The organism is Streptomyces sp. NPDC111656 (assembly GCF_055656965.1).
The window spans coordinates 57,672-288,357 of record NZ_JBVKCA010000011.1 but is presented as its reverse complement, the minus strand read 5'-3'; the positions used below and the strand labels follow the sequence as shown (position 1 = coordinate 288,357).

Sequence of the window (230,686 nt, the reverse complement as noted above, 5' to 3'; positions counted from 1 at the left end):
CCTTGGAGCTCCGCTCGAAGATCCGGGGTCAGAACCGTACCGGCACGGTCCACCAGAAGGGCCATCTCGTACCCGATGAGACCGATGTCCGCTTCGGGATGTGCAAGGACCGCGAGCGAGGAGCCATCGGAAATGGACATGAGGAAGAGGAATCCTCGCTCCATCTCCACAACTGTCTGGTTCACGCTGCCGCCCTCGAAGATGCGGGACGCGCCCGCGGTCAACGAGGTCAGCCCGGACGCGACGGCCGCGAGCTGGTCGGCGCGGTCACGGGGAAAGCCTTCGGACATCGCCAGAAGGAGTCCGTCGGCGGAGACCACCACCGTGTGGGACACCCCGGGGGTGTTGTCCACGAAGTTGGTGATCAACCAGTTGAGGTTCTGCGCCGCCTGGCTCATCGGGCTCACACTAACGCTCCTGGTTGTAGGTGCTGTCAGGACCGAAGCCCTGGCCGTTCGTGTCACTACCTGCATTGCGTCCCTGCTGGACGCCACGGCGCAGGTTGCTCAGCCTGCCCCGGATGTCCTCGGGAGCGCGGGAGACCTGGGGGCCGCCCTGTGGGGTCGTTTCCGCGGTTCCCTCGACCAGATTGGCCTTGGGCACCCGACGGGGAAGACCGGACGAGGTGACCCCGCCCGCCTTGGGCTTCTTGAGCTGCTCGGCGCGCTGCCAGCGGTTGTCGTTGGACGTACGCCAGTCGCCGTCGCCATTGCTCGCGGTGGCCGCAGGCGGTGCCTGAACCCCCTGGGTGCCCTGGTCCACGGGCCGCTGCCCGTTGGTGCCGCTCGCGGTGGATCCGCGGCGCGGCAGCCCGGCGTCGGTCAGCTCATGGGGGGCGGAAGAGGTCGGTCCCGGACGGCTGAAGCCTACGCGGTCCTGCTCACTCACGTCAGCGGCCTGCGAAGATTCCGCTTCGGGAGCGTACCCGGACGGGTAACCGTTCCGGTTCGACTCCTGCTGCGGCCAGTCGTCCTGGTAGGACGGCTCGTCGAAGGCCGAGAAGGTGTCCGAAGCGGAACTCCGGGCTCCCGTGTGCTCCTCCTGGACCGGCTCCGCATACGCGGGTTCCGGGTAGCCGCCGTTCGACGGGAAGTACGTCTCGTCGTACGTCCCCTGCTGCGGTTGCTCGTACCCCGTCTGCTGGTCGTACGAGGCCTGCTGCTCCTCGTAGGCACCCTGGCCGTTGTCGTACCCGGGCTGCCCGTTGCCGAAGGAGGCCTGAGCGTCGTCGTACGCGGGCTGGGGGGCCTCGAAGCCCTCCTGGTACCTCGGCGGCTCGATGGCCTCCGGCTGGCCCTGTGCCTGGGCCTCCAGGGCCGCACGGCGCTCCTCACGCATCAGCGAGCGCCCGACGGGGTCCAGCTCCCGGATGTCGTCGGGGACCTCCGTGTAGCGGCTGTCGTCGAAGCCGAGTTCGGCGGCGGTGCGCATCGGCTGGGCCTGGGACTGGAAGGCCTGCTCCGGCTGGAAGCTCTGCGGCTCCGGGATGATCTGCGAGACGGTGAACTCGTCGCGCTGGAGCTGCTGTTCGCCGCCGCCACCACCGTGGGTGATCGCGTCGGGGAGCATGACGAGCGAGGTCGTACCGGCCTGCTCGCCGGAGGGGCGCAGCTGGACGCGGATGCCGTGCCGGTCGGACAGCCGGCCGACCACGAACAGGCCCATGCGCTGCGAGATCGCGGCGTCCACGGTCGGCGGGTTGGCCAGCTTGTGGTTGATGTCCGCGAAGTCCTCGGCGGTGAGGCCGATGCCCTTGTCGTGGATCTCGACCATGATGCGGCCGTCGGGCAGCCGGGTCGCGGTGACGCGGACCTTGGTTTGCGGGGAGGAGAACGTGGTGGCGTTCTCCAGGAGCTCGGCGAGCAGGTGCACGAGGTCGGTCACGGCACGGCCGTGGATCTCGGCCTCCGGGACGCCGGAGAGCTCGATGCGCTCGTACTGCTCCACCTCGGAGGAGGCGGCCCGCAGGACGTCCACGAGGGGCACCGGCTGGTCCCAGCGGCGGCCCGGCTCCTCACCGGCGAGGACGAGGAGGTTCTCGCCGTTGCGGCGCATACGGGTCGCGAGGTGGTCCAGGCGGAAGAGGTTCTCCAGCTGGTCCGGGTCGGCCTCGTTGTTCTCCAGGTCGGTGATGAGGGTCAGCTGGCCCTCGATCAGGGACTGGTTACGGCGCGACAGGTTGGTGAAGATCGCGTTGATGTTGCCCCGCAGGAGGGCCTGCTCGGCGGCGAGCCGGACGGCCTCGCGGTGGACCTGGTCGAAGGCGCGGGCGACTTCGCCGATCTCGTCCGTGGTGGTGATCGGGATGGGCGTGACACGGGTGTCGACGCGGCCCGGGTCGGTGCGCGAGAGCTGGTCGACCAGCATCGGCAGACGCTGCTCGGCGACCCCGAAGGCCGCGTTGCGCAGCTGGCGCATCGCGCGGCTCATCTGGCGGGCCATGAGTCCGGCCAGGATGAAGGCGGCGAGCAGGGCGATCACGACGATGGCGCCGTTGATGTAGGCCCGGCGCTGGGCGTCGGAGGCGATGCTTCCGGCGTCGTTGACGGCCCGGTCGATGAGTTCGTTCTCGACCTGGCTGTAGCCCTGGAACTTGAGGGTGGCGGCGGCCATCCACGTCTCGGGAGTGATGCCCTTGGCAGCGAGCTGGGTGGGCGTGGCGCCGCTGGCGATCGCCTGGATCATCACCTTCATGTCGGGCGGCGCCACGAAGGTCCCGCCCTGGGCCTCGGCCTGGCTCTTGGCCGCGGCCAGCTGGCTCTTGCCCTCGGCGGTCTTCTCTTCCATGACCTGCTTGAGCCGGGCTTCGTCCTGCTCGGTGCCGCCGGAGACGTACTCCTGGAGAGCGATGTTCTCCAGGTACGCGTACGAGGTGAAGGAGGTGACCTGCAGCGCGTGGTTCTTCGTGTCGGTGCTGGGCTTGACCAGCAGGTGGATGCCGATCGAGCGCTGCAGCGACTCGGCGCCCTTGGCGAGCGCGATGGCGTACACCGAACGGCCGTAGCTCGTGATGTTGCCCGTGCCGAGGCCGAGTTCGTTCGAGAACTCCATCAGCAGGTGCTCGACGGTGACGTAGCCCTCTTCGGTCTGCACCGGGTCCATGGCCTTGGTGAAGGCGAGTTTGCGGATCTGGTCCAGCTGGGGCTCGGCCTTCACCACCAGGCTCAGCCGGCGCTCAAGACCCTGCTTGGCCGGCATACCGACGACTTCCTTGTGGAAGGCGTCGGCCATCTGGTCGGTGGTCGCGCGGACCTTCTTGACCGTGGCGTTGTTCCGGTCGCCGTTGAGCAGTGGCTCGGCGGACACGTCGCGCTCGTTGAGCAGAGCCTCGGCGTAGTCGCTGGAGGCCGCCACGATCTTGGCGACCTTCTCGGCGTCGCGGGCCTCCTGCCAGGTGTCGATCGAGTTCTTCACCTGGAAGCCGCCCATGATGAGGCCGACGATCACAGGTATGAGCAGGATCGCGTTCAGCCTGGTGGGTACGCGCCAGTTACGGGGGGACATACGACCGCCGCTCGGCGGGGGCGCCGGCGTGGGCTCCGGGACGGGCACCTGCGCGGGCGCCGCGCCGCGCGGCGGCGGGGTGAAGTTGCCCCGTGCCAACGGCTCGGGACCGTTCTTGCTTCGCCTCACTCGACCAACAACCTCTCGGCGTCGGCACCTACGTTGTGCCGCGGTGTCTCCAGCGCCCTTGACTACTGGGCAGTTCAGCGCATTCCAGCACGTCAGGCGGCGCCCTTCCAAACACTCGGAACCGCTTGTTCCGGGTGACGTATCCCCTAGATAAAACGGTCATAAAGAGCGAGCCCCGTCAAAAGACGGGGCTTTTGTGAGCGCAGCGACACCGAATGACCGCGATGCGTGTCGGTGTCCACCGAATTCCATGTCGAAACGTTATGAACACTGTGGCCGACCGTGTCAAACGACACAGCCGGCTCCAATGTCCCTACGACAACTGTCGTATGAAGCTGTCGACTTGAGTGCTAGCGCAGACGTGCCATGAGTGCGTGCTCGACCAGCGTGATGAGCGCGCTCTTCGCATCCGCACGGTGCCGGGCGTCCGTCGTGATGATCGGGGCGTCCGGTCCGATCTGGAGCGCCTCGCGTACCTCTTCGGGGTTGTAGGGCTGATGTCCGTCGAAGCCGTTGAGGGCGATGACGAACGGCAGGCCGCTGTTCTCGAAGTAGTCGACCGCGGGGAAGCAGTCGGCGAGACGGCGGGTGTCGACCAGGACGACGGCACCGATGGCGCCGCGGACCAGGTCGTCCCACATGAACCAGAAGCGGTCCTGACCCGGCGTACCGAAGAGGTACAGGATCAGGTCCTGGTCCAGGGTGATGCGGCCGAAGTCCATGGCGACGGTGGTCGTCGTCTTGTCCCCGGTGTGGGTGAGGTCGTCGATGCCGGCGGACGCGGACGTCATGACGGCCTCGGTGCGCAGCGGGTTGATCTCCGAGACGGCGCCGACGAACGTGGTCTTGCCCACGCCGAATCCGCCCGCCACCACGATCTTCGCGGAGGTGGTCGTACGACCTCCGTCAGAGCTTGCGAAGTCCACTGAGCACCCTTTCGAGCAAAGTCACGTCCGGCGCGCCGCCGTTGTTCTCATCGCCGCCAGGCTGGTGAATGGCGACGAGTCCGGCCTCCGCGAGGTCCGCGACGAGGATCCTGGCCACACCGAGCGGCATGGACAGGAGGGCCGACACCTCGGCCACCGACTTGACCTCACGGCAAAGGTGGCAGATCCGCTGGTGCTCGGGGAGCAGCCCCATCAACTGCGCGGGGTCGGCCGTAGTGCTGATCAGTGCCTCGATGGCGAGTTGGTACCGCGGCCGGGTCCGGCCGCCGGTCATCGCGTACGGACGTACCAGCGGCTGGTCGCCCTCGTCCCCGTACGGCTGTGCGTACGGATCATGAGAGGCGGTGGGCGGGGTCATGAATCCTCCGGGCGGGACAGCAAGTCGGTCATTCGTGCCGTCTGTTGGGGCCGGTGGGGGGATTGTGGCGGCCGGACGGTGATTTCGTGCAGTCTCTAGAACCAGGGCCCTTTAGTGGAGCAGACTTCCCTGGAGTTCAGCGCGCAGGTCCGGCGTGAGTACGGCACCCGCCCGATCGACGAGCAGCGCCATCTCGTAGCCGACAAGGCCGATGTCGCACTCCGGGTGGGAGAGGACCGCCAAGGACGAGCCGTCCGAGACGGACATGAGGAAGAGGAAGCCGCGCTCCATTTCGACGACCGTCTGGGCCACCGTGCCGCCCTCGAAGATCCGGGAGGCCCCGGCGGTCAACGAGGTCAGACCGGAGGCGACGGCCGCAAGCTGGTCGGCGCGGTCGCGTGGGAATCCTTCGGACATGGCCAGAAGGAGCCCGTCGGCGGACACGACGACGGTGTGGGACACCCCGGGGGTGTTGTCCACAAAGTTGGTGATCAACCAGTTCAGGTTCTGTGCCGCCTGGCTCATCGGGCTCAACTAACGCTCCTGCTGGTGAGTGGGGCTGGGGAAGCTGCCGGTCTGGCCGGTACCGGCCTGTCGACCCTGCTGAATGCCCCTACGGAGATTGGTCAGCCGGCCGCGTACGTCATCAGGCGCACGGGAGACCTGCGGACCAGTTTGGTGCTGTTGCTGCTGTGCCGTACCCGCGACGAGGTTGGCTCGCGGGACGCGGCGCGGCAGGCCTGAGGTGGTGACCCCGCCCGCCGACGGTTGACGGACGCGTTCTGCCTGCCGGACGAGGTCGTCGTTCGGCGAGGTGCGCCAGTTGGCGGAAGCCGGTGCGGCGGCCGGCCGTTGCGGTGGTGCTGTGGGGGTCTGTGGCGGCTGCTGCTGCGAGGGCTGCGAGCCGTTGGTGTGGACGCCGTTGTTCTGGGCGCCGTTGTGAGCTCCGTTGGGGGAGCCGTTCTGGGAGCCGTTCGCCTGACCGTGGAACCAGTTGGTCTCCAGCGTGTCGTACAGCGGCGTACGTCCGTCACCGGGTCCCGTCGCCGGCGGCAGCGCCTCGGGCTCCTGCGGACGCGTGGGCCGCTGCTGCGGGGACGCCGGGCGCTCGAACTGGCCGGTGGACGAGGGGTCCTGGCGGTTGGCGTAGCCGGGCGTCGCGAACTGGCCGGTCGACGAGGGGTCCTGGCCGTTGCCGTAACCCGGCCGGGCGAACTGGCCGGTGGACGACGGGTCCTGGGAGGCGCCGTAGCCGGGCGTGGCGAACTGGCCCGTGGACGAAGGGTCCGAGGAGGCGCCGTAGCCGGGCGTGGCGAACTGGCCCGTGGTGGACGGGTTCGGGGCGGCCGGAGCCGTGCCCGAGGAGCCGTACACGTCGGGGCGCACGAACTGGCCGTTGTTCTGCCCGTTGTTCTGCGGCGCGTTCGTGCCGGGGCGCGGGGCGTCGAAGTCGGGACGGGGGAACCCCGAGGTGGCCGCGGGACCCTGGCGGTCGTCGATCCGCGGCATCTCCGAGGTCGCGGCCGGGTCCTGCCGGTCGTCGATCCGGGGCATGCGCGAAGTGGAGTCGGGTTCCTCGTGACCGCGCGGGGTGTCGAGGGACGCGCGCGGCACCGGCGGCTGCGCGTTGTCGTCGCTCCAGCTCGGCCGGGACTGCTGCGGGCTGCCACCGGGCAGCTCGGCACGCGGACCACCGCGTCCGGGCAGCTGCGGCCTGCGACGGCCGCCGCCCTTGTTGCCCGCGGGCTGCTGCGGAGGAGCGGCCGCGGGGCCGCTGTTGTCACCGAAGTCGAAGCCCTGGCGGGGCGCGGGTCCATCGCCGAAGCCCTGGGGGGCACCGGTTGCGGCAGCCTGCAGGCCCTGCGGGCTCTGCCCGAAGGCACCCGCACCGGCCGGGGCCGGCCTGCCCTGGTTGCCGGGACCCTGCGGCCCACGCGCCCCACCCGGGGCACCCGGGCGACCGCCCTGGTTGCTGCCGGGGAGCGCGGCCCGCGGACCCTGACCGGCGCCGACCTGTCCGCGCTGCGGCTGGGCACCGAGGAGACCGCCACCGGCGGCGGGGGCACCCGCCCCGAGGGACGGACCGCCGCCCTGGCCACCGCGGCGGGCCGCCGCGACACCGGCCGAGGCCTGTGCGGCGGCCGGACCACCGGAACCACCCGGACCCGGCTTGCCCGGAGCCTTCTTGCCGCCCTGGGCGACATCGACGGGGAGCATGACGAGCGCGGTGGTGCCACCGGAGTCGGACGGACGCAGCTGGATGCGGATGCCGTGCCGCTGCGACAGACGACCGACCACGAACAGACCCATGCGGCGGGAGACGGAGACGTCCACGGTGGGCGGCGAGGCGAGCCGCTCGTTGATCGCGGCCAGGTCCTCGGGGGAGAGGCCGATACCGGTGTCGTGGATCTCGATCAGCACGCGGCCGTCGGGCAGCGCGTGACCGGTGACCTTGACCTTGGTCTGCGGGGAGGAGAACGAGGTGGCGTTCTCGAGGAGCTCGGCGAGCAGGTGCACGAGGTCGTTGACGACTCGGCCGGCGACCTGCGTCGTCGGGACCGAGGACAGCTCGATGCGCTCGTACTGCTCCACCTCGGAGGCGGCGGCGCGGAGCACGTCGACCAGCGGGACCGGGCGGGTCCAGCGGCGGCCGGGCTCTTCACCGGCGAGAACGAGGAGGTTCTCACCGTTACGGCGCATGCGGGTCGCGAGGTGGTCGAGCTTGAAGAGGGAGGACAGCTGGTCCGGGTCGGCCTCGCGGGACTCCAGCTCGGAGATGAGCGAGAGCTGACGCTGGATGAGGCCCTGGGAGCGGCGCGAGAGGTTGGTGAACATCGCGTTGACGTTGCCTCGCAGGAGGGCCTGCTCGGCGGCCAGTCGTACGGCCTCGCGGTGCACGTCGTCGAAGGCCGCGGCCACCTGGCCGATCTCGTCCCGGGAGTGCACACCGACGGACTCGACGGAGGTGTCGACGTCCTGCGGGTCGGACTCGGAGAGCTGCTTGACCAGCTCGGGCAGACGGTCCTGGGCGACCTTGGTCGCGGTGTCCTGGAGCCGGCGCAGCGAGCGGATCATGGAGCGGGCCACGACGAAGGCGCCGACCAGCGAGACGCCGAGGACCAGCAGGATCAGCGCACCGGAGATGATCGCTTCCTGCTGGGAGGCGTTCTTCAGCTCACGGGCCTTCTGCTCCATCTGGTTGAGCAGCGTCAGCTCGATCTTCGACATCTGCTCGATCTTGGCCGTGTCGTCGTCGACCCAGTCCTTGTACGAGCGCTTGTCCTGGGTGTTCAGACCGCCCGTCGAGCCGAGTACGCGGTTGGAGTACGCGTCGGCGGCCTGGATGGTCGGGTTGCCCTGGTCGATCGGCTTGGTGAGGTCTTCCGCTCCGGAGCCGTAGATGCTCGCGAAGCTGGTGCGCTCGGACGCCTCACTGTCCTGCGCGGAGTTCGCGTACAGCCGGTCGTTCTCGGAGAGCTGGCCGAAGGTGGTGTTGCTCGCGGGCAGCGCGGCGGCGATGACGGCGCGCTGGACGGAGGCGTACTCCTTGGCGGAGGAGAAGGCCGACAGGGCGCGGGTGCGCGAGATCATCTCCGGGTTGCTGGTCGCCTCGGCCATGTCCTGGGAGAGGCCGATCAGCTGGGTGATGAGGCGGTGGTACCCGTCGACCGTCTGCGAGGAGTTCTTGGCGTCGCTGTAGGCGCCGTTGCGGATGGTGCTCAGCTTGTTCAGCTCGCCCGCGATGGCCACGAGGCTGTCACGGACACCGGTGAGCTGTCCGTTCGCGCTGGCGGTGTCGATCTCCTGCGTGCCCTGGATGAACTGCTGCTTGGCGACGTCCGTCGCGTCGCGGACGCCCTTGACCGTGATGTCGTTGGGCTTCGCGCCGTGCGCGAGCGGGCCGGCCGACTGGTCGCGCTCCTTCTGGAGGGCGGCGGCGAGCTCGGTCGCCTGCTGGGTCATGTCGGTCAGCAGCTTCATGTTGTCGAGCTGCTGGATGTCGTCCATCGACTGGTTGATGCGCAGGGCACCCAGGGTGGTCGCGGCGACCACGGGGAGCGCGAGCAGCGACACCAGACGCGTGGAGATGCGCCAGTTGCGCAGAGCTATTCGGGAGCCGGGGCCGGGGGGACCCTTCGGCTTCGCGGGTGGTTGGTCGGGAGCCGTCGCGCCGGGGCGCGCGGAGCGCTCACCGCCGCCGAGTTCTGATTGTCCCGGGCTCTGGGCGTGCTGGGGCGAGGAACCGCGGTCGGTCCCGCCGTGCGGCTCCGGCTCCGCCGAAGCGCTGCCATCCCTCTTGAAACGTCCCTGCACTAGCGTCGCAACCTCTGGACCAGGCGCCCCTCCGCGGAAACGGCGGGACGGTGTCGGCGTCGTTCAGGGGCGCAGATACGCCCCCAGGTTTGGTCGTGAGTGACCGGCGCTGCTCCCCTTCCCGCCGCCACCCGGCGCTGAGTCGCGCCCCCTGTGCGCCGGTTGGATCCCGCGGCGGTCCGTGGAATTCCAGCACAGTGCAGGATCTCCAACAAGGCCCGTGTACCAGGCTGTGACCACCGTGACACCTTGTGAGGGATGCGTTACGAGACGTAGAAAGTGATCTCGTACATAAGGGGCGTATGCCTACGAGCCATGGGCGCGCGAGGGGTGTCCCAGTCGCGATGATCAGGAGCGGAATGTTGGGTTCAGTAGAGCAATGTCCGTTTCGTCGCGGTGAGTTGGCGGCCTGAATTGACCGGTTTGCCTGCTAGTAAGTGAGCAAACTCACATGGCGATCATGAGGTCTTCACGGCTCCGACCGGGAATTGCATGTTTAGCCTGACGCTTTACAGGGATGGCAAATCCGACAACCCGCGCCGACCAGGCGGTCCTTGACCTCCCGCGGCGCCCACCACGACGAGGTCTGGATCAACAGTGAAGACGACGATGATGTTCCGCAACATAGCCAACCCGCGACGCACCACGCTGGCGCACCTCGAGGACGCCGACGCGCTGCAGACGCCGGAGCAGCCGGAGCACTCGGTCGACCTCCCCACCCAGACCGCCAACCCCCGCCGCACCATCCTGATGGAAGCCCCGGTCACGGCCGCCGTCGCCGAGTAGTACGCACGCGGAGCGCCGCCGACTCACCGCGGCGGGGGTCGGCCGCCGCGCAGGGCCGAGGGCTGCGCGACGCAGGTGGCTGAGGGGCCGCCCGGCATCGATGGCCGGCGGACGGCACGCATGGTCGACGGTCGCCCCGCGCACCTGGTCGGCGGCCGACCGCCACCTGCGCCCGATGGCCGGCGGGGCATGTGGATGACGCCCCCCGGCGCTGGTGACCGACGGCGGCCACACACGGCGGACAGCCAACCGCCACACACGGCGGACAGCCGCCCGGCGCACACGGCTTGCGGCCCACCGGCAGATATACGCGAGGCTCGCCCCCCTCCCCGCGTTAGCCTGGAGCGTCAGACTCCAGCCAGCTCAGTGAGGGGCGCAAGGATCCCGTGCGCATCGCCAGGTTCTCCATCGACGGTAACGTCGCTTTCGGCGCGGTCGAGGGCGACAAGCCGGACGAGCTCGTCCTCGACATCATCAAGGGCATTCCGTTCGCGGACTTCGAGCTCTCCGGTACGAAGGTTCCGCTGAGCAAGGTGCGGCTGCTGCCGCCGGTGCTCCCCAACAAGGTCGTGGCCTTCGGCCGCAACTACGCGGAGCACGCGAAGGAACTCGGCAACGAGGTGCCCGACGCCCCCTTCGCCTTCTTCAAACCGTCGACCTCGGTGATCGGCCCCGGCGACGAGATCCAGTACCCCTCCTTCTCCAGCGAGCTGCACCACGAGGCCGAGCTCGCCGTGGTCATCGGCCGCATGTGCCGCGAGGTCCCGCGCGAGCGCGTCAAGGACGTCATCCTCGGTTACACCTGCGCCAACGACGTCACCGCGCGTGACGTCCAGAAGCGCGAGAAGCAGTGGGCCCGGGCCAAGGGCTTCGACAACTCCTGCCCGCTCGGCCCCTGGGTGGAGACGGACCTCGATCTCGCCGCGATCGCCGAGGGCATCACGATCCAGTGCACGGTCAACGGCGCGCAGCGCCAGCTCGGCCGCACCAGCGAGATGATCCACTCCGTCGAGGACCTGATCGTCAACATCACCGAGGCCATGACGCTGCTCCCCGGCGACGTGATCCTCACCGGCACCCCGGCTGGGGTCGGCCCCCTGAACGTCGGCGACGAGGTCGCCGTCACCATCGAAGGCATCGGCACTCTCACCAACAAGGTGATCAAGCGTGGCTAACGCGAACTCCCCCAAGTCCTCGACTCCGCTCGGACAGGGGGTGCCCCCACGCGTACGTTTCTGTCCGTCCCCGACCGGCAACCCCCACGTGGGCCTGGTCCGCACCGCCCTGTTCAACTGGGCGTTCGCCCGGCACAACGAAGGCACTCTGGTCTTCCGCATCGAGGACACCGACGCGGCCCGCGACTCCGAGGAGTCGTACGACCAGCTGCTCGACTCGATGCGCTGGCTGGGCTTCGACTGGGACGAGGGCCCCGAGATCGGCGGCCCGCACGCGCCGTACCGCCAGTCGCAGCGCATGGACATCTACAAGGATGTCGCCCAGAAGCTGCTGGACGCCGGCCACGCGTACCACTGCTACTGCTCCACCGAGGAGCTGGACGCCCGCCGCGAGGCCGCCCGCGCCGCCGGCAAGCCCTCCGGCTACGACGGCCACTGCCGCGACCTCACCGACGAGCAGAAGGCCGCCTACGTGGCCGAGGGCCGCACGCCCATCGTCCGCTTCCGGATGCCCGACGAGGCGATCACCTTCACGGACCTGGTCCGCGGCGAGATCACCTACCTCCCGGAGAACGTTCCGGACTACGGCATCGTCCGGGCGAACGGCGCACCGCTCTACACGCTGGTCAACCCGGTCGACGACGCCCTGATGGAGATCACCCACGTCCTGCGCGGTGAGGACCTGCTCTCCTCCACCCCGCGGCAGATCGCCCTCTACAAGGCGCTGATCGAGCTGGGCGTGGCCAAGGTGACCCCCGCCTTCGGCCACCTGCCGTACGTCATGGGCGAGGGCAACAAGAAGCTTTCCAAGCGCGACCCGGAGTCCTCGCTCAACCTCTACAGGGAGCGCGGTTTCCTCCCCGAGGGCCTGCTGAACTACCTCTCCCTGCTCGGCTGGTCGCTGGCGGCGGACCGCGACATCTTCTCCATCGACGAGATGGTCGCCGCCTTCGACGTCACGGACGTGAACCCGAACCCGGCCCGCTTCGACTTGAAGAAGTGCGAGGCGATCAACGCCGACCACATCCGCCTGCTCGACGTGAAGGACTTCACCGAGCGCTGCGCCCCCTGGCTGCGGGCCCCGTTCGCCCCCTGGGCGCCGGAGGACTTCGACGAGGCGAAGTGGCAGGCGATCGCCCCGCACGCCCAGTCGCGCATGAAGGTCCTCTCCGAGATCACGGACAACGTCGACTTCCTGTTCCTGCCGGAGCCGGCCGTCGACGAGGCCTCCTGGACGAAGGCCATGAAGGAGGGCAGCGACGCCCTGCTCCGCACGGCCCGCGAGAAGCTGGACGCCGCCGACTGGTCCTCCCCGGAGTCCCTCAAGGAGGCAGTGCTGGCCGCCGGTGAGGAGCACGGCCTCAAGCTCGGCAAGGCCCAGGCGCCGGTCCGCGTCGCCGTCACCGGCCGCACGGTGGGCCTGCCGCTCTTCGAGTCCCTGCAGATCCTGGGCAAGGAGCAGACCCTGGCCCGCGTCGACGCCGCACTGGAGCGGCTCGCCGCGTAAGCACACGGTGTACACACAGGGGGCGGCGTCCGGTTCGGACGCCGCCCCCCTGGTGTGCGCCGACCCGTCACCCGGAGTTCACCATTCCTGTCAACTGCCGCTCTGGCGGGGCAGTTGTATGTCCCCCGTGCTCATGACGCGTCTGTGCACCATGTTTCAGGGGAGGGGAACGTGACCCGTTCACGAAGACTTGCCGCAGTGGCCCTCAGCGGGGCGGTGGCGCTGTCGTGCGCCGTGCTCACCGCGCCCGCGCACGCCGCGCCGAGCGTCGACACACCCGTGGCCACGGTACAGCTGAGCAGCACGCTGCCGACCGAGATCGACTACACCTGGGCGGGATCCTCCGGGTTCCGCTACCGGCTGCCCGAGAACTCGGGAACGCTCCAGTGGGCCGACTACCCGGGTGTCACACCGCCCGCACACGCGGGCCCGGACGACCTGACCACCGGCACCGACGTCATCACCGGCGTCTCCGGCGCCACCGTGAGCCAGCAGCACCGCTCCACCGGCGTGACCGCCACGGTCACCGTCCCGTCCGGCCAGACGTACCGGGCCGCCTCCGGCTGGAGCGTGCTCACCCAGGACGCCGCGGGCGCCCCGCACGTGCTGCGCGCCGCCGCCGACGGCACCACCACCGATCTTCCGGTGACCGGGCTCCCCGACGGCGCCCAGCTCACCGGCACCTTCGTCACCGGCGGCTCGGTGCGCCACCTCGCCGTCGTCTACACCCGCGACGGCGCCACCGACGTGGGGCTCGTGGACCTCGCGGACGGGACCTTCCGTACGTACCTCACCGGCGTCGGCAACTCGCCCCGGATCGTCTTCAACGACCGCTGGGTGGTCAACGGCACCAAGGCGATCCGCGTGGACTCCACCCCCGGCACCGCCCCCAGCACCATCACGGCGTCCTTCCTGGGCGAGGCGCAGGCCGTGGTCGGCGACCAACTCCTCACCGGCAACGCGATGTTCCTGCCCGGCGGCGCCACCCCCGAACTCACGGCCGTCTCGCTCACCGACAACACGGCCCACACACTGCTCGCCAACTCCAAGGGCTCCTTCCTGGCCACTCCGGACGGCGGCGCCCTCGCCACCGCCGGACCGTCGAGCGTCGACTGGCACGTGTACCGGGTCACCCCCGCCGCCGACGGCTCCGCCACCACCGAGAAGGCGCTCGACCTGCCCGCCTGGCAGGCCTCGCTGGACGGCATGACGCTCGCCGGGGGCGAGCTGCTGATGTACGGCAACACGACGCACACCGGCGGCATCTACGGCTTCTACGGCATCCCGCTGGACACCGCCGGCAAGCCCACCGGCCTGCAGTCCCGTCGCGGCCCGCTGCTCCAGGGCTCGACCTGCCCGGGCGGCGACGCCGCGTGCCCGCAGCTCGAAGCACTGGGCGACGGCCGGGTGGCCTACCTGTGGACCGACGCCCAGGGCGAGGAGCACGTCCTGGCCGTCGGGCTCGACGGGACGACCATCGCCGACGAGCCCACCGGCGACGCGGGCGGCCGCATCGGCACCGGCACCGGGCGCTACGTCCTCTACAACGGCGGCACCTCCGGCAGCCAGCGGGTCGCCGACTTCCCGCGCGGCGCCACCGCCGGCGCGACCGCGCTCGACCGCACCCGCACCGCCGCCGCGGTCTGGGGCCAGCGCCTGTGGACCCCCGGCAGCACCCAGGGCACCGTCGTGGCGTACGACCTCAAGGCCAAGAAGAACGTCGCCACCGTCGACACCGGCGCCCCCTGCACGCCCAGCGAGATCCAGGCCGTCAACACCTGGCTGTACTGGAGCTGCGGCTCGGCCGGCCCCGCGGGCGTCTACGACCGTGCCGCGAACCGCGCCATCACCGTTCCGTCCGGGCAAGCCCGCCTCGCCGACGGCTATCTCGTCCGCGAGAACCGCACCACGCACGAGCTGCTGCTCACCGACTTCCACACCGGCACGGCGACCACCCGGACCGTGGCCGTGCTGCCCACCGCGGACCAGAACACCGGCGGCAGCACCGGCCGCTGGGCGGTCGACCGGTTCGGCGGAAACGTCGCCTACCTCACCGACAGGCGTCAGGTGGCGATCGTCACGGCGGGCGTGCCGACCTCGGCGCTCGCCCAGATGGAGGCACAGACCGACCCGCAGCCGGGCGGCCCCACCACCGCGAACCCCTGGCGGCCCGTGTGGCAGCTGAACAAGCCCTCGACCTGGCGGCTGACCCTGAGCAACGCCTCCGGCAACGTCGTGCGCACCCTCGCCGGCGCCTCCACCGCCGCCGCGGTCCGCCCCGCCTGGGACGCCCGTACGGACTCCGGCACCTTCGTTCCGTCCGGCACCTACACCTGGAAGCTGACCGCCGAGCCGCGCGACGGCCAGGGGCCGGCCCTCGCCCTGACCGGTACGACCACGGCCGGCTGAGGGACAGCCGCCCGCGCCCGGGGATACGGTCGGTGCATGAGCATCGACGCGGTGGTCTGGGACATCGACGACACGATCTTCGACTACACGGCCGCGGACCGGGCGGGCATGCGGAACCATCTGGCGGCCGAGGGCCTGCTCGGCGGCGCGTCCGTCGAGCAGGCCCTCGCGCGCTGGCGCGAGGTCACCGACGCGCAGTGGGCGCGGTTCTCGGCGGGTGAGACGGACTGGCAGGGCCAGCGCAGGGAACGCGTCAGGGTGTTCCTGGGGGAGCCGCTGAGCGACACCGAGGCCGACGCCTGGTTCGACCGTTACATCACACACTACGAATCCGCCTGGAGCCTTTTCCCGGACGTCCTGCCCGTCCTGGACAGCCTCGTCGCCAGCCACCGGCACGCGGTCCTGTCCAACTCCAGCCTCCTCGTGCAGGACCGCAAGCTGCGGGTCCTCGGTGTGCACGACCGCTTCGAGGCGATCCTGTGCGCCGCCGAGCTCGGCGTCTCCAAGCCCGCCGCGGCCGCCTTCCACGCGGCCTGCGAAGCCCTGGAACTGCCGCCGCATCGGGTCGCCTACGTCGGTGACCACCCGCAGATCGACGGACGGGGCGCCGCCGAGGCCGGCCTGCTCTCCGTCTGGATCGACCGGGACGGCACTCACGCCGCCGTAGGCGGTCCGCCGACGGGTCCGCACCGGATCGCCTCGCTGGCCGAACTCCCCGCGATCCTCGGCGTCGATACCCGTTTTGGAGCGTCGTCCACCTTCAGGTAATGTTCTTCCTGCGCCGCCGAGAGCGGGCCGAAAGGCCGGAACTCGGAGGCGCTAGCTAAAACAAGATCCCGCGAGGGATTGAGTTTCAGTGGCCTATGGTGTAATTGGCAGCACGACGGTTTCTGGTTCCGTTAGTCTAGGTTCGAGTCCTGGTAGGCCAGCTCGCAGAGCTCATCTGCACATGCGGAGATCAACTCCGCAACGCCCCCGTTGTGTAGCGGCCTAGCACGCTGCCCTCTCACGGCAGTAGCGCCGGTTCGAATCCGGTCGGGGGTACAGATCCTTCCCAGGAAGGCAGTCCGGGTCGCACCCGCTGCCTCTCATGCAGGATCGCTAGGGCCCCCGTTGTGTAGCGGCCTAGCACGCTGCCCTCTCACGGCAGTAGCGCCGGTTCGAATCCGGTCGGGGGTACTGGTCTAGACCATTTAATGGTCTAAACCACCATGGGCTATGGTGTAATTGGCAACACTCCGGTTTCTGGTACCGTCATTCTAGGTTCGAGTCCTGGTAGCCCAGCTCGGATCTGCGGAAACGCAAGATCCAAGGCCCCCGTTGTGTAGCGGCCTAGCACGCCGCCCTCTCAAGGCGGTAGCGCCGGTTCGAATCCGGTCGGGGGTACAGAGTCCTACGGGCCTCCACTTCGGTGGGGGCCCGTAGGCGTTTCCCGGTCGGCCCCGCGCCCCGTCGTGCGGCCCGACGCGCCCGGCCCGTACGACCGCTCACTCGATGCCGTACCGCCGCGCCGACTCCTGCTCCTGCGCCAGCCGGTGCAGCGCCCGCAGCACCGGCTCGAAGAGCACGGCCGAGGCGACCGCGGTCTCCACGCGCTCCGCGTCGGACGTGTGCGTCTCCAGGTAGTCCAGGTCCCGCATCGCCACCTGGTGCATCAACTCCGCGTACGGCGCGAGGAGTTCGGCGTCCCAGGAATAGCCGAGCCGGATCAGCGTGGCCACCGCCGCCACCAGCGAACGGTGCACGGGGCAGCGGGGCGCGAGCTCCCGCGCGGTCTCCCAGCCCAGGTTCGCCAGGAGTTGGTCCACCTCGCGGCGCGCGGACCGGACGGCCGGGTCCTGATCGTCCGGTTCCGGCTCCTGCGGCAGCGCCCACAGAGCCGAGCCCAGCCGGATCGTCCGGCCCAGGGACTCGTCGTCGACGTGCCCGAGAATCTCCCGGGCCGTGGCCACCGGCACCCGGCCCACCTGGATCAGCGCCCGCACCAGCCGCAGCCGGCGCAGATGGCTCTCGTCGTAGTCCGCAGTCGTCGTGTTGACCTGGCGCCCGGGAGTCAACAGCCCTTCCCGCAGGTAGTACTTGATCGTTGCGGTGGACACCCCGCTCCGCTCGCTCAACTCCGACAGTCGCATCTCCTGCGCCCTTCGTTGGGTGGCGCAACTATCCAAGCATGGCGCCATCGGATAGCACCGCTCGCCAATGGAGGGGACGTGAAGGACGGTATGGGAGGCCAAGGAGGGGGCGGCGGGCGGCGGACCGGTTCGCTCTGCGGGTGGTGTGTGGCTGGTCGCGCAGCTCCCCGCGCCCCTGGGCGGGGAGGGGAAGAAGGAAAAGGGGAGGTGTTCGGGGGATGAGCCTGCCGCGGCGTTGAGGCCGGCTCGTCCCCCGGTGTCGTGCTGGACCGGTGTCGTACGGGAGGTGTCGCTCAGCCCGTGCGGCGAAGGGCCTCGGAGAGGCGGGCGGCGGCGTCGATGATCGCCTGGGCGTGCATACGGCCAGGGTGCCGGGTCAGGCGCTCGATCGGACCGGAGACCGAGACGGCGGCGACCACGCGGTTCGAGGGTCCGCGCACCGGCGCGGAGACCGACGCGACGCCCGGCTCGCGCTCGCCGATCGACTGGGCCCAGCCCCGGCGCCGTACGCCCGAGAGCGCCGTGGCGGTGAAGCGGGCGCCCTGGAGACCGCGGTGCAGACGCTCCGGCTCCTCCCAGGCCATCAGGATCTGCGCCGAGGAACCGGCCTTCATCGTGAGCGTCGAGCCGACCGGGACCGTGTCCCGAAGGCCGGACAGGCGCTCGGCCGCGGCGACGCAGATGCGCATGTCGCCCTGGCGGCGGTAGAGCTGGGCGCTCTCGCCCGTGACGTCGCGCAGGTGCGTGAGCACCGGGCCGGCCGTCGCGAGGAGTCGGTCCTCGCCCGCGGCCGCGGCCAGCTCGGCGAGGCGGGGGCCGAGAATGAACCGGCCCTGCATGTCACGCGCCACCATGCGGTGGTGTTCAAGTGCCACGGCGAGGCGATGTGCCGTGGGTCGTGCCAGTCCGGTCGCCGCGACCAGTCCCGCGAGGGTGGCCGGACCGGACTCCAGAGCGCTCAGGACAAGGGCTGCCTTGTCCAGAACGCCGACGCCGCTACTGTTGTCCATGCAACGATACTCGCGTCTCACTCTGTGAAACGCAAGTTCAATTTTCGGTGGAACGCGCCACCCTTGTAGACACAGCGGCCCGCGGACCAACGGGCCCGGTGGAGGGCGTCCGGACGAGGGGTACGGACGTCGCCGCCCCGGAAATCTCTAGTTGGGCCGGCGCCGCACAGGCCGGCCGGAGGGAAAGCGATGGGTAGGACACTCGCGGAGAAGGTCTGGGACGACCATGTCGTCCGGCGCGCCGAGGGCGAGCCCGACCTCCTCTTCATCGATCTGCACCTGCTGCACGAGGTGACCAGCCCGCAGGCCTTCGACGGCCTCCGCCAGGCGGGGCGTCCCGTGCGCCGTCTCGACCTCACCATCGCCACCGAGGATCACAACACCCCGACCCTCGACATCGACAAGCCCATCGCGGACCCGGTCTCCCGGGCCCAGCTGGAGACCCTGCGCAAGAACTGCGCCGAGTTCGGTGTACGACTGCACTCGCTGGGTGACGTCGAGCAGGGCGTCGTCCACGTGGTGGGACCGCAGCTGGGTCTGACCCAGCCCGGCACCACCGTGGTCTGTGGCGACTCCCACACCTCCACGCACGGCGCCTTCGGCGCGCTGGCGTTCGGCATCGGCACCTCGCAGGTCGAGCACGTGCTGGCCACCCAGACGCTGCCGCTGGCCCGCCCCAAGACCATGGCCATCACGGTCGACGGCGAGCTGCCCGACGGCGTCACCGCCAAGGACCTGATCCTGGCGATCATCGCCAAGATCGGTACGGGCGGCGGCCAGGGCTACATCCTGGAGTACCGCGGCTCCGCCATCGAGAAGCTCTCGATGGAAGCCCGGATGACCATCTGCAACATGTCGATCGAGGCCGGCGCCCGCGCGGGCATGATCGCCCCCGACGAGACCACCTTCGCGTACCTCAAGGGCCGCGCGCACGCCCCCGAGGGCGAGGAGTGGGACGCGGCGGTCGCGTACTGGAAGACCCTGAAGACGGACGAGGACGCGGTCTTCGACGCCGAGGTGGTCATCGACGGCCCGTCGCTGGCGCCGTTCGTCACCTGGGGCACCAACCCCGGCCAGGGAGCGCCGCTTTCGGCGTCCGTCCCCGACCCGGCTTCGTACGAAGACGCTTCGGAGCGCCTGGCCGCCGAAAAGGCCCTGGAGTACATGGGGTTGACCGCCGGACAGTCGCTGCGCGACATCAAGGTCGACACCGTCTTCGTAGGTTCCTGCACCAACGGCCGCATCGAGGACCTGCGCGCCGCCGCCGCGATCGTCGGGGGCCGCAAAGTCGCCGACGGCGTACGGATGCTGGTGGTCCCCGGTTCCGCGCGGGTCGGTCTGCAGGCCGTCTCCGAGGGCCTGGACGTGGTCTTCAAGGAGGCCGGCGCCGAATGGCGGCACGCGGGCTGCTCGATGTGTCTGGGCATGAACCCCGACCAGCTGGCCCCCGGTGAGCGCTCCGCGTCCACCTCGAACCGCAACTTCGAGGGCAGGCAGGGCAAGGGCGGCCGTACGCACCTGGTGTCGCCGCAGGTCGCCGCCGCCACCGCCGTACTCGGCCACCTGGCCTCCCCGGCCGATCTCGCCGACTCGTCTGCCGCCCGCACGCCCGCTGGAGTCTGAGAAGTCATGGAAGCATTCATCACGCACACCGGCCGGGCCGTTCCGCTGCGCCGCAGCAACGTCGACACCGACCAGATCATCCCTGCCCACTGGCTCAAGAAGGTGACCAGGGACGGTTTCGAGGACGGGCTGTTCGAGGCCTGGCGCAAGGACTCGTCCTTCATCCTCAACCAGCCCGAGCGCAAGGGCGCCACGGTCCTGGTCGCGGGCCCCGACTTCGGCACCGGCTCCTCGCGCGAGCACGCCGTCTGGGCGCTGCAGAACTACGGTTTCAAGGCCGTCATCTCGTCCCGGTTCGCGGACATCTTCCGGGGCAACTCGCTCAAGAACGGCCTGCTCACGGTGGTTCTGGAGCAGAAGATCGTGGACGCGCTGCAGGAGCTGACGGAGAAGGACCCCGAGGCCGAGATCACGGTCGACCTGGAGGCCCGCGAAGTGCGCGCCGAGGGCATCACCGCCGCCTTCGAGCTCGACGAGAACGCCCGCTGGCGGCTGCTGAACGGGCTGGACGACATCTCCATCACCCTCCAGAACGAGGGCGACATCGCGGAGTACGAGGCCAAGCGGCCGTCGTACAAGCCGAAGACGCTCCAGGTCTGACGCCCGGGTCGCTTCGCGGCTGAGGCAGGGCTGATTTCAGCCACCGCAACACCCCTCTGTACCCCCAATCGTGGACGGTTGGGGGTACAGCTGTGTCTGCCCCCGGACGCCCCCGAAGCGCCCCTTCGGGAGGCTTCAACTCCCCTAGTTACAAAGGAGATTGCCTGGGTAGGCGCCGCTTGGGGGCGCGGTGCTCCGGGACGCTCAGGACCCTCTCCAAGGGCGGCAGTTACCCCCTGGGCAGGCGACAACTCGCCCCAGATGGCACAATCTGTGCATGGAACACGACGGCCAACTCGAGCTCTATGCGGCAGTCGCGGCCCAACTGAAGGAAGCGCACACAAGAGTGCGCGCACTGCAAGTCCCGGAGGGCGTACGGATGGCGCTGACCCGGAAGCTGCTGGTCATTACGGCCGTGGCCAAGCACGATCTCGCCGACGCGACAAGGCGGCTGGAGCGGTTCACCACCGACCTCGACGAGGGTCGATTCCTCGAAGGGGATCGCTGAGGAACTCCGCGACAGCCCGAGTTCGTTGCGGCACAAGGGTGATTAGCCCGTTTCGTGTTTGATTTGCGGTATATATCTGCCTAACGTGCGAAAAAGCTTGAACGCATTCGTTCGGGCAATGTCTCCGAAGGGGAAGACGTGAACAAGGCGCAGCTCGTAGAAGCGATTGCCGACAAGGTCGGCGGGCGTCAGCAGGCCGCCGACGCGGTCGACGCCGTACTGGACGCGATCGTCCGTGCAGTTGTCGGCGGGGACCGGGTCTCGGTCACCGGCTTCGGTTCCTTCGAGAAGGTCGACCGTCCGGCTCGTTACGCCCGTAACCCGCAGACCGGTGAGCGTGTTCGGGTCAAGAAGACCTCTGTGCCGCGCTTCCGCGCCGGTCAGGGCTTCAAGGACCTGGTGAGCGGCTCGAAGAAGCTCCCGCGTGGTGGCGAGGTCGCGGTCAAGAAGGCGCCCAAGGGCAGCCTGACCGGCGGCGCCGCGGCGACCGTGAAGAAGGCCGCGGCCAAGAAGGCCACCACCGCCAAGAGGGCGACGGCCGCGAAGAAGACCACCGCCGCCGTGAAGAAGACGGCCGCGAAGAAGACCACCACCGCGGCGAAGAAGACCACGGCGACCGCCAAGAAGACGACCGCCAAGAAGACCACGGCGACCGCCAAGAAGACCGCGGCGAAGAAGACCACCGCCAAGAAGGCGACCGCCAAGAAGGCCCCGGCGAAGAAGGCGACCGCCAAGAAGGCCCCCGCCAAGAAGTCGGCGGCTCGCAAGACCACCGCCAAGAAGGCCACCGCCCGCTAGAAGCAGGGGCGCAGGGCAACCCACGCGCCGGGCCGGACTCCCACGGGGAGCCCGGCCCGCGGCGTGTCCGGGACCTGGCGCGAGGGCCTGGTCAGAAGGTCTGGAGCGTCACCAGGGTGATCCGGCGGGCCTCGCCGTCGCCCTCGGTCTCGATGCGCACGCGCTGTCCCGGGCGCAGCAGCCTGAGGCCGCCGGCGTCGAACGCCGCGCCGTCGAAGGGCACCGGCGTGCCGTCGTCGAGCAGCACCTGTCCGCTCCGGGTGTCGGGGTCGTAGGTGTACGCGGTCGCCTGCATGCCGAAAGCCTATCCAGTGCCGTTGTGCGCCGCCGCTGGGTCCGGCGGACCGGGCTTCGGCGAACGCCGGTTCATGCGGCTAGGGCCTGTCCGGCGGATCAGGCCGGAGGGAAGCAGCGGCGCCTTGTAAGCATGGGTGAGCGGGGCTTGGTGCGTGCAGCTGCAAGGCGGAGGAGGGCGTCGACGCGATGGGGGTCCCCCCTGCTCGAGCGCAGCCGAGAGCTCGGGGGAGTCGGCTATCGACGACAACGCCGCTGGGGGCACCCCCTGCTCGAAGAGCTTGGGGGAGTGCGCGCCAAGCCCCGCGTCTCCGGTGTGATCCGCTGGACAGGCCCTAGGGGGCGTTCAGGGGCCCGGTTGGCCCGGGATCAGGAGTTTCGCCGCCAGTGTGGCCGTGCGCGGGCCCACTCCCAGGGCGAGGGCCGCGCGCAGATCGTCGCCGGTGTCCACGTCCTGGCGTACGGAATCCACCGCGGTGAGGAGGAGTTCCGTGGCTCCCGAGGCGCGATGGCGGGCTCGGGAATCGGTGCCGAAGGCGGGACGCAATTCCCGGCCGGGAGATGCGGCCAGCAGAGTGGTGCCGATTGCGGCCGCATCGGAGAGAAAAGCACGCGGGAATTCGGCGGCGGCATCGAGTACCCGGGCCAATTCCAGGGGACGCAACGCGGGCAGATCGGCGTTCAGGGCGGCCACTGCGCTTTCGGGACTTCGGGAGCGTACGGCCGCCGTCCCGTGCGCCAGCGCGGCGTTCAGACCGCCGCCCGGCTCGTCCGGCACGATCCACGCCCCCAGCGCGGCCAGCTCCCGCCCGGCCAGCGCGTCGTCCGTGACGACCGCCACATCGCCGACCGCCGCGCAGGCCAGCGCGGCCGCCACGGTGTCCTGCGCGAAGGCGAGGGCGAGTCCGGGGCGTACCGCGTCGGCGGCGGTGTCCGAGAGCCTGCTCTTGGCCCGCGCCAAGGCTTTGAGGGGGATGACCAAGGTCCACTGCACGAGCGCTCCGTTCCTCCCTTGTCGCGCCCATTGTGACCCGGCACCCCTGGCGGTCCGGACGTCGGGGCGTACGGTGTTCTCGACAGACAGGCGGCCTGGGGCGACACTTGTGCGGCCCCCCAGGCCCTAAGAGGAAGGTGTCCGCGTGCCCCGCCGCAGAATCGGCTTCTGGTACCGCTTCGCAGCGGTCCTCTGCAAACCACCACTGGTGGTTCTGATCAAGCGGGACTGGCGCGGAATGGAGAACATTCCGGCTGAGGGCGGATTTATCACCGCGGTGAACCACAATTCGCATGTGGACCCGTTCGCGTATGCCCACTATCAGTACAACACCGGGCGTGTTCCGCGTTTCCTGGCCAAGGCCGGGCTTTTCAGGAAGGGATTCGTGGGGGCCGCGATGCGCGGCACCGGACAGATCCCCGTGTACCGCGAGAGCACCGACGCGCTGAGCGCGTTCCGGGCCGCGATCGACGCCGTGGAGCGCGGCGAGTGCGTCGCGTTCTACCCCGAGGGCACCCTCACCCGCGACCCCGACGGCTGGCCGATGACCGGCAAGACCGGCGCAGCCCGGGTCGCCCTGCAGACCAAGTGTCCGGTGATTCCGGTCGCCCAGTGGGGTGCCAACGAACTGCTGCCGCCGTACGCCAAGAAGCCCAACCTCCTTCCCCGCAAGACCCACCACGTTCTCGCGGGCCCTCCGGTGGACCTGTCACGTTTCTACGACAAGGAAATGAGCCCGGACCTCCTGAAGGAGGCCACCGAGGTCATCATGGCCGCCATCACCGCGCAGCTGGAGGAGCTCCGCGGCGAGAAGGCCCCTGAGACGCGCTACGACCCGCGCCAGGTACGGATCGAACAGCGCAGGCGTACCAGGGCCCAGGAGAAGGCTCAGGAGCGGGCACAGGCCCAGCAGCAGGCACAGGCACAGCAGGAAGAGGGGCAGAGCACGTGAGCAAGCCGGTCAAGGCGGCCGTCTTCGGGACCGGATCGTGGGGTACGGCCTTCGGCATGGTGCTGGCCGACGCGGGGTGCGAGGTCACCCTGTGGGCGCGGCGCGCCGAGCTCGTCGAGGCGGTCAACTCCACGCGTACGAACCCGGACTACCTGCCGGGCGTCGAACTCCCCGAGAACCTACGGGCGACGACCGACGCCGCCGAGGCCGCGCGTGACGCCGACTTCACCGTGCTCGCCGTGCCCTCGCAGACCCTGCGCGGGAACCTCGCCGAGTGGACGCCGCTGCTGGAGCCCGACACGGTCCTGGTCTCCCTCATGAAGGGCGTCGAACTCGGTTCCGCGATGCGGATGAGCGAGGTGATCGAAGACGTCGCCAAGGTCGGCGCCGACCGTATCGCCGTGGTCACGGGACCGAACCTGGCCCGTGAGATCGCCGCCCGGATGCCGGCCGCCGCCGTGGTCGCCTGCACCTCCGAAGCGGTCGCCCAGCGCCTCCAGGCCGCCAGCCACAACCCTTACTTCCGCCCGTACACCAACACCGACGTGGTGGGCTGCGAGCTGGGCGGCGCGGTGAAGAACGTGATCGGTCTCGCCGTCGGCATCGCGGACGGCATGGGCCTGGGCGACAACGCCAAGGGCTCGCTGATCACGCGCGGACTCGCCGAGACCACCCGACTCGGCGTCGTCATGGGCGCCGACCCGCTGACCTTCTCCGGACTCGCGGGCCTCGGCGACCTGGTGGCCACCTGCTCCTCGCCGCTGTCGCGCAACCACACCTTCGGCACCAACCTCGGCAGGGGCATGACCCTCCAGGAGACCATCGCGGTCACCAAGCAGACCGCCGAGGGCGTCAAGTCCTGTGAGTCGGTGCTGGATCTGGCCCGCAGGCACGGCGTCGACATGCCCATCACCGAGACGGTCGTCGGCATCGTCCACGAGGGCAAGTCGCCGGTCGTCGCGGTCAAGGAGCTGATGGGGCGCAGCGCCAAGGCCGAGCGCCGCTGAGGAGCGGCGCCGCGGCGCCGGGAATCTACGCTCCGCAACGGCTCGTACGACGCTGAGCGACCACTCGTGCGACGTTGGACAACGGCCGCGGTGGGGCGCTGACTCAGCGCTGTACCAACGGGTACTCTCAACGCGATATGAGCACCGAGAACCTCCCCCAGAGCCCTGAGCAGCCGCCTCGCAAGCCGCGCGTGGCCGTCGTCTTCGGCGGCCGCAGCTCCGAACACGGGATCTCCGTGGTCACGGCCGGCGCCGTCCTGCGCGCCATCGACCGGACGAAGTACGACGTCCTGCCGATCGGTATCACCCGGGACGGCCGTTGGGCGCTCACCGCCGACGAACCGGACCGGATGGCCATCGTCGACCGGCGCCAGCCGGACGTGGAGCAGCTCGCCGAGTCGAGCGAGGGCGGCGTGATCCTCCCCGTCGACCCGGCCAACCGCGAAGTCGTCTACAGCGAGCCCGGATCGGTCCCCAAGGCCCTGGGCGAGGTCGACGTCGTGTTCCCCGTGCTGCACGGCCCCTACGGCGAGGACGGCACCCTCCAGGGCCTCCTGGAGCTGTCCGGAGTCCCGTACGTCGGTGCGGGTGTGCTCGCCTCGGCCGTCGGCCAGGACAAGGAGTACATGAAGCGGGTGTTCACCTCCTTCGGGCTGTCCGTCGGCCCGTACGTGGTGATCCGGCCCCGTGAGTGGGAGCGCGACGAGTCCGCCGCCCGCAAGAAGATCATCGACTTCGCGGGTGAGCACGGCTGGCCGCTGTTCATCAAGCCCGCGCGCGCGGGCTCCTCGATCGGCATCACCAAGGTCGACTCCCTCGAAGGCCTCGACGAGGCGATCGAGGAGGCCCAGCGCCACGACCCGAAGATCATCGTGGAGGCGCTGCTGCGCGGCCGCGAGATCGAGTGCGGGGTGCTGGAGTTCGAGGACGGTCCGCGCGCCAGCGTGCCCGCCGAGATCCCGCCCGTGCAGTCGCACGCGTACTACGACTTCGAGGCGAAGTACATCGACTCGACGCCCGGTCTCGTGCCCGCCCCGCTGACCCCCGAGCAGACCGCCGAGGTCCAGCGGCTCGCGGTCGACGCGTTCGAGGCCGCCTCCTGCGAGGGCCTGGTGCGCGCGGACTTCTTCCTCACCGAGGACGGCGAGTTCGTGATCAACGAGATCAACACCATGCCGGGCTTCACGCCCATCTCCATGTACCCGAAGATGTGGGAGGCGAGTGGCGTGGCCTACCCGGAGCTGGTGGACCGCCTGATCGGGGCGGCGCTGCGCCGCCCGACGGGGCTTCGGTAGACCTGGGGCACCGGGGGTCCGCTCCAGGGCACACGCCCCCGCGCGCACGTGTGTACGTCAGTCGGCGATCCCTTCGGGGATCGCCTTCTTGATGGGCGCGGCCAGGTCGACGAGCGCGTTCGACCCGTCCCGCTGGACCCACTTCTTGGGCACGCTGACCTCGACGTACGCGCGCCGCAGGCTCGTGGTGAAGCGGTACGACCCGTCGTCCTGCTTCTCCATGAGCCAGCCGACGCCGTTCACCTCGCCGCTGAGCGCGTTCTGGTCGCTCATCTTCGCGGGTCGTTCGACACCGCAGCGCAGTATGATCGCCGGGCTTCCCCAGCCCGCGGTCAGCGCGGACCGGGGCTCGGGATCGTTCCGGTCGAGGCCGTCGATCTTCTTCGGCAGCACCTTGTCCAGGTTCTGACACAGCCCGGTGACCTTCGCCCCCGGGCTGGGAACCGCGGCCGATCCGCCGTCGTCTGCTGAGGAGCAGCCTGTGGCGGCGATCAACAGGGCGAGAACGGACAGCCCGTAGAGAGCGGTGTGCCGGTGACGGGAGAAGTTCACCGGCCAAGGGTAGACGGGGGCTAGAGGTGCACCACCGGGCAGGTCAGCGTACGGGTGATGCCGTCCACTTGCTGGACTTTCGCGACCACCATGCGGCCGAGTTCGTCGACCGTATCGGCCTGGGCGCGCACGATCACGTCGTACGGTCCTGTCACGTCCTCGGCCTGGATCACCCCCGGGATCTTGCTGATCGTCTCGGCGACGGTCGACGCTTTGCCGACCTCCGTCTGGATCAGGATGTACGCCTGTACCACGGAACCTCCAGGGCGGCCACGAGGATCATGTGGGGAAAAGGAACGCCACGGTATCGCGTCGCCGCTCGCCACGGGGAGACCCGCGGTGGCTGGGGCTTGCGCGCCGGGGTGCACGGACTGCACAAGTTGACGGTCAACTCGACCGTACCGAGTACAGAGACGGCTCGCGACCGGGCACGGGTAGCGGCAGAGGGAGCAGTACGATCATGAAGGGCACCGTGGGCGAGTTGGGGGAGTTCGGGCTCATCAAGGAGCTCACTTCGCGTCTCACCACCACCCCGGCGGTCCGGGTCGGCCCCGGCGACGACGCCGCGGTGGTGGCCGCGCCCGACCGCAGAGTAGTGGCGAGCACCGACATCCTCCTGGAGGGGCGGCACTTCCGCCGTGACTGGTCCACGGCGTACGACGTCGGGCGCAAGGCGGCCGCGCAGAACCTCGCGGACATCGCCGCGATGGGCGCCGTACCGACCGCGCTGCTGCTCGGTCTGGTCGTCCCGGCCGAACTCCCGGCCACCTGGCCCTCCGAGATGATGGACGGGCTGCGCGACGAGTGCCAGGTCGCGGGCGCGTCCGTGGTCGGCGGCGATGTCGTGCGCGGTGACACCATCATGATCTCGATCACCGCGCTCGGCGATCTGCGCAACCACGAGCCGGTCACCCGGGGCGGCGCCCAGCCCGGCGACGTGATCGCCGTGACGGGCTGGCTGGGCTGGTCCGCGGCCGGGCACGCGGTGCTCTCCCGCGGCTTCCGCTCACCGCGCGCCTTCGTCGAGGCCCACCGCCGCCCCGAGCCGCCGTACCACGCGGGCCCGGCCGCCGCCGGGCTGGGCGCGACGGCGATGTGCGACGTGAGTGACGGGCTGATCGCCGACCTGGGTCACATCGCCGAGGCGAGCAAGGTGCGCATCGACATCCGTTCGGGCGCGATCGACATCCCCTCCCAGATGAACGACATCGGCCAGGCCGTCGGCGTCGACCCCATCCAATGGGTGCTGACCGGCGGGGAGGACCACGCGATCGTGGCGGCCTTCCCGCCGGACGTGAAGCTGCCCGCGCGCTGGAAGGTGATCGGCGAGGTCCTCAACCCCTCGGCGCTGCCCCAGGTCACGGTGGACGGCGCGCCCTGGACCAGCAAGGGCGGTTGGGACCACTTCGGGGACATCGAGGCGTAGCCGCCCATCCCGTCAGGCGGGGTATTCGCGGAGTTTGATGCCGGTGGCCGCCTTCTCGGTGAGCTTCTTGAAGAAGCCCGCCAGGAGGCGGGAGCTGAGCAGCCGGTACGCGCGGTCCCGGCTGCGGATCCGCCGCTCGGTCGGTGGCGCGAAGAACCGCCCCGCGTTGCCCGAGATCTTCTGGCAGCCCTTGGCGAAGTCCCGGACGCGGGTCTCGTACTCGGCGAAGGCGGTGCGGTGGTCGCCGCCCGCGAGGGCCAGCTCGCCGGCCAGGACGTACGCCCCCACGATCGCCACTCCGGTGCCCATGCCGCCCATCGTGGCCCCGTACCCGGCGTCCCCGAGCAGCACCACGCGCCCCTGGGTGAGCCGTTCGACATGGGTCTGGGCGATCGCGTCGAAGTACAGGTCGCCGGCCCGCTCCAGGGCCTTGAGGACCCCCGGGGTCTCCCAGCCCATCCCCGCGAACCGTGCCGCCAGGATCCGCTTCTGCGCGGCCACGTCACGGCGGTCGAACTCCAGCTTCTCGGACCGGAAGACGAGCAGCGCGCCCGCCCGGTCCGGGTCGCCGTCGTAGTTACCGACGACCACCGCCCGCCCCGGCTCGCTGTACAGCCGCCCGGTGCGGTCGAGCCCCAGGTCGTTGGGGACGCCGAAGGCCGCCACGTAGTGGTCGAGGAAGCGCAGGTGGCGGGACTCCTCACCGAAGACGAGTCGACGGGTGAGGGAGTGCAGTCCGTCGGCGCCCACGACGAGGTCGAAGCGGCGCGGGACGCCGTGCTCGAAGGTCACGTCGACGCCTTCCGGGGTCTCGGCGAGGGTGGCGATCGAGTCCCCGAAGACGTACTCCACCCTGTCCTTGGTGCGTTCGTACATGATCCGCGCCAGCTCACCGCGGAAGATCTCCACGTCGCCGCTCATCATCTCGGCCGGCAGGTCCACGCGCGGGGTGCCGTCGGCGTCGACGACGCTCTGCCGGCCCATGTGTGTCTGATGGGCGTGGATCTCGTCCCAGATGCCCATGGCGGTCAGGACGGTCCGGTGGACGTGCCCCCGGAAGTCGACCGCGAATCCGCCGGGCCGCAGGTCGGGTGCCTTCTCGACGACGGTGACGCGGGCGCCGTACCGGATCAGGTTGAGGGCGAGGGCGGGACCCGCGACGCTGGCGCCGGAGACGAGGACGTGGAGGTGGGCGAGTTTCCCCGCCAGGTTCTGCGCCGGGTTCTCCGCCATGTTCCGTGGCGTGTTCTGTGTCGGGTTCGTCGTCATGGGCAGGAGCTTCGCGGGAGGCGCTGACCGTGTTCCTACCGTTCGCTGACCGTGCGCCTGGCCGCCGGCCGGCACCGCCGTCCTAGTCGGTGGTGAGCGCCGCCGCCCCGAGCACTCGCCCCTGTTCAAAGGCCTTTTCGTACGCTTCGGGGGACAGCTTTTCGCGGATGTCCCGCTCATCGCGTACGGCTTCGGGGTCGCCCCGCAGTGCCGCCCCGCGCAGGCCGACCGCGGCGCCCAGCAGGACGGCGGCGCGCTCGGGGGAGTCGGCGAGGGCCGCCAACGCCTCCGCGGACTCGGCGAGTTCCAGCACTCCGGGACTCTCGACGGCGAGGTCGGCCGCCTGGCGGGCCCAGTCACGTGCCTCGTCGAGGCGCCCTTCCGTGGCCGCGGAGCGGCCAAGACCGATGAGGATGCGCACGGTCTCCCCGATGCTGAACCAGTTGGCGGCGCAGGCCTCCAGGGCGCTTTCGTAGCGCACGCGCGCGTGGCCAGTGTCTCCCGCGAGCCGAGCGGCGTCGCCCAGGCCCCGCAGGGCACCCGCCACCTTGTCGGTGAGGCCCACGGTGCGGGCCAGCGTCAGGGCCTGGCTGAAGTGCTCCCTCGCCTCGACCAGTTCCCCCTGGTGCAGCAGCACGGTCGCACGGGTGCGCAGGAGGTCCGAGGTCTCCTCGGGAGCGGCCAACTCCCTGACGTACGCGAGCCCTTCGTCGAGCAGTGCGAGAGCGCGCCGGTGGTCCCCGCGCCAGTCGGCGAACATGCCCAGCGGTTCGAGACAGTTCGCCATGCCCCAGCGGTCCCCGGTCGCGCAAAAACCCGCCAGAGACCGTGCGAACGACTCCTCGGACGCCGTCGGACGCCCGGCGAACTGCTCCTGGAAGCCGAGGCCGACATCAAGAAGAGCCCGCCCCCACGCGTCGCCCCCGACCTGCACGCGCACCCGGTCGTTCGCGGCGGGGCGCGGCCCGCCCACCACCGACCACAGCACCACGGTGAAGGGCAGCCGCAGGGGCCGGCTCAGCCCGGCCAGCACGTCCTCGACACGGGCCAGGCGCCGCTGGTCGGCCGGATTGCCGCTCTCACCCGAGAGCGCGTTGATCACGCACAGGACGTACTCCTCCGCGAGACCCGCGGGCGGCTCGGCGCCCACGGCCGCGAGCAGCTCCCGGGCCGTGGCCGCCTGCTCTCCGTAGAGACCACGCAACCGCCAGAACCAGGAGAGCTCGGCCATCAGCCGCAGGGCCTTCTCCCGGTCGGCGCGCACGAGATGACGCAAGGCCGCGTCCAGGTTGCCGTGCTCGGCGGTCAGCCGGTCCAGCCAGGGCAACTGGCCATCGCCGCGCAGGAGCGGCTCCGCCCGTTCGGCCAGCCGCAGGTAGTACGCGGCGTGGGCGTCCCGCAGCCGCTGCTGCTCGCCCGCGCGGACGAGGTGCTCGGCGCCGAACGCGCGGATGGTCTGCAGCATCCGGTAGCGCCCCTCGGTGACCTCCAGGAACGACTTCTCCGTCAGCGAGGCCAGCAGGTCCTCCGGAAAGGGCGTCCCGCACACCGCCTCGACCGCCTCGACCGTCGCGCCCCCGGAGAACACGGTCAGCCGTCGCGCCAGCTCCCGCTCCTCCTCGTCCAGCAGCTCCCAGCTCCACTCCACGACGGCACGGAGGGTGCGGTGCCGGGGTGCCTTGGTGCGGTCACCCCGGGACAGCAGCCGGAAGCGGTCGTCCCCGACGTGCTCGGTGAGGCGGTCGGCCAGTTCGTCCGGGGTCAGCGTCCGCAGCCGCGCCGCCGCCAGCTCGATCGCCAGCGGCAGCCCGTCCAGGGCTGCGCAGATGTCCGGCACGCGCGCGTGCCCCGCGAAGCCGGGGCGCACGGCGGCCGCCCGGTCCAGGAACAGGCGCGCGGCCGGCTCGGCCGACAGCGGTGGCACCGGACACACCACCTCACCGGTGATCCCCAGCGACTCACGGCTCGTGGCGAGGATCCGCACACCCGGGCAGGCGCCGAGGAGCAGCCCCGTGATCCGTGCCACGTCCTCGACCAGATGCTCGCAGTTGTCCAGGACGAGCAGCAGCTCGCGGTTCTCCAGGGCGGCGAGGAGGCGGTCGGTGGTGTCCGCCGAGGGGGTGCGGAAACCTTCGCGCAGGCCGAGGGCGGTGAGCAGGGCGTAGGGGAGCTGGGAGGGGTCGGTGAGAGGGGCGAGCTCGACCAGGCAAACGGGTGCGTAAGCGTTTACGCAATCGTTTACGCGAGCGTTTGCGTTGACGCGCGCGTCCGCGTTCGCATGGGCGAGCTCGATCGCCAGGCGGGTCTTGCCTGCACCGCCCGGCCCGGTGAGTGTGACCAGGCGCTCCTGGGTGAGCAGAGCGCCGATGCGTGCGAGTTCGTCGTCGCGCCCGATGAAGCGGGTCAGCTGGGCGGGCAGCCGACGGTGGGCAGGGCCCGCGCCCCGGAGCAGTTCCAGGTGGAGGGCGGACAGATCGGGCGAGGGGTCGGCGCCCAGTTCCTCGGCGAGGGTGCGTCGCGCCTCCTCGTACACCGTCAGTGCCTCGGCGGCCCGGCCGCTCGCGTGCAGGGCCCGCATCAGCTGTCCGTACAGCCGCTCGCTCAGTGGATGCGCGGCGAGTAGTTCCCGCAGCTCCGGGACGAGTGCCGGGGCGCCGCCGAGCGCGAGGTCCGCGTCGATCCGGTCCTGTGAGGCACTGAGCCTCAGCTCTTCGAGGCGGGTCACCTGGGCGTGCGCGCCGGGGAGGTCGGCCAGGGCCGGGCCGCGCCACAGGGTGAGCGCCTCCCGGAGCAACGCCGCGGCTCGGGAGTGGTCGCCCTGGGTGAGGGCCGCGGTTCCGTCGCGGGAGAGCCGCTCGAAGCGGTGGGCGTCGACGGCGTCGGGGGAGACGACGACGCGGTAACCGGTGGGGTCGACCTCGATCCCGATGTCGGGGCCGAGCCGCCTGCGCAGCCGGGAGACCTGGGACTGGAGGGCGTTGGCGGCCCCGGCCGGCGGATCGGCACCGTACAGACCGTCGGTCAGCCGCTCCGTGGAGACGGTCCGGCCCGCGTCCAGGAGGAGCAGGGTGAGCAGCGCGCGGGGGCGGGGGCCGCCGGGGTCCAGGGGGCTGCCGTCCGTGGTGCGGATCTCGAGGGGGCCCAGGATGCCGAAGCGCATTCGGCAGATTCTGGCAGGTCCGGACAACAAAAAACCGGCCCACCGTGAGGTGGACCGGTTCTTAGCGAACCAGCAGTGGCCGCGCGCATGGGGATCCCCCCTGCTCGAGCGGAGTCGAGAGCTTGGGGGAGTTGCGTCAGCGCGAGACCTTGCCGGCCTTGATGCACGAGGTGCAAGCGTTGACGCGCTTCGGCGTCCCGCCGACCACGGTACGGACGCGCTGGATGTTGGGGTTCCAGCGACGGGACGTACGGCGGTGCGAGTGCGAGATGTTGTTGCCGAAGCCCGGCCCCTTGCCGCAGACGTCGCAGTTGGCAGCCACGGGTCACTCCAAAGACTTCAGATGCTCTTACGGTTGATCCCGGCATGCCGGAATCAAGATCTAGGATCTGAGTGGCGGTGCCAGGGGGAAGACCCGATCGAATCGGGCAACTGGAGCAGCATACAACGACTGCGTCCGGAGAACGAAACTACCATGGCTGCCCCGGGGCTCACCCCGGCCCTCCTTGGGGTCCCCCTACCGCCAGTAACCCATTCTGGGTCTACGCTGCGTGCCACGTCCAGAGGCTCAAGGAGGCGCAGGTGCCGCAGGTGCCGCAGACATTGGATGCTCTCGCGGTGCGCACCTGGTGCGGCCTCGCGCTGGAGGCGCTGGGGCGGGCGCGCGAGGAGATCGACGCCATCAATGTCTACCCGGTCGCGGACGGGGACACCGGGACGAATCTGTATCTGACGGTGGAGTCCGCGACAGCGGCGGTGGAGGCGGTTTTCGCGGGCTACGAGACGGTGACGGGGGTCGTCGGTCCCACGGGGTCCGCTGCCTCCGGGGCCGTTTCCACGGGAGCCACGGGGGCCGGTCTGCCCACGCTCGCCGACGCCGTGCGGGCGATGGCGCACGGGGCGCTGATCGGGGCCCGCGGGAACTCCGGGACGATCCTCGCGCAGTTGCTGCGCGGCATGGCACAGGTACTCGCCGCCGACGGTGAGGTCGATGGCGCGGCTGCTGGTGAGACCTACGGCGCGGCCGGTGGTGGGATCGACGGTGCGACCGAGGGTGAGACCGCTCACACCGGCGGACAGGCCCTCCGGCTGGCCCTCCGGCAGGCCGCCGACTCCGCACGCGAAGCCGTCGCGCACCCTGTGGAGGGCACGGTCCTCACGGTCGCCACGGCCGCCGCCGAGGCGGCCACCGGCACGGAGGGCGACTGCGGCACGGTCGCGTGCGCGGCCTACGAGGGAGCACGGGCGGCCCTCATGGCGACCCCCGGCCAGCTGGCCGTGCTGGAGCGTGCCGGTGTGGTCGACGCGGGTGGGCGGGGGCTGCTGGCGGTGCTGGCGGCACTGGCGGAGACGTTCACGGGGGAGTCCCCGGGCGCCGGACGGGTGGCGGTAGAGGTCCACACGCGCGTGAATGGCATGGACGGCGTGAAGGGCATGGACGGCGTGAGTGGCGTGGACCGTGTGGATGTGAACGGCGTGTGCGTGGACGGCCCGCCGGGGGAGGACAGTCCGGCCTTCGAGGTGACCTACCTGCTGGAGGCGGAGGACGCGGACGTGGCGCGGCTGCGGGCCCGGCTCGACCGCCTCGGCAACTCGCTCGTCGTGGTCGGCGGGGACGGGTTGTGGAACGTCCATGTGCACGCGGACGACGCCGGTGCCGCCGTGGAGGCGGGGGTCGAGGCCGGGCGGCCGTACCGGATCCGGATCACGCACTTCGGGCTCGGCGACGCCCACACGGCGGGCGCGGCCGGGCGGCCGCCCCGGGAGCGGGCGCAGCGGGCCGTGGTGGCGGTCGTGCCCGGCGAAGGGCTGGCCGGGCTGTACGCCGAGGCCGGGGCGACCACCGTGCTCGCGCGGCCCGGGGAACCGCCCGCGAGCGGGGAACTCGTCGAGGCCGTACGCCGGGCCCACGCGCGCGAGGTGGTGCTGCTGCCCAATGACGCCGACCTGCGTCACACCGCGGCGGCCGCCGCCGAGCAGGCCCGTACGGAGGGCGTCCGGGTCGCGCTGATTCCGACCCGCTCCGCGGTCCAGGGCATCGCCGCGCTCGCCGTCCACGAGCCCGGCCGCCGCTTCGACGAGGACGTCGTCGCCATGACCTCGGCGGCGGGCGCCACGCGTTACGCCGAGGTCGCCGTCGCCGAGCGCCAGTCCTGGACCATGGCCGGCATCTGCCAGGCAGGCGACGTCCTCGGGCTCATCGACGGCGATGTCGCCGTGATCGGCTCCGACATCACCGCCACCGCCGAAACCGTCCTCGACCGCATGCTCGCCGCCGGCGGGGAGATGGTCACCCTCGTCCTGGGCGACGAGGCTCCCGGCTCCATCGCCGCCCACCTCGAAGCACGGGTCCGGGAGTCGTACTTGGCGGTGGACACGGTGGCGTACCGGGGCGGTCGACAGGGCGCGTTGCTGCTGATCGGGGTGGAGTAGCCGCCGGGGCTCCGCCTCGGGGCGCCGGGTGTGTTCTTCGGCCGCCGGTGGGTGGGGGCTGGTCGCGCAGTTCCCCGCGCCCCTGGGCCGGGGCTGCGCCCCGGATCCCCGCCCGGCCGAGTTGCTCGGCTGAGGCCGGTGAGGAGCAGACCGCCCGGTTCCCCGCGCCCCGCCCCGGCCCGTCACTGGTCCCGCTGTTTCTCCATCACGCCTTCTCCGTCGCGCCCAGCATGTTCTCCGCCTCGGCCCGACGCGCCTGGGCGGCCTCCCCGTCCACACCCGCGTACGCGGAAAGCACCGCACGCGCGCGTGCGGCCGCCGCCGCGGGTCGGAGCAGATCGGCCTCCAGCCACCCCGCCGCGAGCTCGGCCCCGGTGCGCGCGTCGAGGGCGTCGTCTCCGAGGGACGCGAAGACGGAGATGGACCGCGTGTAGTGGGCCAGTGCCTCCTCCGTGTCGTCCGGAACGGAACGGGCGATCAGGTCACCGAACTGCCGATGGGTGTGACCGAGTTCGGCGACAAGGCGATGACGGGCCTCCGCGGCATCGGAGCCCTCCAGGGCGTCGGAGTCCTCCATGGCATCCGAGGCCTCCACAGCCTCGGCCCCAACGGAGGACGACACCGCCCGAAGTCCCTCCTCGCACTCCCGCACCGCCGCCGCCATCGACTCCCGCGCCCCGTCCAGCCCCGAGTCCGTACGCAGCGCGACCCACGCCCGGGCCCGCAGCGACCGGATCAGACCGTGGACGTTGCCGAGGTCACGCCACAGGTCACCGGCGCGCGCGTACGCCTGTTCGGCCTGCGCGGGCAGTTCGGCGTGGCCGAGCGCCTCGGCGGCGAGATGGGCGAGCATCGCGTGGTCACGCTGCTCGGGCCAGTGCCGGGCGACGTCCGCGGCCCGCAGCCAGTGCTCGGCCGCCGCACGGTGTTCGCCGAGCTCGGTGAGACAGTCGCCGAGCCACCACCGCGTCTGCACGATCGCACCGTCGCCGTGCATGTCGGTGGTCAGGTCGGGCAGTGCCGACTCCAGGATCTCCGCGGCCTCGGCCCACCGCCCCTGACGGAGCAGGAACCCGCCGAGCTGGTGCCGGGCCCAGGCGCCGAGTGTGGGTCCCTCGCCCGCCTCGTCGGCCCAGTGCGCGGCCTCCAGAGCGTGTTCCGAGGCGGGCCCGAACTGCCCGGTGGCGCCCAGGACCTCGGCGAGCTGCAGGTGCAGCTGCGCGTGCCCCATCGGCTCCAGGCGAGGCCCTCCGTGCTCCAGCGCCGCGCGTGCGGCCCTCTCGGCCCCCTCCGCGTCGCCCAGGTGCCGGGCGATCCCGGCGAGCCGGGACTCGTACTCGACGGCGAACCACGGCAACCCCGCCGCCACGAACGCCGCCGCGGCCTGCGCGAGCAGCTCCGCGGCGGCCTCGGCGTCCCCGGCGTGCGCCGCGAGCTCCCCGAGCATCGCCCGCGCCTCCGCGGCCCGCGAGGCCATCCGCAGGTCCGAGCGGTGCGGCTCGGCCAGCGCCAGCAGCTCCCGTACGGCCGCCTCGGCGGCGCCCACGACCTCGTCCCCGCCGACCGCGGAATCGCCGGTCCCGGAACCGGCCGTCCCGGACGCCGTCGCCCCCGCCTCGCCCTCGTCCACGTCTTCCTGCACCAACAGCATCAATATCCGCGCCCGTCCCACCAGCACGGACGCCGCCTGGGACACCCCCGTCCCGCCGTCCGCGAGGAGGGCGAGCACCCCCTCGTACAGCTCCGAGACGGTCGCGAGCGCCTCCTCGGGCCCGCCGGTGAGGGCGAGGACGTACGCGGCGCGGGCACGGGCCGCGAGCGCCTCACCGGGGTCGCCCGCCTCGGCGTAGAGCTCGGCCGCCTCATGGAAGAGCTCGATGCCTTCGGGACCTCGTTCCATCGCCGCGTGGTCGGCGATCTCCGCGCGGTCGCGGACGTCCAGCTCCTGGCCCTCGGCGGCCCGTGAGACCGCCGCCCAGGCCTCGACGGCATCCGGGCTCCGGGTCGCGGACAGCCGCCGGGCCTCGGCGAGCAGCGCCGAGAGCGAGGACGGGTCCGAGCCGGCGTCCGACTCCACGACGGCGGCCGACGACCGGGCCGAAGCCGAAGCCGCCGCGGAACCCGAACCCGCCGCGGAAGCCGAAGGCGACAAGCGTCGCGCGGACCGGGACCGCACCCCCAGCGGCAGGCGCTCGACCAACGGCCGCTGATCCATCCGCCCGCGAGCCCGCTCACTGACGTACGACGTGCCGTTGCGCGCGTCGAAGAGCGCCGCCAGCGAAAGGGCCTCCCCGCGCGCGTGGACAGCGAGCCCGCTCGCGGTCCACTCCCGGTCGGCCGGTCCCGGCACCGGCTGATCGCCGAGACCGAGCACGGTCAGGCGGTCCATGAGGAGGGCCGTCACGGCCATGAAGTCGAGCTTGCTGCGCGGATCCCCGGAGTCGGTGAAGTAGGCGGGCCGCTCCGCGAGCAGCTCCAGGGCGCGCGCCTCGTTGCCGGAGAGCGCGCAGAACTCCACGTGGTCCGCGTACGCGCCGCGCATGCTCTCCATGGGGCGCACCAGCCGGAAGCCCCGCAGGTGATGGGCCCGGGCCTCGTCCAGGAGGCCCAGACGCAGCAGGGGAACCAGGGAGGACGCCAGGACGGTGTGCGGCTCGTGGGCGCACGTGTACTCGCCCTCCAGAACCGGGCGCCACAGTTCCAGCGCCTCCTCGTCGGCGTCGCGCTCCGCCCGCCACCACCCCTGGCTGTGGAGTTCGCACGCGTGGCAGTCGGCCATGGTGTCCCGGTCGGCGGCCAGCCAGGCGGTGTACGCCCGCTCGGCGCGACCCAGGTCGCCCAGGTGCGCGGCGACGCTGAACTCGGCCCCGCGCACGGCCCGTTCGGAGTGTCCGGCCAGCCGGTAACGGTGCTCCATCTCGCCGAGCCACTTCTCTATGGAGGCGAGCGGGATATGCGGCTGGTCGAGCATGCCGGCCGACATCCACTTGAAGACCCAGTGCAGGGAGTGGGTCTCGTACTCGTCGAAATCCTCCGGGCGCTCGTCCCACATGCGCAGCAGACGCGCGAAGGGGACGAACATCTTGTCCTTCTCGGAGCTGTAGTTGTAGACCTTCAGCTGGTGTCCGAGCGCCTCGATCACGGCGAGCGGGATGTTCAGCTTCTCGGCCTCGACGAGCAGTTGCTCCGCGCGCGCGTTGCGTGCCGGACCCTCCGGCTGCTCCTGGTTGTCCGCCATCGCCTGGCGCAGGGTGTCGAAGTCCATGCCCATGGCCTGGCTCATCGGAGGTCGTCCTTCCCGGGCTCGGTGTGGGTGGCCCACTCCAAGAGGCCGATGAATGCGCGGTTGAGGAGCGCGGAGTCGGCGGGCCGCAGGGGGCGCTGCGCCATGAGGAGGGCCTGTCCGTAGAGGGACTCCGTGGCGGTGCCTATCAGCTCCGGGTCGCGCAGTGAACTGATCCTTCGGATCAGTGGGTTGAGATGGTTGAGGACCAGGCGGGCACGGGGCGCGCTGCCGCGCAGCGAGCCGAGAATGCCCGCCCACAGGTCGTCGGCCTGCTCCTCGGCCTCCGCGCGGGCCTGCTCGTGGCGGGCCGCCCGGTCGTCCAGGTGCAGGGCGGGCACGGAGAGCGGGTGGAAGGCGCGCAGCACCACGTCGCAGCCCAGGGGGTCGAGCTTGGCCCGGGCGGCCATCAGGAAGCCCGAGAGGGCCAGTTCCTCGGCCGGGTCGACGGCGTCCAGGTGCGCCGTCACGGTGTCCGCGTCCAGCTCCGAGACGACCGTCCCCGGACGCACCGACGGCAGCGCCTCCACCAGCTCGCTGTCGTACGTGTAGCCGCCGTTGATCACCCCGATGCCCTGGGCGGAGGCGATGGGCGCGACCTGTCGGTACTCCTCCACGGTCCGTGTGAAGTGCACCACCGGGTGGCGCAGCGCGAACTCCTCCAGGGACAGCCGTCCGTCGGTCGTCTCGAAGGGCAGCCACGGCAGCATCGTGCGCAGCATCTCGTTGTCGTGCCGCGCCAGGGACTTCACGCCCAGGTGGTGGACCGACAGGAAGGCCGCCAGCCGCTCCGGGTCGCCCGCCGCGAGCCCCGTCAGCCACGACCGGATGCGCTCGCCCAGGGCCTCGCGTACGGCCGCGAGGGTCTCGTCCTCGTACAGCGACTCGCGCGAGGCGGTGGGCCGCAGGCTGTCCGTGTCCAGGACGCAGCGCACGAAGAACGCCCAGTCGGGCAACAGCTGTTCGGCCCGCTCGGTGAGCAGCATGCCCTTCAGGTGCACCCGATGGCTCGCGCGCTGGGCAGGGCTGACCGTCGACGGCAGGACGTACGCCACGCCGCGGACTCCGGCGAGCGGCACGTTCAGGTCGATCGTGTCCAGCGGTGTGAAGCCGAACAGGTCGTGGCAGTGACGGGCCAGGGCCACCCTGCGGGTGGCGGGGCTCGGATGGGTGCGGTCCCAGGGCGCAGGAAGCTCCGCGATCGCCTCGTCGCCGACGCGTACGTCGTACGGCAGCAGCGAGCCGAAGTCCCGGGCCAGGGAGCGGACCCGCTCCTCGGCGAGCCATTCGCCGGCTCCGGCGCGCGCCACCAGGTGCACGGTGGTCCCCGGTTCGGGGCGGGCGTCGTGCGGCAGTGTGCGCACGGTGTACGAGCCGTCGTCGGTCGCCGTCCACTCCACGGGCGCCGCGTCGGGCGTACGCGCGCTGCGGCTGACGACGCGGATGCGTTCGGCGACCACGAAACACGCCAGCAACCCGATGCCGAACTGCCCCAGAAAGTCGGAGCGCGCCGCCTGCAGGCCGTCCTCCCGCTTGGAACTGCGGCCGATCGTGGCGAGGAGGCTGTGCACGTCGGACTCGCTGAGCCCGATGCCGGAGTCCTCCACACGCAGGGTGCCGCCCTCGGCGTACAGGCGCACGGCGGCCGGGGCGTCGGGCTGCTCCGCCCGCCGTGCGGTGATCGCGTCCACGGCGTTCTGCAGCAGTTCGCGCAGGTAGACCTTGGGGCTGGAGTAGAGGTGATGGGAGAGCAGGTCCACCAGACCACGCAGGTCGACCTGGAAGGTGTGAGGTGACTGGGATGCCTGTGATGACTGTGAGGTCTGGGAGTCCATCGTCGCTGCGCCGAGGGTGGGGGGACGTGCGACGGCGCGGGGTCGGGCGGTCCCGGGGGACGGTGACCGCGAAGAGGGCCGGAGCGCGTCATCCTAGGCCCGGAACGAGCCGTCTGACCAGCAGATTTCCGGGACGTATACGGCAATGTCAGTGGTGTGGTGTGGAATGGATCTCGTGCCCGCGCTCGATGAACTACTGAAGAAGGTGCTCGGTCCCCCCACCGCGAAGGTGATGGCCGAGCACCTCGGCCTGCACACCGTCGGCGACCTGCTGCACCACTACCCGCGCAGATACGAGGAGCGCGGGCAGCTCACCCACCTCGCCGACCTGCCCATGGACGAGCACGTCACGGTGGTCGCCCAGGTCGCCGACGCGCGCCTGCTCACCTTCGCCTCCGCCAAGGCGCCCCGCGGCAAGGGCCAGCGCCTCGAAGTGACCATCACCGACGGCAGCGGCCGCCTCCAGCTGGTCTTCTTCGGCAACGGGGTGCACAAACCCCACAAGGACCTGCTGCCCGGCACGCGCGCGATGTTCTCGGGCAAGGTCTCCGTCTTCAACCACCGCCTCCAGCTGGCCCATCCGGCGTACGAGCCGCTGCGCGCCGACAGCGACGACGCCGCCGAGACCGTCGACTCCTGGGCGGGCGCGCTCATCCCGATCTACCCGGCCACCGCCAAGCTGGAGTCCTGGAAGATCGCCAAGTCGGTGCAGACGGTGCTGCTCAGCGCCCAGGAGGCCGTCGACCCGCTGCCGGACTCCCTCCGGGACGGCCGCGGCCTGCTCCCCCTCCCCGAGGCCCTTCTGAAGATCCACCGCCCGCACACCAAGGCGGACATCCATGACGCCCGCGCCCGTCTCAAGTGGGACGAGGCCTTCGTCCTCCAGGTCGCCCTGGCCCGCCGCCGCCACGCCGACGCCCAACTCCCCGCCGTGGCCCGTCTCCCCAAGCCGGACGGGTTGCTGACCGCCTTCGACGCGAAGCTGCCCTTCACCCTCACCGAGGGCCAGCAGAAGGTCTCCAAGGAGATCTTCGACGACCTCGCCACCGAGCACCCGATGCACCGGCTGCTCCAGGGGGAGGTCGGTTCAGGGAAGACGATGGTCGCCCTGCGCGCCATGCTCGCCGTCGTCGACGCGGGCGGGCAGGCCGCGATGCTCGCGCCGACCGAGGTGCTAGCCCAGCAGCACCACCGGTCGATCACCGAGATGATGGGCGAGCTGGCCGAGGGCGGCATGCTCGGCGGGTCCGAGCACTCCACCAAGGTCGTGCTGCTCACCGGTTCCATGGGGGCGGCCGGGCGGCGGCAGGCGCTGCTCGACCTGGTCACCGGTGAGGCCGGGATCGTGATCGGCACCCACGCGCTGATCGAGGACAAGGTGCAGTTCCACGACCTGGGCCTGGTCGTGGTGGACGAGCAGCACCGCTTCGGTGTCGAGCAGCGCGACGCCCTGCGCGGCAAGGGCAAGCAGCCGCCACACCTCCTGGTGATGACCGCCACGCCCATTCCGCGCACGGTCGCGATGACCGTCTTCGGCGACCTGGAGACCTCGGTCCTCGACCAGCTTCCCGCCGGGCGTTCGCCGATCGCCAGCCATGTCGTCCCCGCCGCCGACAAGCCGCACTTCCTCACGCGCGCGTGGGAGCGCGTGCGCGAAGAAGTGGAGAACGGCCATCAGGCGTACGTGGTCTGCCCGCGCATCGGCGACGACATCGACGAACCTGCCGACCCGAAGAAGGCCAAGAAGAAGTCCCCCGAGGACGAGGCCGAGAAGCGCCCGCCCCTCGCCGTCCTCGACATCGCCGACCAGCTCGCCACGGGACCCCTCCAAGGACTCAAGGTCGAGGTCCTGCACGGCCGTATGCAGCCCGACGACAAGGACGCCGTGATGCGCCGCTTCGCCGCGGGCGAGACGGACGTCCTGGTCGCCACGACGGTGATCGAGGTCGGGGTGAACGTACCGAACGCCACGGCCATGGTGATCATGGACGCCGACCGGTTCGGCGTGTCCCAGCTCCACCAGCTGCGCGGCCGCGTCGGCCGTGGCTCCGCCGCCGGACTCTGCCTCCTGGTCAGCGAGATGCCGGAGGCGAGCCCGGCGCGCCAGCGGCTGACCGCGGTGGCGTCCACGCTCGACGGCTTCGAGCTCTCCCGCATCGACCTCGAACAGCGCCGTGAGGGCGACGTGCTCGGCCAGGCCCAGTCAGGCGTCCGCTCCTCGCTGCGCATGCTCGCCGTCATCGAGGACGAGGAGATCATCGCCGAGGCCCGCGAGGAGGCCGCCGCGGTCGTCGCCGCCGACCCCGAGCTCACCGCCCTCCCCGGCCTGCGCACGGCCCTGGAGGCCCTCCTCGACGAGGAGCGCGAGCAGTATCTGGACAAGGGCTGAGAGACTGGCCCCGACACACTTCCAGCGCAAAGGACCCTCATGACCCGCGTGATCGCCGGCCGGGCCGGCGGACGCCGTCTGGCCGTCCCGCCGGGCACCGGCACCCGCCCCACCTCCGACCGGGCGCGCGAGGGCCTCTTCTCCACCTGGCAGTCCCTGCTCGGCGGCCCGCTGGAGGGCGAGCGGGTCCTCGACCTGTACGCGGGCTCGGGCGCCGTCGGCCTGGAGGCGCTCAGCCGCGGCGCCGGCCACGCCCTCCTCGTCGAGGCCGACGCCCGCGCGGCCCGGATCATCCGCGAGAACGTGAAAACGCTGGGCCTGCCCGGCGCCGAGGTCAGATCGGGCAAAGCGGAGCAGATCGTCCAGGGATCGGCGCCGACGGATCCGTACGACCTGGTCTTCCTCGACCCGCCGTACGCCGTGTCCGACGACGATCTTCGCGAGATTCTGCTCACACTACGGACGCAGGGCTGGCTCGCGGCCGAAGCGCTCGTCACCGTGGAGCGCAGCACCAGAGGCGGCGAATTCAGCTGGCCGGACGGTTTCGACGCGATCCGGGCCCGTCGTTACGGCGAGGGGACGTTTTGGTACGGTCGCGCCGCCTCTACGTGCGAAGACGCACGATGACCGGACCGGAGAGCGAGGAACCACAGTTGCGCCGCGCCGTCTGTCCGGGGTCATTCGACCCCATCACCAATGGACACCTCGACATCATCGCCCGCGCTTCCAGGCTCTACGACGTCGTGCACGTCGTGGTGATGATCAATCAGTCGAAGCAGGGCCTGTTCACCGTCGACGAGCGGATCGAGCTGATCCGCGAGGTCACCGCCGAGTACGGCAACATCCAGGTCGAGGCCTACCACGGCCTCCTCGTCGACTTCTGCAAGCAGCGCGACATCCCCGCCATCGTGAAGGGTCTGCGGGCGGTCAGTGACTTCGACTACGAACTCCAGATGGCCCAGATGAACAACGGCCTCTCGGGCGTCGAGACGCTTTTCATCCCGACCAGCCCCACCTACAGCTTCCTTTCCTCCTCGCTCGTGAAGGAGGTCGCCCAGTGGGGCGGCGACATCTCCCACCTGGTGCCGGGGGTCGTCCTGGAGGCACTCAAGGGACGGCTCGGAAAGGGCTGAGTGCCTGACAGTGCGTCACCAGGTGTCGGGCGGGGTGGGAGTGGTCGTACAGTCGACCCGTCCGTCTCCATCACAGCTGTAGAGAGTGGCGAGCACACGGTGGACGTGCAGAAGAAGCTCGATGAGATCGTCGCGGCGGTCGGCAGCGCCCGTTCGATGCCCATGTCGGCCTCGTGCGTGGTCAACCGCGCCGACCTCCTCTCGATGCTCGAAGAGGTGCGCCAGGCGCTGCCCGGCTCCCTCGCGCAGGCCGAGGAGCTGATCGGCGGCCGCGAGCAGATGGTCGAGCAGGCCCGCCAGGAGGCCGAGCGGATCATCGAGTCGGCGCACGCCCAGCGCGGCTCCCTGATCTCCGACACCGAGGTCGCCCGCCGCTCCCAGAACGAGGCGGACCGCATCCTCGCCGAGGCCCGCCAGGAGGCCGAGGAGATCCGCGCGGAGGCCGACGACTACGTCGACTCCAAGCTCGCCAACTTCGAGGTCGTCCTCACCAAGACCCTCGGCTCCGTCGGCCGCGGCCGCGAGAAGCTCCTCGGCACCGGCCCCGGCACCGACGAGCAGGGCTACGAGGACGAGGACGCCCCCGAGCGCAGCCACGACCCGGAGACCCTGCGCCGGGACGCCGACACCTACGTGGACGTCAAGCTCGGCGCCTTCGAAGCGGTCCTCGCCAAGACCCTGGAGGCCGTGGGCAAGGGTCGCCAGAAGCTGCACGGCCGCATCGCCAGCGACGACCTGGGCGAGCTGGGCACCTTCGCGGAGGACGGGACGCCCGGCCATCACACCAGCGACTCCGACTACCTGGCCGGCCTCGCCGAGCTCTCGGAGGCCCCCGAGCGGCCCGCGCCGACCCCCGAGGTGCCGGCCCAGCCGAACTACGGACAGCAGCAGGACGCCTACGCGTACCAGCAGCAGCCCGACCCCTACGGCTATCAGCAGCAGTACGCCCAGCAGGACGCGTACGGCTACCAGCAGGCCGACCCGTACGCCGCCTACCCGCAGCAACAGGGCTACGACCAGCAGACGGCGTACGACCAGAGCGGCCAGCAGGCCTATCCGCAGCAGCAGCCGGGGGCCCTGGACCCGATGGCGAACGCCCTGGACGAGACCAGCCTCTTCGACACCACCATGATCAGCGCCGAGCAGCTGCGGGCGTACGAACAGGGTCGCTGACCCCGGACGGACACGGTCCGGGCACCGGCTGGGCATCGGCTGGGCACCGGATTGGGCCGAGAGCGAAAGGTCCAGTATCCTGGCTCTTCGGTCGCGTGTACGCCCGCGATCAACGCTGCCCACGGAACTCCAGGGGTGGCATCCCCTCGAGTTTCGAAGATCGAAAGCAGGAACGGCTCTGAACACCCACCTCGACCATCGCAACCCTCTCGTGTTCGACACACACGAGCTGGGGCGACGTCCTGGTGCGCTGCAGCGCTTGACCCGCACGATCGACGCTCCCAAGGATCTCGGGATCCAGGGAGTCATCGGAGTGCCGGAAGGCGCCCCGATGGAGCTCGAACTCCGGCTCGAGTCGGTCATGGAAGGTGTGCTTGTCACAGGCACCGCCCGTGCACGGGCCGAGGGGGAGTGCGTAAGGTGTCTGGAGCCGCTCGGGCTGGAGCTCGCCGCGGAATTCCAGGAGATGTTCTCGTACCCTGACGCCGACGACCGGGGCCGTGTCAAAGCGGAGCCGGCCGACGACGCCGAGGAAGACGAGGACAGGCTCTTCATCGAGGACGGACTGTTCGACCTCGAACCCGTGCTGCGTGATGCGGTGGTGCTCGCACTGCCGATGCAGCCGGTGTGCCAGGACGACTGCCTGGGCCTGTGCTCCCAATGTGGAGTCCGGCTCGCGGACGACCCGGACCACCACCACGACGCCGTCGACATCCGTTGGGCGGCACTGCAGGGACTCGCTGGTTCATCCGGAGACGGCGAGAAGGACGAGTTGAGCGGCGGCGCGCTTCCATCAGCGCACGCCGACGAGAAGCAGGAGAAGTAGCCGTGGCTGTTCCGAAGCGGAAGATGTCGCGCAGCAACACGCGCCACCGCCGGTCGCAGTGGAAGGCTGCGGTCCCCACCCTGGTTGCGTGCGAGCGCTGCCACGAGCCCAAGCTGCAGCACATCGCGTGCCCGGCCTGCGGCACTTACAACAAGCGCCAGGTCCTCGAGGTCTGAGCGGCTGGTGAGAGGTCTGATGTCTGACGCCAAGGCGGACCCAAACGCCAAGAAAAAGGCGGACAACACAGCCTCGTCCCACACGCTTCTGGAAGGGCGGCTCGGGTACAAGCTCGAGTCCGCCCTTCTGGTGCGTGCGCTGACCCACCGTTCCTACGCGTACGAGAACGGCGGTCTGCCGACCAACGAGCGTCTGGAGTTCCTCGGGGACTCCGTGCTCGGCCTCGTGGTCACGGACACGCTGTACCGCACCCACCCCGACCTGCCCGAAGGCCAGCTGGCCAAGTTGCGGGCCGCGGTGGTCAACTCGCGTGCGCTGGCGGAAGTGGGCCGCGGCCTCGAACTCGGCCTCTTCATCCGGCTCGGCCGGGGCGAGGAAGGCACGGGAGGCCGGGACAAGGCATCCATCCTCGCCGACACCCTTGAAGCGGTGATCGGCGCTGTCTATCTCGACCAGGGTCTGGACGCGGCGGGCGAACTCGTCCACCGGCTCTTCGACCCACTGATCGAGAAGTCCTCGAATCTGGGAGCGGGCCTGGACTGGAAGACCAGTCTCCAGGAACTCACCGCGACCGAAGGGCTCGGCGTTCCCGAGTACCTGGTCTCGGAGACCGGCCCGGACCACGAGAAGACCTTTACTGCTGCCGCCCGCGTCGGAGGCGTCTCGTACGGCACCGGCACCGGCCGCAGCAAGAAGGAAGCGGAGCAGCAGGCCGCGGAGTCCGCGTGGCGTGCCATCCGCGCCGCCGCGGACGAACGCGCGAAGTCGGCCCAGGCCGCCGAGGAAGCGGCTCAGGCCGCCGAGCAGGCAGCCGAGGCCGCCGAGGGGATCACCGACGCCCCCTCGGCTCCGACGAGCGACTCGGCCACGGCCTGATTCCTTCGTAGCACCTTCAACAGCACCTTCGTAAGCATCAGGCCCCTGGGGCGGCGTCCGCGCCGCCCCAGGGGCCTGATGCGTCGTGTGTCCGTGCGTCCTGGGCCCCCGTCCGGGTGACGCGAGCACGAGGTAACCTTCGGGCGTCGTTCCCGCGCCCGCCCCTCCGGAGGAGTCCCGTGCCCGAGTTGCCCGAGGTCGAAGTCGTGCGGCGCGGCCTGGCGCGGTGGGTCAGCGGGCGGACCGTGACCTCGGTCGAGGTACGGCACCCGCGCGCCGTACGGCGGCATCTCGCCGGACCCGAGGGGTTCGCGAAGGCGCTCGCGGGCCACCGCGTAGGACCGGCCATGCGCCGCGGCAAGTACCTCTGGCTGCCCCTCGACGACTCCCCGTTCTCCGTCCTCGCGCACCTCGGCATGAGCGGCCAGCTCCTGGTGCAGCCGGAGGACGCCCCGGACGAGAAGCACCTGCGCATCCGCATCCGCTTCGACGACACCCGGACGCCCGCCCCCGCCGGGGCGGAGGGCACCGAGCTGCGCTTCGTCGACCAGCGCACCTTCGGCGGGCTCTCCCTCCACGAGAACACCCCGGACGGCCTGCCGGACGTCATCGCGCACATCGCCCGCGACCCGCTGGATCCCCTCTTCGACGACGCGGCCTTCCACACGGCCCTGCGCGCCCGGCGTACGACGATCAAGCGCGCCCTGCTCGACCAGTCGCTGATCAGCGGGGTCGGCAACATCTACGCGGACGAGGCGCTCTGGCGCGCCAAACTGCACTACGAACGCCCCGTGGCCGGCTTCACCCGGCCGCGCACCGCCGAACTCCTCGGACACATCCGCGACGTCATGAACGAGGCCCTCGCCGTCGGCGGCACCAGCTTCGACAGCCTGTACGTCAACGTCAACGGCGAGTCCGGCTACTTCGACCGCTCGCTCGACGCGTACGGCCGCGAGGGCGAGCCCTGCCGCCGGTGCGGGACGCCGATGCGGCGGCGCGCCTGGATGAACCGGTCCAGCTACTTCTGCCCGCGCTGCCAGCGCCCGCCGCGCGTCACTCCGTAGCCGCGCGGCTCTCGTCGTAGCGCTCGCGGGCCTCCAGGACATCGTCCATGCGGCCCTCGACGAAGTGGATGAGGGTCAGCAGGCGCTCGGAGACCTCGCGACCGAGCGGGGTGAGGGTGTAGTCGACGCGCGGCGGGTTCGTGGGCTGTGCCTCGCGGTGCACCAGGCCGTCGCGCTCCAGCGCGTGCAGTGTCTGGGAGAGCATCTTCTCGCTGACGCCGTCGACCCTGCGCCGCAGCTCGTTGAAGCGGAACGTGCCCTCGTGCAGCGCTCCGAGCGTGAGTGATCCCCAGCGTCCGGTGACGTGCTCCAGCGTGCCCCGGGACGGGCAGCTGCGTGCGAACACGTTGTACGGCAGGTCCTGACACTCACCGCGCTCGGCGGTCTGCACGCTGGGTTCCATGGGCTCACCATACTCCGCCGCAGCGCTAACCACAGGGTTGCACTAACTAGAAGTTAGTGCTTTCCTTTGGTTCGTTGTCACCACCTGGAGGAGTCCCCATCGTGAGCACCCCGAGTACCCCTGTCGTTTCCATCGCCTACCACTCCGGCTACGGCCACACCGCCGTCCTCGCCGAGGCCGTTCGCTCCGGTGCCGTCGAGGCCGGTGCCCAGGCGCACCTGATCAACGTCGACGAGATCACCGACGCCCAGTGGGAACTGCTCGACGCCTCGGACGCGATCGTGTTCGGTTCGCCCACCTACATGGGCACCGCTTCCGGCGCCTTCCACGTCTTCGCCGAGGCGTCCTCGAAGCGCTGGTTCGGACAGGACTGGCGCGACAAGCTCGCCGCCGGATTCACCAACTCCGGCTCCAAGAGCGGCGACAAGCTGCACACCCTGCAGTTCTTCCAGATCCTGGCCGCCCAGCACGGCATGAACTGGGTCAACCTCGGTCTGCACCCGGGCTGGAACAGCTCCTCGGCCTCCGAGCACGATCTCAACCGCCTCGGTGTCTTCGCCGGCGCCGCCGCCCAGACCAACGTCGACGAGGGTCCGGAGACGGTTCACAAGGCCGACATCGCCACGGCGGAGCACCTCGGGCGTCGGGTCGCGGAGTCGGCGCGGGTGGTCGCGATGGGACGCGCGGCGGTGGCCGGGGCAGCCGCGTAAACGCTTGCGCAATCGTTTGCGTAAACGCTCGCGTAAGCGTTTACGCAATCGTTTACGCGTCCGCACCACATTCCTGCACACACACGACGAAGCCGCGCCCCATCGTTCAGCGAGGGGGTGCGGCTTCGTCGTGTGCGTCGGCGTTCGTACAACCTTTGACTTTCGACGTGTGTCTAGTTGCAGGCGGCATGTACCACGCCGCGCCGAACGTCAGGAGCACCGTATGTCCAGCAATGCGCTGATGACCTTCAAGAGCCACATCGAGGGCAAGAACGCCGACGTGGCCATCTATCACGACCGGGTCGAGTGGAACCGGGGCCGCGGTATGAGTGCCAAAAAGCTCACGGCGGGCTTCCTGACCGGCGGCGCGTCGCTCCTGGCCACGGGGGTCCGTAGCTCCAACGCGGGCACCGAGATGATCCCGGTCAAAAGCATCTCCAGCGTGGTGACCAAGCGAGACGGTCTGATGTACACCAAGGTCGTGGTGGTGGCTTCGGGGAACACGATCGACTTCAGAGTGCCGCACGACTCGGCTCCCGGCATCAAGGCGCTGCTTACCGACCTGGTGCTCGGAAAGATCCCTGCCTCTGGCCAGACTGCTCCTGTCGCTCCCCCTGTTCAGGCCGCGGCCCCCGCGCCGCAGATGAGTGCGCCTGTTGAGCAGTTGCGGCAGCTGGCGGAACTGCGAGACGCGGGCATCCTCTCGGAGGAGGAGTTCGCGGCCAAGAAGGCGGAGATCCTCGCCCGTATGTGATGCGCGCCGGCGCGGTGGTTGCGAAAGGGGCAGTCGTCGCGGCGCTGTGACCGTGGGTTCACATCCCACACCCACCGAAGGCGTTCGGCCTCTGACTCGATATCTCGGTCAGGGGCCGGTTCTCGTGGGCGTCGTCCGCCGGTGACCGTGACTCCCCACTGATTCCCGACCGAACTGCCAAGATCCCGCTCCGAAGTGGAGGCCGATCATGATTTGGCAATGTATCGAGGTGGTCGGCTCGCCGGTACTGCTCGTCGCAGGAGCCGCCACCCTTGGTTGGGGTTGGGTGCCGGCGTGGTACCGAAGCTGTGTTCGTCGCCCGGTCGTGTTCGGCTGGGCACAGCTGACCGTGGCTGCCGCACCGGTCGTCATTCTGGTCAGCGAATCTTTGACCAGCACGCCGCACCTCGGCTTGGCGGTGAAGGCGTTCGGCACTGTTGTGATGCTGTTCGGCTTCTGGCTGTTGGGCGTGGCCGACTGAGAACCGCGGCGCCGCTGATTCTCTCTTCCACCCGCCACTTGGCCTCCGGGGCCAGGATGACGGCCCCGAGACGGCCCACGGCAGTGAACAGGGCGCTGACCCGCGGCTGTCTCAGTAGCCGAAGTCCTGCGTCCACCAGGGGCCGCCGGTGCCGAGGTGCACACCCACGCCCAGGGTCTTGAAGTCGCAGTTCAGAATGTTGGCGCGGTGGCCGGGACTGTTCATCCAGGCCTCCATGACGGCGGCGGCGTCGGCCTGTCCGCGGGCTATGTTCTCGCCGCCGAGGCTGGTGATCCCGGCCTTGGCCGCCCGGTCCCAGGGGCTGAGCCCGCTCGGGTCGGTGTGGTCGAAGAAGTCGCGCACGGCCATGTCCTCGCTGAAGGCCTGGGCGAGGTCGGACAGGGCGCTGTTCGCCGCCACCGGACTGCAGCCGACCTTGGCCCGCTCGTCGTTGACCAGCTTGAGCACCTGGGTCTCGGCGGCCGTCTGGGCGGAGACGTCGACCGGAGCGGTGGTCTTGGGCGCCTTGGTCTTCGAGGCCTGACCGGGCGGAGTCGCGGGCTTGTTCGCGTTGGCGGACTTGCCCGGCTTGGTGGTGGTGGGCGCCTGGGAGGGTGCCGTCGTCGGCGCGGCCGGCGAGGTCACGGGAGCGGTCGACGCCGAAGCCGAGGGCGACGCGGCGCGGTCGGCGTCACGGCTCGTCGACGTGCCCTCGCGGCCGTCCGCGCTCGCGCTGCCCGACGTACCGCCCTGCTGGGTCTCCTGACTGGACGGGGACCCCACGGCCTGCACGTTGTCGGAGTTGTTGCTGCCACCACCGAGCGAGTAGTTCTCGGTGCCGGGCAGCACGCCGGAGGCGACGGCCACGGTGCCCAGTGCCACGGCCGCGGAGACGCCGAGCAGACCCGTGCGTACCGGCGTCGCGCTCTTCCGCTTGCGGTGCGAGCGGGCAGCGGCGGTCGGCGGGAGGTCGGCGACGGCGGCGTAGCCGTACAGGTTCTCCGGGCCGTAACTTTCCGTAAGGGGTCCGTGGTTCTCCGTGACCCCTGTGGCGCGGCCCGTGGCGGCGCGGCCGACGGCGGAGCGTCCGTGGCGTCCCATCTCCTGGCCTTCCTCGTTCCTGGTCAGCGTCCCTCACTCAAAAGAGTGAGTTTCATATGAGACTCATTGGACCGGGACGGTACCGCATGGCGGGAGGGGAGGAAGTGCTGCGAGAGACTTTGTCCGGTTAGCGTGCACCCATGAACGAGGTTGTACGGCTGGTCGTTTGGGTGCGCGGACGTGTCCAAGGTGTGGGTTTCCGCTGGTTCACGCGGGCCAAGGCGCTGGAGATCGGCGGCCTGAGTGGCTTTGCTCTCAATTTGGACGACGGACGGGTCCAGGTGGTCGCGGAAGGAACCCGGGCCGGATGCCAGGGTCTGCTCGACTGGCTCCAGGGGGACGACACACCCGGGCGTGTGGACGGAGTCACTGAGATCTGGGACACCCCCCGGGGGATCTACGACGGCTTCGCGATCCGGTGACGGCGACGCGCGCAACGGCCCTGGCGGAAGCGGTATGGCATGCCACCGGCACCTGCCAGAAGCAGAAATGACCTGGTGGTTGCCAAGAACGGCTCGGCGTGGCAGGCTCCGCAGAGAAGGATGATCTCTACGCCCCCCGGGTCTCGCAGGAGTCGCAGCGCAGCCGTCCGAAGGGCCGCGCGACAGTGGGTTGCCCGCCAATACGGGGCGTGATCGTGTTGACCGTCAAACTTTTTGGTGAGACGCTGAAAGCCCCGCGCACCTTAGCTGTTTGGCATGTGGAACCGCAGCAAAAATTTAGTAAGTGTCAAGCATCGCGGGTGCGATTCCCTCACGACCCACACCGCTTCGGTCGGTCACTCAGTGTGGAGGACCATCCATCATGGCAAAGGCGCTTCTCGGTTACGTCGGCGGTTCCGACCCGCGACTCATCGCCGAGATGCGACGGCTCCAGCAGCGCGTACAGGACCTCGAATCCGAGCTCGTACGGATTCAGGCCGAGAACGACGCGCTCGCGGCTGCCGCTTCTCACGACTCGCTTCTCGAGAGCATCGACGTACCCCAGGCGGAGCCTGCGCTCACCTGATCACTGCACCGCACTACGACAGCAGTGGTTGGGCTGCCCGTGTCAACCGCTAAGTTGTCAGTTGTCAGAATTGCAAGGGACGCCTCTTCGGCGTCCCTTCTTCTTTCCCCCGCGTGCCCTCCCACTCTCTTTAACGTCTGGTGTGCCCTGCACGTTCATGGGTGAAACCGTGGGTTCATGGAGTGAGACCAGCCCGAAAGGTAGAGTCCGGCGGCGTGCACCTCAAGGCCCTGACCCTGCGCGGGTTCAAGTCGTTCGCCTCGGCGACCACGCTGCGGTTCGAGCCGGGCATCACCTGTGTCGTGGGCCCCAATGGTTCGGGCAAATCCAATGTCGTGGACGCCCTGAGCTGGGTCATGGGTGAGCAGGGGGCCAAGTCGCTGCGCGGCGGCAAGATGGAGGACGTCATCTTCGCCGGCACCACCGGGCGGCCGCCGCTCGGCCGGGCCGAGGTGTCCCTGACCATCGACAACTCCGACGGGGCGCTGCCCATCGAGTACGCCGAGGTCACCATCACGCGGATCATGTTCCGCAACGGCGGCAGCGAGTACCAGATCAACGGTGACACCTGCCGTCTCCTCGACATCCAGGAACTGCTGTCCGACTCCGGCATCGGCCGCGAGATGCACGTCATCGTCGGTCAGGGCCAGCTCGACTCCGTCCTGCACGCCGACCCGATGGGCCGCCGCGCGTTCATCGAGGAGGCGGCGGGCGTCCTCAAGCACCGCAAGCGCAAGGAGAAGGCGCTGCGGAAACTGGACGCGATGCAGGCGAACCTGGCCCGCGTCCAGGACCTCACCGACGAACTGCGCCGCCAGCTCAAGCCACTGGGCCGGCAGGCCGCCGTCGCCCGTCGCGCCGCCGTCATCCAGGCCGACCTGCGCGACGCCCGTCTGCGCCTCCTCGCCGACGATCTCGTACGACTGCGGCAGGCGCTCCAGTCCGAGATCGCCGACGAGGCCGCGCTCAAGCAGCGCAAGGAAACCGCCGAGGCCGAACTGAAGAAGGCGCTTCAGCGGGAGGCGCTCCTGGAGGACGAGGTCCGGCAGCTCACGCCCCGGCTCCAGCGCGCCCAGCAGACCTGGTACGAGCTCTCGCAGCTCGCCGAGCGGGTGCGCGGCACGATCTCGCTGGCCGACGCGCGGGTGAAGAGCGCCACTTCGGCGCCCGCCGAGGAGCGGCGCGGGCGCGACCCCGAGGACATGGAGCGCGAGGCGGCGCGGATCCGTGAGCAGGAGGCCGAGCTCGAAGCGGCCCTCGAGGCGGCCGAGCACGCCTTGGAGGACACGGTCGCGCACCGGGCCGAACTGGAGCGCGAGCTCGCCGTCGAGGAGCGCCGCCTCAAGGACGTGGCCCGCGCCATCGCCGACCGCCGTGAGGGCCTGGCCCGCCTCAACGGCCAGGTGAACGCCGCTCGTTCGCGGGCTGCCTCCGCCCAGGCCGAGATCGACCGGCTCGCCGTCGCCCGGGACGAGGCCCAGGAGCGGGCGTTCGCCGCGCAGGAGGAGTACGAGCAGCTGAAGGCCGAGGTCGACGGCCTGGACGCGGGCGACGCGGAACTGACGGAGCGGCACGAGGCGGCCAAGCGGGCGCTGTCCGAGGCGGAGGCCGCGCTGAGCGCCGCCCGTGAGGCGGCCACGACGGCCGAACGCAGGCGCGCCGCCACCCAGGCCCGCCACGAGGCCCTCGCCCTCGGCCTGCGCCGCAAGGACGGCACGGGGGCGCTCCTGGGAGCCAGGGACCGCCTCTCGGGGCTCCTCGGCCCCGCTGCCGAGCTGCTGTCCGTCACCCCCGGTCACGAGGTCGCGCTCGCCGCCGCCTTCGGCGCCGCGGCGGACGCCATCGCGGTCACCACCCCCGCCTCGGCCGCCGAAGCCATCCGCCTGCTGCGCAAGCAGGACGCCGGCCGCGCGGCCCTGCTGCTGGCCGGGGCTCCGGAGGAGGCGGGGGCACGCGAGTCCAAGGGCATCGACGGCACCGGGCAGCACCGGGCGGCGGGTGACAACGCTTCCGGTGCGGTGACCATCGGCGGTCACCCCGACGGGCGTGACGCATCCGGCGGCGCGGGCCCCTCCGCGGCCTCTCTGGACGACGCGACCCCGAGGGCCGCCTCAGGGGCTCTGCCTGCGAACGCCGCCTCCGGTGACGCAGCGCCACGGACGGCCCCCACCGGGCCGCCGTACGCCGCCGACCTCGTCCGTGGTCCCGCCGAGCTCATGCCCGCCGTACGGCGGCTGCTGCGCGGGATCGTCGTGGTCGGCACCCTGGAGGACGCCGAGGACCTGGTCTACGCGCGGCCGGAGTTGACCGCGGTCACCGCGGAGGGGGACCTGCTCGGAGCGCACTTCGCGCACGGTGGGTCCGCCGGGGCGCCCAGCCTCCTCGAAGTGCAGGCGTCCGTCGACGAGGCGGCTGCCGAGCTCGAGGAGCTCGCCGTGCGGTGCGAGGAACTCGGCGCGGCGCAGCACCAGGCCGCCGAGGAGCGGGGGGAGCGGGCCGCGCTCGTCGAGGAGCTGGGGGAGCGGCGGCGGGCCGCCGAGCGCGAGAAGTCGTCCGTGGCGCAGCAGTTGGGACGGCTGGCCGGGCAGGCGCGCGGCGCGGCTGGGGAGGCCGAGCGGAGCACCGCCGCCGCGGCGCGGGCGCAGGAGGCGCTCGACCGGGCCGTGGAGGAGGCCGAGGAGCTGGCGGAGCGGCTCGCCGTGGCCGAGGAGATGCCCGTCGAGGAGGAGCCCGACACGGCCGTACGGGATCGGCTCGCCGCGGACGGCGCCAACGCGCGGCAGACCGAGATGGAGGCCCGGCTCCAGGTGCGTACGCACGAGGAGCGGGTGAAGGGGCTCGCGGGACGGGCCGACGGGCTCGACCGGGCCGCGCGGGCGGAACGTGAGGCACGCGCGCGTGCGGAGCAGCGCCGGGCTCGGCTGCGGCACGAGGCGGCGGTCGCCGAGGCCGTCGCCTCCGGAGCGCGGCAACTTCTCGCGCACGTCGAGGTGTCGCTGCGCCGGGCCGAGGAGGAGCGCACCGCCGCCGACACGGCCAAGGCCCGCCGTGAGCGGGATCTTGTCGCCGCGCGCAACGAAGGCCGCGATCTCAAGGCGGAGCTCGACAAACTCACGGATTCGGTTCACCGCGGCGAGGTACTCGGCGCCGAGAAGCGGCTGCGGATAGAGCAGCTGGAGACGAAGGCGCTGGAGGAGCTCGGTGTCGAACCGGCGGGGCTTGTCGCGGACTACGGTCCGGGCCAGCTCGTGCCGCCCTCGCTCCCCGCCGAGGGCGAGGAACTGCCCGAGGACCCGGAGCACCCGCGCAACCAGCCCCGGCCCTTCCACCGTGCCGAGCAGGAGCGACGTCTCAAGTCGGCCGAGCGGGCCTACGCGCAGCTGGGGAAGGTCAATCCGCTGGCGTTGGAGGAGTTCGCCGCGTTGGAGGAGCGTCACAAGTTCCTCAGCGAGCAGCTGGAGGACCTCAAGAAGACGCGGGCCGATCTGCTGCAGGTGGTGAAGGAGGTCGACGAACGCGTCGAACAGGTCTTCACCGAGGCGTACCGGGACACCGCGCGTGAGTTCGAGGGTGTCTTCAGCAGGCTGTTCCCGGGAGGGGACGGGCGACTGATCCTGACCGACCCCGACAACATGCTCACCACGGGCGTGGACGTCGAGGCACGGCCCCCCGGCAAGAAGGTGAAGCGGCTGTCCCTGCTGTCCGGTGGGGAGAGGTCTCTGACCGCCGTCGCGCTCCTTGTGTCGATCTTCAAGGCGCGGCCCAGTCCGTTCTATGTGATGGACGAGGTGGAGGCGGCGCTCGACGACACCAACCTGCAGCGGCTGATCCGGATCATGCAGGAGCTGCAGGAGGCCTCGCAGCTGATCGTGATCACGCACCAGAAGCGGACGATGGAGGTCGCCGACGCGCTGTACGGCGTCTCCATGCAGGGCGACGGTGTGTCGAAGGTCATCAGCCAGCGGCTCCGCTAGATGCGTGTAGTGCACACCGGTCGTGACCTGGGCTTCTAGCTGAGTTCAAGTAGTGAACACTTGATGACCGCTTGGGTGCGAAAAATTCACAGCTGGCGAACTGTTGACTTCGAAACTTGAAGGCATAGTCTCTGCAACGTTGCTTTTACCTTCAGGTGGTGGGGGCTGCGAAGTTATGCGCCACTGGTACCACCACCGAAGGGCTTGCCCCCACACCCCCGGCAGCGAGGCCGGGTGGCCCGAGGAGTTACACGTGACCAGCACCGCGCAGGCCCCCCAACCAGGAGCCAGGACGGCTCACCCCGAACATCTCGGGCATGTCATCTTCATCGCGGCGGCGGCCGCAATGGGCGGCTTCCTGTTCGGTTACGACAGCGCCGTGATCAACGGCGCCGTCGAGGCGATCCGAAGCCGCTACGACATCGGCTCGGCGACCCTGGCCCAGGTCATCGCCATCGCGCTGATCGGCTGCGCCATCGGCGCCGCGACCGCTGGCCGCATAGCCGACCGCATCGGCCGCATCCGATGCATGCAGATCTCCGCCGTCCTCTTCACGGTCAGCGCCGTTGGTTCCGCGCTGCCGTTCGCGCTGTGGGACCTCGCCTTCTGGCGCATCATCGGCGGATTCGCCATCGGTATGGCCTCCGTCATCGGCCCCGCCTACATCGCCGAGGTCTCCCCGGCCGCGTACCGCGGACGCCTTGGCTCCTTCCAGCAGGCCGCGATCGTCGTCGGCATCGCCATCTCGCAGCTGGTCAACTGGGGCATCCTGAACGCCGCCGGCGGCGACCAGCGCGGCAAGCTGATGGGCATCGAGGCCTGGCAGGTCATGCTCGGTGTCATGGTCATCCCGGCCGTCCTCTACGGTCTGCTGTCCTTCGCGATCCCCGAGTCGCCGCGCTTCCTGATCTCCGTGGGCAAGGAAGACCGCGCCCGTGAGGTGCTCAAGGAGGTCGAGGGCGACAAGATCGACCTGACGGCCCGCGTCGCCGAGATCGAGCACGCCATGAAGAGCGAGCACAAGTCGACCTTCAAGGACCTGCTCGGCGGCAGCTTCTTCTTCAAGCCGATCGTCTGGGTCGGCATCGGCCTCTCGGTCTTCCAGCAGTTCGTCGGCATCAACGTCGCGTTCTACTACTCCTCGACGCTGTGGCAGTCGGTCGGCGTCGACCCCTCGGAGTCGTTCTTCTACTCGTTCACGACGTCGATCATCAACATCATCGGCACCGTGATCGCGATGATCTTCGTGGACCGGATCGGCCGCAAGCCGCTGGCCCTCATCGGTTCCGTCGGTATGGTCATCGGTCTCGGGCTCGAGGCCTGGGCCTTCTCGTACGACCTCGTGGACGGCAAGCTGCCGGCGACACAGGGCTGGGTCGCCCTCATCGCCGCGCATGTCTTCGTCCTCTTCTTCGCCCTGTCCTGGGGTGTCGTGGTCTGGGTCTTCCTCGGCGAGATGTTCCCGAACCGGATCCGCGCCGCCGCCCTTGGCGTCGCCGCCTCCGCGCAGTGGATCGCCAACTGGGCCATCACCGCGAGCTTCCCGTCACTGGCCGACTGGAACCTCTCCGCGACCTACGTGATCTACACGATCTTCGCCGCGCTCTCCATCCCCTTCGTGCTCAAGTACGTGAAGGAGACCAAGGGCAAGACGCTGGAGGAAATGGGCTGAGCCTCCTGAAGAGGCCCCGAGACTCGAGGAGAAGGGCCAAGTCCCCGCTGCCCCTCTCCTCGTACCCGTAAGACGTACTGCCCCGGCTCAATCCCCGAGCCGGGGCAGTACGTCTTCGCAGAACAGGTGCAGGCTGCGCCAGCCCTCGTCGATCGGCATCCCGCCGGACAGCGGGTGCAGCACATGGTTGTCGAGACCCTGCGCCACGCACTGGTCGGGGGTCAGGATCCGGTACACGCCCTCCGCGCGCAGTTCCTCGACCGTCGTGGCAGCCGACTTCACCGCCGAGCGGATGTCACCGGACTGCCAGGAGGCGTACGTCCGTGCCTCGTGCAGGAAGTGCCCGCCGTACTCGGCCCACGCCCGGTCCGGGTCCTCGGTGATGTGCAGCAGCGGGGTCTCGGCGGCGGGCATCATGGTCCAGCCCTCGGTGCCGTACTCGACGAGCCGCTCCTTGTAGTACGCCTCCAGCTCGGGGAGGTGCGCGCTGGGGAAGAAGGGGAGCCCGAGCCGAGCGGCGCGCCGGGCCGCGGCCCTGGACGAGCCGCCGACCAGCAACAGCGGGTGCGGGTCGGAGAACGGGCGCGGTGTGACCCGTACCGTACGGTCCCGGTAGGTGAACTCCTCGCCGGTCCACGCCTTCAGCACTGTTTCCAGGAGCTCGTCCTGGAGTGCCCCGCGCCGCTTCCAGTCGACGTCGAAGAGGGCGTACTCCTCGGGCCGGTAGCCGATGCCCGCGACGGTGACGAGGCGGCCGCCGCTGAGCAGGTCGAGCACGGCGACGTCCTCGGCGAGGCGCAGTGGATCGTGCAGCGGGCCGATGACCGCGGAGACGGTGACCGCGAGGTGCCGGGTCGCTCCGAAGACCGCGCCCGCGAAGGCGAACGGCGACGGCAGCCAGTTGTTGGCGACGCCGTGGTGTTCCTCGGTCTGCACGGTGGTGATGCCGCGGTCGTCGGCGTAGGCGGCCATCTCGATGGCCGCCTTGTAGCGGGCGCTCAGTGACGCGGGGGTGGCGGCGGGGTCGACGAGGTTGAAGCGCACGACGGTTACGGGCATGGAAGCCCCCCTTCGGTGTGGAGGGGGACGGTAGCTGACGGTTCGTCAGACAGCCATAGTCGCGGGCCCTTTCGCGGGCTGCGCCACGGGCGCCATCGCGGGTTTCGGCAGCACCGCGTACCGCAGGAAGGAGACCGCGACGGTCGCCACCCAGCCGAGGCCGTACTCGCCGACGGGGTTGTTCGACGCCGGCGGACCGGTGGACCAGTCGGACGTGCCCCGGTACCGGTCGGCGCTGGTGCGCGTGGTGTCGAGCAGGGCCCCGGCGTCGTACTCCTCGCGGCGCAGCATGTCCGCGCCGAAGACGCCGACCCAGGCCGAGAACGCGACCGCGACCGCGAGCAGCGACAGGAACGTGATGAACGAGCCCGTGAAGGAGGTCGCCACCAGCATCAGGACGCCGCCGAGGACCAGTGGGATCACGGCGTTGACCGCGACCGCCCGGTGCCGCGACACCTCGATGCCGAGGGTCTGCGCGGTGAAGGCCGCCGAGTACATCGACATCGCGCTGATCAGCAGCATGCCGACCAGGGCGATGAGCAGGTAGGGCACCGCGATCCACAGCGGCAGGATCGTGCCGACGAAGGAGACCGGGTCGGCGGCCGAGGGCAGGTCCGGCGTCGAGACCGCCATCACCGTGCCCATCAGGATCAGGGGGGAGTGCGACGACGCCGGCGCCAGCTGATGCCGCCCGCCGCGATCAGTCCGACCCCTGTGATCATCAGGGGCGTCGGGCCGACGGGCTGCCCGAAGACCCTGTCCAAGTCCGTGTCCGCGACCAGGTGGCCGAGGACGAGCACGGAGAGGCCGCCGAAGAGTCACGTCGCCCATGTGCTGCACGTCGAGCCCGGCACCGCGTTGATCGTCTCCCAGCCCCGGCGGGCGACCAGGCCGTACGACACGACCGGCGCCGCGAGGCCGACGTCCGGCGCCTGCCGGAAATTGAGTCCGTAGGAGACGGCCAGGGCCGCGCCCATGGTCAGCGACACGTCGATGTCGGCGGCGAGGGCGTGTCAGGGTCTACGGCATGGGCCGTGACGCGCCCTGAGTACGCCGCGCGTGACCCGTAGGACGTGCAGCCCTGCGCGGACAGCGAACGGTCGAGCGGGTGGTCACGCCATACTGGGCTTGTTATGGAAACCCTCATCCTTGCTGTAGTCATCGCCGTAGTCGTGATCGGCGCACTCGGCGGGCTCGTCATCGGCAGTCGCCGCAAGAAGTCGCTGCCCCCGGCGCCCCCCACCACGCCCGACATCACCGCCCCTCCGGCCGAGCCGCACATCGGCGACGAGGCCGAGATCCCGCACGACGAAGAGCGCCGGACGATAGAGGAGGTGGACCTCCCGGGCGGCTCGGCCGCGCCGGTCGTCGTCGAGGAACCCGAACCCGTTGTCGAAGCTCCCGCGATCGAGATCCCGGAGCCCACCGCCGGGCGCCTGGTGCGGCTGCGCGCCCGCCTCTCGCGCTCGCAGAACGCGCTCGGCAAGGGGCTGCTCACGCTCCTCTCGCGCGAGCACCTCGACGAGGAGACCTGGGAGGAGATCGAGGACACGCTGCTGACCGCCGACGTCGGCGTGCAGCCCACCCAGGAGCTGGTCGAGCGGCTGCGCGAGCGCGTGAAGGTGCTCGGTACGCGGACGCCCGACGAGCTGCGCACCCTGCTGCGCGAGGAGCTGCTGCAGCTCCTCGTCCCCGAGTTCGACCGGGAGGTCAAGACCGACTCACCTCTCGACACCCCGGGCATCGTGATGGTCGTCGGTGTCAACGGCACCGGGAAGACCACCACCACCGGCAAGCTCGCCCGCGTCCTCGTCGCCGACGGCAAGAACGTGGTGCTCGGCGCCGCCGACACCTTCCGTGCCGCCGCCGCCGACCAGCTGCAGACCTGGGGCGAGCGCGTGGGTGCCCGTACCGTGCGGGGCCCCGAGGGCGGCGATCCCGCCTCGATCGCCTTCGACGCGGTCAAGGAGGGCATCGAGGAGGGTGCCGACGTCGTCCTCATCGACACGGCCGGACGGCTGCACACCAAGACGGGGCTCATGGACGAGCTCGGCAAGGTCAAGCGTGTCGTCGAGAAGCACGCCCCGCTCGACGAGGTGCTGCTGGTCCTCGACGCCACGACCGGCCAGAACGGTCTGGTGCAGGCCCGCGTCTTCGCCGAGGTCGTCGACATCACCGGCATCGTGCTGACCAAGCTCGACGGCACCGCGAAGGGCGGCATCGTGATCGCGGTCCAGCGCGAGCTGGGAGTGCCGGTCAAGCTGGTGGGTCTGGGTGAGGGCGCGGACGATCTGGCGCCGTTCGAGCCGGAGGCGTTCGTTGACGCCCTTATCGGAGAGTGACCCGCACCTCGCCAAGTTGGTAGGTGGTTCTGGCAGCGTCCGCCCCCGAGGTGCAGTTCGGGGGCGGACGCTTTGCTGTGTACGTCGTTACCGGTATCGGCGTCGTTACGCGCGCGACCGGTGCGCCACGTACGCCAGCGTCCCCAGCAGCAACCGCGCCTGCGGCGGCTTCGTCGCCGAGTCCAGGGCGGGGGAGCGCAGCCAGCGGACCGGACCGAGGCCGGCGCGGTCGGAGGGCGGGGCGGTGACGTACGTACCGGGGCCGAGGCCGTGCAGGTCGAGGGAGGCGTCGTCCCAGCCCATCCGGTAGAGCAGCTCGGGGAGCTCGGCCGCGGCGCCGGGGGCGACGAGGAAGTGGGCGCGGCCGTCCGGGGTCGCGGTGACCGGTCCGGTGGGCAGGCCCATCCGCTCCAGGCGGACGAGCGCCCGGCGCCCGGCGGCCTCGGCGACCTCGATGACGTCGAACGCGCGGCCGACCGGCAGCATCACCGCGGCACCCGGGAACTCGCCCCAGGTCTCGGAGACCTCGTCGAGCGTGGCGCCCGCTTCGAGCACCGGCGCGAAGTCCAGCGGATGCGCCCCCGGCGTGGGGCAGCCGGCCTTGCCGCAGGAGCACGCGCCCGCGGCGGCCCGGGCGCCGGGGACCACGTCCCAGCCCCACAGCCCGGTGAACTCGGCCACCGCGGTGCACTCCGACGAGCGGCCGCGGCGACGGGTGCCGGGCCGGCTTTCGCGCATTCCCCGACTGCTGCCGATCGTGAAGCCCATGCCCCCTCCAACGGGTCCAACGCGTCGACGGTTACGCTATGAACGCGAAACATCACTCAGTGTGTTCAAGTCCCCGGATGTCGCGTGGTTGGCGACGCGATCCCGGCGGCGCCCGGAAGCGTCCTGGGTGGTGCACCTGGCGGCGTGCGCCCCCTAATGCATCGTTCCGCCACTTCTGGCTGTCCTATGTCAAGTGAATCGCGTACAGGCGATCAGGAGTTCATTCGATGGGGTGGCGAATGGTGGCGTTTCCGGGATCGCCATGGCTGGACGCGTGATCGTAGGATTACTTTGAGTGCACGAGTCCTGGGGACGTATGCACTCGTGGGTATGCCGGAGGCAAGTCGGCTTCCCGTTCGAAGGGTGGGAACTGCCGGACGCGAGGCCGTATTTACCGGCATTCTGATAGGGCTTGGCGCACGCAGCGTACAAGTGGTCTCAGGGATGGGGGCGTTCCAGTGGGCGGCAACGGCGGAAGCGGTACGAACGCTGACAAGCGCCCGAATGAGCTGTTGGGCTCGTGGTTCGTGCGCAGTGGCTGGTCGAAGGGCGAGCTGGCGCGGCAAGTGAACCGAAGGGCCCGCCAGTTGGGGGCCAACCACATCTCCACGGACACCTCCCGGGTGCGCCGCTGGCTGGACGGCGAGAATCCGCGCGAGCCGATTCCGCGGATCCTGTCCGAGCTGTTCTCCGAGCGGTTCGGCTGTGTGGTCGCCGTCGAGGACCTCGGTCTGCGCGCCGCCCACCAGTCACCGTCCGTGTCGGGTGTCGACCTGCCCTGGACCGGCCCGCAGACCGTGGCGCTGATCAGCGAGTACTCGCGCAGTGACCTGATGCTGGCGCGGCGTGGCTTCCTCGGCAGCTCGCTGGCCCTCGCCGCGGGCCCCGCCCTCATCGAGCCCATGCAGCGCTGGCTGGTGCCCACGCCCGCCGCGCCCCAGGAGGAGCCCGAGTCCCCGGCCGCCGCGCGCCGCCCCGGCCGGCTCTCCCAGCCCGAGCTGGACCTCCTGGAGTCCACCACGGTGATGTTCCGCCAGTGGGACGCCCAGTGCGGCGGCGGTCTGCGCCGCAAGGCGGTCGTCGGCCAGCTGCACGAGGTGACCGACCTGCTCCAGGAGCCGCAGCCCGGGGCGACCAGCAAACGCCTGTTCAAGGTCGCCGCCGAGCTGGCCGAGCTGGCGGGCTGGATGAGCTACGACGTGGGACTGCAACCCACCGCGCAGAAGTACTTCGTGCTCGCCCTGCACGCCGCCAAGGAGGCGGGCGACAAGCCGCTGGGCTCGTACATCCTCTCCAGCATGAGCCGCCAGATGATCCACCTCGGCCGGCCCGACGACGCGCTCGAACTCATCCATCTGGCGCAGTACGGAAGCCGTGACTGCGCGAGCCCGCGCACCCAGGCCATGCTGTATGCGATGGAGGCCCGCGCCTACGCGAACATGGGCCAGCCCGGAAAGTGCAAGCGGGCCGTCCGGATGGCCGAGGACAGCTTCGAGGACGTTCACGAGTGGGACGACCCGGACCCCGACTGGATCCGCTTCTTCTCGCTGGCCGAGCTGCACGGCGAGAACTCGCACTCCTACCGCGACCTGGCCTATGTCGCGGGCCGCAGCCCCACGTACGCGTCGCTCGCCGAGCCCCTGATGCAGCAGGCCGTCGACCTCTTCGCCAAGGACGGCGAGCACCAGCGTTCGTACGCACTCAATCTCATCGGCATGGCCACCGTGCACCTGCTGCGGCGCGAGCCCGAGCAGAGTGCGGTATTGGCCAAGGACGCGATGGCGATCGCCAAGAAGGTGCGCTCCGAGCGCGTCAACACTCGTATCCGAAAGACGGTCGACACGGCCGTCCGCGACTTCGGTGACCTCGCCGAGGTCGTGGACCTCACCGAGCAGCTCGCCGTCGACCTTCCCGAGACCGCGGAAGCGGTCTGAGCCCGGGCCGCGCAAGCGGTCCGATCCCAGTACCCCGGCCACGGCCGGTCGTCCCGAACCGCCCGACTCGGCTCCCCCATGCCAGGTCATCGGACGACCAGCCGTGGCCGGTTCGTTTGCCTTCTGGGAAGGTTGCGCCACGATAACGATCGCTCCGCCCGGTATCAGCCAGTTCATGGAGGCGTAACACACGAGGTGCCTTCGTCACTGCGGCGAAACATCGAGGGGCGTCGACGGAAACCGCGCTGCGTCAATCTCATGGCGCATAACCGGCCCACCCCTCATGACCGCTCAGGCTTCGCCCGCACGGGGCCGTACCAACGACGAGGAGACGCCGATGGCACCAGCCATCACGCTAGCCGCAGAAGCTCCCAAGCTCTCGGCCGCCAACACCGGGTTCATGCTCATCGCTTCCGCCCTGGTGCTGATCATGACCCCCGGCCTCGCCTTCTTCTACGGAGGCATGGTCCGTGTCAAGAGCACCCTGAACATGCTGATGATGAGCTTCATCAGCATGGGGATCATCACGATCCTGTGGGTGCTGTACGGCTTCTCGCTCGCCTTCGGCACGGACAAGGGTTCGTTCATCGGCTGGACCTCGGACTGGGTCGGCCTCAGCAACGTCGGCCTGACGGAGCTGTGGCCGGGGTACACCATCCCGATCTTCGTCTTCATGGTCTTCCAGCTGATGTTCGCCATCATCACGCCCGCGCTGATAAGCGGTGCGCTGGCGGACCGGGTGAAGTTCACGGCGTGGTCGCTGTTCATCGCGCTGTGGGCCACGGTCGTCTACTTCCCGGTCGCGCACTGGGTCTGGGGCACCGGCGGCTGGGCGTTCGACCTCGGCGTGATCGACTTCGCCGGTGGTACGGCGGTCCACATCAACGCGGGTGCCGCGGCGCTCGGCGTGATCCTGGTCATCGGCAAGCGTGTCGGCTTCAAGAAGGACCCGATGCGTCCGCACAGCCTCCCGCTGGTGATGCTCGGCTCCGGTCTGCTGTGGTTCGGCTGGTTCGGATTCAACGCCGGTTCGTGGCTCGGCAACGACGACGGCGTCGGCGCGCTGATGTTCGTCAACACGCAGATCGCCACCGCGGCCGCCATGCTGGCCTGGCTCATCTACGAGAAGATCCGCCACGGCGCGTTCACGACGCTGGGCGCCGCCTCCGGCGCGGTGGCCGGTCTGGTCGCCATCACCCCGTCGGGTGGCGCGGTCTCCCCGCTCGGCGCGATCGCCGTCGGCGCCATCGCCGGTGTCGTGTGCGCCATGGCCGTCGGCCTCAAGTACAAGTTCGGCTACGACGACTCCCTCGACGTGGTCGGCGTGCACCTCGTCGGCGGTGTCATCGGCTCCCTGCTGATCGGCTTCTTCGCCAGCGGCAAGGGCCAGTCCACCGTCGAGGGCCTCTTCTACGGCGGCGGTCTCACCCAGTTCTGGAAGCAGTGCGCCGGTGTCTTCGCCGTCCTCGGCTACTCCCTGGTCGTCTCCGCGATCCTCGCCTTCATCATCGACAAGACGATGGGCATGCGGGTCAGCGAGGACGAGGAGATCGCCGGCATCGACCAGGCCGAGCACGCCGAGACCGCATACGACTTCAGTGGAGCGGGCGGCGGCATCGTCGGCGGCTCGGTTTCCGCCCTCGCGGGTACGGAGAGCAAGAAGGTGGACGCATGAAGCTCATCACCGCCGTCGTGAAGCCCCACCGGCTCGACGAGATCAAGGAGGCCCTGCAGGCCTTCGGGGTGCACGGCCTCACGGTCACCGAGGCCAGCGGCTACGGTCGGCAGCGGGGACACACCGAGGTCTACCGTGGTGCCGAGTACACCGTCGACCTGGTCCCCAAGATCCGCATCGAGGTGCTGGCCGAGGACGACGACGCCGAACAGCTGATCGATGTCGTCGTGAAGGCGGCCCGCACCGGCAAGATCGGTGACGGCAAGGTGTGGTCCATCCCGGTCGAGACGGCCGTCCGGGTCCGGACCGGCGAGCGCGGCCCGGACGCGCTCTAAACAGAAGATCAGAACAGGAGCCACTGGGTGACGAGTACGGAGATGCGTACGGAAGCAGAGGACTCGGGACCCAGCGGCTATGCGGCGGCCCGGCTGCGCCTCCTCCAGGAGGGGGCGCAGTCCGGGCCGCCGCGCCGTGCAGCCCTCGCCGAACTCACGGACGAATGGCTGACCGGCCTGTTCGGCGCGGGCGCCGAGGGACTGCGCGGCGTCTCGCTCGTCGCCGTCGGCGGCTACGGCCGCGGAGAACTCTCGCCACGCAGCGATCTCGACCTGCTGCTTCTGCACGACGGCGCCGACTCCGGCACGGTCGCCGCGCTCGCCGACCGCATCTGGTACCCCATCTGGGACCTGGGCCTGGCCCTCGACCACTCGGTGCGTACGCCCGGGGAGGCACGCAAGACCGCGAGCGGGGACCTCAAGGTGCAGCTCGGCCTGCTGGACGCCCGCCACATCGCGGGCGACCTCGGCCTCACCGCCGGATTGCGTACGGCCGTCCTCGCCGACTGGCGCAACCAGGCGCCGAAACGCCTCCCCGAACTCCAGGAGCTGTGCGCCGAGCGCGCCGAGCGCCAGGGCGAGCTGCAGTACCTCCTGGAACCGGACCTGAAGGAGGCTCGCGGCGGCCTGCGCGACGCCACCGCCCTGCGTGCCGTCGCCGCCTCCTGGCTCGCGGACGCGCCCCGTGAGGGCCTCGCCGACGCCCGCCGCAGGCTCCTGGACGTCCGCGACGCCCTCCACCTCACCACCGGCCGCGCCACCGACCGCCTTGCGCTCCAGGAGCAGGATCAGGTCGCCGCCGAACTCGGACTCCTGGACGCCGACACCCTCCTGCGCCAGGTGTACGAGGCCGCGCGCGTCGTGTCGTACGCCAGTGACGTCACCTGGCGCGAAGTGGGACGCGTGCTCAAGTCGCGCGCTGTGCGGCCACGGCTGCGCGCCATGCTCGGCGGCGGTGCCAAGCCCGCCGTGGAGCGCTCACCGCTCGCCGAGGGTGTGGTCGAGATGGACGGCGAGGTGGTACTCGCCCGCGCCGCGCGCCCCGAGCGCGACCCCGTACTCCCGCTGCGTGCCGCGGCCGCCGCCGCTCAGGCCGGGCTCCCGCTCTCCCTGCACGCCGTACGGCGCATGGCCGCCGTCGCCCGCCCATTGCCCACGCCCTGGCCCGCCGAGGCCCGGGAACAGCTCGTCACGCTGCTCGGCTCGGGCCGCCCGACCATCGAGGTCTGGGAAGCACTGGAGGCCGAGGGCCTGATCACCCGGCTCCTGCCCGACTGGGAGCGGGTGCGCTGCCGTCCGCAGCGCAACGCCGTGCACATCTGGACCGTCGACCGCCACCTCATCGAGACGGCCGTCCGCGCCTCCGAACTGGCACGCCGCGTGGGCCGCCCCGACCTCCTCCTCGTCTCCGCCCTGCTGCACGACATCGGCAAGGGCTGGCCAGGCGACCACTCCGTGGCCGGCGAGATCATCGCCCGGGACGTGGCCGCCCGCATCGGCTTCGACCGCGCCGACGTGGCGGTGCTCGCCACCCTCGTACGCCACCACCTGCTGCTCATCGACACCGCGACCCGACGCGACCTGGAGGACCCGGCGACCGTCCGCTCGGTCGCCGAGGCCGTCGGATCGCAGAGCACCCTTGAACTGCTGCACGCCCTCACCGAGGCGGACGCGCTCGCCACCGGGCCCGCGGCCTGGTCCTCCTGGCGCGGATCCCTCGTCACCGACCTGGTCAAGCGGGTCGCCGCCGTGCTCGCCGGAGACGCCCCCGAGGAGCCCGAGGCCGCCGCGCCCACGGCCGAGCAGGAGCGGCTCGCCATCGAGGCGTTCCGCACCGGCGGCCCCGTACTGGCACTGCGCGCGCAGACCGAACCGCCCACCGAGGAGGAGTCCGGCGGCGACCCCGAGCCCCTGGGCGTGGAACTGCTCATCGCCGTGCCCGATCAGCCCGGAGTGCTTCCCGCGGTCGCCGGTGTCCTCGCGATGCACCGCCTGACCGTGCGCACGGCCGAGCTGCGCGCCCTGGACCTGCCCGACGGCGTCGAGGGCTCGGTGCTGCTGCTCAACTGGCGGGTCGCCGCCGAGTACGGCTCCCTGCCGCAGGCCGCCCGGCTGCGCGCCGACCTCGTGCGCGCCCTGGACGGCTCCCTGGACATCGCGGCCCGACTCGCCGAGCGCGACGCCGCCTACCCGCGCCGACGGGGCACGATCGCGCCGCCGCCCCGGGTGACGGTCGCCTCCGCCGCCTCCCGCCACGCGACGGTCATCGAAGTCCGCGCCCACGACGCTCCCGGCCTGCTGCACCGCATCGGGCGGGCCCTGGAGGACGCGAGCGTCTGGGTGCGCAGCATGCATGTCTCCACCCTCGGAGCCAACGCCGTGGACGCCTTCTACGTGACCGGCCCCAAGGGCGCGCCCCTGCCGGCGGAGGAGGCGGTTTCGGTGGCGCGGGGGCTGGAGGAGATGCTGCGGGGATGACCTCGTGGCAGATGCTGCGGGAGTGACCTCGCGGTCCTGTCTCCGTCCATCGAACCTGGTCCCTGTCGGGTATTCACACCAGGCAGGGGACACCAACCCTTTTCGGGCAGATACCCTGGAGGGCAACCCAAACCGCCCCCGACTCCGAGGACCGACGCCACCGTGTTCGATACCCTCTCAGACCGCCTGAGCGCGACTTTCAAAAACCTCCGCGGGAAAGGCCGGCTCTCCGAGGCTGACATCGACGCCACGGCCCGCGAGATCCGTATCGCGCTCCTCGAAGCCGATGTGGCCCTGCCGGTCGTGCGGACCTTCATCAAGAACGTCAAGGAGCGCGCCCTCGGCTCCGAGGTCTCCAAGGCGCTGAACCCGGCCCAGCAGGTCCTGAAGATCGTGAACGAGGAGCTCGTCACGATCCTCGGCGGCGAGACCCGCCGCCTGCGGTTCGCCAAGAACCCGCCCACCGTGATCATGCTCGCGGGTCTTCAGGGTGCCGGTAAGACCACGCTCGCCGGAAAGCTCGGCAAGTGGCTCAAGGACCAGGGCCACTCCCCGCTGCTGGTCGCCGCCGACCTCCAGCGCCCGAACGCCGTGAACCAGCTGAGCGTCGTCGCCGAGCGCGCCGGTGTGGCCGTCTACGCCCCCGAGCCGGGCAACGGCGTCGGTGACCCGGTCAAGGTCGCCAAGGACTCCATGGAGTTCGCGAAGACCAAGGTCCACGACATCGTGATCGTGGACACCGCCGGCCGTCTCGGCATCGACCAGGAGCTGATGCAGCAGGCCGCGGACATCCGCGACGCCGTCAGCCCCGACGAGATCCTCTTCGTCGTCGACGCGATGATCGGTCAGGACGCGGTCAACACCGCCGAGGCCTTCCGTGACGGCGTCGGCTTCGACGGCGTCGTCCTGTCGAAGCTTGACGGTGACGCCCGTGGTGGTGCCGCGCTCTCCATCACCTCGGTCACCGGCAAGCCGATCATGTTCGCGTCGAACGGCGAGAAGCTCGACGACTTCGACGCCTTCCACCCGGACCGGATGGCCTCCCGCATCCTCGACCTGGGTGACCTGCTCACCCTGATCGAGCAGGCGGAGAAGACGTTCAGCCAAGAAGAGGCCGAGAAGATGGCCTCCAAGCTGGCGTCCAAGAAGGGCCAGGACTTCACCCTGGACGACTTCCTGGCCCAGATGGAGCAGGTCAGGAAGATGGGCAGCATCAGCAAGCTGCTCGGCATGCTCCCGGGCATGGGCCAGATCAAGGACCAGATCAACAACCTCGACGAGCGCGACGTCGACCGCACGGCCGCCATCATCAAGTCGATGACGCCGGGCGAGCGCCAGGAGCCGACGATCATCAACGGCTCGCGCCGTGCCCGTATCGCCAAGGGCTCGGGTGTCGAGGTCAGCGCGGTCAAGAACCTGGTCGAGCGCTTTTTCGAGGCCCGCAAGATGATGTCCCGCATGGCCCAGGGCGGCGGCATGCCCGGCATGCCCGGGATCCCGGGCATGGGTGGCGGCCCCGGCCGGGCCAAGAAGAAGCAGAAGGTGGCCAAGGGCAAGCAGCGCTCCGGCAACCCGATGAAGCGCAAGCAGCAGGAGGAAGAGGCCGCGGCCCGCCGTGAGGCCGGTGCCGAGCCGGGCGGCGCCTTCGGTCTGCCGGCCGGGCAGCAGGCTCAGGACTTCGAGCTGCCGGACGAGTTCAAGAAGTTCATGGGCTGACGGTTCGTTTCCGTACGGGGTTTTTCCGTACGGGTTCTTCCGTACGAGGTCGTTCTCGTACGGCACTGGGGGCACCCCTCGTCGGAGGGGTGCCCCCAGTGGCAATTTCTGCGCATGCTGGCGAGTATTTCGTGTCGTAACGTCCTAATATGAGCAACCCTGTGCCGCCGCGCAAGGACCCTGACCAGCCGTGGCGTACCGAGGGAACGCCACCGGACTCGACCGGTCCGCCCTCCGGGCGACGGAAGATGCCCGGCGGCTGGATCGGCCTCGTCGTCGCCGTCCTGGTCGTGTTCGTGATCGCCCTCCTGGTGCTGTCCTTCTTCAACGAGGGCACCGAGCCGACGATCTCGTACACGGAGTTCAGCAAGCAGGTCGACAACGACAACATCACCAAGATCTACTCCAAGGGCGACGCGATCCAGGGCGAGCTCAAGACGGCCCAGGCCAATCCGGACGGCGGCGGGAAGTACACCAAGTTCAAGACCCAGCGCCCGTCCTTCGCGGACGACAAGCTCTGGCAGAACCTGGAGTCACGCCACGTCACGGTGACCGCCTCACCGGTGGTCCAGCAGCGCAGCTTCCTCTCCAACCTGCTGATCTCCCTGGCCCCGATCGTGCTCCTGGTACTGCTGTGGATGTTCTTCGCCCGGCGGCTGCGGGCGGGCATCGGAGGCCCGGGCGGCATGCTCGGTCGCAAGGCGCCCCCGAAACCGGTCGAACTGCAGCCCGGCGCCCAGCGCACGACCTTCGCCGACGTGGCCGGAATCGACGAGGTCGAGGGCGAACTGAACGACGTCGTCGACTTCCTCAAGAATCCGGACGCGTACCGCAGGATGGGCGCGAAGATGCCGCGCGGTGTGCTCCTGGCGGGTGCGCCCGGCACGGGAAAGACCCTGCTCGCGCGCGCTGTGGCGGGGGAGGCGGGCGTTCCGTTCTTCTCGGCCTCGGCGTCGGAGTTCATCGAGATGATCGTGGGCGTGGGCGCGTCCCGGGTCCGGGAACTCTTCGCCGAGGCCCGAAAAGTGGCCCCTTCGATCATCTTCATCGACGAGATCGACACCATCGGGCGCTCCCGGGCCGGTGGCTCGGCGATGGGCGGCCACGACGAGCGCGAGCAGACCCTGAACCAGATCCTCACCGAGATGGACGGCTTCTCGGGCTTCGAGGGCGTCATCGTCATCGCGGCGACGAACCGTGCGGACATCCTGGACCCGGCGCTGACCCGGCCCGGCCGCTTCGACCGGATCGTCAACGTCGCGCCCCCCGACCGCCGTGGCCGTGAGGCGATCCTGCGGATCCACACCCGCAAGATCCCGCTGTCCCCGGAAGTGGACCTGGCCCAGGTGGCCCGCACGACGCCGGGCATGACCGGCGCGGATCTGGCCAACCTCGCCAATGAGGCGGCGCTGCTCGCCGTCAAGCGCAAGCAGGACGAGGTGGCGCCGCCGGACCTCTCCGAGGCGCTGGAGAAGGTGCAGCTCGGTGCGGAGCGTTCCCTGGTGATGCCCTACGAGGAGCGCCGCAGGACCGCGTACCACGAGAGCGGCCACGCCCTTCTCGGCATGCTGCAGCCGGGTGCCGACCCGGTTCGCAAGATCACCATCGTCCCGCGCGGGCGCGCGCTGGGCGTCACGCTCTCGACACCGGACACCGACCGGTACTCGTACACCGAGGAGTACCTGCGCGGTCGGATCATCGGTGCCCTGGGGGGCATGGCCGCCGAACACGTCGTCTACGGAGTCGTCACGACCGGCTCCGAGAACGACCTCGAACAGGTCACCAACGTCGTTCGCGGCATGGTCGCCCGCTGGGGCATGAGCGAACGGGTCGGCCGCCTCTCCGCCCTCCCGAACGACGCCCAGCAGGCCTACGGCCTCGCCGCCGCGCCGGCCACCCTCGACTCCATCGACCACGAGATGCGGCGCATCGTCGACGAGTGCTACGAGGAGGCGTGCCAGAAGCTCCGCGACCACCGGGACCAACTGAACGCCCTAGCGGAGGCCCTCCTCGCGAACGAGACGCTGGAGGAGGCACAGGCATACCGGATCGCGGGCGTGACACGCGTGAAGAAGGAGGAGGTGTGAGGCTCCGTTCCCCGCGCCCCTTCTTGGGGGCGCGGGGAACGGAGCAGTCTTTTGGCGGGGGTCTGGGGGCGGAGCCCCCAGGGACGGGACGGGTAGGGGCGGCGGGGGCGTGAACCCGGCGACCTCAGCCCGTGCGTGCGATCAGGTACCTGAAGACGTTCGGCATCCACACCGTGCCGTCCCCGCGCTGATAGGGATGCAGCGCCTCCGTCAGCTCCTTGCCGACCTGCACCACATCCGTCGCACCGACCGCCGCGTCGAACAGCCCGGTCGACAACAACCCCCGCACCGCGCTCTCCACGTCCGCGTACCCGAAGGGACACGCCACCCGACCTGACCCGTCCGGCCGGAGTCCGGCCCGCTGGGCCACCTCCTCCAGGTCGTCCCGGCGAGGAACCTGCCCGCACCCCTCGCCCGGCAGCACCGCGGACGTGGCACACCGCTCCGGCGGCCCCCATCCGACGAGCACCACGGCCGCCCCCCGCTCGGCGAGCGGAGTCGCCGCCGACAGCAGCTCCCCGAGTTCCTCGGCGTCCCCCGGCGCGCACCCGATCGGCTCGAACGCGGTCACCAGCGTGTACGCGGCCGCCGTCGGATCGACGAGGTCGGAGGGAGACCCCTCCACGATCCGGGCGTCGGCACGCGCGCGTGTGCCCCACCCGTCCGGCAGCAACCGTTCCCGCGCGAGCCGCACCCGTTCGGGCGAAGAGGAGTCGACGCCGGTCACCGCCGCTCCCCGGGAGGCCGCCATCAGAAGGGCCAGCCCCGTACCGCAGCGCAGACCGAGGACCCGCGTCCCGGCGCCCACTTCGAGCCGCTCGTAGACGGCTTCGTAGAGCGGCACCAGCATCCGCTCCTGGATCTCGGCCCAGTCACGCGCGCGTGCACACGGATCTACCCGGGGCGGCGCAGCCGCGTGAGGTAGGTGATGCCGCACGAGCGTAGGTGTCATCGAAAGCGCCCCAATCCGCCGAGAGTTGCCGCTGCGCCCCGTTTCCCTTGCCCCCGTGCAGTGCGCTCGCTCTTCCCCCGTATGTCAGGTAACTCCGCACTCGTCGCGCCGTCCAGGGGTTGTGACGCGCTGCTTGCGCGCTGTCCGCGCGCGGCACAAGAATTCACATGTCGGCAACGTGTGCCCGTACCATCGCGCCATGGCAAAGGCACCCGTTCTCACGCCCCAGGCGGACGACTTCCCGCGCTGGTACCAGGATCTGATCGCCAAGGCCGAGCTGGCCGACAACGGACCGGTGCGCGGCTCCATGGTCATCCGACCGTACGGGTACGGGCTGTGGGAGCGGATGCAGGCGGAGATGGACGCCCGCATCAAGGAGACGGGTACCCAGAACGCGTACTTCCCGTTGCTGATCCCGCAGTCGTACCTCACCAAGGAGGCCGACCACGTCGAGGGCTTCGCACCGGAGCTCGCGGTGGTCACGCACGGAGGCGGCAAGGAGCTCGAGGAGCCCGCGGTCGTCCGGCCCACCTCCGAGATGATCATCAACGACTACTTCTCGAAGTGGGTGCAGAGCTACCGCGACCTGCCGCTGCTGATCAACCAGTGGGCGAACGTGGTCCGTTGGGAGCTGCGGCCCCGCCTCTTCCTGCGTACGTCCGAGTTCCTCTGGCAGGAGGGCCACACCGCGCACGCCACATACGAGGACGCCCGCGACTTCGCCGCGCACATCCACCGTCAGGTGTACGAGGACTTCATGCTGAACGTCCTCGGCATGGATGTCGTCCCCGGCCGCAAGACCGCCAAGGAGCGCTTCGCGGGTGCCATCAACACCCTCACGCTCGAAGGCATGATGGGCGACGGCAAGGCGCTCCAGATGGCCACCAGCCACGAGCTGGGCCAGAACTTCGCCAAGGCCTTCAACACCCAGTACCTGTCGAAGGAAGGCAAGCAGGAGCTGGTCTGGCAGACCTCCTGGGGCTCGACGACCCGCATGATCGGCGCCCTGGTGATGATGCACGGCGACGACAACGGACTGCGCGTCCCGCCGCGGCTCGCCCAGATCCAGGCCGTCGTCCTCGCGATCAAGGGCGACGAGGCGGTTCTGGCCAAGGTCCGCGAAATCGGCGACCGGTTGAAGGCGGCGGGTGTACGCGTCCACGTGGACGACCGCACCGACGTCCCGTTCGGGCGGCGCGCCGTCGACTGGGAGCTCAAGGGAGTCCCCGTCCGCGTCGAGGTCGGTCCCCGTGACCTGGAGAACGGCACCGCGATGCTGGCCCGCCGTATCCCCGGCGGCAAGGAACCGGTCGCCATCGACGCTCTGGTGGAACTGCTCCCCACCGTCCTCGAAGAGGACCAGGCGCTGCTTCTGAAGCAGTCGCGTGAGCGCAGGGAGTCCCGCACCGCGGAGGTGTCGACGATCCAGGAGGCCGTCGAGACGGCCGCCGCCGGCGGCTGGGCGCGCATTCCGTGGGCCGACCTCGGAGAAGAGGGCGAGGCCGAGCTCGCCGAGCACTCCGTGACCGTACGGTGTCTGGTCGCCGAGGACGGGTCGGTGCCCGACGCCGACGACGCACCGGGTAACGTCGCGGTCGTCGCGCGCGCTTACTGAGTAGGCCCGCAGGGAGGCCGAAACGCCTCTTGCGCATCTGATGACCACAGGGGCCCCGGCGTGCGGACACCGTCTACGCGCCGGGGCGTACGCGTTACTACGTACCGGCTTGTTGTGAGCTGTGAGGCTTCTCCGCAGATCAGCGCACCCGCCCTCGTCCGGACGCATCAGCACCAACTGACGGGTACGTGCAAATTATTTGGGATGGCCCGGAATAGGAACACAGAGGCCCCCCGGCTCGTTGTCATTACGTGAGCACGACACCACCTGTTCTCGCCGCAGAGCTGGCAGGGGCGTGGGCCGACATTCAGCGGCACCACCCCGAACTGCCCGATCTTGCCGCGCCAGAGTCCCTGATCGGAGAGTCGTCGTCCGCCTGCGGGCACGAACTCTCCTTCGAACGACTGCTGCATGAGGCAGTCCATGGCATCGCCGCCGCCCGCGGAGTCCGCGACACTTCGCGCGCCGGCCGGTACCACAACCGCAGATTCCTCGCCATCGCCGAAGAGCTGGGCCTCGACCACCCGGAGGAGCCGCACCCCAGCAGTGGCTTCTCCCTGGTCACGCTCAACCCCGAGGCGAAGCGGCGCTACCGCCCGACGATCGAGCGACTGCAACGCGCCCTCAAGGCACACACCGCCGCGACCGCCGCGGACACGGCCCGCTCGTTCCGGGGCCCGGCCGCCCGGCACGGCTCCTCCGGGGGAGGTGTCCGCGTCAAGGCGGTGTGCGACTGCGGCCGCAACGTACGGGTGGTTCCGTCCGTACTGGCGCAGGCGCCGATCGTGTGCGGAGGATGCGGGAAGCCGTTCCGCATCCCCGAGGTCGTGGGCGCCGCGGCGAGCTGAGCGGACGGCTGCTCGTGGCAGCCGTACTCAGTCGGAGTCAGCCCCGCGCGGCGGCACCCGGTCCGAGCCGGGCGCGCTGCCGACCTCGGTGGTGACCCCCGGTGCCGGGGGTCACCGCGCGCTGCCCCGTGAAGGCGACCCGCCAGGGTGTGGCACAATGGCTAGCTGTACTCGACAGCCGCACAGGACCCCTCTCTCCTCCGGCTGACGCGTCCATCGGGCACTCGGGTACCGCAACCCCACGCGGCCATCTCGCCGTGCCCAACCACGTCAAGACCAGGAGACACCACTTCCGTGGCAGTCAAGATCAAGCTGAAGCGTCTGGGCAAGATCCGTTCGCCTCACTACCGCATCGTCGTCGCCGACTCCCGTACCCGCCGTGATGGTCGGGCCATCGAGGAGATCGGTCTGTACCACCCGGTGCAGAACCCCTCGCGCATCGAGGTCGACACGGACCGCGCGCAGTACTGGCTGAGTGTCGGCGCGCAGCCGACCGAGCCCGTCCTCGCCATCCTGAAGCTCACCGGTGACTGGCAGAAGTTCAAGGGCCTGCCGGCCCCGGCTCCGCTGCTCGTCGCCGAGCCGAAGGCGTCGCGCCCCCTGTTCGACGCCTTGGGCGGCGACGACGAGGGCAAGGGTGAGGCCATCACCCAGAAGAAGAAGGCTGAGAAGAAGGACGAGGCCCCGGCCGCGTCCTCTTCGTCTGAGTCGACCGAGGCCTGAGCATGCTCGAGGAGGCTCTCGAGCACCTCGTGAAGGGCATTGTCGACAACCCCGACGATGTGCAGGTCGCCTCGCGCGACCTGCGCCGTGGGCGCGTTCTCGAGGTCCGGGTACACCCCGACGACCTCGGCAAGGTGATCGGCCGCAACGGCCGTACCGCCCGCGCTCTGCGGACCGTCGTGGGTGCCATCGGCGGCCGAGGCGTCCGCGTCGACCTCGTCGACGTGGACCACGTCCGCTGACGTAACAGGCAGCACCGGCTCGGGCCGGGGAGGGCTTTCGAGCCGTCCCCGGCCCGTAGTCGTCCCCGAACCCATGCCGTAGGCACATCGACAGGAGATCAAGCACAGTGCAGCTGGTAGTCGCTCGCGTCGGCCGTGCCCACGGCATCAAGGGCGAGGTCACCGTGGAGGTCCGTACGGACGAGCCGGAACTCAGGCTCGGGCCCGGCGCCGTCCTGCTCACCGATCCGGCCTCCGCCGGACCGCTGACCATCGAGACCGGTCGGGTGCACAGCGGCCGTCTGCTGCTGCGCTTCGCGGGCGTACGCGACCGGAACGCCGCCGAGGCGCTGCGCAACACCCTCCTGATCGCCGAGGTGGACCCGGACCAGCAGCCCGAGGACCCGGACGAGTACTACGACCACCAGCTGATGGACCTGGACGTGGTCACCAAGGACGGGATGGAGGTCGGACGGATCACGGAGATCTCCCATCTGCCCTCGCAGGACCTGTTCGTGGTCGAGCGGCCCGACGGGACCGAGGTCTTGATCCCCTTCGTCGAGGAGATCGTCACCGAGATCGACCTGGAGGAGCAGCGGGCCGTCATCGATCCGCCGCCGGGTCTGATCGACGACCAGGCGGAAATCGACTCCTCCAGGGACACGGAAAACGCCTCCGCCAAGGACGACGAAGACTCCTCGGGGGCCGACGCCTGATGCGGCTCGACGTCGTCACGATCTTCCCCGAGTACCTGGAACCCCTCAACGTCTCGCTCGTCGGCAAGGCACGCGCGCGCGGGCAGCTGAATGTGCACGTGCACGACCTTCGGGAATGGACGTACGACCGCCACAACACGGTCGACGACACCCCGTACGGCGGCGGCCCCGGCATGGTCATGAAGACCGAGCCCTGGGGTGACGCCCTGGACTCCGTCCTGGCCGACGGCTACGAGACCGGCTCCCACGGGCCCGTCCTCGTCGTGCCCACGCCGAGCGGACGCCCGTTCACCCAGGAACTCGCCGTCGAACTCTCCGAGCGCCCCTGGCTGGTCTTCACGCCCGCCCGCTACGAGGGCATCGACCGCAGGGTCATCGACGAATACGCGACCCGGATGCCCGTCTACGAGGTGTCCATCGGCGACTACGTACTCGCCGGCGGAGAGGCGGCCGTACTCGTCGTCACGGAGGCCGTGGCACGGCTGCTGCCGGGTGTTCTCGGCAACGCCGAGTCCCACCGGGACGACTCGTTCGCCCCCGGCGCCATGGCCAACCTCCTGGAGGGGCCCGTCTACACCAAGCCCCCGGCGTGGCGCGGCCGCGAGATCCCCGACGTGCTGGTCAGCGGTCACCACGGGAAGATCGCCCGCTGGCGCCGCGACGAGGCCCTGCGCCGTACGGCGGCGAACAGGCCCGACCTCATCGAGCGCTGCGACCCTTCCGTCTTCGACAAGAAGGACCGCGAAATGCTCTCGATCCTGGGCTGGCAGTCGGAACCCGACGGTCGATTTTGGCGCAGACCAGAGGCCGTGGAAGAATAGGCCGCTGTTGTCTGCGTAGACCGGGCGCCCCTGCCACAGGGGGACACGACGCCCGTCCCGACGCGGCAGCACCCTCTTGGAAAACTAGCTCCCGGTGATGACCTGTGGCATCAGCGAAGAAAGCAGACGAAAATGTCTCACCTGCTCGACTCCGTCGACAGCGCGTCGCTGCGCAGCGACATCCCGGCCTTCCGCCCGGGTGACACCGTCAACGTCCACGTCCGCGTCATCGAGGGCAACCGCTCCCGTGTGCAGCAGTTCAAGGGCGTAGTCATCCGCCGCCAGGGCGCCGGTGTCCGCGAGACCTTCACGGTCCGCAAGGTCTCCTTCTCGGTCGGCGTCGAGCGTACCTTCCCGGTGCACACCCCGATCGTCGAGAAGATCGAGCTCGTCACCCGTGGTGACGTGCGTCGCGCGAAGCTGTACTACCTGCGTGACCTGCGCGGCAAGGCCGCGAAGATCAAGGAGAAGCGCGACAACTGAGCTCGCGAAGGGGTTCACATGGACGCCGGATAACATCTGGCTCCGATGGACACCGAAGCACAGCACACGGAGCGCGACCGCTCCTCCCGCCCCACTGAGTCCGAGGTCATCTCGGACGCCGAGGGGCCGGAGGGACGGTCGCGTTTCGCGTTGGTGGCCCGGGCCGCTGACTGGCTCCCAGGTGGGCGGATCACTCTGACCGTGCTGGTCTGTCTGCTGTTCCTGGTGCTGTTCAGCAACTTCGTGATGCAGCCGTTCGAGATTCCCAGCAGCTCGATGGAGCGCGGATTGAGGATCGGAGACCGCGTTCTCGTAAATAAGTTGGCGTACCGTTTCGGTGCTGAGCCGCGGCGGGGCGATGTCGTCGTGTTCGACGGCACTGAGTATTTCGGGAACGCCGACTACGTCAAACGCGTCGTGGGCGTGGGGGGAGACCACGTGGTCTGCTGCGACAAGGAGGGGAGGCTCGAGGTGAACGGCCGGTCGGTCGACGAGTCGACGTTTCTGTACCCGGGGGACAGCCCGTCCGACGTCTCCTTCGACGTCGTGGTGCCCACCGGCAGCCTGTTTCTCCTCGGTGACCACCGCAGCGACTCGAGCGACTCCCGCGACCACCTGGGGTCTCCCGGCGGCGGCATGATCCCCGTCGGTGATGTGATCGGCAGAGCCGACTGGATCGCCTGGCCCGCGGGCCACTGGACCCGGCTGCAACGTGCCGCCGCCTACGCGCGTGTGCCCACCGCGGACGGTGCCCATGGGTAACCGTGGCAGGCCACGTGGGGTCTCCGACCACGCCGCCGACAACCTGCTGCCCACCGGTACCCGGCGCGCCGCCGGCGGCGCCGTCCGGCCCGGCCGTGCCGAGCGCCGCAAGCTCCAGCGCAAGGTCAAGCGGCGCCGACGGCGCTCCGCCATCAAGGAGATACCCCTCCTCGTGGGCGTCGCGGTACTCATAGCCCTGGTCCTCAAGACCTTCCTCGTCCAGGCCTTCGTGATCCCGTCGGGCTCCATGGAGAACACGATCCAGATCGGCGACCGTGTGCTCGTCGACAAGTTCACGCCATGGTTCGGCTCCAAGCCCCAGCGCGGCGACGTCGTCGTCTTCAAGGACCCCGGCAACTGGCTGGCCGGGGAGAAGACCACCAAGAAGAACGACCCCGTCGTCGTCAAGCAGGTCAAAGAGGGCCTGACGGCCATCGGTCTGCTGCCCTCCGACAACGACAAGGACCTCATCAAGCGGGTCGTCGCGGTCGGCGGCGACACCGTCAAGTGCTGCGACACCCAAGGGCGCGTGACCGTCAACGGCATGCCGCTCAACGAGCCGTACATCCAAGCAGGGAACAAGCCGTCGGACTTCCCCTTCGAAGAGACCGTGCCCAAGGGCCGTCTCTGGGTGATGGGCGACCATCGAGCCAACTCCGCCGACTCCCGCTACCACCGCACCGAGAAATACGGCGGTACCGTCTCCGAGAGTTCGGTCGTCGGCAGAGCCATGGTCATCGCCTGGCCCTTCGGGCACTGGACCCGTCTGAAGGAACCGGACACGTTCGCGTCCGTACCGAGCGGGTCGGCAACCGCTCTCGGCGCGTCGCATAGGGTGGCGTCCGCGGATCTCAATCGATTGATCCCGCTCCCGAGCCCTGCGGAACTCCCGCTCGTTATGGGAGTGGTGGGCCTGCGCCGGATCCGGCGCAGGCGGCGGCACGGAGTGAGGAGTGGATGTGGGGGATTTGGCGGTCGGCGCACGATCCGGACACGATGGCCCCGAGGAGCAGCCGGAGCGACCCGACGGATCGGCCACCCCGGCCACGAACGACGTCACTGGTTCCGGGAGTGACTTCGGGGACGGTGGCGCCGGTACGAAGGAGCAGGGCGAGCAGGAGCCGAAGCCCAAGAAGCCGCGTTCCTTCTGGAAGGAGCTTCCGCTCCTCATCGGTATCGCGCTCGTTCTCGCGCTGCTGATCAAGACCTTCCTGGTCCAGGCGTTCTCGATTCCCTCGGACTCGATGCAGAACACCCTTCAGCAGGGCGACCGGGTCCTGGTCGACAAGCTCACCCCGTGGTTCGGTTCGGAGCCCTCGCGCGGCGAGGTCGTCGTCTTCCACGACCCCGACAACTGGCTGGCGGGCGAGCCCACGCCCAACCCGAACGCCGCGCAGACGTTCCTCAGCAAGATCGGCCTGATGCCGTCCGCCAACGAGAAGGACCTCATCAAGCGGGTCATCGGCGTCGCCGGTGACACGATCGAGTGCAAGGGCACCGGCCCGCTGACGGTCAACGGCAAGGCACTGAACGAGGACTCGTACGTCTACGCCGGGAACACCCCGTGCAGCGTCGACGACCAGGGCGGCCAGTTCAAGGTAACGGTACCCAAAGGCAAAATCTGGGTCATGGGTGACCACCGGCAGAACTCGCTGGACTCGCGCTATCACCAGCAGGACGATCACCAGGGCTTCGTGCCGGTGGGCAATGTCGTCGGCCGCGCCATCGTGATCGCCTGGCCGCCCACCCGCTGGGACACACTGCCGATCCCCGACACCTTCGACCAGAACCTCAGCGCCGCCGCTCCGGGCGCGCTCGGGCTGGCCGGCGCGGTGCCGCTGGTGCTGTGGCGCAGGCGTCGCCTTACCGCGGGAAACCCGAGGGTTTCTGGTCGGGGTACCGCCGGGTAGGGTGCCGTCCCAGATCGCCGATCTTCCGCGGCCCGCAGGTGGGGCCGCGGGATCGATTCTCCGAGTTGGGGGAGCACTGGGATGAGCAGGACGTCAGGTCGTACGGACGAGGGCCGCGGGCGGCTCGGCAGCGTGCTGTCGGGGTTGGCCGTGGCCCTCGGCTGTGTGCTCTTTCTCGGCGGCTTCGCCTGGGGTGCGATCGAATACCAGCCGTACACCGTGCCGACCGAGTCGATGGTGCCGACCATCAAGGCGGGCGATCGCATTCTGGCCCAGCGGATCGACGGCGGTGACGTCAAGCGCGGCGATGTCATCGTCTTCAAGCAGAAGAGCTGGGGCGACATGCTCCTCGTCAAGCGGGTCGTCGCGGTCGGTGGTGACACGGTCGCCTGTTGCACGAACGGCAAGCTGACCGTCAACGGCAAGCAGATCGACGAGCCGTATCTCGCCAAGGGCCAGGCCGCGGAGTCGACCCAGATCCCGAACGTCGAGGTACCCAAGGACCGGCTCTTCCTGCTCGGCGACGAGCGCAGCGGCTCACTGGACTCCACGGCCCACCTCACCGAGGCCTTCAACGGCACCGTCGCGCGCAGCGCGGTGAAGGGCCGGGTGGATGCCATCGCCTGGCCGATGGACGGCATGCTGGCGCGCCCCACGGGCTTCGAGACACTGGGCGGGATCTCCTCGCCCGGGCCGCTGCGGCTGGTCCTGACCGCCATCGTGGTCGGCGCGGTGCTGGTGCTGGGCGGGGCGGCGTACGGGCCGATCGCCACGAGGCTGAGCCGGCGCGGCCGGACGCGTACGGAGCTCGCCGGTGCCGCCTGAGGCGTCGTACGGGGGTTCGGTCGAGGACACCGACGGCGGCGGGCCCCGGAAGGTGGCCCGGGTCGTGCTGCTCGACGAGCAGGACCGCATTCTGCTGCTGCACGGTCACGAGCCGGACGATCCGGCGGACGACTGGTGGTTCACACCCGGCGGGGGCCTCGAGGGCGACGAGACGCGCGAGGAGGCCGCGCTGCGGGAACTCGTGGAGGAGACCGGCATCACCGAGGTCGAGCTGGGCCCGGTGCTGTGGCAGCGGAGCTGCTCGTTCCCGTTCGCGGGGCGACGCTGGGACCAGGACGAGTGGTACTTCCTGGCCCGTACGAGCCAGAAGGGAACCGTCGCCGCCGGGCTGACGGAGCTGGAACGGCGCAGTGTCGCCGGAGCACGCTGGTGGACGTGCCGGGAACTGACCGAGGCACATGAGACGGTGTATCCGACCAGACTCGCCGGGCTGCTGCGCAGGCTGCTCGACGAGGGTCCTCCGGCCAGGCCCGAGATCCTCGACACCGAAATCGTCTAGAGGCTCGCGGGGCTGGCGCACAATAGGGGGACGCACGGCTGAAGGGGAACATGCCATGAGCGCCGAGGACCTCGAGAAGTACGAGACCGAGATGGAGCTGAAGCTCTATCGGGAGTACCGCGACGTCGTCGGTCTGTTCAAATATGTGATCGAGACCGAACGGCGCTTCTACCTCACCAACGACTACGAGATGCAGGTGCACTCGGTCCAGGGCGAGGTGTTCTTCGAGGTGTCCATGGCGGACGCCTGGGTGTGGGACATGTACCGACCCGCTCGTTTCGTGAAGCAGGTGCGGGTCCTCACGTTCAAGGACGTGAATATCGAGGAGCTGAACAAGAGCGATCTGGAACTGCCGGGCGGTTGATGACGGGCGGACGATGACTGGCGGACGATAACGGGCCAAGAACCCTCGTGCGGGTGAGGGAGTTGTCCACAGTCTGCCGTTGGTCCACCAAGATCCAATAGCCGGTCGAAGTGGCCTCAGTGTTGGCGCCGGAGGTGGTGCCGACATGAACACACCCGAGGCACGCAACGCACTGGGCAAGTACGGCGAGGATCTGGCCGCACGGCGGCTGACCGAGACCGGGATGACGGTCCTGGCGCGCAACTGGCGCGGCGGCAGGACCGGCGAGATCGACATCGTGGCCCGGGACGGGGACGCGCTCGTCGTCTGCGAGGTCAAGACGCGCAAGGCGGGGGCCTTCGAGCACCCGATGGCGGCCGTCACGCCGGCCAAGGCACAGCGCCTGCGCGGCTTGGCCGAACGCTGGCTCCAGGAACACGGCGGGGCACCACCTGGCGGCGTCCGCATCGATCTGATCGGCGTCGTCCTCCCCGATCGCGGCGCCCCCGTGGTCGAGCACGCGCGGGGGGTGGCCTGATGGGATTCGCGCGTACCTGTGCGGTGGCCCTCGTGGGCGTCGAGGGCGTGGTCGTCGAGGTCCAGGCGGACCTGGAGCCGGGCGTCGCGGCCTTCACCCTGGTCGGCCTGCCCGACAAGAGCCTGACCGAGAGCAAGGACCGGGTCCGGGCGGCAGTGGTGAACTCCGGCTCGGCGTGGCCCCAGAAGAAGCTTACGGTCGGCCTGAGCCCGGCATCCGTACCCAAGGGCGGCAGCGGTTTCGACCTGGCCGTCGCCTGCGCGGTGCTGGGAGCCGCCGAGCGCATCGATCCCCGGGTGCTCTCCGACATCGTGATGATCGGCGAGCTGGGCCTCGACGGACGGGTACGGCCGGTGCGGGGCGTGCTGCCGGCGGTCCTGGCCGCAGCGGACGCCGGGTACGAGCAGGTGGTGGTGCCCGAGTGCGCGGCGGCCGAGGCCTCGCTCGTACCGGGGATCTCGGTGCTCGGGGTGCGCAGTCTGCGCCAGCTGATCGCGGTGCTCACGGACGAGCCGGTGCCCGAGGAGGATCGGGACGAGCAGGGGCGACCGGATCCGCTGATGGCGGGACTGCGGATGCCGGGCACGGGCGCCGCCACCGGCATGCACAGCATGGGCGCGGCCCAGCACGACCACGGTCACGACCTCGCCGACGTCGTGGGCCAGCACGCGGCACGGACCGCCGTGGAGGTCGCGGCGGCGGGCGGCCACCACCTGTTCCTGGAAGGTCCCCCGGGAGCGGGCAAGACGATGCTCGCCGAGCGGCTGCCGGCCATCCTGCCGCGGCTCACCAAGGGCGAATCCCTGGAGGTCACCGCCGTCCACTCGGTCGCCGGCCTGCTGCCACCGGGCAAACCCCTGGTCGACATCGCTCCCTACTGCGCCCCGCACCACTCGGCGACCATGCAGGCCCTCGTCGGCGGCGGCCAGGGGATCGCGCGGCCGGGCGCGGTGTCCCTGGCTCACCGCGGGGTGCTCTTTCTGGACGAAACGCCAGAATTCGGCAGCCAGGCTCTCGACGCGCTGCGCCAGCCCCTGGAGGCGGGGCACGTGGTGATCGCGCGCAGTGCGGGGGTGGTGAGGTTTCCGGCGCGGTTCCTGATGGTGCTGGCGGCGAACCCCTGCCCCTGCGGCCGTTTCTCGCAGCGGGACGACCTGTGCGAGTGCCCGCCCTCCATGATCCGCCGCTACCAGGCCAGGCTCTCCGGGCCACTGCTCGACCGCGTCGACCTGCGGGTCGAGGTGGACCGTGTCACCCGGTCCCAGCTGACCGAGCGCGGTGCGCGGGGCGAATCCACCGAGACGGTCGCCGACCGGGTGCGGGCGGCCAGGGAGCGGGCCGCCGCGCGGCTGGCGGACACCCCCTGGCGGACGAACAGCGAAGTGCCGGGCCGGGAGCTGCGCAGCCGCTGGTACGCGTCCCTGGGCGCGATGGACGAGGCGGAGCGGAGCCTTGAGCGAGGTGCCCTGACCGCCCGCGGCCTCGACCGGGTGCTGCGTGTCGCCTGGACCGTCGCGGACCTGGTGGGACACGACCGACCCGGCGCGACGGACGTCGCCCTCGCCCTGCAATTGCGCACCGGGGTCCCCCGTGGGGTGCCGATGGCGATCGGCGCGCTGTCGTGAGCCAGGAGGACGAGAGGCTCCGGCGGGCCTTCCTCGCGCGGGTGATCGAACCGGGCGACGAGGTCTGCGGGCGCTGGCTGCGGGCGGTCGGTGCCGCGGAGGCGGTCCGGCGGCTCGTCGCCGGCGGCGAGCCGCCACGGGGAGTGACGGACAAGCGCTGGGCGGGACTGCGGGCCCGGGCGGAGCGGGCGGATCCGGAGCGGGACCTCGCGGTGGCGCGGGAGGCCGGGACCCGGTTCGTGTGCCCCGGGGACCCCGAGTGGCCGGCGCAACTCGACGACCTCGGCGACACGCGTCCCACCGGTCTGTGGGTGCGGGGGCGGCCCAGCCTGCGGATATGGGCGCTGCGCTCGGTCGCCGTGGTCGGAGCCCGGGCCTGTACCGAGTACGGCGCCCATATGGCGGCCACGCTCGGTGCCGGGCTCGCCGAGCGGGGCTGGGTGGTGGTGTCGGGCGGTGCCGGCGTTCTTTGTCCAGTGACCGTTGTTGCTGAAGTTCGTTGTTACTCGTGTGGTGGAGTTAAGCGCACGGTGTTGGCAGTTGCACCGGTACGTGCCCAGCCGTACGGCGGAGGCAGTGGTCGAGTTGCTCGGGGAAGTCCTGCCGGGCCGCACGGTTGGTACGAGGCTCGATGGCGTACGCGACGGGCAGCGGTTTGTCCTTGGGCCTGACGGCCGGCCGGATCTGCGGGTGAACTACTGCTTGGGGTCGCCGAAGTGGCGGCGGCTGGCATGGCGCACGCAGCGCGACTACGCGTACTCGCTCATGGTGTGGCTGAACTACCTGCTCACGATCGGTGTGAACTGGTGGGAAGCGGACGACGAGGTGGCCTCGGATTTCCTGTTCTGGCGCGTCACGGACCCGGAGAACGAGGGCTCAGTGGAGACCGGGACGTTCGCTAGGGATCTCGCCGGGCTGAAGAAGTTCTACTCGCTGGCTGCGCGCTTCGGGATCGCTGGTCCGTTCGCGGACATGGACCCGCCGCGCATTGTCCGGCGCGCGGACGTCAAGTGGTTGGACCCTGGCGGATACGTCCGTTGGGCGGATCTGGGCATCCGCGGTTTTGATCTCCATGGTCGGCCGGATCCATGGTGGAAGGGCCGCAACGACCAGCGCGACCGCGCATTCTGCGACGGCCTCTACAGCAATGGCCTGCGGGTTTCGGAGTGGGCCAGCGTGGTGCTGCCCGAACTGCCTGCCCACGACCGGCGGCGGGGATTCTTCACCTGCGAGCTCGCCGAAGCCTGCGCGAAGGGCAGCTACGGCCACAAATACTGGATGTCCAGGTCGGCCCTGCGCGGGGTGCTGGCCTACGTTGAAGGCGCTAGGGCGGCGGCAGTCCGACGGGCTCAGGCGGCTGGCCGCTACGAGCGGATCGCTGGTCTGCGCATCGTGCTGGCTATGCACGGGATGCACGCGGTGACCATGTCCCCGCCTGGCGGCGGTTCACGGAAGGAGGAGTGGAATGACGTCGGGCCGCAGACCCGGATGCGGCTGTTCCGCGAGACCGCTCAGGGCCTAGAGCCGGTGGCTTTGTGGTTGAACGAGGACGGCCTGCCGCGGGACACCGGCGGCTGGGAGCACACCTTCGAGGTCGCGAACGAGCGGGTTGCCTCGCTCGGGCTGGAGAACTTCAGCTGCACTGCCCACATGCTGCGGCACAGCTTCGCGCTGAGGTGGTACGCAGTCGGCAAGCTGATCAAGTACACCAAGCTGGGGCATCTGACGGACGACGAACAGCGCGACTTCCGTGAGGAGGTCGGCGACACCTGGCACCTGGTCCAGACGATGCTCGGGCACCGCAGCGTCGAGACGACCAAGAGTGTCTATTTGGAGCCCTTCCGGACTCTAGAGGTGGAAGCGCTGCTGTCGCACGTCGACGGCTTCCCAGTCGCCACGTTCATGGCCGACGTGTTCGCCGAGCACCCCTGGGTTCGCACCGACCCGTTGGCGGTGACCGGGTGAGCCGGGGGCGCCCGGCGACGCTGCCTTCTGGGGCCAGGACCCGGCACGGGTTGATGACGTCCGAGGATGGCCGCCGGATCGTCCGGTGTTACAGCCAGGGCGGCGAGGAGCGCGTTGATCTGGACGTGTCGGTGCTGAACTTGTCCGAAGATCTGCGCGCGTCTCTGGTTGCGGCTCTGGTCGCCCGCACCACGCCTGGCAAGGGGCTTACGTCGATTGAGTCGATGAAGAAGGCCTACCGGACACTGGTGAATTTCACCCGCTACCTCACGGGCCTGGAGGTGGTTCCGCAGAGCGCGTTCGAGCTGGCCCCGGAGCACTTTGAAGGGTTCTACGAGCACCGTAGGGCCGAGGGCATCATGACTGCCTCGCATGAACTGGCCGACCTGCGGCTGGTGTTGATCAAGGCGAAGGGTCTCAGCGACGCGATGGCGGGCCAGCTCGCCGCCGTTTTGCCGTCCCGCCCCCAGGGCGGCCCCACGCACAGCTACAGCCGCACAGAGCTGAAGAGGATCGCGCAGGCCGCGCGGACGATGTTACGCACGGCGGAGAAACGCATCCGCTCCAACCGTGAGTTGCTGGAGCAGTTCCGGGCCGGGGAACTCGATGTCAGCCGCAATACGGATCTGCGGCGCCGCCTGCAGATCCTCGACCACCTGGACCGTGTCGGAGACATTCCCCGCAGGACGCGCAACGTCGCCAGGAAGTACCAGAACGCCCCCGAGAACTGGGTGGCAAGTAGGGGCAAGGTCAAGGAGATCGTCGGATGGCTCTACCTGACGCCGGAGGAGATCGCGGCCGCGGCGGTGCTGTTCGGCGTGATGACCGGGCAGAACCCAGAGCCGATCGTGAAGATGACCGCGGCTCACCACCGGGCAGACGGCGGCGTCGGCCCCGGCACGGCCATCGTCGGCCTGCGCAAACCGCGTCGTCAGAGCCGGGCCTACATGGATCTGGCGTTGTCGGAGGTCCCGGACTGGATCAGTATTCCGGACCAGCCCGATCAGATGTCGACCCGGGACATCCTGCACACACCCTTCGGCCTCTACGCCCTGGTCTGCGAACTGACCGTCCGGGCCCGGCAGTTTGCCGGCAGCAACCGACTCCTGGTCACCTACATGGCTAGCGGCGGCGGCCCGTGGACCGCGAAGGGCAGGGGGTGGCGTCCCATGCCGACGGATGGAGCCTTCATCAGCAGGCTGGGCCGGGACTGGAATCTCCCCTCGGACAAGGTGGATAGGGAGGGCAATTCACTCCCGATGCGTCCGCTGCGGCTGGAGACGCTGCGGATGACCTACATCGAACTGCACCAGAAGCCCGTCGCCCACACCCGGCAGACAGCTACCCGCTATCTGGTCCGCAACCGAGGCAACATCAACGAATACCGGATGGTCGTCGCTCAGGCGCTGACCACCGAGGTCGCCAAGGCACGGGCCCGCTCGAAGATCATCATGATGACGGCTGAGCAGGTGGCTCATGCCCACGAGAACGTCGATGAGGTCGCCGCCGAGATGGGCCTGAAGGCAACCGTGCTCAAGCGGATGATCGCGGGAGAACTCGACACGGTGCTCGGGGCCTGCACCGACAACAACAATGGCTCCTACAACCAGGGGGAGCCCTGCCGGGCCTCGTTCCTGCTCTGCCTGGGCTGCGAATGCGCCAGAGCCCTGCCCCGGCATCTTCCACTGCAGGTCGTCGTCCACGACAGGCTCGCCAAGCAGCGCGATCAGATGGGCCCCTTGCCGTGGGCCGAACGCTTCGCCGGCCCGCACGCCCAGCTGGCCGACCTTCTCGACCAGGCCGACGAGTCGGCTGTTGAGGACGCCCGCAAGGCCGCTGGGCCGGACGAACACAAACTCGCGGACCGCCTACTGAACAGGGAGCTCGACATCCGATGACCTCACCCGCCCCGATTCTTCTCGGCGAGCCGGACACACGCCCCGACGGGCTCCCGGACGGCACCGTCTGGCCGGGCCCGGACACGCTCGTACTGATGAACCGGCAGATCCGGAGCGACACCGACCCGGCCCGGCTGTCACGCTTTGCGGACGACCGCTGGGACCTCAACCCCGGGATCTTCGAGGGCCATGCACGGTCGCAGACCCTGAACTTCGAGATTATCCGTGAGCCGCTGAGGCTGGCCACGAAGTTCTACATCTGGCAACTCATCAACCATCCCAAGGCCCGCAGCCTGCGACGCTCGGCGACGAACCGCATAGCCTTGCACACGGTCGAAGTCCTCTTCTACGGCTCTCTACAGCACGTCCTGAAGTGGTTCGTCAGCCAGGGCATCACCGAGTTCCGCCAGATCACGAACGAAATGCTCTGGGACTACCTGGACGCACTCGACGAGGGCGGCGTCGCCATCCACAAGCGCTATCGCCGCATCACCGAAGTCAGACGGCTGTGGATCCACCGCAACCTTCTGCCGTTCTACCTGCGGCTTCCTGAGGCGCCGCCCTGGGACGGCGAAGACACCAAGGACCTGCTCGAAAGAACCCGCGGCGACCGTGAGAACCGCACGAAGCGGATCAGCGAGCAGACGATGCAGCCCCTGCTGCGGTGGGCCATCCGATTCCTGGAGGACTTCAGCAAGGACATCCTGGCCGCCTGGGATGAGTACAGGATGCTGCAGTCCCGGCGTCCGGAACACCACCGGGGCCAGCGCCGCGGGCGGAAATCCGGAGAGCTGCAGGCCGATATCAAGGCGTTTCTCGACGGGCTCCGCCGCAGAGGCGAGGGGCTGCCGGGCAGTCGGCGCGACGACGGCACGCTGGGGCTGGCCTGGCGCCATATTGCGTCGCTCCTGGACTGCTCGGCCTCAATCGAGAACACCGGGTCCGGCCGTCTGATCTTGGAGTCCGGCCTGCCCATCGCTGATGACTGCTACCTCGACACCCCGGTCACTGCGGACCTGGATGGGCAGCCCTGGCACCCGCGGATCCCGTTCGGCGAGGCCCCGCGGCTTGCCCGACTGCTGAGCACAGCCTGCTTCATCATCGTCGCCTACCTCTCGGGCGCTCGCGTCGGCGAAGTCCTCAACCTGCGGCGTGGATGCGTCAGCCACGACAAGGACCTGGGGGTGTGGTTGATGGAGGGGCTCTACTTCAAAGGCGCCGAGGACCAAGAAGGCAACAAGATCCCTGAAGGCGCCGTTCGTGAAGACCCCTGGGTGATCATTGAGATCGCCGCGAAGGCCGTCGCCATGCTGGAGCAGCTGCACGACAGCTACCTGCTCATTCCGAACCGCCTCATGCCGATCAACACGACGCCCGGCATGGAGACGAAACGCCGTGGTGAGGCTCGTGCTGACCGGATGATCGCCGACGACATCACCAAATTCATTGCCTGGGCCAATGAGCGATGCCGGCAGCTGGGTCGCAAGGATTACATCCCCGCCGATGCTGCCGGGCCCGTCGCACCCAGCCGCTTCCGACGCACGCTGGCTTGGTTCATCAGGCGCAAGCCGCGCGGACTGATCGCCGCCTCCATCCAATACGGACATGCCTACACTCAGATGCTCCAAGGGTACGCGGGCTCCTACGAGGCCGGATTCCTGGACGATTACGCATTTGAGGACTGGCTCTTCCGTCTGGAGGGCATCGCCGAGGACGAACGCCGGCTCCTCGCAGGCGAGCACGTCAGCGGACCCGCCGCCGACTCTTACCGCTACCGAGTCCAAGCGGCAAGTCGTGAGTTTGCCGGCCGTGTCCTGAACAGCGAGCGCCATGCCCGCGACATGCTAGGAAACCCTCTCCTGCAGATCCACCACGGTGAAGGCATGACCTGCGTTCTCAACCCCGCTATTGCGGCCTGCCAGCTCAGAGGCTCGGCGGACGACCCCATGGTCACCCCCGACATCGATGACTGCCGCCCCCGCTGCCAGTGCCTCGCCCGCACGGACCGTGACATCGAGCTCATCAAAGATCGCGCGGCTGAACTCGCCGAAATCGTCGGCGACACCCTTGCCCCACCGATCCGTCACGCACGAGAGCAACAGGAACTCGATCGGCTCCACGCAATCATCGAACATCATCAGTGCGGAGCCCAGGAATGACTGTCCTTCCACTCGACGGCGAGAATGACCCAGTCCGGCGCGAGATCATCGCCGCCATCAACCGTCTCCTCGTCGGCACTCCGCACCGATCCAACGGACGCCTGAACGTAACCCAGCTGGCGATCGAGGCCGACGTCAAGCGCTGGCACCTCACCCACCAGCACACCGACCTCAAAGACCGGTTCCAGGCCGAGGCCGCAGCGGCAGAGGCCAGGCGGACAACGGCCGCTCGCTCCGCTGTGGCCATCGAAAAGCTAAAGCGAGAGCACTCTGAGCTCCACCGATACTGCCGTCAGCTCGAGAGCCGCCTGGAGATCTATGCGACAGCCCTCAACCAGCTCGCGCTGGAACACGCCGCCTTGTCGGGTCGCGATACCGAAGCTGCCAAGGTCAGGACACTGCCACGACGCCGTCAGCCCATGCCCTGAACAGGGACATGGAGGGAACACTCCCGGCGGCGGCTTGCCGTGGGCGGCATCCTCTACACCTACTCCTAGTTCGGCGCTGGAGTGTTCGCGGGTAGATGCCGACCTTGAAGGCTCAGAGGAACCGCCCCGCGGTGAAGCCTGGAATCATTAGCGGGGCTGGGCGACCTGCAGCTCTGAGGCGAACATTAGTGTGGCGGCCCTAAGAACAGCATTGTCACGACGCAAGTCTCGGATTTCGCGCTCCAGCTCGCGCAGCTGATCGTCCCCTGGTGTCGCAAGCGAGGGCTCACAACGGCTCGCCTCGGCCTTCTTAACCCAGTGCCGCAGCACCTCAGGGTGGATCTTCATGAGGTCGCCGACGGTACCGACCACGCCAACACGGTCCGGATCCTGTGCGCGGATGTCGAGCACCATGCGCACGGCACGTTCCATGACCTCGGGTGGGTACCTGCGCTGAGCGGGCACGTCGCTACCTCCAAGCCGTTCGGCGCGGCTGGACAACCGTCTCAGCCGGCAACCTACTCGGCTGTCTCCACACGCTATTGAAAGAATTATGCACAGCTGTTCATGGTGACCAAAGAGGAGCGAATGATCAAGTCGAGGCGTGTCTCCGCCTCTACCCGATCCTGTGCTCCACGCGTTCGGGATGCACCTTCGGCGCATGCGCGAGGATCGCGGAATGTCCTTGGAGGAGCTGGCAGCTCGCAGCGGCCTGAGCTTCCGCGGAGTGGTCTATATCGAGCACGGCCAGCGAAATCCAAGCTTGACAACCTTGATTAACCTTGCGCGCGGTTTGCAGGTCCAACCTTCCTATCTGCTGGCCGTCTTCGACGTCGAGCAAGGGACGCCCCCGGAGGCTGGCAGCCCGGCGCAAGATTGAGGCGATGAACCGTGACTACTCGCACGGAGCCAAGGCTTACACCAGCCGGTGCCTTCTTCGAGAGCCACTCCTCGCTCTTCGAGCGATGGCAGCCGCCGGAATGGCACTACGCGCCCAACGTTGACGAAAGCTTGCTCCGGGCAATGTTTGAGGCCCCCCTTCGCGCCAACAGGCGCGGGTGAACTCGTGGGTTCGTCTGCGAAGTGTCCTGCGCTAGGTGAGGTCCCGCATCCGCGCGCCTCACACCAGCCTGGGCCGACCGGGCGTATTCCCACGTGTCATCCATGCGAGCTGCGGCGCAGGAACATTCGTGCGGTCATCCCCCAGCCGTACGTCGGCTTTGTGTGTGGGCTCCCTTGCCGATGGCTGCACGGATCTGAGGCGCCAACGTTTGCTGGTCCAGTAGGGCCCGGAAGTGGACCGCGCTGTGGGGGTGGTCTTCCAGGGCTGACGCCATGAGGACCGCGGCCTCGCCGCGCAGGATGAGCAACCACGCGGCGATCACGTCCCGAGGGCGGTACTGGTCCCAGATGCTGTCCCATACGCACATCGCGCGCGCAGCCTCGTCCATCAGGTCCCAGGAGCCGGCGGACGCGGCAAAGGCGGAGACACGCTGGAGCCAGAGGATGGCGCGGTGGGCCTCGGTGTACTGGATACGACGATGTTGGGCCGAAGCATGGGAGCTCAGCGCTTCGACGAGCAGCTCCGCCTCAGCTGGCAGACGCATCAGTCCCTCGGCTGCCGTCTCGGGCTTGAGCTTAGTCAGCACGCGAATGTACAGGTCCTGGTCCTCTGGATGGTCGGCGGTGAAGGAGAGGAAAGAATCCAAGGACCCTGGGGCGTCGCTGTGAGCATTTGATAGCAAGGACTCGCCCCGTTCTGCTGGAGTTAGCACCGGGCCAGCGAGCTTCTCCTGAATAAGTCGGCGGAGGTCAGCGATCGTCTGGGGACGGCTGTGCGGATCGCGCACGGTCGCCGCCCGAACGATCTCCCTCCACGGCCCTGCCGCGGGCAGCAGCCGCTGTGTCAGGACGGGGATTTCCCCCGTCAACGCCCAGGCAATGACGCGACCGATTCCATAAATATCCGCAGCGGGGGTGGCATCGTGAGCATTGATGAACAACTCCGGCGCAGCAAAGCCTTCGGTGCCGACCTCCGCGCGGGTGCGGTCGGAAGTCGTCTGCCCGCGAGGGCGGCGCACTACGCCCCAGTCGCCTAGCCTCCACCGCCCTTCGAGCAAGAGAATGTTGGACGGTTTGACATCGCGGTGCATCCAGCCCTCCGCTTGGGCGTCGTGCGCAACCTCAAGCACGTTGAGAAGTGCGTCCACCAACTCCTGCAGGCTTGCCGGGTCTTTGAGCTGGTCACGACGATCTTCGGCGGTACATTCCGCCAGCGGCATGACCAGCCAGCCCTCCACAGGGTTGGCGTCAAGGATCGGCACGTAGTTCGGGTGCGAGTTGAGGTCCTGGGCGACTTCGATCTCACGGCGCATACGTGCTGCTGGCGTCTCCCGCCAGGAGAGGCGGCGCTTGAACGCGACACGGATGCCTGTGGCTTTGTGGGTGGCTTCGAAGACCTCTGCCTGGCCGCCTATCTTCATCGGAAGCCGCTCCAGGGCATAGTCTTTACGCCGCCCACGGGCGGCGCCTTGCACCGCCGCGTAGATCCCAAAGGGAGCTGGCAGGTCACCGGCTCGAGTGTCCTGGCCAGGCGCAGCAGCCTCGACCTCTTGGGCATCCGGGCTTGATTGATCAAGCTCCCTGTCCACGCCCGGCCTGTCCCCGAACGCAGTGGCCATCCGCTCGAAGTCGGAGGCCCCTGGGAGGGGCGTGTACCGCGAAGGAGCGCCACTAGGCGCGGCATCAGCTACAGCCTCGGTTAGACGGCGCGCCCCGTAGACGGGATAGCCGCTGATGTCGGCCACGGGTACAAAGGCGTAGCCGTCACGGCGCACCATGCTGTCTACGAGCTCGGCCAGAAGGGCAGCCTCAGCATCATCAGAGCGCACTTCGGGATGAACCATCTCCGACACGAACCGGAGGAGTACAGCATCCGGACCGTCGCGCAGTCCGAACCGGTCATCGATGTAGATCCAGTCGTCTTCCCAGTCGTAGTTGTTGTACCGGTGCTGTGTGATGTCGCCTTCCGCGTCATCAAACCTGTCGTCTGAGCTGGGGAGCTCCTCAAGATCATAGAGTCGGCTGAGGAAAGCGATCTCGTCGAGATCGCCGAACCATTGCACTCCCCTGTTCCTCAGGTACTTGAAGAGCCGTCCGCGCGTGACCTGGGTGATGCTCTGGGCGTCGGCAGGGACGGACGTTGCCCGCCGTCCTGAAATCGCGGCAGTGGGCGCAGGCTGCACACGAAGGTCCCCGTCCAAAAGGTAGCCGTCGTGGTCCAGCGCCTCCCGAAGCTCCTCCAGCTCAGAGGGGTCGATACCGTTGGCACCGAGCTTCCTGCTATCGCGATCGAGACGACGCAGCAACGTCTCAAATACGCGCAGCGCCCTGCGCGTATGATCTTTGTCGTTCCAGTCAACCGAGGCCTCGTACGCGTCGTAGGTCTGCTGGCGGACTCCGCCTTGGCGAGGTGTACCAATCTCGCTCCGCGCGAAGTTCTCGCTCTCCCAGTACTCCGCAATCGCCGCGACGTACAGATTGCTCATCAGCCGGCGCACAGCGTTGCGGGTGGCGCGGGAAACGATGGGGCGATCAGCAGCCATGGAGGCACATTAGACGACCAGTCGCACCGCTCACTGCCTGCCGAGGTCGGGGGACGCAGAGGGGCGGACACACAAGTCCGAGTCCCGAGGACCGGGGCAAGGTGGGTTTCAAGACGCACGTCCTGTCGGACGGGTGACGGCCACTTGATCTGCGCAACCTAGCTACACAGGACGTACGAGCTGTGCGGTAATGGCTGCCGTGGATCTCAACTCGCTGCGCAAGCTTGTAGAAGGTCAGCTCCTCCGCATGGAGGGCAACGCCTTCCAGGACTGCATGGATCGGCTCGGCCTGGAGCTGCACCCCGGCGACTACCAACCGGTGCGGGCTGCCGGACCGAAGGGCGACACCAAGAACGATGGCTACTGCCCGAAGGCCCGGGTGTTTATCGCTGCGCACGCAACGCGAGGTGAGCGGATCGACAAGACCAAGGCGAAGATCCGCAGTGACCTGGAGGGCTGCCTCCAGGAACACCGTGATGTGAAGGTGTGGCGCTTCCTGACCAACGACACGTTGCCGGGCGAGGTCGACCAGTTCATCGACAACGAGCTTCGTCCTCGGTACCGGGGCGTCACCATCGAGGTATGGGGTCTTAAGACACTTGCCAACGAGATCGGCAAGCTCAAGCGAGAGCAAGTGGACAGGGTCATCGACGTCATCTCGGAGGACGAGCCCAAGTTCGAGGTCGTACGGCTCAGTTCTATGAAAACAGGCCGTGACCTCTGGCCGATCCTCTCCAACTGCCATGGATGGCTCGACCCCATCGAGCCAGACGACTGCACCGATGATGAGCAGGACCTCATAGACGGGACGATTCAGTCCTTCCAGGACTGGAGCGATATCGCGCTTGACGTCGAAGCCTCTCGCCCAGGAGTGCGTGATGCCCAACGCAGCATTACAGCCCTCCTCGAAGAGCTGAAGAGTAAAGGCTTCGTAGTCTTCGCCGGAACGAAGGAGAACCATCCCTTTGCTGGGGGTGCGTTCTTGGGAAATGCGGCAGTGTTCAAGATCGATCGAATGGTCGAGGGAAGCGGACTTCCTTCCGGCAGTTGATGAGTTACTCGCGACCGACGGCAATGAAGTGAGTATGCTCGGAGAGCGCCACGCCACGCCAATACTCCCATCGTTCGATGACGTATGACTTCCTCTCCGCAGTCATAAGGTCGGTTCCGAGCACCACCTCCGAAGGGTCCCGGATGATCTTGCTTATCTCCATCACATGTTGGCCGGTTGAGAAGGTCGGTGGCAATGAATGCAGGACCCACTGGTCAACATGGTATGTGAGAGTCGCGTAGTCCCCTGCTTCTTGGTTGGGGGCCAATTGGTCGTACGTGAAGTAGTGTTCACGGTCCCGAGGCATGTGGTCACGCTTCTGCCTCATGTAGTCGGGGTTGTCGTGCGGTGAAGCGGCGGCCCGGAACTCGGCGTCCCGCCCGTAAACGAGAACGAACTGAGGCTCGACGGGACGATGTGAGTATCTAGGTGCGTACGTCGTCGCGAAGATGAGTTGGTTCTCCGGCGAAGAAAACCAAACCTTCCACTCTGTAAGCTGATCGATCGCCTGAGTCAGTTCGGCAGTCGGAGTTCTCGACCCTTTGTTGAACCAAGCCTTTCTGGGGCTCTCGATCTCGATGCAGATCGGGCGGATGGCTCCGGTGTCCAGCCGAACCCACATGAAATCGGGGACGCGCGTAGGGCCGAGACCTTTCAGTGGAGGCTGTCGAATAACGGCCGAGAACGAAGGGCCGTGATGGCCTCCAGGGCCGATGTTGTCGGTTGCTCCGGGAAGGAAGCAAGGGTGGAGTTCCAAGAACTCCTGCATCTCTCGCTCGCTGGGGGAGGAGCTTAGAAGGCTCTGCCACTGGGGCAGCAGCGCTGCACGGTACGTGTCCCACGGTGTTGCCTGAGGGCGTTCTGGCCTTGTGTCCGTCTCTGCATTGCGGATGCTGTCCACCGCAGCAGTATGGCTGGACGCGCAAGGGTGCGCGCAGAGAACGGCAGCTGTCAGGGCGAGTTGACGGTCGGCTTGGCTGCGTGACTTATACCAAGCCAGCGGAGGTGCTGAGCCACGACCTACTCTGAGGAAACCTCGCCGCACACGAGAGGAACCGGGCCCCTCCTCGGGCATTCGAATATCCAGGGAAATGCGACTGGGTGAGCCTGTCAGGGGATGTCCCGGCCGGAGCAAAGGGCGGCCACGGCGCCACGCCGGACCCGGGCGCGGCCTCAGGACGAACGCTCTCAAGTCAGAGTTCGCGCCTTTTATGATCAATGGCCCATCTATCGTACATTCCGTGTATGTCGACATCGGGAGATCGAACGGCCGACGAGCCAGTCGAGGTGCTCGCCGTGCTCGATGCGGGTCTGAGGGTGACCGCCTGGCCTGGGGCTGCCGAGCGCCTGTGGGGCCACCGCGCCGAGGACGCGCTGCATCTTCCTGTAGAAACGCTACTCGCCGAGGGCGGTGCGGCGTTGACCGAAGCCCTTGCCTCCGGTCATCCCTGGTCGGGTACGGTGCGACTCAACCGGCGCGACGGCAGGCAGGAGGAACTCAGGCTCGCGGCTTCCGCCCTGCACGGCGGGGAGGGGGCGGTGGGCTGGCTGCTGTGGGCACACGATCCGATCGCCCGGCCCACCCTGGATCCTGCGGCGTTGCAAGCGCTCGTCGGGCATGCGCCGTTCAGCGTGGCCACGTGGGACCGGGATTTGCGCTGCACCTGGTTCAACACCAGTGTCCACGACCGGAAGATCTTCCGTTCCGGTCCGAAGCTTGGTGGCTACGTCACCGACCTGTTCGACGCCCGGCATCCCGATTTCCTGGAGTCGGCCATGAGGCAGGTGCTGGAGACCGGCGTGCCGCTGATCCGCCATGAGCTGTGGCCGGCGGAGGCGGAGCGAGGGGGCAGATACACCTGGGTCACTTTCCAACGCCTGGAAGGACCGGACGGGCGGTCACTCGGCGTGAGTTCGGTAGCGGTGCACGGCAGCGGTGGCCAGGAGCGCGGGCGGCTCCGCCTGCTCAGCGAGGCAGAGCGGGGTATCGGCACCAGCTTGGATCCCATGGTCACCGCCCAGGAGCTGGCAGACACGGCGGTGCCGAACCTCGCCGACTATGTCACGGTCGACCTGACCGAGGCAGTTCCGGAGGGAGAGGAGCCACTGGAACGCCTGAAGGCCACCGACACCCGCATCCCCCGCTTTTACCGCGCCGGGGCGGCTTCCATCCACGCCGACTACCGCGAGTCCCTCTGGTCCCGCGCAACGGCGGTCTACGTCCCCCCGGACTCCCCTTTCACCACTGTCCTCAGAACCCGGAAGTCGTACTTCGAGCCGGTGCTTGACGCCTCCCCAGGTACGTGGCTCGACAACGACCCGGACCGAGCCCGGGTTATCCGCGAGAGCGGGATGCACTCCCTGATGATCGTTCCGTTGCACGCACGGGGGGAGACGCTGGGCATCGCGGTGTTCGTCCGCAGCGAGAATCGGGTTCCCTTCACCCGGGCCGACCTAGTCTTGGCCGAGGACCTCGTGGCCCGGGCATCCATGAATCTCGACAACGCACTCAGCTATAGCCGCGAGCGGTCCATCGCGCTGACGCTGCAACAAGATCTGCTACCGCATCGCTTGTCGGGCGTCGGCATGGTTGAAGTAGCCTCCCGCTACCTGCCCTCTCACTCGCGTAGCGGCGTCGGCGGCGACTGGTTCGACGTTTTCCCGTGCCCCAGCGGCCGGATCGCCGTGGTGGTCGGGGACGTCGTCGGCCACGGCATCAAAGCGGCAGCCACCATGGGTCGGCTACGCACTATGGTCCGCACGCTCGCGAGCCTGAAAATGCCCCCTGACAAGCTACTCACCGCTGCCGACCAACTCGTCGTCGACATGGCTCACAGCGACCAGGAAGACGGGGACACTCCTCTGCCCGTCATCTCGGCAACCTGTCTGTACGCGGTGTACGATCCCGCCACGCGGCGTTGCACCGTGGCCAGTGCGGGGCACCCCCCGCCGGCTGTCATCACCCCGGACGGATCTGTCGACTTCGTCGAGGTAGTACCAAATACGCCGATCGGTGTGGGATTGGCGTCCTTCGCATCGGTCGGGATGGAACTCGCCGAGGGCAGCGTCCTGGCCCTGTACACCGACGGCCTGATCGAGACCCGCGACGCCGATATCGACCAGGGCCTGGAACGGCTACGCACCGCCCTCGCCTACCCGACGCTGTCCCTGGACGACCTCTGCGCATCGGTCATCGACACCATGATCTCTGGCGGACCCCTCGACGACGACACCACGCTCCTACTAGTACGACCTCGCGTTCCCACCTCCTAAGGCGGTGTAAGGCGGCGGTAGCAGATGAGTGTGCAGGCGGTGCTGGTGAGGGCCATGAAGTGGTCGGCTTTGCGTGCGTAGGTGCAGCGGTGGTGGTGAGGTTACGGCGCTGGGCAGGGACCGGTACCCTACGCGAGGTGAGCCTGCGGTCGGGGCGGCAGATGGGCCAGGACCGTCGTTTTCACGGTTCCAGGTCTTCCCTCTCCCGTCGCTTGAGCCATTCGAGATACCAGGTACGGAAGTTGTGGCGGTTGCCGTCCACATCGACGAACGGTATGTAGGGCGGGTTGGTCCCAACGTTCCGGTCGCGGAGTTCTCCGCGGTGCGGGCCGACGATGATGAGCCAACTGGTCATCTCGCATCCGTTGTCGCTGATGAGGATTGCGCCCCGATCACCCTGCTCGTGCCAGATGCGGCCTTCGGCGTCGCCGAAGGCCTTGCGGTAGTCGCCCAGGTAGTCGTCGCCCTCGTCGCGGGTAGCGGGCTCGTACCCGGCGGCGCGAAGGGGCGCCATCTGCTGGTCGACCCAGTCCTCCGTCTCCACGAACGGCCCGCTCGGGTCCCTGGAACCGAACCGGAGGTCACCTCGACCCGCCCCACAGGCAAGACAACGAGCCCACAGCCCGACAGTCACAAGATCCGCCGGACAGGCCCTATAGGCGGCGGAGGAGTCCGGAGACCCCTCGGCTCGGTCGGGGGGAGGAGCGGCCGTCGCGTGTGTCAAGACTCGGGGTGGGCGTCGGCCATGTGCGTGGTGATGGCTGCCTCGCCCCGGGCGTGGAGCTGGTCGGCGTGGGGTTGGAAAGAAAGTGATCGCGGCTGGGGCGTCAACGGGGGTCGGATCGGCCGCTAGCACGAGGCGGAGTGGCGCGGGAGAGCACGAGCGCCGTGCCGTCCTCTCGGCGGACCAAGATCGCCCTGTACCCGTCGAACTTCGGCTCGGCGACCTGGTGCTCGCCCAGCTCCCACTGGTTGATCGGCATGGCCAGCATGGGCTTAATGATCTTCATGGGCTGACCCGTACCATGCACCTGCTCCCTATCGGTGCCGAAGGGGGTGCGGGCAGCCTGACCCCGGTGGGGGCTTCAGCCTGCGCGTTTGGTGCCGTCGGTCCGCTTGGAGGCCGTCCTCTTCGCCGGCGAGCGGCCGGTCATGGGGTGGACCGCCGCGTCCTGGCCGCGCTCGGCCCGGGCCTGCTCGGTCGCCCGCGGCAGGGCGGTCATCAGGTCGGCGACCTCCGCCTCCCGACGGGCGTGCTCGGTTTGGGCGGCGCATGGTGCTCGATTTTCGCCCCGATCAGCTCCTAACACGGCCTGGGCGTAATCGTCGTGCATCTGCTGCATGTCGACGTCGCCCAGGGCCTCGATCAACCCAGCGCCCCCTCCTGCTAGGAGCGGGTATGCCGACCTGCACCTGTTGGCTGCCCAAGGAGGTCAGCTTGCGCGGTGGGTGCTGTTCGCGCATACGCGCCGGCGTCTTCGTCGACCTCGATCTGGCCACCGGCACACGCGGTTGGGCCAGCTGCGGTCACCTGACGCGCTGCTCTTCGCGGCGTCAGGGTCGTGCGCTGTGTGCGCTGGAACGCCCGTCGGTGCTTGTTCCGTGTTGCGCCAGGAGGAACCCCTTACGCCACGTCGACTGTTCCGGGTGCCACCCCCGGGAGCGGGCTGTCCGGTTGGACGCGCCGCGCGCCCAGTCCAGGCGTCCTGTGGCGGCTTCGGGTGCGGGCACCCCCAGGGCGTCGGCGAGCACGGGCAGCCACTGGCGTCCTGGCGCCGGCTCGTCGTCCACGATGTTGACCGGTCCCGCCGGCCAGTCCAGGGCGGCTACTGCCGCCCGCGCCGCATCGGCGACATGGACGAACGACGTCACCGAAAGATCCGCTTTCAGGTACGCGAGGAGACGTGCACTTCGGTCGCCGGCAAGCGCTGCGGCTACGGCTCCGCCCGGGGCGTACCAGGTGCCGGGGCCGTAGAGGATGCCGTATCGCAGCGCCACAGCCGTCTCGATCTCGGCCGCTGTGTCCTCAAGCGCCTGGATTCCTTCTACCATCCCTCGTCGCGGCTGATCCGCCCCGGTGTCGAGCGGGACAGTCTCGTCTGCCGGATCGTCGCCCGGCGTGTATGCCCAGGCGATCGACTGGGCGATGATCCGCCGTACTCCGGCGGCCTTGGCCGCGTCCACCAGATTGCGCGTCCCTTCGCGCCGCAGGCGGTTTGTGGCTTCCCCGTCCGCGTCTGCCAGCGCCGTTAGCTGATGGATCGCTGCGTCGGGCGCGGCGGCCGAGAGGGCTTCTCGCAGGCTGGCCGGGTCGAAGGCATCTGCCGGAACGGCTGATGCCCCCAGGCGGCGTATGAGTGCGAGTCCGGCGGAGTTGCGGGAAATGGCTGTGACGTGGTGTCCCGCGTCCAGCAGCAGCGGTACGAGGACCCGGCCGACAGCGCCTGTCGCGCCGGCGATCAACACGTTCATAGTGAACCTCTCCTTGAGGTGGGCTGAGAATCGACATGGATGCAGGTGGTGAAGTTCGCTGTTTCAGATTTTTCTGTCACGCTCCCTGATGGATGAGACTGGCTGCTCCCTTGTGAGGGCATCGGAAAAGATCGCGTCTCGGGATTTTTTGATGCTGGGGATCCTGCCTTGCGCGGGAAGAGCATGAGTCGGCCGAGCGTGCGGTGCACTCCGATTCCCAGGGCGGCGCCGACAACGGGGGCGAGCAGGTAGATCCACAGATCGGTCGTCTGGCTGGCGAGTACGGCGGGACCGAACTGCCGGGCGGGGTTGATGGAACCTCCGCTGCGTGGGCCGAGGAAGGCGATCACCAGCGCGACCGCGGCTCCGATGAGGTACGGCAGCAGGCGGGCGTAGCGGGGCTGGGCCGCGTAGGCGACGGCGAGCATGATCGCAGCCATGCTTCCGGCCTCGGCGAGGGAAACCGCCGTCGGGTGCCAGTCGGGAGCTGGGGCGATGGCCGCGTAGTTGACGTGAGGGGTGGACACCGTGTTCCCCCACGCCTCCCGCGCCAGGACGGTTCCTGCCGTGGAGCCGGCGAGTTGGGCGACGGCGTAGGGGAGGACCGAACGTCCCGGGAATGCGCCCAGCAGCCAGAGGGATACCGTCACGGCGGGATTCAGGTGCCCGCCGCTGCGCTTGCCGAGCGGCGACAGGATCAGCCCGGTGAGGATGGCTCCGCTGAGAACGCCGATGACGCCCAGGGCGGTGTCGAGGTCTGCGATGTAGAGGCGGGATCCCGGTTCACGCAGCCATCGGACGATCGTCACCGCGAGGAACAGCATGACGGTGGCGAGGACGAACTCCTCGGCAGCCGGTGCCAGGGTCGGCCGTTTCCGCGGTGGTAGCGCGGTACTCATAACGGATTCCAGGGGTCGGGTTGTCCGGTCAGGCGGACGGCGTGTAGTGGCCCGGAACGAGCCGAGTGGACACGCCGAAGCGGTTCCATGCGTTGATCGTCGTGATCGCGACGATGAGCCGGGCCAGCTCGCCCTCGTCGAAGGCGTGCGCGGCCCTGGTGTACACCTCGTCCGGCACGAAGCCGTCCGTGAGGACGGTGATCGCCTCTGTCAGTTCGATCGCCGCGACTTCCCGGGCGGTGTAGAAGTGCTGCGACTCCCGCCACGCGTCGAGCTGGATGATCCGTTCCGCAGACTCACCCGCCGCCAGCGCGTCCTTGCTGTGCATGTCCAGGCAGTAGGCGCAGTGGTTGATCTGCGAGGCGCGGATCTTGACAAGGTTGAGCAGGGTGGGATCGACGCCGTGCCTGGCGGCGGTGTCCAGGCGGATCATGGCCTTGAAGGCCTCGGGGGCTAGCGCCGCCCAGTCCAGGCGCGGCGCGTGCTCGTGAAGGCGGTCGATGTTCGCAGGTGCTTCGTTCGTCGTCATACCTGCAACGCTAGATCCAAAATGGTACTGAGCTAGGATCCATTTTCATGGTGAAATCGCAGACCAATTCCTCCGCCGGGTCGCCCGGCGACTCCGGCACCGAACCCGGCGCCGACCTACATGTGGAACTGCGTGGCCCCAGGTTGCGTGAGGGACTCACTCAGGCGCTTCGCGAGGCGGTACGGACCGGGAGACTGAGTCCCGGCACGCGGCTGCCGCCGTCGCGCTCTCTCGCCGCCGATCTCGGGGTCTCGCGCAACACCGTGACCCACGCGTACGCCGAGCTCGTGGCCGAGGGCTGGCTCACCGCCCAGCAGGGTTCCGCGACCCGCGTCGCTGACCGCACTGCGGTACCGGCAGAGTCTTCCCCGCCACGTACGAAGGCAGAGCGGTGCCGGGCCACGTACGGCATGGAGCCGGGTTCGCCGGACCTCGCGCACTTCCCCCGCGCGCAGTGGCTCACCGCCTACCGCCGAGCGCTCAACGCGGCGCCCGACGAGGCATTCGGTTACGGTGACGCCCTCGGCCAGGAGACGCTGCGCACAGCCCTCGCCGACTACCTTGCGCGGGCTCGCGGTGTCTACGCGCATCCGCAGCGCATCGTCATCTGCTCCGGATTTCATCACGGGCTGGCGCTGATGGCGCGGATCCTCAAGGCGCGTGGGGCGCGGGCGGTGGCCGTCGAGGCGTACGGGCTCGACCTGTATCGCAATCTGCTGACCGACGCCGGCCTTGGGACCCCGCCCCTGGGCGTCGACGCGTTCGGGGCACGGACCGGCGACCTGTCAGCCGTGCGGGAGGCCGCCGCGGTGCTGCTGACACCGGCGCATCAGTACCCGACCGGGGTGGCGCTGCGCGCGGACCGCCGGGTGACGGCTGTCGACTGGGCACGCGAGACCGGGGGGCTGATCCTGGAGGACGACTACGACGGCGAGTTCCGATACGACCGTCAGCCGGTGGGCGCCCTGCAGGGTCTCGACGCGGACCGAGTGGTCTACTTCGGTTCGGTGAGCAAGTCGCTGGCGCCGGGCCTGCGACTGGGGTGGATGGTGCTGCCTGAGGGGCTCGTCCCGGAGATGGTGGCGGCCAAGGGGCACGGCGACTACATGTCCAGTTTTTTGGAACAAAGGACTCTCGCGGAGTTCATCACCTCGGGCGCCTACGACCGGCATGTGCGGGCGATGCGGCAGCACTACCGGCGCCGCCGCGAGCAGCTGGTCAGCGCCTTGGAGCGTAGGGCCCCTGCCGTCCGGGTAACGGGTATGGCCGCAGGTCTGCAAGCGCTCGTTGAGCTCCCCCGCGGGACCGAACGCTCGGTGGTCCGGTCGGCCGCCCGCAAGGGCCTCGCGGTCAGCGGGATCTCGCAGTTCCTCCACCAGGAGGAGGGCCACGACTGCCAGGTACCCGTGCTGGACGGGCTGGTCGTGAACTACGCGGCTCCCTCCGACAGTGCGTGGACAGGTGCACTGGACACACTGTGCGCGGTGATGCCCTGACCGGCCGTTCGCGGCCGGCGCCCCAAGGTGGCTGGCTCACCGGCGGTCCCGTGTGGTGCCAGCGCCTCACCGCTCGGCGACGCGGTCCTCCAGGTACGCCATCGCGCGAGCCTCCTCGTTCGCCACGAAGACCAGGTCGGACAGCGGTATCGGCAGGAAGCCGTCCGCCTCCATCCGCCGGAGCTGCAGTATCAGGCCGTCATAGAAGCCCGCCGAGTTCAGCAGCACCACCGGTTTGCGGTGCAGCCCGTGCTTCCTCAGCTCCAGGATCTCGGTCACCTCGTCCAGTGTCCCGAGGCCACCGGCCATCACCACTATCGCGTCGGCTGCGGCAAGCAGCGACGCCTTCCGCTCGGCGAGACTGCCGGTCACCACCATCACGTCGGCGTCATCCCTGGCCCACTGCCGGAGGAAGCCGACCGTGACCCCGGCCAACCGGCCGCCGCTTTCCCGTACTCCGTCCGCGACGACCTTCATCAGTCCGGTGTCGGAACCGCCCCAGACCAGAGTGTGGCCTCCCTTCCCGATCAGCTCAGCGAACCCGCGGGCCGGCCGGGTGTACCGCTCGTCGAGGTCCGCCGCGGACAGGAAGACGCAGATGTTCACGCCGGTGGGCGTTGTTTCCCTCATGATCGCGACCCTACGCGCAGGACGGCCCGGATTCGGGAGCCATTTCGGGGGCGAACGACAGGACCAATTTCGCCTGTCCTCAGGGCCGCTGACCGCCGACGTGCCCGGCCTGCTCGCCGACTATGTGCGGGAGGTTGAGGACCCGTCCGTCCGCGAGGCTCTAGCGGCCGGCCGCATCATCCGCCGCGGCCAGGGCTACACCGTCCGCGTCACCGCGGCCGCCGGGCCTGCGCGGGCAGCGACACACCGCTGGGCGTCGCCCCTCACTCCTCCTGCTGTGGTCGCCCGCCGGCTTGTAGGTGAGGGGGCGGCAGGCGTTGAAGCGCCAGATGAACAGGTGGTAGATGGACGAGCCGATGACAGCACCCAGCACGGGCACGACCAGGTAGATCCACGAGTCGGTGGTCTCGCCGGAGAGCGCGGCCGGGCCGAACTGGCGGGCCGGGTTGATCGAGCCGCCGCTACGGGGACCCAGCAGGGCGATCACCAGGGCGACCGACGCCCCGATGACGTACGGCAGTGAGCGGATGTAGCGGGGGGTAGGCCAGGATGACGCCGACCAGAAGGATGAGGGCCATCATGGCGCCCCCTTCGGCGAGGAAGACGTCCGACGCCTGCCAGGTTTCGGCCGGTCTGATCGCGCCGTACGCGACCGAGGGCTGGGAGACCGCGGGCCCCCACACCAGGCGCGCGAGTGCGGTGCCGGTCACCGAGCCGGCGAGCTGGGCGAGGGCGTAGGGGAGGACGCTGCGGCCGGGGAAGGCGTCCATCAGCCACAGGGCTACGGTCACGGAAGGGTTCATGTGCCCGCCGCTGCGCCGCCCGGGAGGGCTGAGGATCAGGGCGGTGAGGATGGCCCCGCTGATCACGCCGATGACGGCGAGCGCGACCTTCAGATCGGCGAGGTAGAGGGCGGAACCCGGATCGCGCAGCCACCGCACCACCGTCACCGCGAGAAAGAGCAGAACCGTCGTGAGCAGGAACTCGTCGATGGCTCGCATCAAAGGAAGCTGGCGTGGGAGGGAGGGAACGGCACTCACCATGAGCTCCTAGCGCGACCTGTCCGCGGATCGGAATTCCGGGATACCAGTCGCCCGGCCGAATCCGGGTGTGCCGGGCCCGCGCACGGTCGAAAAGCCGGTGATGAGCATTCAGGAGGCCCGTCCCTCCGGGCCCTGTACGGCTGCTGAACGGCGGCTACGCGTCTCGCGTGTCGTAGGCGTGCTGGTGACGGCGGATCTCCACGTGCCGGTCGGCGGACCAGGCCGCCAGTTCCAGCACGGTGGCCAGCAGCGAGGTTCCCAGAGCGGTCAGTGAGTACTCGACACGAGGCGGGACCTCGGCGTACGCGGTGCGGTCGACGAGGCCGCTGCGCTGGAGTTGCTTGAGGGTGAGGGTGAGCATCCGCTGCGAGATGCCCGGGATGGCGTCCGCCAGGTCGGAGTAGCGCACGGAGCCGTCGGCGAGGGTGCCGATGATCAGGACGCTCCACTTGTCGCCGACCAGGTCGAGGATCTCGCGGATGAAATCGGCGCTGTCGTCGTTCCAGTGCTCGCACGGCCCGGGGGCCTTGCGCACGTTCGACCGCACGTTCGTGCGCCCCCGGCGCAGTTCGCTCTCGACGGCCACGGCGACCGGCTCCTTCTTCGACTCCGCGCACATGAATGTGCCTTTTGTATCGCTCGTCATCCTAATGCACAGTGTGGTTACGAACAGATAGTAAGTTTCGAGAGGAGCTCCTCGTGAAGATCGAGTTCTGGTCGGACATCATCTGCCCGTACTGCGGGCTGATGGACCACCGGCTCCAGGTGGCGCTGGAGCGCTTCGAGCACGCCCCGGACATGGAGGTCACCCATCGCTCCTTCCAGGTCCATCCCGACCTGCCACGCGAAGGCGTCACCCAGCGCAAGCTGCTGGAGATGCACGGCATTCCCGCCTCCGACGGCGAGCGCCTCTTCTCCTCGATAGAGGCTGCCGCCCGCGCGGACGGACTTCGGCCCTACAGGGCGCTGGAGCGGACCATGGGCCCGACCGACCTCGCCCACGAGCTGCTCGCCTACGCCACCGGCCAAGGGCGGGGCGCGGAGGCCTGGACGGCGATGTTCCGCGCCCACTTCGGCCAGGGCCGCCGCCTGTGGACCGAGAGCGACGTCCTCGGCTTCGCCGCCGAGATCGGCCTGGACCGGGCCGAGGCAGCGCACGCCCTGCGCACACGCTCCTACCGCGACCAGGTGGCCGCCGACCAGCGCGAGGCCGAGCGGCTGGGCGCCGGCGGCGCACCTTTCACTGTCCTCGACGGGCGCTACGCCCTGCGCGGCGCGGTCAGCACCGACACACTCCTGGCGGCGATGACCACGGCCTGGGAATCCGCCCACCCCGAACCCCGGCCGTTGCCGGCCCTCGGCGATGGCGAGAGCGAGGGCCTTTGCGGACCGGACGGCTGCGCCGTCCCGCCCCGCCCCGGCTCTTGAATCTCCCGATCCCACCGCAGCGCCGACCAACCACCCAAGGAAAGAACCGCCCCTCATGTCCTACCTGCTGCGCATCGACGCCTCCGCCTCCGGTGCCACCTCGATCTCACGCCAGGTCGCTGACTCCTTCACCGCTGCCTGGAGCGGCACCGTCGTCCGGCGCGACCTCGCACTCGACCCCGTCGGCCACCTCGGTGCGGCCGGCATCACCGCCCGCACCACCCCCGCCGGCGAGCACACACCCGAGCAGAAAGCCGCAGCCCTGCTCCAGGATGAGCTGATCGAGGAGTTCCTCGGCGCCGACGCCTACCTCTTCGCGGTGCCGCTCTACAACTACTCGATCCCCTCGGTCTTCAAAGCGTGGCTTGACCACACCATGGTGGTCGGCAGGACCATCGGCCTCGGCCGGCCCGCGCCCAGTGCGGGACGGCCCGCTGTCGTCGTCTCCGCCCGCGGCGGTGGCTACGGCCCCGGCACACCTCAGCACGGCAAGGACTTCCTGGTCCCCGCACTGGAGACCATCCTCGGCGATCCGGTTCTGATGGCGCTGGACGTTCGCACCATCACACCCGAGCTGACCTACGCACCGACGATGGACGCGCTCCGGCACCTGCTCCCGCAGCATCACGCCTCACTGGAGGACGCTCACACCCAGGCACGTCGGCTGGGCGAGGAGGTCGCCTCCGCCGCCGCCCCGACGATCGCCTGATCGCTCCGGCCCTTCGTCATCCGTCCCACCGTCGGACACGAGCGGTGGGGCGGATGGACGCGCTCCCGCCGCGGGGAGCGCGCGACCCACACCGTGGAGGGAGGGCTCAGCCGTCCTTCGTCGATCGCTTGCTCTTCCGGACTCCACGAGAACGGTCGAGCGGCGCGCATGCACCGTGCTCGAAACCGCGAGGCAGGAGGCCACATGGCCCACGACGGTGTCGATGGCTCGGAGATGCGGGCCGCGCCGCCACCACCGGGCGGTATGCCGACGGGCGTGATCACGCTGTTCGCCGTGCCCCTCGGCCTCGCGGGCCTGGGAAGGGTGTGGGTGGAGGCCCAGGCTGTTGCGGGCGCCCCGGCGTGGGCGGGAGATACCGCGTACACAGGGGCAGCGGTCGCCTGGCTGATCCTGACGGTCGCCTATCTGGCGCAGGGTCTTCGACGCCCCGGAATGCTCGGGGCAGATCTCCGAAATCCCGTGACCGGTCCCTTGACGGCCTACCCCCCGGTTGTCGGGATGCTCATGGGTGCCCCACCTGGGCCTTTACGCGCACACGGCGGCGGAATGGATATGCGGAGTGTTCGTCGCCACTCTGATGCTGCTGGTCGCTGCCATGCTCACCAATCTCTTCCGCGGTGACGTGCCGCTCGCCGCCGTACACCCCGGCTACTTCCTTTCCTATGCGGCGGGCGCGTCCATCACCAGCATCGCGCTCGACGGCATCGGGGCACGCACTGCCGCCCTGACCGCCGTCGGCGCGGGACTCTTCCTCTGGGTCGTGCTCAGCGCCCTCTTCTTCACCCGGCTCGCCACACAGGAAGCTCTGCCAGCGGCTGCGACACCTCTGCTCTCCGTCCTGCTCGCCTCACCCGCCACCGCGGGAATTGCGTGGTTCGCCGCCCACGAGAACCGCATCGACCCCGTCATCGACGCACTGGCCGGCGTCATCCTTCTCCTGATATTGGTCCAGGTGCACCTCCTGCCCGACTACCGCCGCGTCGGCTTCACTCTGGGGTTCTGGGCCTTCGCTTTTCCCATCGCCTCGACCACGAATTTCGGCGTGCGCTGGCTCAACGGCCTCCACATCGCCGATAGTGAGGCGTGGGCATGGCTCCTCACCTCGCTGGCGACCGTGAGCATCGCCGCCCTCGCCGCCCGCAGCCTCGTCCTGGTCTTCGGCGGCCGTCGCACCTCCCGCACCTGAACAGCGCACGTCATCGACGGGCTCGCTCGCGCCCGCGCGGCAGGTGGGCCGAGGGCCGGGTCCGGGGAGATCCCGAACGGGGCACCCTTCCGTCAGGACAGTTGTGCGGCGAACCCCGTGCGCCAGCTGGGGAACTCCGGCTGCCAGCCCCGGCTGCGGGCGAGGGTGTTGGTGGCCCCCCGAGCCCAGTCGAGCTTGCCCGACGTAGGTCGGGGAGCGGGCAGTCCGAGGGAGGCGGCGTAGACCGGTACCCACTCGCGGGCCGCGGCCGGTTCGTCGTCGGTGATGTTCACCGGGCCGGACGGCCATTCGAGAGCGTCGACAGCCGCGCGCGCCGCGTCGCGCACGTGGACGAAGGACACCACGGAGTCGTTCGCTTCCACGCTGCCGAGGAAGGAGGCGGCTGGATCGCCGGCGAGCGCCGCGGCGGCAGGGCCGTCGGGCGCGTACCAGGTGCCGGGGCCGTAGAGGACGCCGTAGCGCAGGAGGACGGCGTCGCGCAGTTCGGCAGCTGTCTGCTCCAATGCCTCGACCCCTTCGACCATGGCCCGGCGCTGCTCTTGGGCATCGCGATCGAGTGGGGCGGACTCGTCCGCCGGGGCGTCTCCCGGCGCGTAACCGAAGGCGAGGGACTGGACGACGATCCTTTGGACGCCGGCGTTCTTGGCAGCCTCCACCAGGTTGCGCGTTCCGAGGCGACGGACGGTGTCGGTCGCCTCACTGTCCGCGGCGGAGAGGTCGGTGAGCTGCTGCATGACTACGTCCGGAGCGGCTTCGACCACGATCTGCTTGAGCGCGTCGCGGTCGTAGACATCCCCTTGGAAGGCGGTGGCGCCTTGGTGGCGTATGCGGGCCGTGCCCGCGGAGGAGCGGGAGATGCCGCTCACCTGGTGCCCGGCGGCGATCAGTTGGGGAATCAGCACCCGGCCGACAACGCCGGTGGCGCCGGCAACGAAGATGCGCATGGTCAAGACCTCCTCGATTCACCCGAGCCACCCGATTCGTGGGGTATAGCCCGTTCAGTGCCCAGCCTAGGCATGTCGTGGCCCTGGATTCGGGGCCATTTCGGCGCCCAGACCGTGGGCTATACGAGATCCGCCGTGGTCCGCCGAGCGACGCCGGGCCGATGCCGGCCTCTGCCCGGGTGACCGCTCACGCGTGCGGTGGCCGAGTGAAGTCGCCCAGCATGTCGCCGAGCAGCTGACGAGGGCCTTCGCCTGCGCCGCCGGACCGCCCCTTCAGAATGGCCTGTGAAATCGTGCCGGAATTGGATCGGATACTTGATCCACTTGCTGCTTAGCGTTGCAGCTATGACCACGAACAACAGGCCATGATTCGGCTGAACGCGGTCGCGAGCCGCGGAATCGATCCCGCCCTGCTGCACCTGATCAAGATCCGGGCGTCGCAGATCAGCCACTGCGCGTTCTGCCTGGACATGCACACCAAAGACGCACTGGCCGTGGGCGAGTCCGCCGAGCGGATCCTGCAATTCGACGCCTTGGCCGAATCAGGGCCACTTTTATACCGCCCGCGAGATCGCGGTTCTCGCCCTGACCGAAGCCGTCACCGTGATCATCGGCCTACGCGCGGAACTTGAACTCGCGGTTGCCTCCTTGGAAGTGGTGTAGCGGGTTGGACCTGATCCGGGGGTTTGCTCCGGCGTCCGGGTTGGTGCCCGCATAGAGAGACGGCCACCGGCTGATCTTCGAAGTGTCGAAGCCTCGAAGGAGATCAGCACGATGACCGCACCAGACAGTCGGCCCCTGCACGCCCTGAGTAGCTGTTGTCGTTCCGATCTTGAGAGGCGGGCTTCGAACGGGAGTCCCGATCGGGTGATCACGGCGGACTGCGGGCATGAAGGCAGGGTCTCTTGGTAGCTCGGGGTTGCGAAGCCAACCGAGATCCAGGAGACCCTGTTGCCGCAGTTGTACGTGCTCGCGCCGGTGGAGTTCAACTCGGCTGCACCGTCGTGTGATTGCGTCGCCCACCGGTTCGGGAATGCGGTCGATCACCCGGAGCGTGTTCGGCGGTATCCCTCGGACATGACGGACGCGGAGTGGGCCGTGGTCCGGCCGCTGCTGCCGGTGCCGGGCTGGCTGCGTGGGCGGGGTGGGCAGCCGGAGGCGTACTGCCACCGGCAGATATTGGACGCTGTCCGCTACCTGGTGGACAACGGCATCAAGTGGCGGGCGATGCCGACTGATTTCCCGCCGTGGGACCGGGTCTACGCGTTCTTCCGCCGCTGGCGCGACCACGTGCTGGTCAGGGAGTTCCACGACCGGCTGCGCGGCCGGGTCCGCCGGGAGGCGGGGCGGGACGCGGAGCCGACGGCCGGGGTGATCGACTCGCAGTCGGTCAAGGCGGACGCCGTGGTGAGTGCCGACAGCCGCGGCTTCGACGGCGGGAAGCTGATCAATGGACGCAAGCGGCACGTCGTCGTCGACACCCTCGGCCTGCTGCTGGGTGTGATGGTCACGAGCGCGGACATCGGTGACCGCGCCGCCGCGAAGGTACTGCTCGCCCAGGTGGCCGACGCCCACCACCGGCTGGAACTCGTCTGGGCCGACGGCGGTTACACCGGCAGCCTCGTCGAGCACTGCCTGGCCGCGTTCGCTCTGGTCCTGGCAATCGTCAAGCGCAGCGACGACATGCGCGGTTTCGTGGTGCTGCCCAAGCGATGGATCGTCGAGCGTCTCTTCGCCCACCTGATGCGAAGCCGCCGCCTGGCACGCGACTTCGAACGCCGCACTACCAGCGCCGAGGCGATGATCTACTGGTCGATGACCATGGTCATGACCCGACGTCTGGCTCGCTCACGCTCCGCGCGAGCGTGAACCGGCCCGGTGCCGGCTCGGCCAGCCATCCCCGTGAGACCAGGCGTTTCGCCTTCGACCGCAGCGCCTCCACCTTGGCCGGCACCACGTCCATGCCGAACAGGACGGTCATCTCCTGGCAGGTCAGCGGGCCCTGGCCGAGACGGACCCGATCCGCGAGCGCGGCCAGGATGCGCTGGTAGTCCGCCGACAGTGCCGTCCGGGCCAGCCCGTCGCGCCACACCGGAACCTGCGACTTCGCCTTCGCCGCCACAGGCGGCGACGCCTGCACCTCTGCTTCCAACCCGGCACGGCCCGGTAGTTCGGCGGCCACCGCGTCGGTTGAATCGCCGCCCCGCACGGACAGCACCGCACCAACGCGCTCGCGGGCGATCGTCCACTCCAGCCATTCTTGCTCGGCCGCTGCAAGCTCGGCCTGGATACGGTCGGCTTCCTCGCGCAGCCCGTCCACACGGCGACGGGCAGCAAGCTCGTGCTGCTCCAGCAGTCCGACAACCGACGGCATCCGCAACCTCCACGGGAGCGACGAATCGACGGTCCATCACTCCCACACCGACGCCCCACCTATCCCCGACCAGCTAAAACGCAGTCGTCAGACTCGGAAAGACTGTGAGGATGTTCTGGTACCGCTTCGAGCGGTGGCCTGACCCGCGGAAAGACTGGCTTTGGTGCCCTGCTGTTGATCTGTCGGCCACCGCCCGGAGCGGTATCTGCTGCCGCCGGGCAGGGGGCGTGTCCCGATAGGGGCCTTCGCGACAGGCACCGTCACAGTCTTGACCTCCCCTACCCGACGACGGCCACCGGTTCCGAGGCGACAGGGAGACAAGCGACCTTGCCCAGCATCACGCAGCCCACAGCCCCGTGTCACGTCCCGGCCGACGCCGCGGAGGAGGTCCTGCTCGGCGTCGACACCCATAAGGACTTCCACGCGGCAGCCGTCGTCACCGTCCTCGGCGCCGCATTGGACGGCCGCAGCTTCCCGGCCACCACCGATGACTATCACCAACTTGTCTCTTGGGCCCGCTCGTTCGGCGCCCTGCACCGGGCAGGGGTGGAGTGCACCGGCTCCTATGGCGCCGCGCTCGCCCGTTACCTGCGCGCCGAGGGCATCGAGGTGACCGAGGTCAACCAGCCTGACAAGGCAGCGCGCCGACGACGTGGCAAGACCGACGCCGTCGACGCGGAAGCAGCGGCCCGCGCCGTGCTGTCCGGTCGCGCGACTGCGACCGCGAAGACGAGCGACGGCCCGGTCGAAGAGCTGCGGCTGCTCAAGCTCGCGAAAGGGTCCGCGATCAAGTCCCGGACCCAGGCCATCAACCAGCTCAAGAGCGTCCTGGTCTCGGCCGACACCGCCTTGCGCGAGTCGCTGGCCGGGCTGAGCAACCCGCATCTGTTCAAGCGGTGCGCCGAGCTGGACGACTCGCAAGAACGCGGTCCGGCGGGCACCGCCCGGCACGTGCTGAAACTCCTCGCCGACCGCATCCAGCACCTGACCAGGGAGATCGACGACCTGAACAAGCGGATAGCCGAGGGAGTCGAAGCAAACTTCCCCTGCCTGCTCGACACGCAGGGCGTCGGCCCGGACAGTGCCGCCGCCCTGCTGATCTCGGCCGGCGACAACCCCGATCGCCTCAGCAGCGAGGCCTCCTTCGCCGCACTGTGCGGCACCAGCCCCGTCGAGGCATCCTCCGGCAAGACGCAACGACGCCGTCTCAACCGCGGCGGTGACCGTCAGGCCAACGCGGCCCTCTACCGGATCGTTCTCAGCCGCCTGCGTTGGGACGACCGTACCCAGGACTACGTGCGGCGGCGCCTCGCGGAAGGTAAGACCCGCCGGGAGATCATCAGGTGCCTGAAGCGATACGTCGCACGCGAAATCTACCGACTCATCGCCCCCATCAGGACAGCCGCATGCCCTGCAGAGCCCAACGGAACCGCAAGTTGACATCCATAGGGGCATCAACAGCCTCTGCACCGGCAACCGCTGCAGGCGGTGGGAGATGAGCGGCTCTCATCGCCTCTCAGATCCGGCCGACCGCTGCCACACGGCCACCCCGCAGCTTGAGCTGCTCGCGCCAGGCTGCGTCGCTACTCTTGCCGTACGAGTCGCTGGACAGCCCCTAGTGCCGCGGCAGGCAACGTTTGCGCGACGGGGCGAACGTTGCCTGCCGCGGCACTAGTTCACGGTGCTGGCAGTACCGGGGGGAAGAGGGCGCAGAGATGGCGATAGCCGTTCAGACTTCCAACAACTTTGTCTCGCCCGCGGCCGCGCAGCAACTCGCTGGGGAGTGTCTAATCAACGGCGGATCTGTTGATCATGGAGACGCCAAGTGAGTGAGATGACGATCGAGCAAGAGCCCGTGGTCGAGTCGGTCGGTGCGGCCGCGTCGGACGAGCAGTTGATCGCGATGCTGGTTGACCGGGCCCGCGGTGAGGGCCTGCAACTGACCGGTGAGGGTGGGCTGTTGCAGCAGCTGACCAAGCGGGTGCTGGAGTCCGCCCTGGAAGGCGAGATCACCGATCACGTCGGCTATGAGAAGCATGATCCGGCCGGGAAGAACAACGGCAACAGCCGCAACGGGACCCGCGCCAAGACCGTGCTGACGGATGTCGGCCCGGTCGAGGTCAGGGTGCCCCGGGACGTGGCCGGGACCTTCGAGCCGCAGATCGTCAAGAAGCGGCAGCGCCGGCTGACGGGGGTGGACGAGATGGTGCTGTCGCTGTCCGCGAAGGGGCTCACGCACGGAGAGATCTCCGCGCATCTGGCCGAGGTGTATGGGGCCGAGGTGTCCAAGCAGACCATCTCCACGATCACCGACCAGGTGATGGAGGGCATGGCCGAATGGCAGAACCGGCCGCTGGACCGTGTCTATCCGGTCCTGTTCGTGGATGCCATCAACGTGAAGATCCGGGATGGTCAGGTCGCGAACCGGCCGATCTACGTTGTCCTGGCGGTCACGGCCGAGGGCACCCGCGACATCCTCGGCATCTGGGCCGGGGACGGCGGCGAGGGCGCGAAGTACTGGCTGCACGTCTTCACCGAGCTGAAGAACCGCGGCTGAGGTGACTCCCGTGGTGTGGACACTCTGACAATGGATCTTGTAGGTCCGAGGAAGGGTGTCCTGGTGGGACGGAAGTCTCCATATCCGGTGGAGTTCAGGAACGATGCGGTGGCGTTGTACCGCGCGGGGGGCGGGAAGCGGACGTATGCCGCGGTCGCCGCGGACGTCGGGGTGACCGGCGAGACGCTGCGCAGTTGGGTCCGGCAGGCCGACGAGGTCGCCGGCCGTGGGCAGGTCCGTGGTGACGAGGCGGCAGAGGATCGGGACGAGGAACTGGCGAGGCTCCGGGCCGAACTCGGCCGGTTGCGCAAGGCCGAGAAGGAGTGGGAACTCGAGCGGGAGATCCTGCGCCGGGCGGCCCAGTATTTCGCCAAGGAGATGAGGGCATGACCGGCCGCTGGGACTTCATCTCCGTCCAACGCGCCGACTTCGGCGTGCAGCGGATATGCCGGGTCCTTGAGGTATCGCGCTCGGGCTACTACCGGTGGCTTGCGGGGGCGGAGGCCCGGCAGGCCCGCCGGGCGGCCGACGACGCCCTGGTCGAGGAGATCCGCGAGATCCACGCCGATCACAAGGGCACGTACGGAGTCCGCCGCATCCACGCCGAACTGCGCGGCTTCGGGCACACCGTCAACCGCAAGCGCGTCGAACGGCTGATGCGCGTCAACGGGGTCGAGGGCCGCTATCTGCGGCGGCGTAAACGCACCACGGCACCGGACCGGCTCGCGCCGCCGGCCCCGGACCTGGTGAACCGCGTGTTCCATGCCGGGCAGCTCGACGAAAAGTGGTGCGGCGACATCACATACGTGCAGGTCGGTGGCACGTGGCTGTATCTCGCCTGTGTCCTGGACATCTGTTCACGCCGGGTGCTCGGCTGGTCGATGGCCACCCACATGCGGACCGAACTCGTCATCGACGCACTGAAGATGGCGGTGGCGACCCGGGGCGGCAGTGTGGCCGGGGTGATCTTCCACGCGGACAGGGGCTCCCAGTACACCTCGGGCGCGTTCGCCCAGGTCTGCGACCGTTTCGGGATCCGCAGGAGCATGGGCCGCGTCGGGTCGAGTTACGACAACGCCCTCGCCGAGAGCTTCTGGCAGGGGCTGAAGAGAGAGACGATGCACCAGAGGCTCTTCACGACGATCAGCCAGGCCAGGCTGGAACTCTTCCAGTGGCTGACGTACTACAACGGGCGAAGGCGCCACAGCTCGCTCGGCTACCTCTCACCCGTCGAGTTCGAACAGCAGCACCAAACAGAACGTAGACTCACACTCGCGGCATGAACCCCTGTGTCCACACTCCGGGGGACACCTCACGGCCTGGACGACGTGCTGATGCTGGTGTGTGACGGGCTCAAGGGCCTGCCCGAGGCGGTGGAGACCGTCTGGCCTCGCACGATTGTTCAAACATGTGTCGTCCACCTGCTGCGGAACAGCTTCCGTTACGCAGCCCGCCAGGACTGGGACAAGGTCGCCAAGGCACTCAAGCCCGTCTACACCGCTCCCAGCGAGGACGCGGCGACGGAGCGGTTCTTGGAGTTCCAGGAGGCATGGGGCCGGAAGTATCCGGCGATCGTGAAGCTGTGGTCGGACGCCTGGGCCGAGTTCGTACCCTTCCTCTCCTTCGACGTCGAGATCCGCAAGGTCATCTGCAGCACGAACGCGATCGAGAGCGTCAACGCGCGGATACGCAAGGCCGTCCGCGCCCGCGGACACTTCCCCAACGAGGCCGCCGCCCTCAAGTGCATCTACATGGCGCTGATGAGCCTCGACCCGACCGGCAAGGGCCGCAAGAGGTGGACCATGCGCTGGAAGGCACCCCTGAACGCCTTCCAGATCGCCTTCGAAGGCCGGCTCACCCCGGCCAACAACTGAACCTCAACAACCAAGATCAGCCGTTAAATTGACACACCCACTCGCTGTCGACCGCGGGGGCCAGTTGTCGGCATTTGTGACACGGGAGAGCCGAGGAGCAGACCAGCGCTGTCCATGGGAGTTGATATCCCTGACCGGACATTCAGATGTGGGACGGGCTGCGATGGCGTGGATCGTGGCTGAGGCGGTCATGCGGCAGCGGTGCGGCCCATCGCCCACCGCCTTCCCGGCTTGGGAGAGAGCCACACTCGCTGGTCGCAAGCTGCAGGGGGTCGAACGGGAGGTAGTGCTGAGTTTTGCCGAACCTGTGTTCAAGCCACAGGAGAAGGCGACCGCAGAGGAGCATCATGGGGTCCCCGGGTACGTGGGGGAGTGGCTGTGGTACCTGCTCGCCCTGGAGCAGCCAGATCTGCCAGACCGAGTGCGCGAGTACCTGGCAGAGCCATCGTTGACAGTCACCGACTCGGGCGGGGACGGCTTGGTGATTCACCGGGTGGGCGGCGCTGGCACACCTGCACTGATGTTCCGACTGTGGGAGATGAAGAAGTACACCGGCGGTCGTGACCAGATTTCAGGGACGATCAAGGGTGCATGGGACCAGCTTGCAAGCTCCGGTACTCGGTATCTGGCGGCACAGATGGGCTGGGCCTACAAGCACGTGGCAGGTGACGTCGGCGCGTTCGTATCGATGCTTCCTGACCTTTGGGCTGTTGGAGACCCTCGTGGTGGTGCCGGCGTGAGTGTGGCTACTAACAGTTCAGCTGCACCGCAGCGACGATCGTTCAGCAGGTCTCACGAGCGCATCCCCCGTTTGAAGCATGATGGACAGCTTCAAGGTCTGATCATCTCAGTGGATGACTTCGCCCGCTTTGCCGCACAAGTTCAGGAGACGGTGTGGACCGCACTATAGACCCGGAAATTCTCGCCATCGCCCTCGGCGAGCACGAGCCCGGCATCCTGCCTTCTCCAGAGGAACTGGCCACGCTCATCGCTCAAGTCGAGGTCAGCGCGATCCGTGCCGAGTTCGGCGTCTCTGAAGAGCTTCTAGGGACTGCCTGGTACCTGCACGGCGTCACCGCGGCTGCGGAGGGGACCGCACTTTACGATCCAGCACGCCGTCGGCATGCCTTCGCCGTCAGTGCCCACATCCTTGATTTGGCCCTCGATGATCCAAAGAACCGCCTAGACGAGGAAGGACAGGAACAGGCGGATGGCGGCGCTGGGAGCCGGATAGCACACGCCGCCGACGATCAGACACCTGGACAGCCCACGGATTCACAACGAGCGGTTCGGGCTCGGCGACTGTCGATGGCCTTCGGCGCACAGATCGGCTATCGACGTTGCGAGCAGGACCCGAATGCTGCCGCTGTCTTCCGTAAGGTGGCCGATCTATTGGTTACCGACGAGTCACCAGCAGGCCACGCCGAGACGCTTGCGGTGGAGGCGGGTGTGGTGTTCCTCGGGATGCAGCGCCGTCGGCTGGCCGCCACGCTACGGGCTTGGCGGCGACAGTTTCGGCGTTTGCAGACCGTCGCGCAGCTACCGAACCTGCGGGGCACCTTGTACGGCCCAGCACAAGGGGTGGTCGAGGCCGTCTACCAATTGACTACCTACTTGACCCGCTCCGATCCGGCCGCGCTGGAACAAGCGGAGGCTCACCTTCGGGACGTCGTTTCCGGCGGCGCTGGCCATGGCGACAGGTCGGCGCAGTGGGTGGCTGCTCATCTTCTGGAACTACGGGACGAACTCGCTGCTGGCAGCCTGCAGAAGTTGCTCCCCCAAGGCACGCCCCCCGCTCTGGCGCAGGCCTTTGCTCTCTCTGATCCGCCAGTTATGACCCTATGGCCGCCGCAGCGCGAACTGCTCCAGCAGGCCCACCCGCTAGACCTCGACAAAAAGAGGCTGCTGATCAGCGTTCCCACCAGTGCGGGCAAGACCCTCATGGCGCAGCTGGTGATTTGCGCGCAGTTGACCGCCGACGCTGGGCGAGTGCTGTACGTCTCCCCTCTCCGCAGTCTGGGACGAGAGATGCGGCAGGCGCTTCGCTCACGTCTCCGGGTTCTGGGCCGCAAGCTCGGCGACGACCAACCCGACTTTCCGGCCGTCGGCGTCGGCACGGATGCCGCCGATGTGGAAGTCCTTACTCCCGAGCGGCTCATGCATGCCCTGCGGCAAGATGCGCAGGCGGCTTTGCAGGATGTCGGTCTGATCGTGGTCGATGAGGCCCACCACATGGCGCATCCCGATCGGGGGTTCCTTTTGGAGGGCCTTCTGGCATTCTGCCAAGCCCACCCAGATCCGCCTCGGCTCATCCTGCTGTCGGCCGCGGTGGGTAACCACGGCACGCTGGCATCTTGGCTCGACCCAACCCAGCCTCCCGAGCAGGTCGTGTTCACCTCACGTTGGCGTGGCCCACGGCGTCTGCACGGCCTGTTGACTCCAAAGCCGCTCAAAAACGAGCTGGTCCGCATCCAACGCCCGCCTCGCAAGCGGCAAGTCCGTAATACCGAAGCATCGGTGCCGATGGCGCTGCAGATCAGCGTGCGGCCAACCTCTGCGATGAGGCCGTCCACGATGAGCACCCGGGCGCTGGGCACCCGGGTATACGCCGAGCGGTACCCAGGCGACACCACCGAAGTCGTGAATCGCAAGGACCTCCACAGCATCCGCAACTACAAGCTGTTCGCGGCTGGGGCGGCCAGCATCTCCCGATCCGGCAGCGTCTTGGTGGTCTGCCCGTCCCGCGTCGCCACTCGCAATACAGCTCGCGCGGTTGCCACTTACCTTCCCGAGCACCCGCCCGCTGCCCCGTTGGCTGAGTTCCTAGCCGATACCCTCGGCGACGACCATCCGATTGTGCACTGTGTCCGGCATGGCGTCGCATACCACCATGCGCAGCTACCTGCCGAGGTTCTCCATGCTGTTGAGGACGCCCTGCGTGCCGAACAGCTGAAGGTCATCTGCTGCACCAGTACCCTGACTGATGGGGTCAACCTGCCAGTTCGCTCGGTCATCATCAACACAGATGTCGAGGATGATCAGTCGCGAGGCTCATCCGGCCAGCCGCAGATGGGTCCCGCCCAGCTGTTGAACGCCGTCGGACGCGCCGGACGGGCGGGACGAGAGAGCGAAGGTTGGATCCTTCTTACCCGCCACCGGCAGCCGCTCAAGTCCGATTTCTCTCTCATGGAGCCGAGTGAGGACCGCCTGCACGTCATGACTGCGCTCGGAACTGAGGAGGCCTTGGCGTCGCTGGCAGACGCCGAAGAGTTGATCGCCGAGACCGTCGATAACCTCTACCGCATCGCTGAAACCCAAGCTGCCGACTTTGCTTCCTACGTGTGGTTCACCCTCGACGCGCTCGCCCGCATTCCCAGTCTCCTCGCCACCCCGCCACTGGCCGCGGTCGAGAACCTGCTGGCTATGCGGCAGCTATCTCCGGAACTTCGTGATCGGTGGATGGCCTTCGCCCGAACTACCGAGCAACAGTACGAAGCCACCGACCCTTCCGCCAGGCGGCGCTGGACGACCCCTGGTACAAGCATCGGCTCAGCCCGTGCTCTTGACGGGTTCGCTGAGGGCCTCACGCGGATCCTGCTGCGAGACTCCGCCGCCACCACTACAGCCTACGACGGCATTTGGGGTGACATGCTGGCTGGAGTATTTCCCGATGAATGGCCTCTTCAGCGCACGCTAGACTTCTTCGCCGAAAATAGTGTGTACGCCTTGCTGCTGGCTCTTCCTGAAGCAGACGACTCATGGGTCTTCACCGAGAAGCCATCGTCAAGCAGCGTCCGCGTCAGCGTCGACGTCGCCACTGCGGTCTGCGGATGGATTTCCGGGGAGCCCATTCCGCGACTTGCTACCGATTGGCTACCCAGCGAAATAGACCGTGAATGGGCGTTGGAGCAGACAGTCAGTAACATCAGTTCAACCTTCGAGCACTACCTCGCCTGGACGATCGGAGCGCTGGTTAATCTCATCAACCTGCGGCTCGAAGAAGCGCGCGCCGAACTGCGCCTACCCGCAACGGTGGGATGGCATGTACGTCATGGCGTCGACACGACCCAAGCCTTGGCGTTGCTCAACGCTGGCGTTACGTCTCGCCGACTTGCTCATAACATTGGCCGCACCGCTGCTGCCCAAGGAATCGACAGCGAAGGCTTGCGGCGTTGGCTGACAAGCCTTCACCTTGATGGGTGGCGCAATCAATTCTCCGCGACGCGCTACGAAGTCAACGACCTGCTCGAGTATGTTCGCACTCGGCGTTCCAGCATGGTCGGTGCGCTTTTGGATGCCGGCCGCGTCTCGATGGAAGTGCACCGTACCGGCTCCACTGGGATCGAGACCGTCCCGGTCAGCCTGCGGTTTGCCCATGGCCCACAACCCGCTGCACTGACCGTCATTGGCGATGACCAGAGGCTTGCCCTCGTCCCAGCTGACATCCACTTGGATGTCCTGTCTGTCATAGATAGCGGTATCGACTATGAGGCCACTCTCGCCGGGGACCGTCTCACCCTTCACCTGCCGACCAGTCGGTGACATCACAGGTCTGTTCGACCACCGATTGGTGTCCGCTGGCCGGGACCTGGGCCATGCTCGTCCACCTACACCACGGGATCACTCGCGATCTGCTGCCTTGCTAGTTCGGCGTGGACGCTCCGTTGGCGAGGGTCGGTACTTGCTTGTCGACTGAGGGTGCACCCTCAGTCCCGGCATTCGGCTGCCCACCCTGGCCGACGTCGGACGGCGGGCACACTGTCAGTGGCGCCCGATACCGTCAGCGCGGACAACGGCAGAGGGGGCCCGGTGGTACGGAAGCTCGACCCGGAGATCGCGCGGAAGCGGATGATCAGCTACGGCATGGAACCGACTGTGCCGTATCCCGGGCGCGTCGACGCCCCGTGGCCAGGTATCTGTCTGGAGTGTAAGCGGCCCGGAAGCCCAACGCTGAGTAACGCGAAACGCCAAGGTGTCTGCGAGCCCTGCGGAAAGGCTCGGGCTGCTGAGGCCCTGCGGCTGCCTCTCTCTGACGTAGTACGTGCCCTTGAAGGCCGGGGCGTCATCGTCATCGGCGACTATAAGAACAACCGAGAGGGCATCGAGTGCATCTGCTTAAGATGTAGCGCTGTGATCTATCCGGCGTACTCGAATGCTATGCGTGAAGGCGTGGGGCTCTGCAATGAAAAGTGCAAACGAGAACGTATCGGCGACAGTAACCGTGCCGACGTCGAAGAAGCCGCAGAATTTGCCCGGGCCAATGGCTTACTCCCGCTCGCTCCGTATACCGGCGCCGACGATCCGTGGCCATTGGAGTGTGCACGTTGCGGTTACGTAGGCAGCAAGACAACCTATAGCGTCATCAAGCAGCTCGGACACGTTTGTGCGGCGTGCGGCCGCGTTCGCACGGCTAACGCGCGACGCTTGCAAGCAGCCTCTGCCGTACAGAGCATGCTGGATGCCAAACTAAAGCCCGACGTCCCGTACCCGGGCCGTGTAAATGATCCTTGGCCCTGTACCTGCATGGTGTGCAAGGCGAAAATTCGTCCCGGTCCGCGCCTGAACGATATCCGTAACGGTGGTCAAGGCGGCTGCTCAACGTGTTCGGATACAAGCTTCAAGCAGGGGGAGCCGGCGCACATCTACCTCGTCGTCAACTACGAGATCCGCTTTCTCAAGTGGGGGAAGGCTAACGACGTGGTAAATCGTCTCCGGGAACACGCACGCCAGGGTTTCGGCCACGAGGTGGGTCGCTGGTCATTTGCACTCGGCGCCGAGGCGACGTTGGTCGAGACGGCGATCAAGGCCGAAGTCCGGGCGCTGGGTGCGTCCACCCAAGCCGATAAAGGACTCATGCGGTATAAGGGTCACACTGAGACCGCCAGCATGGACGAGGTCACCGTCGCTGAGGTCCTCGCCATCATTCAGCGACTGGTCAGCACCAATCCGGACCTGCCGATCCCTGCTGACGTCCTTGTAAGCGTCCCGCGCCCCAGGCTGACCGGAATGCCGTGCGTTCAGCGGTCCTCCGGCTCATCGAGCGGGTCCTCGGTCACCAACTCCGCCCAGTAGCCCTGGTCCTTTGGCGTGAAGACTCCACTCGCCTTTACCGTTGAGGCTGGCGCACGGCGTCCACAGCGGGGAAACCCGGTGCGGTGTCGACGAGTCGGCCAGCAGCGACGTCACGCCCCCGGGGACACCGAGCTTTGCTAGGGCCCAGTCGAGCGCGGCACCTTCGGCATCGCACATTCTGGCAATCAGGTTCGTCTGTTGAGGCAGAAGGATCCTTCGGGGGATCACGATCGTCTCGCGGACCCGGTCGAGGGGCAGTCCCCGTCGGAACCCCTGTGCGGCGGGGCGGAGCGTGTCCTGGTCCTGCGGGAGCGGCAGGCGTCGGCGGCCCGCGTTCGAGACGATGATCCCGGCGACGTGGACGTACTCGTCCAGGAGTGGCCCGAACAGTTCTGCGAGCGCGTCGGTCTTGGCAGCGAGCGACATCTCGGCGAACGGCATCGGGAGGTAGAAGAGGCCGCTATGGTCCTCCACCCAGATCCACGCGGTGCCTGCTCCTTGCGTCTTGGCGCATTTGCCCCGCACCTTGCCCAGGAGCCGCTTGCCCTGGTCGCTCTCTACGGTGTCCCCGGTCAGGGTGGTGCCCTGGGGAGCCGTTCCGGGGTGGACGGTCAGCCGCCTCCCGGCGCTGCTGAGGACATCGACTGCGGTCCCTGAGGCCGCGCACTGCTGGGCGGCCTCCTCGGTCCGCTTCTTCCACGTCTCGAAGTCGTTGCCGTTGAGGAGTTCGGGGAGGTCGCCTTCCCAGTAGAGGTTGCGGTCCCTGTCCAGGTTGAGGAGGTGAATTCGGCAGCTCTGGCGGAACTTCTCGTAGTCCTGGAGCTTCTGGTCCTCGGCGAATGTGACGACCTCGATGAAGACCGGGCCGACACGGACATCGCCGGGGCCGCCGCTGGCTTTCGTTGGCTCCAGCTCGACCGAGAGTCCGCGGGCCGCCCCCATGAGCGCGAGCCGTGCCTGCGTCTGGGTGTGTAGGAACCGGGATAGCGTGACGTCGCGGCGGGCATCTCGCTTGAGGGTGGCAAGGCCGGGCACCCCGGCTCCTTCCAGGTAGGCGTATGCGGCCCACCATCGGACCGCCTCCACCCACGCTCCCCGCTCGGCTCCGGTCATGATCTGGAGTACTGGTGCGGCCCGGCCCAGACCGACGAAGGTGTCGCTGGCCCTGCCCGAGGTGGGGGAGGGGGTCACGGCCTTGGGCAGCCAGCGGCTGTCGAAGAACGCGGTCAGGCCGGCCACCGCGCGCGCGGTCACTTGGTGACCCGCGGGGGAGAGATAGTCGGCGCCCTCCGGGCAACCGAACCACGCCTCCCAGTCGATCGCCCGGAGGCCCTGGTCGATCGCCAGCCATATCTCTTTGTCACGAGGGTGCATGCCCGTCAGCATGAAGGACTCGCAGACGAGAGCGGGGGGATTTTTAGCGAAGTGCGGCACCTTCTCCGAGGCCACCCCTGGATAAGTCCTTTGTCCGGTGCTCACACCAAGTGGACAGTGAAGGGGGGCGCAGGCGTTTCCACCGCGTCTCAACGCAGCATCCCTTCAGGTTTCCGCGTCCTGGCCCGTTGTCAGTGGTCGGTGCGACGATCACACCAGCAGCTGCCCCGTCCTAAGGCAACGCCGCCAAGCTCACGTGCCGGCTGGCGAGGCTTCCTTGCTCACTGTCGCCAAGACCACGCCTATCACCGCAAAGCAGGAGAATATGCGGCACATGATCTTGCCCTTTGTCGTACCAACTTCACCGGGAGAAAAGCGAGTTGAGCCGCCATCGACCACTAACTGCCGCGTATCTCAATGCGGGAGCCGGAGGACCGCTTACCGGCCTGAGCCGGGCCGGATATTCCCCCCAGTTCATTGTTGAACCTGACCCCTACGCGGCGCAGACGCTCTTGGCGGCTGGCCTCCCGGTATTCAGGGGAGACCTGCACACCACCCCGAAGGATCTAGGGCCCGCCGGGCTGCTGGACCTGCTGTACGCCCGGACCACGGAGAGCCTGGACGAGTCCCACGACAGCACACCCGTCATGCTGGAGTTCGCAAGCACGCTTCGCCCAAGGGCGTTCATCCTGGAGGCACGTACAGATGCCCTGACCGAGCGGTATGACCACTACCGTGGATGGGTGCGGAGCCTCCTGGCGACCCTGGGCTACCGAGTCCTTCACTGGGCGGCCTTCGACGGCCGTCAGTACGGGGCCGTAAGCCCTTGGGAGGGTTCCTTCCTCGTGGCGATGAGGGCGGACCAGCCTCGTTCCTTCATGCCGCCGGCTCCTACGTTGCAGAATCCCCCGACGCTGCTCTCGATCCTTGCCGAGTCCATGCAGCAGCGGTTCGCGCAGTCCCGCGACCAGCGGTACCCGCATGCCTGGAAGCGTTGGGCGACGATAGCCGCGAGCTCTTTCGCTCCTCGCCTCATCGATGTACTGGACGCAGGAGAAGACGCTGACGCCCTGTATCCGGACGACGTGTATGCCTGGCGTGCGTGCGGTATCGAGATCCGCGGTCTGGCGAGCGAGAAGAATCCGGAAGGGACACTGCTCGGTCCCGACGGGCCGTGCCTCACGTTGAACCAGGCTGCTCGCTTGCGAGACTTTCCCGCCGACTGGCACTTTGCAGGGGGCTCCCGGGAGATCTTCCGGCAGATCGTGGAGGCTACGCCCCCTGTCGTCCCGTATGCGCTGGGCCGTGCTCTCGCCGAGGCCCTAGGGGACGTCGACGCCGAGCCCCTCGGCGAGCCTCTTGCTGATGAACTGGCGCCGCCTGTAGTAGACCGGATGGCCGAAGTGGACGCGCTCCATTACGGCGACTTTGAGGGCTACATCGCCGAACTGCTGGAGCGGGACGGTTATCGCGTGGAGAAGGCTGGAGGCGGCGCCGGGGACGGCGGCATCGACATCCACGCCGTAGACCCGCTGGGCTACCCTGTGATCGTCCAGTGCAAGCACTTCCAGAACGCCAAGAGATCAGTGGGCTCACCTGCAGCCCGGAACCTGTTCGGCGCGGCGTCTGCCATGCACCCGATGCCCCGCGCTCTCCTCGTCACCAACGGCAAGTTCACTGTCGAGTGCATCAAATGGGCTCAAGAGGAGAAGCGCCTGATTCTCGTCACCAGAGAGCGACTGGAGCGGTGGGCGATCGACCGCCTCCCCCTTCATGAAGCGCTCTGCCTCTCCGACTGACCTCCCATCGGACCCGCTCCCGCGTTCCGGCCGAGAGACTCCGGGGAGCGGGCCTCACTTTTCTGACAGCAGCGCGAGATCGTCGGGACAACCCCTTCGACGGCGGCGCGCTTAAGGTGTGGGCGGTAGCTCACATGCCTCAGCGGTGCCGGGCCGGAGCGCCCCGCGAGGCGGCGCTTGCCGCCAGCTCAGCCGAGTCCGTTCACCCTCCAGTGAACAGTGCACTGGTGTTGGCCAGACATCTACGGCTGTGGCACTGCGCCGCTATCGCCTCTGCGTCGCTCTCGTCAGTGCTCGATCGCACTACCTGAGTGACAGAGCGGAGGTTCGTCTGGCTCCCACAAGTGTTGAGCTGATCTGCACCAGAGCCTGCCTGAGCTGGCCTGCAGCATCCATCTGATCCAAAGCCTTTTCAAGGCGCCTTGCAACTAGCCGGGCCGTGGCTTGAGAGGGGCCTGTCCTTTGGGAGGCCGACGGCAAGTGTTCTGCGTTGCCGCAGCGTCGACGTCTTCTGGGCCTGTCACCGGCGAAGCCCCTGGTCAGAGGCCTGTCATTGGTTTGGGAGGGCTTGTTGAGGCAGCTTTGGGGCTAGCGCTATTGGCTGCGTCGGCGAGCCTACTGCCGCATCGTGCTGCAGCGAGGGATACTGCCTGGTCAGAGGGGCTAGGACGTTTGACTCCAATAGGGATCCTCCCTTGCCAGCGAGCTAGACTTGCCCCTATCCTCAATCCACAACACGCGGGCAATCGATCGTCCAGCAGTGTTGGTGAGTCGAATGGGTTCCTTCCATTGCCCAGGCGACTCCGGTCTAGCTGTTGGCCGCCCGGGGCAAACGGATTGGTCCCAGCGGCTGGGCCTAAAACTGAAGATCAGCGCCTACCACAATCAAGCGGTAGGCGCTAGATCTGTTTGCCTGTGTCCTTTGTCACGCCTCGCAGGGTTGCGTCGCTGTCGGTGATCGCTCCAAGCTCGGCGTGATCGCGAGACCACTCACGCCCCGGGCGGCTCGTCGATCACGGTCCAAAAGGTTGAAAATGGAAGTAGCGTGACACGTTGAAGATCATCAAGGCGTTCCGCCGCAACAACGTCACGATCAGCTATGGCGGTCTCTGCCTGCTGATCGTCGCGGCGGGACTCGTCGAGTCTGTTGCGCCGGGGAGCGAGCTGGTCACCGCCAGCCGTCACTCCGTCCTCGTTGGTGCCATCGGTGGCCTGCTGCACCTGACGGCGCGCATGGCCAAGTGGGTGAGCCGGCGGTTCCTGGACAAGCTCATCGAGCGGGTCAAGGGTGAGGTCTCGGTACCTGTGGACGGCGGCAGCGGCCTCTGACAAGGCCGACGCGGACCGGGCTGGCGTCTCGCCGGTCCGGCCCGCGGCCGTTTCCGGTCTCCGACTCCTGCTACTGCACCAACATGCCTGTTGCACGCCTACCTCGCCCCATGGGGAGGATCTCGCCTGCTCAGCCGGAGAATCTCGGAGAGGTGAGCGGGAGTCGCCGTGCCGGCGAAACTGGCGGAAGAACCTACGGGGTGGACGGCGCCGCGCACCGGGGCGTCCTCGGGGCGGGCGGCGCCACCGTCGCGGTGCTGGCCTGCGGAGTCGACCGGCCCTATCCGCGCGGGCACACCGAGTTGATCACCAGGATCGCCGAACAGGGGCTGGTCGTGGGGGAGTTGCCGCCAGGCGACCATCCCACGCCGAGCAGATTCATCCTCAGGAACCGGGTCATCGCCGCGCTCACCCGGGGGACCGTGGTCGTCGAGGCCGCGTACCGCAGTGGCGCGCTGGTCACGGCGCGGGCGGCGCAGCGGCTGGGGCGGTTCGCGATGGGGGTGCCGGGCCCGGTCACCAGCGGGCTGTCGGCCGGGGTGCACGAGCTGCTGCGCGGCGAAGCGGTCCTGGTCACGGACGCCGCGGACGTCGCCGAACTGGTGGGCGGCATCGGCGAGCTGGCCCCGGACCGGCGTGGGCCCGTGCTGCCGCGTGACCTGCTGGATCCGGGTGCCGGACGTGTGCTGGCCGCGCTGCCGGCGCGCGGTCTGGCGGGAGCGGAGGACATCGCACGCGGGGCGGGGACCACCACGGACGACGCGGTCGGGAGGCTGTACGAACTCCGATCACTTGGTTTCGTCGAACGACACGGCGACGGCTGGAAGTTGACACGCCAGGCAATGATCTCGCTCCGCGATGATCGTCGCGGGTGCTGACCGAGCGTGTTCGGCCGTCCGGGCGAACGCCGACAGCCTTGGCAATTCCCGCAGTTGATGTCTCTCGGCGATCACGGAGGGCGACGAACATGCCCCCGAGGGACGCACAGCGGAACGTATCTGCGCACGACTGATCCGCTCCCCTTCGCGCACTGCGACGCTCCAGTCACGCTACGCTCACGTGGATTCCGACGCAGGACAGGCAACTCGACATCAGCGCGACAGCTCACCCAGGTACCCCCAGTTCACGGCAGAACGGCACAAGGCGACGAATGCCCCAGCACACCTCCGGGTCCGATCGGGCGGCGATCCCCCCAGCTGCCCGCGACGGCGGTAGCGTGCGCCCGCCCGCTCCCTCGACGCTCGACGAGTTGTGGCGGTCGTACAAGGCGACGGGGGACGAGCGGCTGCGCGAGCAGTTGATCCTGCACTACTCGCCGCTGGTGAAGTACGTTGCCGGGCGGGTGAGCGTGGGTCTGCCGGCCAATGTGGAGCAGGCCGACTTCGTCTCGTCGGGGGTGTTCGGGCTGATCGACGCGATCGAGAAGTTCGACATCGAGCGGGAGATCAAGTTCGAAACGTACGCGATCACGCGGATCCGGGGCGCGATGATCGACGAGTTGCGGGCGCTGGACTGGATCCCCCGGTCGGTGCGGCAGAAGGCGCGCAATGTGGAGCGTGCGTACGCGACGCTCGAGGCTCGGCTACGGCGCACGCCGTCGGAGGGTGAGGTGGCCTCCGAGATGGGGATCGGGGTGGAGGAACTCCACGCGGTCTTCAGCCAGTTGTCGCTGGCCAACGTGGTGGCGCTGGAGGAGCTGCTGCATGTCGGCGGCGAGGGCGGTGGCCGGCTGAGTCTGATGGACACGCTGGAGGACACCGCGGCGGACAACCCGGTGGAGGTCGCCGAGGACCGGGAGCTGCGGAGGTTTCTGGCACGGGCGATCAACACGCTGCCGGAGCGGGAGAAGACCGTGGTCACGCTCTACTACTACGAGGGCCTGACGCTCGCGGAGATCGGGAACGTGCTGGGAGTGACGGAGAGCCGGGTGAGCCAGATCCACACCAAGTCGGTGCTGCAGTTGCGCGCCAAGCTGGCGAGTTTCGGGCGCTGACCTCGAGCGGGGCAAGCTGCTGAATCGTCCCTGCCTGGTCACTCCCCCTCGCTGGCGCGTTCCTATCGGGTGGTGGGAGTGACTGCCGTCCGGGGCGGTCCGTCCGTAAAGTGGAGGGCGTGCCAAGGATTCGAGCGGCCTCCGTGGCCGAGCACCGGTCGATGCAGCGAGCCGCCCTGCTGGACGCGGCCCGGTCCCTGCTGTCCGAGGGCGGGACGGAGGCGCTGACCTTCCCGGCCCTCGCCGAGCGCACGGGGCTCGCGCGGTCCTCCGTGTACGAGTACTTCCGGTCCCGGGCGGCCGTGGTCGAAGAGCTGTGCGAGGTGGACTTTCCGGTCTGGGCCGCTGAGGTCTCGGCGGCGATGGCCGCGGCGGACGGGCCCGAGGGCAAGGTCGAGGCGTACGTTCGGCAGCAGTTGGCGTTGGTCGGGGACCGGCGGCACCGGGCTGTCGTGGCCATCTCCGCGAGTGAGCTCGATGCCGGGGCACGGGAGAAGATCCGCGCGGCGCACGGCGGGCTGGTGGCGATGATCGTCGACGCGCTGCGGCAGATGGGCCACGCCGAGCCCCGGCTGGCCGCGATGCTCCTGCAGGGCGTGGTCGACGCGGCGGTCCGGAGGATCGAGCTGGGGGCCGCGGAGGAGCCCGGCGCGATCACGGACGCCGCGGTGCGGATGGCACTACGGGGCGTACGCGGCTGAGCCCCTGCACACCGCTGCCCGGCGTCGGGGCAGACGGCGGGCCCGGCCCGGCCCCGCTTTGTGCGAAGGCGCCGCTCCCCCTTGCGGATGGAGTTGCCTCCCCTGCCGCGGATGGGCACGCCTCTCCTGGCCCCACCCATGTCCTGTCCTCACACGGGCCGGCCTGTGGACAGCGCTTCGGGCGTTCGTCGCACATGCCCACGCGGGGTTGAGTCCGCGCAAGCCGGGCAGTCGGGCCTGAGGCGTGGCCGCGGCCAGTGGTTCTCCCGTTTCTCACGGCTGCGCGCTCGTCACCGGGAGCAGGCGGGACGGATCCCTGTGCAGGAGCCAGGGTGGGAGCAGGGACAGGGGGTTCAAGTAGGTTCTGTCTCTTCGCAGGCCCCAGTGCAGGCAAGGCGTCGCGCAGTGGGCGTCGCCCGGTTCGAGCGTGCCCAGTACCTCGCCCGCGGTCACCTCGTCGCCCTGGTGCACCGTCGCCCGTACCGGGGTGAAGGTCGTGCGCAGGGGCGGAGCGCCCGTGCCCGTCAGTTCGACGGAGACCGCGCCACGCCCCGCGACCCGCCCCGCGAAGGAGACGCGGCCGGCCGCGACGGAGCGGACCGGGGTGTCCGGGGATGCCGCGAGGTCCACCCCGCGATGGCCGCGGGCGTACGGCGTCGCCGGCGGGTCCCAACCCCGCAGGACCGAGGGGCGCAGACCCACCGGCCAGAGACGGGCGAGCGGCACAACCGTCGTGTCGGGGGCCGGTGGACCGGCGGGGGACGGCGGCGCCGGACCGCTCGCCCGGGCCAGGGCTGAGGGGGGCAGCGCACCCAGCACGGTCGCGCCCAACACGGTCACCGTCATTCCCAACAGCAACCCCAGCCACGTGCGCACACATCGTTTCTCTCGCATGCGAGAACGGTCCCGCATCTGACGGATCATGGCCGGGATCTGTGGACCACCGGCCGGTTGTGGACAGCGGCGTCACCCTGCACCTTCCGGGTCCCGTACACTTCTCGTGGCGATCCGGGTCACCGGGTCGACTTCGCACGCCCCGACATCCGGCCATCAAAAGCCGGTGTCAGCGCCCCTCGGTCCCTCGTGGCAAGGCGCATCGCGGGCGTCAGGCGCGGGTGCCGTCCGGCACGCGCGGCACAACCGAGAACACCAAGGAGAACGGCCATGGCCGTCGTCACGATGCGGGAGCTGCTGGAAAGCGGCGTCCACTTCGGTCACCAGACCCGTCGCTGGAACCCGAAGATGAAGCGTTTCATCTTCACGGAGCGCAACGGCATCTACATCATCGACCTGCTCCAGTCGCTGTCGTACATCGACCGCGCCTACGAGTTCGTCAAGGAGACCGTCGCCCACGGCGGCACGGTCATGTTCGTCGGCACGAAGAAGCAGGCGCAGGAGGCCATCGCCGAGCAGGCCACCCGCGTCGGCATGCCCTACGTCAACCAGCGCTGGCTGGGCGGCATGCTCACCAACTTCTCCACCGTCTACAAGCGTCTGCAGCGCCTCAAGGAGCTCGAGCAGATCGACTTCGAGGACGTCGCCGCTTCCGGTCTGACCAAGAAGGAGCTTCTCGTGCTCTCGCGCGAGAAGGCCAAGCTGGAGAAGACCCTTGGTGGTATCCGCGAGATGCAGAAGGTGCCCAGCGCCGTCTGGATCGTGGACACCAAGAAGGAGCACATCGCGGTCGGTGAGGCCCGGAAGCTCAACATCCCGGTCGTCGCCATCCTCGACACCAACTGCGACCCCGACGAGGTCGACTACAAGATCCCGGGCAACGACGACGCGATCCGCTCCGTCACCCTGCTCACCCGCGTGATCGCCGACGCCGTCGCCGAGGGCCTCATCTCCCGTTCCGGTGCCGGCAAGGCCGAGGGTGACAAGGCCGCGGGCGAGCCGCTCGCCGCGTGGGAGCGCGACCTGCTCGAGGGCGAGAAGAAGGCCGACGACGCCGAGGTCCAGACCTCCGCCGAGACGGAGAAGGTCGCCGACGCCGAGCAGGCCGAGGTTGTCGCCGAGGCCGAGGCCGAGGCCGCTGTCGAGGCCCCGGCCGCCGAGGCCCCCGTCGCCGAGGCCCCGGCCGCGGACGCCGAGCAGGCCTGACCACTCACCCCTTCGGGTCACGAACGGCGGGGGCACACCGAGCCCCCGCCGTTCGGCCCGTAGATCTTCAGACTTCGAGAGAGATTCCAGGAATCATGGCGAACTACACCGCCGCCGACGTCAAGAAGCTCCGTGAGCTCACCGGCGCCGGCATGATGGACTGCAAGAAGGCGCTGGACGAGGCCGACGGCAACGTCGACAAGGCCGTCGAGGCGCTGCGCATCAAGGGCCAGAAGGGCGTCGCCAAGCGCGAAGGCCGCTCCGCCGAGAACGGCGCCGTGGTCTCCATCATCGCTGACGACAACACCTCCGGTGTCCTGGTCGAGCTGAAGTGCGAGACGGACTTCGTCGCCAAGGGTGAGAAGTTCCAGGCCGTCGCCGACGAGATCGCCCAGCACGTCGTCAAGACGTCGCCGGCCGACCTCGAGGCGCTGCTCGGCTCCGAGATCGTGCCCGGCAAGACGGTTCAGGCGTTCGTCGACGAGGCCAACGCCAACCTGGGCGAGAAGATCGTCCTGGACCGCTTCGCCCAGTTCTCCGGTGCCTACGTGACCGCGTACATGCACCGCACCATGCCCGACCTGCCCCCGCAGATCGGTGTCCTGGTCGAGCTGGACAAGGCCGACGCCGACCTCGCCAAGGGTGTCGCGCAGCACATCGCCGCCTTCGCGCCGAAGTACCTCTCCAAGGAGGACGTCCCGGCCGAGGTCGTCGAGTCCGAGCGCCGCGTCGCCGAGGAGACCACCCGCGCCGAGGGCAAGCCCGAGGCCGCCCTCCCGAAGATCGTCGAGGGTCGCGTCAACGGCTTCTTCAAGGAGGCCACCCTCCTCGGTCAGCCGTATGCGCTCGACAACAAGAAGTCCGTCCAGAAGGTCCTGGACGAGGCCGGTGTCACCCTGAAGCGCTTCGTGCGCATCAAGGTCGGCATCTGAGTCCGTACCGCGATCGACGCGCGACCCCTATAGGGTCGGCAGCAGTCGTCCGCGTACGCCGACACGCGCGCGTGCGTGACGGACGACAGCAGATCTGACGAGGAGGCCATTGCCGCGTATGGGAGACAACACCCCACCGGCAATGGCCTTCTTCGTATGTGCACCATGAGGAGATCTCCATGACCACCACCCAGGCCGACAAGGGCGAGAAGACCGACGACGGCAAAGGCGCGGGCCGCTTTCTGCTGAAGCTTTCCGGCGAGGCGTTCGCCGGAGGCGGCGGACTGGGCGTCGACCCCGACGTGGTGCACAAGATCGCCCGCGAGATCGCGGCCGTCGTGCGCGGCGGCGCCCAGGTCGCCGTCGTCATCGGCGGCGGCAACTTCTTCCGCGGCGCCGAGCTCCAGCAGCGCGGCATGGACCGGGCCCGGTCCGACTACATGGGCATGCTCGGCACGGTCATGAACTGCCTCGCCCTCCAGGACTTCCTGGAGAAGGAGGGTATCGACAGCCGCGTGCAGACCGCCATCACCATGGGCCAGGTCGCCGAGCCGTACATCCCGCTGCGCGCCGTACGGCACCTGGAGAAGGGCCGTGTGGTCATCTTCGGCGCCGGTATGGGCATGCCGTACTTCTCCACCGACACCACCGCCGCCCAGCGCGCCCTGGAGATCGACGCCGAGGCACTGCTGATGGGCAAGAACGGCGTGGACGGGGTCTACGACTCCGACCCCAAGACCAACCCCGAGGCCGTCAAGTTCGACTCGCTCGGGTACGGCGAGGTCATCACGCGCGACCTCAAGGTCGCCGACATGACCGCCATCACGCTGTGCCGCGACAACAAGCTGCCGATCCTGGTCTTCGAGCTCCTGGCGGAGGGCAATATCGCGCGGGCCGTCAAGGGTGAGAAGATCGGCACACTCGTGGGTGACCAAAGCGGCCGGTCCTGACCGGGACCGACCTCGGCCGGGGACAAGCCCGGGCCGAGGATGGACCCTGACCGGGGGATGGACAATGTCCTGCCGGTCCGGAACCGTGCAGGAATAAGACGCGACGCAGCCGGCCGCCACCCCGACGAGGAGCAGCTGCCGGGCCTACTCAAGACACGCAGGAGCAAGTGGTGATCGAAGAGACCCTCCTCGAGGCCGAGGAGAAGATGGAGAAGGCCGTCGTGGTCGCCAAGGAGGACTTCGCCGCGATCCGCACCGGCCGTGCGCACCCGGCGATGTTCAACAAGATCGTGGCCGACTACTACGGCGCGCTGACGCCGATCAACCAGCTGGCCTCGTTCTCGGTGCCGGAGCCGCGCATGGCCGTGGTGACCCCGTTCGACAAGAGCGCGATGCGCAACATCGAGCAGGCGATCCGCGACTCCGACCTGGGCGTCAACCCGAGCAACGACGGCAACATCATCCGAGTGGTGTTCCCCGAGCTGACCGAGGAGCGCCGCAAGGACTACATCAAGGTCGCCAAGACCAAGGGCGAGGACGCCAAGGTGTCCATCCGCTCGGTCCGCCGCAAGGCCAAGGACGCCATCGACAAGCTGATCAAGGATGGCGAGGTCGGCGAGGACGAGGGCCGCCGCGCGGAGAAGGAGCTCGACGACACCACGGCGAAGTACGTCGCTCAGGTGGACGAGCTCCTGAAGCACAAGGAAGCGGAGCTGCTCGAGGTCTGATGAACGACTCTTCCTGGGGGGCGCCGCCACAAGCCGGGTACTGGGGGCCGTCCGAGCAGGGGCCTGTCCAGGGGGCAGCCCCGGCGGGTCCCGCATACGATGCGCATAACGCGCAGCAGACTCGCCCCATGCCCATCGCGCCCGACGTACCCGCACACGGCGGAGACCAGGATGGCGACCGGGGGGCCGCTCGGCTGAGCGGCCCCCTGTTCCGCGACGACACCCCGTCGGCGGGATCCCTCGGGACCCCGTCGCAGAAGCCGCAGGAGCCCATGCCCAGCCCCGTCCCACAGCCCGCCCCCGCACCGCAGAAGAAGAGTGCGGGACGCGATCTGGGTGCCGCGATAGGGGTCGGCGTCGGGCTCGGTGCGGTGATCGTCGCGTCGTTGTTCGTCGTCAAGGCCGTGTTCGTCGGGGTCATAGCGGTCGCCGTGGTGGTGGGCCTGTGGGAGCTCACATCACGGCTCGAGGAGCGCAAGGGCATCAAGGCGCCGCTCGTCCCGCTCGCGGTGGGCGGTGCGGCGATGGTCGTCTCCGGCTACGTCCGGGGCGCCGAGGGCGCGTGGGTGGCGATGGCGCTCACCGCGCTGGCGGTCCTGGTCTGGCGGATGACGGAACCGCCCGAGGGCTATCTCAAGGACGTCACAGCGGGCGTCTTCGCGGCTTTCTACGTGCCGTTCCTGGCGACGTTCGTGGCCATGATGCTGACCGCCGACGACGGTCCGCGCCGCGTCCTGACGTTCCTGCTGCTGACGGTCGTCAGCGACACGGGCGCGTACGCGATCGGTTGGCGCTTCGGCAAGCACAAGCTGGCACCGCGCATCAGCCCCGGCAAGACCCGTGAGGGCCTCTTCGGAGCGGTCACCTTCGCGATGGTCGGGGGCGCGCTGTGCATGCAGTATCTGATCGAGGACGGCACGTGGTGGCAGGGGCTGATCCTGGGCTTCGCGGTCGCGGCCACCGCCACGCTCGGCGACCTCGGTGAGTCCATGATCAAGCGGGACCTGGGCATCAAGGACATGGGCACCCTGCTGCCGGGTCATGGCGGCATCATGGACCGGCTGGACTCGCTCCTGCCGACGGCGCCGGTGGTCTGGCTGCTGTTGGTGCTCTTCGTGGGATCCGGCTGACCTGCGCGCATGTCGTGAGGGGCTCGTCGTACACGGTGACGGCGGGCCCCTTTTCGTCGGGGGCCGACGGCTTCTCGCCGGGTGGCCGACGGCCCGGGGTCAGTGGTGACCCAGTCCACCACTGCCGAACGAGCCGCTGCCGCCGTCGTGCCAGCGCTCTCGCTTCTGCGACGCGCTCGTGCGGGTCGACATGTGGGTCAGCTCGTACGGGGTGAGAGCGTGCTGGCCCTTGGCCACCTTGGGTACCTCGGCGGGCTCCCGGACCTCCCGCATCTCGCGGACCGGCCCCCCCTGCGGCATGTGCGGCTGTTCCTCGGCGCGTGGCAGACGCGGTGCGCGGGTCCGCATACGGCAGCTCAGCCAGAAGCTGCCTCCCAGGAGTGTGATGAGTGCCACGGCGATCAAGAACAGCGCCAGGCTGATCAGACCGCTGGGCTCCGCCAAATACATCGATGCAGTACTCATATAAGGCAAATACCCTCAAATTACCCAACGAACCAGCCGCCCCGACCGGCCTGTGCCGCACTCCGACGGGCCGGCGGCTTCGAACCGGACCGCTGTCCTCGGCGGGATGTGGATCCGGTAGCAGGGTGGTGCCTCGCCCGGCTCGCGGCCCGGGTCACGCAATTCGATCTGCGACACTGGTATGGCCATGCCTAAGCCCGGAGAACTGATGTGATCCGGGCGCGAAGAAGCCCCCTACCAGCGAATTTGTCACCAGTAGGGGGCTGTCTTATGCCCGGTGGGCCGTCTGTGGGCCGTCAGGGTTCCTGGGCCGTGCCGAAGACACCATCCGGGGCACGGCGGGCACGCTCGCTGCTACTGGGCATCAGGTGGGCCAGCAATCGGTGGGCGAGCACCCAGGAGGTACTGCTATGAGTGTGACCCCAACCAACTCGCTGTCAATCACCCGCCCGCGAGACTGCGCTGCCGTTCTCGTCGTCATCGTGGTCATCTACGTCCCCGCCGCACAGGTTCAAGGCGTTCTGACCAACCTGATCGCGCTATCGGCAGTCCTCGTTCCGGCTCCGCGGTGAGTGCGGCATCGGCGAGGCAGCCCCAGACGGCCACGTGACCGCCAACTAGGCCCACCGGGTCCAACTCGGCGTTCCCGGCCTGGAAGGGCGGGAGACGGCCACGCGTGCCCCCGACGTGCCCGATCGAGCAGCAAAGGGCGGGGACCAACGGGGAACGTCGGCTAACCGCTCGGGAACGCCGAGGTCAGCGTCTCACCAGGTCAGCCCAGATCCCGTTACGCGATCTTCCAAACTGGTGCTCCAGGGCTGTCCTGGGGCTGCCGAGTTGACTGCGTCGCTAGCCCATCTCGGCTGCAGTGGTAGGCCGCGGGTGCGGCCATATTCCGGTGGCGGGCGGGGCACCACTCGGACATGATCGCGCGCATGGCCTCAACGGTGACGAACATAGCGATCGACTGTGCGAACGCCTACCAACTGGCGCGGTTCTGGAGCGATGTGACCGGACACTCGCTGGATCCCGAGGACGAACCGGGTGACGACGAGACCGAGATCATGCTGCCCGGCGGCCCGGCTTTGCACTTCAACGAGGTTCCAGAGCCGAAGTCGGCCAAGAACAGGCTTCATCTGTGTCTGCGCCCGGACACCTCGCGGGACGCAGAGGTTGAGCGGCTGCTGAGCCTGGGCGCCTCCCTGGTCGCCGATCACCGCAAACCCGACGGCTGGGGCTGGGTCGTTCTCGCCGACCCGGAGGGCAACGAGTTCTGCATATTGCTGGCCGAACCCGAGCGAGCCGCATTGTCCTCGTGACCTCAGGCCTTGCTCAATCCCAGCGTCAGCCCCGCGATAAGTGCCGCCGCGGTATCAGCCGGAGTCTTTGACGCCTTCGGACGCAGGACGTCGTAGAGGGCGAAGGAGGACTCTGGGCGGGCAAGTCGCACGTCGCATTGCAGCGCCCCCGCCCCTCTCCGTCGGCGTGCGCGAGCGACCGACCTCTTCCCAGGGCCCGCCTCCCTGCGGTTGACCGCGTTGGGAGGCGGGCGGTTACGGGCGGGAATGTGGGACAGCAGCCCGTACATCCCGGCGCCCTTCGATCAGTCGCCCGGCAGGCGGGTCGATCCCGTTCCGGCGAACGCCGGCGGGGGGCGCGGGCTGCTCCTCGTGCAGGAATGCGCGGACTCGTGGAGCGGCTGGGCGCTCGGCGACGACCTCCTGGAGCGGGGTGCCGGGAAGCTGCTGTGGCCCAAGTTGCTTCGGGACGAAGCAGTCCTTGTGCCACAGCCGTGCCACATCATGCGGTCAACCACGGTCAACGACGGTTCGCCGCAGTCGAGATGCACCGTTCACCCGGGCTGCCGCTACAGCCGGAACGACCTGGGGAACTGCGCCGCCGACCACGTCCGCCCTTACAAGGCGGCGGTTGACGAGTCTCCGGCGGACAGACTCAACGCTCCCAGGGGCGATCACGGCCACGTCCGCGGTCGCACGAATTTTCAAGATCAGGACGAGATGTGGACGGGGATCGAGTGCCCCGCTCATGCATCCCATAAAGGGCCTGGTCAAGCGGGATTTGAGAGCCCGATCTCGAGGGGACTGTAAATCTGCCGTCCAAGGCTTCAAATGGGTGTCGTCTGTCCGCCGACCCGATCAACCACTCCATGGCCTCCGACTCGGGCTGGCGGGCTCCGTGGTGTCGATGAACTGGGGGCGCCCAGGTGGCAGGCCCTTCCTGTGTGGGGTGCCATAGGAGGGATGGCGCGGACCCTGGGCTCTGGAAGGCTCCGCCGGACCACGCGGCGGAGGCCGGCGCGGCGGCGTCAGCAAAGCCGTCACCAGCGGCTCCAGGCGCCGGGGCCACCGAACACCGGTCGAGCCCATTGGGGCGGACTGGTGGCGGCCAGCCTGCCAGGACTCGCTGCCCTGCTCGCGCTGCTGTTCACCTGGATGCAGGTCACGCAGACCGGGAAGGAAGTGGGGATCAGCGAGCAGGGGCAGATCACCAACCGGTTCAACGCCGCGATCAACAACCTGGGGTCGACGTCCCTGGATATACGACTCGGGGGAATCTACGCGCTGGAACGGATCATGCACGACTCGGCTCGCGACCAACCCGCTGTCATATCAGTCCTGTCCGCATATCTACGGCAACACGCTTCTGCTCTAGTTGGCAGCACGAAGAAGGCGCCCGGCGAGTCGGGTGACAAGCCATCGCCCCGCGCTGACGTCCAGGCGGTGATGACCGTGTTGGGCAACCGCCACCCCGATCACGACCAAGGGGCACCCATTGACCTCAGCAGCACCGCTCTGCGTGGGGTGAAATTCCCCGACCGTCCCGACGAGATCCCCTTCCATGGGGCCGACCTGTCAAACGCAGATCTCAGCGGCTCTTCCATGCCCAACGCGGACCTCCGAGATGCATCGTTGATACGAGCGAACCTCTCGGGGGCGGCGTTGACAGGATCGCGGCTCGACCGTGCAGATCTGACGAATGCGAACCTCACAGACGCAGATCTGCATGGCTCGCACTTGAAAGACGCGGGCCTGGAAGGCGCAAACCTCACAGGCGCGTCCCTCTGCAGCGAAGTGTTTTTTCAGACCGCACAGGGAGGACGAGGGTCCGCGGCAGCACTTCTGAGTCGGGCCCGACCAGCCGACCAAGCCAGACCGGGCGACTGCGCAGACTTGGCCGACGCATACCTAGTCGACGCGAACCTAACCGACGCAAGGCTCTTCGGTATGAATCTCACGAGCACGATGTTCTGCCCTCCCCGGGAAACCGGCTTCGCCAGCGGCAACTGCGCGGATCTGGCTGGCTCCACACTCAGCGAGTCGAATCTCAAAGGTGCGTACCTGCCAAGGGCAAATCTCAAGGGCGCCGACTTGGCCCACGCCGACCTGACTGGCGCGGACCTCACGAATGCGGACCTCACGAACGCGGACCTCACCGGGGCCAAGGTCGCCGGGGCGAAGTTCGAGGGGGCCAAGCTGAAAGGGGTGCGCGGGTTGCCGCCGTCCCTGTGACATGCCTTGACAGCCGACAACGACCGTCAACAACCACGATGGCGCGGCAGTCCGCCGCGCCATCGTTGTGTATCGACGCAGCTAGACCCAGGTGTCCAGCCACATCCGGGAGCGCCACTGGTCTATGGGGATCGCGGTGCCCGTGTACAGGGGCCAGAAGTAGATGAAGTGGCCCTATCACGGCTGGCGGAGCGTCTGACCAGGTACTTCGTGTGGGATGGGCGCACGGCCTGTGCCAGCCCGCTGTAAAACTGCTGGCGCGCCCCCCGCGACCGTGAGGAGCTGTGTGGCGCGGCGGATGCGGAAGCGTCGTTTGATGGGTCCTGGCGCCCGGGGCATGAGCCCCGGGCGCCAGCAAGAAGTGCTATCGCGGAGTTCCCTACGTGGTTGTCCGCGTGGGTTTCGTGGCCGTTGGTCCCGGGATGTGCGTCGGGGCCTTGGCTCCGTTCTTCATCGAGCTAATGAAGGCGAGCGTGACCACGACGATGCATGTGTAGACGAATCCGAAGAAAATGAGCCGCTGCTTCTGCATCGCTGCAACGCGGCCTTTCGAGTCGCCTGCGATGATCTGATACTTCGTCGTTCGGTGTTCGAAGAACTTGCTGATCGTTTCCTTGGGGAGGTTCTTAACCACCCTAGCCAGCGCGAGTGCCGCGCAGACGATTCCTACGGAGATGATTGTCCCCGTCGGCGCACCATCGAGAAGTTGGAAGAACACGGTTTGCTGACCCTTTTCACTGAGGTCGGCAAGACCAGAGCAACATCGACCGGGATCCTGCACTGGGTGCGAGGTAGGTCGACGCCGGTGAGGAATAGACGTGTCCGTCACTACCTTGACGACGGCAAGTCCATAACGCACAGGACGCGGTTCTCGCCCGTGACACAGTGACGGAGTCAGCGGACGTAGAGCGGCGCGCTCAGGCCAGGGGATCATGCTTTGGACTGGCTGAGGCCTCAAGTGTCCCCGAGGCGCCGCACCACATGAGGCGGCTGTTCATCGGCAGCATCTAGTCCCCTAAAGCTGCCAGAGCACCGGAGCCGGGCCGTCGTCGGCCGTCCGAGGGCGGCCGACGACGGCCGCTATCGGAGGGGTGGTCGCGGCAAATGCGGTGGTCCTGACGGGACAACCCCGAAGGTGGGTCGGAGGTCTGAAGCATCATGCGCATGCACCGGACCGGCGCCCTCCTCGGCGCACTGCTCGTCGCTCTGCTCACCTTCACCTCGTGCGGTTCGCCCCGGGCGGGGAGCGGGGGGAAGGCCCCGGAGCGGCCCAGGCCGTGGACCACGCCGAAGGGGCCGGGCGGCTACGGCGGGATGCTCCTGGGCGCACGCTGGCGGGTCGACTGGGTCACCGTCGACGGGCGCAACATCGACGCACCGCCGAACGCCGGCGCGTGGGTCGAGTTCAGCTACGACAACACGGCCGTGGGCGACTATGGATGCACGCCGTTCAGGACGTCGGCCACGGTCACCGCCACGACGCTCACCGTCGGTGCGGACACCTCGGGGGCGACGCCGGACGACGCGTGCCCGGCGAAGGAGCGGGCCTTCGAGGAGCGGATGCGGAAGATCCTCACCGGCGGCCCCCTGGCGGTGGCCGAGCGGGTCGACGACCTCTCGATGACGCTGAAGAACCAGCGGGGCGACTATGTCGCGCTGCAAATGCTGTGGCCTCAGGGGCTCTTCGGAGCGCCCTGGCAACTCCAGAATCTGATCGTCTCCGATGCCACCATCGACATGACGGCCGGCAAAGAGGTCTACTTCGTTTTCCACCGGGACGGCACGGTCACAGGGAAGGGGGGCTGCAACGGCTTCAAGGGCCGGGCCGCCTTCGCAGGCGATCACGTCACGCTGTACCCGCTCACCCGGACTACGCACCGGACCTGCTCACGGGAGATCATGTCCGAGGAGGACGGCCTGCTCGACCAGGACCCGCGCACGTTCCAATTGTGGGTCCAGCGCGGCATCGGGTTCGTGGACGAGACCCACGGCCTCGAGTTCTTCGGCTACCAGTTCGTCCGGCTGACCGGCACACCGCCGCGCCCCGGGTCCTAGATTCACAGTCGGCCAACGGGAGATGGAGAAGGTCACGTCACCCGGGACATCGCACGCGGTCTGTAAATCTGCCTACGGTTCAGCGGTGCGGTGTCGGCGATCGTTGCTTCGTCTGTTGCCGTGCGTCCCCTGGCCGTGCCTTAGGCGCGCCGGGGTGGGGGATGGCCGGCTCAGTCGAGGATCCCGAGCTCGCTGTCCGGCCGGCAGTGAGAACAGGCGTCGACTCCTCCGGTGATGGCTCGCAGGGCCTGGTCGCGCGGGATGCCGCGTACGCACTTGCCGGCCATGTGGCAGCCGCCGACGTGTACCGCTACGGGGGGCTTGTCGCTGCCTATGCCCACTTCGAGCAGCCAGTCGGGTATCGGCGGCTGTACCTGCTGGCCGTGTCGCCGCTCGGCCTCCCGCTGTTCGATGTCGGCGATGCGTCGCTGTACCCGCGTAAGAGAGAGGATCAGCCACGTTTCCAACGTACGAAGCCTCGGTAGGTCCGGCGGCAGATCATCGTTCACGTGTTCGATTCTATGGCTGTGGCCCTTGGTGGGCACCTGGCACCCTGAGGGCCCCTTCTTCCGGGCGGGCGCACGAGGGGGAGACGGGGCGCTCACCTGCGCGGACGTGTTCCGGAAGGCGTGTGTGCCGGGCCGTCCCTGGGCCGTCCGAGGAGGGCCCAGGACGACCAGAGACGACCAAGGACGACCACCCCGCCCGGCTCGCGGCCCAGGTCACGCAATTCGATCTGCGACACTGGTATGGCCATGCCTAAGCCCGGAGAACTCACATTCGTCGCCCCCCGCGGAGCCAAGAAGCCGCCGCGGCACCTCGCCGACCTCACGCCCGCCGAGCGCAAAGAGGCGGTTGCCGCGATCGGTGAGAAGCCGTTTCGCGCCAAGCAGCTCTCGCAGCACTACTTCGCGCGGTACGCGCACGACCCCGCGCAGTGGACGGACATCCCGGCCGCCGCGCGCGGCAAGCTCCAGGAGGCGCTGCTTCCCGAGCTGATGACGGTCGTGCGGCATCTGTCGACCGACCAGGACACCACCCGCAAGACGCTGTGGCGCCTGTTCGACGGCACACTCGTCGAGTCCGTGCTGATGCGCTACCCGGACCGGGTGACCATGTGCATCAGCTCGCAGGCGGGCTGCGGGATGAACTGCCCGTTCTGCGCCACCGGACAGGCAGGCCTGGACCGGAACCTGTCCACGGGTGAGATCGTGCACCAGATCGTGGACGGGATGCGGGCCCTCAGGGACGGCGAGATCCCGGGCGGCCCGGCGCGGCTGAGCAACATCGTCTTCATGGGCATGGGCGAGCCGCTCGCCAACTACAAGCGAGTGGTGGGAGCCATCCGCGCGCTCACCGACCCCGAGCCGGACGGGCTCGGGCTCTCGCAGCGCGGGATCACCGTGTCGACGGTCGGGCTGGTGCCCGCCATCCACCGGTTCTCCGACGAGGGCTTCAAGTGCCGCCTCGCCATCTCGCTGCACGCCCCGGACGACGAGCTGCGCGACACCCTCGTCCCCGTCAACACGCGATGGAAGGTGCGCGAGGTGCTGGACGCCGGCTGGGAGTACGCGGCCAAGTCCGGACGCCGGCTGTCCATCGAGTACGCCCTCATCCGGGACATCAACGACCAGGCATGGCGTGGTGACCGGCTCGGGCGGCTGCTCAGGGGCAAGCCCGTACACGTCAACCTCATCCCGCTGAACCCGACACCGGGTTCGAAGTGGACCGCCTCGCGGCCCGAGGACGAGAAGGCTTTCGCAGAGGCGATCGCGGCTCACGGGGTGCCGGTGACAGTCCGGGACACCCGAGGCCAGGAGATCGACGGAGCCTGTGGTCAGCTCGCCGCCACCGAGCGGTAATCTGGCGAGGTCCCACCACATCTTCATATTCCGACAGGGGAGCGCCACAGCGCTGAGAGTGCGGTAGCCGGAGCACCGGTGGGCCGCAGACCCTCAGAACCTTGCCCAGGTCATTCTGGGTAGGAAGTTCGGGCATCACTCAAGCTGTTGCGCCCTGCCCGGGAACCTTTCGAGGATCCCGGGCAGGGCCGCGTCTCTTCCTGGTCATCCCAGGAGGAATTCAGTGATCACCAAGAGGAAGACCACGGCCGTCGTCATCGGGCTGGGCCTCGTCACGCTGTCCGCGTGCGGGTCCTCCGACAGCGTCGGTGCCGGGGACTCCAAGACCGTCACGCTCGTCAGCCACGACTCGTGGGCCGTGTCGAAGAGCGTGCTGGAGGACTTCGAGAAGCAGTCCGGGTACAAGGTCAGGGTCCTCAAGGACGGCGACGCCGGGCAGGCCGTCAACAAGGCCATCCTCACCAAGGACAACCCGCAGGGCGACGTCTTCTTCGGCGTCGACAACACCCTGCTGTCCCGCGCGCTCGACAACGGGCTGTTCCAGTCGTACGAGGCCAAGGGCTCCGACCAGATCGTCCAGCAGTACCGGATCGACCAGGACAGGCACCGGGTCACGCCCATCGACTCCGGTGACATCTGCGTCAACTACGACAAGGCCTACTTCAGCAAGCACAAGCTGGCCCCGCCGGCCTCCTTCGACGACCTGATCAAGCCCGCGTACAAGAACCTCCTCGTCACCGAGAACGCGGGCACGTCCTCGCCGGGCCTCGGCTTCCTGCTCGGGACCGCCGCGAAGTACGGGGACGACGGGTGGCAGGACTACTGGAAGAAGCTCAAGGCCAACGGCGTGAAGGTGGTCGACGGCTGGGAGCAGGCCTACAACGACGAGTTCTCCGGGTCCGCGGGCGGCAAGAAGGCCAAGGCCGACCGGCCGCTGGTCGTCTCGTACTCCTCCTCACCGCCCGCCGAGGTGATCTACGCCGACCCGAAGCCGAAGACCGCGCCGACCGGGGTCGCGGGCGGCACCTGCTTCCGCCAGGTCGAGTACGCGGGGCTGCTGAGCAACGCGAGGAACACGAAGGGCGGCAAGGCGCTCCTCGACTTCCTCATCAGCGTCGAATTCCAGGACGACATGCCGCTGAACATGTTCGTGTACCCGGTCCGCGAGACCGCCCAGGTGCCCGAGGAATTCGTGAAGTTCGGCCCGCAGGCCAAGAACCCCGAGACCCTGGCGCCCGCCAAGATCGCCGACAGCCGTGACCAGTGGGTCAAGTCGTGGACCTCGCTCGTACTGAAGTAGCGCCTCGAAGGAGCCGCAAGGAGAGCGCGACGCGGATCGGGCTGATGGCCCTGCCCGTCGCGTTCTTCGCCGTCTTCTTCGCCTATCCCGTCGCCGCGATCGTCGCCCGTGGCCTCAAGATCGACGGGGCCTGGCGGTTCGGACGGATCGGTGAGGTGCTCGCGCAGTCCGACATCCGGCACGTCCTGTGGTTCACCACCTGGCAGGCGCTCGCCTCCACGACGCTCACGCTGCTGATCGCGCTCCCCGGCGCGTATGTCTTCGCGCGCTTCGATTTCAGGGGCAAGCAGGTGCTGCGGGCGGTGGTGACCGTCCCGTTCGTGCTGCCGACGGTCGTGGTCGGTACGGCGTTCCTGGCCCTGGTGGGCCGGGGCGGACTCCTCGACCAGCTGTGGGGCGTACGGCTGGACACCACCGTCTGGGCGATTCTGCTCGCGCACGTCTTCTTCAACTACGCGGTGGTCGTACGGACCGTCGGCGGGCTCTGGTCGCAGCTCGACCCGCGTCAGGAGGAGGCCGCGCGGATGCTGGGTGCCTCCCGGTTCGCGGCCTGGCGCAGGGTGACGCTGCCGGCGCTGAGCCCGGCCGTGGCCGCCGCCGCGCTGATGGTCTTCCTGTTCACCTTCACCTCGTTCGGTGTGGTGCAGATCCTCGGCGGGCCGACCTTCTCCACCCTCGAGGTCGAGATCTACCGGCAGACCTCGGAGATCTTCGACCTCGCGACCGCGGCGGTGCTGACGATCGTCCAGTTCGTGGCGGTCGGCGCGATCCTCGCCGTGCACGCCTGGACCGTACGCCGCCGGGAGACCGCCCTGCGCCTGGTCGCTCCGGAGGTGACCGTGCGCAGGCCGCGCGGGGCCGGCCAGTGGGCGCTGCTGGGCGGGGTCCTGGCGAGCATCCTCGTTCTTCTCGTCCTGCCGCTCGGGGTACTGGTCCAGCGGTCCCTGGACGCACCGGGCGGCTACGGATTCGCGTACTACAAGGCGTTGACCTCGGCCGACAGCGGCATCTTCCTGGTGGCGCCGATCGCGGCGATCGGCAACTCGCTGGAGTACGCGCTCGCCGCCACCGCGATCGCCGTCGTGATCGGCGGTCTGGCGGCCGCCGCCCTCACCAGGCGGACCGGGCGTCTCGTCCGGGGTTTCGACGCGCTGCTGATGCTGCCGCTCGGCGTGTCCGCCGTGACCGTCGGGTTCGGCTTCCTGATCGCGCTCGACGAACCGCCGCTGGATCTGCGCTCCTCCTGGATCCTGGTGCCGCTCGCGCAGGCTCTGGTGGGCGTCCCCTTCGTCGTACGCACCATGCTGCCGGTGCTGCGGGCGGTTGACGGACGGCTCCGGGAGGCCGCCGCCGTCCTCGGAGCCTCGCCCTGGCGGGTGTGGCGGGAGGTCGATCTGCCGTTGGTGCGGCGGGCGCTGCTGATCGCGGCGGGGTTCGCCTTCGCCGTGTCGCTGGGCGAGTTCGGGGCGACGGTGTTCATCGCGCGGCCCGACAACCCGACCCTGCCGGTCGCCGTGGCCCGGCTGCTCGGGCGCGCGGGTGACCTCAACTACGGCCAGGCGATGGCCCTTTCGACGATCTTGATGGTGGTGTGCGCGGTGGCCCTACTGCTGTTGGAACGCATCCGCACCGACCGGACGGGGGAGTTCTGATGGCGCGACTCACGAAGCAATCGACTGAGGAGACGCAGGAGGGGACGACGGAGCATCCCCGGACCCGGACCCAGATACGAACCCAGACCCAGACCCGGACCCGGACGTGCGACGCCCTGTTGAGGGTCGAGGCCGCGACCGTACGCTTCGGCGGTCGGCCGGTGCTCGACGCCGTCGACCTCGACGTCGCCGAGCACGAGATCGTGTGTGTGCTCGGACCGAGCGGCAGCGGCAAGTCCACGCTGCTGCGGGCGGTGGCCGGACTGCAGTCGCTCGACACGGGCCGCGTGCTCCTGGCGGGACGCGACCAGGCCGGGGTGCCCGCGCACAAGCGGGGTGTCGGGCTGATGTTCCAGGACCACCAGCTCTTCCCGCAGCGGGACGTGGGAGGCAATGTCGCCTTCGGGCTGCGGATGCATGGCGCCTCGAAGGAGCAACAGAGCGCACGAGTCGAGGAGTTGCTGGAGCTGGTGGGGCTGCCCGGAGCCCGGGCACGCGCCGTCGCCGCCCTCTCCGGCGGTGAGCAGCAGCGGGTCGCGCTGGCCCGCGCGCTCGCCCCGCGCCCCCGGCTGCTGATGCTCGACGAGCCGCTCGGCCAGCTGGACCGTTCGCTGCGGGACCGGCTGGTCGCCGAACTCCGGCAGCTCTTCGGCGAGTTGGGCACGACGGTGCTCGCCGTCACCCACGACCAGGGCGAGGCCTTCGCACTGGCCGACCGGGTCGTGGTGATGCGCGAGGGACGGATCGCCCAGTCCGGCACGCCACTTGAGGTCTGGCAGTACCCGGCGGACGAGTTCGTGGCCCGTTTCCTCGGCTTCGACAACGTGGTCGCGGCGACGGTGCGCGATCGGCTCGCGGACACCCCGTGGGGGAAGGTCCCGGTGCCGGAGGGCACCGCGCAGGGCCCCGGCACGCTTCTCGTACGGCCCGCGGGGGTGCGGCTGGTCACCCCGGCGGACGGGCTGCGCTGCACCGTGGCCGCACGCACCTTCCGGGGCACCCACGTCGCCGTACAGCTGAAGCCGGAAGGCGCGCCGCCCATCGAGGCGGCGTGCGCGCTGCGGGAGGCGCCCGCGCCGGGTGACGAGGTCGGCGTGGCGTTCGAGACAGCCGAAATCGTGGTGCTCGGGGAGCCGTCGGCGCCATAGGGTGCGGATCATGACGCCACTTGCACATGACCGCTACTGCGACGCGATCGAGCTGGAGGTGCGGCGGCTGAGGGACGTGGTGACGTCCGGGGCCGACCTGTCCGCGACCGTGCCGACCTGCCCGGACTGGTCGCTGGAGCGGCTCGTGCGGCACACGGGCGGGGCGCTGCGCTGGGTCGAGCTCATCGTCCGCACGAAGGCGCAGGAGAACGTCCAGGACGAGCAGGTGCCGCTCCTTGAGGGACCCGCTGCCGAGGGCGACCCCGCCGTGCTGGACGCCTGGCTCGCCGAGACCGGCGAGATGCTCGTCGCCGCGCTGCGCGAGGCGGGGCCCGACACCAAGGTGTGGGCCTGGGCCGGGGACCTCAGCTCCGGCTTCTGGGCCCGCCGGATGACGCACGAGCTGGTGATCCACCGAGCCGACGCGACGCTGGCGGCCGGGCTGCCGTACGTGGTGGCGCCCGATGTGGCCGCGGACGCGATCGACGAGTGGTTGGGGATCATCGAGTTCGTGCAGCGGACGCGGCCGCACGACGCCGCCGCGGCCGAACTGCGCGGGCCGGGCCGCAGCATCCACCTGCACGCCACCGACACCCCGCCCGAACTCGACGCCGAGTGGGTCGTCGAGCTCACCGAGGAGGGTGTCGTCTGGCGCCGGGGCCACGAGAAGGCGACCGTCGCGCTGCGCGGCCCGCTCACCGACATCCTGCTCGCCTTCTACCGCCGACTGCCGCTGGACGACGGGCGGTTGGAGGTGCTCGGGGAGCGGGAGCTGCTGGACTTCTGGCTGGAGCGGGCGACCTTCGGCTAGCCGGCGTACCCGGACAGGCGTGTGGCCCGCCCCCTTCGAGAGGGGCGGGCCACACGTTTCACGCGGACGTACGGTGTGCGGTTCAGCTCGACTTCGAGGCGCCGCGGCGACGCATGCCGAAGAACACCGCTCCGCCGCCGACCACCACGAGGGCACCGGCGATACCGGCGATCATCGGCGTGTTGGAGTTCGCACCGGTCTCGGCGAGGTTGGAGCTACCGGCCGCGGGGGACGGGGCGTTGTCGCCCGGCGTCGCGGGCGCGGCGCTGCTCTCCGACTCCGACGGGTTCGCGGAAGGCGTCTCCGAGGCCGGCGAGGACGGGGTCTCGGACGGCTTCGGGGTCTCCGAGGCCGACGGCGACGGCGACTCGGTCGCGCAGGCCGTGGACGGAGCGGTCACGTTGCCCTTGATGTCCGCGTCGACCAGGTTTCCGGCCTTGACGTGGACGCGGTACGTGGCGTTCGGCTTCCAGTCCTCGGCGAAGGTGATGGTGACGCCTTCGCGGGAGCCCTTGACCTCCTGCTGGCCGACCTTCTGCACGTCGGCACCGTTGTTCTCGAGGAACACGGAGACGATCGCCGAAGTGCCGGAGGCGTCCACGTCCTTGACGGAGATGATGCCCTTGGTGCCGTCGCACTTGGCTTCGGCGGAGAACTCACTGATGTTGCAGGCAAGGGCGTTGCCGGCGGCACCGAGCGCGAGCGCGGCGGTGGCGGAGGCGACACCGAGGATTCGCACGGAACGTGCGGTACGGCGAGATATGGACACGATTGCCCTTCACAGAATGCGCAACTGCGGGGGGATTAAGGGGGTTTCTGCTGTGTCAACAGGGCCCCCTCGGGCCTCACAGGTTTATAAGTGCCACCTAAGGGCTGTCAATGCATATGCCCAGCCGTGCCACCGGCTTTGCCTTGTCGTTAACCGCCGAGGCGTTTGAGCGCCTCCGGTGCCTCCTCGATCCGGTCCACCAGTGCGATCCGGGACGCCATCGACCGTTCGTGGGCAAGGGATTGGAGAAGGGGCCAAGTGGGGTGCTTTTCGGTCCAATGCGCACGGTTCACGAGAACCATGGGGGTGGGCTCACCGCGCGACTCGTAGTAGTTTGGGGTCGCGTTGTCGAAGATCTCCTGTACGGTCCCGGCGGCGCCCGGCAGGAAGACGACACCCGCGTTCGAGCGGGCCAGCAGACCGTCCTCCCGGGTCGCGTTGGCGAAGTACTTGGCGATGTGGGCGGCGAAGGCGTTCGGCGGCTCGTGGCCGTAGAACCAGGTCGGGATGCCGACGGAGGGGCCGCCGTCCGGCCAGCGCTCGCGCACGGCGAAGGCGGCGCGCGCCCAGTCGCCGATGGAGGGGGTGAACGACGGTGCCTCGGCGAGGAGCCGGAGCGCCTCGGGGAGCATCTCGTCGTCGAACGGGGCGGCGTACGCGCCGAGGTTCGCCGCTTCCATCGCGCCGGGGCCGCCGCCGGTGGCGACCGTGAGCCCGGCGCGCGCCAGTTCGCGCCCCAGGCGGGCGGCGCCCTCGTAGGCCTCCGTGCCGCGTGCCATCGCGTGACCGCCCATCACACCCACGACTCGGGTGCCGACGAGGAGTTCGTCGAGCGCGTCCGACACCGAGTCGTCGTGGATCGCGCGCAGCATCGACGCGAAGACGTCGCCGTCGGCCTTGGTCTGCTGGAACCAGGCGTACGCGCGGGCGTCCGGGGTCGCCTCGTAGCCGTCGTCGAGCGACGTGAAGAGTTCGTCCGGGGAGTAGAGCAGCCCGCGGTAGGGGTCGAAGGGCAGTCCGGGTATGGGCGGGAAGACGAGTGCGCCGGTGGCCCGTACCCGTGCCGCCGCCTCGGGGACCATCGGGCAGCCGAGGAAGACGGCGCCCGCGGTGTCCACGGCGAGCAGGGCGTCCGTACGGTCCGTCAGATCCACGGCCTGGACGCGAAACCGCGTGAGCGAGCCGTGCTCCGAGACGACCTTGTCGAACTCGGCGAGGGACTCGATCTCGCGGTCATGGGCGGCGTGAAGGGGAGTTGGCTGCACGCGGCCATGCTAGGGGTGGGTTCTTCGGCGGCGGTCGGCGGTCTCCCCTTTTCCCTTGGGGGGACTCGCGCGTGGGTCCCCCCGGGGCGCTCAGCTCTCGACCGCGGCCGGGTCCATCCACACGACCTCCCATGTGTGGCCGTCCAGGTCGTCGAAGGTACGGCCGTACATGAAGCCGTGGTCCTGAGCCTCCCGGGTCCCCGAGCCGCCCGCCGCGAGGGCCTTGTCGCAGAGCTCGTCGACCTTCTCGCGGCTCTCGGCGCTCAGACACAGCAGCACCTCGCTGGTCTCCGTCGGGTCCGCGATCTCCTTCTTCGTGAAGTCCGCGTAGCGCTGCTTGCTCAGCAGCATCGCGATGATCGTGTCGCTGATGACGACGCAGGCGCAGTCGTCCGTCGTGAACTGCGGGTTGATCGTGTAGCCGAGCTCGGTGAAGAACTTCTTCGAGGTGTCGATGTCGTTCACGGCGAGGTTCACGAAGATCATCTGCTGGTACATGAGGGGTCTCTCCCGGTGCGGGTGAAGTGAGGTGGTGCCGTGCGCAGAGGTAGACCGCCACTTCGCGCGGAACTCATCGCCCGGCGGGAGAGAAACGGGAAAGAAGCGGGGAGGGAGCGAGAAGGAAGCGTGGGAAGGAAGCGGGAAGGAAGCGCGTACGCGTGCTCAGCGCACCAGCGGCGCCGCCGCCAGTTCCGCGACCACCCAGGTCAGCGGGCCGAACGCGGCGAGCAGCGCCCCCGCGCGGAGCAGCGCGGCGCCTCGCAGCACCGTGGTCGGTGCCCCCATGCGCAGCAGCGCCGCCGTGGTGTCGGCGCGCGCGTGCTTGGCCTCGACCGCCGCCGTCAGCAGGGTCGCGACGGTGCACCCGGCCACGAGCAGCGCCCCGAGCGTGCTGAGCGGACCGAACGTGGGCCGCGCCCCCGAGTACACCGTCGCCATGGCGTAGGCGCCGGACGCGACCGCGCACACCACGCCGAGCGGGCGCCCGATGCGCCGGGCCTCCTCCTGCAGGACGCGCCCGGCGAGCAGCCGCAGCACGCCGGGGCGTACGGCCTGGAGCAGCCGCCCGCACAGGTGCGTGATCGCCGGGGCGGCCAGCATCAGCCCGAGCGCGGTCAGGGACCAGCCGCCGAACACCCGGGCGGGGCCGCCCGTGAAACGGCCGGGCAGCGCCAGGCCGGGTCCCGAACGGCTCGCGTACGCCTCCACGGCAAGGCCCGCCGCGAGGACGGCGGTGCCCCAGGGCAGTCCCCCGGGGGTGGGCAGCGGAGGGGCGGGCTGCTGCGGATCCGACAGGCGCCCCGGCTGGTCGGCGTACGGGCCGGACTCGGCGCGCCTACGGGACCGCTCACGGGGGGAGTCCCCGTCGGCGCCCGGCCGTCGGGGACGGGTCGGCCGGGCACCCCGCGGTCGCAGCACCACCGCGCTGGCCGAGGAGGCGGCCAGCGGGACCAGGAGCAGCAGTGTCAGGGCCGCGGGCAGGGGCAGCGGGTGGTCGGAGGCGAGGAAGGCCGCGTCGCCGTTGAAGGGCATGCCGGGGAGGTCGCCGCGCAGGTGCAGGAAGACGAGCAGCGCGAGCACCGAGCCGAGCGTGGTCGACAGGGCGGTGGTGACCGTCGAGATCGCCATCAGCTGGCCGGGGCCGAGTCCGACCGCCGAGAGCCCCGGGCGCGGCCGGGTCCCCGGGTCCGTACGGGCGACCGCGACCGCGAAGTACACGGTGGCGGCGACGGGCGCGAGGCACCAGAGGAGCCGGAGCAGCGCGCCGGCCGAGGGGTCCGGGTGCGCCAGCGCGTACCCCAGCGTGCACAGCAGCAGGAAGCCGGTGCCCGCCGAGGCGGCGGCGACCAGGAGTCTGCGCAGCTGGACGAGTGAGTGGGCCCCGCGGGCTAGACGGAGAGCGAGCACGCGGCCCGGCCTTCCGTCTCGACGACCGGGGGCAGGTGGAGGGTGTTCACGCGCCGTCCGTCGAGCAGCGACACTGTGCGGTCGGCGAGGGCCGCGGTGTCCGCGTAGTGCGTGGCGAGGACGACCGTGATGCCGTGAGAGCGGGCCGCCGAGGTGAGAGTGCGCAGGACGTGCGCGCCGTCGGCGCTGTGCAGCGGGGCGGACGGTTCGTCGGCGAAGAGCACCTTGGGGGAGAGGGCGAGCGCCCGGGCGATGGCGACGCGCTGCCGCTCGGTCTGGAGCAGGGCGTGCGGGCGTTTGCGGGCGCAGCCGCCGATGTCGAGGCGTTCCAGCCATTCGAGGGCGGCGGTCTTGGCGGCCCGGCGGCCACAGCCGCGCAGCATCAGGGGCAGCGCCGCGTTCTCCCAGGCGTTCAGTTCCGGTACGAGGACGGGCGTGGGGTCGATCCAGCCGAAGCGGTCGCGGCGCAGCCGTTCGCGGGTGACGGGGTCCATGGTGTGCACCGGCGTGCTGTTGAACCAGACCTCGCCCTGCTGGGGCAGCAGCTGCCCCGACAGACACTGGAGCAGGGTCGTCTTGCCGCTGCCGCGCGGGCCGCCGACGGCGACGATCTCGCCGTCGCGGATGCCGAGCGAGACACCGTTGAGCGCGGGCGAGCCGTTGTGCTTGACGTGCAGGGCACGTGCCCAGAGCACGTCGTTGTCCGGCGGGGCCACCATCGCGTACACCTCGGTTCAGATCTGATTTGCGCTGCCAATCCCCCGGACGGGGGAACGAAGGCGGGGCCGATCGGTCACTGGGCACGCTAGGGAGTCGGGGCCGGGAGGCCGGACAGCACGCGGCCCCGGGGCGCCCATTCTCACTCGAACGGGCGCCACCGGGGCCGTTGTTGATCATCCCGGAGGAAGATCAGAGCTTCGTCCACGCCTCCGTCAGCACCTGACGGACGATTCCCTCGATCTCGTCGAAGGTCGACTGGTCGGAGATCAGCGGCGGCGACAGCTGGATGACCGGGTCACCGCGGTCGTCGGCGCGGCAGTAGAGGCCGTACTCGAAGAGCTTCTTGGAGACGAAGCCGTAGAGCACGCGCTCCGACTCCTCGTCCGTGAAGGTCTCCTTGGTGGCCTTGTCCTTCACCAGCTCGATGCCGTAGAAGAAGCCGTTGCCGCGGACGTCGCCGACGATCGGCAGGTCGTGCAGCTTCTGGAGGGTCTGCAGGAAGTTGGCCTCGTTGTCGAGCACGTGCTGGTTGAGGCCCTCGCGCTCGAAGATGTCGAGGTTGGTGAGCGCCACGGCCGCGGAGACCGGGTGGCCGCCGAAGGTGTAGCCGTGCAGGAAGGTGTTGTCGCCCTTGTAGAACGGCTCGGCGATCCGGTCCGAGACGATGGCGGCACCGATGGGGGAGTAGCCCGAGGTCATGCCCTTGGCGCAGGTGATGATGTCCGGGATGTAGTCGAACTTGTCACAGGCGAACATCGTGCCGAGGCGGCCGAAGGCGCAGATGACCTCGTCGGAGACGAGCAGCACGTCGTACTTGTCGCAGATCTCGCGCACGCGCTGGAAGTAGCCGGGCGGCGGCGGGAAGCAGCCGCCGGCGTTCTGTACCGGCTCCAGGAAGACCGCCGCGACGGTCTCCGGGCCCTCGAAGAGGATCTCCTGCTCGATCTGGTCGGCGGCCCAGCGGCCGAAGGCCTCCGGGTCGTCGCCGTGGATCGGGGCGCGGTAGATGTTCGTGTTCGGCACCTTGTGCGCGCCCGGGACGAGCGGCTCGAAGGGGGCCTTCAGAGCCGGCAGGCCCGTGATGGACAGGGCGCCCTGCGGGGTGCCGTGGTAGGCGACCGCACGCGAGATGACCTTGTACTTCGTGTAGTTGCCGGTGAGCTTGTGGTACTGCTTGGCGAGCTTCCACGCGGTCTCGACGGCCTCGCCGCCGCCCGTGGTGAAGAAGACCTTGTTCAGGTCGCCCGGAGCGTAGTGCGCGAGGCGCTCGGCGAGCTCGACGGCCTTGGGGTGGGCGTAGGACCAGATCGGGAAGAAGGCCAGCTCCTGCGCCTGCTTGAACGCCGTCTCCGCCAGCTCGGTGCGGCCGTGGCCCGCCTGGACCACGAACAGGCCCGCGAGACCGTCGAGGTAGCGCTTGCCCTTGTCGTCGTAGATGTAGGTGCCCTCACCACGGACGATGGTGGGAACGGGCGCGTTCTCGTACGAGGACATGCGGGTGAAGTGCATCCACAAGTGGTCGTACGCGGTCTTGCTCAGGTCCTGTGTGCTCACGGCTATCGGGTTCCCCACATGTAGGTCTGCTTCTTGAGCTTCAGATAGACGAAGCTCTCGGTGGAGCGCACCCCGGGCAGGGCCCGGATGCGTTTGTTGATGACGTCCAGCAGGTGGTCGTCGTCCTCGCAGACGATCTCGGCGAGGATGTCGAACGAGCCCGCGGTCATCACCACGTACTCGACTTCCGACATGGCGGTCAGCGCGTCGGCCACCGGGTCGAGGTCGCCCTCGACATTGACGCCGACCATCGCCTGCCTGCGGAAGCCCACGGTGAGCGGGTCCGTGACGGCGACGATCTGCATCACGCCCTGGTCGAGCAGCTTCTGGACGCGCTGGCGCACGGCCGCCTCGGACAGGCCGACGGCCTTGCCGATCGCGGCGTACGGACGGCGTCCGTCCTGCTGGAGCTGCTCGATGATGGCGAGGGATACGGAGTCCAGCTGGGGACTGCCGTTCCTGGACTCGCGGGTGGAGTCCCTGGGGTCTGCGCTTCGACTGGCCACGAGCTCACTGTGCACGAGGTCTCGACGGTTCCGCAAGGCTGCAGCGATGAAATTCGTTGTTTACGAGGACGTAGCTTGCGGATTTCGCAGTCAAGGGGTGACCGGGGGTGTTGAAAACGTGGCGCCACGGATTAGGGTGGGTGTCTCAGCGATTGGACACCTGAACTTGGAGGGCCGGCAGTGAGCACCGAGCTGCGTCGTCTGCGCAATTACATCGACGGTGAGTTCCGGGACGCCGCCGACGGGCGGACCACCGAGGTCGTCAATCCCGCGAGCGGCGAGGCGTACGCGACCGCGCCGCTGTCCGGTCGGGCCGACGTGGACGCCGCCATGGCGGCCGCCGCCGCGGCCTTCCCTGCCTGGCGCGACCAGACCCCCGCCGAGCGCCAGAAGGCCCTCCTGAAGATCGCGGACGCGTTCGAGGAGCGGGCCGAGGAGCTGATCGCCGCCGAGGTCGAGAACACCGGCAAGCCGATCGGACTGACCCGGTCCGAGGAAATTCCGCCCATGGTCGACCAGATCCGCTTCTTCGCGGGCGCGGCGCGGATGCTCGAGGGCCGCTCGGCCGGCGAGTACATGGAGGGGATGACCTCCATCATCCGCCGCGAGCCGATCGGCGTCTGCGCGCAGGTCGCGCCGTGGAACTACCCGATGATGATGGCGGTGTGGAAGTTCGCCCCGGCGCTCGCGGCCGGCAACACGGTCGTCCTGAAGCCCTCGGACACCACCCCCGCCTCCACCGTCCTGATCGCCGACATCATCGGCGGCATCCTGCCCAAGGGCGTCTTCAACGTCATCTGTGGCGACCGGGAGACCGGCCGCGCGATGGTCGAGCACCCGACCCCGGCGATGGCCTCCATCACCGGCTCCGTACGCGCGGGCATGTCCGTCGCCGAGTCGGCGTCCAAGGACCTCAAGCGGGTCCACCTGGAGCTGGGCGGCAAGGCTCCGGTCGTGGTCTTCGAGGACACCGACATCGCCAAGGCCGTCGAGGACATCTCGGTCGCGGGCTTCTTCAACGCGGGCCAGGACTGTACGGCCGCCACCCGGGTCCTCGTCCAGGAGTCCATCCACGACGAGTTCGTCGCCGCGCTCGCCAAGGCCGCCGCCGAGACGAAGACCGGTCAGCCGGACGACGAGGACGTGCTCTACGGCCCGCTGAACAACCCGAACCAGCTCAAGCAGGTCGCCGGGTTCATCGAGCGGCTGCCCGCGCACGCCAAGGTCGAGGCGGGCGGCCAGCAGGTCGGCGACAAGGGCTACTTCTACGCCGCGACCGTCGTCTCCGGCCTCAAGCAGGACGACGAGATCATCCAGAACGAGGTCTTCGGGCCTGTCATCACCGTCCAGTCCTTCACGGACGAGGCCCAGGCCATCGAGTGGGCCAACGGCGTCGACTACGCCCTGGCCTCCTCGGTCTGGACGAAGGACCACGGCCGCGCGATGCGTCTGTCGAAGTCCCTCGACTTCGGCTGTGTGTGGATCAACACCCACATCCCGCTGGTCGCCGAGATGCCGCACGGCGGCTTCAAGAAGTCCGGCTACGGCAAGGACCTCTCGGGGTACGGCTTCGACGACTACACGCGGATCAAGCACGTGATGACGTCGCTGGACGCGTAGTGCGTACGGTGTGAACCGCGCGGCCCCGGACGGGAGTTGATCCCGTCCGGGGCCGCGCTGTTTCCCCCTCGTGGTGGTCAGCCGCACCAGCCGGCCCCGACGACGGGCCGGGAGCAGGAGCGGCTCATGGAGCGCCTGGTGGCCGACCTCGTCGACAGGGCCGTACGCCACAACCGCCAGGACGGTGCGGGGAGTTGGATCCGGCGGTGGACCGGACCGGCCTGTCCGTCGGCGCCGTGGCGATGGCGCACGACGGTCCGCGCCCACTCCGTACGAGGAACCGTACGAGGAACCGTACGAGGAGCAGCACGAGGTGTCCGCCTGGGGCTGTCGCCCGAGGTAACCGCCCGGAAATGAGGCGATCGACAGGGTGTCGGGTCGGCGCCCGACCGCTCGACGCAGCGTCCATTGTTCGCGCCGAGTCGCAGCAGGCATGCTGCCGGGGTGCCAGAGAATCGGAAGACCTCGCCCCTGTCCCGCCGGTCCCTGCTGCGCGCCCTGGGCGGGGGTGCGGCGCTCGGGGCCCTCGCGGGCTGCGGGGTGCCCGCCGCGTACGTGTCACCCGGCGACCGCGCCGGAGCCGACCTCTCGGCCCGCGACAAGAAACTGACCTGGGCGAACTGGCCGCTCTACATAGACACCGACGACAAGGACCACACGAAGCGGCCCACGCTGGACGCATTCCGCAAGCGCACCGGGATCTCCGTCGACTACATCGAGGAGATCAACGACAACGACGAGTTCTTCGGCAAGATCAGCCCGTCCCTGATGAACCACCAGCAGACCGGCCGCGACCTGATCGTCATCAGCGACTGGATGTGCGCGCGCTTCGTCCGGCTCGGCTGGGTGCAGGAGATGGACCGCGCCAGGCAGCCGAACGTCGCCAAGTACCTCGACCCGCTGCTGAGTCGGCCCGCGTTCGACCCGGGTCGCAAGTCCACCGTGCCGTGGCAGTCCGGTATCACCGGCATCGCGTACAACCGCCGCAAGCTCGGCCGGGAGGTCAACCACGTCTCGGACCTGTGGGCCTCCGACCTCAAGGGCAGGGTCACCCTGCTCTCCGGCCTCGACGAGGCGTTCGCGCTGCTCATGCAGGGCAACGGCGTCGACATCACCCGGTGGAAGGCCGACGACTTCCACAAGATCTGCGACCAGGTCGAGAAGTACGTGCACAGCGGCCAGATCCGCCGCTTCACGGGCAACGACTACACCAAGGACCTGGTCAGCGGCGACGTACTGGCCTGTCAGGCGTACTCGGGCGACGTGATCCAGCTCCAGGCGGACAACCCGGACATCCGCTTCGTCGTCCCCGAGGAGGGCGCCGAGCTGTGGTCCGACTCGCTGATGATCCCCAACCTGGCCCGCCACAAGGCCAACGCCGAGAAGCTCGTCGACTACTACTACGAGCCCGAGGTCGCCGCCGAACTGGCGTCCTGGGTCAACTACGTCTGCCCGGTCCCGGCCGCCCAGCACGTCCTCGCCTCCTCCAAGGACGAGGACACCGCCGCCCTCGCCGAGAACCCGCTGATCTTCCCCGACGCCACCATGCGGAAGCGGCTGGCGATCGCGCGCGACATCACGTCCACGGAACGCACGGAGTTCGCCAAGCGCTGGAACGCGATCGCGGGACTCTGACGGCTTTGCCCTCTCTTTACAACCCGGTCTCCGGCTGCCTCGTCTCTTCGCACGATCCGTAACTCAGCCCGCCGGGTCACCTGGCGGGCGGACCGACGAAAGAGAGCGATTCATGCGCCGAACTGTCCTCAGCACCCTGGCACTCGCGTGTACCGCCGTGCTGGCGAGCACGGTGCCCGCCTTCGCCAGTGGGGCGAGCCCGGTCCCGACGGTCCGTCCGACCGCCACCGCCGCCCCGTCCCAGGCGCCGGCCCACAGCGCCACCCCGAGTGCCGCCCCGAGCGCGGTGCCGACCACCCGTCCGGCCTCCGGCACCCCGTCCCCGGTTCCGAGCGTCGGCACGCCCACCCGGGCGCCGTCCCCGGCACAGGTCGCCGTCGTGCCGAAGGGAGCGCCCGACACCGGTGTGACGCCGACGGCGTCGAAGTCCGGCGGCCAGGGCGGCCTGATCGGCGGGGGTGCCGCCGCGGCGTTCGTCATGGGTGGCGCGGCGGTCTTCGTCGTACGTCGCCGGCGGGCGACCGGGGAATGACCTCGCTCTCCAGGCGCGCGTTCGTCACCGCGGCGACGGCCTCGCTGCTCGTGAGCTGCGGCGGACACGGGACCGACTCGAGCGCACCCGAACACCCCGGGAGCACGCCGGGGCCCTCGCGGACCTCCGCGAAGGCCGCGCACGGCCTCGGGCGTTCGGTCCCGGTCGGGTTGCGGATCCCGGCCATCGGGGTCGACACCCCGGTCATGCAGCTGGGGCTGGCCGCGGACGGCAGCGTCCAGGTGCCCCCGATCACGGCGCACGACCGGGCGGGCTGGTACCGGAACTCGCCGACGCCGGGTCAGACCGGTCCGTCGGTGATCCTCGGCCACGTCACGGTCGGTTCCTACGGGGACGGGGTCTTCCGCCGTCTCGCGCAGGTGCGGAAGGGCGACCGGATCGTGGCGCGCCTGGAGAACGGCAGGACGGCGGAGTTCACGGTCGACGCCGTACGGACGGTCGCCAAGGCCGACTTCCCGTCGGACGAGGTGTACGGGGACGTGGACCGTCCCGAGCTACGGCTCATCACGTGCGGAGGGGCCCGTACCGGTACGGGCTACCTCGACAACGTGATCGTCTTCGCCGCGCTGAGCTCGGCGACGCCCTGACCCGCCGAGACCGATCCCGGGCCGAGGGAACGCACGCCGTCGGCCCGGGCTCTTTCCCACGAGTGCCCGCACGACGTCACGACCATGGAGAGCTTTGAAACGGTCCCGCGAGAAGGCCGCGTCCGAGCTGTTCGCCGCCCTCTATCCGCGCCTCGCCGGCTGGTGCCGCCGTCTCGTCGACGACGACGAGACGGCCCACGAGATCGCCTCGGAGGCGTTCACCCGGCTCTGGGCCCGCTGGACCTCCGTGGCGGAGCCCCGGGGCTTCCTCTATGTCACCGCGGCCAACCTCGTCCGGGACCACTGGCGCAAGCTGGAGCGCGAACGCAGAGCCGTGCACCGTGCCACCGCCGAGGCCGCCGTCCGCCCGCACACCGAACAGTCCGACCCGTCCGTACGCCTGCTCGTGCAGTCGCTGCCGGAACGACTGCGCGTCCCGATCCTCCTGCACTACTACGCTGACATGCCGATCCGGGAGGTGTCCGTGCTGACCGGACGCAAGGAAGGAACCATCAAGGCCGACCTCCACGCGGCCCGCGAACTGCTCCGCGCCCACCTGAGGAGAAGCCTTGATCACACACTCTGACGAGGGTCCGGACTTCGAACCCGACGATCCGCTCGCCGTCATCCTGCGACCCGCCTCCGACTACCTCGGCCCACCCCCCGGCCACTACGAGGCGATCCGCCGCGGCGCGGCCCGCCGCCGGCTGCTGCGTACCGCGGTCGGGGTCGGGTCGGTGTGCGCCGTCGCCGCCCTCGTCGCGCTGCCGATCGGCCTGTCGACGTCCCGGGCACCCGCGTCCCCGACGGTCCCGCTCGCCCCGCCCTCCGAGGGCCGTCCTTCGTCCGTGCCCCCCAGCCCGTCGGCGTCCGCCGCGCCCGCCGACCCCAGCCGCACCCTGGAGAGTCGAACGGCCATTCCCACCCCGGGGAGCCGGACGGGAAGTCCCACCCAGGCGGCCCGGACGACCGGCCGCGCCACGACCCGGCCGGCCGTCCCCACACCGGCACCGTCGTCGACGCCGTCGCCGACACCGACCACGCCCGTCGCCCAGCCGTCGATCGCGCCGAGCGGCTCTGCCCGCCGTTGACCGGACGACCCTCACTCCGTTGACTAGTCAATGGAGTGTCGATACAGGGTGTTAATTTGGGGAAATGGCTCTGCGCAACGCGGTGATGGCCGCGCTTTTGGAGGGCGAGGCGTCCGGATACGACCTCGCGAAGGGGTTCGAGGCCTCGGTCGCCAACTTCTGGATGGCCACCCCTCAGCAGATCTACCGCGAGCTGGAACGCATGGAGGGCGAAGGGCTCGTCTCCGCCCGCGTCGTGCAGCAGGAACGTCGGCCCAACAAGCGGCTCTTCTCGCTCACCGAGGCCGGACTCGACGCGATGCGCGCCTACACGGCCGAAGTTCCCAGCAAGCCCACGGCGATCCGGGACGAGCTGATGGTCAAGGTGAGTTGCGTCGACATCGGAGACGCCGAAGCCGTACGGGCCGGGGTCGTCGAGCGTGTGGAGCGGGCCGGCGTCAAACTGGCCCGCTACCGGCGCGCGCAGGAACGTATGCTGGCCGGCCGCAGCGAGGAGGAGTACCTCGTCACCGTCGAACGCGTGGGCCCCTATCTCACCCTGCTCGGCGGCATGGCCCTGGAGCAGGCGAACCTCCAGTGGGGCGAGACGGTCCTGAGGAGGCTCGACCAGCGGGCCGAGGCCCTCGGCGCGACGGCTCGCGGCTGACGCTCCACGTACCCCGTGCCCGTCCTGGGCGGGATCAGCGGCCCGGGTCGTAGGCGAGTTGCTTGACCAGGCGCAGGGTCAGGGCGGTTTCGACGGCCTGGACGCCGTCGAGGGCGCCGATCTTCTGGCTCAGATACGTGTACAGCTCCCCGCTGTTGCGGTGGACGGTCGAGGCGACGATGCCGGCCTGACCGGTGATCGCCGCGGCGAAACGCACCTCGGGATGCGCGGCGAGCGCCCGTCCGACGTCGGCGAGCGCGGCCGGGGCCACGGTGAGCCACAGCATGGCCTCCACCTCGTGACCGAGGGGTTCCTGGTCGAACTGGACGTCGAAGTACAGCACCCCGGTGGCCCGCATACGCTCCAGACGCCGCTTGACCACGGACTCCGACTGGCCGGTGGCCGCCTGGAGTTCGGTGAGCGTGGCGCGCCCGTCCCGGACGAGCACGGCCAGCAGCGACTCGTCGGCCGCCTCCAGCGTGAGGGGGTCGGTGACCGCCTCGACCGGCGGTGGGCGCAGGGCCGCCTGCTGGTCGGGGGCGAGCCCGTTGGCCTTGTTGAGCCAGTCCAGCCGTCCGCCGTAGAACGAGTGCAGCACGCAGTGGGCGCTGACGGAGACGACACGGGGGGTGCGCTGCAACCGGTCGAAGAGCAGTTCGTCCCGGGCCTGCCGGCTGCGCGGCTTCATCGCGCACATCACCTCGGTGCCGCCGGAGATCAGCGAGACGTACGAGGTGTCGGGGCGCCGGGCGAGCGCGCCCGCCAGCTGTTCGGCCACGTCGGGGGTGCAGCGCAGCCGGACGATCCAGTTGGTGCGGCCGAGCCGGCTCTCGTCGATCACACCGAGCACCCGCAGCCGTGCCGTGCTGCGCAACCGCCGCAGGCGCCGGGCGACGGTCTGGTCGGAGACCCCGAGCACCTCCGCGATCCGGGTGAGCGGCGCCCGTCCGTCGATCTGGAGGCACTGGAGCAGTCTCAGGTCGAGTGCGTCGAGTGCGCGGGACGGCATCGGCTCCGCCTCCTCTCGCTCCATGCGGACTCCCGAAGTCAATGATCGAGCACGACGGCGAGGCCCGGGACCAGTGTGGTCCCAGGCCTCGTACGGGCGCCCGTTCCGTCCCCACGAAAGGGCGCCTCCAGGGCCTGTCCGGCGGATCACGCCGCAGACGCGCCCTGGCGCCGGGGTCAGCCGCGCTGCCCCAGCCGGGGCTCCGCCGCCCCGGTCTCCCGCGGTGCCGCCGGGGCGGCGCCGGATCCGGCCACCGGCCTGGTGGCCGGCTGCCGCGGGCTGCGCAGCAGGACGGCACCGACCGCCGCGGCGACCAGGGTCAGTGCCGCGGCGATGATCAGGCACAGGTGGAGGCCGTCGAGGAAGGCCTCGGACAGGGCGCCCAGGGCACGGCCCCGGTCGGCGCCCAGGTTCATGCCCGCGACCGCGCCCAGGCCGTTCGCGTCCACCACGGAGGTGACGCTCCGTACCGTCGCCGCCGGCAGACCCACGTCGGTGAGGTGGCCCGGCAGGGTGTGCACGGCCTTGGTGGACAGCACGGCGCCGAGGACGGCCGGGCCGAGCGCGCCGCCGACCTGCCGGAACGCGCTGTTCCCGGCGGCCGCCATACCGGCTTGGCGCAGCGGTACGGAGGCGACGGCCGCGGCCGTCATCGGCGTGATGACGAAGCCGAGGCCGAGGCCCAGCAGGGCCAGTCGCCAGGCCAGCGAACCGAACGACGTACCGGCGTCGAGGGACGTCAGTGACAGCAGCGAGGCCGCCGTCACCAGCAGTCCGCCGGTGATCAGGACGCGGGGCGACACCTTGTGCATCAGCCGCCCGGCCGGTGCCCCGACGAGGATGCACATCAGCGTGACCATCAGCATCCGGGCCGCCGCCTCCAGGGTGCTGAGCTGCTGCACCATGCCGAAGTAGAGGCTGAGGGCGAAGAAGAAGCCGATCAGGCCCAGGAAGCTGATCATGGCGACGAGCGTCGTGGCGGTGAAGGCGGGGCTGCGGAAGAGCGTCAGGTCCAGCATCGGGCTGTCACTGCGCCGCTCCACCAGGACGAACGCGACGGCCGCGACCGCCGCCGCCACCAGGGCCACGATCACCTTCCCCTCGGTGAAGGAGCCGGCGCCGCCCTCGATGACGCCGTAGACCAGCGCGGTGATCGCCACCGCGGCGGTGATCTGGCCGGGCCAGTCCAGACGTCGTGAGCCGGGGGCGCGCGAGTCGGTCACCAGCCGGGCCGCGAAGGCCATCGCGAGGAGCGAGGCGGGAACGGGCAGCAGGTATATCCAGCGCCAGGAGAAGTGCTCCAGGATCAGTCCCGCGATCACCGGGCCGACGGCCAGCGCCGCCATCAGGGCCGTGGCCCACAGCCCGACGAACTTGCCGCGCTCGCGGTGGTCGGGCACGGCGTGGCTGATCAGTGCCAGCGTCGTGGGCAGCAGCGCGGCGGCGCCCAGACCGGCGAAGGCCTGGCCCACCCACAGGACCTCGATCGACCGCGCGCACAGCGCGATCGCCGCCCCCACCGCGCTGAACGCGAGACCCGCCTGGAAGACCTTCTTGCGGCCGTGGACCTCGCCGAAGACACCTGCGGTCAGGATCAGCGCGGCCATGGGCAGCACGAACGCGTCCGAGACCCACGACAGTTGGGCGGTCGACGTGTTCAGCGCCCGCTGGATGGCCGGCAGGCTCACCGAGACGGTGGTCACCGGCAGATACGCGACGAACACGCCCACACAGGCCATGACGAGCGTGGCCGCCCGCCGTTCCCGCGGCTCGTGCGCCGTTGTCGTGACGTTCACGGAACTCCCTCTCCCCCTGCGGCGCACCGCACCGCGATCGCTTGATACGGCGCTCACCTTCGGGGCCGCCTGCGGGCCGGGGCCAGCCACGGCGGGGGAAAACCTGGATATTCGACATTCCGGACCCGGTTTCCCGGGATTTCCGCGATCGCTGTCAGGAGGTGTGAGGCCGCCGACCTGGCTACCCGCGCGGCGGATAGGTTCGCGGGTATGACGACGACATCGCAAGAAGCCTTCCTGCGGGCCTTCCACGCCGAGCGGCCGACGGTGACGACGGACGCGTTCGCCGGTGGCCGCGCCGCGGACGGCCGGTCCAGCTACGAGATCGTGCGCGACCGGGTCGCCGGACACGGGCGGGTACTGGATCTCGGTTGCGGCGACGGCCTGTTGCTCGAACTGCTCGCCCGGACCGAGGGACGCCGGCTGGCCGGGGTGGACCTCTCGCCGGAAGCCCTGGCGCTGGCGCGTCTGCGGCCGCTGCCCGCCGGGACGACGCTGTCGGAGAGCCGGGCCCAGCACCTTCCCTTCGCCGACGACACCTTCGACGCCTGTGTCTCCCACATGGCGCTGATGCTGATGGGCGAGGTGGAACAGGTGGCCGCGGAAGTGGCCCGGGTGCTGCGCCCCGGAGGCATGCTGGCCTGCGTGATCGGCGGCGGAGCCGTGGGCGGTGAGGCGTACGAGCTGTTCGTCGGGCTGTTGCGGTCCGCGGTCGAGACGGCTCCCGCCGGGCAGCGCATCCCCGCTCTCGGGGACCGGAGGACCCGCAGCCGTGCGGGGCTCGACAGCGTCCTCACGCCGGCGGGATTCGCGCCGGTCGACTGGGAGACCGTCCCCATCGACCTGAGCGGACCGGTCGAGCAGGTGTGGGACGCCCTGGCGGGTGTCTATGACGTCGGCCCGCTCGACGCGGCCACCGTGGAGTCCCTGCGCGCGGCCTTCCTCACCGGGGCGAAGAAGCTCACGGCGCCGAACGGGGTCGTCCCGTGCGGGATGAACGTGCATCTCGTGACGACGAATCTGACGACGAATCTGACGACAAATCTGACGGCGAATCCGAAGACCGATTCGCGAGCACAGGGCGACCGGGAGCCCGTTCCCCGGCACTGACCCGGATCGACCGCCGTTGTGCGCAAAAAACTGTTATCGCGGAGGGCGGCCCTCCGTCTCCTGTGTGTCAGGGCCCGACGAACGGCTGTGATCCGTGACATGGCGCGCGGACAGGCTCGCCGGGGTGGGGGATCCTGCACTCCCGCCCGTGTGTGCCAAGTGGCACGGGTGGTCACCGTGGCATCGGAGGGACGTACGTGGACGGGCGGCAGTGGCGCTCCATCATCGGGGCCGCGCAGGCCGGCGACCGGCGCGCCCTCGACGAACTCGTCGCGGGCTGGCTCCCGCTCGTCTACAACATCGTCGGCCGCGCCCTGAACGGTCACGCGGACGTCGACGACGTCGTGCAGGAGACCATGCTGCGCGCCGTCGACAACCTCGGCTCGCTGCGCGACCCGGACAGCTTCCGGTCCTGGCTGGTCGCCATCACGATGCGGCAGATACGGGAGCGCTCGCGCCGCCGGACGGCCGAGCCGCTGGCCGACGGCGCCGGTGAACAGGCCGCCGACTTCGCCGAACTGACCGTGCTGCGGCTCCAGTTGGAGGGGCAGCGGCGAGAGGTCGCGGAGGCGGTGCGCTGGCTCGACGACGAGGACCGCCAGTTGCTTTCGTTGTGGTGGCTGGAGGTCGCGGGCGAACTCACCCGGCGCGAGCTGGCGGCGGCGGTGGGGATCAGCAGGCAGCACGCGGCGGTGCGGGTGCAGCGGATGAAGCAACGGCTGGAGATCGCGCGGGACATCGTGCGGGCGCTCGACGGCCACCACCCGGGCGCGGGCAACTCCCCCTGCGCGGACCTGCGGTTGGTGACCGCCCGCTGGGACGGGCGGCCCGACTCGGTGTGGCGCAAGCGGCTGGCCCGGCACATCCGGGGCTGCGCGTACTGTTCGGGCGCCCGCGAGGCCGTCGTACCGGCCGAGCGCCTCCTCGTCGGGATCGCTCTCGTCCCACTGCCGGTCGGCTTCACGCTGTCGCTCGCGCTCGGCGGCAAGACGGCGGTCGCCGCCACCTCCGTCGGCTGGTCCGCCAAGGTCCTCGGCCTGCTCACCAAGCCCGCCGTCGCCGTCACGGCCGGCGCCACCCTCGCGGCGGGCGGCCTGTACGTCGTCACCCGGGCGCCCGACGACCCGCCCCCGGCCCTCGCCGCGCCCACGGCGGCGAGCACCGCACGCCCACCGTCGGGACGTACGGGAGAGTCGTCCGCCTCCGCGACCCCCTCACCGTCCCCCTCGGCCTCCCCGTCAGCGTCGCCCTCGCCCTCGCCCTCGCCCTCGAAGACCCGTGTCCAGCTGTACGGCACCGTCGTCGACGCCGTCGACAGCGCACCCGCCGCGAGCGCGCTCCCGGCGGCGCTGCCCCGGCGCTCCGAGAAGGGCGTCACCGCCACCGGGGCGCCCGCCACCGGCCTCACCCACCGTGGGGAGACGGTCACCTTCAGCGGGCAGGGCTACTTCCGGGTCCGCTGGCAGGTCCTGCCCCAGCAACGCACCGGCGCCCTGCTCATGCCGACCTGGACCGGGCTGAGCGGCAGGCTCTTCCACGTCGCCTCGGGCGGCGGCCACCGCATGGACGACGTGCAGTCGGGCTCGACGGACGGCACGACCTGGATGGGCGGCCCGTCCGTGGGCTACGCCGTCCTGCCCTCCGCCACCCAACAGATGTGGCAGAACGAGTACTTCTGGATCGACGGCACCGTCACCCTCCACCAGAACGAGGGCCCCGCCGACTACAACCTCTTCGTCCAGACCTCGACCTGGGACAAGGTGACCGAGGACGTCCGCACCGGTCCCGCCCAGGGCGTGATCCGCTACGGCCTCGTCCGCGACAACGGCGAGGACACCGCCCCGGTGCCGCAGTACCTGACCCGCTCGACCCCCGCCGACCCGGCGACGGTGAGCAGGCGCTCGCAGGTCACCTCCTGACCGGGCCGCCCGCGTTTCCCCCTCAGGCCTTGCGCAGCGCGCACAGCGCGTCGATGCGGTTCGTGGTGATCGAATCCACTCCCATGTCCAGTAGCCGGCGCATGGAACGGCGGGTGTCGGGAGTCCAGACGGAGAGCAGCCGGCCGCCCCGGTGGACGTGGGCCGTGAGGGCGCGGTCGACCAGGCTGAAGCGGTAGTTGAGCCAGCGCGGCCGTACGGCTTCGAGGACGGCCGGGCGCGGTGGTGCGAGGCTCGTCCAGGTCAGCGCGATCTCGGCGGCGGGGTCGGCGGCGCGCACCGCCAGCATGGCCGGGGCGCCCGCGCAGTAGTACACCCGGTCCTGGGCCCCGCACGCATGGATGACCTCGACGATCCGGCGTACGGCCGCGCCGTCGGGCTCTCCCGGCAGATCGACCATGATCCGGCTGTCCTTGGTCGCCTTGAGGGCCTCCGTGAGCGTAGGCACCCCGCCGCCCGTGAGCCCGCGCACCTCGTCCGAGGAGAGCGAACTGAGCGGCCGCTCCAGCTCCCACAGCCGTTTCAGTGTCTCGTCGTGCAGCAGCACGGGCACCTTGTCGCGGGTCAGCCGTACGTCGATCTCGACCGCGTCCGCGCCCAGTTGGAGCGCGGAACGCAGCGAGTCGATGGTGTTCTCGCGGACGCGATAGGGGTCGCCGCGGTGGGCCACGGCAGTCACGGTGCGCATGGGCCCATTGTGCTGGTCGCTCAGGGCGTGAGCCACGCCGAGGCGTAGGTGTCGATCTCCTCGGCGAGGCGTGTCTTGCCTGCCGGGTCGAGGAAGGACGCCTCCACCGCGTTCTTGGCGAGCCCGGCGAGGCCGAGTTCGTCGAGGTCGAGGAGACGGGCGGCGACCGCGTACTCGTTGTTGAGGTCGGTGCCGAACATCGGCGGGTCGTCGGAGTTGATCGTGACGAGGACCCCGGCCCGGGTGAACTCCCTTATGGGGTGCTCGTCGAGGGTGCGGACCGCGCGGGTGGCGATGTTGGAGGTCGGGCAGACCTCCAGCGCGATGCGGTTTTCGGCGAGGTGGGCGAGCAGCTTCGGGTCCTGCGCGGAGCTGGTGCCGTGCCCGATGCGCTCGGCGCTCAGCTCGTTCAGCGCGTCCCAGACGGTCTCCGGCCCGGTCGTCTCACCCGCGTGCGGCACCGAGTGCAGTCCGGCCGCGATCGCCTGGTCGAAGTACGGCTTGAACTGCGGCCGCGGTACGCCGATTTCGGGCCCGCCGAGTCCGAAGGAGACCAGACCCTCCGGCCGCAGCCGGTCGTCGGTCGCGAGCCGCAGGGTCTCCTCGGCCGCCTCGAGCCCCGCCTCGCCGGGAATGTCGAAGCACCAGCGCAGGACGACCCCGAACTCGGCCTCCGCCGCCTTGCGGGCGTCCTCGATGGCGTCCATGAAGGCGCGCTCGTCGATGCCGCGGCGGGTGGAGGACCACGGGGTGATGGTCAGCTCGGCGTAACGGACCTGCTGCCGGGCCATGTCCCGGGCGACCTCGTACGTCAGCAGCCGTACGTCCTCGGGGGTGCGGATCAGGTCGACGACGGACAGGTACACCTGGATGAAGTGGGCGAAATCGGTGAACGTGAAGTAGTCCGCGAGGGCCTCGGGGTCCGTGGGCACCTGGGAGTCGGGGTGGCGGGCGGCGAGGGTGGAGACGATGCGGGGGGAGGCGGATCCGACGTGGTGCACGTGCAGTTCGGCCTTGGGCAGTCCGGCGATGAAGGCGTGCAGGTCGCGGATGCCCTCGCGGGTGCTGAGCTGGTCGGTCAAGGATTCCTCCCCGGAACGGCGCCCCCGGACCGTGGTCGGGCGACGCGGGTGATCGGCTGATCGGTGATTCGGGGATCATCGTAGGCCGCCGCTCACGGGGTGAAGCCCCGGGCCGTAGCATGACGGCAGGTACGACAGAGGAGGGGACCTCACGCATGTCCGACGACGCGCAGGCGCCACAGGACGCCGCCGCGACCCCGTGGGCATCCCCGGACCAGCCGGCTCCGCCGCCGACGCAGATCGACGTGCCGTTGGCCGTCGGTTCCGAGGACGCGATACCCGGCGGGCACCCCCAGCCGGGTTCCCCGCCCGGCGGCGCCCCGGACAACGCCGCCGGACCGCGACCCGAGCCGAACCCCTGGGCCCCGCCCACGGACCAGGCACCCTCCCACGCGCCCGGTGCCCCCACACCCCCCTCGGTGCACAACCAGCCGACGGTCGTCGCCCTCCCCGGAACGGGCACCCCCGGCCACCCCCAGCCCCACCCCCAGTCCCCGCCCCAGTCCTGGGACAACCCCTTCGCGTCTCCCGCCGCCGCACCCTCGCCGCACCCCCGGCCCGCCTCCGGAGAGCCGGTTCCCCCGCCGCCCATCGCTCCCGAGGGCCCCGGCCAGGTCCCGTACGGCTACGGATACGGCTACCCGGCCTACCCCACGCCGGGCCCCGGCTACCCGGGCGCCCCCGGCTACGGCTGGCCGATGATGCCCCCGGCGCCGAGCAACGGCATGGGCACCGCCGGGCTGGTGCTCGGCATCATCTCGGCCGTCGTGTTCTGTCTGTGGCCGATCGCGATCATCCTGGGGATCCTCGCGGTGATCTTCGGCGTGCTGGGGCGACGCAGGGCGCGCCGCGGCGAGGCGAACAACCCCGGTCAGGCGCTGGCCGGGATCATCTGCGGAGCGGTCGGCATCGCGCTCGGCATCGCGATGATCGTGGTCTTCTTCTTCCTCCCGGACGACGGCGGCGACAGCGACCCGTTCAGCGGAGACGACGGCTACTCCACTTCACTCGTCGTGCCGCGGCACTAGATCCCGACCGCTCCCGCGCCTGAACTACCTGAACCAGTCGTCCCCCAGGAGCCGTTCCCGCGCTTCCATCAAGGCGAATCCCAGCAGGTTCGGCCCCCGCCATCGCTCGGGATCCGCCGCCCGCTCGTCGTCCGCCGCGAGTCCTATGCCCCAGACCCGGTCCATGGGGCTGGCCTCGACCAGCACCCGCGTGCCCGTGCCCAGCAGGAACGCGCGCAGCTCGGGATGGGCGGCGAACTTGTGCACGCTGCCCTCGACGACGATCCCGAAGCGCTCGCGCTCCCAGGTCGCCTCGTCGAAGCCGCGCACGAGCCGTCCCACCTTCTTGGCGAGCGCGGGGCTGGACGCCTCGATCGCGCGCCGCCGCGCTTCCGCGTCACCGAAGAGCCGTGCCTTGCCCGCCATCATCCAGTGCTCGGCCGTCGCGTAAGTGACACCGTCCACCACGAACGGTGACGGCCACCACTGGCTCAGGCAGCTCGCACTCACCTGGCCGTCCGGTCGCGGGCGGTGCCCCCAGAAGTGCAGGTACTTGACCCTCGCCCCCGAGCGGACCGCGCTGACCAGCGCTTCCCAAGAATCGATCTTCGCCATGCACGCCACTGTGGCACGCACCACTGACATTCCGTCCCGCCTTTTCCATGGGGACTCGACACCTGGTCGACAGATTCCGTCGCGTAACCAAAAGGCAACAACGGAATCACTTGTTGGAGTCCCTTAGCTCTGTCAGGATCGGCACTCAAATCGGGCTGGAGCTACGCCCGCCCCTGCGGCAGCGGGGAGAACGGCGGAGGAGAGCGACATGCACAATCCGGGCCATCGCTTCCAGGCGCAGGACCGCTTCGCGGACGGCGCGCAGTACATCGCGGGCCGGCTGACCAAGGGCACCTCGGGCCGTACGCACGCGGTCGTCGACCCCGCCACCGGCGAGGAGGTCTACACGTACGAGCTGGCGAGCACCGTCGACGTGGACGCGGCCGTCGCCGCCGCCCGTGAGGCGTTCCCCGGCTGGGCGGGCGCCACCCCCGGCGAGCGCTCCGACGCCCTGCACCGCTTCGCCGCCGTACTCGCCGACCGCGCCGAGGAGTTCGCCCGGGCGGAGTCGCTCCAGTGCGGAAAGCCCCTCAAGCTGACCCGCGAGTTCGACGTGCCCGGCACCATCGACAACATCGCCTTCTTCGCGGGCGCGGCCCGGCATCTGCAAGGGCAGTCCGCGGGCGAGTACTCCGGCGACCACACCTCGTACGTACGCCGTGAGCCCATCGGCGTCGTCGGCTCCATCGCGCCCTGGAACTACCCCCTCCAGATGGCCGCCTGGAAGATCCTCCCGGCGATCGCCGCGGGCAACACGATCGTGCTGAAGCCCGCCGAGCTGACCCCGCTGACCTCGCTCCTGTTCGCCGAGGCCGCCACCGCGGCGGGCATCCCGGACGGCGTGATCAACATCGTGACCGGGGCCGGCCGGGACGCCGGCGAGCACCTCGTCGGCCACCCCGACGTGGCGATGACCTCCTTCACCGGGTCCACCGCGGTCGGCAAGCGCGTCGCCGAGATCGCCACCTCGACCGTCAAGCGGCTCCATCTGGAGCTGGGCGGCAAGGCCCCCTTCGTGGTCTTCGACGACGCGGACCTGGACGCCGCAGTGAACGGCGCGGTCGCGGGCTCGCTCATCAACAGCGGACAGGACTGCACGGCCGCCACGCGCGCGTACGTACAAAGGCCCCTCTACGAAGAGTTCGTGTCCAGGACGGCCGCCCTGATGGCGAGCGTCCGCCTCGGCGACCCGTTCGCGTCCGGCACCGACCTCGGCCCGCTGATCTCGCACGCCCAGCGCGACCGCGTGGCCGGATTCGTCGACCGGGCCCGCGGCTACGCGCGCGTGGTGACCGGCGGAGAGATCCCCGAAGAGCTCAAGGAGGGCGCCTACTACCGGCCCACGCTCGTCGCCGACGCTCCTCAGGACAGCGAGATCGTGCAGTCCGAGATCTTCGGTCCCGTCCTGGTGGTGCTCCCCTTCGACAGCGACGACGAGGGAATCCGGCTCGCCAACGACACTCCGTACGGTCTCGCCGCCTCCGCGTGGAGCCGGGACGTGTACCGGGCCAACCGCGCGACCCGCGAGATCAAGGCGGGCTGCGTGTGGGTCAACGACCACATTCCGATCATCAGCGAGATGCCGCACGGCGGCTACAAGGCGTCCGGCTTCGGCAAGGACATGTCGGCGTACTCGTTCGAGGAGTACACCCAGATCAAGCACGTCATGTTCGACAACACCGCAGTCGCCAGGAAGGACTGGCACCGCACGATCTTCGGGGACCGGCCCTAGTCGATCCGGAGTCGGCCCCGCGTCGGCTTCCGACTATCGCCGAGTGGCAGACCAGGCCGCCAGACCACGGCCGCGACCCTTCCGAAAGGGCATCACGAGCATGGAGCAGTACGAGCCCGACCGCCTCTCCCCGGCCCAAGTGGCCGCCATGCGGCGCAGTTTCAGGAATGGCAGGGCCGCGCTCAGCCGCCGCTCGCTGCTGCGCGCCTCCGCGGGCGGCGCGCTCGCCGTCGGCGGGCTCGGCGCGCTGAGCGCCTGCGGGATCCCGGCCGCGGGCAAGACCCAGGGCGGCGTCTCCGCCGAGGACCACTCGGCCAAGGAGAAGACGATCAACTTCTCCAACTGGACCGAGTACATGGACGTCGACGACAGCGGGAAGCACCACCCGACGCTCGACGCGTTCACCAAGCGCACCGGCGTCTCGGTCAAGTACACCGAGGACATCAACGACAACGTCGAGTTCTTCGGCAAGATCAAGCCGCAGCTTGCCGCGGGCCAGGACACCGGGCGCGACCTGATCGTGGTCACCGACTGGCTGGCCGCCCGGCTGATCCGCTTCGGCTGGGTGCAGAAGCTCAACGCCTCCAACCTGCCGCACGCGTACGCCAACCTGTCCGCCCAGTTCCGCAGCCCCGACTGGGACCCGGGACGCGCCTACTCCTACCCCTGGCAGGGCATCTCGACCGTCATCGCCTTCAACAAGAAGGCGTTGAACGGCATCGAGGTGAAGTCGGTCTCCGACCTGCTCGACAATCCCAAGCTCAAGGGGCGCGTCGGCTTCCTCTCGGAGATGCGCGACAGCATGGGCATGACGCTGCTCGACATGGGCAAGGACCCCGAGAAGTTCACCGACGACGACTTCGACGCGGCGATCGCCCGCCTCCAGAAGGCCGTCGACAAGGGCCAGATACGCCGCTTCACCGGCAACGACTACACGTCCGACCTCACCAAGGGCGACCTCGCGGCCTGTGTCGCCTGGGCGGGCGACGTCGTCCAGCTCAAGGCGGACAGCCCGGACGTGGACTTCATCATCCCGGACAGCGGCTATCTGACGTCCACGGACAACATGCTGGTCCCCAACAAGGCCCGTCACAAGACGAACGCCGAACGGCTCATGGACTACTACTACGAGCCCGGTCCGGCCGCACAGCTCGCCGCGTACATCAACTACGTCTGTCCCGTCGACGGGGTCAAGGACGAGCTTGCGAAGATCGACAAGTCGGCGGCGGACAACCCGCTGATCATCCCCGACAAGGCCATGGCCGCGAAGTCCCACGCCTTCCGCTCCCTGACGCAGAAGGAAGAGACGGCCTACGAAGAGAAGTTCGCCAAGCTCACCGGGGCGTGACGCCTCCGGCGGCTGAGCGGTGGCGGTGGTCCGGCCGGGCCGCCCGGGCGGTTGCCCGGGGCCCGAGGAGACCTGCGCCGGCTCCGCCGCGCGGCCCCGACCGGCGCAGCGACCGCAGTCCGCCCCGGACACCCCTACGACCCCGACATCCAGGGACCACACCATGACGACAGACAACGGCGGCGACGTCCGCCTCTCCGGGATCAGCAAGACGTACGGCTCCTTCACGGCCGTCCACCCGCTCGACCTGACCGTCCCCGAAGGCTCCTTCTTCGCCCTTCTCGGGGCGTCGGGCTGCGGCAAGACCACCACCCTGCGGATGATCGCGGGACTGGAGGAACCTTCCTCCGGCACCGTCTTCCTCGGCGACCAGGAAGTGACCCACCTGCCCCCGTACAAGCGGCCGGTGAACACCGTCTTCCAGTCCTACGCCCTCTTCCCGCACCTCGACATCTTCGAGAACGTCGCCTTCGGTCTGCGCCGGCGCGGCATCAAGTCGGTGAAGAAGCAGGTCGAGGACATGCTGGAGCTCGTCCAGCTCGGCGAGCAGGCCCGCAAGAAGCCGCACCAGCTCTCGGGTGGTCAGCAGCAGCGCGTCGCCGTGGCCCGCGCCCTGATCAACCACCCCAAGGTGCTGCTCCTCGACGAGCCGCTCGGCGCCCTCGACCTCAAGCTGCGCCGTCAGATGCAGTTGGAGCTCAAGCGCATCCAGACCGAGGTCGGCATCACCTTCGTGCACGTCACGCACGACCAGGAGGAGGCCATGACGATGGCCGACACGGTCGCCGTGATGAACGCGGGCCGCGTCGAGCAACTCGGCGCCCCCGCCGACCTCTACGAGAACCCGCAGACCACGTTCGTCGCCAACTTCCTCGGCACCTCGAACCTCATCGAGGCCGCCGTCGACGGCAAGGACGGCGACGACATCGTCCTGGCGGCGGGCGGCGGCAGGCTGGTGCTGCCGCAGGCGCGATGTTCGGCGCCCACGACGACCGGCGGCAAGGTCCTGGTCGGTGTCCGTCCCGAGAAGATATCGCTCACGCACGTCGACGACGCGGGCGAGATACCGGACGGGCGCAACCGGATCACCGGCAGGATCGCCGACTCCAGCTTCATCGGCGTCTCCACGCAGTACGTCATCGACAGCGCCGTCTGCCCCGAGTTCGAGGTCTACTCCCAGAACATCGACCGCGACGCCCGGCTCACCCCCGGCGCCGAAGTGGTCCTGCACTGGAGCCCGGCGCACACCTTCGGCCTCGACGCGGCGCAGGACATCGACGCCGGCGTGGAAACGGTCGAGGAGGAAGCCGCCTGATGGCCAGCGTCACCGAGGCGCCACTCCTCGCGCCGCAGCCCGACAAGAAGCCGCCCAAGAAGCGCGGCCGCCTCGTCCCGTACTGGCTGCTCCTGCCCGGCATCCTCTGGCTGCTGATCTTCTTCGCGCTGCCGATGGTCTACCAGGCCTCCACGTCCGTGCAGACGGGCTCCCTGGAGGAGGGCTTCAAGGTCACCTGGCACTTCCAGACGTACTGGAACGCGCTGGCCGACTACTGGCCCCAGTTCCTGCGCTCGGTGCTGTACGCGGGCGCCGCGACGATCCTGTGCCTGGTGCTCGGTTACCCGCTGGCGTATCTGATCGCCTTCCGCGCGGGCCGCTGGCGCAATGTCGTGCTGATCCTGGTCATCGCGCCGTTCTTCACGAGCTTCCTGATCCGCACGCTCGCCTGGAAGACGATCCTCGCGGACGGCGGTCCGGTCGTCGGCGCCCTCAACACCCTGCACGTCCTGGACGTCACCAACTGGCTCGGCTTCACCTCCGGCGACCGCGTCCTGGCCACACCACTGGCGGTGGTCTGCGGCCTCACGTACAACTTCCTGCCCTTCATGATCCTGCCGCTCTACACCTCGCTGGAGCGCATCGACGGACGTCTCCACGAGGCGGCGGGCGACCTGTACGCGAAGCCGTTCACGACCTTCCGCAAGGTCACCTTCCCGCTGTCGATGCCCGGCGTGGTCTCCGGCACGCTGCTGACCTTCATCCCGGCCAGCGGTGACTACGTGAACGCCGACCTGCTCGGCTCCACCGACACCCGGATGGTCGGCAACGTCATCCAGACACAGTTCCTGCGGATCCTCGACTATCCGACGGCCGCCGCGCTCTCGTTCATCCTCATGGCCGCGATCCTCATCATGGTCACCCTCTACATCCGCAAGTCCGGGACGGAGGATCTGGTCTAAATGGCCTTCGTACGCTGGTTCAAGCGGAATCTCGTCGTCATCGGGGGACTGCTGACGCTGGGATATCTGCTGCTGCCCAATGTCGTCGTCACGGTGTTCTCCTTCAACAAACCGAAGGGGCGCTTCAACTACGAGTGGCAGCAGTTCTCCCTCGACGCCTGGCGCGATCCGTGCGGGGTCGCCGACATGTGCGGCTCACTCTCGATCAGCCTCCAGATCGCCGTCTGGGCGACGATCGGTGCCACGATTCTCGGCACGATGATCGCCTTCGCCCTCGTCCGCTACCGCTTCCGGGCGCGCGGCGCGGTGAACTCGCTGATCTTCCTGCCGATGGCGATGCCCGAGGTCGTCATGGCCGCCTCGCTGCTCACCCTGTTCCTCAACCTGGGTGCTCAGTTGGGTTTCTGGACGATCCTGATCGCCCACATCATGTTCTGCCTCAGCTTCGTCGTGACGGCCGTCAAGGCGCGGGTGATGTCGATGGACCCGCGTCTGGAGCAGGCGGCTCAGGACCTCTACGCCGGTCCGGTGCAGACGTTCCTGCGCGTCACCCTGCCCATCGCGGCCCCCGGCATCGCGGCGGGCGCGCTGCTCGCCTTCGCGCTCTCCTTCGACGACTTCATCATCACCAATTTCAACGCGGGTTCGACCGTCACCTTCCCCATGTTCGTGTGGGGTTCGGCGCAGCGCGGAACACCCGTTCAGATCAATGTCATGGGTACGGCCATGTTCATCGTCGCCGTACTGTTCGTCCTGGCCGGAATGGTCATCAGCAATCGCCGCAACAAGCAAAAGGCGTAGTAAAAGGCATCGCGGAAGGCATATCCCACAGAGAAATTTCGGTGGGTGATTCAGCTGTAGGGAGTTGAAATCATGGCCCCAAGCGCCATGACCCGTTGGACCACGTCTCTTTCCGAAGCCCAGCCGGTTCCGTACTGGCTGGACGACCCCGGCAAGCCCCACCCCGAGCCCGCCCTCACCGGCGCCGAGACCTGCGATCTGCTCGTCGTCGGCGGTGGCTACAGCGGACTGTGGACCGCGCTGATCGCCAAGGAGCGCGACCCGCAGCGTGAGGTGGTGCTCCTGGAGGGCCGCGAGGTGGGCTGGGCCGCCTCGGGCCGCAACGGCGGCTTCTGCGCCGCGTCCCTGACCCACGGCCTGGCCAACGGACTCACCCGCTGGCCGGACGAGATCGGGAAGCTGGAGGAGCTGGGCGCCCGCAACCTCGACGAGATCGAGGCGGCCGTCGCCCGCTACTCCCTCGACTGCGACTTCGAGCGCTCCGGCGAGATCGACGTCGCCACCGAGCCGCACCAGGCGGCCGAACTCCGCGAGTGGCACGAGGAACTGCGGGAGCGGGGCCTGGCGGACGGCATCGAGTTCCTGGACGCCGACGCGGTCCGCGAACAGGTCGACTCGCCGACCTTCCTCGCGGGCCTGCACGACCGCCGCGGCGTCGCCATGCTCCATCCCGCCAAACTCGCCTGGGGACTCAAGCGGGCCTGCCTGCGGCTCGGGGTGCGGGTGTACGAACACACGCCCGCGCTCGCCCTGAAGGCGTACGGCGCCGGCATGGCCGTACGCACCCCGTACGGTTCCGTCCGTGCCCGCAAGGTGGCGCTTGCCACCAACATCTTCCCGAACCTGGTCAAGCGGGTGCGCGCGTACACCGTCCCGGTCTACGACTACGCGCTGATGACCGAACCCCTGACCGCCGATCAGCTGGCCTCCGTCGGCTGGAAGAACCGGCAGGGCCTCGGGGACTCGGCGAACCAGTTCCACTACTTCCGGCTCTCCGCCGACAACCGCGTCCTGTGGGGCGGTTACGACGCGATCTACCCGTACGGCGGCCGGGTGCGCGCCGAGTACGACGACCGCCCGGAGACGTACGCGAAGCTCGCCGGGCACTTCTTCACCTGCTTCCCGCAGCTGGAGGGCGTCCGCTTCACCCACGCCTGGGGCGGCGCGATCGACACCTGCTCGCGCTTCTCGGCCTTCTTCGGCACGGCGCACCACGGAAAGGTCGCGTACGCGGCCGGGTACACGGGCCTGGGTGTGGGCGCGACCCGGTTCGGCGCGGACGTGATGCTCGACCTGCTGGCGGGGGAGCGCACCGAGCGCACGGAGCTGGAGATGGTCCGCAAGAAGCCCCTGCCGTTCCCGCCCGAGCCCTTCGCCTGGACCGGCATCGCGCTCACCAAGTGGTCGCTGGCGCGGGCGGACGCGCGCGGCGGGCGGCGCAATCTCTGGTTGAAGACGATGGACAAGCTGGGGCTGGGCTTCGACAGCTGAGCCGCGCCGGCGGGGCGTGCGCCGCCGTGGCTGATCCACAGGCGTACGCCCCGCTCATCCACTGTGATCCGGCTCACCACCAACAAGTGGCGGATCCCGCGTAATGCCCGGCCCGAACCCCCCTCCCCTCTGTGACGCGACCAGCGTCGACACGAGGCGAAGAGGGGGGTTCCGCCATGACGGGGGACAAGACGGCGGTCGAGTGGCTGGCATCCGTGGCGCCGGATCCCGAGGCCTGCCGCGGGGAATGGGAGCGCAATCCGCTGGGGGTCGCGCTGCTGCCGGCCGGCAGGCTCTGGGACGTACTGATCCTGCCGGGTGAGCTCGGCTATCCCACGCTCGACGTGCTGACCCGCGTGATCGACCGACTCGGCCCGGTGCTCGTCGACTTCGGCGACGCCCGGATGGGCTTCTTCGTGCCGCCCGGCACCGCGGCGCGCTGGCTCGGCACGGGGGTGCGCACGGCGGGGCGCGGTACGTGGATCGTGGTGCCGTACCCGAGACGAAACGCCGGCGGGGTCCGCTGGCTGATCCCGCCGGACGGCACCGGCACGCTCACCGATCCGGCGCTGCTGGAACTGGCCATGCACGAGGCGGTGGCGGGCAGGGCCGGATACGAGGGTCGATAGCCGCCACGGGGACGGACCGCGGTATCGGACCCCGGTCACGGCCAAAGGTCTTGACAACAAGATTGGTCTGGACCAAGTTGGGCGCGCTCCACCCTCCTGAATCCCCCCATGCCCGGAGGCAGTTGTGGATCGCACCGAACGCACCAGACCGTCCACGCGTCGAAGGCTGCTCGCCGTGTGCACGGCCACCGTTCTGGCCGTACCCGGCCTCGCCGCACTCTCGTCGGCCGCCCGCGCGGCCGACGCGGACCTGGTCAGGAACGGCGGATTCGAGGCGGGCCTCGACGCCTGGACCTGTACGGCCGGCGCCGTCGTCAACTCACCGGTACGCAGTGGCAGTTCGGCGTTGCGGGCGACCCCGGCCGGCAGCGACTACGCGCAGTGCTCCCAGACGGTGACCGTCAAGCCCGACTCCCAGTACACCCTCGCCGGATACGTCCGGGGCAGCTATGTCTACCTCGGCGCGAGCGGCACCGGCACCACCGACGTCTCCACCTGGACCCAGTCCGCACCCGACTGGCAGCAGCTCACCACCGCTTTCCGCACCGGCCCGTCCACCACCAAGGTCACCCTCTACACCCACGGCTGGTACGGCACCGGCGCGTACTACGCCGACGACGTCTCCCTCGTCGGTCCGGGCGCCGACCCGGGACAGCCCCCGGCCGTGCCCACCGGCCTGGCCGCCGGCACGGTCACGTCCTCGACCGTCGCCCTGTCCTGGTCACCGGTCACCGGCGCGACGGGCTACGCCGTCTACCGCGACGGGGTGAAGGTCCAGACGGCCACCGGCACCTCGACCACCGTGAGCGGCCTCGCGCCCTCGACGGCGTACGCCTTCCAGGTCGCGGCGGTGAACGACGCGGGGGAGTCGGCGAAGTCGGCGACGGTCACGGCGACGACGTCCACGGGCTCGGGAGGCTCCACCGGGCACGCCCTCGTCGGATACCTCCACGCGAGCTTCGCCAACGGCTCCGGCTACACCCGCATGTCCGACGTCCCCGACAGCTGGGACATCATCGACCTGGCCTTCGGTGAACCGACCGCCACCACCTCCGGCGACATCCGTTTCACCCGCTGCCCCGTCACCGAGTGCCCGACGGTCGAGAGCGACGCCGACTTCAAGGCCGCGATCAAGGCCAAGCAGGCCGCGGGCAAGAAGGTGCTGATCTCGATCGGCGGCCAGAACGGCCAGGTTCAGCTGACGACGACGGCCGCCCGCGACACCTTCGTCTCCTCCGTCTCGAAGATCATCGACACCTACGGCCTGGACGGCCTGGACATCGACTTCGAGGGCCACTCGCTCTCGCTCGACGCCGCCGACACGAACTTCAAGAGCCCGACCACGCCGGTGATCGTGAACCTGATCTCGGCCCTGAAGACCCTGAAGGCCAAGTACGGCTCCACGTTCGTCCTGACGATGGCCCCGGAGACCTTCTTCGTCCAACTCGGCTACCAGTACTACGGCATGGGCAAGTGGGGCGGCCAGGACCCGCGGGCCGGCTCCTATCTCCCCGTCATCTACGCCCTGCGCGACGACCTGACCCTGCTGCACGTCCAGGACTACAACTCCGGCTCGATCATGGGCCTCGACAACCAGTACCACTCCATGGGCGGCGCGGACTTCCACATCGCGATGACGGACATGCTGCTGACCGGCTTCCCGGTCGCGGGCGATGCGAACAACGTCTTCCCGCCGCTGCGCCCCGACCAGGTGGCGATCGGCATGCCGGCGTCGACGAACGCGGGCAACGGTTACGTGGCGCCGTCCGAGGTCACCAAGACCCTGGACTGCCTGACCAGGAAGACCAACTGCGGCTCGTACACGACCCACGGCACCTGGCCGGGGCTGCGCGGCCTGATGACGTGGTCGATCAACTGGGACCGCTACGGGAGCTGGGAGTTCCAGCGGACCTTCGACGGCTATTTCGGCTGACGGCTGCTGCGGCCGAGAAGGAGCCGGAGCGAGAGCAACAGCACCGCGCAGAGGCACCAACTGGCCGCCACGTCCAGCGGCCAGTGGTAGCCCCGCCGGATCAGGCCGAAGGCGACACCCAGGTTGAGGGCGAGACAGCCGACGAGCAGGGCGCGGCGGGCCCCGGTGGCCCGCAGCCACGGAATCAGCACCAGGGCCGCACCGCCGTACGCGATGACGGCGGTGGCGGTGTGGCCCGAGGGATAGAAACCCGTGCCCGGGCCCATCACCGGTGGGGCCGGTCGGGCGACCAGTTCTTTCAAAGGCACGATCAATGCCGGTACGACCGCCATCAAGGCCGCCGTCGCGAGGGACGGCAGCCACCAGCGCGCCCGCCCGGCCTCGCGGGCCCGCCACGCCACGTACCCGAGCACGACGGCCAGGACCGGCACCGCGACGGAGACATTGCCCAGGTCGGCCAGCAGTTCGGAGACGCGGTCGGGGTGGACGAGACGGGCACTGAGGCGTTCGTCCGCGCGGGCGAGGGGGCCGTGGGCCGCGACCTGCCAGGTGATCAGCGCGAGGAGGAGGGCCGGAAGCCCGAGGAAGCCGAGAGGTCCGAAGAGGCCGCGACGTCCGAGGAGGAAGGTCGGCCGCCCCGGAACAGGGGGGGTAGTTCCGAGGCGGCCGTCCAGATCGGGTCGTCGCGCGCCCCGGGGGGTTTGGGGCGAGCGACTGTCCGATCGGTGAGGAGATCCGGAGCCGGAAGCTCCGGGTGTGTGCGCGAGGGCACGACCAGGGCGAAGCTGGGGAGGCCTCGACCCGGTGTCACCCACAGTCCCCTGTGGGCGGGGTGTATCTCTCATCTGGGTAGAACCTACGGCAGGGGATCCGGCTCCGACAGACGGAATCGCGTCCCGTCATGCACCTCGCACACGTTCTTCACACGCTCCGACCCCGGTCACCGCAGCCCCGGAACCAAGCGGAATCCGCTCGGGGCGGCCGTCCTGGGTCCGGGGCTGGGGCGGGTGGGGCGTCAGATACGGGCGAAGGCCTGCTCGATGATGTCGAGGCCCTCGGTCAGCAGGTCCTCGCCGATGACCAGCGGCGGCAGGAAGCGGAGGACGTTGCCGTAAGTGCCACAGGTCAGGACCAGCAGGCCCTCCTGGTGGCAGGCCTTGGCCAGCGCGGCGGTCGCCTCGGGGTTCGGCTCCTTGGTGGCGCGGTCCTTGACCAGCTCGATGGCGATCATGCCGCCACGGCCACGGACGTCGCCGATGACGTCGAACTTCTCGGCCATCGCGCCGAGGCGCGTCTTCATGATCGCCTCGATGTTCTTGGCCTTGGCGTTGAGGTCGAGCTCCTTCATCGTCTCGATCGCGCCGAGCGCGCCCGCGCAGGCCACCGGGTTGCCGCCGTAGGTGCCGCCCAGGCCGCCCGCGTGCGCGGCGTCCATGATCTCGGCGCGGCCGGTCACGGCGGCGAGCGGCAGACCGCCCGCGATGCCCTTGGCGGTGGTGATCAGGTCCGGGACGATGCCCTCGTCCTCGCACGCGAACCACTGGCCGGTGCGGCAGAAGCCCGACTGGATCTCGTCCGCGACGAAGACGATGCCGTTGTCCTTGGCGAACTTGCTGATGGCGGGCAGGAAGCCCTTCGCGGGCTCGATGAAGCCGCCCTCGCCGAGCACCGGCTCGATGATGATCGCGGCGACGTTGTCGGCGCCGATCTGCTTGTTGATCATGTCGATCGCCTGGGCGGAGGCCTCGACGCCGGCGTTCTCCGGGCCGGTCAGCCAGCGGTAGCCGTACGCCACCGGCACCCGGTAGACCTCGGGCGCGAACGGGCCGAAGCCGTGCTTGTACGGCATGTTCTTGGCGGTCAGCGCCATCGTGAGGTTCGTACGGCCGTGGTAGCCGTGGTCGAAGACGACGACGGCCTGGCGCTTGGTGTACGCGCGGGCGATCTTGACGGCGTTCTCGACGGCCTCGGCGCCCGAGTTGAACAGGGCCGACTTCTTGGCGTGGTCACCCGGGGTCAGCTCGGCCAGCGCCTCGGCGACGGCGACGTAGCCCTCGTACGGCGTGACCATGAAACAGGTGTGGGTGAAGTCCTGGAGCTGCGCGGAGGCGCGGCGTACGACGGCCTCGGCGCTCGCGCCGACGGAGGTCACGGCGATGCCGGAGCCGAAGTCGATCAGACGGTTGCCGTCGACGTCCTCGATGATGCCGCCGCCGGCGCGCGTGGTGAAGATCGGGAGCACCGAGCCCACGCCGGCCGCGACCGCGGCGGTACGGCGGGCCTGCAGCTCCTGCGACTTCGGGCCGGGGATGGCGGTGACGACGCGGCGCTCCTGCGGAAGTGCGGTCATGAGGGGCTCCCTGATGATCTTGCGAACCGGACGGTCCCCGCGGCGGACGGGGTGTGCCGGGCGGGGTGTTTTCGGACTCTTGACTTCTTTCTTCGCAGGCTAGGGCCGGGAACGGAGGGTCGGCATGCTCCATGTGGGCGTTGTCGGAGGAATCCGTTGTCCGCGGTGGACATAGAGGGGCCAGGGACCGATGGTCCCGGTTCCGCTCCGGTTCGTCGCCGGTCCGCCGCCGCTCCGCCCGGGCAAGGCACGGACCCGGCCGCGTAAACGGTGAACTCCCCTCGCAGGGGCACTAGATTGATTCGCGGACGAAGCACGGAGCGGCTGGTCAGGGGGCAGGGCGATGGACAGCGACGGGACGCAGGACGCGCGGGGTGGGCATACCGGTGCCGTGCCGGGACCCGCCGTGCCGCCGCCACCCGGTAGGGCACCCGCGTCTCCGCCACCCGGAGTACCCCCGGTGCCGAGGGGGACACCACCACGACCCGCGGGTCTGCCGTCCGTGCCGGAGCAGTCCCCGGCCCCCCGGCCCACCGTCGCCGACTGGCTCGACAAGCCGCGACCCGCCGCCGGACCCGGGATCTGGCGGTACGGATACCGGGTCCGGCGCCCGTCGAAGGGGCGGGAGCGACTCTCGCCGGTCACGATCGTCGGGCTCGCCGTCCCGCTCGTGGTGGCACTCGTCGTCTGGTCGCTGTGGCGCCACGGCAGCGTCCCCTACATGTGGGTCGTGCTGAAGGTGTTCACACCGGACGCCTGGTGGTGGAGCGGCACCACCTCGCCCAAGGCGTGGCAGGGGGTGGAGGCCATCGAGGTCTACAACGGGGTCTTCTTCGGCGTGCTGGTGTACACCATGGGCCGGCTGGGGAGCTGGCCCGAGGTCGTCCGCCACTACGTCACCGCCCGGCCCCAGCCCCTGCGCGCCGCCCTCGCCGCGCTCGGCGCACTGATCGCCCTGACGTTCGTCTTCCCGAACGCCTTCCCCGGGGTCGGCTGGGACGCCCTGCCGGTCGTCGCCCCGCTGTTCTCCCTCGTCGCCCTGGTCTCCGGCGGCTACGACCTGTTCCAGTCGCAGCTGATCACCGACGGGCTCTACACGCTGATCACCCTGCTCGTCCTGTGGCCGTTCGCCCGGATCGGCGCCTGGCGCCGATACGCCAGGGAGTGGCTCGCCGCCCGAGCCGCGCGCAACGAGGCACAGGAGGCCGGCACCGCCAAGTTCGCGCCGGACCTGCCCGCCGCCCAGTGGCCCGAACTCCGTGACGCCGGACAGCACGAGGCGGCGGACCTGCTCACCGCCGAAGTGCTCGGCGGCCGGATGAACGACGTGGACTGCGCCCGGGTGCGGCGCGCGTGGACCACGGCGAAGTGGGACGCCACGCGCCTGGCCGCCTTCGTCGACACCGTGCTGCGAAGGGGCGGGGCGGCTTGGACGCACCCCTCCGGGGCCCGGGACCTGCCCGCGCGCACCGCGGCGCACGACGTGCTCGTGGGACAGGTGCGCATCGGACGGTGGACGACCGGGGACCGTACCCCGGAGGCCTACGACGGCGGAGGCGCGGCCCTCGACCCGGAGGCCCTGGGCACCTCCCTGCTCGCCGTCGGGCCCTCCGGATCCGGGAAGACCCGGCACCTGGTCGCACCCGTCGTCGAGTCGCTCGCCCTGCAGGCGCTCACCGGGCGGTGCGCCGTCGTCGCGGTCGCCGCCGCCGGGACGCCGCTCGGCCCGGACTCGGCCTTCGACGTCGTGGTGAGGATCGGCGACCCCGCCTCCGTCCACGACCTCGATCTGTACGCGGACTCCGACGATGCCGACGAAGCGGCCTCCTTCCTCGCCGAAGGGCTGGCCGGGGACCTCGACGCGGTGGCCGGCCAGCGGGCCACCACCGCGCTCGCCCAACTCCTCGGCCCCTACCGGGCGGTGCACGGCACGTTCCCGCCCATGCCCGTCCTGCGGGAACTCCTGGAAGGCGTACCGGAGGCCCTGACCGCCCTGCACGAAGCCCTCTTCGGGCCGCAGCACGCGGGGATGCGCCGCGAACTGGAAGCCCGTATGCGGCAGGTCGGCAGCCCGGGCGACGCGGGCCCGGCGCTCGCCGACCGGCTGGCGCTCCTGGACCGGCCGGCCTTCGCCGACTTCTTCGGCGCGGGCGGCACCACCCGCGCCTTCTCGCTGCGCGCCGTGGCCCACCACCCGCTGCGGGTGCGGATCGACCTGCCCGAGCACGGACACGAGGAGGCCGCCCGGCTGCTCGCCCGCCTCGTACTGGCCCAGTTCACCGCCGTCGTGCGCGGCGGCGAGCGGCCGCACTTCGTCTGCCTGGTCCTCGACGACGCCACCGGAACGCTGACCCCCGACTCCGTACGCCGCATCCAGCGCCTGCGCTCCCAGAACGCGGGGGTGGTGCTCGCCCTGCGCACGATCGGCGACATCCCCGAGGCGCTGCACGGGCCGCTGTACGGGGCCGTGGGCTGCCGCATGGCGTTCTCCGGCGTCACGACCTGGGACGGCAGCCGCTTCGCCCACGCCTGGGGCACGGAGTGGGTCGAGACCCGTGACGTGGCCAAGCACACCGTCTTCGCGGACCAGCCGATGACCCGGGCCATCCACGCCCTGCGCAAGCTGGTCACCGGAAAGGCCGTCACCACGGACGCGGTGACCATAAGGAAGGTCGAGCGGGAGCGGTGGTCGGCGTCCGAGCTGGCGCACGAGGTGCCGCCCGGGCACGCGGTGCTGTCGCTCACCACGGTGGGGGGAGAGCACGCGCCGCCGTTGCTGGTGGATCTACGGAGCTAGGAGGTCCGGACGCAAGGTCACCGGCTGACCGTACGGTGAGGCAGAATCGACATAGGTCGTTCATACGTTGCGGCCAAAAGATCACACTGCCCGTGACCGTCGAAGATCCTGTGAAGACCTGAAGGTCCCATGCGCCCCACGCTCGCCTCGATCGTCCACCACTCCGCGCTCAAACTGACCGTGCGGGCGGGCGAGGACCGTCTGGACGTACCCGTCCGCTGGGCCCACGTCAGCGAGCTCGCCGACCCCGTGCCGTACATGGAGGGCGGGGAACTGCTGCTGATCACCGCGCTCCAGCTGGACGCGGAGGATCCGGACGTCATGCGGCGCTATGTGAAGCGACTGGTGGGAGCAGGCGTCGTCGGGCTCGGCTTCGCCGTCGGGGTCAACTACGACGAGATCCCGAAGGCCCTGGTCGACGCGGCGGAGGAAGAGGGCCTGCCGCTCCTGGAGGTCCCCCGCCGCACCCCCTTCCTGGCCATCAGCAAGGCGGTGTCGGCCGCGATCGCCGCGGACCAGTACCGGGCCGTGACAGCGGGCTTCGCCGCGCAGCGCGAACTGACGAAGCAGGCCCTCAACGACGGCCCCGAGGGGCTGCTGTCGGCCCTCGCGGGACAGGTGGACGGCTGGGCGGCCCTGTACGACGCGTCCGGCGCCGTCGTCGCCACCGCGCCCGAGTGGGCCGGGCGGCGGGCCGCGCGCATCACCCCCGACGTGGAACGGCTGCGCGAGCGCCCCGCGCCCGCCAGCTCCGTCGTCGGCGGCGAGGACCGCGTGGAACTCCACTCCCTCGGCACCGGCCGCCGCCCCCGCGCCGCGCTCGCCGTCGGCACGGCCGCCGCCCTCGGCACCGCCGAGCGCTACGCCGTGCACTCCGCGATCGCGCTGCTGACCCTCACCACCGAACGCTCACGGTCGCTGCACGCCGCCGAGCAGCGCATCGGGGCGGCGGTGCTGCGCATGCTGCTCGCCGGGCAGCCTGAGCACGCGCGCACCGTGGCCGGAGACCTCTACGGGGAACTGCTCGACGCGCCCTTCCGGCTGATCCTCGCCGAGTCGGCGTCCGCCTCGGCGGCGCGGGCGCACGCGGACGGGCACGCGCGCGTGGCCGCCGCGAAACCGTCCAAGGCCCCCGTCGTGGTGCCGGACCCGGCGAACGGCGACCCGCTCGGCGGGCTCGCCGAGATCGTCGAGTCCGCCGCCGCCCGCTCCGGTGAGTCCGTGCTCGTCGTGCCCGACGGGGAGCGGCTGGTCGTGCTCGCCGTGGACGGAGGCGCGGCGGTGACGGCGTGCGGGGAGTACGCGGCCGCGCTGGACGCCGCGCGGATCGCCACCCGGGAGCAGCCCGTGGGCGACGAGGACGAACTGGTCGTCGGACTGTCGGCCCCCGCCGGGCCGATCGCCGCGGCCGCCGCCTACAAGCAGGCCGAGCAGGCGCTGTCCGTGGCCCGGCGGCGGGGGCGGTCGCTGGTCGAGCACGAGGAGCTGGCCGCGGGGTCGGTGCTGCCGTTGCTCGCCGATGACGCGGTGCGGGCGTTCGCGGACGGGTTGCTCCGCCCGCTGAACGAGCACGACGCCACCGGGCGGGGGGATCTGGTCGCCTCGCTGCGGGCGTGGCTGTCCCGGCACGGTCAGTGGGACGCCGCCGCCGCCGACCTGGGTGTGCACCGGCACACCCTGCGTTATCGGATGCGACGCGTCGAGGAGATCCTCGGACGCTCCCTCGACGACCCCGACGTCCGCATGGAGCTGTGGCTGGCACTGAAGGCGACGGCGGCGGCGGGGGAGTAGGAACCCCGGGTGGGTTCCCCCGTCTGCGGGCCGGTGGCGACTGTCGCCGACCTGGGGGCTCCGCCCCCAGCCCCCCGGTGGGTTCTTCGGCTGCGAGCCGTCTGTGGCTGGTCGCGCAGTTCCCCGCGTCCCTGGGCCGGGGCTGCGCCCCGGATCGGGGACGGGACGGGACGGGGCGGCGGGGGCGAGGGGAACGCGGCGGTCACCTCGATGGTGCCAAAGCGGAGTGCCACGCCCCGCCACTGCTACGCCCCGGACAAACGACCTCCCGCCACCCCGGCCCTACCGTGGACCACGAACGCCAAGGACACCTCAACCTCGGAAGGGCCGGGACTCGACATGACTTCCACCCACGCCTTCTGGCTCGCCGGCCGCCAGGCCACCGGTGAGACCACCTTCGATGTCACCTCGCCGTGGGACGGCCGGGTCGTCGGACAGGTCAGCGTCCCGACCGAGGCACAGGTCGAGGAGGCCATCGCCGCCGCACACGCCGTGCGCGACGAGTTCGCCGCCACCCCCGCCCACGTCCGCGCCGCCGCCCTCGACCACGTCAGCAAGCGCCTCGTCGAGCGCACCGAGGAGATCGCGCAGCTCATCTCCGCCGAGAACGGCAAGCCGATCAAGTGGGCCCGCGGCGAGGTCGGCCGCGCGGTGTCCGTCTTCCGGTTCGCCGCCGAGGAGGCCCGCCGCTTCAACGGCGGCGAGGCCCAGCGTCTCGACACCGACCTCGGCGGCCAGGGCCGCCTGGCCCTCACCCGCCGCTTCCCGAAGGGCGTCGTCCTCGGCATCGCGCCCTTCAACTTCCCCCTGAACCTGTGCGCCCACAAGATCGCCCCGGCCATCGCCGCCGGCGCGCCGATCATCCTGAAGCCGGCGCCCGCGACCCCGCTCTCCGGACTGATCATCGGTGACCTGCTCGCCGAGACCGAGCTGCCGGCCGGCTCCTGGTCGATCCTCCCGGTCTCCAACGACCGGATGCCCGCCCTCGTCCAGGACGAGCGGCTCCCGGTCATCTCCTTCACGGGATCCGAGAAGGTCGGCTACGCGATCATGGACTCGGTGCCGCGCAAGCACTGCACCCTGGAGCTCGGCGGCAACGGCGCGGCCGTCGTCCTCGCCGACTGGGCGAGCGACGAGGACCTGGACTGGGCCGCGACCCGCATCGCCACCTTCTCGAACTACCAGGGCGGCCAGTCCTGCATCTCCGTGCAGCGCGTGATCGCCGACGCGTCGGTGTACGACCGGCTGCTGCCGCGCATCGTCGCCGCCGTCGAGGCGCAGGTCACCGGCGACCCGTCCGACGACAAGACGGATGTCGGCCCGCTGGTCAGCGAGGACGCCGCCCAGCGCGTGGAGTCCTGGGTCGACGAGGCCGTCCGGTCCGGCGCCACCCTCCTCACCGGTGGCAAGCGCGACGGTGCCTCCTACGCGCCGACCGTGCTCGCCGACGTACCGGCCGAGGCGACGATCTCCTGCGAGGAGGTCTTCGGACCGGTCCTCACCGTGCGCAAGGTGGACGGGGAGGCGGAGGCCTTCGCCGCCGTCAACGACTCCAAGTACGGCCTCCAGGCGGGCGTGTTCACGCACGACCTGCAGGTCGCCTTCCGCGCCCACCGCGCGCTGGAGGTCGGTGGCGTGGTCGTCGGCGACGTGCCGTCCTACCGTGCCGACCAGATGCCGTACGGCGGTGTGAAGCAGTCCGGTGTCGGCCGCGAGGGCGTCAAGTTCGCGATGGACGACTACACCTACGAGCGGGTCCTCGTCCTGACGGGCCTCGCGCTCTAAGGGCACGGCGCGCTCCGCGCCACCCTCTGGCTAACGACAATCATTTTCAGATGGTCTCCCGAAGGGGCCCGGCACCGATGCCTTCCGGTGCCGGGCCCCTGGTGGTCGGCCTGTCCGGACCCTCAACCGGAGAAGCCCACCCGCGCGAGCCGCAGTGGGCCGCGCAGCCTGAGATGCAGGTCGTGCACACCGTGGGCCGCGAACTCGGCGCCGACGGTGGTGTAGTCGTACGGGCCCTTCGTCCCGCCGAAGGTGACCGTCGCGAGTGAAGGGCCCCCGTCCAGCGACACCTCGACGACTCCCTCGCCCGACGCCTCGACCTCGACCCGTGTGACACCGGTTGCGAAGTCGCAGCCGCGGTGGACGAGTTCGCCCGTCGCGTCGGCCCTCGGCGTCACCGCGTCGCCCGACACCTTCGTACGGTCGACGATCTCGGTGTCCCGCTGTTCGTCGAAGTCGGCCGCGTTCAGGCCCTGTTCGCGCACCGGGCGGGGGGTGGCGGGCTCGCCGGTGAGGGTGATCGTGGTGCGCAGCCGGATGTCCTCGCTCGACGCGCCGGCGAGGAGTTCGTACGCGCCCGGCTCCAGGCGGGTCCTGCCGACCGCCACGTCCCAGAACTCCAGCGCGGAGAGAGGGAGTTCGAAGGTCAGGCGCTGCGCAGCGCCGGGAGTGAGGTGGAGGCGTCGGTGGGCCAGCAGTTCGCGGCGGGGGCGCGGCACCGACGGGTCCACGGCGCGCGCGTAGAGCTGGGCGACCTCGTCCGCCGGCGCCTCGCCCGTGTTGGTGACCGTGAAGGAGACCTTCAGCGCGGCCTCCGTCTCGGTGACCGACAGATCCTCGTACGCGAACGTCGTGTACACGAGGCCGTGGCCGAACGGGAACAGCGGGGTGCCCTCGAAGTACAGATACGTCTGGCGGCCGCCGATCACGTCGTAGTCGAGCAGATCGGGCAGGTCCGCGTCGGAGGCGTACCAGGTCTGCGGGAGGCGGCCCGCGGGGGACACGTCGCCGGCCAGGACGCGGGCCAGGGCGGTGCCCGCCGCCTGGCCGCCGTGCGCGGTCCACAGGACGGCGGGCAGGTCGGTGGGGTCCACGGCGTAGGGGTACGCCGAGACCAGGGCGAGGACGGTGTCCGGGTTCGCGGCGCGGGCGGCGCGCAACAGGCGCTCCTGATGGGCGGGGAGCCGGAGGGTGGTGCGGTCCTCGGTCTCGCGGCCGTTGATGTGCGGGTCGTTGCCCGCCACGACCACGACGACGTCGGCCGCCCGCGCCACGCGGGCCACGGCGTCCTCGCCGCGCTCGGTGAACTCCAGCTCGAAAATCTCCGGGGATGTGTCGGCAACCTTCACGCCGTCGGCGGCGACGGAGATGTGCCCACCCGTCCCGACGTGCCGCAGGAGGTGGCCGCTCCCATGGGATCCGGAGCGGGAACCCGCCGGTTCGAGGCGGAACGTCTCCTGGACGACCCAGCCGCCCGGCTGGTCGGCGGACGCGCGGAGGTAGCCGTCCTCGGCGACCGAGAGGTAGCGGCCGTCGGGGGCCCGCAAAGTCAGCAGCCCCTCGCCCCAGTCGATCAGCGCGAGGTCGGTGCCGTTGGCGCCGGTGGTGAGGGGCGGCAGGTCCGTGCGGCCCGCGAGCAGGGCCGGGTCCAGCGCTCCCGCGGCGCCGCGCACCGCGTCGTCCGCGTCCACGGCGAGGGGCACCGACAGATACGTACCGGAGGAGGTCCTCAGGCGTACGCGGTCCACGCCCTCGGCGAAGTCGACGCGCTCGGCGCCGAAGCGCTCGTACAGGCCCTCCAGCGGTGTGGAGCGGTGGATGAGTGTGCCGCTGTACCAGTCGAGCTTGCACTCGTCGGCGAGGAGGCCCACGACGGCGACGCGCACGCCCGGGCCGAGGGGCAGCAGGCCGTCGTTCTTGAGGAGGACGATCGCCTGCTCGGCCGCCTCCCGGGCGAGGGCGCGGTGGGCCGGGGTGTCGAAGTCCGAGGTGTCGCCATGGGGGTCCGTGTGCGGGTCGAACTCGCCGAGCCGGAAGCGGATCGCGAGCTGGCGGCGGACCGCCGTGTCGATGTCCGCCTCGCTCAACAGGCCCTTCTCCAGGGCCCCTCGGACCCGGTCCACGATCTTCGAACCGTCCGTGCCGTGGTCCGTGAAGCTGTCGACCCCGGCGAGGATCGCGGCGGCGGTCGCCTCCTCGTGGGTGTCGAAGTAGTGCTCGGAGTCGACCAGGTTGGAGGGGGCGCCCGCGTCGGAGCAGACCAGGAGGTCCTGGTCCGTCCAGGTGCGCAGGTGTTCCCCGAGGTAGGGGGAGACGTGGTTGGGGCGGCCGTTGACCAGGTTGTACGCCGGCATCACCCCCGCCACCGCGCCCGCCTCGACGGTCGCGCGGAAGGCCCGCAGGTCGTACTCGTGCAGCACGCGCGGGCGGACCGAGGAGGAGGTGGTGTCCCGGTTCGACTCGTTGTTGTGGGCGAGCCAGTGCTTGAGGACGGGGGCCGTGCGCCAGTAGTCGGGGTGGTCGCCGCGCAGGCCCCGGGTGTACGCCGTGGCGATCGCGGAGGTGAGCTTCGGGTCCTCCGAGTAGCCCTCCTCGTTGCGGCCCCACAGCGGGTGACGCAGCAGATTGACCGTGGGGGACCAGACGTTGAGGCCCACCCGGTCGTCGCGGGCGCGCATCGCGCGGACCTCGGCCGAGACCGCCTCGCCGACGCGGCGCACGAGTTCGTCGTTCCAGGTCGCGCCGAGACCGACGGCCTGGGGGAAGACCGTCGCCGGGCCCATCCAGGCCGCACCGTGCAGTGCCTCCTGGCCGGTGCGGAACGCGGCCACCCCGAGCCGCTCCACGGCGGGCGCGAACTGGTGCAGGAACGCGATGCGCTCGTCGAGCGTGAGCCGCGCCAGCAGATCGTCGATGCGCTTCGCGAGCGGCAGCTGCGGATCGCGAAAAGGCGGCGTAGGCGGCGTTTGTGCGGTCACGTGGTGATCCCTTTGCGGTGGAGCGACGGGGTGCTTTCGAAGCGCTTCGATGCTGGTTCGCCCGAGGGGCGGGTGTCAAGACACCTCGACGCAACAACTCCGTTTCCTCATTGGCATATCAAGCGCCCGACGAGGCCGGTCCAGTCCTCCACACCTCCGAGGAATCTTGGAATCGGCTCTTGTGCACCCCCAGGTGTTCACTTAACCTCGCAGCAACATCGAAGCGCTTCGACTAGTGGAGCGGCTCCCTCGGGGCACGCAGACGTCCACGCAGTCCTCCGAGGACCGCTTCAGCTCAGCCAGTTCCACTCAAGACACCGCAGCCGACGGCTCCACCGCCGGGTGTCCTGCTGTGCGCCACGAAGGGTTGACGCAATGACGCCGAACACCGCCACCTCCGCTCCCTCCGCTCCCAGCCGGAGAAGCTTCCTCGCCTCCACGGCGGTCGCCGCCGCGGCGGTCGCGGGAGGGATGCCGCTGCTCGCCGCCTGCGGTGGCTCGGACAGCGGCTCGGGCGGGGGTACGTCGGCGGGCAAGAGGGCCAAGAAGCTGCTGCCGGCCTACGTCGCGACCAACGTGGTGACCCCTGACATCGCCGCCAAGAACGGCTCCGCGGTCGGCTTCACCAGCAAGCTCGACATCGCTTCCCTGAAGACCTCGGTGCCGAAGAAGCTCGGCAAGGGCGGCAAGGTCAGCATCATGTCGCCGTTCTGGGGATCTCCGCCGAAGTCGGACAACGCCTACTACAAGGCGATGAACGACCTGATCGGTGTCGACGTCGAGTGGCAGAACCAGGACGGCAACACCTACGACCAGAAGCTCGGCGCGGTCCTGGCCTCCAGCGACATCCCGGATGTCGTGGTCATCCCCGGCTGGAACATGGGCGGCAAGATACCCAGCGCCATCATCGGCAAGTTCGCGGACCTCGGCCCGTACCTCTCCGGGGACAAGGTCAAGGACTACCCGAACCTGGCCGGGATCCCGTCCGACGCCTGGCAGCGCTGCATCTTCGGCGGCAAGCTGCGCGGACTGCCCATGCCGTCCTCGTATGTCGCCAACATCGTGCCCCTCTACCGCAAGGACATCTTCGACAAGGAGGGGTACCAAGTCCCCACCTCTGCCGACGAGTTCATGGCCCTGGCCAAGGAGATCACCAACGCCAAGGCCAAGCGCTGGGCCTGCATGGACATGAAGTGGACCGCCTTCAACGCCTGGGGCGTGCTCTCCGGCAGCGAGAAGGCACTCGGCTGGAACATGGTGGACGGCAAGCTGATCTACCGCGTCGAGACCCAGGAGTACCTCGAAGCACTGGAGTGGACCCGCAAGCTCTTCGCCGCCGGGTACGTCCACCCCGACGCCAAGCTGGGCAAGAGCCAGTCCACCGACCCCGGTCCCAAGTTCGCCGCCGGCGAGTTCCTCATCTACAACCAGGACATCTCGCAGTGGTGGAGCCGCACCGCCGAACAGGCCACCCAGAACCCGGACTACAAGATCTGGGGCATGGACATCTTCGGCCACGACGGCGGCTCACCGACTCTCTGGGCCGGTGAGCCGGCCAACATCTTCGCCTTCGTCAGCAAGAAGGCCTCCGAGTCCGTCATCCGTGACGTGCTGGCCGTCGCCAACGCCACCGCCGCGCCGTACGGCACCAAGGAGTACATGCTCACCAACTACGGCGTCGAAGGCACCCACTACACCGTCAAGAACGGCGTTCCCACCAAGACCGACCAGGGCAACAACGAGGTCATCAACGCCTACGTCATGGTCGCGAGCCCCACCGCGACCATCGCCCACCCCGACTTCCCCGAGGTCGCCAAGGCGCAGGTCGAGTGGCAGCAGCGGATGGGCGCCTTCACCAAGAAGTCCTCCTTCTACGGCATGCAGATCACCGAACCCAGCCGCTACACCAACCTCTCCAACGACTTCGAGCAGCTGGAGGACGACATCGTCCGCGGCCGCAAGAAGATCAGTGACATGCAGCAGGCCGTCTCCGACTGGAAGAGCAAGGGCGGCGACGCACTGCGCGACTGGTACAAGAAGCTGCTCGACGAGAACGGCCCGGCGGCGAGCTGACCGGGTACCGAGGCAAGGAGAACGGCCGTGTCCCACAGCACGGTGCCTCGGAGCGGGACCGAGGCCGACACGACAGAGAAGACCCCGGTGGCGTCCGGCGGCGCCACCGGCTCCCGGGAGAAACGTCCCTCCGGGAAGGTGAGCCTGCGGCTCAGGTTCAGACGCGACCGCGTCCTGCTCCTGATGACGCTGCCGGCGGTCCTGCTGGTCCTGCTCTTCAACTATGTGCCGATCCTCGGCAACATCGTCGCCGTCCAGGACTACGACCCGTACATCAGCGACAACGGCATCGTCTCCATGCTGCACAGCCCCTGGGTGGGCATCGAGAACTTCCAACGGGTCTTCGAGGACTCGGCGTTCTGGGATGCCGTGCAGAACACCCTCGTGCTGTTCTTCCTCCAGCTCGTCCTGTACTTCCCGATCCCGATCGGGCTCGCGCTGCTCATCAACAGCGTGGTCAGGCCCAGGGTCCGGGCGCTCTCGCAGGCGATCCTCTACCTGCCGCACTTCTTCTCCTGGGTGCTGGTCATCGCCGTCTTCCAGCAGCTCTTCGGCGGCGCCGGAATCCTCTCGCAGCTGCTGCGGCAGCACGGGTACGACGGTCTCGGCATCATGACCGACCCCCACACCTTCAAGTTCCTGATCACCGCGCAGAGCGTGTGGAAGGACGCCGGCTGGGGGATCATCGTCTTCCTCGCCGCGCTGTCCTCGGTCAGCCCGGACCTGTACGAGGCCGCCGCGATGGACGGCGCGGGTCGCTGGCGCCGCATGTGGCACATCACGCTGCCCGCGCTGCGCCCGGTGATCGCCCTGCTGTTGGTGCTCCGCGTCGGTGACGCCCTCACCGTCGGCTTCGAACAGATCCTGCTCCAGCGCGACGCCGTCGGACCAGGAGCGGCGGAGGTCCTCGACACCTTCGTCTGGTGGAACGGCGTCCGCAACCAGGACTTCGGCTACGCGGCGGCCGCCGGACTGATCAAGGGCGTGGTCAGCCTCGGCCTGGTCCTCGCCGCGAACAAGGTGGCCCATCTCATGGGCGAGCAGGGGGTGTACAAGAAGTGACCGCCGTCATCGACAAACCCGTGCGCGGCCCCGGCCGATGGGCCGCGCCGCCCCGGCCGGCGTGGGAGGAGGAGCCCAGCAAGGCCGGCCTCGCGGGCAAGGGACTCGTGCTGACCCTCGCCTGTCTGGGGATCTTCTTCCCGCTGTGGATCGTCATCGTCACCAGCCTCTCCTCACGGAAGACCATCGACGAGGCCGGCGGCCTGGTGATGGTGCCCAAGGGCATCACCTTCGTCGCCTACAAGGAACTCCTCAGCGGCGGCCAGGTGACCCGCGCCTCGGTCATCAGCATCCTGATCACCCTCGTCGGCACGCTGTTCTCCATGGCGGTGTCCGTCCTGTGCGCCTACGGCCTCTCGCGCATCGGCTCGCTCGGCCACCGCTGGATCCTGCTGGCGCTGCTGGCGACCATGTTCTTCAGCGCCGGTCTCATCCCGACCTATCTGCTGGTGCAGTCGCTGGGCCTGACCGACAGCTATCTCGCACTGATCCTCCCGAGCGCGATCAGCGTCTTCAACATCCTGGTGCTGCGCGGCTTCTTCATGGGCATCTCGCAGGAACTCATCGACAGCGCCCGCATCGACGGCGCCGGTGACGTCCGCATTCTGTGGCAGATCGTCATGCCGCTCTCCCGCGCGGTCCTCGCGGTGATCACGCTGTTCTACGCCGTCGGGTACTGGAGCGCCTGGTTCAACGCCTCGCTCTACCTCAACGACCAGGACATGATGCCGCTGCAGAACGTCATGATCCAGCTCGTGCAGAAGCAGGAGGCCCCGGTGGGCCTCGGCCAGGCCATCAAGACCGGCCAACTGTCCGGCCTGGCCGTGCAGATGGCCGTCATGGTGATGGCGTTGCTGCCGGTGGCGGTGTTGTCGCCGTTCGTGCAGCGGCATTTCAAGAAGGGCATGTTGACGGGCGCGGTGAAGGGCTGACCGGCGCCTGCCGAAGGGGGCGCCTCGGTCGTTCGGTGGCTGCGGGTTGTTCGTGGCCGGTCGCGCCCACGCGGCGGAGCCGCATATCGATACAGCCCCGCGCCCCTCAGGTAACTCCCCTGACCGTCTCTCCGTAGAACGAGGTATGTCATGCACGCGTCCCGACTGAGCCGCCGGGCCGTTCTCGCCGGGACCGCGGCCGCCGCCGCGCTCACCACCGGGGCCCTCCAGGGCCGCGCGCACGCCGCCGAGGTCACCGCCGCCACCCCCTCCTACCGCTGGCGCAACGCCGTCATCGGCGGTACCGGATTCATCACCGGTGTGCTGTTCCATCCGGCCGTACGAGGGCTCGCCTACGCCCGGACCGACATCGGCGGCGCCTACCGCTGGGACGAGCGCGCCGCCCGCTGGACCCCGCTCACCGACCACCTCGGCTGGGACGACTGGAACCTGCTCGGTGTCGAGTCGCTCGCCGTCGACCCCGCGCACCCGGACCGGCTCTACCTCGCCCTCGGCACCTACGCGCAGACGTGGGCCGGCAACGGTGCGGTCCTCCGCTCCGAGGACCGCGGCGCCACCTGGACCCGCACCGATCTCACCGTGAAGCTGGGCGGCAACGAAGACGGACGCGGGGCGGGGGAACGGCTGCTCGTCGACCCGCGTGACAGTGGCACTCTCTGGCTCGGCACCCGGCACGACGGACTGCTCAAGTCGTCCGACCGGGGCGCCACTTGGGCAGTCGTGAGCGGCTTCCCGGCCACCGCGAGCGCCTCCGGGCAGGGGGTCACCTTCCTCGTCGCCGTCGACCGTGCCGTCTACGCCGGGTGGGGTGACGGCGACGGGACCGCGACCGCCGCCAACCTCTACCGCACCACGGACGGCACCACCTGGGAGCCCCTCCCCGGGCAGCCCGCCGGCACCTCCGCCAAGGTCCCGATCCGCGCCGCCTACGACCGCCACACCCGCGAGTTGTACGTGACGTACGCCGACGCCCCCGGGCCCAACGGCCAGTCGGCCGGCAGCGTGCACAAGCTCGCCACCGCCACCGACCGATGGACCGACGTCACCCCCGTCCAGCCCGGCGGCAGCGACACCTTCGGCTACGGCGGCGTCGCCGTCGACGCCCGCCGCGCGGGCACCGTCGTCGTCTCCACCAACAACCGGTGGGCCGAAGGCGACACCGTGTTCCGGTCCACCGACGGTGGCCGTACCTGGGCGTCCCTCAAGGACGTGGCGGTCTTCGACGTGTCCGAGACTCCTTTCCTCGACTGGGGTGAAGACCAGCCGAAGTTCGGCTGGTGGATCCAGGCGCTCGCCCTCGACCCGTACGACTCGAAGCACCTCGTCTACGGGACCGGCGCGACCCTCTACGGCACCCGTGACCTCACCCACTGGGCACCGCGGATTCGCGGCCTGGAGGAGACGTCCGTGATCCAGCTGATCTCGCCCCCGGTCGGGGAGGCGCACCTGATCAGCGCCTCGCGGGACATCGGCGTGATGTACCACGAGCGGCTCACGGCGTCTCCGTCGCGCGGCATGGCGACGAACCCCGTGTTCGGGTCGGCGACGGGAATCGCGCAGGCCGCGGACAGGCCGTCGTACGTCGTCCGGGCGGGCTGGGGCGACCACGGCAACGGTGCGTACTCCCGCGACGGCGGGCGGAGCTGGGCGCCCTTCGCTGCCCAGCCCGACATCGCCAAGGACGCACCGGGGCCGATCGCCACCAGCGCCGACGGCGGTACGCTGCTGTGGTCCTTCGTGCACTGGGACGGCACGAAGTACGCGGCTCACCGCTCGGTGGACAACGGCGCGACCTGGTCCGAGGTCTCCTCCTTCCCGAAGGGCGCCACGCCGGTCGCCGACCCGGCCGACCCGACGCTCTTCTACGCATACGACACCGACACAGGAACGCTATACGCCAGCACTGACAGTGGCCTTTCGTTCACTGCGCGTGCGAGTGGGCTGCCCTCCGGTGACAGTCAGTTCCAGCTGGTCGCGGCGCCCGGGAGATCCGGTGACCTGTGGCTGAGCGTGAAGTGGAACGGGCTCTACCGGTCCACCGACGGTGGAGTCACCTTCGCCAAGGTCGCCAGCTGCTGGGCCTCGTACACCCTCGGCTTCGGCAAGGCGGCCGACGGCGCCGACTACCCGACCATCTACCAGGTCGGCTCCACGGAGACGATCACCGCCGTCTACCGCTCCGACGACGAGGCGAAGACCTGGGTGCGGATCAACGACGATCAGCATCAGTGGGGTTGGACCGGGCAGTCCATTGCCGGTGACCCGCGCGTGTACGGCCGCGTGTACCTCGCCACCAACGGGCGGGGCATCCAGTACGGGGAGCAGGTCTGATGCCTCAGCTCGGTGACGCCACCCGTGGCCGCATCCTCTTCGGCGGCGACTACAACCCCGAGCAGTGGCCGGAGGAGATCTGGCAGGAGGACGTACGGCTCATGAAGGAGGCCGGCGTCAACTCCGTCACCGTCGGCGTCTTCTCCTGGGCCAAGCTCGAACCGACACCCGGCGCCCGGGAGTTCGGCTGGCTCGACCGGCTCATGGACCTGCTGCACGAGAACGGCGTCGGAGTCGTCCTCGCCACCCCCACCTCCTCGCCCCCGCCCTGGATGGGCCGGCTCCACCCGGAGACCCTGCCCCGCGACGCGGACGGCCGTGTCGAGTGGTGGGGCGGCCGCCAGCACTTCGCCCACTCGAGCGCCACCTACCGGCGCTACGCCGCCGCCCTCACCGAGGACCTCGCCGCCCGCTACGGTGGCCATCCCGCTCTCACGATGTGGCACATCAACAACGAGTACTGCACCTACGACTGGGGCGACGAGGCGGCGGCCGCCTTCCGCCGCTGGCTCCAGGAGAGGTACGGCACGCTCGACGCCCTCAACACCGCCTGGGGCACGGCCTTCTGGAGCCAGGGCTACGACGACTGGGAAGGCATTCTCCCGCCGCGCCACGCCCACTACATGAACAACCCCACCCAGGTCCTCGACTTCAAGCGCTTCACCTCCGACGCCCTCCTGGAGTGCTATCTCGCCGAACGCGACATCGTCGCCCGGCACACCCCGCACATCCCTGTGACCACCAACTTCATGCCGTTCTGGCAGGGCCAGGACGGCTGGGCGTGGGCCGAGCGGGAAGACATCGTCTCCGTCGACATCTATCCGGATCCGCGCGACCCGCTCGGCGCCCAGTACGGCGCGCTCATCCACGACCTGACCCGCTCGCAGGCCCGCGGCGGGCCCTGGATGGTCATGGAGCAGGCGGCGGGGCCCGTGAACTGGCGCGGCGTGAACCACCCGAAGCCCCACGGGCTCAATCGGCTCTGGTCCCTCCAGGCCGTCGCGCGCGGCGCGGACGCCGTCTGCTACTTCCAGTGGCGGCAGTCCCGGCAGGGCGCCGAGAAATTCCACTCCGGGATGGTCAGCCACGCGGGGGAGCGGGGCCGCACCTTCCAGGAGGTCAAGCGGATCGGGGCCGAACTCGCCCTGCTGAGCGGGAAAGTGGCGGACACCCGGGTCGTCGGCGCCGACGTCGCCGTACTGCTGGACTGGAACGCCTGGTGGGCGAGTCAGCAGGACGGGCGGCTGTCCTGCGAGGTCGACCACCAGAGCGTCGTGCGCGCCTGGCACCGCGCCCTGTGGGAGGCCGACATCACCGCCTCCTTCGCCCACCCCGAGCACGACCTGTCCGCGTACAAGCTGGTCGTCGTCCCGCAGCTGTACCTGCTGACGGACCGGGCGATCGACAACCTCGTCGGGTATGTACGCGACGGTGGCACCCTCGTCTCCGGCTTCCTGACCGGCGTCGCCGACCAGGACGACCGGGTGCGGCCCGGCGGCATGGACGAGCGGCTGCGCGCGCTCTTCGGCATCCGCACCCTGCACGAGTGGTGGCCGCTCGACGCCGACGAGAAGGTCGAGGCCGAGGGCTTCCGCGGCACGCTGTGGTCCGAGGAGATCGAGGCCGCGGACGACACGTACGCGGTCGTCCCGTACAAGGGCGGTGAGCTGGACGGTCTTCCGGCCGTACTGCGCAAGGGCCGGGCCTGGTACCTGTCCACCCTTCCCGAGCCCGAGGCGCTGTGGCCGCTGCTCGCCGGGATCGCCGAGGACGCGGGCGTACGGCCGCCACTCGACCACCTCCCGGCGGACGTGGAGGCGGTACGCCGGGGCGAACTGCTGTTCCTGCTCCACCACGGGCGGGACAAGGTGACCGTGCCGGTGCCGGGACGCCACCGCGACCTGTTGACCGGCGAGGACGTCGTCGATGCCGTGGAGCTGGGGCGGTACGGGGTCGTCGTACTGGAGGCAGCGCCATGAGCGAGCCCGCGGGCGGCTCCGCGGACAGGCCCGGCAACGGCCCCACGGACGATCCTGTCCACGGCTCCACCCACGCTCCCGTCCACGGCACCTGGGAGCCCGCCCCCGCCGCCCGCTGGGAGGACGCCTTCCTGAGCGGGAACGGCCGACACGGCGTCATGGTGTTCGGTGATCCGAACGACGACCGGGTCATCGTCAACCACCACTCCCTGGTCCGCCCGAACGGCAGTGAACACGCCCGGCCGCCCGAGCTGGCCGAACGGCTGAAGAGCGTCCAGGACCGCTTGCTGGCCGGCGACGTCGACGCCGGGGAGGACTTCACCGACGGGCGATCGCTGCTGTGGGTGCAGCCCTTCCACCCGGCCTTCCAGGTGCGGCTGCGCCGGGCGCCACGGGAGCCGCGCGCCTACCGGCGCGAGGTCGACTTCACCACCGGTGTCGTCCGCGCCGAGTGTGGGGGCCGACGCAGCGAGGTCTTCGTGTCGCGCGCGGACGACGTCATCGTCCAGTACGTGACGGAGGCCGACCTCACCGTCGACGTGACGCTCGACCACCGACTGCCGGGCGTCCCATCGGATTTGACGGTGGGTCACGGTTCCGTCCTCACCGCCGAGGGCGCTCTCCTCACCCTGCGGGCCCGCTATCCGGACAGCGAGCGGGCGTTCACGGGGGTGACGCTCGCCGTGGTCACCGGGGGCCGGACGCTCACCGCGCCGCCCGGGGTGCGGGTCGAGGGCGCGCGTTCGGTGCTGCTGCTCACGCGGGTACGGCGGCACGAGGAGGAGTGGGACACGCGCGCCGAGGCCCGTGAGCTGCGCGCCCTGCTGCCCGAGGGCGACGCGGACGCCTACGGCCGTCTCCTCGCCCGGCACACCGCCCTGCACCGCCCCGCCTACCTGCGGGCGGGCCTGGAGCTGGGCGCCGAACCGGCCGAACGGGCGTTCCCGGGATCGGAGTTGGTCCGCCGACCGAAGAGCACCGCCCTGCTCGAACGGCTCTTCGCGGCCGGTCGTTACCACCTGCTGTCCGCCGCCGGGATGCTGCCGCCACGGCTGACCGGGCTGTGGACCGGCGACTGGGACACCGCCTGGTCGGGGGCCTTCACCACCGACGCCAACGTCAATCTCCAGACGGCGTCGGCCGCCGCGGCGGCGCTCCCGGAGGTGTCCGAGGCCCATGCCGCCTTGATCCACGGCCAGTTGCCGCACTGGCGCGACAACGCCCGGGCGATCTTCGGCACCCGGGGTGTCGTCGCCCCCGCGCACACCGACGGCGAGTCGGGGCACATCTACCACCTCAGCCGCGAGTACCCGCTGCACGTGTGGACCGCGGGCGCCGACTGGCTGCTGAAACCCCTCGTGGACCACGACGAGACGCGCGGCGCACGCGACCCACGCCTGGCCGCCGCGCTCGCCGAAGTGGCGCAGTTCTACGAGGACTTCCTCACCCGGACCGACGAGAACGGCCATGTCGTGATCGTGCCGTCGTACTCGCCGGAGAACCGGCCCGCCACCGCGCGCTGGATCACCCTCAACGCCGCCATGGACCTCTCCGCGGCGCGCCACGCCCTCCGCACGGCCGCCGACCACCACCCAGGACCCGACGCCGAGCGCTGGCGCGCGCTCGCCGACCGGCTGCCGCCGCACCGCGTCAACGTCGACGGAGCACTCGCCGAGTGGGCCCGGCCCGGCCTCGACGACACCTACGACCACCGGCACCTCAGCCACCTCTACGGCGTCTGGCCGCTCGACGAGATCAACCCGTACGACACCCCCGAGCTCGCCGCGGCGGCCCACCGCGCCCTCGCCCTGCGCGGCGCCGAGAACGACTCCGCGCACGGCCACCTCCACCACGCCCTGGTGGCGGCCCGGCTGCGGGACGCCCAGCGGGTGGCGGGGGCCCTCGGCAAGGTCCTGGCCGGGGACTTCTTCCATGTCTCCCTGATGAGTGGCCACTACCCGAACCGGCACGTCTACAACGCGGACGCCGCCCACACGCTCCCCGCCGTGCTCATCGAGATGCTCCTCCACTCCACGCCCGACCGGCTGGTCCTCTTCCCCGCGCTCCCCACGGCGTACCCGAGCGGCCGGCTCCACGGCATCCGCACCCGGTTCGGCGCCGAGGTCGACCTGACCTGGAGCCCGGAGGAGCGCACGGCCGTCATCCGCCCCACCCGCAGCACGCGGATCGATCTCAGGACTTCCGCCGGCGCGCGACCGCTCTCCCTGAGCGCCGGCGAAGACTGCGTCCTCACCCTGGGGCCGCAGTAGCACCCGCAGTTCCCCCCACCCATGGAAGGGACACCATGGCAACACGGACACTCGGCAGGGCAGCCAAGGCCCTGCTGGCCCCCGCGCTCGCGCTCGGCGCCACCGTCGGCCTCGCCTCCGCTCCCGCCCAGGCGGCCGTCTGGAGCTCCTGCGAGCAGTACGGGAACACCAGTCTCAACGGGTACACGCTCTACAACAACATCTGGGGCTCCGGCGCGGGCAGCCAGTGCATCTGGGCCAACTCCGGCACCAACTGGGGAGTGTGGGCCAACCACCCCAACACCGGCGGCATCAAGTCGTACCCGAACGCCAAGAAGGTGATCAACAAGTCGATCACCTCGCTCGGCTCGCTCACCAGCGGCTACAACGTCACGGTCCCGTCGTCCGGCGCGTACAACACGTCGTACGACATCTGGGACACCGGCTACAAGTACGAGGTCATGCTCTGGGTGAACAAGACCGGAGCCGTCGGTCCGCTCGGCACCTCGCAGGGCACCCTCACCCTCGGCGGCCACACCTGGACCGTCTACAAGGGCAACAACGGATCCAACGACGTCTTCTCCTTCGTGCGCACCTCGAACTCCAGCTCCGGCACCGTCGACGTCCTGCCGATCCTCAAGTGGATCAAGGACACCAAGGGCTGGTTCGGCAACGTGACCATCGGCGACCTCCAGTTCGGCTTCGAGATCACGTCCTCGTCCGGCGGCCTGGACTTCGCGACCAACAGCCTCTCGGTCAGCAGTAGTTGACCGATGCCCTTGGGGTGTCAGCGGCTCGGTTCCCGCATCGCGCGGGGGCCGGGCCGTCGCGACACGAGCCGCGCGGCACCGGCGCACCCGGCGCCGACCAGCGCGAACGCCGGCACGCTGGGGTTCAGGTAGTCGGGAACGGCGTCGGTGACATGGCTGTCACCGTCCCCCGTCTCACAGACGAACCGGATGGGCAGGTACCAGATGGACCAGGCCCCACACGTACAGGACGGCCGTGGCGGCGCCCATGAGGGCGGCGACGACGCGCAGCCACACCACGCGGTCGGCCTGTCGCAGGCCGATCCGGCCGAGGGTGCCGAAGCCGTACCCGACGAAGGCGAAGGCCGCGACCAGTCCCCCCGGGACGAGTAGCAGGAGCAGGTACACCATCCGGTGACTCCAGCAGCCCAAGGACGCCTCGGCTGTGATGGAGCCCACAGTTCCGGCAACAGTGTCGTCACGGGCGGTGGGGGAGGCCGGCCCGGCCTCCCCCACCGCCCGCGGCTACTCCGCCACCGGCAGCCGCGCCCCGTCCCGCAGGAACAGCGGGATGCGGTCCAGCGGGGCGTCGACGGTGACGGCGGTGCCGCCCTCGTACGTCTCACCGGTCCACGCGTCGGTCCACCAGGCGCCCGCCGGAAGGTACGCCGTACGCACCGTCGCGCCCGCCGTGAGCACCGGCGCGACCAGGAGCTCGGAGCCGAAGAGGTAGGAGTCGTCGACCGACCAGGTCGCGTGGTCCTCGGGGAACTCCAGGAACAGCGGGCGCATCACCGGCAGCCCCTCCTCGTGGGCCTCCCGCATGACGTCCAGCACATAGGGCTTCAGACGCTCGCGCAGCCGCAGGTACTTCTCCAGGATCGCGCCGGCCTCCTCGCCGTACGACCAGATCTCGTTCGGGCCGCCGGTCATGTCGGGGCCCAGCGGCATACCGGGGTCGCGGAAGCCGTGCAGGCGCATCAGCGGGGAGAGCGCGCCGAACTGGAACCAGCGGACCATCACCTCGCGGTATGCCGGGTCGTCGGGGTCGCCGCCGTGGAAGCCGCCGATGTCGGTGTTCCACCAGGGGATGCCGGAGAGCGCGGTGTTGAGGCCCGCGGCGATCTGGCGGCGCAGGGTCGCGAAGTCGGTGCCGATGTCGCCGGACCACAGGGCGGCGCCGTAGCGCTGACTGCCCGCCCACGCCGAGCGGTTGAGGGTGACGACCTCGGTCTCGCCCGCCGCGAGCATGCCCTCGTAGAAGGTGCGGGCGTTCTCGCGGGGGTAGAGGTTGCCGACCTCAAGACCCGGACCCGCGTGGTAGCGCAGGTTCTCCTGGAAGCCCGGCTTCAGCTCCGGCTCGCAGGCGTCCAGCCAGAAGGCCGAAATACCGTACGGATCGAGGTAGTTGTCCTTCACGCGCGACCACAGGAAGTCACGGGCCTCGGGGTTCGTCGCGTCGTAGAACGCCACCTGGACGGTGGAGGCGACCTCCTTGTCGGGCCAGTCGGCGTGGGCCATCGGGCCGTACTGGGTGCCGATGAAGTAGCCGCGCTGCTCCATGAGCGGGTGGTTCTCGGACAGCGGGGAGACCGACGGCCACACGGACACGACCAGCTTGACGCCGAGTTCGGCGAGCTCGCGCTGCATCGCCGCCGGGTCCGGCCACTCCGCCGGGTCGAACTTCCAGTCGCCCAGGTGGGTCCAGTGGAAGAAGTCGCAGACGATGGCGGACAGGGACAGGCCCCGGCGCTTGTACTCCCGTGCCACGTCGAGGAGTTCGTCCTGCGTGCGGTAGCGCAGCTTGCACTGCCAGAAGCCGGCCGCCCACTCGGGCAGCATCGGCGTACGGCCGGTGGCGGCGCTGTAGCGGCGCTGGGCGTCGGCCGGGGTGCCCGCGGTGATCCAGTAGTCGAGCTGGCGGGCCGAGTCGGCGACCCAGCGCGTGCCGTTGCCCGCGAGCTCGACCCGGCCGATCGCGGGGGAGTTCCACAGGAAGGTGTAGCCGCGGCTGGAGGTGAGTACCGGGACGGTGACCTCGGCGTTGCGCTGGATCAGGTCCAGGACGACGCCCTTCTGGTCGAACAGCCCGTGCTGGTGCTGGCCGAGGCCGTACAGCTTCTCGCCCGCGTACGCGGCGAAGCGCTGCTCCAGGCGGTGGTGGCCGTTGCCCGTCGGGGTGTACAGGCGCGGGCCGGGCCACCAGAAGTGGGCGCGCTCCTCGGCGAGGAGTTCCGTGCCGTCTTCCGAGCGGAGGAAGCGGATCTGACCCTCGGCGTCGACCTCGACGGTCAGCGCGCCGACCGTCAACCGGCCCTCGCCGTCCTGGATCTTGACGGTGCTCTCGGTCACCTGCGGCTCGTCGAGGAGCGCGCCGGGGAGGCCTTCGAGGACCGGGCCGCCCAGGCGCGCGCGGACCCGGACCGCATCCGGGCCCCAGGGCTCGATGCGGACGGTCTCCTGACGGCCGCTCCACTCCAGCGCGCCGTCCCGCTCGCGGAACGTGCCGACGGTCGGGGAGGACTGCGCGAGGCTGACCGCGCCTGACTGGGTCTGGTTTTCGGCAGGCTGATTCACGGGGGCGCTCCTGAAGGAATGCAGACATGAGGAATGCAGACGTGCAGACATGGGGGTGCCCGGCGAGGAGGGCACGACGCTGAGGCTGGGGCAGTGCGGTGTGATGCGACGCGGTGCAGAGTGGGACGGGGAGTGGCGTGGCCGGGCCCCGGTCAGGAGGCGGTCGGCGCTGGGCCCGTGCTCGCCCGTACTGTCAACTCGGGTGCGATGAGCACGACTTCGTCCTTGCCGTGCCCTTCCAACTTGGCGATCAGATGCTCCACGGCGAGCCGGCCCATCTCCTGCGCCGGGATGGCGACCGAGGTCAGCCGCACCGAGGCCTGTGTCGCGACCTGGTCCGGGCAGATCGCGATCACCGACACGTCCTCGGGGACGGCCCGGCCCTGCTGGCGCAGCAGCGCGAGCAGCGGTTCGACCGCGGACTCGTTCTGCACGACGAAGCCCGTGGTGCCGGGGCGCTCGTCGAGGATGCGGGCGAGGGTCAGGGCCATCGCGTCGTACCCGCCCTCGCAGGGGCGGTGCAGCACGCGCAGGCCCAACTCCCGTGAGCGGGAACGGAGTCCGTCGAGGGTGCGCTCGGCGAAGCCGGTGTGCCGCTCGTAGACCGCGGGAGCCTCGCCGATGACAGCGATGTCACGGTGGCCCAGCAGCGCGAGGTGCTCGGCGCACAGTGCGCCCGTCGCGCCGAAGTCGAGATCGACGCAGGTCAGGGCCGAGGTGTCGGCGGGCAGGCCGATCAGTACGGAGGGCTGGTCCGTCTGGCGCAGCAGCGGGAGTCGTTCGTCGTCGAGCTCCACGTCCATCAGGATCATCGCGTCGGCGAGCCCGCTGCCGGTGACGCGGCGCACGGCGTCGGGACCCTCCTCGCCGGTGAGCAGAAGCACGTCGTAGCCGTGCGTGCGGGCGTGGGTCGCCACCGCGATGGCGATCTCCATCATCACGGGTACGTACATGTCGGTACGGAGCGGAACCATCAGCGCGATGATGTTGGACCGGCTGCTCGCCAGGGCCCGGGCGCCCGCGTTCGGGTGGTATCCGAGCTCCTGGATGCTCCGCTCGACCCGCTGCCGGGTGCCCGCGGAGATGGACCGCTTGCCGCTGAGGACATAGCTCACCGTGCTCGCCGAGACTCCGGCGTGCTGGGCGACCTCGGCGAGGGTGACCATCCAGCTCTCCAAGCATTGTGTGAAGCGCTTCGACAGTGCGCATTGCGGATAAGGGCGTGTGAGGGTGGCTCGACAGTAGCTCGACGGGTGGTGGGTGTCCATAGGTTGTCGAAGCGCTTCGACAGGATTCTTGCGGCGCGGGACGGGAGCCGGTGTCGTGCCGCGCGACGGCATGTTCGCGGTGCCGTGCTCGGGCGTGTTTCCAGTGTCGTGCGCCGGTACGTTTCCCGCGCCGGACTTCGCCACGCGGCGGCAACCTTTTGCACACGGCGGCAACCTTTTGAGGGCCGGTGGTCACTGAGAAGGCGTACGCAGACCGTTTTCCGGAAGGACCCCCGATGCAACACCGCCGACCGCGCCTGTCCAAGAAGGCGAAGACGATGCTCGCGGGAACGGTGGCGCTCGCGGCCGCCGCGGGCGTCACCGTCGCCCAGGCGGGCGAGGCCAGCAAGAAGTGCGGCGCCTTCGACACCGTCACGATGGGCAAGTACTACGTCAACAACAACCTCTGGGGGCAGGACGACGGCACAGGCACCCAGTGCGTCTGGGACACCTCGCGCTCCGGCGACACCATCGGCTGGGGCACGAACTACTCCTGGACCAGCAAGGCCGGCAAGGAGAACAGCGTCAAGTCGTACGCCAGTACCGTGCTCGGCTGGCACTGGGGCTGGAAGACCGACAAGGCGGCCACCGAACTGCCCGTCCGGGTCGGCGACCGCAAGCCGGTCAGAACCAGCTGGGAGTTCTCGGTCAGCTCCGACCCCGGCACCATGAACGTCGCGTACGACCTGTGGCTGCACGCCAAGAACAACGCGGACTGGCAGGACCAGCCCACCGACGAAATCATGGTCTGGCTCAACCGGCAGGGCGGTGCCGGCCCCCTCGGCACCAAGTACGGCAGTGTGAGCCTCGACGGCGCCATGTGGGACATCTACCAGGGCGACATCGGCTGGAAGGTGTACTCCTTCGTCCGCCGCGCCAACACCACCAAGGCCTCCCTCGACCTCGACGACTTCACCCAGGCCCTGGTCCGCCGCAAGCTGCTCGGCAACGACAAGTACCTCTCCGGCGTCGAGGCGGGCAGCGAGGTCTTCCGCGGTTCGGGACGGCTCGACACCAAGGCGTACTCGGTCGACATCGGCTGACATCGGCTTGCGCACAGGGGGCACACGTGCAGGAGGCGCACGTTCAGGCGAACGCGCGCCAGGACTGGTGGGGTCGCCCGAATTCGGGTAAATACGATCGAGTAGCACCCGTCGGTAACGAAGATCCCCAAGTTCCCTATGCGCGGCGAGGTGAGCCTCATGTCCGCAACACCCCACCAGCCCACCGTCACTGAACGTGAGGCACGACAGGTCGCGGAGGCGGCCCGCGAACAGGACTGGCGCAAGCCCAGCTTCGCCAAGGAACTGTTCCTCGGCCGCTTCCGCCTCGACCTGATCCACCCGCACCCCATGCCCGCCGAGGACGACGTGCAGCGCGGCGAGGAGTTCCTCGCCAAGCTGCGCGACTTCTGCGAGACGAAGATCGACTCGGCCCGTATCGAGCGCGACGCACAGATCCCCGACGAGGTCATCGACGGCCTCAAGGACATCGGCGCCCTCGGCATGAAGATCGACACCAAGTACGGAGGTCTCGGCCTCACCCAGGTGTACTACAACAAGGCGCTCGCCCTCGTCGGCTCCGCGAACCCGGCCATCGGCGCCCTGCTGTCCGCGCACCAGTCGATCGGCGTACCGCAGCCGCTGAAGCTCTTCGGCACCCAGGAGCAGAAGGACGTCTTCCTGCCGCGCTGCGCCCGCACCGACATCTCGGCCTTCCTCCTCACCGAGCCGGACGTCGGTTCCGACCCGGCGCGGCTGGCCACGAGCGCCGTCCCGGACGGTGACGAGTACGTCCTCGACGGGGTGAAGCTCTGGACGACCAACGGCGTGGTCGCCGATCTGCTGGTCGTCATGGCGCGCGTCCCGAAGTCCGAGGGTCACAAGGGCGGCATCACGGCGTTCGTGGTGGAGGCCGGCTCCGAGGGCATCACCGTCGAGAACCGCAACGCCTTCATGGGGCTGCGCGGCCTGGAGAACGGCGTCACCCGTTTCCACCAGGTCCGGGTCCCCGCGGCGAACCGGATCGGCCCGGAGGGCGCGGGCCTGAAGATCGCCCTCACCACGCTCAACACCGGCCGTCTCTCGCTGCCCGCCATGTGCGTCGGCGCGGGCAAGTGGTGTCTGAAGATCGCCCGCGAGTGGTCGGCGGCCCGCGAGCAGTGGGGCAAGCCGGTCGCCCTCCACGAGGCCGTCGGCTCCAAGATCTCCTTCATCGCGGCCACCACCTTCGCCCTCGAAGCCGTCGTCGACCTGTCCTCCCAGATGGCCGACGAGAACCGCAACGACATCCGCATCGAGGCGGCCCTCGCCAAGCTGTACGGCTCCGAGATGGGCTGCCTGATGGCCGACGAACTCGTCCAGATCCGCGGTGGCCGTGGCTTCGAGACCGCTGAGTCGCTGGCGGCGCGCGGTGAGCGGGCGGTGCCCGCCGAGCAGATCCTGCGCGACCTGCGTATCAACCGCATCTTCGAGGGCTCGACGGAGATCATGCACCTGCTGATCGCCCGTGAGGCCGTGGACGCCCACCTCTCCGTGGCCGGTGACCTCATCGACCCCGACAAGTCCCTCTCGGACAAGGCGAAGGCGGGCGCGAACGCGGGTGTCTTCTACGCCAAGTGGCTGCCGAAACTGGTCGCGGGCCCGGGTCAACTCCCGCGCTCGTACGGTGAGTTCAACCGGCACGTGGATCTCTCCCCGCATCTGCGCTACGTCGAGCGCAACGCCCGCAAGCTCGCCCGCTCCACGTTCTACGCCATGTCCCGCTGGCAGGGCCGGATGGAGACCAAGCAGGGCTTCCTGGGCCGGATCGTCGACATCGGCGCCGAGCTCTTCGCGATGAGCGCGGCCTGTGTGCGCGCCGAACACCTGCGCCTCACCGGGCAGCACGGCCGCCAGGCCTACCAGCTCGCCGACGCCTTCTGCCGCCAGTCCCGCATCCGCGTCGACGAACTCTTCGGCCGCCTGTGGAGCAACACCGACGACCTCGACCGCAAGGTCGTCAAGGGCGTACTGGCGGGCACGTACGAATGGCTGGAGCAGGGCGTGATCGACCCGTCCGGTGAAGGCCCCTGGATCGCCGACGCGACGCCCGGCCCGAGCCGGAAGGAAAACGTCCACCGCCCCATTCGCTGACCTTATCCCCAGGAATTCACTGCCGTCCCGGTTCGCCATTCCGCCGCTTGCCGCACCGAATATGTGCGTCAACAATGAGGAGAATGGCGAACGGGGACGACAGATGCGCCGAGGAATCGGGGAAGAACACGGTCACGGCCTTTCCGCGCAGCTGACGCGCGCCCGCTCCGAGGCCCGGCTTCAGCTCGACGAACCGGATCCCGCAGGGGCCCTGCGGACCGTCCGCAAGGAAGTGCGGCCGCTGGCGCAGAAGCTGCGCGAAGTCGCGCCCGAGACCTTCGAGGCGCACCGCGACGCGCTCGCGGTTCTCCTCAACGACTGCGCGCTCGCCCTGGTCGACACGGAGCCGCGCCCGCCGGTGCCCTCCTTCGACGCCGTACGGATCCGGCGCATCGACCTCCGTGACGTCGACGGTCTGCTGGACGCCGGACGGCCGGGCGAACGGCCCGTCATCCAGCAACTCTTCAAGAGCGCGCTCGACGTGGTCGACGATCCCGTCCTGCGCGAAGTGATCAAAGCGAATCAGCAGGGCGTCCACATTCTGCAGCGAGCCAATCACTGGATTCGGCTGCTCGCGGACGCCGTCTAGTTCTGGGGGAATTCCTATGCCGGGCAAAGGTCTGGACGTCATCACCGGCAGGATCATGCGGGCCGGCGAGGGCCGGGTGCTGCGCAGGCTCCAGCGCGTCGTCGATCAGGTCAACTCCCTGGACGAGGAGTTCAGGGCCCTGTCCGACGAGGAACTCCAGTCCCTCACCCCGGAGTTCCAACGGCGCCACGCCGACGGCGAGAGCCTGGACGACCTGCTGCCGGAGGCCTTCGCCACGATGCGCGAGGCGGCCCGGCGCACCCTGGGCATGCGTCACTTCGACGTCCAGGTGATGGGCGGCGCGGCGCTGCACCTCGGCAACATCGCGGAGATGCAGACGGGGGAGGGCAAGACCCTCGTCGCCACCCTGCCCGTCTATCTGAACGCCCTGGCAGGCAAGGGAGTCCACCTCGTCACGGTCAACGACTACCTCGCCGAGCGCGATGCCGAGTGGATGGGCCGCGCCTACCGCTTCCTGGGCCTGACCGTCGGTGTCATCAAGTCCGAGTCGACGCCCGCCGTACGCCGCGCCCAGTACGCCTGCGACATCACCTACGGCACCAACACCGAGTTCGGCTTCGACTACCTGCGCGACAACATGGCCTGGTCGAGGGACGAACTCGTCCAGCGCGGCCACCACTTCGCGATCGTCGACGAGGCCGACTCCATCCTCATCGACGAGGCCCGCACCCCGCTGATCATCTCCGGTCCCGCCGACCAGCCCACCCAGTGGTACGAGGCGTTCGCGGGGCTCGTACGACGGATGAAGGGCGTCCGCGTCCAGGAGGAGCTCTTCACCCGGCCTGCCGAGAAGGAGGAACTGGCGGCGCTGCGGACCACGTACGACTACGAGTACGACCCCAAGAAACGCACCGTCGCGATCCTGGACCGGGGCGTCGAGTACCTCCAGGACCAGCTCGGCATCGAGAGCCTGTACGAGTCCGACCACACCTCCCTCATCGGGCACCTCAACAACGCCCTGAAGGCCAGGGAGCACTTCAAGAGGGACAAGGACTACGTGGTCGTGGACGGCGAGGTGCTGATCGTCGACGAGCACACCGGCCGCATCCTCGCGGGGCGCCGCTACAACGAGGGGCTGCACCAGGCGATCGAGGCGAAGGAAGGGGTGACGATCAAGGACGAGAACCAGACCCTCGCCACGATCACCCTGCAGAACTTCTTCCGCCTCTACGAGAAGCTCGCCGGCATGACCGGCACGGCGATGACGGAAGCGGCCGAGTTCCACCAGATCTACCAGCTCCAGGTCGTGCCGATCCCGACCAACCGGCCCCCGAAGCGCGCCGACGACCCCGACCAGATCTACCGCACCGTGGACGCCAAGTACGCCGCCATCGTGGACGACATCGCCGAGCGGCACGCCCAGGGGCAGCCGATCCTCGTCGGCACCACGTCGGTGGAGAAGTCCGAACTGCTCTCCGCGCTGCTCAGGAAGCGCGGTATCCGGCACGAGGTGCTCAACGCCAAGAACCACCAGCGCGAGGCCCAGATCGTGGCCCAGGCGGGCCGCAAGGGCGCCGTCACCGTCGCCACCAACATGGCGGGCCGCGGCACCGACATCATGCTCGGCGGCAATCCCGAGTCCCTCATAGCCGCCGAGCTGGAGAAGAGCGAACTCACCGAGGAGGAGCACCCGGACGCCTGCCGCGAGGTGCGCGAGCGCGTCACCGCCGCGGTCGGGGCGGCACACGAGGAGGTCAAGGAGCTCGGCGGGCTCTATGTGCTGGGCACCGAGCGCCACGAGTCCCGCCGTATCGACAACCAGCTGCGCGGCCGCTCGGGGCGACAGGGCGACAACGGCGCCTCTCGCTTCTACCTCTCCCTGGAGGACGATCTGATGCGCCTGTTCCGCGCCCAGGTCGTGGACCGCGTGATGGCCATGGCGAACGTCCCCGACGACATCCCCATCGAGAACAAGATGGTCACCCGCGCCATCGCCTCCGCCCAGGCCCAGGTCGAGCAGCAGCACTTCGAGTCCCGCAAGGACGTCCTGAAGTTCGACGAGGTGCTCAACCGGCAGCGCACCCTCATCTACGCCGAGCGCCGCCGCGTCCTGGCGGGGGAGGACCTGCGCGAACAGCTCCTGCACTTCATGGACGACACCGTGCGGGCGTACATCGAACAGGAGACCAGCGAGGGCTTCCCCGAGGAATGGGACCTGGAGCGGCTCTGGGGCGCCTTCAAACAGCTCTATCCGGTACGGGTCACGATCGAGGGCCTGGAGGAGGCGGCCGGCGACCGCGCGAACCTCACCTCCGACGACCTGGTCGATGCCGTGACCGGGGACATCCACGGCCGCTACGAGGACCGTGAGGCCGAACTCGGCACTGAGGCCCTGCGCGACCTCGAACGCCTGGTCGTCCTCAACGTCCTCGACCGCAAATGGCGCGAGCACCTCTACGAGATGGACTACCTCCGCGACGGCATCGGTCTGCGCTGGACGCTCGGCCGGGAACCCATCGTCGAGTACGAGCGCGAGGGCTTCGACATGTACGGCGCGATGACCGACGCCATCAAGGAGGAGTCCGTCGGCTACGTCTTCAACCTGGACGCCTCCGGCGGTGCGCCCGGGACCCTCGAACGCCGCGACCGGGTCGAGGACCTGCACTTCACGGCCCCCACCATGGACACGGCGGAGCGTGTGGTCGAGGGCGACTTCGCTCCGGCGGACGCCGACGCGCCCGAGGCTGCCCCCGCGCCGACCGACGCGCCCTCACGCGGCGGCGCGCACCCCGGCAGGTCCAAGGCGCGGCGCCGCCGCAAGCGGTGAGGACGCGGGGCCGACAGCGGCGGCAGGGGCTAGCAGTACTTGTCGCTGGGGTCCCGCGTCGTCCACGAGCACGCGTCGACCTTGCCGCCGTTCGCCTTGGTGAGAGTGGCGGTGTCGCTGGTGTTGTTCCAGACGTACGCGCGGCGGTTTTGGTACTTGTCCCCCGCGGTGTCCCGACCGCTGCCCGTGTGCACCTTCATGGTCTTGTGCGCCCCGATCTTCACGTTCGGGAAGGTGTACCTGTGGTTCGAGACGTCCTTCAGGATCCAGCCCTTGAGCGAGATCGCTGTCGCACTGGTGTTCTTGATCTGCACCCACTCGGCGTTGAGGCTCGCGTTGGAGCGGTTGTCCGAACCGGGGCTGTCGAACCAGACGTGGTAGATGGTCACACCGCCGGCCGCCTGCGCCGGAGTGCTGAGAAGGAACGTGCCCGTCAGTGCCACGGCGCCCGCGAGCGCGGGCAGGGCGGCGCGTATCCGCATGAGAACCCCCCAGGGTGTCGTCCCCCGGCCGGTCGTCCACCGGCCAGTGAGAGTGACGACGTGCATGCAGTGCTATCACATGATCTTCACGCTGGTTTCACAAAGGGTGATTTCGCTTCCTCCGGCACGTCGGGGTGCTAACGGGGCCAGATCGGCGTGCCAACGGGGCCAGAAGAGAGGAGAAGGGAGGAGAAGTGGGGAGCCCTGTCCTGCGCGGGTCGCGCAGCGGCCACAATGGGGGGATGAGCGACAGTCCAGCCCCCCTCGCTGATCCGCATCTCGTCTTCGACCCCGTGGACGGAGTCCGGGACGTCGTGATCCTCGGCTCCACCGGCTCGATCGGCACCCAGGCCATCGACCTCGTGCTGCGCAACCCCGACCGGTTCCGGGTCACCGCGCTGTCCGCCGCCGGCGGCAGGGTCGGACTGCTCGCGGAGCAGGCCCACCGGCTGCGCGTACGCACGGTCGCGGTCGCGCGCGAGGACGTCGTACCGGCGCTGCGGGAGGCGCTCACGGCCGAGTACGCCCCCGGTGAGGCCCTTCCCGAGATCCTGGCCGGCGCGGACGCCGCCACCCAGCTCGCCGCCTCCGACTGCCACACCGTCCTCAACGGCATCACCGGTTCCATCGGCCTCGCCCCCACCCTCTCCGCCCTGGACGCGGGCCGCACCCTCGCGCTCGCCAACAAGGAATCGCTCATCGTCGGCGGCCCGCTGGTGAAGGCGCTGGCCAAGCCCGGCCAGATCATCCCGGTCGACTCCGAGCACGCGGCGCTCTTCCAGGCACTGGCGGCCGGCACGCGCGCCGATGTGCGCAAGCTGGTCGTGACCGCCTCGGGCGGACCCTTCCGGGGGCGTACGAAGGCGGAGCTGGCGCACGTCACTCCCACCGAGGCGCTCGCGCACCCCACCTGGGCCATGGGCCCGGTGATCACCATCAACTCCGCGACCTTGGTCAACAAGGGGCTGGAAGTCATCGAGGCGCACCTCCTCTACGACATTCCCTTCGATCGCATTGAGGTGGTCGTGCACCCGCAGTCGTATGTCCACTCGATGGTTGAGTACACAGACGGATCGACACTGGCCCAGGCGACGCCCCCCGACATGCGGGGACCGATCGCCATCGGTCTCGGCTGGCCCGAACGCGTCCCGGACGCGGCGCCCGCCTTCGACTGGACCAAGGCGTCGAGCTGGGAGTTCTTCCCGCTCGACAACGACGCGTTCCCCTCCGTCGGGCTCGCCCGGCACGTGGGGCAGCTCGCGGGCACGGCCCCGGCGGTGTTCAATGCCGCCAACGAGGAGTGCGTGGACGCGTTCCTGAACGGCGCCCTGCCGTTCAACGGGATCATGGAGACCGTCACCCGGGTGGTCGAGGAACACGGCACACCCGGAACGGGAACTTCCCTGACCGTGGCGGACGTCCTCGAAGCGGAGACCTGGGCGCGCGCCCGGGCCCGTGAACTGACCGCGCAGACGGCACGGACAGCACCAATGGCACAGACGACAACCGCGGAGGCTCGTGCATGACGACCCTGATGATGATCCTCGGCATAGTCGTCTTCGCGGTCGGCCTGCTCATCTCGATCGCCTGGCACGAGCTGGGACATCTGTCGACGGCCAAGCTCTTCGGCATCCGGGTGCCGCAGTACATGGTCGGCTTCGGGCCGACCATCTGGTCACGGAAGAAGGGCGACACCGAGTACGGAGTGAAGGCGGTTCCGCTCGGCGGCTACATCCGCATGATCGGGATGTTCCCGCCCGGCCCGGACGGCCGTATCGAGGCGCGCTCCACCTCCCCCTTCCGGGGCATGATCGAGGACGCCAGATCGGCCGCCTTCGAGGAGCTCCAGCCCGGCGACGAGACCCGCCTCTTCTACACGCGCAAGCCGTGGAAGCGCGTGATCGTGATGTTCGCGGGCCCGTTCATGAACCTCGTCCTGGCCGTCGCGATCTTCCTCGGCGTGATGATGACCTTCGGGGTGCAGACCCAGACCACCACGGTCGGCAAGGTCTCGGACTGTGTCATCCAGCAGAGCGACAACCGGTCGAAGTGCGCGGTCGGCGACCAGGCCGCGCCCGCCAAGGCCGCCGGGCTCAAAGGCGGCGACAAGATCGTCGCGTTCAACGGCAAGGCGATCGACGACTGGGCGGCGCTGCAGTCCGACATCCGCGCCAACCCCGGCAAGGACGTCACGCTCACCGTCGAGCGCAAGGGCCAGAGGGTGGACCTGAGCGCTCACCTGATCAAGAACCAGGTCAGCAAGACCGACGGCAACGGCGGCTATGTCGAGGGCAAATACGTGTACGCCGGCTTCCTCGGCTTCACGCCCGCCTCCGGCATCGTCCAGCAGTCGTTCGGCCAGTCCGTGGACCGCATGGGCGACATGATGCAGAACGGCGTCGAGTCGCTGGTCTCGCTGCCCGGCAAGATCCCCGACCTGTGGGACGCGGCCTTCGGTGACGGCCCACGCAAGGCGGACTCCCCGATGGGCGTGGTCGGCGCGGCCCGTATCGGCGGTGATGTCTTCACCCTCGACATCCCGGCATCGCAGCAGGTCGCGATGATGCTGCTGCTGGTCGCGGGCTTCAACCTCTCCCTGTTCCTGTTCAACATGCTCCCGCTGCTCCCGCTCGACGGCGGGCACATCGCGGGCGCGCTGTGGGAGTCGCTGCGGCGGAACGCGGCGAAGGTGCTGAGGCGGCCGGACCCGGGCCCGTTCGACGTGGCGAAGCTGATGCCGGTGGCCTATGTGGTGGCCGGAATCTTCGTCTGCTTCACGATCCTCGTCCTCATCGCGGACGTTGTTAACCCGGTGAAAATCTCCTAGACGGTCTCTTGGCAGGACACCGTTCGTGGCGGCCGGGCACCGTGGGTGCCCGGCCGCCATCCGTTGGGTGGGTTTAGGGGCGTGATGTGCTCGGGCGTGCGCCGGTGCCGTAATCTCGGAGCCTGGAGCCCACGATTCCGGGACCTTGATCCACAACTTGGGGTTGCACAGCAGATGACTGCGATTTCTCTCGGCATGCCGTCCGTTCCGACCAAGCTCGCCGAGCGTCGGAAGAGCCGGCAGATCCAGGTCGGAACCGTGGCCGTGGGTGGAGACGCACCCGTCTCGGTGCAGTCGATGACGACCACGCGTACGTCGGACATCGGCGCCACGCTGCAGCAGATCGCCGAGCTGACGGCCTCCGGTTGCCAGATCGTGCGGGTGGCCTGCCCGACCCAGGACGACGCCGACGCGCTCGCCACGATCGCCCGCAAGTCCCAGATCCCGGTCATCGCGGACATCCACTTCCAGCCGAAGTACGTCTTCGCGGCGATCAACGCGGGCTGCGCGGCCGTCCGTGTGAACCCCGGCAACATCAAGCAGTTCGACGACCAGGTCAAGGAGATCGCGCGGGCCGCGAAGGACACCGGCACCCCGATCCGGATCGGCGTCAACGCGGGCTCGCTCGACAAGCGGCTCCTCCAGAAGTACGGCAAGGCGACCCCCGAGGCGCTCGTCGAGTCCGCCCTCTGGGAGGCGTCCCTCTTCGAGGAGCACGACTTCCGGGACATCAAGATCTCGGTCAAGCACAACGACCCGGTGGTCATGGTCAACGCCTACCGCCAGCTGGCGGCGGCGTGCGACTACCCCCTGCACCTCGGTGTGACGGAGGCGGGCCCCGCCTTCCAGGGCACGATCAAGTCGGCGGTGGCGTTCGGAGCGCTGCTCTCCGAGGGCATCGGCGACACGATCCGGGTGTCCCTGTCGGCACCGCCCGCCGAGGAGGTCAAGGTCGGTCTCCAGATCCTGGAGTCGCTGAACCTCAAGCAGCGGGGCCTGGAGATCGTCTCCTGCCCGTCCTGCGGGCGTGCCCAGGTCGACGTGTACAAGCTGGCGGAAGAGGTCACCGCCGGGCTCACCGGCATGGAGGTCCCCCTCCGCGTCGCCGTCATGGGCTGCGTCGTGAACGGTCCGGGCGAGGCCCGCGAGGCCGACCTCGGCGTCGCCTCCGGCAACGGCAAGGGGCAGATCTTCGTCAAGGGCGAGGTCATCAAGACGGTCCCCGAGTCGAAGATCGTCGAGACGCTCATCGAGGAAGCGATGAAGCTCGCCGAGCAGATGGAGGCCGACGGCATCGCCTCCGGCGAGCCTTCGGTATCGGTGGCGGGCTGACCCACGGGCGGAACCACCGTGTCCCGCCCCCGCCGCCCCTACCCGACCCATCCCCAGGGGCTCCGCCCCTTCGACCCCGCCAGGGGCGCTGCGCCCCCCGGACCCCCGCATCGGCCTGAACGGCCTCGTCCTCAAACGCCGGACGGGCTGAATGGTGCGGGCCGGGGCGAATGGCGGGCGGCCCTCGCTCCCGAACGCCGGCCGACCCGGGGCTTTCAGGGCCGCAGGGAACCGCGCACCCGCAGACAAGCAACTCCGGGCGGCCGTGGAATTCGGGGCGCAGCCCCGCCCGAGGGGCGCGGGGAACTGCGTGACCAGCCCCCATGCACCCGCAGACAGGCAACGTGGGGTGGGCGGGGTTTCCGGAGCGCAGCCCCGCCTGAGGGGCGCGGGGAACTGCGCGCCCGGCCCCCACGCACCCGCAGACAGGCAACTTGGGGCGGGCGGGGTTCTAGGGGCACAGCCCCGCCCGAGGGGCGTGGAGAACCGCTCTCACCGGCCCGCGGCCGAAGCCCAGGCCGGTACAAGGGGCGGCGAGCCACAACCTCGCCAGGTACAGTGCGGAGATCAGCAGACCGTATGGTGAGGCCCCCGCACGTGTTGACCCAGACCACCACCAGGGTCCTCGAACCGAGTGACCTGGACGCCGCGCTCGCCGTCCTCGACCGCGACCCGGTCGCGAACGCATTCGTCGCGTCCCGGGTACAGGTCGCGGGCCTCGACCCCTGGCGGCTCGGCGGCGAGATGTGGGGCTGGTACGAGGACGGCATGCTGCGGTCCCTCTGCTACGCGGGCGCCAACCTGGTCCCGATCTGCGCCACCCCCCGTGCCGTCCGCGGCTTCGCGGACCGGGCGCGAAGGGCCGGCCGCCGCTGCTCTTCGATCGTCGGCCCCGTCGAGGCCACCGCCCAGCTGTGGCGGCTGCTCGAACCCAGCTGGGGCCCGGCCCGCGAGGTCCGCGCCCACCAGCCCCTGATGGTCACCGACCGCCTCCCCGCCGACATCGCCCCGGATCCGTACGTCCGCCGCATCCGCAAGGACGAGATGGAAACGATCATGCCGGCGTGCGTGGCGATGTTCACCGAGGAGGTGGGCGTCTCGCCGCTCGCCGGTGACGGCGGCCTGCTCTACCAGGCGCGGGTGGCCGAACTCGTCGGCACCGGCCGTTCGTTCGCCCGTCTCGACCAGAACGGCAAGGTCGTCTTCAAGGCCGAGATCGGCGCCGCCACCCGGCAGGCCTGCCAGGTCCAGGGGGTGTGGGTGGCCCCCGAGTACCGGGGACAGGGGCTGGCCGCCTCGGGCATGGCGGCCGTCATGCGCTACGCCCTCGCCGACATCGCCCCGCTCGTCAGCCTCTACGTCAACGACTTCAACACCCCGGCCCGGGCGACGTACCACCGTGTCGGCTTCCAGGAGATCGGCGCGTTCATGAGCGTGCTGTTCTAGCGCTCGCTGGGGCCCGGGGAACTCCGCGACCGGCCTCGGACCGACTCCCGACCGACTCCCGACCGGCTCCGGACCGGCCCCAGGCCGACTCCCGATCGGCCCCCGACCCGGCCGCACCCGACACAACGTCCCGTAGTCCCGGCGCAATCCGGCGAAGCGCCCCGGTAGTCTCCCCGGCATGCTGCGCTTTCCCGGTCAGGGCCCCCGCAACCCCGACGACGTGGTCGTCGGCCCGCTGGATCTCGCGGCGCGCGTCGACGAGGCGCTCGCCGTGCAGGCCCTGGCCTTCGGGCTCGGCGCCGACGAGATCGCCGTACGCCGGCAGATCGTGCTGCGTCACCTCACCTACCCGGGAGCCCGCGCACTCGGTGCGACGACGGTCGACGGACGGCTCGTCGGCTTCGTCTACGGCATGCCCAACGACCGCACCCACTGGTGGTCCACCGTCGTGGAACCGTATCTGCGCGCCCAGGGACGCGACGCCTGGCTCGACCACTCCTTCGTGATCACCGAACTGCACGTCCACCCGCACTACCAGAACCACGGCGTGGGCCGGTCCCTGATCACCGGCATCACGGACAGCGCCACCGAACCCCGCTCGATCCTCTCCGCCATCGACACCGACAGCCCGGCCCGCGGCCTCTACCACTCGCTCGGGTACGAGGACCTCGCACGGCAGGTTCTCTTCCCCAGCGCGCCCAAGCCGTACGCCGTCATGGGCGCCCCGCTGCCCCTCCGCAGGCGCTAACCGATTTCCACCGGGATGGGCCGCCCGGCTAACCTCCTAGCCATCACCCTTACGCAGCAGGAGTCGAGAACCATGGCCCAGGTCCAGCGCATGTCCCGTTTGATGGTCAAGACACTGCGTGACGACCCGGCGGACGCCGAGACGCTCAACCACAAGCTGCTCGTCCGCGCCGGCTACGTGCGCCGCAACTCCGCCGGCATCTGGACCTGGCTGCCGCTCGGCAAGAAGGTCCTCGACAACATCTCCCGCGTCGTACGCGAGGAGATGGACGCCATCGGGGCGCAGGAGGTCCTCCTGCCGGCCCTGCTGCCCAAGGAGCCCTACGAGGCCTCGGCCCGCTGGGAGGAGTACGGCGACCTCCTCTTCCGCCTGAAGGACCGCAAGGGCGGCGAGTACCTGCTCGGCCCGACCCACGAGGAGATCTTCACGCTCATCGTGAAGGACCAGGTCGCGTCCTACAAGGACCTGCCGGTCATGCTGTACCAGATCCAGACGAAGTACCGCGACGAGGCCCGCCCGCGCTCCGGCGTGCTGCGCGGCCGCGAGTTCCAGATGAAGGACTCGTACTCCTTCGACACGACGGACGAGGGCCTCGCGGAGTCGTACGCGCTGCACCGCGCCGCCTACCAGAAGATCTTCGCCCGCCTGGGCCTGGACTACCGCATCGTGTCGGCCGTCTCGGGCGCCATGGGCGGCTCGGCGTCGGAGGAGTTCCTCGCCCCCGCCGCGGCCGGTGAGGACACCTTCGTGGACTGCCCGTCCTGCGACTACGCGGCCAACACGGAGGCCGTCACCTTCGCCCTGAAGCCGGTGGACGGTTCCGGCGTCGGCCCGGTCGAGGAGCTGGACACCCCCGACACCCCCACCATCGAGACGCTCGCCGAGCACCTCGGCGTCCCCGCCTCCGCCACCCTCAAGAACCTCCTGGTCAAGATCGACGGCGAGATCGTCGCCGTAGGCGTCCCCGGCAACCGCGAGGTCGACCTCGGCAAGCTGGGCGAGCACCTCGCCCCCGCCGTCGTCGAACTCGTCACCGCCGAGGACTTCGAGGGCCGCGGCGACCTCGTCCGCGGCTACGTCGGCCCGCAGGGCCTGGAGAAGGTCCGCTACATCGCCGACCCGCGGGTGGCCCCCGGCACCGCCTGGATCACCGGCGCCAACAAGGTCAACACGCACGCGAAGAACGTCGTCGCCGGCCGCGACTTCGAGGTCGACGACTACCTGGACGTCGTCGTGGTGGAAGAGGGCGACCCGTGCCCCAAGTGCGGCACCGGCCTCAAGCTGGACCGCGCCATCGAGATCGGCCACATCTTCCAGCTCGGCCGCAAGTACGCCGACACCTTCCAGCTCGACGTCCTCGGTCAGCAGGGCAAGCCGGTCCGCGTGACCATGGGCTCGTACGGCATCGGTGTCTCCCGCGCGGTCGCGGCGCTCGCCGAGCAGTCGGCCGACGAGCAGGGGCTGTGCTGGCCCAAGGAGATCGCTCCCGCCGACGTCCACGTCGTCGCGGCCGGCAAGGCCCTGCAGACCGAGCTGGCCCTCGACGTGTCGGAGAAGCTCGGCGCGGCGGGTGTACGCGTCCTCGTGGACGACCGCGCCGGGGTCTCCCCGGGCGTGAAGTTCACGGACGCCGAGCTCATCGGCGTACCGAAGATCCTGGTGGCCGGGCGCCGCTCGGCCGAGGGCGTCCTCGAGCTGAAGGACCGCCGTACCGGCGAGCGCGAGGAACTGACCGTCGACGAGGCGATCGCCCGCCTGGCGGCCGAGTAGCAGAACCGGCCGAGTAGCCAAACTGCTTGAAGTCTGCAATTAAAGACGTCTCTCAGAGACTTCTTCCGAGGCGTATGGCTGCCTCACAGACTTCTCTCAGGCTGCTCCCCGACCGTAGGACGTGACAGAGCGTCATTCGGAGGGGAGCAGCCATGACAGGCAGCGAGCGGGGGGCCGCCGCGGCGGTCCGCAGAGGAGCACGGCGTACGGCGGCCGCCGCGGCGGCGGTCACGCTGGCGGCGGCGGCCGGGGTCTTCGCCCTGGTCGGCACGATGCAGGCGGACGCCGACACGACGGCGAGCGGCAGTACGACGAGCACGGATTCGTCGAGTTCGAGCAGCGGCACGGACTCCTCGGCGACCACCTCATCCACGTCATCCACTGCGTCATCCACTTCGGCTGCGTCGAGTTCCTCCTCCTCGGACTCGACCCTCCAGTCGCCGTCCGCCGATCCCACGCCCTCCGGCGATGGCTCCGCCGACTCCACCTCGGGGGCGTCGTGATGGCCACTGCGACCCGCCGCACCACGGCCGCCGCCGACTGGCGCGCCCTCGGCACCGGCGTCCGCCTGGTCACCACCGACCCGGCCCTGCTGGACTCCTGCAACCTGCTGCTCGCCCGGCACCTCGCCGAGGTCGACGCCGCGTGCAGCCGGTTCCGTCAGGACTCGGAGCTGGTGGCCCTCGACCAGGCGCAGGGCCGCCCGGTCAGGGTCAGCCCGCTGCTCGCCGAGGCGCTGGCCGTCGCCCTGCGCGCCGCCGCCGCGACCGACGGGGCCGTCGATCCCACGGTCGGCTCGGCCATCGGCGCCCTCGGCTACGACCGCGACTTCCGGCTGATCCAGGACGACGGCCGCCCGATCCGGCTCACCGTCCGCCCGGTCCCGGGCTGGCGCGCGGTGACCCTGGACCGCGCGACCGACACGGTCACCGTCCCGGCCGGGGTCCGCCTCGACCTGGGCGCCACGGCCAAGGCCTGGGCCGCCGACAAGGCCGCCGACCTGCTCGCCGCGGCGGCGGGCTGCGGAGTCCTGGTGAGCCTCGGCGGCGACACGGCCGTGGCCGGCGAACCCCCGGCGGGCGGCTGGCGCATCCGCGTCCAGGACGCCACGGGCCCGGTCGACGAGACACCCGCGCCGGGCACGTACGCCACGGTCGCCATCCGGAGCGGCGGCCTCGCGACCTCCGGTACCACGGCCCGCCGCTGGCGCCGGGGTGCCCACGACCTCCACCACATCGTCGACCCTTACACCGGCCTGCCCGCCGAGACCCCCTGGCGCACGGTCTCCGTGGCCGCCGCGACCTGCGCGGACGCCAACGCGGCCGGCACGGCGGCCCTGGTCAAGGGCGCGGGCGCGCAACGGTGGCTGGCAGGGCTCGACCTGCCCGCACGTCTGGTGGCGAACGACGGCACCGTGGTGACGACACCGGGCTGGCCGACTTCCGCCCCGGCCCGGTCCGGACCCGGGGCCGCCGCATGAGCGACTCCTCCCTCCTCTGGTACGCCAACAGAGCGACCGGCGCGGTCAGCCTGGTCCTGTTCACCGTCGTCGTACTCCTGGGCATCGCCGTACGCCTGCGCGGCAGACTCCCCGGCCTCCCGAGGTTCGGGACGATCCAGCTGCACCGCACCCTCACCCTCTCCGCCGTCGTCTTCCTGGTCCTGCACGTCACGGCCGCGGTCGTCGACAGCTATGTGAGCATCAGCCTCCTCGACGTCCTCGTCCCGTTCGCCTCCGCCTACCAACCCCTCTGGCTGGGTCTCGGCACGGTGGCCCTCGATCTGATGCTCGCGGTACTGATCACCAGCCTGCTCCGCGCCCGCATCGGGCATCGCACCTGGCGCGCCGTCCACCGGCTGGCCTGGGCCTCCTGGCCGATCGCGCTCATCCACGGCAGCGGCATCGGCACGGACAGCGGCGCGGGCTGGATGCTGTGGCTGACGATCTCCTGTGTGGCCGCGGTCCTCACGGCTTTCGGCATCCGCGTCGCCCACGTGGCCCGAGCCTCCGGGCGAACCCCGTCCACCCTGCTCCGTACGGCCGAAACCCGTACGCCGGAAGGAGCCCGCCCATGACCGCGCCCATGACCGCGAATGCGACCGTGACTGCGGCTGTCACGACGACCATGGCCACCACCTCCACGGACATCTACATGCCACCGCGTCTGCTCGCCCCCGGCGGCGCCCCGGCCGGCTTCACCACCCACGAGCAGCGCTACGGTCCGGTGGCGCACGGCGAACCGGCCCAACTGCTGCGCACGCTCGCCGAGTCCGGGCTCACCGGCCGCGGCGGCGCCGCCTTCCCCACGTACCGCAAGCTGGTCTCGGTCGCCGAGGCGGGCCGCCGCACCGGTCGCACCCCGGTCGTCGTCGCCAACGGCGCGGAGGGCGAGCCCGCGAGCGCGAAGGACAAGACCCTGCTGCGACTGTCGCCCCATCTCGTCCTGGACGGCCTGCAGTTGGCGGCGGAGGCGGTCGGCGCGGGGGAGGCGTACCTCGCGGTCGAGGACCACGCCACGCCCCTCGAAGCGGCGCTCGCCGAGCGACGGGACCCGCTGCGGGTGCGCACGGTACGCGTCCCGAAGCGCTTCCTGTCCGGCCAGTCCTCGGCCCTCACCCAGTACCTCTCCGGACACGTGGCCCTGCCGCGCCACCAGCGGCCCCCGGTGCGCGAGCAGGGCGTGCACCGTGCGCCGACGCTCGTCCAGAACGTCGAGACGCTCGCCCACCTCGCCCTGATCGCCCGCTACGGCGCCGGCTGGTTCCGCTCGGTGGGCACCCCGGCCGAACCGGGCAGCGCCCTGTGCACGGTGCATGTGCCCGGCCGCGAGGTACGGGTCGTCGAAGCCCCCTTCGGCATGCCGCTGCGCCGTCTCCTTCCGCTCGACGGCATCGGCGCGGTCCTGGTCGGCGGCTACCACGGCATCTGGCTCCCGGCCGCCGAGGCCGCGACCCGCACGCTGACCGTCGCCGACCTCGGCGCGGGCGTCCTCGCCGCGCTGCCCCTGGGCCGCTGCGGCCTCGCCGAGACCGCCCGTGTGCTGCGCTACCTGGCCCTCGAATCGGCGGGCCAGTGCGGCCCCTGCCTCAACGGTCTGCCCCGTATCGCCGCCGCCTTCCAGACCCTGGCCGCACCGGGGCCGCAGGGCGGCACCCGCGAGGACATCGCCCGTTGGGCCGGACTCGTCGAGGGCCGCGGTGCCTGCCACCACCCCGACGGCACGGTCCGCCTGGTGCGCAGCGCGCTCACGACCTTCGCCGCCGAACTCGACGCGCACACCGCGGGCCACTGCACGGCGACCGACCACTCCCCGCTGCTGCCCGTCCCCGCGAACAGGATCTGACATGGCCCGCCCCGCCCACCGCGCCGACCGTGCGGACCGCACGCACCGCCTGGATGTCGACTGGACCGCCTGCCAGGGCCACGGCCTGTGCGCGGAACTCCTCCCCGAACACATCACGCTCGACGAGTGGGGCTACCCGCTCCTGGGCGAGGCCCCCCTTCCACCCACCACCCTGAAACGCGCCCGCAGAGCCGCCGCCGACTGCCCGGTACTGGCCCTCAAACTCGCCACCGCACAGGGAAGTTAGGGGTCGGGGCGGTCAGAGCCAGCCCGCGAACTCCAGCAACAGCTCCGCGTCCTGCGGACGCCCGACCCGCCCCGCCCGTACGCCGGACTCGACCGCCCGGAACAACGTCCAGCCCCGCAGCCGCTCCTGGTCCACCTCCAGGGACTCGGCGAGCCGCTTCACCCGGCGCCGTGTGATCGACGACCCCGAAGGGGACGCGATCAGGTCCTCCACCCGGTCCCGGACCAGCCGGGCCAGGTCGAAGGCGCACTCGCCGACCACCGGGTCCGGGCCCACGGCCAGCCAGGGCATGCGCTCACCGGCGAGCACCTTGCTCTGCCGGAAGGTGCCGTGCAGCAGCCGCTCCTCGGGCGGTCCTGCGAGGAGTTCTTCGCGGGCCGCGAGCGCCGCGTCGACCAGTGGTGCGACCTCGGTGTCGACGCTCGCCGCCGCCCGCATCGCCTCGGCCTGCCGCCCGGTCCGCTCGGCGACGGTCTCGAAGACATGGGTGGCGGGCGGTTCGACCCACAGCCGCCGCAGCGTCCCGGCGGCCTCCAGCAGGGCCTTCGCCTCCGGCAGCGAACGCACGGACAGATCGGGACGCAAGCGCTCCAACAGCAGGACGCCGTGGGTGTCGCCCTGCGCGTCGGCGGGGTTGAGGAGCTGTACGGCGCCCCGTCCGTCCCAGTGGGTGAGCGCGGCCCGCTCGCTCTCCGGACGGGCTCGCGGCGGCGCCAGCTTCAGCACGGCGGGCGTCCCGTCGGCCTGCCGGACGAGCAGGACGAGGCTGCTGCGACCGCCGGGTGCCTGCACCCGCTCCACGGTCAACTCGCGTAGATAGGCCGCCTGTTGTGCCAGCACGGGCAGCTTGTCCAGCCACTCGCCCGTCCCGTTGGACCCGCCGGAGCCGTTCGACCCGCTCCGCTGCGTCTCGCCGAGTGCCCGTACCAGGCGCCGCGGCGGTTCGAAGGCCATGCGCGAGTCCATTGCGCGAGGTGTTCCTTTCCAGCTGGTCCAGGTCGTCCAAGTCGTCCGGGTCCTCTCCTCCGGGCCGTCAGGGGCACGTCACGAGGGCGACGGCGTCGCCGCGGCAGGGGTGGCCGAGGGGGCCTCCCGCTCGGCGAGACCAGGGAAGGCTACGCTCTCGCCGCGCCAGCGCACCGCCCGCACCGCCGCCTCCCGCAGCGCCTCGGCGGCCGAGCGCCGCCGATCGCCCGAGGAGGCGCGTACGAGGTCGGAGTACACCCCGGCCACGCGTTCCTCCAGGTCGGCAGCGAGCTGGACGGCCGCGGAGGAGTCCTTCACGGCGAACGGCAGTGCGTACGCCGCCGCGGAGACCTCCGGCCTGCCGCCCAGGTCCCGTACGGCGCGGGCGAGTTCGTCGCGCCGCGCCCGATGGGCGTCGTACGCCGCCCGGGCCTCGCCCCGGCGTGCCTCGTCGATCCTGCCGCCGACGACTCCGTACCCGTAGACGGCGGCGTGCTCGGCGGCGAGCGCGGCCTGCAACGCGCCGAGCTCGGCCGACTCGGCGTCCTTGGTGCTTCTCGTGTCCTTGGTCGTGCTCACTTGGCACCCTCCGTCAGCAGGAACGCGTGCGCGGCTCCGGCCGCGGCCACCGAGGCGAGCAGCCTGGCCAGCTCGCCCGGAACCGTCAGCAGGGCCTTCGTCCGCTGGTCGGCCAAGGTGCGCTCGGCGGTCGCGAGGTCGGCGAGGGCGTCCTTCTCCTGGGCGGGCACGGTGGGGGAGGGGCTGGGCTGCGCCGAGGCGGAAGCGGACGGCGAGCCGGAGGCGGAGGGCGAACCGGAGGCGGAGGGCCGGCTGCCGGCGGTTCCGCTGCCTCCGAACGCCTGCACGTGCCGTACGACCTCCGCCCGCAGCGGCTTCAGCCGGGCCGCCAGCGGGGGATGGGCGGTGATCGCGGCGGCGTAGCGTGCCGCGAGCGACTCGCTGTCGAGTGCCGCGCGCGTGCGTGCGCGGTCCGCGGCCGAGGGGCTGTGGACCGTGGTGTCGGTGGACGGCTCGGGGGTGGAACAGCCCACGAGCACGAAGGCGCCCGCGGCGGAGGCGAGCAGGCTCCTTCGGCGCGGCCCCGAGGGGGTGCGCGGCGGCAGGGTGAACGGCACGGCAGACGTCCTCGGAGGGCTCGTACGAAAGGGAGGGCGGCACGCCCGTGATCACGGTACCCGTGCCCCACGCGATCGACCCCCATGGGCTCGCCACCGCCGCTCGGCCCCGGACTCGTCGGGTGCGCGGTTGCCCACGCCCCTTGGGAGAGCCCCGTCGGCGACGGGGGACGGTGGACGGCAACACCCTCCGCGACCGGATACCCTTTGACCAGACACACGACCAACCCACAACAGCACACGCGGCCGAGGAGTCACCCGGATGAGCACCACCCAGAGCGAGAGGCTGCGAGTACTGCTGGAACCGCTCGTCAGCTCTCAGGGACTCGACCTCGAAGAGGTCGAAGTGGACTCGGTCGGACGCAAGCGTGTGCTGCGTGTAGTCGTCGATTCGGACGAAGGCGCCGACCTGGACGCGATCGCCGATGTGAGCCGCGCGCTCTCGGCGAAGCTCGACGAGACGGACGCGATGGGCGAGGGCGAGTACACCCTCGAGGTCGGAACCCCCGGTGCCGAGCGCGAGCTCAAGGAGCACCGTCACTACGTACGCGCCACGGACCGCCTGGTGAAGTTCCAGCTGCAAGACGGCGGCGAGTTGGTCGCGAGAATCCTCGACGTGGACGAAGAGGGAGTCGATGTCGAGGTGCCGGGCGTGAAGGGGCGCAAGCCCACCGCCAAGCGCCTCGTCTTCCAAGACATCGCCAAGGCCCGCGTCCAGGTCGAGTTCAACCGTAAGAACAAGAACGAAGAGAACGCAGAGGAGGCGTAGCCGTGGACATCGACATGAGTGCCCTGCGGGGCTTGGTACGGGAGAAGGAGATCTCCTTCGACCTGC

Annotated in this window: 192 protein-coding genes, 5 tRNA genes and 8 pseudogenes (2 of these 205 only partly in view); 139 read left to right on the top strand and 66 right to left on the bottom strand. The window is 69.5% G+C overall.

The genetic code is table 11. From position 1 onward, the window contains the following. The 6 genes from ACZ7M3_RS30480 to ACZ7M3_RS30455 form a co-directional block, all read right to left on the bottom strand. Positions 1–398, bottom strand: partial view of a roadblock/LC7 domain-containing protein gene (locus ACZ7M3_RS30480; protein ID WP_030948713.1) — the 5' portion only. Its footprint begins 16 nt before the window's first position; the window shows 398 of its 414 coding nt (coding positions 1–398); the start codon lies at positions 396–398; its stop codon lies beyond the left edge, outside the window. A 10-nt stretch (positions 399–408) separates the two neighbouring features. Then, positions 409–3,633: a sensor histidine kinase gene (locus ACZ7M3_RS30475; RefSeq protein ID WP_472067226.1), complete on the bottom strand. Its 3,225-nt coding sequence runs from the start codon at positions 3,631–3,633 to the stop codon at positions 409–411. A 350-nt stretch (positions 3,634–3,983) separates the two neighbouring features. Continuing rightward, positions 3,984–4,559 (bottom strand): GTP-binding protein, encoded by a 576-nt coding sequence (locus ACZ7M3_RS30470; protein WP_054235412.1) that lies wholly within the window; start codon positions 4,557–4,559, stop codon positions 3,984–3,986. Further along, positions 4,540–4,938, bottom strand: coding sequence for a DUF742 domain-containing protein (locus ACZ7M3_RS30465; protein WP_054235411.1), 399 nt, complete (start codon positions 4,936–4,938; stop codon positions 4,540–4,542). The genes ACZ7M3_RS30470 and ACZ7M3_RS30465 overlap by 20 nt, the downstream gene beginning before the upstream one ends. Positions 4,939–5,049: 111 nt before the next feature. After that, positions 5,050–5,463, bottom strand: coding sequence for a roadblock/LC7 domain-containing protein (locus ACZ7M3_RS30460; RefSeq protein WP_010984127.1), 414 nt, complete (start codon positions 5,461–5,463; stop codon positions 5,050–5,052). 9 nt (positions 5,464–5,472) lie between these two features. Further along, positions 5,473–9,252 carry a sensor histidine kinase gene (locus ACZ7M3_RS30455; RefSeq protein ID WP_472067224.1) on the bottom strand — a complete coding sequence of 1,260 codons (3,780 nt, stop codon included), beginning with the start codon at positions 9,250–9,252 and terminating at the stop codon, positions 5,473–5,475. 597 nt (positions 9,253–9,849) lie between these two features. On the opposite strand from ACZ7M3_RS30455, the gene ACZ7M3_RS30450 reads away from it, so the two are divergent. The 10 genes from ACZ7M3_RS30450 (at position 9,850) to ACZ7M3_RS30405 (ending at position 16,515) form a co-directional block, all read left to right on the top strand. Further along, the gene (locus ACZ7M3_RS30450) at positions 9,850–10,038 is read left to right on the top strand and encodes a hypothetical protein (protein WP_067370993.1); all 189 of its coding nucleotides are present in this window, start codon (positions 9,850–9,852) and stop codon (positions 10,036–10,038) included. A gap of 386 nt (positions 10,039–10,424) precedes the next feature. Next, on the top strand, positions 10,425–11,213 hold the full coding sequence (locus tag ACZ7M3_RS30445) for a fumarylacetoacetate hydrolase family protein (protein WP_067370995.1): 789 nt from the start codon (positions 10,425–10,427) through the stop codon (positions 11,211–11,213). Next, positions 11,206–12,720, top strand: a complete 1,515-nt coding sequence (gltX, locus tag ACZ7M3_RS30440) for a glutamate--tRNA ligase (protein WP_472067222.1) — start codon at positions 11,206–11,208, stop codon at positions 12,718–12,720. Before ACZ7M3_RS30445 ends, gltX begins: the two co-directional genes overlap by 8 nt. 171 nt (positions 12,721–12,891) lie before the next feature. Next, a complete protein-coding gene (locus ACZ7M3_RS30435) occupies positions 12,892–15,129 on the top strand; it encodes a FlgD immunoglobulin-like domain containing protein (RefSeq protein WP_472067220.1) in 2,238 nt (745 codons plus the stop codon). A 36-nt stretch (positions 15,130–15,165) separates the two neighbouring features. After that, positions 15,166–15,897: an HAD family hydrolase gene (locus ACZ7M3_RS30430; protein ID WP_472067218.1), complete on the top strand. Its 732-nt coding sequence runs from the start codon at positions 15,166–15,168 to the stop codon at positions 15,895–15,897. A gap of 89 nt (positions 15,898–15,986) precedes the next feature. Then, positions 15,987–16,058, top strand: a tRNA-Gln gene (locus tag ACZ7M3_RS30425). A gap of 42 nt (positions 16,059–16,100) precedes the next feature. After that, a tRNA-Glu gene (locus ACZ7M3_RS30420) sits at positions 16,101–16,173 on the top strand. Between the two features lie 62 nt (positions 16,174–16,235). Beyond that, positions 16,236–16,308, top strand: a tRNA-Glu gene (locus tag ACZ7M3_RS30415). A gap of 33 nt (positions 16,309–16,341) precedes the next feature. Further along, positions 16,342–16,413: transfer RNA gene (locus ACZ7M3_RS30410), tRNA-Gln, on the top strand. Between the two features lie 29 nt (positions 16,414–16,442). Beyond that, positions 16,443–16,515: transfer RNA gene (locus tag ACZ7M3_RS30405), tRNA-Glu, on the top strand. Between the two features lie 101 nt (positions 16,516–16,616). Here the strand turns inward: ACZ7M3_RS30405 and ACZ7M3_RS30400 are convergent. Together ACZ7M3_RS30400 and ndgR are read right to left on the bottom strand one after the other, a co-directional pair. Beyond that, positions 16,617–17,261 carry a MerR family transcriptional regulator gene (locus tag ACZ7M3_RS30400; protein ID WP_472067216.1) on the bottom strand — a complete coding sequence of 215 codons (645 nt, stop codon included), beginning with the start codon at positions 17,259–17,261 and terminating at the stop codon, positions 16,617–16,619. Positions 17,262–17,554: 293 nt separating this feature from the next. Next, the gene (ndgR, locus tag ACZ7M3_RS30395) at positions 17,555–18,271 is read right to left on the bottom strand and encodes an IclR family transcriptional regulator NdgR (protein ID WP_055634332.1); all 717 of its coding nucleotides are present in this window, start codon (positions 18,269–18,271) and stop codon (positions 17,555–17,557) included. Between the two features lie 189 nt (positions 18,272–18,460). Between ndgR and leuC the strand changes: the two genes are divergently transcribed. The 4 genes from leuC (at position 18,461) to ACZ7M3_RS30375 (ending at position 21,800) form a co-directional block, all read left to right on the top strand. Further along, entirely contained in the window at positions 18,461–19,894 is a 1,434-nt protein-coding gene (leuC, locus tag ACZ7M3_RS30390) for a 3-isopropylmalate dehydratase large subunit (protein ID WP_472067214.1), read from the top strand. A gap of 6 nt (positions 19,895–19,900) precedes the next feature. Beyond that, a complete protein-coding gene (gene leuD, locus ACZ7M3_RS30385) occupies positions 19,901–20,494 on the top strand; it encodes a 3-isopropylmalate dehydratase small subunit (protein ID WP_095852419.1) in 594 nt (197 codons plus the stop codon). A 277-nt stretch (positions 20,495–20,771) separates the two neighbouring features. After that, on the top strand, positions 20,772–21,002 hold the full coding sequence (locus tag ACZ7M3_RS30380; RefSeq protein ID WP_054235400.1) for an SCO5555 family protein: 231 nt from the start codon (positions 20,772–20,774) through the stop codon (positions 21,000–21,002). Between the two features lie 138 nt (positions 21,003–21,140). Then, complete coding sequence (locus ACZ7M3_RS30375; protein ID WP_095852417.1) at positions 21,141–21,800, top strand: HU family DNA-binding protein; 660 nt, start codon at positions 21,141–21,143, stop codon at positions 21,798–21,800. 91 nt (positions 21,801–21,891) lie between these two features. Here ACZ7M3_RS30375 and ACZ7M3_RS30370 read toward each other — a convergent pair whose 3' ends face one another. Together ACZ7M3_RS30370 and cofC are read right to left on the bottom strand one after the other, a co-directional pair. Beyond that, a complete protein-coding gene (locus ACZ7M3_RS30370; protein ID WP_054235398.1) occupies positions 21,892–22,095 on the bottom strand; it encodes a hypothetical protein in 204 nt (67 codons plus the stop codon). Positions 22,096–22,440: 345 nt separating this feature from the next. Further along, on the bottom strand, positions 22,441–23,088 hold the full coding sequence (gene cofC, locus ACZ7M3_RS30365) for a 2-phospho-L-lactate guanylyltransferase (RefSeq protein WP_472067211.1): 648 nt from the start codon (positions 23,086–23,088) through the stop codon (positions 22,441–22,443). 145 nt (positions 23,089–23,233) lie between these two features. On the opposite strand from cofC, the gene ACZ7M3_RS30360 reads away from it, so the two are divergent. The 3 genes from ACZ7M3_RS30360 to ACZ7M3_RS30350 all read left to right on the top strand — a co-directional run bounded on the left by ACZ7M3_RS30360 (position 23,234) and on the right by ACZ7M3_RS30350 (position 26,342). Next, the gene (locus ACZ7M3_RS30360; RefSeq protein ID WP_472067209.1) at positions 23,234–24,040 is read left to right on the top strand and encodes a lysophospholipid acyltransferase family protein; all 807 of its coding nucleotides are present in this window, start codon (positions 23,234–23,236) and stop codon (positions 24,038–24,040) included. Further along, positions 24,037–25,047 carry an NAD(P)H-dependent glycerol-3-phosphate dehydrogenase gene (locus tag ACZ7M3_RS30355; RefSeq protein WP_095852415.1) on the top strand — a complete coding sequence of 337 codons (1,011 nt, stop codon included), beginning with the start codon at positions 24,037–24,039 and terminating at the stop codon, positions 25,045–25,047. Before ACZ7M3_RS30360 ends, ACZ7M3_RS30355 begins: the two co-directional genes overlap by 4 nt. 137 nt (positions 25,048–25,184) lie before the next feature. Then, on the top strand, positions 25,185–26,342 hold the full coding sequence (locus ACZ7M3_RS30350; RefSeq protein ID WP_054235394.1) for a D-alanine--D-alanine ligase family protein: 1,158 nt from the start codon (positions 25,185–25,187) through the stop codon (positions 26,340–26,342). A gap of 57 nt (positions 26,343–26,399) precedes the next feature. Here ACZ7M3_RS30350 and ACZ7M3_RS30345 read toward each other — a convergent pair whose 3' ends face one another. Both ACZ7M3_RS30345 and ACZ7M3_RS30340 read right to left on the bottom strand, forming a co-directional pair. Further along, positions 26,400–26,894: a DUF3515 domain-containing protein gene (locus tag ACZ7M3_RS30345; RefSeq protein WP_472067207.1), complete on the bottom strand. Its 495-nt coding sequence runs from the start codon at positions 26,892–26,894 to the stop codon at positions 26,400–26,402. 20 nt (positions 26,895–26,914) lie between these two features. Next, positions 26,915–27,148: an Lrp/AsnC family transcriptional regulator gene (locus tag ACZ7M3_RS30340; protein ID WP_028802415.1), complete on the bottom strand. Its 234-nt coding sequence runs from the start codon at positions 27,146–27,148 to the stop codon at positions 26,915–26,917. A gap of 206 nt (positions 27,149–27,354) precedes the next feature. Between ACZ7M3_RS30340 and ACZ7M3_RS30335 the strand changes: the two genes are divergently transcribed. After that, positions 27,355–28,320, top strand: coding sequence for a thiamine-phosphate kinase (locus ACZ7M3_RS30335; RefSeq protein ID WP_351304271.1), 966 nt, complete (start codon positions 27,355–27,357; stop codon positions 28,318–28,320). 12 nt (positions 28,321–28,332) lie between these two features. Here ACZ7M3_RS30335 and ACZ7M3_RS30330 read toward each other — a convergent pair whose 3' ends face one another. The 3 genes from ACZ7M3_RS30330 to rpmB form a co-directional block, all read right to left on the bottom strand. Further along, positions 28,333–29,553, bottom strand: a complete 1,221-nt coding sequence (locus ACZ7M3_RS30330; protein ID WP_472067300.1) for an FAD-dependent monooxygenase — start codon at positions 29,551–29,553, stop codon at positions 28,333–28,335. Positions 29,554–29,671: 118 nt separating this feature from the next. After that, positions 29,672–32,749: an AfsR/SARP family transcriptional regulator gene (locus ACZ7M3_RS30325; protein ID WP_472067205.1), complete on the bottom strand. Its 3,078-nt coding sequence runs from the start codon at positions 32,747–32,749 to the stop codon at positions 29,672–29,674. A gap of 136 nt (positions 32,750–32,885) precedes the next feature. Next, complete coding sequence (gene rpmB / locus ACZ7M3_RS30320; RefSeq protein ID WP_003993230.1) at positions 32,886–33,071, bottom strand: 50S ribosomal protein L28; 186 nt, start codon at positions 33,069–33,071, stop codon at positions 32,886–32,888. Positions 33,072–33,331: 260 nt separating this feature from the next. Between rpmB and ACZ7M3_RS30315 the strand changes: the two genes are divergently transcribed. Next, a complete protein-coding gene (locus tag ACZ7M3_RS30315) occupies positions 33,332–35,182 on the top strand; it encodes a DAK2 domain-containing protein (RefSeq protein WP_472067203.1) in 1,851 nt (616 codons plus the stop codon). 205 nt (positions 35,183–35,387) lie between these two features. On the opposite strand, the gene ACZ7M3_RS30310 is transcribed toward ACZ7M3_RS30315, so the two are convergent. Beyond that, complete coding sequence (locus ACZ7M3_RS30310; RefSeq protein WP_472067201.1) at positions 35,388–38,465, bottom strand: tetratricopeptide repeat protein; 3,078 nt, start codon at positions 38,463–38,465, stop codon at positions 35,388–35,390. Continuing rightward, a complete protein-coding gene (locus ACZ7M3_RS30305; protein ID WP_472067199.1) occupies positions 38,462–40,300 on the bottom strand; it encodes an HSP90 family protein in 1,839 nt (612 codons plus the stop codon). Before ACZ7M3_RS30305 ends, ACZ7M3_RS30310 begins: the two co-directional genes overlap by 4 nt. Positions 40,301–40,466: 166 nt before the next feature. On the opposite strand from ACZ7M3_RS30305, the gene recG reads away from it, so the two are divergent. From recG to mutM, 8 genes are all read left to right on the top strand, one after another. After that, on the top strand, positions 40,467–42,689 hold the full coding sequence (gene recG / locus ACZ7M3_RS30300) for an ATP-dependent DNA helicase RecG (RefSeq protein WP_472067197.1): 2,223 nt from the start codon (positions 40,467–40,469) through the stop codon (positions 42,687–42,689). Between the two features lie 39 nt (positions 42,690–42,728). Beyond that, a complete protein-coding gene (rsmD, locus tag ACZ7M3_RS30295; protein WP_060895406.1) occupies positions 42,729–43,316 on the top strand; it encodes a 16S rRNA (guanine(966)-N(2))-methyltransferase RsmD in 588 nt (195 codons plus the stop codon). Beyond that, entirely contained in the window at positions 43,313–43,822 is a 510-nt protein-coding gene (gene coaD / locus ACZ7M3_RS30290; protein WP_472067195.1) for a pantetheine-phosphate adenylyltransferase, read from the top strand. Before rsmD ends, coaD begins: the two co-directional genes overlap by 4 nt. Before the next feature lie 99 nt (positions 43,823–43,921). After that, the gene (locus tag ACZ7M3_RS30285) at positions 43,922–44,995 is read left to right on the top strand and encodes an ATP synthase F0 subunit B (RefSeq protein WP_351304291.1); all 1,074 of its coding nucleotides are present in this window, start codon (positions 43,922–43,924) and stop codon (positions 44,993–44,995) included. Positions 44,996–45,173: 178 nt separating this feature from the next. After that, positions 45,174–45,821, top strand: coding sequence for a YceD family protein (locus tag ACZ7M3_RS30280; RefSeq protein ID WP_472067298.1), 648 nt, complete (start codon positions 45,174–45,176; stop codon positions 45,819–45,821). A gap of 2 nt (positions 45,822–45,823) precedes the next feature. Continuing rightward, on the top strand, positions 45,824–45,997 hold the full coding sequence (gene rpmF, locus ACZ7M3_RS30275; protein ID WP_006139588.1) for a 50S ribosomal protein L32: 174 nt from the start codon (positions 45,824–45,826) through the stop codon (positions 45,995–45,997). A 19-nt stretch (positions 45,998–46,016) separates the two neighbouring features. Further along, on the top strand, positions 46,017–46,874 hold the full coding sequence (rnc, locus tag ACZ7M3_RS30270; protein WP_097224670.1) for a ribonuclease III: 858 nt from the start codon (positions 46,017–46,019) through the stop codon (positions 46,872–46,874). 179 nt (positions 46,875–47,053) lie between these two features. Then, positions 47,054–47,938 carry a bifunctional DNA-formamidopyrimidine glycosylase/DNA-(apurinic or apyrimidinic site) lyase gene (mutM, locus tag ACZ7M3_RS30265; protein WP_095852403.1) on the top strand — a complete coding sequence of 295 codons (885 nt, stop codon included), beginning with the start codon at positions 47,054–47,056 and terminating at the stop codon, positions 47,936–47,938. Here mutM and ACZ7M3_RS30260 read toward each other — a convergent pair. After that, positions 47,928–48,341 carry a winged helix-turn-helix transcriptional regulator gene (locus ACZ7M3_RS30260; RefSeq protein ID WP_472067192.1) on the bottom strand — a complete coding sequence of 138 codons (414 nt, stop codon included), beginning with the start codon at positions 48,339–48,341 and terminating at the stop codon, positions 47,928–47,930. The genes mutM and ACZ7M3_RS30260 overlap by 11 nt on opposite strands. Positions 48,342–48,442: 101 nt before the next feature. Here ACZ7M3_RS30260 and ACZ7M3_RS30255 point away from each other — a divergent pair, with 101 nt between their 5' ends. From ACZ7M3_RS30255 to ACZ7M3_RS30245, 3 genes are all read left to right on the top strand, one after another. Next, entirely contained in the window at positions 48,443–49,051 is a 609-nt protein-coding gene (locus tag ACZ7M3_RS30255; protein WP_472067190.1) for a flavodoxin family protein, read from the top strand. Positions 49,052–49,274: 223 nt separating this feature from the next. Next, entirely contained in the window at positions 49,275–49,805 is a 531-nt protein-coding gene (locus ACZ7M3_RS30250; protein ID WP_472067188.1) for an SHOCT domain-containing protein, read from the top strand. A gap of 208 nt (positions 49,806–50,013) precedes the next feature. Continuing rightward, entirely contained in the window at positions 50,014–50,286 is a 273-nt protein-coding gene (locus ACZ7M3_RS30245; protein ID WP_472067186.1) for a hypothetical protein, read from the top strand. A 111-nt stretch (positions 50,287–50,397) separates the two neighbouring features. On the opposite strand, the gene ACZ7M3_RS30240 is transcribed toward ACZ7M3_RS30245, so the two are convergent. Continuing rightward, complete coding sequence (locus ACZ7M3_RS30240) at positions 50,398–51,387, bottom strand: CAP domain-containing protein (protein ID WP_472067184.1); 990 nt, start codon at positions 51,385–51,387, stop codon at positions 50,398–50,400. A gap of 140 nt (positions 51,388–51,527) precedes the next feature. Between ACZ7M3_RS30240 and ACZ7M3_RS30235 the strand changes: the two genes are divergently transcribed. From ACZ7M3_RS30235 to ACZ7M3_RS30220, 4 genes are all read left to right on the top strand, one after another. Continuing rightward, on the top strand, positions 51,528–51,809 hold the full coding sequence (locus tag ACZ7M3_RS30235) for an acylphosphatase (protein ID WP_054235378.1): 282 nt from the start codon (positions 51,528–51,530) through the stop codon (positions 51,807–51,809). A gap of 382 nt (positions 51,810–52,191) precedes the next feature. Next, positions 52,192–52,395 carry a hypothetical protein gene (locus ACZ7M3_RS30230; protein ID WP_028802434.1) on the top strand — a complete coding sequence of 68 codons (204 nt, stop codon included), beginning with the start codon at positions 52,192–52,194 and terminating at the stop codon, positions 52,393–52,395. 215 nt (positions 52,396–52,610) lie between these two features. Further along, positions 52,611–56,369: an AAA family ATPase gene (locus tag ACZ7M3_RS30225; protein WP_472067182.1), complete on the top strand. Its 3,759-nt coding sequence runs from the start codon at positions 52,611–52,613 to the stop codon at positions 56,367–56,369. 253 nt (positions 56,370–56,622) lie between these two features. Then, positions 56,623–58,041, top strand: a complete 1,419-nt coding sequence (locus ACZ7M3_RS30220) for a sugar porter family MFS transporter (RefSeq protein ID WP_472067180.1) — start codon at positions 56,623–56,625, stop codon at positions 58,039–58,041. Between the two features lie 87 nt (positions 58,042–58,128). On the opposite strand, the gene ACZ7M3_RS30215 is transcribed toward ACZ7M3_RS30220, so the two are convergent. Together ACZ7M3_RS30215 and ACZ7M3_RS30210 are read right to left on the bottom strand one after the other, a co-directional pair. After that, positions 58,129–59,100: an LLM class flavin-dependent oxidoreductase gene (locus tag ACZ7M3_RS30215; protein WP_472067178.1), complete on the bottom strand. Its 972-nt coding sequence runs from the start codon at positions 59,098–59,100 to the stop codon at positions 58,129–58,131. Between the two features lie 45 nt (positions 59,101–59,145). Further along, positions 59,146–60,083: pseudogene (locus ACZ7M3_RS30210) on the bottom strand (cytosine permease); the annotation flags it as partial. A 150-nt stretch (positions 60,084–60,233) separates the two neighbouring features. Here ACZ7M3_RS30210 and ftsY point away from each other — a divergent pair. Beyond that, a complete protein-coding gene (ftsY, locus tag ACZ7M3_RS30205) occupies positions 60,234–61,442 on the top strand; it encodes a signal recognition particle-docking protein FtsY (protein ID WP_472067176.1) in 1,209 nt (402 codons plus the stop codon). A 105-nt stretch (positions 61,443–61,547) separates the two neighbouring features. Here the strand turns inward: ftsY and ACZ7M3_RS30200 are convergent, their stop codons facing one another. Then, on the bottom strand, positions 61,548–62,210 hold the full coding sequence (locus ACZ7M3_RS30200; protein ID WP_319747200.1) for a bifunctional DNA primase/polymerase: 663 nt from the start codon (positions 62,208–62,210) through the stop codon (positions 61,548–61,550). 458 nt (positions 62,211–62,668) lie between these two features. Here ACZ7M3_RS30200 and nsdA point away from each other — a divergent pair, with 458 nt between their 5' ends. The 6 genes from nsdA to ftsH all read left to right on the top strand — a co-directional run bounded on the left by nsdA (position 62,669) and on the right by ftsH (position 72,435). Beyond that, positions 62,669–64,144, top strand: coding sequence for a transcriptional repressor NsdA (gene nsdA, locus ACZ7M3_RS30195; protein ID WP_472067174.1), 1,476 nt, complete (start codon positions 62,669–62,671; stop codon positions 64,142–64,144). Positions 64,145–64,481: 337 nt separating this feature from the next. Next, complete coding sequence (locus ACZ7M3_RS30190; RefSeq protein WP_472067172.1) at positions 64,482–65,819, top strand: ammonium transporter; 1,338 nt, start codon at positions 64,482–64,484, stop codon at positions 65,817–65,819. Continuing rightward, the gene (locus ACZ7M3_RS30185; RefSeq protein ID WP_054235369.1) at positions 65,816–66,154 is read left to right on the top strand and encodes a P-II family nitrogen regulator; all 339 of its coding nucleotides are present in this window, start codon (positions 65,816–65,818) and stop codon (positions 66,152–66,154) included. The genes ACZ7M3_RS30190 and ACZ7M3_RS30185 overlap by 4 nt, the downstream gene beginning before the upstream one ends. A 27-nt stretch (positions 66,155–66,181) precedes the next feature. After that, the gene (locus tag ACZ7M3_RS30180) at positions 66,182–68,632 is read left to right on the top strand and encodes a [protein-PII] uridylyltransferase (protein ID WP_472067170.1); all 2,451 of its coding nucleotides are present in this window, start codon (positions 66,182–66,184) and stop codon (positions 68,630–68,632) included. Positions 68,633–68,794: 162 nt separating this feature from the next. Beyond that, entirely contained in the window at positions 68,795–70,348 is a 1,554-nt protein-coding gene (gene ffh, locus ACZ7M3_RS30175; protein WP_355617332.1) for a signal recognition particle protein, read from the top strand. A gap of 149 nt (positions 70,349–70,497) precedes the next feature. Next, positions 70,498–72,435, top strand: coding sequence for an ATP-dependent zinc metalloprotease FtsH (gene ftsH / locus ACZ7M3_RS30170; protein ID WP_452963079.1), 1,938 nt, complete (start codon positions 70,498–70,500; stop codon positions 72,433–72,435). A gap of 124 nt (positions 72,436–72,559) precedes the next feature. Here the strand turns inward: ftsH and ACZ7M3_RS30165 are convergent, their stop codons facing one another. After that, entirely contained in the window at positions 72,560–73,387 is an 828-nt protein-coding gene (locus tag ACZ7M3_RS30165; protein WP_267062930.1) for a class I SAM-dependent methyltransferase, read from the bottom strand. Positions 73,388–73,586: 199 nt separating this feature from the next. On the opposite strand from ACZ7M3_RS30165, the gene proS reads away from it, so the two are divergent. The 20 genes and pseudogenes from proS to ACZ7M3_RS30065 all read left to right on the top strand — a co-directional run bounded on the left by proS (position 73,587) and on the right by ACZ7M3_RS30065 (position 91,787). After that, positions 73,587–75,002, top strand: a complete 1,416-nt coding sequence (gene proS / locus ACZ7M3_RS30160) for a proline--tRNA ligase (RefSeq protein WP_355302468.1) — start codon at positions 73,587–73,589, stop codon at positions 75,000–75,002. A 251-nt stretch (positions 75,003–75,253) separates the two neighbouring features. Continuing rightward, positions 75,254–75,850 carry a hypothetical protein gene (locus tag ACZ7M3_RS30155; protein WP_054235363.1) on the top strand — a complete coding sequence of 199 codons (597 nt, stop codon included), beginning with the start codon at positions 75,254–75,256 and terminating at the stop codon, positions 75,848–75,850. Positions 75,851–76,144: 294 nt separating this feature from the next. After that, positions 76,145–76,573, top strand: a complete 429-nt coding sequence (gene rpsP / locus ACZ7M3_RS30150; protein WP_472067167.1) for a 30S ribosomal protein S16 — start codon at positions 76,145–76,147, stop codon at positions 76,571–76,573. A gap of 2 nt (positions 76,574–76,575) precedes the next feature. Next, positions 76,576–76,815, top strand: a complete 240-nt coding sequence (locus ACZ7M3_RS30145; RefSeq protein WP_005479813.1) for an RNA-binding protein — start codon at positions 76,576–76,578, stop codon at positions 76,813–76,815. 107 nt (positions 76,816–76,922) lie between these two features. Further along, a complete protein-coding gene (rimM, locus tag ACZ7M3_RS30140) occupies positions 76,923–77,510 on the top strand; it encodes a ribosome maturation factor RimM (RefSeq protein ID WP_095852385.1) in 588 nt (195 codons plus the stop codon). Beyond that, a complete protein-coding gene (gene trmD / locus ACZ7M3_RS30135; RefSeq protein ID WP_472067165.1) occupies positions 77,510–78,331 on the top strand; it encodes a tRNA (guanosine(37)-N1)-methyltransferase TrmD in 822 nt (273 codons plus the stop codon). Before rimM ends, trmD begins: the two co-directional genes overlap by 1 nt. 132 nt (positions 78,332–78,463) lie before the next feature. Beyond that, on the top strand, positions 78,464–78,814 hold the full coding sequence (gene rplS, locus ACZ7M3_RS30130; protein WP_054235359.1) for a 50S ribosomal protein L19: 351 nt from the start codon (positions 78,464–78,466) through the stop codon (positions 78,812–78,814). 45 nt (positions 78,815–78,859) lie between these two features. Then, on the top strand, positions 78,860–79,576 hold the full coding sequence (gene lepB / locus ACZ7M3_RS30125) for a signal peptidase I (protein ID WP_097224660.1): 717 nt from the start codon (positions 78,860–78,862) through the stop codon (positions 79,574–79,576). Beyond that, a complete protein-coding gene (gene lepB, locus ACZ7M3_RS30120; RefSeq protein WP_351304356.1) occupies positions 79,569–80,651 on the top strand; it encodes a signal peptidase I in 1,083 nt (360 codons plus the stop codon). Before lepB (ACZ7M3_RS30125) ends, lepB (ACZ7M3_RS30120) begins: the two co-directional genes overlap by 8 nt. Beyond that, entirely contained in the window at positions 80,536–81,486 is a 951-nt protein-coding gene (gene lepB, locus ACZ7M3_RS30115; RefSeq protein ID WP_472067163.1) for a signal peptidase I, read from the top strand. Before lepB (ACZ7M3_RS30120) ends, lepB (ACZ7M3_RS30115) begins: the two co-directional genes overlap by 116 nt. An 81-nt stretch (positions 81,487–81,567) precedes the next feature. After that, on the top strand, positions 81,568–82,311 hold the full coding sequence (gene lepB, locus ACZ7M3_RS30110; protein WP_472067161.1) for a signal peptidase I: 744 nt from the start codon (positions 81,568–81,570) through the stop codon (positions 82,309–82,311). Then, positions 82,301–82,831 carry an NUDIX hydrolase gene (locus ACZ7M3_RS30105; protein ID WP_121414911.1) on the top strand — a complete coding sequence of 177 codons (531 nt, stop codon included), beginning with the start codon at positions 82,301–82,303 and terminating at the stop codon, positions 82,829–82,831. Before lepB (ACZ7M3_RS30110) ends, ACZ7M3_RS30105 begins: the two co-directional genes overlap by 11 nt. Positions 82,832–82,886: 55 nt before the next feature. Then, a complete protein-coding gene (locus ACZ7M3_RS30100) occupies positions 82,887–83,195 on the top strand; it encodes a DUF2469 domain-containing protein (RefSeq protein WP_003965949.1) in 309 nt (102 codons plus the stop codon). 145 nt (positions 83,196–83,340) lie between these two features. Beyond that, positions 83,341–83,712 carry a YraN family protein gene (locus ACZ7M3_RS30095; protein ID WP_095852379.1) on the top strand — a complete coding sequence of 124 codons (372 nt, stop codon included), beginning with the start codon at positions 83,341–83,343 and terminating at the stop codon, positions 83,710–83,712. Next, on the top strand, positions 83,712–85,337 hold the full coding sequence (locus ACZ7M3_RS30090) for a YifB family Mg chelatase-like AAA ATPase (protein WP_472067159.1): 1,626 nt from the start codon (positions 83,712–83,714) through the stop codon (positions 85,335–85,337). Before ACZ7M3_RS30095 ends, ACZ7M3_RS30090 begins: the two co-directional genes overlap by 1 nt. Beyond that, a pseudogene (locus tag ACZ7M3_RS30085) lies at positions 85,334–85,906 on the top strand (DNA-processing protein DprA); the annotation flags it as partial. The gene ACZ7M3_RS30090 and the pseudogene ACZ7M3_RS30085, both read left to right, overlap by 4 nt. A gap of 7 nt (positions 85,907–85,913) precedes the next feature. Continuing rightward, complete coding sequence (locus tag ACZ7M3_RS30080) at positions 85,914–87,302, top strand: hypothetical protein (RefSeq protein WP_472067304.1); 1,389 nt, start codon at positions 85,914–85,916, stop codon at positions 87,300–87,302. A gap of 53 nt (positions 87,303–87,355) precedes the next feature. After that, positions 87,356–89,200: a hypothetical protein gene (locus ACZ7M3_RS30075; protein WP_472067157.1), complete on the top strand. Its 1,845-nt coding sequence runs from the start codon at positions 87,356–87,358 to the stop codon at positions 89,198–89,200. Continuing rightward, positions 89,197–91,359: a hypothetical protein gene (locus ACZ7M3_RS30070; RefSeq protein ID WP_472067155.1), complete on the top strand. Its 2,163-nt coding sequence runs from the start codon at positions 89,197–89,199 to the stop codon at positions 91,357–91,359. Before ACZ7M3_RS30075 ends, ACZ7M3_RS30070 begins: the two co-directional genes overlap by 4 nt. Beyond that, positions 91,356–91,787: a hypothetical protein gene (locus tag ACZ7M3_RS30065; RefSeq protein WP_472067153.1), complete on the top strand. Its 432-nt coding sequence runs from the start codon at positions 91,356–91,358 to the stop codon at positions 91,785–91,787. Before ACZ7M3_RS30070 ends, ACZ7M3_RS30065 begins: the two co-directional genes overlap by 4 nt. 147 nt (positions 91,788–91,934) lie before the next feature. Here ACZ7M3_RS30065 and ACZ7M3_RS30060 read toward each other — a convergent pair whose 3' ends face one another. After that, positions 91,935–92,450 carry a transposase gene (locus ACZ7M3_RS30060; protein WP_472067151.1) on the bottom strand — a complete coding sequence of 172 codons (516 nt, stop codon included), beginning with the start codon at positions 92,448–92,450 and terminating at the stop codon, positions 91,935–91,937. Between ACZ7M3_RS30060 and ACZ7M3_RS30055 the strand changes: the two genes are divergently transcribed. Then, the gene (locus tag ACZ7M3_RS30055) at positions 92,434–92,667 is read left to right on the top strand and encodes a helix-turn-helix domain-containing protein (RefSeq protein WP_472067149.1); all 234 of its coding nucleotides are present in this window, start codon (positions 92,434–92,436) and stop codon (positions 92,665–92,667) included. The genes ACZ7M3_RS30060 and ACZ7M3_RS30055 overlap by 17 nt on opposite strands. A 316-nt stretch (positions 92,668–92,983) precedes the next feature. On the opposite strand, the gene ACZ7M3_RS30050 is transcribed toward ACZ7M3_RS30055, so the two are convergent. Next, positions 92,984–95,392 (bottom strand): AbiJ-related protein, encoded by a 2,409-nt coding sequence (locus tag ACZ7M3_RS30050; RefSeq protein ID WP_472067147.1) that lies wholly within the window; start codon positions 95,390–95,392, stop codon positions 92,984–92,986. Between the two features lie 199 nt (positions 95,393–95,591). Here ACZ7M3_RS30050 and ACZ7M3_RS30045 point away from each other — a divergent pair, with 199 nt between their 5' ends. After that, entirely contained in the window at positions 95,592–96,443 is an 852-nt protein-coding gene (locus ACZ7M3_RS30045) for a hypothetical protein (RefSeq protein WP_472067145.1), read from the top strand. A gap of 4 nt (positions 96,444–96,447) precedes the next feature. Here the strand turns inward: ACZ7M3_RS30045 and ACZ7M3_RS30040 are convergent, their stop codons facing one another. Continuing rightward, on the bottom strand, positions 96,448–97,344 hold the full coding sequence (locus tag ACZ7M3_RS30040; RefSeq protein ID WP_472067143.1) for a Shedu anti-phage system protein SduA domain-containing protein: 897 nt from the start codon (positions 97,342–97,344) through the stop codon (positions 96,448–96,450). 344 nt (positions 97,345–97,688) lie between these two features. Between ACZ7M3_RS30040 and ACZ7M3_RS30035 the strand changes: the two genes are divergently transcribed. Then, positions 97,689–99,716: a SpoIIE family protein phosphatase gene (locus ACZ7M3_RS30035; protein ID WP_472067141.1), complete on the top strand. Its 2,028-nt coding sequence runs from the start codon at positions 97,689–97,691 to the stop codon at positions 99,714–99,716. A gap of 181 nt (positions 99,717–99,897) precedes the next feature. Here the strand turns inward: ACZ7M3_RS30035 and ACZ7M3_RS30030 are convergent, their stop codons facing one another. From ACZ7M3_RS30030 to ACZ7M3_RS30005, 6 genes are all read right to left on the bottom strand, one after another. Continuing rightward, positions 99,898–100,260 carry a hypothetical protein gene (locus ACZ7M3_RS30030; RefSeq protein ID WP_472067139.1) on the bottom strand — a complete coding sequence of 121 codons (363 nt, stop codon included), beginning with the start codon at positions 100,258–100,260 and terminating at the stop codon, positions 99,898–99,900. Between the two features lie 283 nt (positions 100,261–100,543). Next, the gene (locus tag ACZ7M3_RS30025; protein ID WP_472067137.1) at positions 100,544–100,726 is read right to left on the bottom strand and encodes a hypothetical protein; all 183 of its coding nucleotides are present in this window, start codon (positions 100,724–100,726) and stop codon (positions 100,544–100,546) included. Positions 100,727–100,801: 75 nt separating this feature from the next. Continuing rightward, on the bottom strand, positions 100,802–101,086 hold the full coding sequence (locus tag ACZ7M3_RS30020) for a hypothetical protein (RefSeq protein WP_472067135.1): 285 nt from the start codon (positions 101,084–101,086) through the stop codon (positions 100,802–100,804). Positions 101,087–101,270: 184 nt separating this feature from the next. Further along, positions 101,271–102,188, bottom strand: a complete 918-nt coding sequence (locus tag ACZ7M3_RS30015; RefSeq protein WP_472067133.1) for an NAD-dependent epimerase/dehydratase family protein — start codon at positions 102,186–102,188, stop codon at positions 101,271–101,273. Further along, the gene (locus ACZ7M3_RS30010; RefSeq protein WP_472067131.1) at positions 102,185–103,087 is read right to left on the bottom strand and encodes an MIP/aquaporin family protein; all 903 of its coding nucleotides are present in this window, start codon (positions 103,085–103,087) and stop codon (positions 102,185–102,187) included. Before ACZ7M3_RS30010 ends, ACZ7M3_RS30015 begins: the two co-directional genes overlap by 4 nt. 28 nt (positions 103,088–103,115) lie before the next feature. Beyond that, positions 103,116–103,616 carry a carboxymuconolactone decarboxylase family protein gene (locus ACZ7M3_RS30005; RefSeq protein ID WP_327425700.1) on the bottom strand — a complete coding sequence of 167 codons (501 nt, stop codon included), beginning with the start codon at positions 103,614–103,616 and terminating at the stop codon, positions 103,116–103,118. A gap of 47 nt (positions 103,617–103,663) precedes the next feature. Between ACZ7M3_RS30005 and pdxR the strand changes: the two genes are divergently transcribed. Beyond that, positions 103,664–105,112 carry a MocR-like pyridoxine biosynthesis transcription factor PdxR gene (pdxR, locus tag ACZ7M3_RS30000; protein WP_472067129.1) on the top strand — a complete coding sequence of 483 codons (1,449 nt, stop codon included), beginning with the start codon at positions 103,664–103,666 and terminating at the stop codon, positions 105,110–105,112. A 66-nt stretch (positions 105,113–105,178) separates the two neighbouring features. Here pdxR and ACZ7M3_RS29995 read toward each other — a convergent pair whose 3' ends face one another. The 4 genes from ACZ7M3_RS29995 to ACZ7M3_RS29980 form a co-directional block, all read right to left on the bottom strand. Then, positions 105,179–105,718, bottom strand: a complete 540-nt coding sequence (locus ACZ7M3_RS29995; protein ID WP_472067296.1) for an LOG family protein — start codon at positions 105,716–105,718, stop codon at positions 105,179–105,181. Between the two features lie 184 nt (positions 105,719–105,902). Then, positions 105,903–106,229 (bottom strand): aquaporin, encoded by a 327-nt coding sequence (locus ACZ7M3_RS29990; protein WP_472067127.1) that lies wholly within the window; start codon positions 106,227–106,229, stop codon positions 105,903–105,905. Further along, positions 106,204–106,743 (bottom strand): aquaporin, encoded by a 540-nt coding sequence (locus ACZ7M3_RS29985; protein WP_472067125.1) that lies wholly within the window; start codon positions 106,741–106,743, stop codon positions 106,204–106,206. Before ACZ7M3_RS29985 ends, ACZ7M3_RS29990 begins: the two co-directional genes overlap by 26 nt. Before the next feature lie 196 nt (positions 106,744–106,939). Then, positions 106,940–107,404 (bottom strand): winged helix-turn-helix transcriptional regulator, encoded by a 465-nt coding sequence (locus ACZ7M3_RS29980; RefSeq protein WP_472067123.1) that lies wholly within the window; start codon positions 107,402–107,404, stop codon positions 106,940–106,942. A gap of 80 nt (positions 107,405–107,484) precedes the next feature. Here ACZ7M3_RS29980 and ACZ7M3_RS29975 point away from each other — a divergent pair, with 80 nt between their 5' ends. From ACZ7M3_RS29975 to ACZ7M3_RS29965, 3 genes are all read left to right on the top strand, one after another. Continuing rightward, positions 107,485–108,213 (top strand): DsbA family oxidoreductase, encoded by a 729-nt coding sequence (locus ACZ7M3_RS29975; protein ID WP_472067121.1) that lies wholly within the window; start codon positions 107,485–107,487, stop codon positions 108,211–108,213. Between the two features lie 55 nt (positions 108,214–108,268). Next, complete coding sequence (locus tag ACZ7M3_RS29970; protein ID WP_472067119.1) at positions 108,269–108,922, top strand: FMN-dependent NADH-azoreductase; 654 nt, start codon at positions 108,269–108,271, stop codon at positions 108,920–108,922. Positions 108,923–109,502: 580 nt separating this feature from the next. Beyond that, positions 109,503–110,129: an SLAC1 family transporter gene (locus tag ACZ7M3_RS29965; RefSeq protein ID WP_472067117.1), complete on the top strand. Its 627-nt coding sequence runs from the start codon at positions 109,503–109,505 to the stop codon at positions 110,127–110,129. 92 nt (positions 110,130–110,221) lie between these two features. Here the strand turns inward: ACZ7M3_RS29965 and ACZ7M3_RS29960 are convergent, their stop codons facing one another. After that, positions 110,222–111,094, bottom strand: coding sequence for an NAD-dependent epimerase/dehydratase family protein (locus ACZ7M3_RS29960; RefSeq protein WP_472067115.1), 873 nt, complete (start codon positions 111,092–111,094; stop codon positions 110,222–110,224). Between the two features lie 359 nt (positions 111,095–111,453). Here ACZ7M3_RS29960 and ACZ7M3_RS29955 point away from each other — a divergent pair. Continuing rightward, a pseudogene (locus ACZ7M3_RS29955) lies at positions 111,454–111,703 on the top strand (carboxymuconolactone decarboxylase family protein); the annotation flags it as partial. A gap of 468 nt (positions 111,704–112,171) precedes the next feature. Further along, on the top strand, positions 112,172–112,963 hold the full coding sequence (locus ACZ7M3_RS29950) for an IS5 family transposase (protein WP_472067113.1): 792 nt from the start codon (positions 112,172–112,174) through the stop codon (positions 112,961–112,963). Here ACZ7M3_RS29950 and ACZ7M3_RS29945 read toward each other — a convergent pair. Further along, positions 112,920–113,468, bottom strand: coding sequence for a hypothetical protein (locus tag ACZ7M3_RS29945; protein WP_472067111.1), 549 nt, complete (start codon positions 113,466–113,468; stop codon positions 112,920–112,922). The two genes, ACZ7M3_RS29950 and ACZ7M3_RS29945, sit on opposite strands and share 44 nt — an antisense overlap. Positions 113,469–113,795: 327 nt before the next feature. On the opposite strand from ACZ7M3_RS29945, the gene ACZ7M3_RS29940 reads away from it, so the two are divergent. From ACZ7M3_RS29940 to ACZ7M3_RS29910, 7 genes and pseudogenes are all read left to right on the top strand, one after another. After that, positions 113,796–114,908, top strand: a complete 1,113-nt coding sequence (locus ACZ7M3_RS29940) for an IS110 family RNA-guided transposase (RefSeq protein ID WP_472067109.1) — start codon at positions 113,796–113,798, stop codon at positions 114,906–114,908. 463 nt (positions 114,909–115,371) lie between these two features. After that, positions 115,372–116,022, top strand: a pseudogene (locus ACZ7M3_RS29935) (IS256 family transposase); the annotation flags it as partial. Between the two features lie 66 nt (positions 116,023–116,088). Then, a protein-coding gene (locus tag ACZ7M3_RS29930) for an IS3 family transposase (protein ID WP_472067107.1) occupies positions 116,089–117,308 on the top strand; the annotation gives its coding sequence in 2 pieces (ribosomal slippage) (positions 116,089–116,344 and positions 116,344–117,308; 1,221 coding nt in all). Positions 117,309–117,341: 33 nt separating this feature from the next. Beyond that, positions 117,342–117,899: pseudogene (locus tag ACZ7M3_RS29925) on the top strand (IS256 family transposase); the annotation flags it as partial. A gap of 163 nt (positions 117,900–118,062) precedes the next feature. Beyond that, entirely contained in the window at positions 118,063–118,809 is a 747-nt protein-coding gene (locus ACZ7M3_RS29920) for a hypothetical protein (protein WP_472067105.1), read from the top strand. Continuing rightward, complete coding sequence (locus ACZ7M3_RS29915) at positions 118,794–122,441, top strand: DEAD/DEAH box helicase (RefSeq protein ID WP_472067103.1); 3,648 nt, start codon at positions 118,794–118,796, stop codon at positions 122,439–122,441. The genes ACZ7M3_RS29920 and ACZ7M3_RS29915 overlap by 16 nt, the downstream gene beginning before the upstream one ends. Before the next feature lie 588 nt (positions 122,442–123,029). Continuing rightward, positions 123,030–123,971 (top strand): hypothetical protein, encoded by a 942-nt coding sequence (locus ACZ7M3_RS29910; protein WP_472067101.1) that lies wholly within the window; start codon positions 123,030–123,032, stop codon positions 123,969–123,971. Here the strand turns inward: ACZ7M3_RS29910 and ACZ7M3_RS29905 are convergent. Further along, a complete protein-coding gene (locus tag ACZ7M3_RS29905; protein WP_472067099.1) occupies positions 123,933–125,345 on the bottom strand; it encodes a hypothetical protein in 1,413 nt (470 codons plus the stop codon). The genes ACZ7M3_RS29910 and ACZ7M3_RS29905 overlap by 39 nt on opposite strands. A gap of 512 nt (positions 125,346–125,857) precedes the next feature. On the opposite strand from ACZ7M3_RS29905, the gene ACZ7M3_RS29900 reads away from it, so the two are divergent. From ACZ7M3_RS29900 to ACZ7M3_RS29880, 5 genes and pseudogenes are all read left to right on the top strand, one after another. Beyond that, positions 125,858–127,144, top strand: a complete 1,287-nt coding sequence (locus ACZ7M3_RS29900; protein WP_472067097.1) for a restriction endonuclease — start codon at positions 125,858–125,860, stop codon at positions 127,142–127,144. Between the two features lie 1,053 nt (positions 127,145–128,197). Continuing rightward, the gene (locus tag ACZ7M3_RS29895) at positions 128,198–128,473 is read left to right on the top strand and encodes a hypothetical protein (RefSeq protein WP_472067095.1); all 276 of its coding nucleotides are present in this window, start codon (positions 128,198–128,200) and stop codon (positions 128,471–128,473) included. A 185-nt stretch (positions 128,474–128,658) separates the two neighbouring features. Further along, a pseudogene (locus ACZ7M3_RS29890) lies at positions 128,659–129,351 on the top strand (DNA-processing protein DprA); the annotation flags it as partial. A gap of 272 nt (positions 129,352–129,623) precedes the next feature. After that, the gene (gene whiG, locus ACZ7M3_RS29885; protein WP_067371119.1) at positions 129,624–130,466 is read left to right on the top strand and encodes an RNA polymerase sigma factor WhiG; all 843 of its coding nucleotides are present in this window, start codon (positions 129,624–129,626) and stop codon (positions 130,464–130,466) included. Between the two features lie 143 nt (positions 130,467–130,609). Continuing rightward, on the top strand, positions 130,610–131,167 hold the full coding sequence (locus ACZ7M3_RS29880) for a TetR/AcrR family transcriptional regulator (RefSeq protein ID WP_351304507.1): 558 nt from the start codon (positions 130,610–130,612) through the stop codon (positions 131,165–131,167). A 273-nt stretch (positions 131,168–131,440) separates the two neighbouring features. Here the strand turns inward: ACZ7M3_RS29880 and ACZ7M3_RS29875 are convergent, their stop codons facing one another. Continuing rightward, on the bottom strand, positions 131,441–132,061 hold the full coding sequence (locus tag ACZ7M3_RS29875) for a M23 family metallopeptidase (protein ID WP_472067093.1): 621 nt from the start codon (positions 132,059–132,061) through the stop codon (positions 131,441–131,443). A 270-nt stretch (positions 132,062–132,331) separates the two neighbouring features. On the opposite strand from ACZ7M3_RS29875, the gene rpsB reads away from it, so the two are divergent. The 5 genes from rpsB to ACZ7M3_RS29850 all read left to right on the top strand — a co-directional run bounded on the left by rpsB (position 132,332) and on the right by ACZ7M3_RS29850 (position 137,007). Then, entirely contained in the window at positions 132,332–133,267 is a 936-nt protein-coding gene (gene rpsB / locus ACZ7M3_RS29870) for a 30S ribosomal protein S2 (RefSeq protein WP_355302567.1), read from the top strand. 95 nt (positions 133,268–133,362) lie between these two features. Continuing rightward, on the top strand, positions 133,363–134,199 hold the full coding sequence (gene tsf, locus ACZ7M3_RS29865; protein ID WP_450432259.1) for a translation elongation factor Ts: 837 nt from the start codon (positions 133,363–133,365) through the stop codon (positions 134,197–134,199). Between the two features lie 179 nt (positions 134,200–134,378). Next, positions 134,379–135,149, top strand: coding sequence for a UMP kinase (pyrH, locus tag ACZ7M3_RS29860; RefSeq protein WP_472067091.1), 771 nt, complete (start codon positions 134,379–134,381; stop codon positions 135,147–135,149). A 170-nt stretch (positions 135,150–135,319) separates the two neighbouring features. Then, positions 135,320–135,877, top strand: a complete 558-nt coding sequence (gene frr, locus ACZ7M3_RS29855) for a ribosome recycling factor (protein ID WP_054235439.1) — start codon at positions 135,320–135,322, stop codon at positions 135,875–135,877. Then, positions 135,877–137,007 carry a phosphatidate cytidylyltransferase gene (locus ACZ7M3_RS29850; RefSeq protein ID WP_472067089.1) on the top strand — a complete coding sequence of 377 codons (1,131 nt, stop codon included), beginning with the start codon at positions 135,877–135,879 and terminating at the stop codon, positions 137,005–137,007. The genes frr and ACZ7M3_RS29850 overlap by 1 nt, the downstream gene beginning before the upstream one ends. Before the next feature lie 99 nt (positions 137,008–137,106). Here ACZ7M3_RS29850 and ACZ7M3_RS29845 read toward each other — a convergent pair whose 3' ends face one another. Further along, on the bottom strand, positions 137,107–137,472 hold the full coding sequence (locus ACZ7M3_RS29845) for a DUF6479 family protein (RefSeq protein WP_351304390.1): 366 nt from the start codon (positions 137,470–137,472) through the stop codon (positions 137,107–137,109). Between the two features lie 935 nt (positions 137,473–138,407). Between ACZ7M3_RS29845 and ACZ7M3_RS29840 the strand changes: the two genes are divergently transcribed. Beyond that, positions 138,408–138,791 carry a VOC family protein gene (locus ACZ7M3_RS29840; RefSeq protein ID WP_472067087.1) on the top strand — a complete coding sequence of 128 codons (384 nt, stop codon included), beginning with the start codon at positions 138,408–138,410 and terminating at the stop codon, positions 138,789–138,791. A 1,080-nt stretch (positions 138,792–139,871) separates the two neighbouring features. Then, entirely contained in the window at positions 139,872–141,002 is a 1,131-nt protein-coding gene (locus ACZ7M3_RS29835; RefSeq protein ID WP_472067085.1) for a pentapeptide repeat-containing protein, read from the top strand. Positions 141,003–141,381: 379 nt separating this feature from the next. On the opposite strand, the gene ACZ7M3_RS29830 is transcribed toward ACZ7M3_RS29835, so the two are convergent. Beyond that, positions 141,382–141,720 (bottom strand): hypothetical protein, encoded by a 339-nt coding sequence (locus tag ACZ7M3_RS29830; protein WP_472067083.1) that lies wholly within the window; start codon positions 141,718–141,720, stop codon positions 141,382–141,384. 446 nt (positions 141,721–142,166) lie between these two features. Between ACZ7M3_RS29830 and ACZ7M3_RS29825 the strand changes: the two genes are divergently transcribed. Next, entirely contained in the window at positions 142,167–143,057 is an 891-nt protein-coding gene (locus ACZ7M3_RS29825) for an META domain-containing protein (RefSeq protein ID WP_472067081.1), read from the top strand. A gap of 170 nt (positions 143,058–143,227) precedes the next feature. On the opposite strand, the gene ACZ7M3_RS29820 is transcribed toward ACZ7M3_RS29825, so the two are convergent. Further along, positions 143,228–143,566, bottom strand: a complete 339-nt coding sequence (locus ACZ7M3_RS29820; protein WP_472067079.1) for a DUF6233 domain-containing protein — start codon at positions 143,564–143,566, stop codon at positions 143,228–143,230. A 246-nt stretch (positions 143,567–143,812) separates the two neighbouring features. On the opposite strand from ACZ7M3_RS29820, the gene rlmN reads away from it, so the two are divergent. The 5 genes from rlmN to ACZ7M3_RS29795 all read left to right on the top strand — a co-directional run bounded on the left by rlmN (position 143,813) and on the right by ACZ7M3_RS29795 (position 149,830). After that, positions 143,813–144,919 carry a dual-specificity RNA methyltransferase RlmN gene (gene rlmN / locus ACZ7M3_RS29815; RefSeq protein ID WP_472067077.1) on the top strand — a complete coding sequence of 369 codons (1,107 nt, stop codon included), beginning with the start codon at positions 143,813–143,815 and terminating at the stop codon, positions 144,917–144,919. A gap of 226 nt (positions 144,920–145,145) precedes the next feature. Continuing rightward, complete coding sequence (locus ACZ7M3_RS29810) at positions 145,146–146,219, top strand: thiamine ABC transporter substrate-binding protein (RefSeq protein WP_472067293.1); 1,074 nt, start codon at positions 145,146–145,148, stop codon at positions 146,217–146,219. Next, positions 146,195–147,871 carry an ABC transporter permease gene (locus ACZ7M3_RS29805; protein ID WP_472067075.1) on the top strand — a complete coding sequence of 559 codons (1,677 nt, stop codon included), beginning with the start codon at positions 146,195–146,197 and terminating at the stop codon, positions 147,869–147,871. The genes ACZ7M3_RS29810 and ACZ7M3_RS29805 overlap by 25 nt, the downstream gene beginning before the upstream one ends. Beyond that, a complete protein-coding gene (locus ACZ7M3_RS29800) occupies positions 147,871–149,019 on the top strand; it encodes an ABC transporter ATP-binding protein (protein WP_472067073.1) in 1,149 nt (382 codons plus the stop codon). Before ACZ7M3_RS29805 ends, ACZ7M3_RS29800 begins: the two co-directional genes overlap by 1 nt. 10 nt (positions 149,020–149,029) lie before the next feature. Then, positions 149,030–149,830: a maleylpyruvate isomerase family mycothiol-dependent enzyme gene (locus tag ACZ7M3_RS29795; RefSeq protein ID WP_472067071.1), complete on the top strand. Its 801-nt coding sequence runs from the start codon at positions 149,030–149,032 to the stop codon at positions 149,828–149,830. 82 nt (positions 149,831–149,912) lie between these two features. Here ACZ7M3_RS29795 and ACZ7M3_RS29790 read toward each other — a convergent pair whose 3' ends face one another. The 7 genes from ACZ7M3_RS29790 to ACZ7M3_RS29760 form a co-directional block, all read right to left on the bottom strand. Beyond that, the gene (locus tag ACZ7M3_RS29790; RefSeq protein ID WP_472067069.1) at positions 149,913–150,599 is read right to left on the bottom strand and encodes an LAETG motif-containing sortase-dependent surface protein; all 687 of its coding nucleotides are present in this window, start codon (positions 150,597–150,599) and stop codon (positions 149,913–149,915) included. A 149-nt stretch (positions 150,600–150,748) separates the two neighbouring features. After that, positions 150,749–151,864 carry an LOG family protein gene (locus ACZ7M3_RS29785; protein WP_472067067.1) on the bottom strand — a complete coding sequence of 372 codons (1,116 nt, stop codon included), beginning with the start codon at positions 151,862–151,864 and terminating at the stop codon, positions 150,749–150,751. A 90-nt stretch (positions 151,865–151,954) separates the two neighbouring features. Next, positions 151,955–152,362 carry a VOC family protein gene (locus ACZ7M3_RS29780; RefSeq protein WP_472067065.1) on the bottom strand — a complete coding sequence of 136 codons (408 nt, stop codon included), beginning with the start codon at positions 152,360–152,362 and terminating at the stop codon, positions 151,955–151,957. A gap of 165 nt (positions 152,363–152,527) precedes the next feature. Further along, positions 152,528–153,772, bottom strand: coding sequence for a hypothetical protein (locus ACZ7M3_RS29775; RefSeq protein WP_472067063.1), 1,245 nt, complete (start codon positions 153,770–153,772; stop codon positions 152,528–152,530). Then, on the bottom strand, positions 153,754–154,491 hold the full coding sequence (locus tag ACZ7M3_RS29770; RefSeq protein ID WP_472067061.1) for an ABC transporter ATP-binding protein: 738 nt from the start codon (positions 154,489–154,491) through the stop codon (positions 153,754–153,756). The genes ACZ7M3_RS29775 and ACZ7M3_RS29770 overlap by 19 nt, the downstream gene beginning before the upstream one ends. A gap of 190 nt (positions 154,492–154,681) precedes the next feature. Beyond that, a complete protein-coding gene (locus tag ACZ7M3_RS29765) occupies positions 154,682–156,064 on the bottom strand; it encodes an aspartate aminotransferase family protein (RefSeq protein WP_403693482.1) in 1,383 nt (460 codons plus the stop codon). Beyond that, the gene (locus ACZ7M3_RS29760; protein WP_054235338.1) at positions 156,049–156,567 is read right to left on the bottom strand and encodes an Lrp/AsnC family transcriptional regulator; all 519 of its coding nucleotides are present in this window, start codon (positions 156,565–156,567) and stop codon (positions 156,049–156,051) included. The genes ACZ7M3_RS29765 and ACZ7M3_RS29760 overlap by 16 nt, the downstream gene beginning before the upstream one ends. A gap of 165 nt (positions 156,568–156,732) precedes the next feature. On the opposite strand from ACZ7M3_RS29760, the gene ACZ7M3_RS29755 reads away from it, so the two are divergent. The 7 genes from ACZ7M3_RS29755 (at position 156,733) to ACZ7M3_RS29725 (ending at position 162,684) form a co-directional block, all read left to right on the top strand. After that, positions 156,733–158,172, top strand: coding sequence for a gamma-aminobutyraldehyde dehydrogenase (locus tag ACZ7M3_RS29755; protein ID WP_472067059.1), 1,440 nt, complete (start codon positions 156,733–156,735; stop codon positions 158,170–158,172). 444 nt (positions 158,173–158,616) lie between these two features. Then, positions 158,617–159,807, top strand: coding sequence for an ABC transporter substrate-binding protein (locus ACZ7M3_RS29750; RefSeq protein ID WP_472067057.1), 1,191 nt, complete (start codon positions 158,617–158,619; stop codon positions 159,805–159,807). Between the two features lie 112 nt (positions 159,808–159,919). Then, entirely contained in the window at positions 159,920–160,339 is a 420-nt protein-coding gene (locus ACZ7M3_RS29745; RefSeq protein WP_351304429.1) for a sortase-dependent protein, read from the top strand. Next, the gene (locus tag ACZ7M3_RS29740; protein ID WP_472067055.1) at positions 160,336–160,947 is read left to right on the top strand and encodes a class F sortase; all 612 of its coding nucleotides are present in this window, start codon (positions 160,336–160,338) and stop codon (positions 160,945–160,947) included. Before ACZ7M3_RS29745 ends, ACZ7M3_RS29740 begins: the two co-directional genes overlap by 4 nt. 94 nt (positions 160,948–161,041) lie before the next feature. Further along, positions 161,042–161,533 (top strand): RNA polymerase sigma factor, encoded by a 492-nt coding sequence (locus ACZ7M3_RS29735; protein ID WP_054235333.1) that lies wholly within the window; start codon positions 161,042–161,044, stop codon positions 161,531–161,533. Further along, positions 161,517–162,038, top strand: coding sequence for a hypothetical protein (locus ACZ7M3_RS29730; RefSeq protein WP_472067053.1), 522 nt, complete (start codon positions 161,517–161,519; stop codon positions 162,036–162,038). Before ACZ7M3_RS29735 ends, ACZ7M3_RS29730 begins: the two co-directional genes overlap by 17 nt. 64 nt (positions 162,039–162,102) lie before the next feature. After that, a complete protein-coding gene (locus ACZ7M3_RS29725; RefSeq protein WP_054235331.1) occupies positions 162,103–162,684 on the top strand; it encodes a PadR family transcriptional regulator in 582 nt (193 codons plus the stop codon). Between the two features lie 34 nt (positions 162,685–162,718). Here the strand turns inward: ACZ7M3_RS29725 and ACZ7M3_RS29720 are convergent, their stop codons facing one another. Both ACZ7M3_RS29720 and ACZ7M3_RS29715 read right to left on the bottom strand, forming a co-directional pair. Next, complete coding sequence (locus ACZ7M3_RS29720; protein WP_472067051.1) at positions 162,719–163,717, bottom strand: Lrp/AsnC family transcriptional regulator; 999 nt, start codon at positions 163,715–163,717, stop codon at positions 162,719–162,721. A 152-nt stretch (positions 163,718–163,869) separates the two neighbouring features. Next, complete coding sequence (locus ACZ7M3_RS29715) at positions 163,870–165,489, bottom strand: MFS transporter (protein WP_472067049.1); 1,620 nt, start codon at positions 165,487–165,489, stop codon at positions 163,870–163,872. Between the two features lie 210 nt (positions 165,490–165,699). Between ACZ7M3_RS29715 and ACZ7M3_RS29710 the strand changes: the two genes are divergently transcribed. Both ACZ7M3_RS29710 and ACZ7M3_RS29705 read left to right on the top strand, forming a co-directional pair. Continuing rightward, positions 165,700–166,599: a class I SAM-dependent methyltransferase gene (locus tag ACZ7M3_RS29710; protein WP_472067047.1), complete on the top strand. Its 900-nt coding sequence runs from the start codon at positions 165,700–165,702 to the stop codon at positions 166,597–166,599. 197 nt (positions 166,600–166,796) lie between these two features. Next, complete coding sequence (locus ACZ7M3_RS29705) at positions 166,797–168,518, top strand: RNA polymerase sigma factor (RefSeq protein WP_472067045.1); 1,722 nt, start codon at positions 166,797–166,799, stop codon at positions 168,516–168,518. Positions 168,519–168,540: 22 nt separating this feature from the next. Here the strand turns inward: ACZ7M3_RS29705 and ACZ7M3_RS29700 are convergent, their stop codons facing one another. Then, a complete protein-coding gene (locus ACZ7M3_RS29700; protein WP_472067043.1) occupies positions 168,541–169,224 on the bottom strand; it encodes a glycerophosphodiester phosphodiesterase in 684 nt (227 codons plus the stop codon). Positions 169,225–169,244: 20 nt separating this feature from the next. After that, positions 169,245–170,374 (bottom strand): annotated as a pseudogene (locus ACZ7M3_RS29695) (adenosine deaminase). 87 nt (positions 170,375–170,461) lie between these two features. Between ACZ7M3_RS29695 and ACZ7M3_RS29690 the strand changes: the two are divergent. Then, on the top strand, positions 170,462–171,334 hold the full coding sequence (locus ACZ7M3_RS29690; RefSeq protein ID WP_472067041.1) for a DUF4190 domain-containing protein: 873 nt from the start codon (positions 170,462–170,464) through the stop codon (positions 171,332–171,334). Positions 171,335–171,358: 24 nt separating this feature from the next. Here the strand turns inward: ACZ7M3_RS29690 and ACZ7M3_RS29685 are convergent, their stop codons facing one another. Then, complete coding sequence (locus tag ACZ7M3_RS29685) at positions 171,359–171,958, bottom strand: NADAR family protein (RefSeq protein ID WP_472067039.1); 600 nt, start codon at positions 171,956–171,958, stop codon at positions 171,359–171,361. A 178-nt stretch (positions 171,959–172,136) separates the two neighbouring features. Between ACZ7M3_RS29685 and ACZ7M3_RS29680 the strand changes: the two genes are divergently transcribed. The 8 genes from ACZ7M3_RS29680 to ACZ7M3_RS29645 all read left to right on the top strand — a co-directional run bounded on the left by ACZ7M3_RS29680 (position 172,137) and on the right by ACZ7M3_RS29645 (position 182,100). Then, positions 172,137–173,660 (top strand): gamma-aminobutyraldehyde dehydrogenase, encoded by a 1,524-nt coding sequence (locus ACZ7M3_RS29680; protein WP_450432300.1) that lies wholly within the window; start codon positions 172,137–172,139, stop codon positions 173,658–173,660. 100 nt (positions 173,661–173,760) lie between these two features. Then, the gene (locus ACZ7M3_RS29675; protein WP_452977304.1) at positions 173,761–175,008 is read left to right on the top strand and encodes a polyamine ABC transporter substrate-binding protein; all 1,248 of its coding nucleotides are present in this window, start codon (positions 173,761–173,763) and stop codon (positions 175,006–175,008) included. Between the two features lie 163 nt (positions 175,009–175,171). Further along, positions 175,172–176,323, top strand: coding sequence for an ABC transporter ATP-binding protein (locus tag ACZ7M3_RS29670; RefSeq protein WP_351304471.1), 1,152 nt, complete (start codon positions 175,172–175,174; stop codon positions 176,321–176,323). Then, the gene (locus ACZ7M3_RS29665; RefSeq protein ID WP_472067036.1) at positions 176,323–177,246 is read left to right on the top strand and encodes an ABC transporter permease; all 924 of its coding nucleotides are present in this window, start codon (positions 176,323–176,325) and stop codon (positions 177,244–177,246) included. The genes ACZ7M3_RS29670 and ACZ7M3_RS29665 overlap by 1 nt, the downstream gene beginning before the upstream one ends. Continuing rightward, positions 177,247–178,047 (top strand): ABC transporter permease, encoded by an 801-nt coding sequence (locus tag ACZ7M3_RS29660; RefSeq protein WP_472067034.1) that lies wholly within the window; start codon positions 177,247–177,249, stop codon positions 178,045–178,047. A 72-nt stretch (positions 178,048–178,119) separates the two neighbouring features. Next, a complete protein-coding gene (locus ACZ7M3_RS29655) occupies positions 178,120–179,538 on the top strand; it encodes an NAD(P)/FAD-dependent oxidoreductase (protein ID WP_472067032.1) in 1,419 nt (472 codons plus the stop codon). Positions 179,539–179,714: 176 nt separating this feature from the next. Further along, positions 179,715–180,167 carry a bifunctional DNA primase/polymerase gene (locus ACZ7M3_RS29650; RefSeq protein WP_472067030.1) on the top strand — a complete coding sequence of 151 codons (453 nt, stop codon included), beginning with the start codon at positions 179,715–179,717 and terminating at the stop codon, positions 180,165–180,167. A gap of 124 nt (positions 180,168–180,291) precedes the next feature. Beyond that, the gene (locus tag ACZ7M3_RS29645) at positions 180,292–182,100 is read left to right on the top strand and encodes a chitinase (RefSeq protein WP_472067028.1); all 1,809 of its coding nucleotides are present in this window, start codon (positions 180,292–180,294) and stop codon (positions 182,098–182,100) included. Here ACZ7M3_RS29645 and ACZ7M3_RS29640 read toward each other — a convergent pair. Both ACZ7M3_RS29640 and gabT read right to left on the bottom strand, forming a co-directional pair. Further along, positions 182,088–182,915: a phosphatase PAP2 family protein gene (locus ACZ7M3_RS29640; protein WP_472067026.1), complete on the bottom strand. Its 828-nt coding sequence runs from the start codon at positions 182,913–182,915 to the stop codon at positions 182,088–182,090. The two genes, ACZ7M3_RS29645 and ACZ7M3_RS29640, sit on opposite strands and share 13 nt — an antisense overlap. Positions 182,916–183,115: 200 nt before the next feature. Then, the gene (gabT, locus tag ACZ7M3_RS29635) at positions 183,116–184,450 is read right to left on the bottom strand and encodes a 4-aminobutyrate--2-oxoglutarate transaminase (protein WP_355302619.1); all 1,335 of its coding nucleotides are present in this window, start codon (positions 184,448–184,450) and stop codon (positions 183,116–183,118) included. Between the two features lie 343 nt (positions 184,451–184,793). On the opposite strand from gabT, the gene ACZ7M3_RS29630 reads away from it, so the two are divergent. The 3 genes from ACZ7M3_RS29630 to ACZ7M3_RS29620 all read left to right on the top strand — a co-directional run bounded on the left by ACZ7M3_RS29630 (position 184,794) and on the right by ACZ7M3_RS29620 (position 190,823). Continuing rightward, positions 184,794–187,247 (top strand): ATP/GTP-binding protein, encoded by a 2,454-nt coding sequence (locus ACZ7M3_RS29630; protein WP_472067024.1) that lies wholly within the window; start codon positions 184,794–184,796, stop codon positions 187,245–187,247. A gap of 129 nt (positions 187,248–187,376) precedes the next feature. Further along, positions 187,377–189,038 (top strand): PucR family transcriptional regulator, encoded by a 1,662-nt coding sequence (locus ACZ7M3_RS29625; protein ID WP_472067022.1) that lies wholly within the window; start codon positions 187,377–187,379, stop codon positions 189,036–189,038. Positions 189,039–189,377: 339 nt separating this feature from the next. After that, entirely contained in the window at positions 189,378–190,823 is a 1,446-nt protein-coding gene (locus ACZ7M3_RS29620; RefSeq protein WP_472067020.1) for an aldehyde dehydrogenase family protein, read from the top strand. A gap of 122 nt (positions 190,824–190,945) precedes the next feature. On the opposite strand, the gene ACZ7M3_RS29615 is transcribed toward ACZ7M3_RS29620, so the two are convergent. After that, on the bottom strand, positions 190,946–193,801 hold the full coding sequence (locus ACZ7M3_RS29615; RefSeq protein ID WP_472067018.1) for a glycoside hydrolase family 3 C-terminal domain-containing protein: 2,856 nt from the start codon (positions 193,799–193,801) through the stop codon (positions 190,946–190,948). 375 nt (positions 193,802–194,176) lie between these two features. On the opposite strand from ACZ7M3_RS29615, the gene ACZ7M3_RS29610 reads away from it, so the two are divergent. From ACZ7M3_RS29610 to ACZ7M3_RS29580, 7 genes are all read left to right on the top strand, one after another. Further along, positions 194,177–195,874: an extracellular solute-binding protein gene (locus tag ACZ7M3_RS29610; RefSeq protein ID WP_472067016.1), complete on the top strand. Its 1,698-nt coding sequence runs from the start codon at positions 194,177–194,179 to the stop codon at positions 195,872–195,874. A gap of 27 nt (positions 195,875–195,901) precedes the next feature. After that, entirely contained in the window at positions 195,902–196,936 is a 1,035-nt protein-coding gene (locus tag ACZ7M3_RS29605; protein WP_472067014.1) for an ABC transporter permease, read from the top strand. Then, the gene (locus tag ACZ7M3_RS29600; RefSeq protein WP_472067012.1) at positions 196,933–197,868 is read left to right on the top strand and encodes a carbohydrate ABC transporter permease; all 936 of its coding nucleotides are present in this window, start codon (positions 196,933–196,935) and stop codon (positions 197,866–197,868) included. Before ACZ7M3_RS29605 ends, ACZ7M3_RS29600 begins: the two co-directional genes overlap by 4 nt. 150 nt (positions 197,869–198,018) lie before the next feature. Further along, a complete protein-coding gene (locus ACZ7M3_RS29595) occupies positions 198,019–200,220 on the top strand; it encodes a 1,4-beta-glucanase (protein WP_472067011.1) in 2,202 nt (733 codons plus the stop codon). Further along, entirely contained in the window at positions 200,220–202,199 is a 1,980-nt protein-coding gene (locus ACZ7M3_RS29590; protein WP_472067010.1) for a beta-galactosidase, read from the top strand. The genes ACZ7M3_RS29595 and ACZ7M3_RS29590 overlap by 1 nt, the downstream gene beginning before the upstream one ends. Further along, positions 202,196–204,469, top strand: a complete 2,274-nt coding sequence (locus tag ACZ7M3_RS29585; RefSeq protein WP_472067009.1) for a glycosyl hydrolase family 95 catalytic domain-containing protein — start codon at positions 202,196–202,198, stop codon at positions 204,467–204,469. Before ACZ7M3_RS29590 ends, ACZ7M3_RS29585 begins: the two co-directional genes overlap by 4 nt. 35 nt (positions 204,470–204,504) lie before the next feature. Continuing rightward, positions 204,505–205,218, top strand: a complete 714-nt coding sequence (locus ACZ7M3_RS29580; protein ID WP_095852313.1) for a glycoside hydrolase family 12 protein — start codon at positions 204,505–204,507, stop codon at positions 205,216–205,218. Between the two features lie 174 nt (positions 205,219–205,392). On the opposite strand, the gene ACZ7M3_RS29575 is transcribed toward ACZ7M3_RS29580, so the two are convergent. From ACZ7M3_RS29575 to ACZ7M3_RS29565, 3 genes are all read right to left on the bottom strand, one after another. Further along, positions 205,393–205,608, bottom strand: coding sequence for a hypothetical protein (locus tag ACZ7M3_RS29575; RefSeq protein ID WP_472067008.1), 216 nt, complete (start codon positions 205,606–205,608; stop codon positions 205,393–205,395). A 114-nt stretch (positions 205,609–205,722) separates the two neighbouring features. Continuing rightward, complete coding sequence (locus ACZ7M3_RS29570; RefSeq protein WP_472067007.1) at positions 205,723–207,774, bottom strand: glycoside hydrolase family 31 protein; 2,052 nt, start codon at positions 207,772–207,774, stop codon at positions 205,723–205,725. Positions 207,775–207,926: 152 nt separating this feature from the next. After that, complete coding sequence (locus ACZ7M3_RS29565) at positions 207,927–208,940, bottom strand: LacI family DNA-binding transcriptional regulator (protein ID WP_472067006.1); 1,014 nt, start codon at positions 208,938–208,940, stop codon at positions 207,927–207,929. Between the two features lie 338 nt (positions 208,941–209,278). Between ACZ7M3_RS29565 and ACZ7M3_RS29560 the strand changes: the two genes are divergently transcribed. The 4 genes and pseudogenes from ACZ7M3_RS29560 to secA form a co-directional block, all read left to right on the top strand. Then, positions 209,279–210,085 (top strand): GH12 family glycosyl hydrolase domain-containing protein, encoded by an 807-nt coding sequence (locus ACZ7M3_RS29560; protein WP_472067004.1) that lies wholly within the window; start codon positions 209,279–209,281, stop codon positions 210,083–210,085. Positions 210,086–210,244: 159 nt separating this feature from the next. Beyond that, entirely contained in the window at positions 210,245–212,176 is a 1,932-nt protein-coding gene (locus tag ACZ7M3_RS29555) for an acyl-CoA dehydrogenase family protein (RefSeq protein WP_472067002.1), read from the top strand. Between the two features lie 103 nt (positions 212,177–212,279). Next, the gene (locus ACZ7M3_RS29550) at positions 212,280–212,765 is read left to right on the top strand and encodes a hypothetical protein (RefSeq protein WP_472067000.1); all 486 of its coding nucleotides are present in this window, start codon (positions 212,280–212,282) and stop codon (positions 212,763–212,765) included. A gap of 16 nt (positions 212,766–212,781) precedes the next feature. Beyond that, positions 212,782–215,328 (top strand): annotated as a pseudogene (gene secA, locus ACZ7M3_RS29545) (preprotein translocase subunit SecA); the annotation flags it as partial. Positions 215,329–215,582: 254 nt separating this feature from the next. Here the strand turns inward: secA and ACZ7M3_RS29540 are convergent. Next, positions 215,583–216,035: a lamin tail domain-containing protein gene (locus ACZ7M3_RS29540; RefSeq protein ID WP_452970342.1), complete on the bottom strand. Its 453-nt coding sequence runs from the start codon at positions 216,033–216,035 to the stop codon at positions 215,583–215,585. A gap of 242 nt (positions 216,036–216,277) precedes the next feature. On the opposite strand from ACZ7M3_RS29540, the gene dxr reads away from it, so the two are divergent. The 6 genes from dxr (at position 216,278) to ACZ7M3_RS29510 (ending at position 224,158) form a co-directional block, all read left to right on the top strand. Next, on the top strand, positions 216,278–217,561 hold the full coding sequence (gene dxr / locus ACZ7M3_RS29535) for a 1-deoxy-D-xylulose-5-phosphate reductoisomerase (RefSeq protein ID WP_472066998.1): 1,284 nt from the start codon (positions 216,278–216,280) through the stop codon (positions 217,559–217,561). Next, positions 217,558–218,862, top strand: coding sequence for a M50 family metallopeptidase (locus ACZ7M3_RS29530; protein ID WP_472066996.1), 1,305 nt, complete (start codon positions 217,558–217,560; stop codon positions 218,860–218,862). The genes dxr and ACZ7M3_RS29530 overlap by 4 nt, the downstream gene beginning before the upstream one ends. 174 nt (positions 218,863–219,036) lie before the next feature. Then, on the top strand, positions 219,037–220,194 hold the full coding sequence (gene ispG / locus ACZ7M3_RS29525; protein WP_095852303.1) for a flavodoxin-dependent (E)-4-hydroxy-3-methylbut-2-enyl-diphosphate synthase: 1,158 nt from the start codon (positions 219,037–219,039) through the stop codon (positions 220,192–220,194). A 597-nt stretch (positions 220,195–220,791) separates the two neighbouring features. After that, a complete protein-coding gene (locus tag ACZ7M3_RS29520; RefSeq protein WP_472066994.1) occupies positions 220,792–221,640 on the top strand; it encodes a GNAT family N-acetyltransferase in 849 nt (282 codons plus the stop codon). Between the two features lie 178 nt (positions 221,641–221,818). After that, a complete protein-coding gene (locus ACZ7M3_RS29515) occupies positions 221,819–222,388 on the top strand; it encodes a GNAT family N-acetyltransferase (protein WP_472066992.1) in 570 nt (189 codons plus the stop codon). Positions 222,389–222,460: 72 nt separating this feature from the next. Next, positions 222,461–224,158, top strand: coding sequence for a proline--tRNA ligase (locus ACZ7M3_RS29510; RefSeq protein WP_472066990.1), 1,698 nt, complete (start codon positions 222,461–222,463; stop codon positions 224,156–224,158). Between the two features lie 52 nt (positions 224,159–224,210). On the opposite strand, the gene ACZ7M3_RS29505 is transcribed toward ACZ7M3_RS29510, so the two are convergent. Beyond that, a complete protein-coding gene (locus ACZ7M3_RS29505; RefSeq protein WP_472066988.1) occupies positions 224,211–224,645 on the bottom strand; it encodes a hypothetical protein in 435 nt (144 codons plus the stop codon). Between the two features lie 15 nt (positions 224,646–224,660). On the opposite strand from ACZ7M3_RS29505, the gene ACZ7M3_RS29500 reads away from it, so the two are divergent. From ACZ7M3_RS29500 to ACZ7M3_RS29485, 4 genes are read left to right on the top strand one after another with little or no spacing between them, the layout of a single operon-like run. Continuing rightward, positions 224,661–225,638 carry an FAD:protein FMN transferase gene (locus ACZ7M3_RS29500; RefSeq protein ID WP_472066986.1) on the top strand — a complete coding sequence of 326 codons (978 nt, stop codon included), beginning with the start codon at positions 224,661–224,663 and terminating at the stop codon, positions 225,636–225,638. Further along, a complete protein-coding gene (locus ACZ7M3_RS29495) occupies positions 225,635–226,234 on the top strand; it encodes a ferric reductase-like transmembrane domain-containing protein (RefSeq protein ID WP_472066984.1) in 600 nt (199 codons plus the stop codon). Before ACZ7M3_RS29500 ends, ACZ7M3_RS29495 begins: the two co-directional genes overlap by 4 nt. After that, on the top strand, positions 226,231–227,502 hold the full coding sequence (locus tag ACZ7M3_RS29490; RefSeq protein WP_472066982.1) for an NADH-ubiquinone oxidoreductase-F iron-sulfur binding region domain-containing protein: 1,272 nt from the start codon (positions 226,231–226,233) through the stop codon (positions 227,500–227,502). The genes ACZ7M3_RS29495 and ACZ7M3_RS29490 overlap by 4 nt, the downstream gene beginning before the upstream one ends. A 1-nt stretch (position 227,503) precedes the next feature. Continuing rightward, positions 227,504–227,749, top strand: a complete 246-nt coding sequence (locus tag ACZ7M3_RS29485; protein ID WP_472066980.1) for a ferredoxin — start codon at positions 227,504–227,506, stop codon at positions 227,747–227,749. A gap of 12 nt (positions 227,750–227,761) precedes the next feature. Here ACZ7M3_RS29485 and ACZ7M3_RS29480 read toward each other — a convergent pair whose 3' ends face one another. The 3 genes from ACZ7M3_RS29480 to ACZ7M3_RS29470 all read right to left on the bottom strand — a co-directional run bounded on the left by ACZ7M3_RS29480 (position 227,762) and on the right by ACZ7M3_RS29470 (position 229,851). After that, positions 227,762–228,703 carry an aminoglycoside phosphotransferase family protein gene (locus ACZ7M3_RS29480; RefSeq protein WP_472067291.1) on the bottom strand — a complete coding sequence of 314 codons (942 nt, stop codon included), beginning with the start codon at positions 228,701–228,703 and terminating at the stop codon, positions 227,762–227,764. 90 nt (positions 228,704–228,793) lie between these two features. Next, positions 228,794–229,294 carry a ferritin-like domain-containing protein gene (locus tag ACZ7M3_RS29475; protein ID WP_452970321.1) on the bottom strand — a complete coding sequence of 167 codons (501 nt, stop codon included), beginning with the start codon at positions 229,292–229,294 and terminating at the stop codon, positions 228,794–228,796. Next, positions 229,291–229,851 carry a hypothetical protein gene (locus ACZ7M3_RS29470; RefSeq protein ID WP_472066978.1) on the bottom strand — a complete coding sequence of 187 codons (561 nt, stop codon included), beginning with the start codon at positions 229,849–229,851 and terminating at the stop codon, positions 229,291–229,293. The genes ACZ7M3_RS29475 and ACZ7M3_RS29470 overlap by 4 nt, the downstream gene beginning before the upstream one ends. 262 nt (positions 229,852–230,113) lie before the next feature. Between ACZ7M3_RS29470 and rimP the strand changes: the two genes are divergently transcribed. Together rimP and nusA are read left to right on the top strand one after the other, a co-directional pair. After that, positions 230,114–230,620, top strand: a complete 507-nt coding sequence (rimP, locus tag ACZ7M3_RS29465; protein WP_472066976.1) for a ribosome maturation factor RimP — start codon at positions 230,114–230,116, stop codon at positions 230,618–230,620. 2 nt (positions 230,621–230,622) lie between these two features. After that, positions 230,623–230,686, top strand: the 5' end (the start) of a protein-coding gene (gene nusA, locus ACZ7M3_RS29460) for a transcription termination factor NusA (RefSeq protein ID WP_472066974.1). 959 nt of this gene lie beyond the right edge of the window; 64 of the gene's 1,023 nt are visible here — the first part of the coding sequence; the start codon lies at positions 230,623–230,625; its stop codon lies beyond the right edge, outside the window.

Excerpts from the sequence above, each read along its gene's own strand:
- ACZ7M3_RS30465 (WP_054235411.1), bottom strand. The coding sequence starts at position 4,938 with ATGACCCCGCCCACCGCCTCTCATGATCCGTACGCACAGCCGTACGGG.
- ACZ7M3_RS30460 (WP_010984127.1), bottom strand. The coding sequence starts at position 5,463 with ATGAGCCAGGCGGCACAGAACCTGAACTGGTTGATCACCAACTTTGTG.
- ACZ7M3_RS30430 (WP_472067218.1), top strand. The coding sequence starts at position 15,166 with ATGAGCATCGACGCGGTGGTCTGGGACATCGACGACACGATCTTCGAC.
- ACZ7M3_RS30400 (WP_472067216.1), bottom strand. The coding sequence starts at position 17,261 with ATGCGACTGTCGGAGTTGAGCGAGCGGAGCGGGGTGTCCACCGCAACG.
- ndgR (WP_055634332.1), bottom strand. The coding sequence starts at position 18,271 with ATGGACAACAGTAGCGGCGTCGGCGTTCTGGACAAGGCAGCCCTTGTC.
- leuC (WP_472067214.1), top strand. The coding sequence starts at position 18,461 with ATGGGTAGGACACTCGCGGAGAAGGTCTGGGACGACCATGTCGTCCGG.
- leuD (WP_095852419.1), top strand. The coding sequence starts at position 19,901 with ATGGAAGCATTCATCACGCACACCGGCCGGGCCGTTCCGCTGCGCCGC.
- ACZ7M3_RS30380 (WP_054235400.1), top strand. The coding sequence starts at position 20,772 with ATGGAACACGACGGCCAACTCGAGCTCTATGCGGCAGTCGCGGCCCAA.
- ACZ7M3_RS30370 (WP_054235398.1), bottom strand. The coding sequence starts at position 22,095 with ATGCAGGCGACCGCGTACACCTACGACCCCGACACCCGGAGCGGACAG.
- ACZ7M3_RS30350 (WP_054235394.1), top strand. The coding sequence starts at position 25,185 with ATGAGCACCGAGAACCTCCCCCAGAGCCCTGAGCAGCCGCCTCGCAAG.
- ACZ7M3_RS30335 (WP_351304271.1), top strand. The coding sequence starts at position 27,355 with ATGAAGGGCACCGTGGGCGAGTTGGGGGAGTTCGGGCTCATCAAGGAG.
- ACZ7M3_RS30330 (WP_472067300.1), bottom strand. The coding sequence starts at position 29,553 with ATGGCGGAGAACCCGGCGCAGAACCTGGCGGGGAAACTCGCCCACCTC.
- ACZ7M3_RS30325 (WP_472067205.1), bottom strand. The coding sequence starts at position 32,749 with ATGCGCTTCGGCATCCTGGGCCCCCTCGAGATCCGCACCACGGACGGC.
- ACZ7M3_RS30310 (WP_472067201.1), bottom strand. The coding sequence starts at position 38,465 with ATGAGCCAGGCCATGGGCATGGACTTCGACACCCTGCGCCAGGCGATG.
- ACZ7M3_RS30305 (WP_472067199.1), bottom strand. The coding sequence starts at position 40,300 with ATGGACTCCCAGACCTCACAGTCATCACAGGCATCCCAGTCACCTCAC.
- recG (WP_472067197.1), top strand. The coding sequence starts at position 40,467 with ATGGATCTCGTGCCCGCGCTCGATGAACTACTGAAGAAGGTGCTCGGT.
- rsmD (WP_060895406.1), top strand. The coding sequence starts at position 42,729 with ATGACCCGCGTGATCGCCGGCCGGGCCGGCGGACGCCGTCTGGCCGTC.
- coaD (WP_472067195.1), top strand. The coding sequence starts at position 43,313 with ATGACCGGACCGGAGAGCGAGGAACCACAGTTGCGCCGCGCCGTCTGT.
- rnc (WP_097224670.1), top strand. The coding sequence starts at position 46,017 with ATGTCTGACGCCAAGGCGGACCCAAACGCCAAGAAAAAGGCGGACAAC.
- ACZ7M3_RS30260 (WP_472067192.1), bottom strand. The coding sequence starts at position 48,341 with ATGGAACCCAGCGTGCAGACCGCCGAGCGCGGTGAGTGTCAGGACCTG.
- ACZ7M3_RS30250 (WP_472067188.1), top strand. The coding sequence starts at position 49,275 with ATGTCCAGCAATGCGCTGATGACCTTCAAGAGCCACATCGAGGGCAAG.
- ACZ7M3_RS30245 (WP_472067186.1), top strand. The coding sequence starts at position 50,014 with ATGATTTGGCAATGTATCGAGGTGGTCGGCTCGCCGGTACTGCTCGTC.
- ACZ7M3_RS30240 (WP_472067184.1), bottom strand. The coding sequence starts at position 51,387 with ATGGGACGCCACGGACGCTCCGCCGTCGGCCGCGCCGCCACGGGCCGC.
- ACZ7M3_RS30235 (WP_054235378.1), top strand. The coding sequence starts at position 51,528 with ATGAACGAGGTTGTACGGCTGGTCGTTTGGGTGCGCGGACGTGTCCAA.
- ACZ7M3_RS30230 (WP_028802434.1), top strand. The coding sequence starts at position 52,192 with ATGGCAAAGGCGCTTCTCGGTTACGTCGGCGGTTCCGACCCGCGACTC.
- ACZ7M3_RS30215 (WP_472067178.1), bottom strand. The coding sequence starts at position 59,100 with ATGCCCGTAACCGTCGTGCGCTTCAACCTCGTCGACCCCGCCGCCACC.
- ftsY (WP_472067176.1), top strand. The coding sequence starts at position 60,234 with ATGGAAACCCTCATCCTTGCTGTAGTCATCGCCGTAGTCGTGATCGGC.
- ACZ7M3_RS30200 (WP_319747200.1), bottom strand. The coding sequence starts at position 62,210 with ATGGGCTTCACGATCGGCAGCAGTCGGGGAATGCGCGAAAGCCGGCCC.
- ACZ7M3_RS30190 (WP_472067172.1), top strand. The coding sequence starts at position 64,482 with ATGGCACCAGCCATCACGCTAGCCGCAGAAGCTCCCAAGCTCTCGGCC.
- ACZ7M3_RS30185 (WP_054235369.1), top strand. The coding sequence starts at position 65,816 with ATGAAGCTCATCACCGCCGTCGTGAAGCCCCACCGGCTCGACGAGATC.
- ftsH (WP_452963079.1), top strand. The coding sequence starts at position 70,498 with ATGAGCAACCCTGTGCCGCCGCGCAAGGACCCTGACCAGCCGTGGCGT.
- ACZ7M3_RS30165 (WP_267062930.1), bottom strand. The coding sequence starts at position 73,387 with ATGACACCTACGCTCGTGCGGCATCACCTACCTCACGCGGCTGCGCCG.
- proS (WP_355302468.1), top strand. The coding sequence starts at position 73,587 with ATGGCAAAGGCACCCGTTCTCACGCCCCAGGCGGACGACTTCCCGCGC.
- ACZ7M3_RS30145 (WP_005479813.1), top strand. The coding sequence starts at position 76,576 with ATGCTCGAGGAGGCTCTCGAGCACCTCGTGAAGGGCATTGTCGACAAC.
- trmD (WP_472067165.1), top strand. The coding sequence starts at position 77,510 with ATGCGGCTCGACGTCGTCACGATCTTCCCCGAGTACCTGGAACCCCTC.
- rplS (WP_054235359.1), top strand. The coding sequence starts at position 78,464 with ATGTCTCACCTGCTCGACTCCGTCGACAGCGCGTCGCTGCGCAGCGAC.
- lepB (WP_097224660.1), top strand. The coding sequence starts at position 78,860 with ATGGACACCGAAGCACAGCACACGGAGCGCGACCGCTCCTCCCGCCCC.
- lepB (WP_351304356.1), top strand. The coding sequence starts at position 79,569 with ATGGGTAACCGTGGCAGGCCACGTGGGGTCTCCGACCACGCCGCCGAC.
- lepB (WP_472067161.1), top strand. The coding sequence starts at position 81,568 with ATGAGCAGGACGTCAGGTCGTACGGACGAGGGCCGCGGGCGGCTCGGC.
- ACZ7M3_RS30100 (WP_003965949.1), top strand. The coding sequence starts at position 82,887 with ATGAGCGCCGAGGACCTCGAGAAGTACGAGACCGAGATGGAGCTGAAG.
- ACZ7M3_RS30095 (WP_095852379.1), top strand. The coding sequence starts at position 83,341 with ATGAACACACCCGAGGCACGCAACGCACTGGGCAAGTACGGCGAGGAT.
- ACZ7M3_RS30090 (WP_472067159.1), top strand. The coding sequence starts at position 83,712 with ATGGGATTCGCGCGTACCTGTGCGGTGGCCCTCGTGGGCGTCGAGGGC.
- ACZ7M3_RS30075 (WP_472067157.1), top strand. The coding sequence starts at position 87,356 with ATGACGTCCGAGGATGGCCGCCGGATCGTCCGGTGTTACAGCCAGGGC.
- ACZ7M3_RS30070 (WP_472067155.1), top strand. The coding sequence starts at position 89,197 with ATGACCTCACCCGCCCCGATTCTTCTCGGCGAGCCGGACACACGCCCC.
- ACZ7M3_RS30065 (WP_472067153.1), top strand. The coding sequence starts at position 91,356 with ATGACTGTCCTTCCACTCGACGGCGAGAATGACCCAGTCCGGCGCGAG.
- ACZ7M3_RS30055 (WP_472067149.1), top strand. The coding sequence starts at position 92,434 with ATGCACCTTCGGCGCATGCGCGAGGATCGCGGAATGTCCTTGGAGGAG.
- ACZ7M3_RS30060 (WP_472067151.1), bottom strand. The coding sequence starts at position 92,450 with ATGCGCCGAAGGTGCATCCCGAACGCGTGGAGCACAGGATCGGGTAGA.
- ACZ7M3_RS30050 (WP_472067147.1), bottom strand. The coding sequence starts at position 95,392 with ATGGCTGCTGATCGCCCCATCGTTTCCCGCGCCACCCGCAACGCTGTG.
- ACZ7M3_RS30035 (WP_472067141.1), top strand. The coding sequence starts at position 97,689 with ATGTCGACATCGGGAGATCGAACGGCCGACGAGCCAGTCGAGGTGCTC.
- ACZ7M3_RS30025 (WP_472067137.1), bottom strand. The coding sequence starts at position 100,726 with ATGAAGATCATTAAGCCCATGCTGGCCATGCCGATCAACCAGTGGGAG.
- ACZ7M3_RS30015 (WP_472067133.1), bottom strand. The coding sequence starts at position 102,188 with ATGAACGTGTTGATCGCCGGCGCGACAGGCGCTGTCGGCCGGGTCCTC.
- ACZ7M3_RS30010 (WP_472067131.1), bottom strand. The coding sequence starts at position 103,087 with ATGAGTACCGCGCTACCACCGCGGAAACGGCCGACCCTGGCACCGGCT.
- ACZ7M3_RS30005 (WP_327425700.1), bottom strand. The coding sequence starts at position 103,616 with ATGACGACGAACGAAGCACCTGCGAACATCGACCGCCTTCACGAGCAC.
- pdxR (WP_472067129.1), top strand. The coding sequence starts at position 103,664 with ATGGTGAAATCGCAGACCAATTCCTCCGCCGGGTCGCCCGGCGACTCC.
- ACZ7M3_RS29985 (WP_472067125.1), bottom strand. The coding sequence starts at position 106,743 with ATGCGAGCCATCGACGAGTTCCTGCTCACGACGGTTCTGCTCTTTCTC.
- ACZ7M3_RS29980 (WP_472067123.1), bottom strand. The coding sequence starts at position 107,404 with ATGTGCGCGGAGTCGAAGAAGGAGCCGGTCGCCGTGGCCGTCGAGAGC.
- ACZ7M3_RS29970 (WP_472067119.1), top strand. The coding sequence starts at position 108,269 with ATGTCCTACCTGCTGCGCATCGACGCCTCCGCCTCCGGTGCCACCTCG.
- ACZ7M3_RS29960 (WP_472067115.1), bottom strand. The coding sequence starts at position 111,094 with ATGCGCATCTTCGTTGCCGGCGCCACCGGCGTTGTCGGCCGGGTGCTG.
- ACZ7M3_RS29950 (WP_472067113.1), top strand. The coding sequence starts at position 112,172 with ATGACGGACGCGGAGTGGGCCGTGGTCCGGCCGCTGCTGCCGGTGCCG.
- ACZ7M3_RS29945 (WP_472067111.1), bottom strand. The coding sequence starts at position 113,468 with ATGCCGTCGGTTGTCGGACTGCTGGAGCAGCACGAGCTTGCTGCCCGT.
- ACZ7M3_RS29920 (WP_472067105.1), top strand. The coding sequence starts at position 118,063 with ATGGCGTGGATCGTGGCTGAGGCGGTCATGCGGCAGCGGTGCGGCCCA.
- ACZ7M3_RS29905 (WP_472067099.1), bottom strand. The coding sequence starts at position 125,345 with ATGCACCCTCGTGACAAAGAGATATGGCTGGCGATCGACCAGGGCCTC.
- whiG (WP_067371119.1), top strand. The coding sequence starts at position 129,624 with ATGCCCCAGCACACCTCCGGGTCCGATCGGGCGGCGATCCCCCCAGCT.
- ACZ7M3_RS29875 (WP_472067093.1), bottom strand. The coding sequence starts at position 132,061 with ATGCGAGAGAAACGATGTGTGCGCACGTGGCTGGGGTTGCTGTTGGGA.
- rpsB (WP_355302567.1), top strand. The coding sequence starts at position 132,332 with ATGGCCGTCGTCACGATGCGGGAGCTGCTGGAAAGCGGCGTCCACTTC.
- tsf (WP_450432259.1), top strand. The coding sequence starts at position 133,363 with ATGGCGAACTACACCGCCGCCGACGTCAAGAAGCTCCGTGAGCTCACC.
- pyrH (WP_472067091.1), top strand. The coding sequence starts at position 134,379 with ATGACCACCACCCAGGCCGACAAGGGCGAGAAGACCGACGACGGCAAA.
- ACZ7M3_RS29850 (WP_472067089.1), top strand. The coding sequence starts at position 135,877 with ATGAACGACTCTTCCTGGGGGGCGCCGCCACAAGCCGGGTACTGGGGG.
- ACZ7M3_RS29845 (WP_351304390.1), bottom strand. The coding sequence starts at position 137,472 with ATGAGTACTGCATCGATGTATTTGGCGGAGCCCAGCGGTCTGATCAGC.
- ACZ7M3_RS29840 (WP_472067087.1), top strand. The coding sequence starts at position 138,408 with ATGGCCTCAACGGTGACGAACATAGCGATCGACTGTGCGAACGCCTAC.
- ACZ7M3_RS29825 (WP_472067081.1), top strand. The coding sequence starts at position 142,167 with ATGCACCGGACCGGCGCCCTCCTCGGCGCACTGCTCGTCGCTCTGCTC.
- rlmN (WP_472067077.1), top strand. The coding sequence starts at position 143,813 with ATGCCTAAGCCCGGAGAACTCACATTCGTCGCCCCCCGCGGAGCCAAG.
- ACZ7M3_RS29800 (WP_472067073.1), top strand. The coding sequence starts at position 147,871 with ATGGCGCGACTCACGAAGCAATCGACTGAGGAGACGCAGGAGGGGACG.
- ACZ7M3_RS29795 (WP_472067071.1), top strand. The coding sequence starts at position 149,030 with ATGACGCCACTTGCACATGACCGCTACTGCGACGCGATCGAGCTGGAG.
- ACZ7M3_RS29780 (WP_472067065.1), bottom strand. The coding sequence starts at position 152,362 with ATGTACCAGCAGATGATCTTCGTGAACCTCGCCGTGAACGACATCGAC.
- ACZ7M3_RS29770 (WP_472067061.1), bottom strand. The coding sequence starts at position 154,491 with ATGGTGGCCCCGCCGGACAACGACGTGCTCTGGGCACGTGCCCTGCAC.
- ACZ7M3_RS29745 (WP_351304429.1), top strand. The coding sequence starts at position 159,920 with ATGCGCCGAACTGTCCTCAGCACCCTGGCACTCGCGTGTACCGCCGTG.
- ACZ7M3_RS29740 (WP_472067055.1), top strand. The coding sequence starts at position 160,336 with ATGACCTCGCTCTCCAGGCGCGCGTTCGTCACCGCGGCGACGGCCTCG.
- ACZ7M3_RS29725 (WP_054235331.1), top strand. The coding sequence starts at position 162,103 with ATGGCTCTGCGCAACGCGGTGATGGCCGCGCTTTTGGAGGGCGAGGCG.
- ACZ7M3_RS29720 (WP_472067051.1), bottom strand. The coding sequence starts at position 163,717 with ATGGAGCGAGAGGAGGCGGAGCCGATGCCGTCCCGCGCACTCGACGCA.
- ACZ7M3_RS29710 (WP_472067047.1), top strand. The coding sequence starts at position 165,700 with ATGACGACGACATCGCAAGAAGCCTTCCTGCGGGCCTTCCACGCCGAG.
- ACZ7M3_RS29700 (WP_472067043.1), bottom strand. The coding sequence starts at position 169,224 with ATGCGCACCGTGACTGCCGTGGCCCACCGCGGCGACCCCTATCGCGTC.
- ACZ7M3_RS29690 (WP_472067041.1), top strand. The coding sequence starts at position 170,462 with ATGTCCGACGACGCGCAGGCGCCACAGGACGCCGCCGCGACCCCGTGG.
- ACZ7M3_RS29685 (WP_472067039.1), bottom strand. The coding sequence starts at position 171,958 with ATGTCAGTGGTGCGTGCCACAGTGGCGTGCATGGCGAAGATCGATTCT.
- ACZ7M3_RS29680 (WP_450432300.1), top strand. The coding sequence starts at position 172,137 with ATGCACAATCCGGGCCATCGCTTCCAGGCGCAGGACCGCTTCGCGGAC.
- ACZ7M3_RS29675 (WP_452977304.1), top strand. The coding sequence starts at position 173,761 with ATGGAGCAGTACGAGCCCGACCGCCTCTCCCCGGCCCAAGTGGCCGCC.
- ACZ7M3_RS29670 (WP_351304471.1), top strand. The coding sequence starts at position 175,172 with ATGACGACAGACAACGGCGGCGACGTCCGCCTCTCCGGGATCAGCAAG.
- ACZ7M3_RS29665 (WP_472067036.1), top strand. The coding sequence starts at position 176,323 with ATGGCCAGCGTCACCGAGGCGCCACTCCTCGCGCCGCAGCCCGACAAG.
- ACZ7M3_RS29660 (WP_472067034.1), top strand. The coding sequence starts at position 177,247 with ATGGCCTTCGTACGCTGGTTCAAGCGGAATCTCGTCGTCATCGGGGGA.
- ACZ7M3_RS29655 (WP_472067032.1), top strand. The coding sequence starts at position 178,120 with ATGGCCCCAAGCGCCATGACCCGTTGGACCACGTCTCTTTCCGAAGCC.
- ACZ7M3_RS29650 (WP_472067030.1), top strand. The coding sequence starts at position 179,715 with ATGACGGGGGACAAGACGGCGGTCGAGTGGCTGGCATCCGTGGCGCCG.
- gabT (WP_355302619.1), bottom strand. The coding sequence starts at position 184,450 with ATGACCGCACTTCCGCAGGAGCGCCGCGTCGTCACCGCCATCCCCGGC.
- ACZ7M3_RS29630 (WP_472067024.1), top strand. The coding sequence starts at position 184,794 with ATGGACAGCGACGGGACGCAGGACGCGCGGGGTGGGCATACCGGTGCC.
- ACZ7M3_RS29625 (WP_472067022.1), top strand. The coding sequence starts at position 187,377 with ATGCGCCCCACGCTCGCCTCGATCGTCCACCACTCCGCGCTCAAACTG.
- ACZ7M3_RS29620 (WP_472067020.1), top strand. The coding sequence starts at position 189,378 with ATGACTTCCACCCACGCCTTCTGGCTCGCCGGCCGCCAGGCCACCGGT.
- ACZ7M3_RS29610 (WP_472067016.1), top strand. The coding sequence starts at position 194,177 with ATGACGCCGAACACCGCCACCTCCGCTCCCTCCGCTCCCAGCCGGAGA.
- ACZ7M3_RS29595 (WP_472067011.1), top strand. The coding sequence starts at position 198,019 with ATGCACGCGTCCCGACTGAGCCGCCGGGCCGTTCTCGCCGGGACCGCG.
- ACZ7M3_RS29590 (WP_472067010.1), top strand. The coding sequence starts at position 200,220 with ATGCCTCAGCTCGGTGACGCCACCCGTGGCCGCATCCTCTTCGGCGGC.
- ACZ7M3_RS29585 (WP_472067009.1), top strand. The coding sequence starts at position 202,196 with ATGAGCGAGCCCGCGGGCGGCTCCGCGGACAGGCCCGGCAACGGCCCC.
- ACZ7M3_RS29580 (WP_095852313.1), top strand. The coding sequence starts at position 204,505 with ATGGCAACACGGACACTCGGCAGGGCAGCCAAGGCCCTGCTGGCCCCC.
- ACZ7M3_RS29575 (WP_472067008.1), bottom strand. The coding sequence starts at position 205,608 with ATGGTGTACCTGCTCCTGCTACTCGTCCCGGGGGGACTGGTCGCGGCC.
- ACZ7M3_RS29565 (WP_472067006.1), bottom strand. The coding sequence starts at position 208,940 with ATGGTCACCCTCGCCGAGGTCGCCCAGCACGCCGGAGTCTCGGCGAGC.
- ACZ7M3_RS29560 (WP_472067004.1), top strand. The coding sequence starts at position 209,279 with ATGCAACACCGCCGACCGCGCCTGTCCAAGAAGGCGAAGACGATGCTC.
- ACZ7M3_RS29555 (WP_472067002.1), top strand. The coding sequence starts at position 210,245 with ATGTCCGCAACACCCCACCAGCCCACCGTCACTGAACGTGAGGCACGA.
- ACZ7M3_RS29550 (WP_472067000.1), top strand. The coding sequence starts at position 212,280 with ATGCGCCGAGGAATCGGGGAAGAACACGGTCACGGCCTTTCCGCGCAG.
- ACZ7M3_RS29540 (WP_452970342.1), bottom strand. The coding sequence starts at position 216,035 with ATGCGGATACGCGCCGCCCTGCCCGCGCTCGCGGGCGCCGTGGCACTG.
- dxr (WP_472066998.1), top strand. The coding sequence starts at position 216,278 with ATGAGCGACAGTCCAGCCCCCCTCGCTGATCCGCATCTCGTCTTCGAC.
- ACZ7M3_RS29530 (WP_472066996.1), top strand. The coding sequence starts at position 217,558 with ATGACGACCCTGATGATGATCCTCGGCATAGTCGTCTTCGCGGTCGGC.
- ispG (WP_095852303.1), top strand. The coding sequence starts at position 219,037 with ATGACTGCGATTTCTCTCGGCATGCCGTCCGTTCCGACCAAGCTCGCC.
- ACZ7M3_RS29515 (WP_472066992.1), top strand. The coding sequence starts at position 221,819 with ATGCTGCGCTTTCCCGGTCAGGGCCCCCGCAACCCCGACGACGTGGTC.
- ACZ7M3_RS29510 (WP_472066990.1), top strand. The coding sequence starts at position 222,461 with ATGGCCCAGGTCCAGCGCATGTCCCGTTTGATGGTCAAGACACTGCGT.
- ACZ7M3_RS29500 (WP_472066986.1), top strand. The coding sequence starts at position 224,661 with ATGGCCACTGCGACCCGCCGCACCACGGCCGCCGCCGACTGGCGCGCC.
- ACZ7M3_RS29495 (WP_472066984.1), top strand. The coding sequence starts at position 225,635 with ATGAGCGACTCCTCCCTCCTCTGGTACGCCAACAGAGCGACCGGCGCG.
- ACZ7M3_RS29490 (WP_472066982.1), top strand. The coding sequence starts at position 226,231 with ATGACCGCGCCCATGACCGCGAATGCGACCGTGACTGCGGCTGTCACG.
- ACZ7M3_RS29485 (WP_472066980.1), top strand. The coding sequence starts at position 227,504 with ATGGCCCGCCCCGCCCACCGCGCCGACCGTGCGGACCGCACGCACCGC.
- ACZ7M3_RS29480 (WP_472067291.1), bottom strand. The coding sequence starts at position 228,703 with ATGGCCTTCGAACCGCCGCGGCGCCTGGTACGGGCACTCGGCGAGACG.
- rimP (WP_472066976.1), top strand. The coding sequence starts at position 230,114 with ATGAGCACCACCCAGAGCGAGAGGCTGCGAGTACTGCTGGAACCGCTC.